Origin of the sequence: Natronoarchaeum mannanilyticum (assembly GCF_039522665.1) — an archaeon.
Lineage (GTDB): Archaea > Halobacteriota > Halobacteria > Halobacteriales > Natronoarchaeaceae > Natronoarchaeum > Natronoarchaeum mannanilyticum.
In genome coordinates this window covers 166,390-389,183 of the sequence record NZ_BAAADV010000007.1, presented here as the reverse complement: position 1 = coordinate 389,183, position 222,794 = coordinate 166,390, and the positions used below count along the sequence as shown (strand labels likewise).

General features: G+C 64.0%; 220 protein-coding genes and 3 tRNA genes (2 of these 223 only partly in view). 105 read left to right on the top strand and 118 right to left on the bottom strand.

The window, feature by feature from the left end; genetic code table 11:
* The 13 genes from ABDZ81_RS15025 to ABDZ81_RS14965 form a co-directional block, all read right to left on the bottom strand.
* Positions 1-1,881, bottom strand: the 5' portion of a protein-coding gene (locus tag ABDZ81_RS15025) for a helicase-related protein (protein WP_343774828.1). 1,026 nt of this gene lie to the left of the window's left edge; 1,881 of the gene's 2,907 nt are visible here — the first part of the coding sequence; the start codon lies at positions 1,879-1,881; its stop codon lies off the left edge, out of view.
* Complete coding sequence (locus ABDZ81_RS15020) at positions 1,878-2,351, bottom strand: group I intron-associated PD-(D/E)XK endonuclease (RefSeq protein ID WP_343774827.1); 474 nt, start codon at positions 2,349-2,351, stop codon at positions 1,878-1,880. The genes ABDZ81_RS15025 and ABDZ81_RS15020 overlap by 4 nt, the downstream gene beginning before the upstream one ends.
* A gap of 78 nt (positions 2,352-2,429) precedes the next feature.
* Positions 2,430-4,595 carry a BREX-5 system phosphatase PglZ gene (gene pglZ / locus ABDZ81_RS15015; RefSeq protein ID WP_343774826.1) on the bottom strand — a complete coding sequence of 722 codons (2,166 nt, stop codon included), beginning with the start codon at positions 4,593-4,595 and terminating at the stop codon, positions 2,430-2,432.
* Complete coding sequence (locus tag ABDZ81_RS15010) at positions 4,595-5,131, bottom strand: hypothetical protein (protein ID WP_343774825.1); 537 nt, start codon at positions 5,129-5,131, stop codon at positions 4,595-4,597. Before ABDZ81_RS15010 ends, pglZ begins: the two co-directional genes overlap by 1 nt.
* On the bottom strand, positions 5,131-9,333 hold the full coding sequence (gene pglX, locus ABDZ81_RS15005) for a BREX-5 system adenine-specific DNA-methyltransferase PglX (RefSeq protein WP_343774824.1): 4,203 nt from the start codon (positions 9,331-9,333) through the stop codon (positions 5,131-5,133). Before pglX ends, ABDZ81_RS15010 begins: the two co-directional genes overlap by 1 nt.
* A gap of 612 nt (positions 9,334-9,945) precedes the next feature.
* Complete coding sequence (locus tag ABDZ81_RS15000; protein WP_343774823.1) at positions 9,946-11,664, bottom strand: hypothetical protein; 1,719 nt, start codon at positions 11,662-11,664, stop codon at positions 9,946-9,948.
* Positions 11,654-12,682, bottom strand: a complete 1,029-nt coding sequence (locus ABDZ81_RS14995; RefSeq protein WP_343774821.1) for a nucleoid-associated protein — start codon at positions 12,680-12,682, stop codon at positions 11,654-11,656. The genes ABDZ81_RS15000 and ABDZ81_RS14995 overlap by 11 nt, the downstream gene beginning before the upstream one ends.
* Before the next feature lie 86 nt (positions 12,683-12,768).
* Complete coding sequence (locus tag ABDZ81_RS14990) at positions 12,769-16,611, bottom strand: hypothetical protein (protein ID WP_343774820.1); 3,843 nt, start codon at positions 16,609-16,611, stop codon at positions 12,769-12,771.
* Positions 16,608-17,228 carry a BREX protein BrxB domain-containing protein gene (locus tag ABDZ81_RS14985; RefSeq protein WP_343774818.1) on the bottom strand — a complete coding sequence of 207 codons (621 nt, stop codon included), beginning with the start codon at positions 17,226-17,228 and terminating at the stop codon, positions 16,608-16,610. The genes ABDZ81_RS14990 and ABDZ81_RS14985 overlap by 4 nt, the downstream gene beginning before the upstream one ends.
* On the bottom strand, positions 17,225-20,971 hold the full coding sequence (locus tag ABDZ81_RS14980; RefSeq protein ID WP_343774817.1) for a hypothetical protein: 3,747 nt from the start codon (positions 20,969-20,971) through the stop codon (positions 17,225-17,227). Before ABDZ81_RS14980 ends, ABDZ81_RS14985 begins: the two co-directional genes overlap by 4 nt.
* A complete protein-coding gene (locus tag ABDZ81_RS14975) occupies positions 20,971-21,810 on the bottom strand; it encodes a hypothetical protein (protein ID WP_425541916.1) in 840 nt (279 codons plus the stop codon). The genes ABDZ81_RS14980 and ABDZ81_RS14975 overlap by 1 nt, the downstream gene beginning before the upstream one ends.
* Positions 21,811-22,879: 1,069 nt before the next feature.
* On the bottom strand, positions 22,880-25,726 hold the full coding sequence (locus ABDZ81_RS14970; RefSeq protein ID WP_343774816.1) for a UvrD-helicase domain-containing protein: 2,847 nt from the start codon (positions 25,724-25,726) through the stop codon (positions 22,880-22,882).
* Positions 25,719-28,304 carry a PD-(D/E)XK nuclease family protein gene (locus tag ABDZ81_RS14965; protein WP_343774815.1) on the bottom strand — a complete coding sequence of 862 codons (2,586 nt, stop codon included), beginning with the start codon at positions 28,302-28,304 and terminating at the stop codon, positions 25,719-25,721. Before ABDZ81_RS14965 ends, ABDZ81_RS14970 begins: the two co-directional genes overlap by 8 nt.
* 450 nt (positions 28,305-28,754) lie before the next feature.
* On the opposite strand from ABDZ81_RS14965, the gene ABDZ81_RS14960 reads away from it, so the two are divergent.
* The 3 genes from ABDZ81_RS14960 (at position 28,755) to ABDZ81_RS14950 (ending at position 34,736) form a co-directional block, all read left to right on the top strand.
* On the top strand, positions 28,755-30,191 hold the full coding sequence (locus ABDZ81_RS14960; RefSeq protein WP_343774814.1) for a hypothetical protein: 1,437 nt from the start codon (positions 28,755-28,757) through the stop codon (positions 30,189-30,191).
* Positions 30,184-33,111, top strand: coding sequence for a hypothetical protein (locus ABDZ81_RS14955; protein WP_343774813.1), 2,928 nt, complete (start codon positions 30,184-30,186; stop codon positions 33,109-33,111). Before ABDZ81_RS14960 ends, ABDZ81_RS14955 begins: the two co-directional genes overlap by 8 nt.
* A 245-nt stretch (positions 33,112-33,356) precedes the next feature.
* Positions 33,357-34,736 (top strand): PD-(D/E)XK nuclease family protein, encoded by a 1,380-nt coding sequence (locus tag ABDZ81_RS14950; RefSeq protein WP_343774812.1) that lies wholly within the window; start codon positions 33,357-33,359, stop codon positions 34,734-34,736.
* A gap of 182 nt (positions 34,737-34,918) precedes the next feature.
* On the opposite strand, the gene ABDZ81_RS14945 is transcribed toward ABDZ81_RS14950, so the two are convergent.
* The 4 genes from ABDZ81_RS14945 to ABDZ81_RS14930 all read right to left on the bottom strand — a co-directional run bounded on the left by ABDZ81_RS14945 (position 34,919) and on the right by ABDZ81_RS14930 (position 40,831).
* Positions 34,919-35,440: a tyrosine-type recombinase/integrase gene (locus tag ABDZ81_RS14945; RefSeq protein WP_343774811.1), complete on the bottom strand. Its 522-nt coding sequence runs from the start codon at positions 35,438-35,440 to the stop codon at positions 34,919-34,921.
* Positions 35,433-35,810 (bottom strand): hypothetical protein, encoded by a 378-nt coding sequence (locus ABDZ81_RS14940; protein ID WP_343774810.1) that lies wholly within the window; start codon positions 35,808-35,810, stop codon positions 35,433-35,435. The genes ABDZ81_RS14945 and ABDZ81_RS14940 overlap by 8 nt, the downstream gene beginning before the upstream one ends.
* A gap of 693 nt (positions 35,811-36,503) precedes the next feature.
* The gene (locus tag ABDZ81_RS14935; RefSeq protein ID WP_343774809.1) at positions 36,504-39,539 is read right to left on the bottom strand and encodes a DEAD/DEAH box helicase; all 3,036 of its coding nucleotides are present in this window, start codon (positions 39,537-39,539) and stop codon (positions 36,504-36,506) included.
* A gap of 278 nt (positions 39,540-39,817) precedes the next feature.
* Positions 39,818-40,831 carry a tyrosine-type recombinase/integrase gene (locus ABDZ81_RS14930; RefSeq protein ID WP_343774808.1) on the bottom strand — a complete coding sequence of 338 codons (1,014 nt, stop codon included), beginning with the start codon at positions 40,829-40,831 and terminating at the stop codon, positions 39,818-39,820.
* Positions 40,832-41,163: 332 nt separating this feature from the next.
* Here ABDZ81_RS14930 and ABDZ81_RS14925 point away from each other — a divergent pair, with 332 nt between their 5' ends.
* A complete protein-coding gene (locus ABDZ81_RS14925; RefSeq protein ID WP_343774807.1) occupies positions 41,164-42,630 on the top strand; it encodes an amidohydrolase family protein in 1,467 nt (488 codons plus the stop codon).
* A 168-nt stretch (positions 42,631-42,798) separates the two neighbouring features.
* On the top strand, positions 42,799-43,215 hold the full coding sequence (locus ABDZ81_RS14920; protein ID WP_343774806.1) for a DoxX family protein: 417 nt from the start codon (positions 42,799-42,801) through the stop codon (positions 43,213-43,215).
* 117 nt (positions 43,216-43,332) lie between these two features.
* Here the strand turns inward: ABDZ81_RS14920 and ABDZ81_RS14915 are convergent, their stop codons facing one another.
* Positions 43,333-43,968: an SDR family oxidoreductase gene (locus ABDZ81_RS14915; RefSeq protein ID WP_343774805.1), complete on the bottom strand. Its 636-nt coding sequence runs from the start codon at positions 43,966-43,968 to the stop codon at positions 43,333-43,335.
* A gap of 88 nt (positions 43,969-44,056) precedes the next feature.
* Between ABDZ81_RS14915 and ABDZ81_RS14910 the strand changes: the two genes are divergently transcribed.
* Together ABDZ81_RS14910 and ABDZ81_RS14905 are read left to right on the top strand one after the other, a co-directional pair.
* A complete protein-coding gene (locus ABDZ81_RS14910; RefSeq protein WP_343774804.1) occupies positions 44,057-44,284 on the top strand; it encodes a hypothetical protein in 228 nt (75 codons plus the stop codon).
* Between the two features lie 87 nt (positions 44,285-44,371).
* Entirely contained in the window at positions 44,372-44,791 is a 420-nt protein-coding gene (locus ABDZ81_RS14905) for a VOC family protein (protein ID WP_343774803.1), read from the top strand.
* A gap of 66 nt (positions 44,792-44,857) precedes the next feature.
* Here ABDZ81_RS14905 and ABDZ81_RS14900 read toward each other — a convergent pair whose 3' ends face one another.
* Entirely contained in the window at positions 44,858-45,976 is a 1,119-nt protein-coding gene (locus ABDZ81_RS14900; protein ID WP_343774802.1) for an aminotransferase class V-fold PLP-dependent enzyme, read from the bottom strand.
* Between the two features lie 105 nt (positions 45,977-46,081).
* Between ABDZ81_RS14900 and ABDZ81_RS14895 the strand changes: the two genes are divergently transcribed.
* Both ABDZ81_RS14895 and ABDZ81_RS14890 read left to right on the top strand, forming a co-directional pair.
* On the top strand, positions 46,082-47,332 hold the full coding sequence (locus ABDZ81_RS14895) for an outer membrane protein assembly factor BamB family protein (protein ID WP_343774801.1): 1,251 nt from the start codon (positions 46,082-46,084) through the stop codon (positions 47,330-47,332).
* Between the two features lie 2 nt (positions 47,333-47,334).
* Positions 47,335-48,795, top strand: coding sequence for a hypothetical protein (locus ABDZ81_RS14890; RefSeq protein ID WP_343774799.1), 1,461 nt, complete (start codon positions 47,335-47,337; stop codon positions 48,793-48,795).
* A gap of 30 nt (positions 48,796-48,825) precedes the next feature.
* Here ABDZ81_RS14890 and ABDZ81_RS14885 read toward each other — a convergent pair whose 3' ends face one another.
* The 3 genes from ABDZ81_RS14885 to ABDZ81_RS14875 all read right to left on the bottom strand — a co-directional run bounded on the left by ABDZ81_RS14885 (position 48,826) and on the right by ABDZ81_RS14875 (position 53,378).
* A complete protein-coding gene (locus ABDZ81_RS14885; RefSeq protein WP_343774798.1) occupies positions 48,826-49,899 on the bottom strand; it encodes a DUF7350 domain-containing protein in 1,074 nt (357 codons plus the stop codon).
* 87 nt (positions 49,900-49,986) lie between these two features.
* Positions 49,987-51,276: a DUF7405 family protein gene (locus tag ABDZ81_RS14880; RefSeq protein ID WP_343774797.1), complete on the bottom strand. Its 1,290-nt coding sequence runs from the start codon at positions 51,274-51,276 to the stop codon at positions 49,987-49,989.
* A 77-nt stretch (positions 51,277-51,353) separates the two neighbouring features.
* Entirely contained in the window at positions 51,354-53,378 is a 2,025-nt protein-coding gene (locus ABDZ81_RS14875; RefSeq protein ID WP_343774796.1) for a PAS domain S-box protein, read from the bottom strand.
* 278 nt (positions 53,379-53,656) lie between these two features.
* Between ABDZ81_RS14875 and ABDZ81_RS14870 the strand changes: the two genes are divergently transcribed.
* Entirely contained in the window at positions 53,657-53,905 is a 249-nt protein-coding gene (locus ABDZ81_RS14870) for a PRC-barrel domain containing protein (RefSeq protein ID WP_343774795.1), read from the top strand.
* Between the two features lie 138 nt (positions 53,906-54,043).
* Positions 54,044-54,577 carry a DNA starvation/stationary phase protection protein DpsA gene (dpsA, locus tag ABDZ81_RS14865; RefSeq protein ID WP_343774794.1) on the top strand — a complete coding sequence of 178 codons (534 nt, stop codon included), beginning with the start codon at positions 54,044-54,046 and terminating at the stop codon, positions 54,575-54,577.
* A 145-nt stretch (positions 54,578-54,722) separates the two neighbouring features.
* Here dpsA and ABDZ81_RS14860 read toward each other — a convergent pair whose 3' ends face one another.
* On the bottom strand, positions 54,723-54,890 hold the full coding sequence (locus tag ABDZ81_RS14860) for a hypothetical protein (protein WP_343774793.1): 168 nt from the start codon (positions 54,888-54,890) through the stop codon (positions 54,723-54,725).
* A 132-nt stretch (positions 54,891-55,022) separates the two neighbouring features.
* Here ABDZ81_RS14860 and ABDZ81_RS14855 point away from each other — a divergent pair, with 132 nt between their 5' ends.
* A complete protein-coding gene (locus tag ABDZ81_RS14855) occupies positions 55,023-56,222 on the top strand; it encodes a tRNA sulfurtransferase (RefSeq protein WP_343774792.1) in 1,200 nt (399 codons plus the stop codon).
* A gap of 39 nt (positions 56,223-56,261) precedes the next feature.
* Here ABDZ81_RS14855 and ABDZ81_RS14850 read toward each other — a convergent pair whose 3' ends face one another.
* Both ABDZ81_RS14850 and ABDZ81_RS14845 read right to left on the bottom strand, forming a co-directional pair.
* Complete coding sequence (locus ABDZ81_RS14850; RefSeq protein WP_343774791.1) at positions 56,262-57,068, bottom strand: J domain-containing protein; 807 nt, start codon at positions 57,066-57,068, stop codon at positions 56,262-56,264.
* A gap of 231 nt (positions 57,069-57,299) precedes the next feature.
* Complete coding sequence (locus tag ABDZ81_RS14845; protein WP_343774790.1) at positions 57,300-57,569, bottom strand: DUF7571 family protein; 270 nt, start codon at positions 57,567-57,569, stop codon at positions 57,300-57,302.
* Positions 57,570-57,739: 170 nt separating this feature from the next.
* On the opposite strand from ABDZ81_RS14845, the gene ABDZ81_RS14840 reads away from it, so the two are divergent.
* Positions 57,740-58,237 carry a redoxin domain-containing protein gene (locus ABDZ81_RS14840; protein ID WP_343774789.1) on the top strand — a complete coding sequence of 166 codons (498 nt, stop codon included), beginning with the start codon at positions 57,740-57,742 and terminating at the stop codon, positions 58,235-58,237.
* Positions 58,238-58,362: 125 nt separating this feature from the next.
* A complete protein-coding gene (locus tag ABDZ81_RS14835; RefSeq protein ID WP_343774788.1) occupies positions 58,363-59,928 on the top strand; it encodes a tyrosine-type recombinase/integrase in 1,566 nt (521 codons plus the stop codon).
* Positions 59,929-59,931: 3 nt separating this feature from the next.
* Here the strand turns inward: ABDZ81_RS14835 and tatA are convergent, their stop codons facing one another.
* From tatA to ABDZ81_RS14790, 9 genes are all read right to left on the bottom strand, one after another.
* A complete protein-coding gene (gene tatA, locus ABDZ81_RS14830) occupies positions 59,932-60,117 on the bottom strand; it encodes a twin-arginine translocase TatA/TatE family subunit (RefSeq protein WP_377073875.1) in 186 nt (61 codons plus the stop codon).
* 158 nt (positions 60,118-60,275) lie between these two features.
* Complete coding sequence (locus ABDZ81_RS14825; protein ID WP_343774787.1) at positions 60,276-61,346, bottom strand: AAA family ATPase; 1,071 nt, start codon at positions 61,344-61,346, stop codon at positions 60,276-60,278.
* Positions 61,339-62,232, bottom strand: a complete 894-nt coding sequence (locus ABDZ81_RS14820) for a hypothetical protein (protein ID WP_343774786.1) — start codon at positions 62,230-62,232, stop codon at positions 61,339-61,341. Before ABDZ81_RS14820 ends, ABDZ81_RS14825 begins: the two co-directional genes overlap by 8 nt.
* Positions 62,229-63,017 carry a DUF8063 family protein gene (locus ABDZ81_RS14815; RefSeq protein WP_343774785.1) on the bottom strand — a complete coding sequence of 263 codons (789 nt, stop codon included), beginning with the start codon at positions 63,015-63,017 and terminating at the stop codon, positions 62,229-62,231. Before ABDZ81_RS14815 ends, ABDZ81_RS14820 begins: the two co-directional genes overlap by 4 nt.
* A 24-nt stretch (positions 63,018-63,041) precedes the next feature.
* Complete coding sequence (locus tag ABDZ81_RS14810) at positions 63,042-63,215, bottom strand: hypothetical protein (RefSeq protein WP_343774784.1); 174 nt, start codon at positions 63,213-63,215, stop codon at positions 63,042-63,044.
* A 15-nt stretch (positions 63,216-63,230) separates the two neighbouring features.
* Positions 63,231-64,472: a hypothetical protein gene (locus ABDZ81_RS14805; protein WP_343774783.1), complete on the bottom strand. Its 1,242-nt coding sequence runs from the start codon at positions 64,470-64,472 to the stop codon at positions 63,231-63,233.
* Between the two features lies 1 nt (position 64,473).
* A complete protein-coding gene (locus ABDZ81_RS14800) occupies positions 64,474-66,495 on the bottom strand; it encodes a twin-arginine translocation signal domain-containing protein (protein WP_343774782.1) in 2,022 nt (673 codons plus the stop codon).
* 8 nt (positions 66,496-66,503) lie between these two features.
* Positions 66,504-66,887 carry a DUF8023 family protein gene (locus ABDZ81_RS14795; RefSeq protein WP_343774781.1) on the bottom strand — a complete coding sequence of 128 codons (384 nt, stop codon included), beginning with the start codon at positions 66,885-66,887 and terminating at the stop codon, positions 66,504-66,506.
* 687 nt (positions 66,888-67,574) lie between these two features.
* On the bottom strand, positions 67,575-71,276 hold the full coding sequence (locus ABDZ81_RS14790; protein ID WP_343774780.1) for a hypothetical protein: 3,702 nt from the start codon (positions 71,274-71,276) through the stop codon (positions 67,575-67,577).
* Positions 71,277-72,849: 1,573 nt separating this feature from the next.
* Here ABDZ81_RS14790 and ABDZ81_RS14785 point away from each other — a divergent pair.
* Positions 72,850-73,149: a hypothetical protein gene (locus ABDZ81_RS14785; RefSeq protein WP_343774779.1), complete on the top strand. Its 300-nt coding sequence runs from the start codon at positions 72,850-72,852 to the stop codon at positions 73,147-73,149.
* A gap of 31 nt (positions 73,150-73,180) precedes the next feature.
* Positions 73,181-73,540, top strand: a complete 360-nt coding sequence (locus ABDZ81_RS14780) for a DUF7344 domain-containing protein (RefSeq protein ID WP_343774778.1) — start codon at positions 73,181-73,183, stop codon at positions 73,538-73,540.
* Here ABDZ81_RS14780 and ABDZ81_RS14775 read toward each other — a convergent pair.
* Positions 73,537-73,770: a DUF8139 family protein gene (locus tag ABDZ81_RS14775; protein ID WP_343774777.1), complete on the bottom strand. Its 234-nt coding sequence runs from the start codon at positions 73,768-73,770 to the stop codon at positions 73,537-73,539. The two genes, ABDZ81_RS14780 and ABDZ81_RS14775, sit on opposite strands and share 4 nt — an antisense overlap.
* A complete protein-coding gene (locus tag ABDZ81_RS14770; RefSeq protein WP_343774776.1) occupies positions 73,767-74,036 on the bottom strand; it encodes a hypothetical protein in 270 nt (89 codons plus the stop codon). Before ABDZ81_RS14770 ends, ABDZ81_RS14775 begins: the two co-directional genes overlap by 4 nt.
* A 147-nt stretch (positions 74,037-74,183) precedes the next feature.
* Here ABDZ81_RS14770 and ABDZ81_RS14765 point away from each other — a divergent pair, with 147 nt between their 5' ends.
* Positions 74,184-75,173, top strand: coding sequence for a DNA-methyltransferase (locus tag ABDZ81_RS14765; protein WP_343774775.1), 990 nt, complete (start codon positions 74,184-74,186; stop codon positions 75,171-75,173).
* Here ABDZ81_RS14765 and ABDZ81_RS14760 read toward each other — a convergent pair.
* The 4 genes from ABDZ81_RS14760 to ABDZ81_RS14745 form a co-directional block, all read right to left on the bottom strand.
* Positions 75,166-75,441 carry a hypothetical protein gene (locus ABDZ81_RS14760; RefSeq protein WP_343774774.1) on the bottom strand — a complete coding sequence of 92 codons (276 nt, stop codon included), beginning with the start codon at positions 75,439-75,441 and terminating at the stop codon, positions 75,166-75,168. The genes ABDZ81_RS14765 and ABDZ81_RS14760 overlap by 8 nt on opposite strands.
* Positions 75,442-75,445: 4 nt before the next feature.
* Positions 75,446-76,267 carry a hypothetical protein gene (locus ABDZ81_RS14755; protein WP_343774773.1) on the bottom strand — a complete coding sequence of 274 codons (822 nt, stop codon included), beginning with the start codon at positions 76,265-76,267 and terminating at the stop codon, positions 75,446-75,448.
* On the bottom strand, positions 76,264-77,001 hold the full coding sequence (locus ABDZ81_RS14750; RefSeq protein ID WP_343774772.1) for a hypothetical protein: 738 nt from the start codon (positions 76,999-77,001) through the stop codon (positions 76,264-76,266). Before ABDZ81_RS14750 ends, ABDZ81_RS14755 begins: the two co-directional genes overlap by 4 nt.
* Before the next feature lie 117 nt (positions 77,002-77,118).
* Positions 77,119-77,349 carry a hypothetical protein gene (locus ABDZ81_RS14745; protein WP_343774771.1) on the bottom strand — a complete coding sequence of 77 codons (231 nt, stop codon included), beginning with the start codon at positions 77,347-77,349 and terminating at the stop codon, positions 77,119-77,121.
* 90 nt (positions 77,350-77,439) lie between these two features.
* Between ABDZ81_RS14745 and ABDZ81_RS14740 the strand changes: the two genes are divergently transcribed.
* Both ABDZ81_RS14740 and ABDZ81_RS14735 read left to right on the top strand, forming a co-directional pair.
* Positions 77,440-77,706 carry a hypothetical protein gene (locus tag ABDZ81_RS14740; RefSeq protein WP_343774770.1) on the top strand — a complete coding sequence of 89 codons (267 nt, stop codon included), beginning with the start codon at positions 77,440-77,442 and terminating at the stop codon, positions 77,704-77,706.
* Between the two features lie 293 nt (positions 77,707-77,999).
* Positions 78,000-78,290, top strand: coding sequence for a hypothetical protein (locus tag ABDZ81_RS14735; RefSeq protein WP_343774769.1), 291 nt, complete (start codon positions 78,000-78,002; stop codon positions 78,288-78,290).
* Between the two features lie 537 nt (positions 78,291-78,827).
* Here the strand turns inward: ABDZ81_RS14735 and ABDZ81_RS14730 are convergent.
* The gene (locus ABDZ81_RS14730) at positions 78,828-79,433 is read right to left on the bottom strand and encodes a site-specific integrase (protein WP_343774768.1); all 606 of its coding nucleotides are present in this window, start codon (positions 79,431-79,433) and stop codon (positions 78,828-78,830) included.
* Between the two features lie 196 nt (positions 79,434-79,629).
* Between ABDZ81_RS14730 and ABDZ81_RS14725 the strand changes: the two genes are divergently transcribed.
* Together ABDZ81_RS14725 and ABDZ81_RS14720 are read left to right on the top strand one after the other, a co-directional pair.
* Positions 79,630-80,592: a TIGR02391 family protein gene (locus tag ABDZ81_RS14725; RefSeq protein ID WP_343774767.1), complete on the top strand. Its 963-nt coding sequence runs from the start codon at positions 79,630-79,632 to the stop codon at positions 80,590-80,592.
* Positions 80,593-80,642: 50 nt separating this feature from the next.
* A complete protein-coding gene (locus ABDZ81_RS14720) occupies positions 80,643-82,268 on the top strand; it encodes an ATP-binding protein (RefSeq protein WP_343774766.1) in 1,626 nt (541 codons plus the stop codon).
* A gap of 167 nt (positions 82,269-82,435) precedes the next feature.
* On the opposite strand, the gene ABDZ81_RS14715 is transcribed toward ABDZ81_RS14720, so the two are convergent.
* From ABDZ81_RS14715 to ABDZ81_RS14685, 7 genes are all read right to left on the bottom strand, one after another.
* The gene (locus ABDZ81_RS14715) at positions 82,436-82,600 is read right to left on the bottom strand and encodes a hypothetical protein (protein ID WP_343774765.1); all 165 of its coding nucleotides are present in this window, start codon (positions 82,598-82,600) and stop codon (positions 82,436-82,438) included.
* Between the two features lie 50 nt (positions 82,601-82,650).
* The gene (locus ABDZ81_RS14710; protein ID WP_343774764.1) at positions 82,651-82,863 is read right to left on the bottom strand and encodes a hypothetical protein; all 213 of its coding nucleotides are present in this window, start codon (positions 82,861-82,863) and stop codon (positions 82,651-82,653) included.
* Positions 82,860-83,204 carry a hypothetical protein gene (locus ABDZ81_RS14705; RefSeq protein WP_343774763.1) on the bottom strand — a complete coding sequence of 115 codons (345 nt, stop codon included), beginning with the start codon at positions 83,202-83,204 and terminating at the stop codon, positions 82,860-82,862. The genes ABDZ81_RS14710 and ABDZ81_RS14705 overlap by 4 nt, the downstream gene beginning before the upstream one ends.
* Positions 83,197-83,424: a hypothetical protein gene (locus ABDZ81_RS14700; RefSeq protein ID WP_343774762.1), complete on the bottom strand. Its 228-nt coding sequence runs from the start codon at positions 83,422-83,424 to the stop codon at positions 83,197-83,199. The genes ABDZ81_RS14705 and ABDZ81_RS14700 overlap by 8 nt, the downstream gene beginning before the upstream one ends.
* Positions 83,424-83,636: a hypothetical protein gene (locus ABDZ81_RS14695; protein WP_343774761.1), complete on the bottom strand. Its 213-nt coding sequence runs from the start codon at positions 83,634-83,636 to the stop codon at positions 83,424-83,426. The genes ABDZ81_RS14700 and ABDZ81_RS14695 overlap by 1 nt, the downstream gene beginning before the upstream one ends.
* 377 nt (positions 83,637-84,013) lie before the next feature.
* Positions 84,014-84,271 carry a hypothetical protein gene (locus ABDZ81_RS14690; RefSeq protein ID WP_343774760.1) on the bottom strand — a complete coding sequence of 86 codons (258 nt, stop codon included), beginning with the start codon at positions 84,269-84,271 and terminating at the stop codon, positions 84,014-84,016.
* A 507-nt stretch (positions 84,272-84,778) separates the two neighbouring features.
* Positions 84,779-84,851: transfer RNA gene (locus ABDZ81_RS14685), tRNA-Gln, on the bottom strand.
* A gap of 150 nt (positions 84,852-85,001) precedes the next feature.
* Here ABDZ81_RS14685 and ABDZ81_RS14680 point away from each other — a divergent pair.
* From ABDZ81_RS14680 to ABDZ81_RS14660, 5 genes are all read left to right on the top strand, one after another.
* Entirely contained in the window at positions 85,002-85,898 is an 897-nt protein-coding gene (locus ABDZ81_RS14680; RefSeq protein WP_343774759.1) for a DUF8048 family protein, read from the top strand.
* Between the two features lie 89 nt (positions 85,899-85,987).
* On the top strand, positions 85,988-88,666 hold the full coding sequence (locus ABDZ81_RS14675) for an AAA domain-containing protein (protein ID WP_343774758.1): 2,679 nt from the start codon (positions 85,988-85,990) through the stop codon (positions 88,664-88,666).
* A gap of 42 nt (positions 88,667-88,708) precedes the next feature.
* A complete protein-coding gene (locus ABDZ81_RS14670; RefSeq protein ID WP_343774757.1) occupies positions 88,709-88,924 on the top strand; it encodes a hypothetical protein in 216 nt (71 codons plus the stop codon).
* A gap of 49 nt (positions 88,925-88,973) precedes the next feature.
* Positions 88,974-89,360, top strand: coding sequence for a DUF5820 family protein (locus ABDZ81_RS14665; protein WP_343774756.1), 387 nt, complete (start codon positions 88,974-88,976; stop codon positions 89,358-89,360).
* A gap of 73 nt (positions 89,361-89,433) precedes the next feature.
* Positions 89,434-89,883: a UPF0179 family protein gene (locus ABDZ81_RS14660; RefSeq protein WP_343774755.1), complete on the top strand. Its 450-nt coding sequence runs from the start codon at positions 89,434-89,436 to the stop codon at positions 89,881-89,883.
* A gap of 46 nt (positions 89,884-89,929) precedes the next feature.
* Here ABDZ81_RS14660 and ABDZ81_RS14655 read toward each other — a convergent pair whose 3' ends face one another.
* Together ABDZ81_RS14655 and ABDZ81_RS14650 are read right to left on the bottom strand one after the other, a co-directional pair.
* Complete coding sequence (locus ABDZ81_RS14655; RefSeq protein WP_343774754.1) at positions 89,930-90,775, bottom strand: M14 family metallopeptidase; 846 nt, start codon at positions 90,773-90,775, stop codon at positions 89,930-89,932.
* A 271-nt stretch (positions 90,776-91,046) separates the two neighbouring features.
* Positions 91,047-92,132 carry a radical SAM/SPASM domain-containing protein gene (locus ABDZ81_RS14650; protein WP_377073873.1) on the bottom strand — a complete coding sequence of 362 codons (1,086 nt, stop codon included), beginning with the start codon at positions 92,130-92,132 and terminating at the stop codon, positions 91,047-91,049.
* Between the two features lie 146 nt (positions 92,133-92,278).
* Between ABDZ81_RS14650 and ABDZ81_RS14645 the strand changes: the two genes are divergently transcribed.
* Positions 92,279-92,602 (top strand): Htur_1727 family rSAM-partnered candidate RiPP, encoded by a 324-nt coding sequence (locus ABDZ81_RS14645; RefSeq protein ID WP_343774753.1) that lies wholly within the window; start codon positions 92,279-92,281, stop codon positions 92,600-92,602.
* Positions 92,603-92,606: 4 nt separating this feature from the next.
* Positions 92,607-93,818, top strand: coding sequence for a TIGR04347 family pseudo-SAM/SPASM protein (locus ABDZ81_RS14640; RefSeq protein WP_343774752.1), 1,212 nt, complete (start codon positions 92,607-92,609; stop codon positions 93,816-93,818).
* A 173-nt stretch (positions 93,819-93,991) separates the two neighbouring features.
* Here ABDZ81_RS14640 and ABDZ81_RS14635 read toward each other — a convergent pair whose 3' ends face one another.
* A complete protein-coding gene (locus tag ABDZ81_RS14635) occupies positions 93,992-94,261 on the bottom strand; it encodes a DUF2249 domain-containing protein (RefSeq protein ID WP_343774751.1) in 270 nt (89 codons plus the stop codon).
* Between the two features lie 223 nt (positions 94,262-94,484).
* On the opposite strand from ABDZ81_RS14635, the gene ABDZ81_RS14630 reads away from it, so the two are divergent.
* From ABDZ81_RS14630 to ABDZ81_RS14600, 7 genes are all read left to right on the top strand, one after another.
* The gene (locus tag ABDZ81_RS14630) at positions 94,485-95,150 is read left to right on the top strand and encodes a helix-turn-helix domain-containing protein (protein WP_343774750.1); all 666 of its coding nucleotides are present in this window, start codon (positions 94,485-94,487) and stop codon (positions 95,148-95,150) included.
* A gap of 208 nt (positions 95,151-95,358) precedes the next feature.
* Entirely contained in the window at positions 95,359-95,667 is a 309-nt protein-coding gene (locus ABDZ81_RS14625) for a DUF7521 family protein (RefSeq protein WP_343774748.1), read from the top strand.
* Between the two features lie 198 nt (positions 95,668-95,865).
* Positions 95,866-97,152 carry an O-acetylhomoserine aminocarboxypropyltransferase/cysteine synthase family protein gene (locus ABDZ81_RS14620; RefSeq protein ID WP_343774747.1) on the top strand — a complete coding sequence of 429 codons (1,287 nt, stop codon included), beginning with the start codon at positions 95,866-95,868 and terminating at the stop codon, positions 97,150-97,152.
* A 137-nt stretch (positions 97,153-97,289) separates the two neighbouring features.
* The gene (locus ABDZ81_RS14615) at positions 97,290-100,652 is read left to right on the top strand and encodes a PAS domain S-box protein (protein WP_343774746.1); all 3,363 of its coding nucleotides are present in this window, start codon (positions 97,290-97,292) and stop codon (positions 100,650-100,652) included.
* Positions 100,645-101,127: a response regulator gene (locus ABDZ81_RS14610; protein ID WP_343774745.1), complete on the top strand. Its 483-nt coding sequence runs from the start codon at positions 100,645-100,647 to the stop codon at positions 101,125-101,127. The genes ABDZ81_RS14615 and ABDZ81_RS14610 overlap by 8 nt, the downstream gene beginning before the upstream one ends.
* Positions 101,124-102,812, top strand: coding sequence for a bacterio-opsin activator domain-containing protein (locus tag ABDZ81_RS14605; protein ID WP_343774744.1), 1,689 nt, complete (start codon positions 101,124-101,126; stop codon positions 102,810-102,812). The genes ABDZ81_RS14610 and ABDZ81_RS14605 overlap by 4 nt, the downstream gene beginning before the upstream one ends.
* A gap of 129 nt (positions 102,813-102,941) precedes the next feature.
* Positions 102,942-103,649 carry a hypothetical protein gene (locus tag ABDZ81_RS14600; RefSeq protein WP_343774743.1) on the top strand — a complete coding sequence of 236 codons (708 nt, stop codon included), beginning with the start codon at positions 102,942-102,944 and terminating at the stop codon, positions 103,647-103,649.
* A 70-nt stretch (positions 103,650-103,719) separates the two neighbouring features.
* On the opposite strand, the gene ABDZ81_RS14595 is transcribed toward ABDZ81_RS14600, so the two are convergent.
* Positions 103,720-104,022, bottom strand: a complete 303-nt coding sequence (locus ABDZ81_RS14595) for a cupin domain-containing protein (protein WP_343774742.1) — start codon at positions 104,020-104,022, stop codon at positions 103,720-103,722.
* Positions 104,022-104,249, bottom strand: coding sequence for a DUF2249 domain-containing protein (locus ABDZ81_RS14590; protein ID WP_343774741.1), 228 nt, complete (start codon positions 104,247-104,249; stop codon positions 104,022-104,024). The genes ABDZ81_RS14595 and ABDZ81_RS14590 overlap by 1 nt, the downstream gene beginning before the upstream one ends.
* A gap of 151 nt (positions 104,250-104,400) precedes the next feature.
* Between ABDZ81_RS14590 and purM the strand changes: the two genes are divergently transcribed.
* Positions 104,401-105,375 carry a phosphoribosylformylglycinamidine cyclo-ligase gene (purM, locus tag ABDZ81_RS14585; protein ID WP_343774740.1) on the top strand — a complete coding sequence of 325 codons (975 nt, stop codon included), beginning with the start codon at positions 104,401-104,403 and terminating at the stop codon, positions 105,373-105,375.
* Between the two features lie 31 nt (positions 105,376-105,406).
* On the opposite strand, the gene ABDZ81_RS14580 is transcribed toward purM, so the two are convergent.
* Complete coding sequence (locus tag ABDZ81_RS14580) at positions 105,407-105,793, bottom strand: DUF7987 family protein (RefSeq protein WP_343774739.1); 387 nt, start codon at positions 105,791-105,793, stop codon at positions 105,407-105,409.
* Between the two features lie 112 nt (positions 105,794-105,905).
* On the opposite strand from ABDZ81_RS14580, the gene ABDZ81_RS14575 reads away from it, so the two are divergent.
* The 4 genes from ABDZ81_RS14575 to ABDZ81_RS14560 all read left to right on the top strand — a co-directional run bounded on the left by ABDZ81_RS14575 (position 105,906) and on the right by ABDZ81_RS14560 (position 107,373).
* On the top strand, positions 105,906-106,082 hold the full coding sequence (locus ABDZ81_RS14575; RefSeq protein ID WP_343774738.1) for a hypothetical protein: 177 nt from the start codon (positions 105,906-105,908) through the stop codon (positions 106,080-106,082).
* 56 nt (positions 106,083-106,138) lie between these two features.
* A complete protein-coding gene (locus tag ABDZ81_RS14570) occupies positions 106,139-106,690 on the top strand; it encodes a hypothetical protein (RefSeq protein WP_343774737.1) in 552 nt (183 codons plus the stop codon).
* A gap of 102 nt (positions 106,691-106,792) precedes the next feature.
* Positions 106,793-107,164, top strand: coding sequence for a nuclear transport factor 2 family protein (locus tag ABDZ81_RS14565; RefSeq protein WP_343774736.1), 372 nt, complete (start codon positions 106,793-106,795; stop codon positions 107,162-107,164).
* Between the two features lie 2 nt (positions 107,165-107,166).
* On the top strand, positions 107,167-107,373 hold the full coding sequence (locus ABDZ81_RS14560; RefSeq protein ID WP_343774735.1) for a hypothetical protein: 207 nt from the start codon (positions 107,167-107,169) through the stop codon (positions 107,371-107,373).
* Positions 107,374-107,417: 44 nt separating this feature from the next.
* On the opposite strand, the gene ABDZ81_RS14555 is transcribed toward ABDZ81_RS14560, so the two are convergent.
* Together ABDZ81_RS14555 and ABDZ81_RS14550 are read right to left on the bottom strand one after the other, a co-directional pair.
* Complete coding sequence (locus ABDZ81_RS14555; protein WP_343774734.1) at positions 107,418-108,374, bottom strand: zinc-dependent metalloprotease; 957 nt, start codon at positions 108,372-108,374, stop codon at positions 107,418-107,420.
* Positions 108,375-108,471: 97 nt separating this feature from the next.
* On the bottom strand, positions 108,472-108,765 hold the full coding sequence (locus tag ABDZ81_RS14550; RefSeq protein ID WP_343774733.1) for a hypothetical protein: 294 nt from the start codon (positions 108,763-108,765) through the stop codon (positions 108,472-108,474).
* 103 nt (positions 108,766-108,868) lie between these two features.
* Here ABDZ81_RS14550 and ABDZ81_RS14545 point away from each other — a divergent pair, with 103 nt between their 5' ends.
* The 4 genes from ABDZ81_RS14545 (at position 108,869) to purF (ending at position 112,095) form a co-directional block, all read left to right on the top strand.
* Positions 108,869-109,927, top strand: coding sequence for a M20/M25/M40 family metallo-hydrolase (locus ABDZ81_RS14545; RefSeq protein ID WP_343774732.1), 1,059 nt, complete (start codon positions 108,869-108,871; stop codon positions 109,925-109,927).
* A gap of 66 nt (positions 109,928-109,993) precedes the next feature.
* Entirely contained in the window at positions 109,994-110,233 is a 240-nt protein-coding gene (locus ABDZ81_RS14540; protein ID WP_343774731.1) for an LSM domain-containing protein, read from the top strand.
* Positions 110,230-110,403 (top strand): 50S ribosomal protein L37e, encoded by a 174-nt coding sequence (locus tag ABDZ81_RS14535; protein ID WP_343774730.1) that lies wholly within the window; start codon positions 110,230-110,232, stop codon positions 110,401-110,403. Before ABDZ81_RS14540 ends, ABDZ81_RS14535 begins: the two co-directional genes overlap by 4 nt.
* 249 nt (positions 110,404-110,652) lie before the next feature.
* Complete coding sequence (purF, locus tag ABDZ81_RS14530) at positions 110,653-112,095, top strand: amidophosphoribosyltransferase (protein ID WP_343775297.1); 1,443 nt, start codon at positions 110,653-110,655, stop codon at positions 112,093-112,095.
* Between the two features lie 30 nt (positions 112,096-112,125).
* On the opposite strand, the gene ABDZ81_RS14525 is transcribed toward purF, so the two are convergent.
* Complete coding sequence (locus tag ABDZ81_RS14525; protein ID WP_343774729.1) at positions 112,126-113,148, bottom strand: ComEC/Rec2 family competence protein; 1,023 nt, start codon at positions 113,146-113,148, stop codon at positions 112,126-112,128.
* Between the two features lie 89 nt (positions 113,149-113,237).
* The gene (locus ABDZ81_RS14520) at positions 113,238-113,627 is read right to left on the bottom strand and encodes a DUF3006 family protein (RefSeq protein WP_343774728.1); all 390 of its coding nucleotides are present in this window, start codon (positions 113,625-113,627) and stop codon (positions 113,238-113,240) included.
* Between the two features lie 105 nt (positions 113,628-113,732).
* Here ABDZ81_RS14520 and ABDZ81_RS14515 point away from each other — a divergent pair, with 105 nt between their 5' ends.
* Positions 113,733-114,617, top strand: coding sequence for an alpha/beta fold hydrolase (locus tag ABDZ81_RS14515; RefSeq protein WP_343774727.1), 885 nt, complete (start codon positions 113,733-113,735; stop codon positions 114,615-114,617).
* Between the two features lie 38 nt (positions 114,618-114,655).
* On the opposite strand, the gene ABDZ81_RS14510 is transcribed toward ABDZ81_RS14515, so the two are convergent.
* The gene (locus tag ABDZ81_RS14510) at positions 114,656-115,066 is read right to left on the bottom strand and encodes a transcriptional regulator (protein ID WP_343774726.1); all 411 of its coding nucleotides are present in this window, start codon (positions 115,064-115,066) and stop codon (positions 114,656-114,658) included.
* A gap of 125 nt (positions 115,067-115,191) precedes the next feature.
* Between ABDZ81_RS14510 and ABDZ81_RS14505 the strand changes: the two genes are divergently transcribed.
* Entirely contained in the window at positions 115,192-115,869 is a 678-nt protein-coding gene (locus ABDZ81_RS14505) for a DUF8170 family protein (RefSeq protein ID WP_343774725.1), read from the top strand.
* 53 nt (positions 115,870-115,922) lie between these two features.
* Here the strand turns inward: ABDZ81_RS14505 and ABDZ81_RS14500 are convergent, their stop codons facing one another.
* From ABDZ81_RS14500 to ABDZ81_RS14490, 3 genes are all read right to left on the bottom strand, one after another.
* Positions 115,923-116,144: a hypothetical protein gene (locus ABDZ81_RS14500; RefSeq protein WP_343774724.1), complete on the bottom strand. Its 222-nt coding sequence runs from the start codon at positions 116,142-116,144 to the stop codon at positions 115,923-115,925.
* A gap of 51 nt (positions 116,145-116,195) precedes the next feature.
* A complete protein-coding gene (locus tag ABDZ81_RS14495; RefSeq protein ID WP_343774723.1) occupies positions 116,196-116,546 on the bottom strand; it encodes a helix-turn-helix transcriptional regulator in 351 nt (116 codons plus the stop codon).
* A gap of 154 nt (positions 116,547-116,700) precedes the next feature.
* On the bottom strand, positions 116,701-117,138 hold the full coding sequence (locus tag ABDZ81_RS14490; protein ID WP_343774722.1) for an acyl-CoA thioesterase: 438 nt from the start codon (positions 117,136-117,138) through the stop codon (positions 116,701-116,703).
* Between the two features lie 132 nt (positions 117,139-117,270).
* Here ABDZ81_RS14490 and ABDZ81_RS14485 point away from each other — a divergent pair, with 132 nt between their 5' ends.
* Complete coding sequence (locus ABDZ81_RS14485) at positions 117,271-117,711, top strand: DUF3054 domain-containing protein (RefSeq protein ID WP_343774721.1); 441 nt, start codon at positions 117,271-117,273, stop codon at positions 117,709-117,711.
* Positions 117,712-117,747: 36 nt separating this feature from the next.
* Here the strand turns inward: ABDZ81_RS14485 and ABDZ81_RS14480 are convergent, their stop codons facing one another.
* Complete coding sequence (locus ABDZ81_RS14480; protein WP_343774720.1) at positions 117,748-119,031, bottom strand: MFS transporter; 1,284 nt, start codon at positions 119,029-119,031, stop codon at positions 117,748-117,750.
* 394 nt (positions 119,032-119,425) lie between these two features.
* On the opposite strand from ABDZ81_RS14480, the gene ABDZ81_RS14475 reads away from it, so the two are divergent.
* On the top strand, positions 119,426-119,665 hold the full coding sequence (locus ABDZ81_RS14475; RefSeq protein ID WP_343774719.1) for a DUF8015 family protein: 240 nt from the start codon (positions 119,426-119,428) through the stop codon (positions 119,663-119,665).
* Between the two features lie 76 nt (positions 119,666-119,741).
* Positions 119,742-120,740: an ornithine cyclodeaminase family protein gene (locus ABDZ81_RS14470; RefSeq protein ID WP_343774718.1), complete on the top strand. Its 999-nt coding sequence runs from the start codon at positions 119,742-119,744 to the stop codon at positions 120,738-120,740.
* Between the two features lie 19 nt (positions 120,741-120,759).
* Here the strand turns inward: ABDZ81_RS14470 and ABDZ81_RS14465 are convergent, their stop codons facing one another.
* Positions 120,760-121,800 (bottom strand): presenilin family intramembrane aspartyl protease PSH, encoded by a 1,041-nt coding sequence (locus ABDZ81_RS14465; RefSeq protein WP_343774717.1) that lies wholly within the window; start codon positions 121,798-121,800, stop codon positions 120,760-120,762.
* 87 nt (positions 121,801-121,887) lie between these two features.
* Between ABDZ81_RS14465 and ABDZ81_RS14460 the strand changes: the two genes are divergently transcribed.
* Positions 121,888-122,166 carry an acylphosphatase gene (locus ABDZ81_RS14460; protein WP_343774716.1) on the top strand — a complete coding sequence of 93 codons (279 nt, stop codon included), beginning with the start codon at positions 121,888-121,890 and terminating at the stop codon, positions 122,164-122,166.
* A gap of 71 nt (positions 122,167-122,237) precedes the next feature.
* Entirely contained in the window at positions 122,238-123,677 is a 1,440-nt protein-coding gene (locus ABDZ81_RS14455) for an NAD(P)H-hydrate dehydratase (RefSeq protein WP_343774715.1), read from the top strand.
* 231 nt (positions 123,678-123,908) lie between these two features.
* On the opposite strand, the gene hflX is transcribed toward ABDZ81_RS14455, so the two are convergent.
* Positions 123,909-125,207, bottom strand: coding sequence for a GTPase HflX (hflX, locus tag ABDZ81_RS14450; protein ID WP_343774714.1), 1,299 nt, complete (start codon positions 125,205-125,207; stop codon positions 123,909-123,911).
* 286 nt (positions 125,208-125,493) lie between these two features.
* Here hflX and ABDZ81_RS14445 point away from each other — a divergent pair, with 286 nt between their 5' ends.
* On the top strand, positions 125,494-125,799 hold the full coding sequence (locus tag ABDZ81_RS14445; protein WP_343774713.1) for an FUN14 domain-containing protein: 306 nt from the start codon (positions 125,494-125,496) through the stop codon (positions 125,797-125,799).
* A gap of 27 nt (positions 125,800-125,826) precedes the next feature.
* On the opposite strand, the gene ABDZ81_RS14440 is transcribed toward ABDZ81_RS14445, so the two are convergent.
* Positions 125,827-126,552 carry a ribosome assembly factor SBDS gene (locus ABDZ81_RS14440; RefSeq protein ID WP_343774712.1) on the bottom strand — a complete coding sequence of 242 codons (726 nt, stop codon included), beginning with the start codon at positions 126,550-126,552 and terminating at the stop codon, positions 125,827-125,829.
* 131 nt (positions 126,553-126,683) lie between these two features.
* Here ABDZ81_RS14440 and dacZ point away from each other — a divergent pair, with 131 nt between their 5' ends.
* From dacZ to mutS, 3 genes are all read left to right on the top strand, one after another.
* Positions 126,684-127,502, top strand: a complete 819-nt coding sequence (gene dacZ / locus ABDZ81_RS14435; protein WP_343774710.1) for a diadenylate cyclase DacZ — start codon at positions 126,684-126,686, stop codon at positions 127,500-127,502.
* Between the two features lies 1 nt (position 127,503).
* Positions 127,504-128,286 carry a mechanosensitive ion channel family protein gene (locus ABDZ81_RS14430; protein WP_343774709.1) on the top strand — a complete coding sequence of 261 codons (783 nt, stop codon included), beginning with the start codon at positions 127,504-127,506 and terminating at the stop codon, positions 128,284-128,286.
* 66 nt (positions 128,287-128,352) lie between these two features.
* Complete coding sequence (mutS, locus tag ABDZ81_RS14425; protein WP_343774708.1) at positions 128,353-131,112, top strand: DNA mismatch repair protein MutS; 2,760 nt, start codon at positions 128,353-128,355, stop codon at positions 131,110-131,112.
* A gap of 13 nt (positions 131,113-131,125) precedes the next feature.
* Here the strand turns inward: mutS and nucS are convergent, their stop codons facing one another.
* Positions 131,126-131,878 (bottom strand): endonuclease NucS, encoded by a 753-nt coding sequence (gene nucS, locus ABDZ81_RS14420; protein WP_343774707.1) that lies wholly within the window; start codon positions 131,876-131,878, stop codon positions 131,126-131,128.
* A gap of 90 nt (positions 131,879-131,968) precedes the next feature.
* Between nucS and ABDZ81_RS14415 the strand changes: the two genes are divergently transcribed.
* Both ABDZ81_RS14415 and ABDZ81_RS14410 read left to right on the top strand, forming a co-directional pair.
* A complete protein-coding gene (locus tag ABDZ81_RS14415; protein ID WP_343774706.1) occupies positions 131,969-132,490 on the top strand; it encodes an HPP family protein in 522 nt (173 codons plus the stop codon).
* 81 nt (positions 132,491-132,571) lie between these two features.
* A complete protein-coding gene (locus ABDZ81_RS14410) occupies positions 132,572-134,287 on the top strand; it encodes a glutamate--tRNA ligase (RefSeq protein ID WP_343774705.1) in 1,716 nt (571 codons plus the stop codon).
* 26 nt (positions 134,288-134,313) lie between these two features.
* Here ABDZ81_RS14410 and rtcA read toward each other — a convergent pair whose 3' ends face one another.
* Positions 134,314-135,342, bottom strand: coding sequence for an RNA 3'-terminal phosphate cyclase (gene rtcA, locus ABDZ81_RS14405; RefSeq protein ID WP_343774704.1), 1,029 nt, complete (start codon positions 135,340-135,342; stop codon positions 134,314-134,316).
* Positions 135,343-135,376: 34 nt separating this feature from the next.
* Positions 135,377-135,856 carry a DUF456 domain-containing protein gene (locus ABDZ81_RS14400; protein ID WP_343774703.1) on the bottom strand — a complete coding sequence of 160 codons (480 nt, stop codon included), beginning with the start codon at positions 135,854-135,856 and terminating at the stop codon, positions 135,377-135,379.
* Between the two features lie 117 nt (positions 135,857-135,973).
* On the opposite strand from ABDZ81_RS14400, the gene ABDZ81_RS14395 reads away from it, so the two are divergent.
* The gene (locus ABDZ81_RS14395) at positions 135,974-136,699 is read left to right on the top strand and encodes an SDR family NAD(P)-dependent oxidoreductase (RefSeq protein ID WP_343774702.1); all 726 of its coding nucleotides are present in this window, start codon (positions 135,974-135,976) and stop codon (positions 136,697-136,699) included.
* Between the two features lie 7 nt (positions 136,700-136,706).
* On the opposite strand, the gene tmcA is transcribed toward ABDZ81_RS14395, so the two are convergent.
* Positions 136,707-139,094: a tRNA(Met) cytidine acetyltransferase TmcA gene (gene tmcA / locus ABDZ81_RS14390; protein ID WP_343774701.1), complete on the bottom strand. Its 2,388-nt coding sequence runs from the start codon at positions 139,092-139,094 to the stop codon at positions 136,707-136,709.
* Positions 139,095-139,425: 331 nt separating this feature from the next.
* Between tmcA and rpl7ae the strand changes: the two genes are divergently transcribed.
* Genes rpl7ae through ndk form a run of 4 tightly spaced genes read left to right on the top strand, consistent with a single transcriptional unit; the run spans position 139,426 to position 140,830 of the window.
* The gene (rpl7ae, locus tag ABDZ81_RS14385; RefSeq protein WP_256390979.1) at positions 139,426-139,788 is read left to right on the top strand and encodes a 50S ribosomal protein L7Ae; all 363 of its coding nucleotides are present in this window, start codon (positions 139,426-139,428) and stop codon (positions 139,786-139,788) included.
* Between the two features lie 9 nt (positions 139,789-139,797).
* Positions 139,798-140,022: a 30S ribosomal protein S28e gene (locus tag ABDZ81_RS14380; protein WP_097007461.1), complete on the top strand. Its 225-nt coding sequence runs from the start codon at positions 139,798-139,800 to the stop codon at positions 140,020-140,022.
* 2 nt (positions 140,023-140,024) lie between these two features.
* Positions 140,025-140,369, top strand: coding sequence for a 50S ribosomal protein L24e (locus tag ABDZ81_RS14375; protein WP_343774700.1), 345 nt, complete (start codon positions 140,025-140,027; stop codon positions 140,367-140,369).
* Positions 140,366-140,830, top strand: coding sequence for a nucleoside-diphosphate kinase (gene ndk, locus ABDZ81_RS14370; protein ID WP_343774699.1), 465 nt, complete (start codon positions 140,366-140,368; stop codon positions 140,828-140,830). The genes ABDZ81_RS14375 and ndk overlap by 4 nt, the downstream gene beginning before the upstream one ends.
* Before the next feature lie 132 nt (positions 140,831-140,962).
* On the opposite strand, the gene pyrI is transcribed toward ndk, so the two are convergent.
* Both pyrI and pyrB read right to left on the bottom strand, forming a co-directional pair.
* A complete protein-coding gene (pyrI, locus tag ABDZ81_RS14365) occupies positions 140,963-141,421 on the bottom strand; it encodes an aspartate carbamoyltransferase regulatory subunit (protein ID WP_343774698.1) in 459 nt (152 codons plus the stop codon).
* Positions 141,418-142,347, bottom strand: coding sequence for an aspartate carbamoyltransferase (gene pyrB / locus ABDZ81_RS14360; RefSeq protein WP_343774697.1), 930 nt, complete (start codon positions 142,345-142,347; stop codon positions 141,418-141,420). The genes pyrI and pyrB overlap by 4 nt, the downstream gene beginning before the upstream one ends.
* 232 nt (positions 142,348-142,579) lie before the next feature.
* Between pyrB and ABDZ81_RS14355 the strand changes: the two genes are divergently transcribed.
* From ABDZ81_RS14355 to ABDZ81_RS14345, 3 genes are all read left to right on the top strand, one after another.
* Complete coding sequence (locus ABDZ81_RS14355) at positions 142,580-143,011, top strand: hypothetical protein (RefSeq protein ID WP_343774696.1); 432 nt, start codon at positions 142,580-142,582, stop codon at positions 143,009-143,011.
* The gene (locus ABDZ81_RS14350; RefSeq protein ID WP_343774695.1) at positions 143,008-143,973 is read left to right on the top strand and encodes an alpha/beta fold hydrolase; all 966 of its coding nucleotides are present in this window, start codon (positions 143,008-143,010) and stop codon (positions 143,971-143,973) included. Before ABDZ81_RS14355 ends, ABDZ81_RS14350 begins: the two co-directional genes overlap by 4 nt.
* A gap of 97 nt (positions 143,974-144,070) precedes the next feature.
* The gene (locus tag ABDZ81_RS14345) at positions 144,071-144,208 is read left to right on the top strand and encodes a hypothetical protein (RefSeq protein ID WP_343774694.1); all 138 of its coding nucleotides are present in this window, start codon (positions 144,071-144,073) and stop codon (positions 144,206-144,208) included.
* A gap of 37 nt (positions 144,209-144,245) precedes the next feature.
* On the opposite strand, the gene ABDZ81_RS14340 is transcribed toward ABDZ81_RS14345, so the two are convergent.
* The 5 genes from ABDZ81_RS14340 to ABDZ81_RS14320 form a co-directional block, all read right to left on the bottom strand.
* Positions 144,246-145,877 (bottom strand): gamma-glutamyltransferase family protein, encoded by a 1,632-nt coding sequence (locus ABDZ81_RS14340; protein ID WP_343774693.1) that lies wholly within the window; start codon positions 145,875-145,877, stop codon positions 144,246-144,248.
* 59 nt (positions 145,878-145,936) lie between these two features.
* Positions 145,937-146,866, bottom strand: coding sequence for a phosphate ABC transporter ATP-binding protein PstB (gene pstB / locus ABDZ81_RS14335; RefSeq protein ID WP_343774692.1), 930 nt, complete (start codon positions 146,864-146,866; stop codon positions 145,937-145,939).
* Entirely contained in the window at positions 146,863-148,413 is a 1,551-nt protein-coding gene (gene pstA, locus ABDZ81_RS14330; protein ID WP_343774691.1) for a phosphate ABC transporter permease PstA, read from the bottom strand. The genes pstB and pstA overlap by 4 nt, the downstream gene beginning before the upstream one ends.
* On the bottom strand, positions 148,410-149,546 hold the full coding sequence (pstC, locus tag ABDZ81_RS14325) for a phosphate ABC transporter permease subunit PstC (protein ID WP_343774690.1): 1,137 nt from the start codon (positions 149,544-149,546) through the stop codon (positions 148,410-148,412). The genes pstA and pstC overlap by 4 nt, the downstream gene beginning before the upstream one ends.
* 64 nt (positions 149,547-149,610) lie before the next feature.
* Positions 149,611-150,681, bottom strand: coding sequence for a PstS family phosphate ABC transporter substrate-binding protein (locus ABDZ81_RS14320; protein ID WP_343774689.1), 1,071 nt, complete (start codon positions 150,679-150,681; stop codon positions 149,611-149,613).
* Between the two features lie 240 nt (positions 150,682-150,921).
* Here ABDZ81_RS14320 and dinB point away from each other — a divergent pair, with 240 nt between their 5' ends.
* Together dinB and ABDZ81_RS14310 are read left to right on the top strand one after the other, a co-directional pair.
* Positions 150,922-152,250 carry a DNA polymerase IV gene (gene dinB / locus ABDZ81_RS14315; protein WP_343774688.1) on the top strand — a complete coding sequence of 443 codons (1,329 nt, stop codon included), beginning with the start codon at positions 150,922-150,924 and terminating at the stop codon, positions 152,248-152,250.
* A gap of 54 nt (positions 152,251-152,304) precedes the next feature.
* Complete coding sequence (locus ABDZ81_RS14310; RefSeq protein ID WP_343774687.1) at positions 152,305-153,657, top strand: DnaJ domain-containing protein; 1,353 nt, start codon at positions 152,305-152,307, stop codon at positions 153,655-153,657.
* A gap of 26 nt (positions 153,658-153,683) precedes the next feature.
* Here ABDZ81_RS14310 and ABDZ81_RS14305 read toward each other — a convergent pair whose 3' ends face one another.
* Together ABDZ81_RS14305 and ABDZ81_RS14300 are read right to left on the bottom strand one after the other, a co-directional pair.
* Positions 153,684-153,917 (bottom strand): DUF5822 domain-containing protein, encoded by a 234-nt coding sequence (locus tag ABDZ81_RS14305; protein WP_343774686.1) that lies wholly within the window; start codon positions 153,915-153,917, stop codon positions 153,684-153,686.
* 62 nt (positions 153,918-153,979) lie between these two features.
* On the bottom strand, positions 153,980-154,219 hold the full coding sequence (locus ABDZ81_RS14300; RefSeq protein WP_343774685.1) for a DUF6199 family natural product biosynthesis protein: 240 nt from the start codon (positions 154,217-154,219) through the stop codon (positions 153,980-153,982).
* Positions 154,220-154,296: 77 nt separating this feature from the next.
* Between ABDZ81_RS14300 and panB the strand changes: the two genes are divergently transcribed.
* Positions 154,297-155,112, top strand: coding sequence for a 3-methyl-2-oxobutanoate hydroxymethyltransferase (gene panB / locus ABDZ81_RS14295; protein WP_343774684.1), 816 nt, complete (start codon positions 154,297-154,299; stop codon positions 155,110-155,112).
* 45 nt (positions 155,113-155,157) lie between these two features.
* Here the strand turns inward: panB and ABDZ81_RS14290 are convergent, their stop codons facing one another.
* Both ABDZ81_RS14290 and ABDZ81_RS14285 read right to left on the bottom strand, forming a co-directional pair.
* On the bottom strand, positions 155,158-155,751 hold the full coding sequence (locus tag ABDZ81_RS14290) for an HDIG domain-containing metalloprotein (protein WP_343774683.1): 594 nt from the start codon (positions 155,749-155,751) through the stop codon (positions 155,158-155,160).
* A 78-nt stretch (positions 155,752-155,829) separates the two neighbouring features.
* A complete protein-coding gene (locus ABDZ81_RS14285) occupies positions 155,830-156,621 on the bottom strand; it encodes an alpha/beta fold hydrolase (RefSeq protein WP_343774682.1) in 792 nt (263 codons plus the stop codon).
* Positions 156,622-156,806: 185 nt separating this feature from the next.
* On the opposite strand from ABDZ81_RS14285, the gene ABDZ81_RS14280 reads away from it, so the two are divergent.
* The 3 genes from ABDZ81_RS14280 (at position 156,807) to ABDZ81_RS14270 (ending at position 159,818) form a co-directional block, all read left to right on the top strand.
* Entirely contained in the window at positions 156,807-157,049 is a 243-nt protein-coding gene (locus tag ABDZ81_RS14280) for a DUF7127 family protein (protein ID WP_343774681.1), read from the top strand.
* Positions 157,046-159,307, top strand: coding sequence for a CDC48 family AAA ATPase (locus ABDZ81_RS14275; protein WP_343774680.1), 2,262 nt, complete (start codon positions 157,046-157,048; stop codon positions 159,305-159,307). The genes ABDZ81_RS14280 and ABDZ81_RS14275 overlap by 4 nt, the downstream gene beginning before the upstream one ends.
* Before the next feature lie 157 nt (positions 159,308-159,464).
* Positions 159,465-159,818: a cupin domain-containing protein gene (locus ABDZ81_RS14270; protein WP_343774679.1), complete on the top strand. Its 354-nt coding sequence runs from the start codon at positions 159,465-159,467 to the stop codon at positions 159,816-159,818.
* 152 nt (positions 159,819-159,970) lie between these two features.
* Here ABDZ81_RS14270 and ABDZ81_RS14265 read toward each other — a convergent pair whose 3' ends face one another.
* The 3 genes from ABDZ81_RS14265 to ABDZ81_RS14255 all read right to left on the bottom strand — a co-directional run bounded on the left by ABDZ81_RS14265 (position 159,971) and on the right by ABDZ81_RS14255 (position 162,984).
* Positions 159,971-160,654 carry a hypothetical protein gene (locus ABDZ81_RS14265; RefSeq protein ID WP_343774678.1) on the bottom strand — a complete coding sequence of 228 codons (684 nt, stop codon included), beginning with the start codon at positions 160,652-160,654 and terminating at the stop codon, positions 159,971-159,973.
* A 165-nt stretch (positions 160,655-160,819) separates the two neighbouring features.
* Positions 160,820-161,146, bottom strand: a complete 327-nt coding sequence (locus ABDZ81_RS14260) for a ribbon-helix-helix protein (RefSeq protein WP_343774677.1) — start codon at positions 161,144-161,146, stop codon at positions 160,820-160,822.
* A 50-nt stretch (positions 161,147-161,196) separates the two neighbouring features.
* Complete coding sequence (locus ABDZ81_RS14255; RefSeq protein ID WP_343774676.1) at positions 161,197-162,984, bottom strand: histidine kinase N-terminal 7TM domain-containing protein; 1,788 nt, start codon at positions 162,982-162,984, stop codon at positions 161,197-161,199.
* 208 nt (positions 162,985-163,192) lie between these two features.
* Between ABDZ81_RS14255 and ABDZ81_RS14250 the strand changes: the two genes are divergently transcribed.
* The 3 genes from ABDZ81_RS14250 to ABDZ81_RS14240 all read left to right on the top strand — a co-directional run bounded on the left by ABDZ81_RS14250 (position 163,193) and on the right by ABDZ81_RS14240 (position 167,220).
* A complete protein-coding gene (locus ABDZ81_RS14250) occupies positions 163,193-164,107 on the top strand; it encodes an HhH-GPD family protein (protein ID WP_343774674.1) in 915 nt (304 codons plus the stop codon).
* Between the two features lie 148 nt (positions 164,108-164,255).
* Positions 164,256-164,978: a hypothetical protein gene (locus ABDZ81_RS14245; protein ID WP_343774673.1), complete on the top strand. Its 723-nt coding sequence runs from the start codon at positions 164,256-164,258 to the stop codon at positions 164,976-164,978.
* A 442-nt stretch (positions 164,979-165,420) separates the two neighbouring features.
* A complete protein-coding gene (locus tag ABDZ81_RS14240) occupies positions 165,421-167,220 on the top strand; it encodes a PKD domain-containing protein (protein WP_343774672.1) in 1,800 nt (599 codons plus the stop codon).
* A gap of 64 nt (positions 167,221-167,284) precedes the next feature.
* Here the strand turns inward: ABDZ81_RS14240 and ABDZ81_RS14235 are convergent, their stop codons facing one another.
* From ABDZ81_RS14235 to ABDZ81_RS14225, 3 genes are all read right to left on the bottom strand, one after another.
* Positions 167,285-169,732 carry a DUF2309 domain-containing protein gene (locus tag ABDZ81_RS14235; protein ID WP_343774671.1) on the bottom strand — a complete coding sequence of 816 codons (2,448 nt, stop codon included), beginning with the start codon at positions 169,730-169,732 and terminating at the stop codon, positions 167,285-167,287.
* Positions 169,722-171,209, bottom strand: coding sequence for a proton-conducting transporter transmembrane domain-containing protein (locus tag ABDZ81_RS14230; protein ID WP_343774670.1), 1,488 nt, complete (start codon positions 171,207-171,209; stop codon positions 169,722-169,724). Before ABDZ81_RS14230 ends, ABDZ81_RS14235 begins: the two co-directional genes overlap by 11 nt.
* Positions 171,210-171,478: 269 nt before the next feature.
* Positions 171,479-171,943, bottom strand: coding sequence for an Lrp/AsnC family transcriptional regulator (locus ABDZ81_RS14225; protein WP_343774669.1), 465 nt, complete (start codon positions 171,941-171,943; stop codon positions 171,479-171,481).
* A gap of 147 nt (positions 171,944-172,090) precedes the next feature.
* Here ABDZ81_RS14225 and ABDZ81_RS14220 point away from each other — a divergent pair, with 147 nt between their 5' ends.
* From ABDZ81_RS14220 to ABDZ81_RS14205, 4 genes are all read left to right on the top strand, one after another.
* Entirely contained in the window at positions 172,091-172,666 is a 576-nt protein-coding gene (locus ABDZ81_RS14220; protein WP_343774668.1) for an NADPH-dependent FMN reductase, read from the top strand.
* Positions 172,667-172,848: 182 nt separating this feature from the next.
* Positions 172,849-173,448 carry a YIP1 family protein gene (locus ABDZ81_RS14215; protein ID WP_343774667.1) on the top strand — a complete coding sequence of 200 codons (600 nt, stop codon included), beginning with the start codon at positions 172,849-172,851 and terminating at the stop codon, positions 173,446-173,448.
* Positions 173,449-173,613: 165 nt separating this feature from the next.
* Complete coding sequence (gene ddfA, locus ABDZ81_RS14210; protein ID WP_343774666.1) at positions 173,614-173,892, top strand: DdfA family disk-determining factor; 279 nt, start codon at positions 173,614-173,616, stop codon at positions 173,890-173,892.
* A 58-nt stretch (positions 173,893-173,950) separates the two neighbouring features.
* A complete protein-coding gene (locus ABDZ81_RS14205) occupies positions 173,951-174,484 on the top strand; it encodes an HAD family hydrolase (protein WP_343774665.1) in 534 nt (177 codons plus the stop codon).
* Positions 174,485-174,492: 8 nt separating this feature from the next.
* On the opposite strand, the gene ABDZ81_RS14200 is transcribed toward ABDZ81_RS14205, so the two are convergent.
* The 7 genes from ABDZ81_RS14200 to ABDZ81_RS14170 all read right to left on the bottom strand — a co-directional run bounded on the left by ABDZ81_RS14200 (position 174,493) and on the right by ABDZ81_RS14170 (position 179,361).
* The gene (locus ABDZ81_RS14200) at positions 174,493-175,152 is read right to left on the bottom strand and encodes a uracil-DNA glycosylase family protein (RefSeq protein ID WP_343774664.1); all 660 of its coding nucleotides are present in this window, start codon (positions 175,150-175,152) and stop codon (positions 174,493-174,495) included.
* 234 nt (positions 175,153-175,386) lie between these two features.
* A tRNA-Thr gene (locus tag ABDZ81_RS14195) sits at positions 175,387-175,460 on the bottom strand.
* An 11-nt stretch (positions 175,461-175,471) separates the two neighbouring features.
* On the bottom strand, positions 175,472-175,954 hold the full coding sequence (locus tag ABDZ81_RS14190; protein WP_343774663.1) for a GNAT family N-acetyltransferase: 483 nt from the start codon (positions 175,952-175,954) through the stop codon (positions 175,472-175,474).
* Between the two features lie 73 nt (positions 175,955-176,027).
* Complete coding sequence (locus ABDZ81_RS14185; RefSeq protein WP_343774661.1) at positions 176,028-176,618, bottom strand: CBS domain-containing protein; 591 nt, start codon at positions 176,616-176,618, stop codon at positions 176,028-176,030.
* A gap of 121 nt (positions 176,619-176,739) precedes the next feature.
* Positions 176,740-177,501 (bottom strand): GTP cyclohydrolase III, encoded by a 762-nt coding sequence (locus ABDZ81_RS14180; protein ID WP_343774660.1) that lies wholly within the window; start codon positions 177,499-177,501, stop codon positions 176,740-176,742.
* A gap of 77 nt (positions 177,502-177,578) precedes the next feature.
* The gene (locus ABDZ81_RS14175) at positions 177,579-177,899 is read right to left on the bottom strand and encodes a DUF5785 family protein (RefSeq protein WP_343774659.1); all 321 of its coding nucleotides are present in this window, start codon (positions 177,897-177,899) and stop codon (positions 177,579-177,581) included.
* 49 nt (positions 177,900-177,948) lie between these two features.
* Positions 177,949-179,361 (bottom strand): DUF7289 family protein, encoded by a 1,413-nt coding sequence (locus ABDZ81_RS14170; protein ID WP_343774658.1) that lies wholly within the window; start codon positions 179,359-179,361, stop codon positions 177,949-177,951.
* A gap of 264 nt (positions 179,362-179,625) precedes the next feature.
* On the opposite strand from ABDZ81_RS14170, the gene tbsP reads away from it, so the two are divergent.
* Positions 179,626-180,441, top strand: coding sequence for a transcriptional regulator TbsP (tbsP, locus tag ABDZ81_RS14165; RefSeq protein WP_343774657.1), 816 nt, complete (start codon positions 179,626-179,628; stop codon positions 180,439-180,441).
* Here the strand turns inward: tbsP and ABDZ81_RS14160 are convergent.
* The 3 genes from ABDZ81_RS14160 to mct all read right to left on the bottom strand — a co-directional run bounded on the left by ABDZ81_RS14160 (position 180,438) and on the right by mct (position 184,783).
* The gene (locus tag ABDZ81_RS14160) at positions 180,438-182,291 is read right to left on the bottom strand and encodes a helicase HerA domain-containing protein (protein ID WP_343774656.1); all 1,854 of its coding nucleotides are present in this window, start codon (positions 182,289-182,291) and stop codon (positions 180,438-180,440) included. The genes tbsP and ABDZ81_RS14160 overlap by 4 nt on opposite strands.
* A gap of 113 nt (positions 182,292-182,404) precedes the next feature.
* Positions 182,405-183,478, bottom strand: coding sequence for a DUF7972 family membrane protein (locus tag ABDZ81_RS14155; RefSeq protein WP_343774655.1), 1,074 nt, complete (start codon positions 183,476-183,478; stop codon positions 182,405-182,407).
* 135 nt (positions 183,479-183,613) lie between these two features.
* Positions 183,614-184,783, bottom strand: coding sequence for a succinyl-CoA:mesaconate CoA-transferase (gene mct, locus ABDZ81_RS14150; protein WP_343774654.1), 1,170 nt, complete (start codon positions 184,781-184,783; stop codon positions 183,614-183,616).
* A gap of 174 nt (positions 184,784-184,957) precedes the next feature.
* Here mct and glmS point away from each other — a divergent pair, with 174 nt between their 5' ends.
* From glmS to citE, 5 genes are read left to right on the top strand one after another with little or no spacing between them, the layout of a single operon-like run.
* Positions 184,958-185,398 (top strand): methylaspartate mutase subunit S, encoded by a 441-nt coding sequence (glmS, locus tag ABDZ81_RS14145; protein ID WP_343774653.1) that lies wholly within the window; start codon positions 184,958-184,960, stop codon positions 185,396-185,398.
* 4 nt (positions 185,399-185,402) lie between these two features.
* Positions 185,403-186,836 carry a methylaspartate mutase subunit E gene (locus ABDZ81_RS14140; RefSeq protein WP_343774652.1) on the top strand — a complete coding sequence of 478 codons (1,434 nt, stop codon included), beginning with the start codon at positions 185,403-185,405 and terminating at the stop codon, positions 186,834-186,836.
* A gap of 1 nt (position 186,837) precedes the next feature.
* Positions 186,838-188,154, top strand: coding sequence for a methylaspartate ammonia-lyase (locus ABDZ81_RS14135; RefSeq protein ID WP_343774651.1), 1,317 nt, complete (start codon positions 186,838-186,840; stop codon positions 188,152-188,154).
* A 17-nt stretch (positions 188,155-188,171) separates the two neighbouring features.
* Positions 188,172-189,290 (top strand): 2-methylfumaryl-CoA hydratase, encoded by a 1,119-nt coding sequence (gene mch / locus ABDZ81_RS14130; protein ID WP_343774650.1) that lies wholly within the window; start codon positions 188,172-188,174, stop codon positions 189,288-189,290.
* Between the two features lie 39 nt (positions 189,291-189,329).
* Entirely contained in the window at positions 189,330-190,367 is a 1,038-nt protein-coding gene (gene citE / locus ABDZ81_RS14125; RefSeq protein ID WP_343774649.1) for an L-malyl-CoA/beta-methylmalyl-CoA lyase, read from the top strand.
* 28 nt (positions 190,368-190,395) lie between these two features.
* On the opposite strand, the gene ABDZ81_RS14120 is transcribed toward citE, so the two are convergent.
* From ABDZ81_RS14120 to ABDZ81_RS14110, 3 genes are all read right to left on the bottom strand, one after another.
* Positions 190,396-190,968: a response regulator gene (locus tag ABDZ81_RS14120; RefSeq protein WP_343774648.1), complete on the bottom strand. Its 573-nt coding sequence runs from the start codon at positions 190,966-190,968 to the stop codon at positions 190,396-190,398.
* Between the two features lie 570 nt (positions 190,969-191,538).
* Positions 191,539-191,620 (bottom strand) — tRNA-Ser (locus ABDZ81_RS14115).
* 54 nt (positions 191,621-191,674) lie between these two features.
* Positions 191,675-192,427, bottom strand: coding sequence for a hypothetical protein (locus tag ABDZ81_RS14110; RefSeq protein WP_343774647.1), 753 nt, complete (start codon positions 192,425-192,427; stop codon positions 191,675-191,677).
* Positions 192,428-192,496: 69 nt separating this feature from the next.
* On the opposite strand from ABDZ81_RS14110, the gene ABDZ81_RS14105 reads away from it, so the two are divergent.
* On the top strand, positions 192,497-192,691 hold the full coding sequence (locus ABDZ81_RS14105) for a hypothetical protein (protein WP_343774646.1): 195 nt from the start codon (positions 192,497-192,499) through the stop codon (positions 192,689-192,691).
* A 55-nt stretch (positions 192,692-192,746) separates the two neighbouring features.
* On the opposite strand, the gene ABDZ81_RS14100 is transcribed toward ABDZ81_RS14105, so the two are convergent.
* Positions 192,747-193,379 (bottom strand): uracil-DNA glycosylase, encoded by a 633-nt coding sequence (locus tag ABDZ81_RS14100; RefSeq protein ID WP_343774645.1) that lies wholly within the window; start codon positions 193,377-193,379, stop codon positions 192,747-192,749.
* 259 nt (positions 193,380-193,638) lie between these two features.
* On the opposite strand from ABDZ81_RS14100, the gene ABDZ81_RS14095 reads away from it, so the two are divergent.
* Positions 193,639-194,619 carry a DUF7344 domain-containing protein gene (locus tag ABDZ81_RS14095; RefSeq protein WP_343774644.1) on the top strand — a complete coding sequence of 327 codons (981 nt, stop codon included), beginning with the start codon at positions 193,639-193,641 and terminating at the stop codon, positions 194,617-194,619.
* On the opposite strand, the gene ABDZ81_RS14090 is transcribed toward ABDZ81_RS14095, so the two are convergent.
* Positions 194,620-195,657, bottom strand: coding sequence for an Mrp/NBP35 family ATP-binding protein (locus ABDZ81_RS14090; RefSeq protein WP_343774643.1), 1,038 nt, complete (start codon positions 195,655-195,657; stop codon positions 194,620-194,622).
* Positions 195,658-195,766: 109 nt separating this feature from the next.
* Between ABDZ81_RS14090 and ABDZ81_RS14085 the strand changes: the two genes are divergently transcribed.
* The 7 genes from ABDZ81_RS14085 to ABDZ81_RS14055 all read left to right on the top strand — a co-directional run bounded on the left by ABDZ81_RS14085 (position 195,767) and on the right by ABDZ81_RS14055 (position 200,600).
* Positions 195,767-196,528, top strand: coding sequence for a hypothetical protein (locus ABDZ81_RS14085; protein WP_343774642.1), 762 nt, complete (start codon positions 195,767-195,769; stop codon positions 196,526-196,528).
* Between the two features lie 62 nt (positions 196,529-196,590).
* Positions 196,591-196,881, top strand: a complete 291-nt coding sequence (locus tag ABDZ81_RS14080) for a 50S ribosomal protein L21e (protein ID WP_256391155.1) — start codon at positions 196,591-196,593, stop codon at positions 196,879-196,881.
* Position 196,882: 1 nt separating this feature from the next.
* Positions 196,883-197,239 (top strand): RNA polymerase Rpb4 family protein, encoded by a 357-nt coding sequence (locus tag ABDZ81_RS14075; RefSeq protein ID WP_343774641.1) that lies wholly within the window; start codon positions 196,883-196,885, stop codon positions 197,237-197,239.
* A gap of 46 nt (positions 197,240-197,285) precedes the next feature.
* On the top strand, positions 197,286-197,867 hold the full coding sequence (locus tag ABDZ81_RS14070) for a DUF655 domain-containing protein (RefSeq protein WP_343774640.1): 582 nt from the start codon (positions 197,286-197,288) through the stop codon (positions 197,865-197,867).
* A 169-nt stretch (positions 197,868-198,036) separates the two neighbouring features.
* Positions 198,037-198,876, top strand: a complete 840-nt coding sequence (locus ABDZ81_RS14065; RefSeq protein ID WP_343774639.1) for a 16S ribosomal RNA methyltransferase A — start codon at positions 198,037-198,039, stop codon at positions 198,874-198,876.
* Positions 198,876-200,027 (top strand): mechanosensitive ion channel family protein, encoded by a 1,152-nt coding sequence (locus tag ABDZ81_RS14060; RefSeq protein ID WP_343774638.1) that lies wholly within the window; start codon positions 198,876-198,878, stop codon positions 200,025-200,027. Before ABDZ81_RS14065 ends, ABDZ81_RS14060 begins: the two co-directional genes overlap by 1 nt.
* The gene (locus tag ABDZ81_RS14055) at positions 200,028-200,600 is read left to right on the top strand and encodes a HemK2/MTQ2 family protein methyltransferase (protein WP_343774637.1); all 573 of its coding nucleotides are present in this window, start codon (positions 200,028-200,030) and stop codon (positions 200,598-200,600) included.
* A gap of 18 nt (positions 200,601-200,618) precedes the next feature.
* On the opposite strand, the gene ABDZ81_RS14050 is transcribed toward ABDZ81_RS14055, so the two are convergent.
* Positions 200,619-200,840, bottom strand: a complete 222-nt coding sequence (locus tag ABDZ81_RS14050; protein WP_343774636.1) for a DUF8144 family membrane protein — start codon at positions 200,838-200,840, stop codon at positions 200,619-200,621.
* 119 nt (positions 200,841-200,959) lie between these two features.
* On the opposite strand from ABDZ81_RS14050, the gene ABDZ81_RS14045 reads away from it, so the two are divergent.
* Both ABDZ81_RS14045 and ABDZ81_RS14040 read left to right on the top strand, forming a co-directional pair.
* Positions 200,960-201,958, top strand: coding sequence for a 5-methyltetrahydropteroyltriglutamate--homocysteine methyltransferase (locus ABDZ81_RS14045; protein ID WP_343774634.1), 999 nt, complete (start codon positions 200,960-200,962; stop codon positions 201,956-201,958).
* Positions 201,955-203,025 carry a methionine synthase gene (locus ABDZ81_RS14040; RefSeq protein WP_343774633.1) on the top strand — a complete coding sequence of 357 codons (1,071 nt, stop codon included), beginning with the start codon at positions 201,955-201,957 and terminating at the stop codon, positions 203,023-203,025. Before ABDZ81_RS14045 ends, ABDZ81_RS14040 begins: the two co-directional genes overlap by 4 nt.
* Before the next feature lie 174 nt (positions 203,026-203,199).
* On the opposite strand, the gene ABDZ81_RS14035 is transcribed toward ABDZ81_RS14040, so the two are convergent.
* The 4 genes from ABDZ81_RS14035 to ABDZ81_RS14020 all read right to left on the bottom strand — a co-directional run bounded on the left by ABDZ81_RS14035 (position 203,200) and on the right by ABDZ81_RS14020 (position 207,625).
* Positions 203,200-203,715, bottom strand: a complete 516-nt coding sequence (locus ABDZ81_RS14035; protein ID WP_343774631.1) for a hypothetical protein — start codon at positions 203,713-203,715, stop codon at positions 203,200-203,202.
* Between the two features lie 107 nt (positions 203,716-203,822).
* The gene (locus tag ABDZ81_RS14030) at positions 203,823-205,628 is read right to left on the bottom strand and encodes a histidine kinase N-terminal 7TM domain-containing protein (RefSeq protein ID WP_343774630.1); all 1,806 of its coding nucleotides are present in this window, start codon (positions 205,626-205,628) and stop codon (positions 203,823-203,825) included.
* 189 nt (positions 205,629-205,817) lie between these two features.
* Positions 205,818-207,272, bottom strand: coding sequence for a DHH family phosphoesterase (locus tag ABDZ81_RS14025; RefSeq protein ID WP_343774629.1), 1,455 nt, complete (start codon positions 207,270-207,272; stop codon positions 205,818-205,820).
* A 68-nt stretch (positions 207,273-207,340) separates the two neighbouring features.
* The gene (locus tag ABDZ81_RS14020) at positions 207,341-207,625 is read right to left on the bottom strand and encodes a DUF357 domain-containing protein (RefSeq protein ID WP_343774628.1); all 285 of its coding nucleotides are present in this window, start codon (positions 207,623-207,625) and stop codon (positions 207,341-207,343) included.
* Between the two features lie 225 nt (positions 207,626-207,850).
* Here ABDZ81_RS14020 and ABDZ81_RS14015 point away from each other — a divergent pair, with 225 nt between their 5' ends.
* Both ABDZ81_RS14015 and ABDZ81_RS14010 read left to right on the top strand, forming a co-directional pair.
* A complete protein-coding gene (locus tag ABDZ81_RS14015) occupies positions 207,851-209,236 on the top strand; it encodes an FAD-dependent oxidoreductase (protein ID WP_343774627.1) in 1,386 nt (461 codons plus the stop codon).
* Positions 209,237-209,317: 81 nt separating this feature from the next.
* The gene (locus tag ABDZ81_RS14010; protein ID WP_343774626.1) at positions 209,318-209,608 is read left to right on the top strand and encodes a DUF7545 family protein; all 291 of its coding nucleotides are present in this window, start codon (positions 209,318-209,320) and stop codon (positions 209,606-209,608) included.
* A 39-nt stretch (positions 209,609-209,647) separates the two neighbouring features.
* On the opposite strand, the gene ABDZ81_RS14005 is transcribed toward ABDZ81_RS14010, so the two are convergent.
* From ABDZ81_RS14005 to ABDZ81_RS13985, 5 genes are all read right to left on the bottom strand, one after another.
* On the bottom strand, positions 209,648-210,307 hold the full coding sequence (locus tag ABDZ81_RS14005; protein ID WP_343774625.1) for a 2,5-diamino-6-(ribosylamino)-4(3H)-pyrimidinone 5'-phosphate reductase: 660 nt from the start codon (positions 210,305-210,307) through the stop codon (positions 209,648-209,650).
* 80 nt (positions 210,308-210,387) lie between these two features.
* Complete coding sequence (locus ABDZ81_RS14000; protein WP_343774624.1) at positions 210,388-210,894, bottom strand: YciE/YciF ferroxidase family protein; 507 nt, start codon at positions 210,892-210,894, stop codon at positions 210,388-210,390.
* A 63-nt stretch (positions 210,895-210,957) separates the two neighbouring features.
* Entirely contained in the window at positions 210,958-211,437 is a 480-nt protein-coding gene (locus ABDZ81_RS13995) for a plastocyanin/azurin family copper-binding protein (protein ID WP_343774623.1), read from the bottom strand.
* Positions 211,438-211,633: 196 nt separating this feature from the next.
* Positions 211,634-211,930: a DUF7521 family protein gene (locus ABDZ81_RS13990; protein ID WP_343774622.1), complete on the bottom strand. Its 297-nt coding sequence runs from the start codon at positions 211,928-211,930 to the stop codon at positions 211,634-211,636.
* Entirely contained in the window at positions 211,927-212,304 is a 378-nt protein-coding gene (locus ABDZ81_RS13985; protein ID WP_343774621.1) for an ArsR/SmtB family transcription factor, read from the bottom strand. The genes ABDZ81_RS13990 and ABDZ81_RS13985 overlap by 4 nt, the downstream gene beginning before the upstream one ends.
* A 253-nt stretch (positions 212,305-212,557) precedes the next feature.
* Here ABDZ81_RS13985 and ABDZ81_RS13980 point away from each other — a divergent pair, with 253 nt between their 5' ends.
* Together ABDZ81_RS13980 and ABDZ81_RS13975 are read left to right on the top strand one after the other, a co-directional pair.
* Entirely contained in the window at positions 212,558-213,205 is a 648-nt protein-coding gene (locus ABDZ81_RS13980; protein ID WP_343774620.1) for a helix-turn-helix domain-containing protein, read from the top strand.
* Between the two features lie 129 nt (positions 213,206-213,334).
* Positions 213,335-213,988: a ribonuclease HI family protein gene (locus tag ABDZ81_RS13975; RefSeq protein ID WP_343774619.1), complete on the top strand. Its 654-nt coding sequence runs from the start codon at positions 213,335-213,337 to the stop codon at positions 213,986-213,988.
* 27 nt (positions 213,989-214,015) lie between these two features.
* On the opposite strand, the gene ABDZ81_RS13970 is transcribed toward ABDZ81_RS13975, so the two are convergent.
* Positions 214,016-214,528 (bottom strand): DUF309 domain-containing protein, encoded by a 513-nt coding sequence (locus tag ABDZ81_RS13970; RefSeq protein WP_343774618.1) that lies wholly within the window; start codon positions 214,526-214,528, stop codon positions 214,016-214,018.
* A 140-nt stretch (positions 214,529-214,668) separates the two neighbouring features.
* Between ABDZ81_RS13970 and ABDZ81_RS13965 the strand changes: the two genes are divergently transcribed.
* Positions 214,669-215,784: a mechanosensitive ion channel family protein gene (locus ABDZ81_RS13965; RefSeq protein WP_343774617.1), complete on the top strand. Its 1,116-nt coding sequence runs from the start codon at positions 214,669-214,671 to the stop codon at positions 215,782-215,784.
* Positions 215,785-215,828: 44 nt separating this feature from the next.
* Here the strand turns inward: ABDZ81_RS13965 and ABDZ81_RS13960 are convergent, their stop codons facing one another.
* The gene (locus ABDZ81_RS13960) at positions 215,829-216,233 is read right to left on the bottom strand and encodes a universal stress protein (protein WP_343774616.1); all 405 of its coding nucleotides are present in this window, start codon (positions 216,231-216,233) and stop codon (positions 215,829-215,831) included.
* Positions 216,234-216,282: 49 nt separating this feature from the next.
* A complete protein-coding gene (locus ABDZ81_RS13955; RefSeq protein WP_343774615.1) occupies positions 216,283-217,821 on the bottom strand; it encodes a bifunctional metallophosphatase/5'-nucleotidase in 1,539 nt (512 codons plus the stop codon).
* 196 nt (positions 217,822-218,017) lie between these two features.
* Here ABDZ81_RS13955 and ABDZ81_RS13950 point away from each other — a divergent pair, with 196 nt between their 5' ends.
* The 4 genes from ABDZ81_RS13950 (at position 218,018) to ABDZ81_RS13935 (ending at position 220,825) form a co-directional block, all read left to right on the top strand.
* Positions 218,018-218,257, top strand: a complete 240-nt coding sequence (locus tag ABDZ81_RS13950) for a DUF5816 domain-containing protein (protein ID WP_343774614.1) — start codon at positions 218,018-218,020, stop codon at positions 218,255-218,257.
* Positions 218,258-218,328: 71 nt separating this feature from the next.
* Entirely contained in the window at positions 218,329-218,646 is a 318-nt protein-coding gene (locus ABDZ81_RS13945) for a DUF7116 family protein (RefSeq protein ID WP_343774612.1), read from the top strand.
* Positions 218,647-218,756: 110 nt separating this feature from the next.
* Positions 218,757-220,514 (top strand): ABC transporter substrate-binding protein, encoded by a 1,758-nt coding sequence (locus ABDZ81_RS13940; RefSeq protein WP_343774611.1) that lies wholly within the window; start codon positions 218,757-218,759, stop codon positions 220,512-220,514.
* Between the two features lie 110 nt (positions 220,515-220,624).
* Complete coding sequence (locus ABDZ81_RS13935) at positions 220,625-220,825, top strand: dodecin (protein ID WP_343774610.1); 201 nt, start codon at positions 220,625-220,627, stop codon at positions 220,823-220,825.
* On the opposite strand, the gene ABDZ81_RS13930 is transcribed toward ABDZ81_RS13935, so the two are convergent.
* Together ABDZ81_RS13930 and ABDZ81_RS13925 are read right to left on the bottom strand one after the other, a co-directional pair.
* Positions 220,826-221,194 carry a HesB/IscA family protein gene (locus ABDZ81_RS13930; protein ID WP_343774609.1) on the bottom strand — a complete coding sequence of 123 codons (369 nt, stop codon included), beginning with the start codon at positions 221,192-221,194 and terminating at the stop codon, positions 220,826-220,828.
* A 65-nt stretch (positions 221,195-221,259) separates the two neighbouring features.
* Positions 221,260-222,462, bottom strand: a complete 1,203-nt coding sequence (locus ABDZ81_RS13925) for a PQQ-binding-like beta-propeller repeat protein (RefSeq protein WP_343774608.1) — start codon at positions 222,460-222,462, stop codon at positions 221,260-221,262.
* Positions 222,463-222,576: 114 nt separating this feature from the next.
* Here ABDZ81_RS13925 and ABDZ81_RS13920 point away from each other — a divergent pair, with 114 nt between their 5' ends.
* Positions 222,577-222,711 carry a hypothetical protein gene (locus tag ABDZ81_RS13920; protein WP_343774607.1) on the top strand — a complete coding sequence of 45 codons (135 nt, stop codon included), beginning with the start codon at positions 222,577-222,579 and terminating at the stop codon, positions 222,709-222,711.
* Between the two features lies 1 nt (position 222,712).
* Here the strand turns inward: ABDZ81_RS13920 and hisD are convergent, their stop codons facing one another.
* Positions 222,713-222,794: the final stretch of a histidinol dehydrogenase gene (gene hisD / locus ABDZ81_RS13915; protein ID WP_343774606.1), read on the bottom strand. 1,193 nt of this gene lie beyond the right edge of the window; only the last 82 of its 1,275 coding nucleotides appear in the window; its start codon lies off the right edge, out of view; the stop codon is at positions 222,713-222,715.

The following is a 222,794-nucleotide window of genomic DNA, read 5'->3' as shown; positions in this document are numbered from 1 at the left end:
GTCGTCGAGCATCCCCAGTACATCGGCCGTGTTCCCGAGTTTCCCCCGGATGTTCTCGACTTTGTTCTGGAGCATCTCGAAAATCTCGCCCTCACGGGTATCCTCGAACGAGAAGTTCCAGACCTTGACCTCCTTGTCCTGTCCGTACCGGTGAAGACGGCCAATACGTTGTTCGAGGCGGTTCGGGTTCCACGGCAGTTCGTAGTTCACCATGATGTGGCAGCTGTGCTGGAGGTCGATCCCCTCACTTGCAGCGTCCGTCGCGAAGAGTAACCGTGACTGTCCGTGGTTGAACTCGTCCTCGATGCGAGCCCGTTCCTCCTTATCGACGTCACCATGGATGACGAGAATCTCGTCAGCCCAGGGTTCGTCTTTGACTAAGTCGAGCAGATAATCGAGCGTGTCGCGGTATTCGGTGAACAGGAGAAGCTTCTCGTCAGGTTGCTCCTCCAAGAGTTGCTGGATGTATCGACGTACTTTCTGGGCCTTGGAGTCGACGGAGATACCTTCGGCGAGCGAGACGAGATCGCGAAGCGTTTCGATCTCTTCCTCGAGTTGCGCGTCGCTCTCAGTGACGGTCAGCGCAGAGAGTTCCTCTTCGGCTCGTTGTTTATTCTCTTCGTCAAGGTCTTCGCCGTCGAGGTATGCGGACGCTTCCTCCGACAGACTGGTGGAGGTCGACTGCTCATCAACTAGATCGCCCAAGCGACGACTCAGGGTCGCTTGGATGGCGCCGATACTACTGACGAGACGCTTTTGCATGAGTGCCATCGCGAACCCGACCGCGGGCTCGTTCAGTTTCTCAGACCGATTGTAGACGTTCTGCACGTAGTCCGTGACAGCGCGATAGAACTGCTGTTCCTCATGAGTCATTTCCACGGGAACAGTGTTGACCTCACGATCAGGGAAAATGCGCTCGCCGTCATCGTCGTACAGTGTCTGCTTCCCGCGGCGGATCATTACGCGGTCGACGGCTTCCTTCGAGAGGTCCTGATCCTCGGCGACGAGGAACGGATCGATGTATTCGACGAGCGAGCGGAAGGCTTCGCCCTTGCCGTCGTGAGGCGTCGCGCTAAGCAGGAGAAGCGAGTCGGAGTTGCCAGCAACCCGTTCTACCATCTTCGACGTCTTGCTTGGCGACTCACCCCGCTTAGCGGCTTTGTGTGCCTCGTCGACCACCACTACGTCCCAAAATGCTTCCTCGAGGGCGGGCTGGAACTCGTCTTGACGGAGGAACGCCTGACTGGTGACCATCCGTTGGTGATCCTGATCCCAGATGTTAGCTTCCTCGCCCAGCCGGCGACGTTCTCCTTCGACCCACTGCCGGTCTGCTGGCGTGAGATCGATGTCGAAGAATCGGTCCATGTCCCGAATCCATTTCTTTTGGAGATGTGCGGGAACGACGAACAGGACGCGATCGGCACGGTTTCGAGCAGTGAGTTCTTTGAGGATGAGTCCGGCTTCGATGGTTTTCCCGAGGCCGACGTCGTCAGCGATGAGCGCACGCTGGCGGAGCTTCTGCATCACCCAGTTGACGGCATCGAGTTGGTAGGGTTCGAGACGAACCAGCGAATTCGAGATGCTCAGCAGCTGTCCCTGCTCATGGGCGATCTGTAGCTGGAGCGCTTGCGAGCGGAGGTCGAACCACTCGGCAGAAACGGTCTCGTGGTCCGGATGCAGTTGATCGGCAGAAGTTGAATCTAGCTCGCCAAGTTGATCTTGCTTCGGTTCGATCTCGACGTCGTCGATACAGACGGTTTTCACGCCTTCGTCTTCGACGTACGCTCGGAGATACTCGAGATCGCCGACGGAGTATGTCTTGATGATCTCAGCCGGGGTACCGTTCAGGTGTATCGCGTCGCCAGGGTCGAACGAATTCATTGCCCCTCTACTGGCTCAGATGACGGTGTCTCGTTCTGTTCTTCCGTCTCTGTATCAGTCATACATTCGCGAAATGCTCGTTCAAACGTGTAGTCCTCGAGGAGATTTGCCTGGCTCGCGTTGTGGTCGCTTAACTCTGCTCTGTCTTTTGTGTTCAACCGGAAATTGTTTTCCCCGACTTCATCGAAAGCCACGTAGAATACTTCGTCTTCCTCCACGATATACCCGGCAAAAATATCGACCTGCCCGTTCTGATACTGTTCCGTGAACAAGCGGTATTTCCAGGGTTTCTCGTTGTTCTGGTTCGCTTTCTTGACCTGTACTCGGAGGAGTTCGTCGTCTTTGTCAGCAACAAGGTCGTATTTGTACAACCCGTGGGTGTAGGACACTCGACACCCTTGACGGACGAGATGGGCTGCGACTGCGAGTTCGGCCTCTTCACCGTCGATATGACCCGTATTACGGCTCATATCTATGCTCGCCTCCGACCAACGGATTGTATTGTGGGAGTAGCATCATAGTTCACAGTTCATTCGGGCATACCGATATTACTCCTGGGTGATCGTGACGAAGTTCAATACAAACTCTTGAGGGAGAACGCCACCGTGGTAGAATCGGGCGTCGGGCAGTCCCTGATTGCGGAAACGCTGAATCGGGTCAGCAAGAGCACTAATCTTCGTATCCTCATCGAGGTACCCTAGGTGAGCATTCTCGTCGAGTAGAACACCAGGTGCGTCCTCGTCGATCTTCTCACCAGCAACCCATCGACGCGTCACTTTCTCGGCTTCATCTGGTGGATGGATGTCGTTGATGTCGACGCTCTGTGGGAGAGAGACGAAGCCGTGATCGGCGAGGATGTACGCTCGGTCCCACTCGCCTTGTTCGATCTTCTCGCAGATGATGTCCGAGATTTTCTCGATACGATCGCTGAACAGGGCCTCAAAGTCGGTCAGCTCCTCCTCTCCGGCCTTGTCGAGATCGTTCCAGTAGTAGGCGACGCGGGTATCTCCCCACCCCGACTCGTGATCCTCGCTCTGCATGATGTAACTCCAGCCGTCGTCCTTCAGCAGCTTCTTGCGCTGGTAGTTATTGATCTCGCGGCCGTTCCGTTCCGGAACGAGTTCTCCATCATCGAGTTCGATATTGAAGCTGAACTTGCTGCCCGGCGTGAGTGCCGCCTTCCCGAACTCGGTGTCCGAAGGGAGCGTTCCGACCCAGGCGTTCTCGTCAACTTCGAGACTCGGAAGTTCACGCCGAATAGATTCTGCCAGCTCGTGCGCGAGGTCGAAGCGCAGCGCGTCGACGATGAACAACGCGACGCTCTGCCCACTCTGGAGGTACTCTTGTTCCTGGTCGAAGAACTGGTGAGCGTAGTTTTCGCCGGCGAACGGCGAGCCCGCTTCGATCTGGTCGACAACGAGGTCGCCGAGATCGCCGAGGTAGTCAAGATAGCGTGACTCCGTTAGTGACGTGCGCAGGTCGTCGAGTGTCGCCGTCGCGGGATGCTCTTCGGGGAGATCACACTCCGGCTCACCAGAGATAATGAGGTTGAAGACGGCGTTGTCGATCTGCCAGGTACCGTCCTCGACGTCGCCGTAGAGATCGACGATGTCAGTCGTGTCGCCGCGCTCTTCCCACGTCTCGAGTTCGTGGGCGAGATTGGCAACTTCAACGGCCTGCTCCCAGACGTGCGTCCACGGAACGTCGCCGTAGGTCGTCTCGAGGCGCTGGTGGCGCTTGGACGCGCGGTTCGCGCACGTCTCGTACTCGCCGGCATGGAACGACTGCGTCCACTCGTCCCAGAGCTCATGTTCGAGAGAGGCGTCGACGGGACAATCGGCGAGTTCCCATGGGTTGTCATAGGTGCGCAGGACATCGTGCCAGAAGCGGGCGCTGGGATCGAGATAGACGTGTGCCAGTTCTTCTGCACGCTCGGGCTCGACCTTGCTCAGCAGTGACTGTAGTTCGGGACGAGAGATACCGAGTCCCGAACTGGGCTCAGGCTGGTACTCGGCGTCGAGCAGGGACTTGTCGAAGCCTTCCTCAACGAGCCACTCTGCGACCGCCCAGCGGCGGGTACGCGTCACGAGCGCATCCTCGTCGGTAACACCCTCGACAGCCGCGACGCCCTTGCCGACCAGCAGGTCGCGGATCTTCAGCAGGTCCTCGGTATCGTCCGGAAGGTTCTCGGTACCGTGTTCGAGAACGAACTGCACGGGATCGTCGTGGCCATCAAGGACGATCTTCGTCTGGAGTCCCTGAAGCGTCGGTAGACCGCCCTGGCCATTGAGTTCCTGAAAGAGCGTCTTTGCAACCTGCTCGCGTTCGCTCTCGTCAGCATCTTCGTAGGCCGTGCGAATCGAGGCGGCCTGCAAGCGGTCGTTCTCGAAGCAGCGTGCTGCGAGTTTGCCGATGTGCTGTTCGACGACTCCACCAGTGTTCTCGACGTCCTTGAACCAGTCTACGTCGTCGCTGCGTGCCCGTGGAACGTACCAGACGGTTCGATCACGCGGTGCGTCGGCGCGCAACTCCAGCGGCGTCTGTTCTGCTGCGTGGAACTCACAGCCTAGCGAGCGGCTTACGCTCTCAACGATGTCGCGAAGGTAGCCACCGTCGTCCCACCAGAGTACGACTGGATCATCATCGGCCGCTTCGTCGATAGCAGTCTCGATGGCGTCGCGGCCACACTCAGGGAGGGTCTTGGTCGCAGGCATTATTCTGAAACCTTTTGATTTACTGCTTGGAGGAGGTCTTCTCGGGCATCTGTACCAATTCGAGCGACGCCGACTCGCTGATAGGAGATGACCGAACAGCCTTTTTCCTCCAGCTTCTCGAAGGTAATCGAATCGAGCGTGCTTCGAGCAGCTCCGATGCACCAAATGGAGTCCGGTTTAGCCGCTTCAACGAGTTCTGGCCAAATCTCGCCTACTGTCCTCTCGAAGGCGTCCGTGGACAATAGTATCACTATTACATCTGCCTCTCTTGCAGCAGTGAGGAGTTCCTCTTGAGCCTTTTCCCAGAGGTCAGCAGACCCTCCTTGTTTAGACTCGGTGGTATCAGCAATCGGCTGATCACCTCGGAGTACACCGAACTCCTCTGAGAGTACGTGGAGACTGGTATTGGCCGATTCCGAGAGTTCGTCGGTTAGTCCGGCCACAACTCCGAACAGACCCTGGAAGTATTCCTTCGCAGGCTTTGTTGGATCCTCGGTAGTCGTATTGGACCCTTCCGCAAAGACATGTGCCTTCATTAGAGCACCTCGTCGTCGACGGTTTTCGACACGATCTCGGCGTCAGAAAGCGGCGTGATATTGATCTCGACGCCGTGTTTGTGGTTGGGCTGGTATCCCGCGGTCGTGATTTCCGAGAGTGCGCGGTCGGCCCAATCAGATGGAATTTTCGACGAGACCTCCTCACAGTCCTCAGCGATGGACTCACCAAGTTCGATATACTCGTCCAAGTCGCTCGCAAGTTGGGAGATCAGACGCTGTCGCCGTGAGACACCGGCACTATCAAGACGGGCTTGATCTGCCTTTTCGAAGTCGTCAAAATAGTACGTCATGTAGAGGATGCCGTTACTCGCGAAGTGCGAACTGCCGAGGAGGTCATTGGCATAGTAGTCAAACAGATCGTATAGGTGTGCTTCCACGGGATGATCTGGAGCCGCTGCGTAGGCGTCGAACGCCGTTTCGAGATCCTCCAACGCACCGATCCATTCTTCACGCTGGTCCTCTACCTTCTCGTAGAAGTTTCCGGTGAACAGTTCTCCCATATCGACGTCCTCCATTTCGGCGAGTTCATCGACAATTTCGAGTCGCTCCTCGGTCTGCTCGCGGAATTCGGCGACTCGGCCGGCCGCCGAGTCGGCGACTTCCTGCTGCTCTGTGGGCCACTCCCGGGGTTCGTGCTGTGCGAGTTCGGCCAAGCGTTCCTCAAACTCCTCGATCTGTTCGAGTCCACTCTCACAGCGGGCATACTCCTCGGCGGCTTCAGCCTGGTCGCTCGCCGACAGAGAGTCGTCGCTCTGTCGTCGGTTTGCGGCGCTGCGGCGCTCTCGAAGGAGATTCTTCCGCGGTTCGAGATAGTGGTTCTGCAGGCGATCGAAGACGCCGTCGTCCAGCTGATGGTAGTCGACCAGACAGCCGAATCCTTCGCCCTCGGGGTCCGAGACGAGCCGCTCGGTGGTGAACCGCCAGAGGATAGGTACTCGGTCGAACTTCGAGACGTGGTAGTCGAACAAGTCCTCCTCTAGCCACGTCCGAAGGTTAGGGTAGGCCTCTTCGGCGGCAGACCTGCTTCCCAGGACTTCATCAACTTCTGCTAGGCGGGCATCGGCGTACTCGCCCCAGACACGCTCGAACTCGTCCTCGACGTGGGTCAGCAGGTCGTCCTCTCCCTCAACCTCAGAGAGGGGAATGATGCCGTCGTCGGCCTCGTGGACAGCGTGGAGGGCGAAGTGTAGGAGAAGGTCTTTGACCTGCTCCGGGAAGTCCTCTCCGGGCTCCGTTATGGACTCGGGGTTGTACTCCTCCTGTTCGCGTGGATCCTCGTTGGTACGGAGGGCGATCTCTTGGAGAATGGTTTCACGCTGGTCTTCGGAAATGTCGAAGCAGTCGAACACCGCTTCGTCTATCTCATCGGCACAGGACTGGAGGTCAGCTTCGATTCGTTCGAGATGAGTTGCGGCGGCAGTCCCGAGCTCGGATAAGGTCGCTTCCACGTCAGGTGTCGAGGACGGGGAGTCGAGGGTTAGTTCTTCCTGTAGCTCACGATGGGGGTGCTCGTACAGATCGAGCGTGTTGTTCTCGCCGAGTACGTCAAGAAGGACTGGACCGTCGTAGTACGGTGACACAAAGTCATATTGGCGCTTAGAAACGATGTGCGAGACGGATTCTCGAGAAAGCGTGGATAGTCTTTCTGGGACCTCCAGTTCGTCTCGCCATGGTATTTTTGAAACCTGACCGACTTCCCACATCCGTTCTGTCGTCTGTGCTAACATCAGATAGGTGAACAATCGGCTGTTTGAATACGACAGGATATCCCATTTATTATCTTCTGGGAAGATGACTGGACCCTTATCCCCAAAGACGGACCCAGAATGGAAATGACCGAATCGCTTCCCGTTCTCCTTTACGCGGTTGAAAGTCACTCCTTCTTGGAAATAATATTGCGAATTGCGCGGGTACGAGCCAGAATATCGTCGAACCTCAATTCCATCCTCCCCCCACAACACAGTTTTTCTCACACGGGGCAATAGCCATGAATCTTCCCCGCCCTTAGCCAGAGGTCTCCAGTCAGACAATTGATTTTCCCAGAACATCTGGGTAAATCTGCTATCATCGCCTGTTTGCAGACCAACCTTTATCGAGGAGATACCGTCTTTTTCGAGTCCTGCATTCTCGGCATCAAGCACTATTTCTGAGTCATACAATTCCCGCAGTGACCGGGGAATCCAATAGGTGAGAGGCGTCCCCGGAACAAGATTGAACTGCGAGATTTCTCTCCTGAATACTCTCTGGATCCCCTCCTCTTCGGCAGATACAAATGCAGAATAGAGAAAAGAATCTTCCTTCTCTCCTTTTTCAACATCATCCAACCTCAGGAAGGTACCTTCTTGTTCGCTATCGACATCTGACCGAACAACTGTCCCAGCAGTTCGAACAGTTGCGTTGTCCAAGATGTCAATACCGTATTCAGCGAGGAAGTCAAACGCACCCTGCCCACCGATGAAATCCTTCCTGAATTCCTCGAAGGTTTTGAGGAACATGAACGAACGCGGAACGAGCATTCCCGTCCGCCCATTGTTCTTCGTTCGGCGATTACACGCTTCGAAGAAGTTGATGTAGTATTCCTCCTTGTAGTCGTAGGTATTCGAAACGTAGTCCTGTACGGAATCAGGCATACGTCCGCCTGACCCGTAGGGAGGATTCATCAGTGAGACGTCGTACTCTTGCGTTAATACCACCAGCAGGTTTAGAAAACTCCGGAGGTTCTGCTCACCGAAGGAATCGCTCGTCCGCTCTTCAACGGCGCGTCGAAGTGCCTTCAGGAATGAATTGAGCGACTGGTGATCTCCCTCGTTGTAGTCAGTAAGTTCAGACTGCGTCTTGCTGGAATCGAACGCCTCCTCCAGTGTCCCACTCACGTCCAGCAGGCTTCCGAGTGCCTCGGTCTGCTGGAACGTCTCGATAACGTCGTCGATAGCCTCACGCAGGTCGCTCCCCTCGCCAGTAATTTCGTCCAGCACCGCAGCACCTTCCTCGACCTCGGCGACCCGGGCGTCTGCACACACAATTCCGACGTTCGGCATCTCGAACTCGCCATCTTCCTCCTCAGCCCGCGTTCGAGCTTTGAGGTACAGATTAAATGCCGAGAGCTGGCAGGAGCGTAGATCGATGTCAACGCCGTAGAGGTTGTGCTCCAGCACCTTCGCAGGTATCTCTGCACGATCCAGCTCAGTCTCCGCCCACCAGATGCGCTCCAAGATGTCGAACGCGTAAAGGAGGAAGTGCCCGCTTCCACAAGCTGGGTCGATGACCCGCAGTTCCCGCGGGTGGTCAAACTCCGGGGCATCGCCGGGCTCCTCGTCTGGAATGAGGTACGTACAGAGTTCAGGAACGCTAGGCGAGTCCTCAGGTGTGACGAGGCGCTCCTTTCGCTCCTCGGGGGAGAGAGATTCAGGCTCCGGGATGGCGTCCTCCTGTCCGGTCGCTTCGAGGTAAAGCTTCCCGAGTGAATTGTCGGTGAGCATCCGGACGACCCAGTGTGGCGTATAGAATTGGTTCGCAGGCCCAACGTCTTCAGGTTCAAGCGTGTTCTTGGCGTCGAGAGCCTCAACAACGGGACGATTGTAGTATTCGTAGACCCAGCCAAGGACGTCGTCGGCACGCCAGACTTCGTTAGGGATCTCGTCAAGCATCCCACAGAGTTCCTCGAAAGTGTCGTCGTCGGGGTCAACCTGGCTGTAGGCCGAGTCCCGGTCGAAGAGAATCTCGATCTCTTCAGCCAATCTGTCGCAAGCGTTGTGATACGCCTGGATGATAGCTTCGTCTTCCAGCAGGAACTCTTCGTGGACGAGAGTCTCAGCAGCGGGTGTCAGGCCGTTGTCCTTGAAGACGGTGACCTCCTCGTCGATGAAGTCCCGCACCTCCATGCATCGAAGCGCAGCGAGACGATTGACGATCGTATAGCCGACGCCAGTTACGTACTGTTCGAATGCCTCATCCCAGGTGTGGCCATCGACTCCTTCGAGATCGATAGCTTCGGCGAGTTTCCGAGTGTTCTCATCGAGATCGTCAAGGTCCTCTGGCTCGTCATCGAGTCCTTTCTGCGTGAGCTGAAATTCGACGTTATCCTCGACGCGCTCGCGAAGATCCTCAACGATGTCTTCGAGACGCTCGCGTTCTTCCTTGTCAAGTTGGGCCTTCCGTTGGGAGAGAGAATTGCTTGCCATGGGAGGTAATTGTGTATACCATGTCCGAATCACACGACCATCTTTAATGTTGCCGATGGTGGAAGTCCATCCCTGAGCCGTTGGTGGAAATTTGACCCCCCTTGTTGAGCAGAATTATTATCAGGATCAACTACGTCAGTCTGGTTGTTAGCTTATGTCCACACCTCGGAAAAATAGCAGTGGGCCAGATGCAGTGTTATCCTTGATCGATAGTGCCTTCAAAGGCGCTGTCGTCACATTGGTACTCATTCCAGTGTTTCTGAGGCTATTCAATGAACTGGCGAATGTACAACAGACGCTCTCGCCGGAGGGAGGTGTGTATTCTCATGAAATATCTACTATCCTCTGGGTTGGCCACTTGTCATTCGCGACCCTTCCGATCGTTTCGACGATCGGATCGATAGTTGTCGCATATAGCAATTTAGGCGCGACAGGAGTCGTACTGTACCTCGTCATCTCGTCAGCAGCTACTGGAATGCTCGCAGGAAGTACGACAGCGGTTATTACCTTCATGCTGGGAGCGACCGCAATGTTTGTCGTCTGGGCATTCAAGTCGAGATCGCGCTACCAACATCGCCCTCCAATTCGTCGACGGTAACTCCCCAGCGACCCTCAGGAGGAGAGAATTTCGGCCAACAGTTTGGTTGCAGGACCGCCTGTGAAGAGGAGGTCAATAATCGAGTACACAGTTACTGCTAGTAGTATCCCGAATAGCCCATAGTATAACCAAATACCTCTCTTGAATTGGGTTTTGAGATCACTATCTGCTTCACTATCTGTGATGTCGTCGAGTATCTGCTTGTCTAAGAACCGCTCATACAAGTTGTAGTAGTCTTCACGGCTGGCCTCGATGGAGTCGAACTGTTTGTTTAAACCTCGAACACCAACTAAGCTCAAAACCATATAGATCCCGACCGGGATCAAGGCGATTCCCAAGGCATTCCTCGCGTTGGTGACTCTACTGATCTGGCTGACCACACCTACACCGGTAACGAGTATAAATCCGAATACTCGAAATAAATCTTTGCTAACAGCATTTGATAGGTCTCGGCGTAGATTGGAGACTTCTCTCTGAGTCTCGAAAACGTATCTACTAACCTCTTGCTGGAAATCGATAAATTCGTCAACGCTATCCTCAATATAGACATTAAAGTTCGTTCGTGCGCTTGCGTGAATATTCTCGATTTCGTCGAGGAGACCAGCGATATTGGTGGTGTAGAGTGTTACAATATTTCTCAGCACCGTGACTCTGTCCGTCGATCGTGAGTGATAGATCCAATTAAATAGGGAGACGAATTCTTGTACCTGTTCTCGATCAGCGTTAACTGGTGACGGCCCATTAGACACCGAAAGTTCCCACTCGTCTCGTTCCTTCTCCAGTTCAACTTCTGAATCGATGGTTTTCCGGCCATTGATTCGAATTCTCCAGGCGCCGTCTTGGCGTCGCGCTGTGTTAGAAATACCCAGTAAGAAGAACATCGCTTGAAACGGGGCTAATCGTTGACGTAGGACCTCAGTTAACCATTCGTCACCCCTGTCCGTTACGAACACTGCGGGCGGTAGGTAGACCTCATGAAAGCCATCGATAGCGCATTCTCTCTGGATCGCGTTTAACGTCCTATCTAAGTGGGTACGCCTCTCGATAAAGTCCGAAAAATCACGACTATCGAGCTTTCGTAGTGCAAAGAACCCAATATACTCTCCAAATGCAGTTGCAGGCAGGTCAACTGTGACGAAACAGGTTTTCTCGTTCCTTAGTTGAACGAAATCCTTGACTTCAGAAATTGACTTAGCCTCGATTTCCTCGAGTAGACTCGACCAGAGGAATCGAAATTTGACACCTATATCTAAGTCTAAACCTTCTCCAATGACAGATTCAACGTGGCTGTGAGGGATTCTAAATCTAAACCGAACAGATGTCCGAGGGGCTTTGATGAATGACCGAACTACGCTCTGAAGTTCTTCTTGGTCATTGACTCGGTCATTTCGGACTTGCTCTAGCGAATCTGCTGCGGTTTCATCGTCCGGATATAATCTTGAAGCTGGAATATCCGTTTCTTCGCGATCGTGACAGGTGACAAAGTCGGTGGGTTCCCAGTTAATTCGGTATTCAAAGTTTTGACTATCCTCCTCAACCGTCAGTACAAGGTTCTCTCCCAGATCGAAGTTTCGAACCGCTTCAACTGCGTCAAATGCTTCTTCCCAGTCTGAGATCGACAGCCCGTTTTGTTCAACGATGAGAGCAGAAGATGATTCTGTCGGCTCCCACGGCGAGAAAAAGAACCGCGAGAGTGCGGACTCGAGCTCAGTGAGGGATAGATTATCGGTCACGAGGTGCGACTGTTAAGTCTCCGCCGGTTATCGAAATCTCAACCTCGTTTTCGTCCTCATTGACGTTGACTCGTTCACTTGCCGTTGAAGGGAACTTCACTTCGATCTCTTCGTCCACCTCGTACTTGACGACACTGGGAAGATTGTTAGAGTCCATCACGATTGCGTCTGGGTTATCTCGCCCCAGTTCGTCAGCAAGGTCTTGACCAGACACAGTCTCTCCCACGATGTCACTCGCTGCTGAGGTTATTTCATCTAATTCGACGACACCTCCATCACTATCCTCGCGAAGGGCACGGAAACGGTTCAGATCCTCTGCATCTGCTCGCTGGCCTGTCCGTTCATGTTTGATCTCGCTAATGGCCTCAAAGACGCTCTTGGCTTGTTCAAGCGTTGCAGGGGCTATGTCGCACTCGATGAATCGGTGGAAATACTCAGATAGAGTGTCCTTTTGATAGAATTTGACGTCACCCGGAAGCCGAAATGATGTCGTTCGAACTAGCGGATACATAACCGCCTTTTGAAGCTCCTCTGGTTCTGGAAATAGGTCTTCAAAACTCACCGACTTTAGCGTATTGTCTGACTTCAATTTCACTCGCTGAGCCTCTTCAAGATCGAGTTTAAGAAGGACCGCGACCGTGTCTATGTCGTCAGTCAGGACTTCGCCTTCAATACCAGCCTGAACCGCAAAGAGAACGCCTTCGTTAGCCGTATGATGAAGAACATCGTTCAGGCGTTTTGTCAACTCAAAAGCAGCATCGCAGAAATCAGATTGTCCGTCTTCATAATCTGTATCACACAATACCTGAAGTGCACCCTCCGTGGCGGTTCCTGATGTATCGAAATTGCCACGGGTAACATTTGATTGGTCAGACTTGACGATCACCTCAGTAATGTATTCCGCAAAGACATCTAATTCAGAAGCCGTATCTTGACCAACAGAGTTCTGCCATTGGTCACCGCTCTCCAGACCATACTCAATCGGTGAGTAGGCCATTCCCTGAATAGATATGTCCATCTTGATAGACAACGGAGTATAGCAGCCATATAATGCTTCTTATTGAGAAGGTCAATCTTCTGGAGAACCGAGCGGGAGATTGAAAACTATCTGGATTGGTTTTCGATCAATACGATAGTGCCATCCTCTAGATCGCCCAGGCAGGCCTTCGCACCCTGAATCCGCTCCAACACCGTCTTCGACTCTGAGAGCAACTCGTCCACCTGTTCTTCACTCGGCCTTTCGTCGGCATCGACGGCTGCTGTAACTTCATCAGTCACATCAGCGTTCGGAAGCTCTTGGCGTAACTCTTCGGCAACCGTCTGAAGTTTGGTCCATGCATCGTCGTCTGCACCAGGCGGCTTCGGGTCTTTGGCCCGCTCGATGAGCTGGCGCACACGTTGCCTCGTGGGTGGCCGCGAAGAAGCGAGTGCAGTCTCGACAGCTTCTGTCGTCGGTGAGTCTGGATGCTCCTCACGTAGTTCTCGGCCCACCTCCTGTAGCTGCGACCAGAGGCTCGCACCACCAGCGTCGTCGAAGAGGTTGCGAACCTGCTCGTACGTCTCGGTCTGCTGGACGACAGTCGAGTCGACAACATCACTTTCAGACAGGCTCTCACTGTTCCAGACTGTATCGAACACGTCTTCCAGGTCGTCAAACACGACGTCGTCGAACTCATCAGTAGCTGCGTCAACGATTCCTCGAACGTCGTCTTCGTTCGACCGGAGCCAAGTGCTCAGGTCTTCGCAGATGGCGTCGGGATCAGATTCAGTGGTGGTGCTCCCCGTGATACGCCGGTACTGTTCTGAGATTTCATCGACGCGATGCCCCTCAGCGTCTCGAAGCCGTGACTCGACCGTCGCGACACTAGGGACGGTGTTGCTCTCCGCCGTTGCCCGCATACTGGTGGTGATTGACGCGTTGGGATAGATCGACGTCATCGTGTCCAGTTCGTCGCTGAAGTGTTCCCAGAGCGTTTCACCGTCTTCCTCGACAGCGAAGAGTTCGCGAGCGTCCGCGAAGGTTTTGGCCTCCTCAAGTACCGCCTCGAGATCGTCCTCACTTCCTAAGTCAGACGAGGAGAGCTCTTCACCGCTGAGAGCTGGTTCAATCGTTGCCTCGAAGGCCTTGAGCGTCACGTCGAACTCTCTGTCAGCGCTCTTCAGCGTGCGCTTGACGGTCACACTGTTCTCGTCGACCCACTGTCCGAGTTCACCCAGCCACTCGTCCGGACCATCAGTTGTCGGTTCCTCACCGAGTACGGTAGCCACGAGTTCTTTCACCGTCTTCGGGTCGATGATTTCGACGCCGAAGCGGACCTGGAGCGACGTCAATCCGCCCTTGGTTCGCACCTGCCGTCCGATCGCAGCAGGGTCGGTCACGTAGTCGGTATCCTGCTTGAGTGCGACAGATTCGTTGGAGGTCGCGAGCGTGATCAGGAGCGCCGCAATCGCCTCCTGGGGCGTCCCCCGATAGTCCCCATTTGCAGTCTGGGTCTGCTGGAGGAGTGTCTCGACGTCGACTGACTTCTGTGACTCGTACGTATTGATGAACTCGCGACACCAGCCAGTGTCGGCGACCTCTGCGCTGGTGGTGTCGACGCCGAGCATCGCAGCGTCCGCGTCCGAAAGCGGCCACTCACCGCTGCCGCGGAAGAATTTCGCTATCGATTTCGCGTCATCGACCTCGACGAGCGGCCGCGAGAGCGTCTTTCGAGATGAGCCGAACACAATGTCTACCTGGTCCTTAACGACATCGGTAAGCACGCTGGAGCGAGCGCCGCGGTGCTCGTGGACCGTGTACACTGATGCGTCCTCAAGGATCTCGGTCACCGACGATTCGAGGCGACGTTTGTCGGTGCGGTGTTCTCGTTCAAGTTCCTCGTGAGATTCGGTTTCTTCGTCCAACACCTGTCCCATGCCGATGACGTTCCGAATCCGCTCGAGCATCGTCTCGGGAACGTCGATCGTGATGAGTACGTGTTCGCCACCATCACGACCGTTGTTCACGTCTTGCCACGTCTCGACCTGTTCAGAGACGGTGTCGGGATCGTCGGCCAACACGCGAATGCGAATCGCGTCGTATTCGGGGGACGGCGCCCGGTCGACAGTGTCGAGGATGGAGTAGTCGTACCGAAGCGGGACGAGCCGTTCGTCGCCGACGTCGACCTCGTGACGGCTGCCGTCGCTCCGGAAGAAGTCGTCGTTCTCGCGCAGACGCGTCTCCAACCATGCCGACAACTGGTGCGGGGAAATCTTCGCGGCCTTGTCCTGCGCACGACTGAGGATGCTCTCCTGCTCCTCAGAGACCAGCGTGTAGACCTCGTCACCTTTGTCGTTCGTTTCGGTGAGGACTTTCTGCTTGTCGACGAGGGTCTCCAGCCCCGATTCAGTTTTCTCGACTACGTCGTCGACGGACGCCGTGACATCGTCGACCATCAACCGGCCCAGGTTCTCCGGCGTCGAGGGAACAGCTGGAGTCTGGTTCAGCAGATAGAGCCCCTTCGCTAGGCGCACCTCCCAGGCGCCCTCGTCGCCATCGAAGGTGGGCACCAGGGTGTTATCGATCATCTCCTGAACCCACAGTGGGAGATACGTCGTCTCTTCGACCAGCAGGTCGAACAGGACGTCCCACGTGACGAGCGAACCCGCCTCTTTCGACGCCCAGTCGAACTTGGTGAACAGCGACCTGACTAGGACGAGCAGCGCTCGACCTTGGATGTAGTCTCGGTCCGTCGACCGTCCCTGCGTGATGAGTTCCTGCATCACGGCCCGCAGGAGCGACAGGTCGTACTCGCGGAACGGGTATGACTCGGTCGAGTCCGGGTCCGCGCTCGTCACCGATGAGTACGTCTCGAGCGAGAGGTCTGGCATCGACGCCACCAGTGACTCGACGCGCTCCGTTCCCTCAGGTTCCGACTTCTGGAGCCACCGCTTTCGGACGATGATCTCGGTGTCAGCTCCTTCGAGCGGAATCTGTTGATGCGTCCAATGCTCTTCTGGTGGTTCACCGATGAGGTTCTCACGAGTATCTGGGAGCGAATACTGCCCGGTTGTGACGACGACCGGATTCGGTCCGCGCTGAAGTGCTTCCATCGTCTCCTCGAACTCGCGGTATCGGTGGCGGCTGTCACCGACGAAAAGCGCAACCTCGTCTAATCCCAGCAGTAGCTCGGTTTGCTTGCTCCCATCGTTCAGGGCCTCGGTCGCTGTCTCGACACGCGAGACGAGGTCCTCGGGGTCGAACGCTTCGGGCTCGACGTCGTCTTCGGCAGTCTCGATAGACGCTTTCACGCCCGAGTGGGTATCGAGGTCCGTCCCTGTGGTCTCGGCCATCGCAGGAAGTGCTTCATAGAGCCAACTACGGAGCGAGGCGCGTTCCTCGAGCACGTCGTCGAACGTTTTCCCGTCGTGTTCGAACTCCTGAAGCGCCTCCCAGACGCCGTCGTACTCCATATCGAGCGTCCAGGCCCACTCGAGCAACCAGTTCGGGTCCGTCGGGTACCCGAGCTCGCGACCGATCGCCTCGAAGATGAGGAACGGCAACGGCGGCTCTTTCGACGCGTCGCGGTCGAGCAGGTTGAGGAAGACCGGCTTGAGCCGATCGACGTGAGATCCAGTGATGGAACGCTGGAGCTCGTCGAAGCCAGGCCATTGCTCGGCCAGCCGGTCACCCAAGTAGGCGAACTCGGATTCGTCGTCGGTGATGAGGCCAACGAGCTTCAGGAGGTGTGTCTTCCCTGAACCGAACGTTGCGTGGATGTATAGGAAGCGTGCGGCTTCGCCAGGGTGTGTCTGGATAACGTCGCCAAGTTTCCTGAGGACCCGTTCGGCACTGTCTGTTTCGTAGAATTCTCTGACGTCAGTCTCGGCCCGTTCGCGGGCGTTGACCTTCTGTACTTCTTCGAGTTGTCGCGTCGGATCGCTGTGGAAGAGGTCGCCGATAGTCATTGGAGATGCACCCCCTGAATAGGCTCGTCAATCTGGTGTGCTGGGTAGTAGTGTCGCGATTCGCCGCCAAAGAAGCTCAACTTGCCGCCGACGACGTCACCGGGGAACGGTATGCCGATCGTGGACTTGACGTTCCGGCGGTCGAGTTCGTCGAGCAGTTCCGAGGCGCGCGTGAACGGATACAGACTGCCGAGGTTGAGCAGCAGAACCACGTGGCTCTGAGTTTCCAGCTGTTCTTTGCTGAGTTCGTGTTCGACCATCTGCTGAACCAGCTCTTCGGCGAGCTGGTCCTGCATCGTCTCCTCGATACGCTTCCCTGGCGACGTATCGTCGTCGAGATCGGCCAGGGGCTCGCCTAGATCGACGAGGAGTTTGTACACGTCGGTCTGCGGAAGTAGCTCGTCGAGCCAGATCGGCTGAACGGTGACTTCGTCAGGGATTTCTGGTGGTTCGATTCGACCACTCGCCCAGGTCTCGAGGCGGTCAGCCGTCTGGTGTTCGATCGCCGGATCGACGGCAGCGATGACGAATGGGTTGCGGATCCCATGCTGCCCCTGCGCGAACGTACGTAGCTTCTCTTTGAACTCACGATACGGCGACGAACTTCCTTGGCTCATCGAATAATCACCCCTTCGTCTGTCTCTTCGATCTCAAGGTCTTGCTGTTCAACGAGTCGCTCCAAGCGACGGTTCAGTTTCTGTCGGTCGTCGGGAACCATGCCGATCTGGTCGACGTCGGCGGGCGTTCGGTCGCCGACGATCGACGACAGTTCGTCGAGCCGGGCCTCTAACTCAACCGGATTACACTCGACAGCGTCAGCGAGTGGCTCTAACTGAGCCACGTCGTCCGTCACGTCGACGATCTCGTCTGTGTCTGCATCATCCGACAGCGTTGCGATCGCGTTCTCGACCGTTTCGTACCACTGCTGGAGATGGCGCATCGGCGTGATGTACTCTCCCTCGAAGGCGATGTGGACGCTAGCCGGGAGGTCAGTTGCCGGGAGAACCCATGGGTGCTCCTCGATACGATCGACCAGCTCACGTAGGCCGCGTTCGTCCACGAACGTTTCCCAAGACTGCTCGAGTTCGGGGACGAGATCGGGAACCAGCTCACCGGAGAAGGTGCTCCATCCGTCGGTCGTCCACCACTCACCGTCGAACGAGGACACTGCGGACGAACGGGACTCAATCGAGGTTTGGGCTTCTTCATTGATCCAATCGAACTGATCATTGCCAATCGTCAGTATCGCGTCGAGACGCTGAAGGGTCGAAAGTCGACGATTCCAGACGTCGATGACCTCTTCGACCCACTCTTGTGCCTCGGTCGTCTCGTCGATTACATCTTCAATATCGTCATCTTGCGACTTGACGGTTGAGAGACGATCATCCGCGTCTTCGATCCGTTCGGTTAGGTCGTCGGCAAACGTTTCGAGCAAGCCCGTAACCACGTCGGCTCGAACGTCGGTATCGACGACTAAGGAAACGTCTTCTCGAAGGCCAGTGAGCTTCGATCGAATCTGCTGATTGGCATCCTGAAGGTTGATGAGGCCATCTGCGACAGTTTCGGTCGTCTCTTTGAATCCTCCCTCTTCCAGAAGCTTCCCCAGTGGCTTCCGCGGGAGCAGTTTCAGTCTCGTTGTCGAGCGACTGTCGAGATTGAGTACGGCCTCGTCTGCCAGCGTGGTGCCGTCTTCGTCGATGGGCACTAGTCTCCCTTCTCGACAGAATCCCCAGATGATGGCGCGAAGGGCGGGTCGAGCCTCGTCGTAGAACGGCTTCTGTTCGACAATCTCATTGAGGACCGTATTCATGTTCAGTCCCTCGTCACGGTTCTTCAGTTGCCGGCCGGTGAGGGACAGGACGTTACGCTGGATAGTCTGTTTGCCTTGTTCCCCATTCTGATTCGATGAGGGCACCTGAATCGTCCGCGCCCAGGCCGGTAGTGGTGCGTCGCTATCGAGTTCACGTAGCTCGCGTAGTCGACTCTCGTCGACCTGAAGCATCATTGGATGGAAGTCGTCAGGGTACGTGACGTTGACCGCGACTTGGACTGCTTTCGAGAGACCAACGATGTCTGTCCGGTCTTTCACGGTGTACGAGCCGCTCGTCATCGCGCTGGTCAGCTTGCTGCGGACGGCGCCCGCCCGCTGCTCTAGGTCTCGCTCGACTGCTGGTGGTGCATCGCGAGTGGCGATAGCGTCACGAAGCGCCCACCACTCGATTAGTCGTTTGCGTAGGTCTTGGAGTCCATCGGTATCGATCTTCCAGTAAAGCGTGTCCTCATCGGTTTGTTCGGGATCTGCGTCTGGACGAACGCCTTGGATTGCAACGTCAATATCCAGACCGCCTTCAGACACGATACTGGTATCGAACGTCGTTCCGCCGAGTTCGAAGTGGTATGAGACCGGGAACTCGTCACTGGACCCGCTGTATGGTACCGACTCCGGGAGAGACAGGTCCTGAGTGATGCGCTCCCAGAGGTACTCATCCAGAGTTTCGATGATGTCATCCCAGTCAGGGTCTGATTCGTTCTCTTCTGTCTCCTCGTAGATGATGCGTTCTTCCTGTGTCGCAAACCGGTAGCGAGGTCCACTCTCCTCCTGCGTTGGTCGGATGAATTTCTGAAGTCGATCCAGCGATTCCTCGACGCGGTTGGTCATGCTGATCCACGACTGGCCATTCAGGTCAGACATTACAGCCACCGCGATGTTCCCCTCGTTCATGGGAACGATTTCGTGGACGTGCTGAAGCAGTAGCACTGCCTTCGCGACGTCAAGGTCGAACTCTTGGATCTCGCTATCTTCGTCGTCTACCTCGTCCGCGATGCCGGTCGTCTCTTCACCCCCCTCGACGACACGCATATCCTGCGGGAGGATTTCACGCAGCTCTGGTTCGATCAGATCGAAGAAGTCGACTAGCGAGATAATTTGATCTTCCTCGCCATTATCGATCCAATCTACCAGCAACCCATGCATGAGCGCAAGAATGGCTCGTGCAGTTCCTGAGAAGATGGACTTCGCGGGATCGTTTGCTTCTCGACGAAGGTTGAACAGCACTTCGAGGAACAGTGGTGCGTGATACGGGAGGAACGGATAGAACTTGACGAGTTCCTCGTCGTCGATCGCATCGAGTGGCGGTTTCGTGTTCTGCTTGATCTCGTTGTAGACCAGCGATTCAGACGGCTTTATATCGGCGTCCTCGAGGATTCGGTGGACTGCGTCTTCACCTGGATCGGATTTCTGGAAGAGTCGGCGCTCGGCGATGTCACCAACATGCTTGCTCGGAAGCTGATACCGGTGGGGGAATCGGTCTTTGACGATACTGAAATCAGCGCCGTGCGCGGCGAATTTCGGCTGTACATCTTCGATTTTCGCCTGCGCGGTTGCGACGAGTTGAATGTTGCCATCACCAATGTCGTCAACGTTCTCCGCAAGAGTCTGAAGCTCAGTCAGACGTTCAAAGTCAGTTCCGATAAAGAGGCTTACTTCGTCGAGCAAGAGGACAAGCTTGACTGGCTCGCCGAGGTCCTTTTCACGCGTCTCTCGAAGAGACTCCAGCCTACTGACGACCTCCTCAGGATCAATATCTGACGGCTGGAGGTCGGTGTAGCCGTCACGCGTGCCCGTCTCCTCTTTGAACAGTTCTGGGAGCGTGACGTCAGACAGCGCGCTGTACTGTTGAATATCGGTCCAGAGTCTGTCTGTCTTCCAATCGTATTGTGACGGGATCGGCGTTACCCCATCAACGACAGAGGCGGCCCGTTTTTCCCGTTCAGGCCATGCTTCGGTCGTTTGGTACCAGTCTTCGAAGTAGGCGACGTCAAGCTGTGAAGATAACCCGGTAGAGATGTCGTCATCGACGCCAGTGAGGAGCGGGTTTTGATGGGCGTGCCGAAGAACGATCTCGCTGAAACTGCGTTGCTTCTGTCCCTGGTACTTCAGCAAGTTCACCGAGACGGGGATGATATGATATTCAGAATGAATTCGTTCCCATCGGTTCCGCAGTTCGTCGAAGTTACTATCGGAAGCGGCTTCAGGTACGAGGTTTGTCCAGACATCCTCGTACTGCTCTTCGAGCCATTCGGTATCCATCAGCCCATCGAGGACGGTGAGCAGGTGGCTCTTGCCACTCCCGTAGTAGCCATAAAGCCAGTAGTTCGACCCCGTACGCATATCCTCTGTTTCACCGAGTAGTCGGTTGACGAAGTCTTCGAGGAACCGTTGGGAGTCGGCCGTCACATGGTACGATTTGATGGCTTGTTCTCGATGTCGGTTTTCGTCCTCGGACTGCTCTTCTCGGTCGATGCGTACCGATTCCTCGAAATCTTCAGGGAGGTCTTCAAACCAAGTTGTGTCGACCATTATTCAGCACCCTCCTGACTGACCCAAGAGTATGGATCGTTAACTGGTCGGAGCTGGAGGCTTCCATGTAGTTCGACAAATTCCCACGTATCTGTCTCGGCTGCCCTATCGTAGAGTTCCTCCCAGCGAGCACTGGGTTGGAAAAGATAGAGGAGACCAGTCGGAGACTCAAACCACTCGTCCTCGGTCTTCTCGTACGAGTACCCCATCGCAACGAGAAGAGGAATTTCTCCCAGCGATGGTGGGTTCCCAACGATAGCTTGCTGATTCTCCAACACGCCGATTTCACGCATAACTGATCGGAACCCTTCGCACCAGCGTTCCGTAGTAGAATCAGCGTAGTCGAACGATGTCCCGTCAGCGTACTCGAGCTGATTGAGAATCGTCATGAGAGTCTCATTGGAGAAATCAAGGGCGTCAGGATGATCTGACGAAAGTCGATGAGTATATTCATGAACAACATAGCGGACAAGTGCATCGTCGGCAACGAGATATGGGTAGAGCACTTGTGCTTTGTCTCTCGATGTTGCGCAAGCATCTAACACAGCGGGAAGATCACGTGGGTTCGGAAGGTCTGCGGGAGCGTTCTTGAACCGGGATGTGAGTACGCGGTATATTTTCTGGGAACTGCCTCTTGTACTGCGATTTGCACGACGTTCCTCAAACCAGATTTCCTTGACTGTGTTCCAGTTACCGTGTTCTTCGTACAGGCTCGCAAGTTCCTCTGCTCGCTCAACGAGAAGACCACACATGGTTAGATCCATGTTCACGTCCGAACTCGAGAGCTGGCGGGAAAGTGAGGGTAATCGCGTGCCCCCGCCGTCCGAAAGGATCGTCATAAGTCGAGGATGCCTGTCGACCTACTTTACTGTTCGTCATCTATGGATCCCACATGTCCTCGAATACTTCAGCCATCATCGGCCACTTATCAGAAATTAGGTTGTTTCTCACGTTCTTCATCCCGTTTGTTCTGTATAGGATAACTAACAACGCATATCTTCCTTTTCTTATATAGAGATCCGATCGCTGTCTTTCAATTTCTGAATGGGTGTGGGCAGTTTGCACACATGTCCATCATCTGTCTTATTATTTCACGCTCTTCTGAGAAGGACAGATTCAAACTTGTTAGTATTTTCAGTTTATACACTATAGAATTCTCTTTTTTCTTATATTCCTTTCCAGCTTTCGTCTTGCGATTTTAGAATTGGAGTGGGCAGTCTGCACACAATTCCATTAGAATCTATATGTCTTTTACCCGTGCTTGACCGGCTGATTCCCGATCAATACTCACCTCTGAATAAGTATAATGGTTATATCAAAAGCGCGAGTTTACAGTCCGCTCGCAGTCCTGCGTTTTCAGAATCAGTGTGGGCAATTTGCACACATTTATGTCATCCCGAGAAGCTATATTCGCATCACGGCTGTCGATACCGTAGTTAGATGTAGAAAAGAATTCTAAAATAACGTCTTGGGTTCTATACTGGCCTAAGGAAGCGTGAGATTTGATATAGTGGTGTCTGGCGAAAGCTCTCGCACTTTCTCCGCGGAGTTACCACACTTTCCACAGGGGCTAAAGAGAGCTACCACGAATACCACAGCCGTGTACCGCCGATCTGAGTCCGTAAGTACATGGGGGTTCACGCCATTCAGGCTTGCGGTCGTTCTCTCAGCCACTGGGGCAGCACCTCAAACGCCGGCTTGGCTCAATTAGAAATCAGCATGATTCTCTATAACTCTATATTCTTATGTTTTATCCTGACTTGTTTACTCTAAGTGATCGTCTCCCTATCGGCGACCACTCCCCATCGATTCCGTCGTTCCGCCGTTCTGAATACACCTCTTGAAATCTGACGGCTTTTTACCACTGACTCTCGATCAGGGGTTGGAATTAGTGATTGATGAAAAGGGTTAATGAGTCGAATCGATCTCCCGAATCAAGTTTTGAAGTTCCTCACGGGGAAGGGGGTCGATTTTTCGCTGAGTCCCGTCATCAGTATAAAAGATAGACGCTGTAACCTCTTGATCAGGATATTGCGACGTAGCTACGTGGAAGTAGACGCTAAGCTGTTTTCGATACTCAGACTCTGCACGACGGCTACGATCGGTCTTGTAATCCACTATCTCGACCCGGCTTGGAGTGATATGGACGAGATCGACGATACCAGAGATAGTGACTTCATCACCATCGACAGTGAGTGGGAGATAGACCTCCTCTTCCACCAGTAATTCGCCCTCGAGATCATCGATCAACTGCTGAACGTGCCGCTCATCCTCGTTCGCCGGAGTGGCGTCAGCACCGAGGGCGTACGCTTCTGCGAAGTCGTGAACTCTCGTACCGAACTCACTACCCATGCCCTCTTCGACATCCTCGAATACGTCATCGCGCATCAGCGTGTGTGGTGTATGTCCTTTCGGTCCCTCAGGAGCGGGGATGTCGACTCGGAATTGGGCTTGTTCTGTTGCGTCTATAGTAACCTCGTCCGGATCAGGAACCGCTGACTTGGCGTCTACAGGGAGTTCTTCGAGGAAGGTATTCGGGTCCTCTCCTGCCGTGAAAACGACGTGGCTCTCAGCTCGCGTGATTGCGACGTATAGCAGACGACGTTCTTCGTCGTAATCGCGCGGAAGACATTTCTGAATCACGTCGGATCGCCAGTTGTCGTAGACGTGTGGCATACCGTGTGCATCCTCAGCATACTCCTTCTGCTGTCGGAGACCGACCGGTTCCTCGAAGCTGATCGTGTCACTGCTACCGCCAGACGGTGGGAACCGACCGCTATTCATGTTTGCGAGGATGACGATGGGATACTCCAGCCCTTTCGCGGAGTGGATCGTTTGGACCGTCACCGAATTCGCCCCAGCACTCGCGCTGACCTCGTGGGTACTTCCAGCTTCGATCCCGCGTTCGATGAACCGGATGAGGTCCCCCCGAGTCATGGTCGTCTCGTTACGTACTGACTGAATCGTGTCGAGGACCACATCGGCCGTCGCGCCGTCGTATCCATACTGTTCGAATACACGGCGTGCGACTCCGCCGAGCGTCTCCATCGCGGCCAATTTCTCCCGGAACTCGACCATGTTCTGTGGATAGCGTTCCTGCTCGAGGATGCGATCCACCTCGTCAATAGTATACTCTGCTTCTTCGAGGACGGCAGCCCAGCCGCGGTCGAGATCGTCTTCGAGGATTCTGAGCCACGCCAAGAGGAGCTTTGCTTGATCGGTCCGGAATAGTTCGATACCGCCTTCGTAGGCCATTGGCAACCCGTATTCCTCGGCAGTCTGAAGCAGTTCACGGCCGAAGTCCCTCGTTCGAGTCAGCACTGCGATGTCGCGGTATTCTGCTGGACGAAGGTTTCCGTCTTCATCCTCTACCTGATAGGTGTCGTTTCCGACGATCTCCTGTGCCTTTTCGACGATCAGCTCGTGCTCTTGTTCGCTCTGTACCGCTTCGATAGTCGTGTTCTCGTGATCGGTGTTCGACTGGAGCTGTGTGATTCGGTCTCGGGTTTCTTCGACGTCGACCTCGTCACTGCTCGCTGCCGGGACCAGCAGCCCATATTCCGAGAAGTCCAGAATCTCTTGGGTTGACCGATAGTTCTCGACGAACTCGATGGTGTTTACGTCGTCGGTCTCGAACGAGACGCGTTCAGCGTCTTCGTTCAGTTGAGTGGCGAACTGATCGATTCGGTCCCCGAACTCAATGATGTTGTCGACGTCGGCATATTGGAACCCGTAGATGCTTTGCTTCCAGTCACCCACCGCGCAGAAGTTGTCCGTCTCGGCGAGGAGCAAAGCGAGTTTGAATTGGATTTCGCTCGAGTCCTGGAACTCGTCAACCATCACGTACTCGAAAGCGACCTTGTCCCGAAGTTCGTGGTTCTCACAGAGCAGAACGAATGCGAACAGCTGGAGAAATCCGAAATTCAAGTAGTTGCGTCGAAGCGCGAACGCGAGATACTCATAGTAGACGTCGTGAACGAACTGCTTCAGCTCAGTTCGATCCTCGTTGAATATCCTGGTAGCCAAAGATGGAGGTACCTGCTTACCGCTCCCCCGAATCTCGGCCTTGTCGGGTGCATCAGGGAGATAGCATTTATTCTTCCCATAGCGGCTGAGCTTCGATCGGAGTCGGGATTGCTTACTACCGCCGTTCCGCGGCTTGTTCACCTCGTCAAACAATTGCTCGAACGCTTCGAAGTCGCCATCCAGATGCTGTCCTCCGTCGCGGTACCAGCCGTTCTCGGTCGGGAACACGCCTTTCGCCGCCAACTGTTCGACAAGGTCGAGCAGCCCACTGGGATCGGAAATGGCTCGAAAGAGATCGTCGTACTCGGGGTGATCGTCGCTGAATCGGTCGATAAACTCTTGGAATAGCGCGCTTTCGACGAGTTCGTCCTCGACGATTCGAGTGGAGTTTGTGATCGTATCGTCGATCCCCAGGTACGTGGGCGCAGCGTGGCCGTGCTCCTGGAGGATGTCGTGACATAGTGAGTGGAACGTCTGAATGGGGGCATCGGCGAGTTCACGCATACCGTAGTCGCTTCGCCCGACGATGCGTTCTTTCATCTCAGTCGCCGCGTTGTTGGTAAACGTCACGAGCAGGACGTCGTCCGGTTCGACGTCGGGTTGCTCGACGATGGTAGCGTAGCGTCGAGTGATCGCGAACGTCTTGCCGGTCCCTGCCCCGGCGTCGACGAGATAGATGCCCTCAGTGCTGCCAATGAGTTCTCGTTGCTGATCGTTAGGTTCAGTCATCGGTTTCGAGAATCAGGTCGCGGTTGTCCACGTAGCGGTAGTTCGGCTCGCCAGCGAGTCCCTCGACAGGGAATCGCTCTTCGCCCCGTCGCCGCCGATTCAGTTCTTCGAGGCGGTCGTCGACGAACTGCTCGAACGCATCGAGATCCTCGCGGAAGTAATTGCGACTTCGAACTCGCATCAACTGCCGCATCAATTGCTTGCAGCCCGTCGAGACGTACTTGTAGTCGCCGACGCACTCTTTCATCCGCGACGTCAGTGCGTCACCGAACGTCGACTCAATGAGTTCCTCACTGTCGCGCGTGTCCGGTATCGATGCTTCCTCGAATACTGCCCGGTAGTCGTCGTATTCGATCTTTCCGAGCGTTTTCCGGCATTTCCCGGACCCGTCCTCCCGGAGTTCTTCGAACATTTCTCGCGACCGGGCGTGACGCTCGAACGAGGTAGGGTAGTATGTGATCGTCGTAAGCGTATCGTCGAGGTCGGCGTCACCAGTGACGACATCGTCGAGGGTTTCGAGGAAGTGGAAGAACGTGAACTCGAGTTGGTCGCCCGGTTGCTGGGTCCGCCAATGTGTGAGGTAGAGAAGCGCCTGGAAGTTAGGTGAGTCGTTCGGCGGATCGATGGCCGAGTTCTTCACTACCTGCGAAACGCGCTTTCGGCTACCGCTCTTGTGGTCAACGAGCCGTGTCGGCTCGTGCACGAGATCGATCTTCCCCTTGAGCCCTAACTTCTCGTTCTCGAACCAGCGTTCGGTGATTGACGACTCGATTGGTCGGTTGAAGTGGTCGGCGAATACGTTTTCTCCTCGCCCTCCGTCCGGCGTAAGGAAGGTTCCATCTTGGGGCACGTTCTCTGAGAGGAACGATGTGATAGTCTGGAGCCCGACCCTGTACTTCGTGCGGCGCGTCTTCTGGTCGACGGAGCGAACGAATGGCCTGGTCTTGTCGAGAATGATCTCAACGGCCTCCTCGATCACGTCTCCATCGACGGCATCAGGATGTGCGACGTAGAACTCGGCGAAGTCGTGGAATAGGTTTCCCTCCTTGAAGTAATCCTTGTCGGGACTATCGACGAGACGACTGAAGAAGTGGTCGCGCGGACAGTTAACGTACGTGCTGAGACTGGATTGACTAACCGTTTCTACTTCAGTTGGTGGAGCATCGACAGGCTCCTTTTCGAACCCAGTACCTTGTGGTCGGGTCGCCTTTGCATGCGTTACTGATTCGAGATCGCTGAATCGTTCGAACTCTTCGTCGAGTAGTTCCTCGAAGTACAGACAGGGTGTGACGGGCGCGCCGCCGTTCGTGTCCTGTACGAGGTAATACTGTTCGACACCGCTCTGAAGGAGGAGTTGGAACTGCTGAATGTTCCTGACGTACTGATCCTCCTGGTCGACCCATGGGCGACGCGGTGCAGAGTGAGTCCATCCCTCGTCAAGACCTAGACAGAATACAACTGGTCGGTCGACGTACGCGGCCGACTTAGCATCAGCGAGCAGAACACCCTCGTTCTCACGGTCGACTGGCACCTCGTATGACTGGAGATAGAACTCAAGCTGATTTACTGCTGCCTCCGTGACCGGGATATTATTAATTCCGAGAGCGTCTAGCTCGTCATGGAAGCCATCCATCGAGCACTCAGTGCGTCGCTCGAACGCTGATAGCGACTGTTCGAACGTTCGCTCTTCGATGGAGTCGCAGAACTTGCGAAGCCACTCGACGTCAGGCGTATCGAAATCATGCAGGCGCTTTTCGAGGTGTTCAACATCAACTGTGACACCGAGTCTACTCAGGATAGATTTAACGTCACGAACGCGAGTATCTGTTCCGCGATGCGCGATACGAAGTAATTGGCAGAACGCTCGGTGATCCGGATCGTCAATGAACCCTGGACCGCCATAGAACGGAATACCGGCCGATTCGAAGGCTGATTCCACTAGTGTAGAATACTCGCTCGCGCTGTCGAGGATGATAGCGACGTCCTCTGCGTTCTCAGCCGAGATGCTGTCTGTCAGTGTATCGACAATGGCGGTGGTTGAGTCGAAGATGTGGAACGGTGGAAGTTCGAAACTCTCGTCGCTGAACGGGCTGAACGTATCATAGTCATCCGGAAGTATCGATCGCTCTAGCGTCGTCAGCTGATCTTCTCCAACGACAGCTACATTACTGTCGTTTGAGACGCTGTATTCAGTTAATTGACTGGACGTCGTTTCGAGCTCGTCTATGTATTTTACCGCCGCTTCGGTCGCGTCGTCAGCGTACGCATTGTATTCGAGGATAGAGTCGATTTGACCTTGGTGTTCCCAACACTGGAGGATGTTACCGATTGCGTAGGCACATCGCTTCCAGTCGAGATCAGTACGCTCGATGAGTTCTAAGAACGCGGTCCGGTCCTCGGCTTCCTCACGTCTCCCGGCGGCGAGACGTCGTGGAGTAGTCGCGAACGTCCCGAGATGCGGTCTGTCGAGGCGTCGATTTAGGGCACTGGCAAGCGGTGCATCGGGTACGAGCACAAGGTCGTGGTCAGCGACTCGCTCGTATAAGTCATCGAGAGGCGTTGCCCGAGGTATTGGCACCTTCCGAGATGTTGATGCAGGATAGAAAAACCTATCGTAACATTAGATGCTTCCAGATTCCATTCTTTCGCTAGCCTTGGCCCTTCCCGAATATTCTGTGGAGACCGAGAGAGTGCTGGAGAATTACAAAGATACTGAATCATTGGTTGGTGGAAGTAGTCAAGAGCGGTCGAAGGTGGTCTATTACTGTAATTCAATTGTCCACCGTAGACAAGTGAACTCAGATTCCAGTCAGATGCCGTATCTAATTCTCTTATCTTCAGCAGACAATCGAACTACTGTTGCTAATGAGCGGATTTTCTGCCATGGGAAATTTTCCATGAAGATCAGCTGCCACACAGGCCAAGACAACGTGTGATTCAGTGGGTTCTCAGGTGGATAAGGTCTCACGAGCGCCAAGATTGTTCGGTTAGGACTAGAATTATTGTACTGGGACTAACTCTACCGAGTGTGATTTCCGACGAGTTCTTCCTCTCGGCTCGCGCGGAGGGCGGCACGCAGACGAACTATTTCCGCCCGAAAGCAGTTACGGAGATCGTGTTTCCGGACGTTGGTATGATTATGTATCCGATGTTCTGGAACAAGTACGCCCTCCATCTCGTCAATGAAGGCTACAACTTGGCCGCGCAGGACCATCTATACCTTTGGGCAGAGCGTGACGGTGAGCGAGATGCCACTGAGGGGGTACTCTACCACTCACTTCGCTCGCTTTATGAGACGCGACAGGGCGAGATACCTAACATAGCTGTCGGAGAGGACGCTGCCAGCGAATGGTTGTTTAAGCCGTCGACAGTCACCGGCCGCGGGTTATACGATGAACTGGTCGATCATCTCCTACAAGCCGCTACTGGCGCCGCGCCGTCGATCGAAGAGTTCACCGACAGAACGATGGGACACATGTCCCAGCGGTTCCGCTCACGATGCATCGACAGGGGATTCTCGTTTCCGGACTGCTTCGAAACTCACCTCCGACGGGTTTCGGTCGCACCTGATGCGGACGAATACGAGCGATACGATGCAGTAGTCAAGGCGTTTGTACAAGCACTCGAGCAAGCCTTCAAGCAGGTTCCTGATCTACATCGTACTCGGCTGGGAGAGGTCGTCATTGGATCAAACATTAACTTCGTTCGCCCACTCTTAGAACAAGCTCCACCAGCCGTGCTGGCACGGCTTGCGAACAAACGTTTCGCGATATCGGCCGACGAAGCAAACGCGTTTCTGGAAGCCGTCCAAGCACGCGAACACGGCGAGTACCTTGTTGGGTCAATTCTACTCATCGCCCTCGTCAGCCCCTCGCGTGACCGAGAATCGATACTGACCGAACTCCGTCGCCTGCCAGAACTCTATCACACACAGAATGACGTTCCCACCGAAGCATGCCAGCAGTTTCCCGAGGCGAACATCTCCAAGACAGTCGTTGACGCACTTGAACAGCTCTGTTACTTCTGGAGTGTCAACTACTTTCTTGCGGACGGTGAAGACCTCGCTCGCCACCTCATTACACACACCGACGGCATTATCACCGAATCTGAAATTACCTCCCTCTACGACAAACATGAGACCACGGACACCTTCGAGCAGTTCATCGAACTCTCAACACAGGAGCGCTACATGAGAGAACTCGACGGCCTCATCACTTTGCTTACCTCCATGGGTGAAGACGGTGTCGCAGCATTCCTCGATGCGTTTCGAACACGCCTTGGAGCGGGTGACAGCCCCAAGCAACTGTTCATCACACTACTTGAGTGGAACGGCGTGCTCGTCGATGAAAGTGATCACTATCGGGTTACAGCACCGATTCAAGAGAACGACTCTGCCTCTTTCTACGGCGTCGATGAGGTCATCAACTGGACGCAGACTCTCGTTGAGGCGGTCACCCGTGAGTAAACAACCATTCCCGATTGATGACGTTGGATCGCAGATCAAAGAAACGGTCACGGACGAGGCGAATTCGTTCGAACACGCACTCATTACAACGTATACGGTCACACCCGGCTACCTCGATTGGTTTGATGGACTCGACACACTAGTCTGCGCCCCGAGTGACGCTGCTGAGGAGATTCACCTCTCAGAGAGCGTTGATACCGCCCCCCACTCAGACATCACAATACTGGAACGAGATATACACGGAAAGTGCGTCGTCGTGTGGGGGCCTGAACGCATCGTTGCGTGGGTTGGATCATTCAATCTGAGTCACGCTGGACTCTTTATGAACGTCGAATGGGCAAGTCGATTCGAAGGAACGGTTACAGAACAGTTCGGGGTCGCCGATTTCCAAGCGGGACGGCTTGGAGAAACACTAACGACCAACGATCGTATCACACAACTTCTAGACACGGTTCAGTCACTCGCATACGGTACACCGTCCGAGAGTGTCGACGACGCGCTTAGACGATGGCCAGCAGAGCCAATCGTCGTTCACTCAGGTCCTGGGGACTCGCTTCGACGATCCGTTGCGCAATGTCTTACCGGAACGACCGGCGATGTCACACTCTCCTACTTCACACCGAACGTCAACAAAACCGGCGTTAAGGCTCTTGCTTCGCTCGCGGCATCAGGTCCAAATGAACAACCCGCTGTCGAATTGTATGGTGCACAACCATCAGCGGTAATCGACACGACACAGCCTACTTTTGGCTCATTCGTTGGGACAGAAGACGTACGAGAACTTGAAGCGCAACTCGATGACTTCGTTCTCCGGACACGCCTCCCAGGGGACGACGGCGAAACACTTCCCTCGGGTAGTCAGATTCGTGGGGGATTGGCACACCTCAAAGCGCTTGTTGTCTCGGAAACTATCGATGGCGACGAAGTGATTCGAGATGTCCTGCTGACGTCAGCGAACCTGACATCGAATGCGTGGGAGGAAAACGGTGGAAACATCGAATACGGAATCTGGCTTCGTGACCCAGACCGAATTAAGACTGTGGGGTCCTTCTTCTTGGAATCCCTGGCCGAATGTTACGGTAGAGCGGACGAGCAGACGCTGACGGATATTGACGAGCGAATGGCAGCTGGAAGCGGAGGCCTCCTCCCCTACACTCAGCGCACACTCGAAGATTTTGTTACAGCACAGCTTGGCGTTTCGGGGACGGATCTTCAGGCTGCGTGGTTAGATGACGATGTCCTTTTTGACATTGAACAGTGTCGCTGGTACCTTCGCGATATCGTCACCGGAGAACTGGACACGAAAGACGCGGTTTATGAGCCGAAAACTGGACGTATCCAATCTCCAACTGGCGAGAACACTGACAATTTGTGTATCGAGGCACTCGAACTACAGGTAACGACGCCGCTCGAAACACCGGTTTATGAGCTCTCCTCGAGCCAACTCAACGATCTTGAACGTGGCGCACTCGACACTCCAATCGAGGACTGGGATCGCATCCTCCTCGACGGGGTCGCCTACTCGACTGATGGGGCCCTTCCAACTGACCCACTCAAGGCCGCTGAATCGGCCTACCTCTACCGCTGTCACAACCGTTCACTTACCCGAACCCTATCGCTCAACGCTAATCACCTACGCGCGGCTGGCTTCGATGACCCACACCTCCCGGAGACCGCCATTACTGACGCTACACCGACAACCCAGAATATCGACGCTCTCGGTCAGTTGCCGTGCGTCGAAGTGACGTTTGGGTCCGGTATCTCACCACCAGCCGGCTGCATTGACTTCGAATCGCCAACAACGGCTGTACAGCCGGTTGGCTGGCTGGAGACGGAGCACGGCCGTCAGTACCTATTTGAGCCCGCAACAGAATCACGATCACTCACGGTCTCATTGGGGCAACCATTCGATAAACACTATCCGGAAGAATCACACGACTGCTCGCTCCCCGGACTGGACACCCCTAGCGCAAATGCGGCGACAACGAAACTCCAACAAATCGGGGATATTCGCCCGCGATATAGTCTGGCAAGAATGTCAGTCCCCAATATTCCGGATGTAAACATCGATGTTGATCCCTTCATCCACGAGGATGCGTCGGTCCAGATTGACATTGATGATAGCACTCTCGACGTCGATGTTACAACACGTGCATACGAGGTGCATCGAGAGAGCTATTTCTACACGCCACCGACGAGATACGAGCATACAGAGTCGTTCACTCCACCCGCACCCTACTCTCGACTCACGGTCCAGGGACTCATTAGCGTCCAGACCGAGCTAGGACAGCTCTGGCTGTACACTGACAAAGCGACTATTGACGTCCAAAAACGCCTCATCACCTCACTGCACGCTAGCGCTGACGAGATTCCCACAGCGCTTCCGTTCGATGAACTTGACCAAGATCAGGCGATCATGTGGCTCGGATTCGACTTTATGGACCTAACGGTCGAGAACGTCGAATTCAGCGTGCTCGAGGACCTCGTCTTCGAATGCTGGCGTGACGAGACAAAACTCGAGCAATCTCGCCCGATTCGTGCGCTTATAGAGCCGCCGGAATACCACGCAATACCGCTGTTCCAATCGATAATCGATGAGTCGGCCACATATCGTATCGTCGTGCGACCGGCTACGCGGGGAACGAAATACGCTTGGTCGGCTAGTGAGTACGAAATTTCCCTCCGCCGTCGAGATGAAGATACGTTTGTTCTCACAATTGATGGGAACTCCCGCAGGTCGTTCGAAATCCACGAAGACACAGACGCGCCCTCACCGATGATTCATGTTGATCGTCTCTCAAACGTACGCCTCGGGGAAGAGCTTCCGTACCACCCCTATCTCGACGATAGTGATACAATGCGGCCAGAGACCCTGCGACAGACTGATGAAACCGTCCTTCGGTTTGTCGAGAGACAATAAAACGGATGGTGTGATGAGACAGTCGCGTCAACGTACATCTACTGCGTGAATTGCGACAGCATCAATCGCTGTCCGTACAAAGCCGAACAAATTTTAACCGAAGGGGAAGTAACGAGGACATCTGAACACTACTGTTCGGCAGGTCACAAAGCAACAACCAGCAGCAAGAGGAGAGTTCAATAGTGGCTGTTACTCGGGGCACGACGACGTAGTTTGAAGGGTCCGGCCGCCAACTTCACCAGTATATGACCGAGGACGTCCCGGATCTTGACCCCGGGGCTCTGGAATCATTCATCGAAGCGTACCTGCAACTTGATTGCCAGGTCCAGAGCCCCGAAGGCCTGTATTCCGTCCTTTCAGACCCCCGCGAAAAGCAGTATCAGGACAGCCTTCGGTACTTTCTGGACCCGCAGAAACCCCATGGATTCGACGAGACACTGCTGGAGACCTTTCTGGAGTGTATCGGCATTCACCACCACAATCTCCAGGGCCAGCATATCGAACTCGAAACCGAGGTGCAAATCGCCGACGCCGGCTCGGATGGCCGTATCGACCTCGTCATCTGTGGGGGCAGCGCGCTCAGCGATCATCCACAATGGGCAGTCTTCCTCGAACTGAAAGTCGGCGCCATAGAAGGGAAGAAGCAGACACCTGCCTACGCTGAGGCCGACCGGTGGAACTTCAGTTGGTTCGACTCCAATGAGATAGTTGTAGACCGGTTGACAGACACCGCCTACGCCTACCTCAAGCGCGACAGCGCCGACAATGCGACCGCCAATTGCTTCCAATCGGTAGCTTGGAAAGACATCGTCGCGGCGTTCAACCGCCAGCTTCAGGGCTCGTTATTCGACTATCCCCACCGGAGCGTCGTGCAACTCACCGATTTCATACAGTCACTCAAGGAAACCGAACATATGGACTCACCATTCGACGAAGCCCAGCTCAGCAAGCGTCTCAACCTCTACTTCGAGTACAGCGACCTCATCAAGCAAGTAGAGGAGGCAAACAGCCAGTTCGAGAGCGATTTCGAGGATCTTAGCGAATATCTCCGGTCCAACTGGGTGGCCAGACTTCAGGAAACATATGACTTCGAGGGATCTGGATGGCTTGCTTCGCCGTCCAGCAACGCGAAGTGGCAGGGTCTGCTTCCGGTCTATTGGGACCAGGACCCACTCAACAGTGATAGTACGATTCGACTCTACTTCCGTCACTCGCCGACGACTGACAGTCTCCGGAATCGAACCCTCAGCTTCAGACTGCGTCTCCCACCACAACGACACGTCCACACCACCCCCCAAGGTGGTGGTCAGTCATTCAACGACGTGTTCACCTCCTTGGCGACTACAGAATACGCAAGCCGACTCGACGAGGCGCTCGCGGCGGTAGGCGTCGATAAGACGCGCCTGGGCAGTGCGTCCGCACTCTTTTCAAAGGAGTACCCACTCGATGCCCAGAACCTGGCTGGGTCGTACCTTGAGCAATTAGACTCCGCCGTCGAAGAGTTCTGCGTCGACAGCCCTGATCTTCTGATCCTCCTGAATGAGGTGTTCGAAGAAACCTATCGGATGGTCTTCGAAAGCGAGCCAGCAGGCGAATTTTCCGGCCCACTCCAGCCCGAGGGATAGCGACCAATCGTGAAGGAGATTGCTTGACTCGTCGTCGCGTTACAGGTCGTCAAGGTACTCTCTCCGCTGGCCCACTAGTTCTGTGGATCGAAACAGATGCTGTCTAGTCACTCACCAAAGCACAATTTTGCACAATCCAATCTTCGTACGCGAAATTCTGAGGAACTCCAGAATGAAGCGGGCTAATATAGCCCGCTGCGAATCTTCTTTTCAGCGACTCCGTACTCGCCCACGGGCATCATATCCCACTTTGATGGGGTATTTCCAAGGAGCTGGCGAATCTCAGATTGTGGAACCCCGGTCTGAAGCAGGCGCGTTGTGAACGTCGACCGAAGCGTTTGAGGGGTGACGTTCTCGGAGAGACTGTCTTCACTGACTGATTTGACTCGTTTCGTCACCGTTGAGGGGGCGATCGCAACCTCACTTTGCGTTCTGAAGAAGTTCTCGAACCGTTCGACCCCGTCTTCGGACAGCGGAATCGACCTCACTCGAGACCTTATGCCCTTAACTGCATCCTCCGGGACTTGGAGCATTTGCTCTCCGCTATTGAGCCATTCACAGCTCAAGCGACTGAACTCACTACTGCGCAGTCCAGTATAGCCGAGAGCGTACACGGTGAATCCGTGTCGGTTTGACCTCTCTTCTGCGGCCTTGAGCAGCTTGTTGTACTGCGATGGCGACAGCGGTGTGGGTTCCTCACTCATCCTCGCTGAGCACTAGATTGTACAAGTTCGCTTCTTTTGGGTCCCGAGCATACTGCTTGAGGAACTTGATACCGTCTTCCACTGCGACTTGTCCTTCCAGAAAGATGGGAACCTCAAATGGGCTCCCCATTCCCCAAGATTCGAGCTGCACGACTGCCTGCGTCTGGTCCCCTGCAAACTGGAGGTGCTTTTGGTCGTCCACAGACTCTACGTCAGAGAGGTCAGCGTGAACCTTGATGGTGAGTGCTCCCTCTCCTAGCAGAGACTCTTTCGCCACTGCGATGTTGTGGACGCCTTCAGTCTCGCTAAGGCTTCGGACGTAGTTTTCTAGTTCGATACTATCGTCGTTTTCGTTCTGTGACTTTGACATAGATTACTCTATGCGGGTTCTACGATACCCGTCTCAAATGGCTCAATTCGCCGTGTACTGGCGATTTCTACTACCTGACTTCGCTGCAAGTGAGATTTAGGGGGTTTAGTAAAACGCTTTATGGTAAATAAAACGATGAATAATCGCTAGTCTTGGTCAATAACCTCTTCACTTAAAGGGTTTATATAGATTTTCGGCCGGTGGGCCTAATGGATTGAAAATTACCCTCTATATCGGGGAATAAAAGCACCGTGAACCAGAGATTCCGTGCAGAAATCGAGGTATGAGGCGCTAAAATCGCTTTTAATCGAGAGAAAGGACAATAACCACTCCTTCGGTGCGGCAATTATAGATGTGAAGAGATTCGAAAATGATCTGCTGATTCTTCTGGGATGTCCCTATTTGATGATCTCGAATTCTACCACCTCTCTCGACTCCCACGCGAGCGAAGAACCCTCGTTCGGCTCAATCTCATATTCCCCTTTCGTGGCTGAAGAGACCTTCACGCACACATCATTAAGCGGGTGCAAAGGTTCAAGATAGGACTGGCACTCGGAGACAGAACATCTGTTATGTAGGTGATTCGATCCAAAATACTGAGAAGCATTGATGAGAAGGAGACTATATCTTAAACTCCAAATCTCATATTATTGTGTATATTCCTTAACGTCGTACAGACATTCAGCAGGGTGATTACTTCCAACTATCGCCGGCTCCAACCATCGCGAAGTCAACATTGTACCGCTCAACTTGTTCGGTACACTCGCTGAGTAAACGTCCAACATTTTCATTGTTAGCTTCCGGGTCGAAATTGAGTTTGAGACCAGGATGGACGCCGCAAATAGTGTAGTCCCACTCGGATGGAACAAAATCGGCTCTAATATCCTCAAAGATGTCTTTTCCGCGAATGATGTGTGAACCAATGCTTCGGTTGTGCTCGTCACTGATCTGATCGACGAGTTCGTGCTTGTACGTGTAGCGGAGCGAACGGAGCGTCTGGTGATAAATATCCTTGAAGTAATTCACCCGAACACCGGCTGAATACGATCGCTTGCAATGATAGAAGGTTATTTGTTTTTCCTCTTTTCGGAAATCAATGAAATCCGCAATCTCATCACCCATATCGCCACAAAACAATACATACTCTTCCTCTCCGTATTCCGATGTGAGTATTTCCACCATCGCGGAGAATACCGATTCTGTCGGTGTAATATCCCAAATCGCCGCAAGGTTAGCGTCCGGATTGGGGCCGTACTCCCACCAAAGTGGTTTTTCTTTGGCTTCCTCGTCGATATAGTCTGACCAATCTGGCTGGAACGACATGATGAGCGACGATGGATCAAACTCATCGAGAGTGGTCTCCGCAGCGTATTTGGCACCCCCCATCACGGCCGTATTGGCATCGACGTGGAATCGGGGAGGATATTTACGCAAGAATTCATCCCCTGGCAGCGAAGAGTGGGTTCGCACATCGGGGAGACGGAACTGGTAGTCAGTAATCTCTCCAGACCACTGGTTTGTGGCGATGTCATATGTACACTGTATTGAGGAATTCACCGGCTCGACGGAAACGCACACCTCAACCGACGATGTCGGAGTTTGTACCGGGCCATCCAATCCAATAGCTAAATCAACGTTATTCCAATCTCGTGTGCTTGGATCCTGGACCTCTACTTTGTTCGTAAGCAGTGCCGGGAATGGTACCACAGAGAACGGTTCTGAATCGAGTATATCTACTGAATCACCCTGATTGAGTGTTCCGAAGTGCTGGATTGCAGGTTCACGGTCTGCAGTCAGTTTCTCTGCAAGGGTCACACACCACTGTTGGAACGTGGAAAGCCCACCTTTGGAATTTGACCAGATTGAGCCTGTGGTGTTACTGATTCCCCGTGTATTGCTGGTCGACGACGTGGACTCACTTTCGTCGGTATCGCTATCAGGGGCCTCGGTGTCAGAATCAAATGACGCGAATACATGTCCATGTGTATACTGGCGGGCGTCAGAGTGGTACACGGCTCCCTGCACATCAGTGCCCGTCAGAAGCTTATGTTCTGGTTGCGTCCCCGATGGAACCAGTACATTGTTCATGCCCGCGGCTCGAAATTTCGGTGCTGAGAGCGACTGCATCGCCTTGGAGAGTCGTTTTCCCTCGATCTGTGATACTGCCGTCTGGTCACGAACCAGGGTGCCCCGGATCTTTTTCGCCCGGCGTGAATCAGAGGTATACTCAAACAGGAGATCGCTGTCATCAGGTGAACAGTAGAGGTGCAAATTGTACGTCTTGCTCTGCAGAATCGTATCAGTGCCCCAAGTCGGTGATTCCTGCGTCGTCGTGATACACCCCCACACTGAGTCAGGGGTCGAAATGACATATCCGAGGCTATGATCTGTCTCTCCAACGTCGAAATCTGAGTCGTCAGCGAATGGCTCAAAGACGGTATCGTCTAGTGTATATACAGTGACGGTTTTGTACGGACGAATATTGTCTGGGCTCACGGCATCCAGCGGTGGCGCACCGCCAGAGGAGTCAGTCTGTTGTAACGAGAGATATTCTGAAATCAACTCGTCGGCGACGTCTGCCCACCCTGTGTCATCGCGATACAGCTGACGAACGGCTTCGGACATACTCTCACTTTGGACCGCCTCTTCGGTAGCGATGATTGTTGCCGGAGCACCATCGACTGGTTTACGGGCCAACCGACCGATGATTTGGACCATCTTCGGGAATGATTTTGGCGGCTCGTGAAAAACAGCTACTTGAAGATTTGCCACATCAAGGCCCTCAGTGAATTTGTTCACTACAACCACACCATCGATTGCCCCGTCTCGAAGCTGTTCAAGGGTCTCACGATTATTTTCCGTCTCTGAATGGACAGCTCGAAGCTCAAGCGCTGTCTCGTTACTGTAGGTGTTCAAAAGTTCGTCAGCTTTGCTTATCTCGTCTGTCCGGGCTAAGAGTGTTGCCTGATTATTAGACTCCTGCAACGATCGGAGTGTACCGGCTGCCTCCTCTATGAGTTCCTGATCAGACCCAATGACTGTGTCAAGGCCAACTTCGTGATAGATACAATCATCACGAGCTTCTTCAATCGGATAGTGGTAAATCAATTCACCCGGGAGTGGTTGATCTTCACGGCGGAACGGCGTGGCAGTAAACAGAAGTTGCGGAAGATTGTCAAAGCTCTCAAGCACCTCTCGCCAGCCAGGAGCTGGTGTATGATGAGCCTCGTCAACCATAAGGAGATCAAAGAAGCCGTCGGGAGGCAATACGAGCGGCTCCTCGTCAGCGTTCGCATAGACTTCACTCACGCTGTTCGGTGTTGAGACAACAACGTCCGCGTCCGTGTGTGATTCCCAGTCATCTTCGGTAGTAGGTCGTCCTTCATGGCTATGGACCTCCAGATCGTCGGTGTCGCCAGAAAACGCATCTGCCTCGTTGAGCCCCTTGAGTTCATCGAATCGATCAACAACCTGACCTCGAAGTGCGTCTGACGGGACGATGATGAGAGCTCGGTTTACCCCATATTCGAACGCAGCAAGCATCATGACCGCCGTCTTGCCACCTCCAGTCGGGAGAGAGATGGTCGCAGGGCTGTTACTATTCGTTGTTTTGTGAGCTTTAATCGCCCAGTAGGCCCCTTTCTGACACTGTCGATATTTCACTGAGCTGCCCGACTGATTGTCTGGGAAAGTAATGTCACCAATATAATCAGCGAAGAAAGTGCCCATAGCTATCAGTATCGGAAGAGATACATATGATTTGCTTCTCCAAGTCCAGATTGTAGCTACTTTGGCTTCGATGTGGATGGTCCACTGAGATCGTTGAGTGGTTCAAAGAAACAACTGATGTGGTGGAATGGGAAACAGGGGACAAGAGTCATGATCAAGGAAAGTACCGAATCCTGGAGACCATATTGATAGTATATTCCGGCTTTGCTCCAGAGTAGTATATCGACTGGCGCTGGATGTGTCCTTATTGAAAATTTGCAAAAAAGTAGCCGGGTTGCCTAGAGACGATCCAGGTAGTCGCGGCGCTGCTCCATCTTCTCCTTCTCAGAACGTCGGTCGTAGTGCTGTTCGATAACCGCGGGGCTCACGTTCGCCCGGTCGCTGACGACGTTGTCCGGGAGATCGCTGTTCAGCGAGTGCGTGATGCTTCCCCTGCGGATGGCGTGGGGGTTGACGTTCGCCGGACACCTGAATGCCTCCTGGTCGTTGACAGCAGCCTCACACTCTTCTGGGTCCCGATCCTCGGGGCATTCTGCCCCACGGAAGCACGGCCGGGTTGCTTGATAGACGTACTTCCTGAGCGTAGTCTTGTTCGCGCGGCCCTCCCTCGTCGCGACGAGCGGTTCACGCCCGAAGTCGTCGGTCACGTTCGGCCGCTTCTCTTCGATCCAGTCGTTGAGCAGCATGCAGATATCATCCGACAGCGCGACCAGGCGCTCACCATCTTTCTTGTTCTTGATTGGCGTGTCAGTCTCTGGGCGATGGTGGACCTCGATGTACTGCTCGCCGGGATTGTAGTCGTCGACGTCGAGGGCGTTGACGCTGCTAACACGCATCATCGTGTGCCACATCAGCGCGACGGTGACATGTTCACGGGATGCGTAGTCGTACTTGGCAAGGTACGAGAGAACCGCTTCGGCTTCTTCGGTCTCAAGCATCTCGTCGCGGGTGTTTTGCTCTGGCGTCATCGACGGCGAACGTACCTTCGTCGAGAGGTCCTGCTCGACAGCGTCGATCGACTCGGCCCAGCGGATGAACACGCGCAGCGTGTCCATCTGGGTCTTCTCGCTGGCGACGGAGAGGTCACCGTCGTCGCGACGCCAGAGACGATACTGCTGGAGTTTGCGACCGGTGAGGTCGTTGAGGTTGTCGATGTCCTCTATCTCGCACCAGCGCAGGAAGTGCTTGAGGCGGTACCTGTGCGACTGAATCGAACTCTCAGCGAGTTCGGCTTCCTTGTCCGTGAGGTACAGCTCGAGTGCTGTCTCCGGATCGATTGGCTCGAGACTCATAGTCGTGAGTCGCGAACCGATGACGGGTCGATCTGAATTCCGCGATTTCCCTCCGTTCGTCAGGCCGAACGAGAGGGATCCTGCGGGCGTCTGAGTGGCTGTGAGCCTGCAGCGCCCATCCTTTTTCGGGTTGATTCAGAATCACAGTACTGCGTAGGGGTGATTATAAATAGTATCAGTAATTAGAGAGTGGATTTCAACCCGTAACGAATTAACCTCACCTCATTCCTGCGATTAATGACGTGCGACCCGATTAGGGAGCCCCCTTGGACTGGCCCGATGGAGGCGTACAACACTAATCCTGATGAGCAATCAGTCAGAAATCGAAACAGATGGTTGCCGACATCGCGATCCACGATGCCTTCGTACTCACGGTCGACGACAGGAATCGGCTCTACGAACGGGGCACGGTGCTCGTCGAGGATGGCCGCATCACGGAGGTGCGGTCGTCTCGGGACGACGATGCGGACATCGCGGCTGAGCGCGTCATCGACGGCGAAGGGAAGCTCGTGATGCCGGGGCTGGTCAACGCGCACACTCACCTCGAACTGACGCCGTTGCTCGGCGCGTTCAGCGACCTCGACCTGCTGGAGATGATGGGGAGTATGACCGCTATCTACGGCCAGATCGCGGACGGGGAGTTCGACTACCTCACTGAGGCGGGATACGAACTCGCCGCACTCAACTTCCTCGCGGGCGGCGTCACCACCGTCAATTCGCAAGACGTCCGTCCGAGCGCGGGTGCGAAGACGTTCGGCGAGGCGGGCCTCCGCGGGTTCTTCGGCCCGGCACTCTCCGACCTCTTCTGGGACGTCCCCGTCGACGAGCAGTTCACCCGCGCCCGCGAGTTCATCGACGAGTACCACAACGCGTATGATGGCCGCATCCGCGCGACGATCAACCCCCACGACGACTGGTCGTGTACGCGCGAGCTGTGGGAGCGCACCGCTGACCTCGCCGCGGAGTATCCTGACTTGCTCGTTCACACGCATCTGCTCGAACTCGAGGAGAGCAACACGATGGCGCGCTCGAACGGTGCGAACGACTCACTCGACCTCCTCGACGATGTCGGCCTCCTCGACGATCGGCTGGTGGCCGCGCACTTCCGCCTCGCGGACGACGAGGACATCCAGCGAACGGCTGAGGCGGACGCGTCCGTCGCACACTGTCCATCGATCTTCTCGTACTGGAACACGGGCAGCGACGTACAGTGGACGCCGGTACCGGAACTCCGTGCAGCCGGTGTCGACGTCGGTCTCGGCATAGACGACCACTACTGGCACGACTCGTACAACATGTTCGGCGAGGCCCGACAGGCCAGACTCGCGGCCAACCTCGAGCGGTCGGCCGGGCAGTACCACTCGATGGAGTTGGTGCGGATGCTCACTATCGAGGGGGCGAAGGCACTCGGCGTCGGCGACGAGATCGGTAGTCTCGAACCCGGCAAGCGCGCCGACATCATCCTGCTCAACGTGGACAAGCCGAAGTTCACGCCCCTGACCAACATTCCGGCACAAGTCGCCAACAACGCGACGTCCGCCGATGTGGAGATGGTCATCGTCGACGGCGACGTGCTGATGGAAGGCGGTGAAGCGAAGACGATGGACGGTGACACGATCCGGAAACGCGCCGAGTCCGCTGTCGAGCGTTTTGCGTCGGAGACTGACTGGGAACTCGGTATCGGAGGAAGTGAACCGCCAAACTCGGTGAACATCGCGCGCGACGTACCGAAGCGCGGCCCTGCCCAGTTGCTCGGCCGGCTCGCGTTCCAGTCAGCCAGAGATCGGTTCCCCTTCTGAAGGAACCTATGAGAACGACCATCTGCGAGAAGCGGACGCGACGAGCGAACGACGTACCGCGAAGGATTTGAACCACGCAAACGCGAGCGCAAGCCAGCGTTTGCGTGGTTCAGATCCTGCAGCGACCGGTCGAAACTGTTTCACCGTTCTGACCTGTAACCAGCACCGATGAAGGATGACCTGCGTCGGCTCAAACGTCCGATACTGTACCTGATGGCGCCGGCGTACGTCGTCGCGGGCGTCTTACATTTCGTCGTGCCCGAGTTGTACGTCCAGATCATCCCGCCGATCTTTCCGGCGGCGCTCGCACTCGTCTACCTGTCCGGTCTCGCCGAGATCGGCGTCGGGATCGGACTGTTGATCCCCCGAACTCAACGGTACGCAGCGTGGGCGACGGTCGCGTTACTCGTCGCGATCTTTCCGGCGAACGTCTACATGGCGACCCACGGGGTCGTCATCGAGGGACTTCCGGGCGGCGGCGATCCCTCCGCCGCCGTTCGCTGGGGGCGACTCCCGCTTCAGGCCGTGTTGATCCTCCTGGCGCTCTGGTACACCCGGCCACCGGCCGGAACAGACCCTCGTTGAGACTACAGCGCCGAGGCGCGCCTCGGAGACCGACTCGTTCGACAACCGATCCGCAGCTGCGGCGCCGACGGTTTTAGCCGGGGACGAGTAGCGGCGCGTCTACCGCCGCCCCGAAATTCACTCCGACAGCGGGCTTCCCAACGCCGCTTCGATCGACTGGTCGCCCGCCGCGAGTTCGAACGTTTCGCCGTACGTACTCTCGGTCCCGAGCGCCGCGACCAGCGTCCGGGCGACGTCCTCGCGCGGGATCTCGACGTCGGCCCGATCGAGACCGGCGCCGGTCCGGATCCGTCCGGTGCCGCCCTCGTTCGTCAGCGGCCCGGGACGGACGATCGTGTACGTCAGGTCGCTTTCCCGCAGGTACTCGTCGGCCTCCGCTTTCGCCCGGAGGTACTCCCGAAGCGCCTCGGGGCTGTTCGCGGGCTGATCCGCGTTGATCGAGCTGAGCATCACGAACCGGTCGGCGTCCTCGGCCTCCGCGGCGTCGACGAGGTCGATCGCGCCGTCGCGGTCGACGCCCCAAACGTCCTCGCCGCCGGAGCCCGCGGCGAAGATCACCGCGTCGACGCCCTCGACGGCGTGCGAGACGTCCTCGGTGAGATCCGCAACGACCGGTTCGGCCCCCAGATCCTCGATCTCCGGTGTTTGCGACTCGTCCCGGACCATCCCCCGGACGTCGTGGTCGCTCGCGGCGAGGATGCGGGTCGCGTGTCGGCCGACCTGGCCGTGCGAGCCTGCGAGTAGCACGTTCATACGTTCGATGTCGGTCGGCGTCCTCAAGAAGATGTGGCGGGGACCGGCGGCCACAAGAGCCATGCCACCCACGGGTCGCGGTGGGGGCATGGACGCAGCTCGAAGCGAGTATCTGAATCTGAGTTCGGCGGCGCTGGAACCCGGAACGACGGTGCTGTACCGCCACAGATCGGGCGACTCGCTGGCGACCGTCACCGAAGCGACCGACGAGCACGTCGCGTTCGTCGGCGACGACTGCGACGGCCACTTCCCGCGCGAGCAGATCGACCGGATGCTCGGGGACGGTCGGCTCGTGCTCGTCCTCGGCGAGCGCTGATCGAGCGGCGGCGTCCCGCCGCCGCGAGAACCGGACGGAGTCGCCCCGAGTCGAAGCCGTTTTTCGGGTCGCCGCCGCTTCTCCGATATGACCGGCCCCAGCGCACACCACTTCGGCGTGACGGTGACCGACCTCGACCGATCGATCGAGTTCTACCGCGACGTGCTCAGCCTCGACGTGCTGGCTCGCTTCTCGGTGTCGGGTGAGGAGTTCGCCACCGGCGTCGGCGTCGAGGGCGCCGCCGGGACGTTCGCCCACCTCGATGCAGGTGGTGCCCGCGTCGAACTCGTCGAGTACGAGCCCGAGGGCGAGGACGCCACGGGCGGCGCGATCAACCAGGCCGGCGCGAAGCACCTGGGGCTGGAGGTCCAGGACCTCGACGCGACCTACGAGGAGCTTCCCGAGGACGTCGAGACGCTGAGCGGGCCACAGACCACCGAGAGCGGGACTCGCATCCTCTTCGTTCGCGACCCGGACGACAACCTGGTCGAGCTGCTCGAACCGTAGCGACGGAGCAACGTCCGCCCCGCTGCGTCCGTCCCGCAGCCGCCCCGCTGCATCCGTCCCGCAGGCTCACCACTCCTCGTCGAGCGCGTCGAGCAGCAGGTCGACGTCCTCCTCGGTGTTGACGGCGTGGACCGACGCCCTGACCGCCTCGGGGTCGGGCAGGTCGCGGATCACGATCCCGGCGTCCTTGAGGCGTTCGACGGTCGCCTCCGGATCGTCGACGTCGATCGTCACGAGGCCGGATTCCGGTTCGGCCGGACTCAACAATCGGTCCTCCGGGACGCCGTCGACGAGCCGGCCAGCAAGGCGCGCGATCCGGTTCTCGATCGCATCGACGCCGAGCTCCTCGCAGACGTCGATCGCCTCGCCGAGCGCGGCGTACGGCGCGGGGCTGGTCGTCCCGACTTCGAAGCGCGCGGCGCCGTCCTGGAACTGCCAGTCGTCGGAATCGGGTTCCTCGACGCCGCGGTAGCCGACCGACCCAGGTTCGAGCGCGCTCTCGGCGTCACGGTCGACGTACAGGAAGCCGGCGCCCCAGGTGCCAAGCAGCCACTTGTGGCCGGCCGCCGCGACGACGTCCGCGCCCCACTCGGCGACGTCGAGCGGCGCCTGGCCGGGCACCTGGACGGCGTCGACGAGCGTCAGCGCGCCCGCCTCGTGCGCGGCGTCGACCAGCTCTGCGACCGGCAGCCGGGTGCCGTAGTTCCACGAGAGCGCGCTGAAGCAAGCGAGCGTGGCACCCTCGACCGCCTCGCGGAACGCCTCGACGTCGATCCGGCCACGGTCGGTCTCGACGACGCGCACCTCGACGCCGCGGCGGCGTTCGAGGCGCTCCCACGGCAGGATACCGGCGGGGTGTTCGAGGTCGGTCCTGACCACGACGTCGCCTTCCTCCCACTCCACGGCGCCGGCGATCCGGTTGATCCCGTCGGTCGTGCTCTGGGTGAGCGCGATCTCGTCGGCGTCCGCACCCAGAAAGTCGGCGACGCGCTCGCGAACGTCGTCGTACAGATCGAACGCCGCGGGGTACATCCCCTCGGCGACGGGCGCCTCGTACTCGTGGCGCTCCAGGCAGGACTCGGCCGCGTCGACGACGCGGCGGGGGCTCGGCCCGCTCGCGCCGAAGTTCATGTAGGCGGTCTCGTCGAGCGCCGGGACGTCGGCGCGGAGTTCTTCCGGAGTCATGCGCGACACTACGGCGTCCTTCCGTGAAAACGGCGTCGCGACGCCGTCGAAGTGCCCGCGGTCGAACACGGAGCCTTTTTCGACGCCGCACGACAAGTTCCGCCGATGAAGCGAACCACGGCCCTCGCCGTCGTGCTGGTGTTCGCCGTGCTGGCGGCGGGCCTGGTCGTCGGCCTCGTGCAGTTCGCCGACGGCGGCGGTTCCCTCGAAGAGCAGTGGGTCAGCGACACGGCCCGCGACCACACGGGGAACCACCACCCCGTCGCGGTCGTCGAACGCGCGGACGGCGCAGACGTGATCGCGCCGATCAACGACGTCGGCGACGACGCGAGCATGACGTCGACTTCCTGCGCGCTGACGTCGCTCGACGGCGGGAGCGGCGGGATCGACTGGCAGGCCGGAATGCCGGTCGAGCACTGCCACATCCACACGTTCTCGGACCCGAAGATCGCCGACGTGACCGGCGACGGCGCGCCGGACGTGATCGTCGGAACGGGACGAAAGGCGCTCGTGGCGTACGACGGCACCGACGGGTCGGAACTCTGGGACCGCGAGTTCGAGACCATCGGTTACAGCCGCCCGGTGCTCGCCGACCTCACGGACGACCCCGGCGAGGAGATCGTCGCGGTCGATTTCTTCGGCAACGCCTACGCGGTCGCGTCCGACGGGACGCCGCTGTGGCACCGGGCGCTGAACGGCACCGTCTGGGCCGAGCCGGCGGTCGGCGACTTCACCGGCGACGGTACGACGGAGATCGCCGTCGGCAGCAACGAGGGAACCTTCCTGCTGGCGGCGAACGGATCGGTCGAGCGGCAGTTCGACGCCACGGCGTACACGCTCGTCGACGACGACGTCGACGGCGACGGACGACCGGAGCTGATCGCGGCCGACGCGGGGGACGACGGCGTCGTCACTGCGATCGACCCCGCGGAGAACCGGCGGCTCTGGACCGAGCGGACGGACGGCGATCCGGCGGCCCGCGCGGTCGGCGACGGTGACGGCGACGGCGCGACCGAACTGTACGTCTCCGTCCGCGGCGGTCGCGTGGTCGCGCTCGACGTGTCGTCGGGCGAGCGCGAGTGGGAGACGACGATCGCCGTCGGGGACGACGCCATCGTCCCGGCGCCGAGCCTCGGCGACGTCGGCGGGGACGACGGCCCCGAACTCGTCGTCCCGTCGGCCGGCGGCGTCGTCGCAGTGCTCGACCCCGCGAACGGCGACGAACTCGCCGCCTACGAACGCGACGTCCCCGTCTTGGCGCCCGTCACGCTCGGTGATCTCGACGGCGACGACGACGCAGAGATTCTCGCGATCTACGGCGACGGGCGCGTCGTCGCCCTGAACTACGAGGCGTGACCGTGACCGGACGCCGCCCCCCGCTTCGACGCGTCGCGTTCGGCGTCGCCCTCACGATTCTCTGGACGTCCGGCACCGCGAGCGCGCACCAGGTTGGCGGAACGCGCTTCGAGGCGCCGATCCCCCTGTGGCTGCTGTTCGGCGCGTCGGCCGCGACGGTCGGGGGCACGGCGGTCCTGCTCGCGCTCAATCGATCGCGGTCCACCCCGCTCGACGCCGAGGACGCCGAATCGTTCGACGCCGATGCCGCCGCGGCGTCCGACGCCAAGGCCGCCGCGGCGAGCGCGCCGTCCCGGTCGATCCGGATTCCGGCGCCGATCGGCGACGCCGTCGCGGCGGTCGCCCGCGTCGGCTTCCTCGCGATCGTCGCGCTCGCCGTCGCCGTCGGCTTCGTCGGCCCGCAGACGCCGGCCGAGAACGTCGCGACGCTGTTCGTCTGGGCCGTCTGGATCAAGGGCGTCGCACTGCTCGCCGCGCTGGTCGGCGACCCCTGGCCGACGCTCTCGCCATGGCGGACGGTGTACGAGGCGCTGGCGCGGATCGAGGGCGCGGAGATCGCGCTCGCGAGCTACCCCGAGCGCCTCGGCGAGTGGCCGGCGCTGGTCGGCCTGCTCGCCTGGGTCGGGATCGCGGAGAACCTCACCGTGCTCCCGCGCTCGCCCGTCGGCACCGCCGTGCTCGTGCTCGGCTACGCGGTCGCCATGCTCGCCGGCGGACTGGCGTTCGGCCGCGCATGGTTCCGGCGGGCCGACGCGCTCGCTGTGCTCTACCGGCTGTTCGGGCGCGTCGCGCCGCTCGACGTGCGCAGCGCTGATGACGGGTACGCGGTCGGCCTGCGCCCGCCGTGGCGAGGCTGTACGGCCCCCGTGCGCTCGCTCGGCGCGGGCGCCGTCACCGTCGCCGCGGTGTACACGGTGAGTTTCGACGCCTTCACCGGGACGCCGGAGTACCGCACCCTCCTCTTCGCGCTCCGCGACGCGACCGGACTCGGCCCGCAGGCGAGCGTGCTGCTGTATCTCCTCGGCTTCGTGGCCTTCCTGGGCGCGTTCGTCGGCGTCGCCGCGCTGACCGCGCGCGTCGCCGGATCGCCCGGCTGGCGTCCCGCGGCGCTCGCGTTCGCGCCGGCGCTGCTCCCGATCGCCGTCGCCTACGAGATCGGCCACAACTACCCGTACGTCGCGAGGAACGCCGGGCAGCTCGTCGGCGTCGTCGTCGGCTACGTCTCGCCGGCGGCCGCCCCGATCGCGCCGCTGTCGTGGCTGTCGGTGCAGGGATTCTGGGCGTCGCAGGCGCTCCTGATCGTCGCGGGCCACCTCGTCGCCGTCGTCGCCGCTCACGCCGTGGTCGTCGAGTACGCGCCGTCGGACCGCTCGGCGCTGCAAGTCCACGCCCCGCTCGCGGCGCTGATGGTCGGGTACACGGTCGTGTCGCTGTGGACCATCTCGCGGCCGGTCGTGGCGTGAGCCGGCCCTGGCAGTTCTCGGACGACCGCCTCAGTTCGCCGTGAACTCGACCGGCGGCATCTGCAGAAACGCCGTCTCGTACCCCTCGTGGCGCGCCATCCGGGGCACCGTGTCGACGGTGATCGTCACGGCGTCGCCCGACTGCACGCCGTCGACCGCGGCGCCGTAGTGGTAGCCCAGATCGGGATGGAGTGCCGCGTCGAGCGAGCCGTCGTAGACCGCCTCGCCGTCGCGCTCGATCGTCGCCGACAGCCCCATCGTCGGGAGCGGGATGTCGTTGTACGGCGTCCGCGGCGACGCGGCGAAGTACGCCGGCGCGTCGGCGAACGCGGGCTCTTCGATCACGGTCGCGAGGAAATCGGCGTCACCGCTCGTGCCCTCGCCGACGACCGTCCCCGGCAGGTCCGCGCGGGGCGGGACGGTCGACACCGGCATGTTGTCCATCGGCATCAGGTCGAGCGCTCCCTCGGTCCCCTGCTGGTCCTCGAACGTCTCGAAGGGGATCGTGTCCCGGGTCGCCTGCGCGTACTCGAACTCGATCTCGGCGGTGCCGGGGTCCTCGAACTTCCCCTCGTAGCCGCCGAGGAGCCCCGCCGTGATGCTGCCGGGGTTCACGGTGACGGTGTACGTTCCGTCGCCGTCGAGCGCGTAGTTGTCGCCGTAGTGAAAGCCCATGTTCTGGGACAGCATCGTCCAGGGCGACTTGGTCGAGACGATCTCGCCGTCGCGCTCGACCCGCAGGCCGACGCCGCTGTCGACCGGCAGCACGGTCTCGGTGTCGGCGTCCCACAGCGTCACCATCAGGTGGACGTCGTCCTCCTCGCGGATGTCCACACGGTTCGTGCCCCCGGCCTCCATCGTCCAGAATCGGTGGGCGTAGGAGTACATCAGTCCGACCGAGAGATCGCCTGCCATCCCCATCCCGGCCATCTTCATTCCCTCCCGATGGGTGGGATAGTAGACCGCGTCGGGGCGATCCTCGACGAGGGCGGGTTCGCCGCCCGACTCCTCGGTGTTCTCCTCGGTTCCGAACAGGCCCGCACAGCCCGCGGTGGCTCCGGCACCGACGGCGCCCGCGGCGGCGAGAAACTCGCGTCGCTCCATGCGTCACGGTTGCGCCCGAAGGAAGATACCGATTCTGCTTTCGGCGTCGTCGCACCGGGGCGATCGAAAGTCCGGACGGAGCGCGGCTCAGGCGTCGGGCCGCGGCGTCGGCAGCGAGCGATGCGGTCGCGGCGGGAGCAGGAAGTTCCCGCGCCGGGTCACCGTCATGTAGCGCTTGATGCCGTTGTTCGTCGCGGTGCCGACGGCCGTGTTCTCGGCGACGTCGTTGCCGGTCATCGCCTCGCGCGTCTCGACGAAGTCGGCGATCGAGCGCTGCAGGGAGAGGAAGTGCAGCCCCGCGGCGCCGCCGTCCGTCGAGTCGAAGTCCCGTCGGAGCATGATCGGCGAGTCGTCGTCATCGCGGGCGCGGGCGACCTTCTGGGCGTGGCCGACGACGCCCGATTCGCTGGCGTCGTCCATCACGTCCTCGGCGCAGTCGCCGACGCCGCTGTCGTTCCCGAGATTCTCGCCCGTGCCCTCGACGCGGTCCTCCTCGGCGTGGGCCGGGCAGAACATCGAGGCGACGCGGTGCTCGCGGCTGTCCTGCTCGTACCACTGCTGGAGGTTGAGGCGGATCTTCGAGAGTTGCTGAGTCGTCCCGCCGGCGAAGGGGCCTTCGGCGATCGAGACGCGGTCCTCGCTGGCCTGGTTCTTCTCGAAGCCGGACTCGAAGCCCATGTACAGCGGGGCGTCCTCGGGCACCGGCTCTGAGTCGGGGATCCCCTCGACGTCCTGGTTCTCCGCCGGGAGCCCGTCGCCGATGAAGCCGGTTCGCCGGTCGGCCTTCTCGAGGACGCCGCTCACGTCGTCGGTGATCTCGACGCCGTTGAGCTCGTCGCGGTTGCCCACCAGCGCCTCCTCGGCGCCGATCACGACCTGCGCGTAGTCGCTCGCCAGGTGGACGACGACGTCCTGCCGATCGAGCTCCGGGTCCTCCAGTTCGGTCAGCGCTCTGGGCTCCTGGAGGCCGACCGACTCGGGCAGCGCGGCGTCGAACCGATCGAAGTAGGCCGGCGAGTAGCCGACCGTGAACAGTAGCCCTTCGGCGTCGCGCCGGTAGGTTCGTTCGAGGTTCCGGAGGGCGGCCTCGACCTGCTCGCGGCCCTCGTCGTCCGGCGTCCCGTCGCCGGGGACGTTCAAGAAGACGAGAACGTGGTGTCGCGGCGGGACGTCGTTACCGTGCTCGTCGGTCGCGGTCACCTCGTTCCACGCGTGCTGTCGCTCGGGATAGCCCGAGACGTCGTCGGGGCCCGTCGGGATGTCCGGCGCCCGCTCGCGCTCGGTGCAGGCCGCGAACGCCGACGCGCCGCCGATCGCGACCGCGGCTTTCGCGAACTCGCGGCGGGAGATGCCGCGTCCTGACGCGGGGTCTGTCATCGCGCCCGACTAGGGGCCGGAACCGCAAGGAGGTTCTGGTCGCGGCGGTCGCCCCGGGACGCCTACACTCGGCGTCGTCACTCCGGACGTTCCCGCACGTCGCCGAACTCGAAGCGGGCGCCGGAAGACTCGCTCCGCTCGTCTTCCGAGGATTGCGACCCCTCGGGTCGCTCACCGCCCCCCGACTCGCTCTCGGTCGCCTCGATCGTCCAGCCGTGGGCGCTGGCGACCTCGCGGACCACCCACAGGCCGATCCCCAGCCCCTCGTCGGAGGTGCTAAAGGAGGACTCGAACGCGTGCTCGCGGATCTCCGCCGGCATCCCCGGGCCGTCGTCCTCGACGTAGAACCCGGTCGAGCGCGCCGCGCCGTCCTGCTCGTCGGCGTCGGGAGCGGACCGGTCGAGCAGTCCGACGCGAACCGTCACGTCCTCGGCGCCGTGTTCGATCGAGTTCCTGAAGAGGTTCTCCAGCGACCGGAGTAGCCGCGAACGGTCCGCCGCGATCGGCCCTGAGTCCTCGATCTCCAGCGCGGCGTCCTCGGTCGAGACGTTCGACCAGGCGTCCTCGACGACGCCCCGCAGCGTCAGCTGTTCGGTCTCCGTGACCGTCTGACCGTGGCGCGCGAGCGCGAGCACATCGCCGATGATGTCTTCCATCCGGTCGAGCGCGTCGCGGACGTTCCGCAGCGCCTCGATCTCGCCGGCGCGCTCGGCGACGATGTCGAGATACCCCTGGGCGACCGACAGCGGGTTGCGGAGATCGTGGCTGACGATTCCGGCGAACGCCTCGAGACGCTCGTTCTGGCGTTCCAACTCTCGCTCGCGCTTCTTGCGTTCGGTGACGTCACGGATGACGCCGACGGTGCCCTCGCGCTTGTCGTCGTTCGGCAACAACGCGATCCGATTCTCGCAGGGGACGCTCGCGCCGTCTTTCCGCCTGATCGTGATCTCCAGCGCCTCCGTCTCGTCGTCCCCGGTGCCGCGGAGGTGATCGATCGTCTCGCGGCGCCGCTGGACGTCCTCGTCGTCGAGCAGGACGGAGATGTGCTCGCCGAGCAGCCCCTCCCTCGTGTAGCCCGTCATCTCCAGTAGCCCGTTGTTGACGGTCATGAAGTGGCCGTCGGCGTCGAGGGCGTACATCCCGTCGCCGACCGTCTCGACGAGTCGCTCGTAGCGTCGGAGGACGCGCTCCTGCTGATCGTACTCGCCCCGGATCGCCATCGTGTCGAGCACGTGGGCGGTCGTCTCGCCGATCTCGCCGATAGCGCTGCGGTCCACGTCGCTGAACCCGTCGTCGGCGTCCGTGTAGACGCCGAGGACGCCGCGGAGTTCGCCGTCCGCGGTCAGCGGGACGAACATCGCGGCCGTACAGCCCCGATCGACGGCGGCCTCGCGCCACGGAACGTCCTCGGCGTGGGTCGCGACGTCCTCGACGACCTGCGTTTCGCGGGTTCGCAACACCCGCTCGAGCACCGTCGAGGTCGGCCCCGTCCCGATGCCGAACGTCCGCGAGGTCGGCCAGTCGTCGGCCGCCGCGCTCGTCACCCACGGGACAACCTGGCGCTCGCCGGGATCGTACTCGCCGACCCACGCGAACGCGTAGCGCCCGCCCATCGTGAGCTGGTCGCAGACGGCGTGTTCGATGTCCAACGGCGACGTGGCGTCGACGAGTCCGTGCCGGACGTCGCGCACGACGTCTTCGGCCCGGTTGCCGCCCGGCGGCTCGTCGCTGTCGGGACCGGTGACGACGGCGTTGGCGACCCACCCGCCGAACGCCTCGTCGTCGACGCCGTCGAGGAAGTCCACGACTTCGGCCAGCGCCGTCCCGCTCCCCGATTCGGCGTCGTAGGGCGAGAGCACGAGGACGGACAGGTCGGGATGGCGTCGCCGGAGCGTCGAAAACAGGTCCGGTCGCTCCCGCAGCGTCGAACGATCGGTGACGACGCAGTCGATCCCGCCGTCCTCGACGTGGGCGATCCCCTCGTCGAGGTCGGCCGTACCGATCACGGTGATCCGGGGGTAGGACCACTCCAGCGGGGCGGCGATCCGGTCGGCCGCGTCGGCGTCGACGCTCAGACAGAGGACGCGGTTGTCGTCCGTCATTTCGACGTCACCACCGCATTCCCGCCGGGTTCCTGCAGGTCATTTACGTATCCGCCGGGACGGAACATCGGGTAATAATCCTTTTCGTTCCCTTCATACCGGGTTCCGTGCTGATCAACTGCCCGCTGGGGTGGATCATTTCACGATCACTAGATTATTCTATTCGTATTTGTGGGAATAGCGTTCCATCCGTTCTGTTTAGCCACGTTTCGGTGATGAATGCGGTAGCAGGGCCACGCGTTTATTGATGGAGACCGCGACGATACGACCGGGAACCGATGACCAGCGATCGCTCTCAACCGACCGAACGAGACGTGGGGAAACCGATCGTCGACAGCGACGATAATCAGGTCGGTCTGGTCGCCGACGTCACCGGCAACGAGATCGAGGTCGATCCGGATCCGGACATGCTCGATCGCGCGAAGGCGCGGTTCGGCTGGAAGGACCGCGACGACGACACGTACCGCCTCGACGCCGATCGGATTCGCACGGTGACCGACGACGAAGTGGTCGTCCGCGTGCCGTGACGCCGGCGTTCGACGAGTCGTGGTCGAGTGCATCCGCAGCGATAATTCTCGCACCGGGAAGAATTTTTTAGGGTAGCCAAAGAAGTCTTTCAGTAGTGGAAATATTTAAGAGGATCGCGCGTGTACGTACGAAACGCAATGAGCACCCAGAAGCCCGTCCGTCAGGAGTTCGGCACCGTCGAGGAAAACGCTCTGCGCATCGACGAGGACAAGGCGGAGCAGCTCATCGACGCGCTGAACACCGACCTCGCGGCGACCGAGGTGCTGTACCACCAGCTCCGGAAGCACCACTGGACGGTCCACGGCGCCGAGTACCGCGACCTCCACCTGTTCTACCAGGAGGCCTACGAGGACGCCAGCGAGGGCGCAGACCACATCGCCGAGCGCGTCCAGGCGCTGGGCGGCGTCCCCGTCAGCCGACCCGCTGACTTTCAGGAGCGCTCGCCCGTCGAGCCCGAGCCCGAGGACATCTACGAGGTTCGCACGATGATGAAAAACGACGAGGAGATGTACGGCGACATCATCGAGCGGGTCCGCGATCACGTCGAGCTCGCCGAGAACCTCGGCGACTACGCGACCTCGGAGCTGCTGCGCGAGCAACTCGAAGACCTCGAGGAGTACGCTCACGAGATCGAGCATTTCCTCGCGGAAGACTCGCTCACCAAGTGGTAAACTGACGACGCGGCGCTCGCCCGTTTCGCAGTTAGAGTCGGCTTCCTTTTCGTGCGCGTACGAGCGACCGTTCTTCCATTCCGCAAGCTGATACCTGTGACTCGTCGGAAACTACCTTCGAGAGTAGATCGTGGGGGAGAAGCGTCTATCGCTCGGGCGTCACCGCGAGGTCGGTCGCGATCCAGGCGTCGCTGTTGTCCCGCTCGGTGAAGACCGTCTTCCCCGGGCAGGTTTCGCAGGCGGTCACGACGTGGTCGTCCGCGTCCTCCTCGTCGACTGTTTGCGTACGTTCGGTGTCGGCCTCGGCGTCCATCGAGTGTGATTAGGCAGGCCTAAATCTAAAAGGGTTTTGGTCTGCCTAAGATTCTGCTCGCGGAGGCGACAGATATCCCCCCGTCCGACGGCGTCCAAAGCGCGTATATCCTACCGACGAGTACGGGGGCGCATGCAACCGCCGGGAGCGGACACGGTCCTCGTCCGCCACGGGGAACTCAACACCAAGAGCAGCAAGGTTCAGGGGGCCATGGAGCGGCGCCTGATCGCGAACCTCCAGGCGCTCGTCGCCGACCGCGAGATCGACGGCGAGGTCGAGCGCCGCTGGTCGCGACCGCTGATCCACACCAGCGAGGCGCAGGTCGAGGACGCCGTCGAGGCCGCCGCGAGCGCGCCGGGCGTCGTCTCGGCCAGCGCCGCGACGGTCGTCCCGGCCGAGCGCGACGCCATCGAGGACATCTTGGCTCGTACTGCGCGCGAACACTACGACGGCGGGTCGTTCGCGGTTCGGGGCCGCCGGGCGGACCGCGACGTTCCCTTCGACAGCGAGGACGCCCAGCGCTTCGGCGGCACGGCGATCTGGGAGGCCGTCGAGGACGAGTTCGAGCCCGAAGTCGACCTCGACGACCCGGACCTGGAATTTTCCGTCGAGATCCGCGACGGCAAGGCGTTCGTCTTCCTCGAGAAAGTTCCGGGCCCCGGCGGACTCCCGATCGGCACCCAGGAGCCGCTGGTCGCGCTGATCAGCGGCGGCATCGACTCGCCGGTCGCCGCGTTCGAGGTGATGCGCCGGGGCTGCCCGATCGTCCCCGTCTATCTGGATCTGGGCGAGTACGGCGGCGTCGACCACCGCGAGCGCGCCGTCGAATCGGTCCGCACGCTCGCTGCGTATGCGCCGAACTACGAGTTCGACCTGCGCGTCGTCGACGCCGGCGAGACGGTCGACCTCCTCGCCCGGACGTTCGAGCAAGGCCGGATGCTCGCCTTCAGGCGGTACATGTACCGGCTCGCCGAGCACGTCGCCGAGGAGGCGGGCGCCGTCGGCATCGTGACGGGCGAGGCGATCGGCCAGAAGTCCAGCCAGACCGCGACGAATCTCGGCGTGACGAGCCGGGCGACGGATCTGCCGATCCACCGCCCGCTGCTGTCGGTCGACAAGCAGGAGCTGATCGAGCGCGCGAAGGACGTGGGCACGTACTCGACGGCGACGATTCCCGCGGGCTGCAACCGGTTCGCGCCCGACCAGGCCGAGACCCACGGCGATCTCTCGACGATCGAGACCCGCGAGCCCGACGACCTGTTCGAGCGCGCCGAGCGGGACGCCGCCGACGCCGAGGTGCTGGAACTGGGTCGCGGCGTCGACGGCGTCTGATCGGCCCCGACAAATTCAAACGGTCGTATTTTGCGCGCGTCAGAACGGAGCCTGCGAGAGCAGTGGTTTCACACTCGTCCGAACCGGGATCCGGAACCGCTCTTTGTCCTCGATGCCGCTCCCCCCGCCGCGTCGGGCGAACACGTTCTGCGTGTACGAGAGCTCGGTCACGGCGACATCGGACGGCAGTTCTTCGGCGATGACGACCGCGCGCAGCTGCGCCCCCGGCTCGACGGTGACGTCCGAGCCAGTCCAGTCGGCCGGTAGCTTCGGATCCGACGCGCAGTACTCGACAGCGCTCTCGTACCGGCTCCCGTCGCTGCCGACAAAGGAGAGACACTGGTTACCGCGCCACCTGACGGTCCCGTCGCTCGCGTTCTCGACGGTGACGAACGCGACCGGTCGTTCTTCGTTGCCCTCCAGCATGTGCGAGGCGACGAACTCGGTCAGGTCGGCGTTTTCGACCAGTGCGACCAGTCGCAGCGTCAGGTACTCGCCGCGCAGTTCCAGACCGATCCCGCGACAGCAATCGACCGCGTCCGGATCGGCGTGTTCGGTGAGTTCGACGGCGCCGCCGCGGGCCGCGTGTGCTCCCGCTCCGCCCGTTTTCGCCGTCGTTCCGCCGTCCGTGGAGCGACGTACGGGACCGGAGTCGCCGGCCCGGCCAGCGCGCACAGCGGCGTCGTTTTGCTGGATCGCCTCGTAGGCTTCCTTGATCCGGATGAACTCCTCGGTGGAACCGCCGTGGTCCGGGTGGTGGTCTTTCATGAGCGAACGGTAGGCGTCGCGGACGACCTCCTCGTCCGCCCCCGGAGTCACGCCGAGAACGCTGTACGGGCGATCCATCTTAATAGATCTCTCTATCTGAGAGTAAAAATATTTTTTGCAAAGTTTCTGTGGGGCTATAATACGTGTCGGCGGATCAACTTCACCGGCGAATCGGCACGCAACCTAAACTATTTGGAAAACAACTTGAGTGCGTCTGCAACGATGTCGCTACCGCCGTCTCAGGTCGCAGCCGAGGGGTGGTTCCGGGGCTACTCGCTTTCTGATCCGCCGAAAGGGTCTCCGACCGCGTCAGGCGGAGACGCTCTCGCGATGCCAGCCCGGATCGACGCCGGTGCGCTCGATCCGGCGGGAACGACAGGCCGGGCAGTAGTCGGGCGTCTCGTCTTCGGTTCGGGGGACGTAGACCGCGCCGCCACATTCCACGCACGCGTCGTCGACGACCGTCGTGCAGTCCGCACAGAGGTTGAAGTCGTCGACCGTGAGTTCGCGCAGGGGTTCGAGTTGTTTATCCAAGAGGTACTCGTCGATGACCGCCTGACAGTTGTGGCACGGTTGCATGTCGATCCGATTTGTACCATGTGACCGCATACCAAATACCTGACGCCCGCGGTAGCACTCGCCCGCCACAAGTTTCGATCCCAGTCGCTTTTCGACCAGTCGTCGAACCCCTGTCGCGCGTAGCGCGCTCCGCGGTGGAACATTTACTCGCTCGGCGTCGTATCTACGGTATGCTCGACGTAGGCGAGACGGCGCCGGAGTTCGCGCTGCCGAAAGCGGGCGGTGAGGCGTACAACGATATCGAACCGTTCGCGCTCACCGAGGCGCTCGGCGACGGGCCGGTCGTCCTGGCGTTCTTCCCTGCGGCGTTCACCAGCGGCTGTACGGCCGAGATGTGCACATTCCGAGACTCGATGCACCGCTTCGACGAGCTGGACGCCGGCGTGTACGGGATCAGCGTCGACCTCCCGCCGGCCCAGAACGTCTGGATCATGCGCGAGGAACTCAATTTCCCGATGCTCTCGGACTGGGACCACGAGGTCATCCGCGAGTACGGCGTCGTCGACCCCGAGATGTACGATCTGTTTGAGGCGGCCGAACGGAGCATCTTCGTCCTCGACGACGCCGGGACGGTCACCTATCGGTGGGTCGAAGACGAGGGGGAGACGGACTTCGCAGCCGTGATCGAGGACGTGCGGGAAGCCGTGGCCGAGACAGCACGTCCCTGAGTTCATAGAGGCCGTATCCGTTGGCAGCAGCTGTTCGCAAGAAATATAATATTTTTTATATGTAGTCCCGGGCGGATTCGCGTCGGAAAGGTATTAATCCTAATCCTCTGAAGTCCCGACCAAGCGTGCCATCGGTCAACGACCCGAACAATGATAAAACCCGCCTACAGAACAGACTCGAAGACATCCAAGAGCTCCCTCGGAACGATCGGAAGCTCGTCGAACTCTGGCTAAACAACGAACTCGAATCCTTAGCTGAATCCACACAAGAACGCCACATTGCCCGCCTACTCACCGTCCGCGAACACCTCCGAACTTCACCAAACAAAGAAGACGATGAAGGTGAGGAACTTACTGAAGAGGAAATCGAAGAGCGTCGAATTCCTCTGGGCGAAGCCGACAAATTCGATTGGACAAGCGCAATCAGCCAGATCGCACGCGAACGCGATCTCACCGACGGTTCCAAGCGGAACTACCAGAAAGCAGTTAGATCGTTCCTCGGCGAAGTCGAAAACGACGTACCCGCAAACAAAGACGACATATCCCTCGCAACCGACGACTCTGGCGGGAAAATCGACGAGGACGACATCCTTTCGCCGGAGGAGGTGCGCGTGCTGATTTCGGAAACTAGCAACCGAATTCGGGACAAAGCCATGTTCTCCGTCCTGATTGACCTCGGCCTCAGAATCGGTGCCTTATGCGCTCTACGCGTCCAAGACTTTGAGTACGAGGAGGGAGCAGCTGTCGGTGAAATCAGCCTGAACGAGCAAGCGCTGGGACAGAAAGGAAGTGAAGGGCGCACCCACGTCGCTACTTTCTCTGCTGGCTACGTCCGGTCGTACCTTCGGAACGAGCATCCCCGCCCTGACGATGACGAAGCACCTCTATTCCACAAAATAGGCCGCCATTGGGACAGGAACGATCCAGATGATGACGGTTCCATTTCACCCCCGATTTTCAGACGGAGAATGAAGCGTCTGGCGCGAGATTACGATATCGAGGAGAGCAAACTTCATCCACATAACTTGAAACACGCAGCGGTGACGATTTGGGCACTCAGAGGGATGAGCGACCGAGAAATCGAGTATCGAGCAGGGTGGGCGCGGGAGAGCGGGCAGTTGAAGCGTTACGAGCACTTGACGGGTGAGGACGTCAACAGCCAAATCCTCGACACCTTCGGTATAGAGGCTGAAAACGACGATGCGCGCAGTATCTCTCCGATCGAGAATTGCCCGAACTGCAACGTCTCCGTCGATACCGGCATGCGCTACTGCCCTCGATGCGGTCAACAACTAGAACAGGATATGCGTCCGCAGTGGTTCGTCGATTACCTCGATACGTACGGCGAGGATGACGCGCTCGCCGAAACCCTCCTTGATTCCCCCTCGCAAATCGTTCGAGATCCAGCCGACCTTTCCGAGAGTCTGAAATCGACGCACCAAGACAAGATCGAGAGCGTCGTCGGGCACTCCCTGATGGGTTCTGCCAGCCCTACCGACGATGAGACCGTGCCGATATCACTCCCGTATGCCGGCGATGACGGCGAAACAACAGTCTATGTGCCGTTCGGAACACTGAAAGAACATGGTGGCGACAATCTCGCCGTCAAGCGTACCGACGATGGGCTACACTCACTACTTGACCCAGATGGGAACGTAGTTGCGACGGTAGACCCGCTCGGTATCGACTAAGCGCTACTCACTCTCGCTCGCCGACTCCTTCAGTTCCTCTTCAAGCTCTTCGCGCCCTTTCTTGAACTCGCCAATAGCCTGTCCACTGCTGCGTGCGAGCTTCGGGATTTTGTTCGCACCAAACAGCAACACCGCTAGCAGGAGAATCACGAGCATTTCTGGCCCACCGGGCAATCCGCCAACGAACATTACAGTATTTTGTATCATGATAGAAATTCATTCTTCGTTGCCAATAACCCTGACTGCATAACAACAAATAGTCCCGGACACTGCCGGGAGAGGGGGAGGGGGTATCCAACCGCCAATCGCACGCAAGCGCGCGGCGAGCGCGCACGCGAGCAAGGACGTTAACTCCCAGACTCGGAGTTCTCTCGTCGCTCCCTCGCTTCCTCAACATCCGCCCTACGATGATTCACGCACAGGACAGGGTCATCCTCCGGTGTAATCGCGTCGTTTCCACAAACGTTACCTGAGCGCTTCGAAAGCGCCCAGCACTCCGGCTTTTTATTCACACTCGACCCACTGTCTCCCTCCTCGTCGTCGAACGTGAAGTGACCCTTGTCACCAATCGATTCGTAGTCAATCGCGGTTTCTTTGATGTTTCCGAGCCGGAACAGCACGTTCTTGATTTGCATCCACCCGGCCTGATCCTCTTCGAGACCAGCCCCGATTTCCGCCTTGTACTTGCTCTCCTTGAGACAGAACAGCACCATTCGACGGACGTCCTTCGGGATGTCCTTCCCTGTGTGGCCAATCAGGATCAGGTGGCACTCGTACTTCCGGAGCAGCTTAATGAGGCGAGAGAGCGCCCGGCCAGCGTTGATATCGTCGAACTGGAGGACTTGCGCCGCTTCGTCCCAGAGGAACACCTTCGTCCCGTCCGTTGCTTCCAGCCAGTCTTCGAGTTCTGTCCACGACTGTACGTCGTCGAACGGGTCAGTCGTGTTGTTCGACGCTGCCGTGAGCCCACCGTACTCACTGTGCACCAGCTCACCGCCTTCGATGAGGGTGTAGGCTGTGTCAGTCTTCCCGACACCCGTTGGGCCGGTAGGTGGAGGCGGGGCGTAGATGACAAGATTGAGCATGTGGTCTCTGTCCTGTGGCTTCCACAGCTCCTCCATCTTATCGCGGAAGGTTACCGTGGATGCATCGACGCGATCTTGAGAGATTCCGTTTGCGTGACTCATCACGCTCAAATTCCCGTATTCGACCGCTTTGTTGATCTTCTTCGAAACTGCCTGCATCAGTAGTTCCTGGTAGCGGTCGGTGTCTTCAGCATCCTCTACCGACCGCTTGAACGACAGCAAGTATTCGAGGTCTTGCTGCTCGAGCAGTCCGGCCTCGGCGAGCGCGGGTAGGTCACCACGAGCAAGGGCTTCACGCAGTTCCGCTGACACCCACCGGTCGTCACTACTCATCACGACTCACCCCTTGGGAGGCACCGGACGTGTTGTCGGCAGTGTTCAGGTCTTCCATCTGCCGGTCAACTTCGTCCTCGATAATCTCCACCATCGTTTTGCCGTCCTCAAGCTCTCGCAGCTCGGGCACAGCGTCCATCACTTCGTCCTTAATGCCTGAACCGCCGTTGAACAGGCTCGACTCCATCGAGTGGTCAGTCAGCTGTTTGTGATGGCGGTGTTCGGCGTTCCGGCCAATCTTCTCGATGTTCGAGTAGATCTTCTCGCCAATACGCGCCCACACGTCGTTCCGACGCCGATTCTCTTCGATACGATTCCGATCCTGCACGATTTCAGCGTCGTCGGCTTCACCGAGCCACGACCCTGTAGCCACGTACCCACTCGCGTCGTCAGGGACGTGTTTGGCGAGTTCTTCGTGCTCGTGACCTTCGGGAGGGTTCTCCGGGATATCGTCGGTGTGCTCGAAGTCAACAACGACGTAGCACATTCGGTTACCAACGGCGAACTCGTAGGGTTCACCGGAGACGATATCGACGTCGTCCCAGAGGTCTGGCGCACCCGTGAACACTCGGATGATGTCCTTCTTCGTGACGTTCACCCGGATAACGAACACTTGGGGAGGGTTCCAGAGTTTCTTCACGAACGCAATCATGTACGGAGCGCTGACGATGCCGATCCCGATTGCAGAGACGATCAGCACCTTCATTTCGTCGCTGATGACGATTTTGTTCCCAAGGAGAATCCACACCCCGAGGAATATCATCGCCAAAGCGACGAGCGCCGCACCTGAGCGGATCTTTGTTTGCTTCAACCCAGCTTTCGCTCGGTCTACGCGAAGCGTCTCCAGCACTTCTTCTCGCGTCGGTGTCGGTTTCTCTCGAATCATGGTTTGTATTCCTTGAGGACGTCAGTCCATCCATTTTGCAGCTTACGCCACCGGTAGTAGGCATACAGCGTCGCTACGAGTAGTGACCCGAGGGAACCACCGAGGGCTGCCATATACAGGAGCGACGTACGGAGACCATCCTCGAGGAACGGCTCCCCGGGGTTGGACAGGTAGTCAAGGTCAGCACTCGTTCCGACCGTGAGCGTCTTGTCACCTGATTCCTCGGCGGCCTGGATACGGATAACGTTCCGCCCAGAAGACAGCGTCTCTTGGACGTACGTGACGTCACCAGACCCGGAACTCTCGATTGAGTTGGTATCGACGACAGTGACCTGCTGTGGGCGTTCTGAGTCGATTACAATCGTGACTACGTCGCTATCCCAGTCTACCGCAACTACCTCTGTCGCTGGGTCTACGCGGTGGTAGAACCTTGGGACGCACTCTTTCGTCGTGGTGTCTCCGTTGTTCACCGTGACCTGAATGCAATCTTGGCCGCCAGACGCTGCATCGGAGCTTGTCGTCGATTCTCCGCCAGGAATTTCGTCTTTCACTTGTTCTTGAACCGATTCGCCTGTCGTTTCCGTCGTTTGTGTCGTGCTAGCCGAATCTTCTCGCGGTGTCTCTGCTGGAGTAGACGTTGCTGTCGGCGTCGAAGTCGCAGTCGTCGTACTGTTGTTGGAGGGCGCCACAGTCGTCGTGTGTTCGTCGCCTGCGACAACGCCAGTCGCACCGCTCACCGCCAAAATCGCTAGCACAATCACTACATATTGCTTGCTTACGTTCATACGTATCACCAAAAATCAACCCGTTTAGTGGGTCATGCTGGGGAAACCACCCCCTTGGATCGTCCCGATAATCATGTCGATAGCCGGGATGCCGAGTATCTCGGCCAGCACGACCAACCCGACAATCAGGATGATCGGCTTCGCCGCGTCAAGCAGCGACCCCAGGATATCGAACACGAACGGGAGGAGGAACCACATAGCGTGTTCACCTCGTTAGTCCCGTGCGAACACCAGGAGCGCGCCAGCGCCGATAATCGCTACACCGACGCCGAGCAGTTGCTCTTGGCTCAGGGAGGTGCCTCCGTCAGTGCTACCACCACCGCCGGAGTTCGCCTCGTAAATCAGGCCGTGGTTGACCTGCGTGGCGTTCCCGTGGAATTCGACCTTGTAGGCGTCGAACGTGCGATTCCCGTCACCGACGTCGGCTTCAACGAGCGTGGTGTCGCTACCAACCGTGACGGTTTTCGTGGTGAGTTTCGTCGTGTTGCCGTCGGTCTGGTTGATACCGTGCACCGACAGCTCAACGGTTCCACCGTTACTGGAGTTGTGTGCTTCGACGAACGCACTGTAGACGGACTCACCGTCCGTGCGGTTGAGTGTCCACGTCTGCTTCGCGGTGTTCGGGTACGCATCGTTACTGTCAGCGATACCGTCACCGTCAGCATCTGCCATGTATTCGATGCCGCGACCACTGACCGTTGCCGGGCCGTGCGTTTCGATCTGGAAACTCGATGCGTTCACATCGGAGACATCTGTACTGACAGTTGTGGTTGTGGCCGTGTCGATGTCCTTGGACAGCAGCTGCGTTTCGTACGTCCCGTCACCGTCAGTGTCTGCCGACATACTGACCGTCGCATTCCCTGTCGAGGAGTCGAAAGTCGCCGTGAGGTTGTCCGGGCTTTGATCAGCAGTCCCGTCACCGTCAGAGTCGTACACAGCGTCGTGTGTGGTTGTGAACGCAGCGATGGACGGGTACTTGTCGGCACTGTTGAGGTAGCCGTCGTCGTCACTGTCGATGTCAACAGGCACTGCGAGGGAGTAGGACGTGCCGTTGTGGGTGTAGTAGACGACCATCGTCCCGGACGTCATTGAGTCACCCGGATGCGGCCCGTTGGTGAACTCCGTCTCCGTGCCGGCACTAATCGTTGTTCCGGGTTGGATACTGGAGACGACGTTCCCATTTGAGTCTTGGAATTCGACCTTGTCGATGGTCGCGTCGTAGGTACCGCTGTCTTCACTAATTCTGTACTTGATTTCGTGTGTCGAAGGATCACCGTCGGCAGCCGACGCGTCTGCAACAGACACGCTAATTTGGCTGTCCGAGGCGTTCCCTGCTTCTGTCGTGTAAGTCGTTACTGCTGCACTCGCGACGATCGCCATCGACACCACGGAGAGCGTGATGGCGACGACGAGTACGAGTGCGGTGATCTTCTGTGAGTTGTGTTTGTGAGTCATTTTAGTTGTTACCTCCATTGAAGAGATACGCAAGCACTCCCAGACCGCTCACTCCGGCAGCAAGCCCGAGCAGCTGGTCTTGGGAGAGATTGAATCCGTTACTGCTGCCTGAACCACCGCCAACGGTCGCGTTGGTCTGGTTCAGGTCTTGTTGCGCTTTGAGAATCTGCCGCAGCTGCTCGTACAGCCCGGCGGTTGATCTCGTTTGGACGTTGTACGTTCCTGCGGTGACGTTCGTGATTTCCTGGTTGTCCGAGTTCCACATCTTCTCGATTGTGAATTCGTCACCCTTGTCCATCGACAGAATGCCACCGCCGTCGTCTTTCGATTTCGCAAAGACGTACTGGCCGTCTCGACTGACGGAGTACGTCTTCCCGGTCTTCCATGTGACCGAGGTCGATACCTTCGCGGTCACATCAACTTCGATTGACCCCGACCCTTCTGTGACGGAGCCGATGTTGCTGCCGTCGCTGTTGATGACGACGTTCTCGTTCCCTGATTGCCAGGAGATCGAGTAGTCGTCGCCTTCGCTCAGCGTGGTCGAGGTTCCGGAGCTATCGACGTGCCGTACCGTGTACCCGGTACGGTGGTCGAAGTACTCCGAATCGTGCGAGAGAGCGAGCCGGTCACTGAACGTCCAGGAGTCGATGGTTTTGGTTTGCGTCTTTGACGCAGTCATCGTGTCCGGGTCAGCCAGCAAATTCCCTGTGAGGGTCGAGGTAGTCTGGTCGCTGGCGTCGTAATAGCTGATTTTGAACGTCTTGGAAAGGTCACTGCTGTACCCTTCCATCGCAGCCATGAACGCCGCGTACCCGTGGTGGCCGGTGTCGCGCCACGATTGGGCGCTGTTCTGCGCGGCCATGTACGGGTCGATGATATCGTCTGGCTCGATTTCACCGTTCTCGTACGCCTCGTAGGCGTTCTCGCCCATGGTCTGCATCTCATTGGCGAGGGTGATGTAGCGCTCTCGCAGAATGGAGGCGACGTACATCGAGAGATGCTGGCTCTCGCCAATCAGCACGTCGCCGATACCGTCGAGGTTCTCGACGACTGCGAACGGTTGAATCGCCGGATTGTTCGAGTCGTAGGCGTCGTACTCGAACCCGAGAATGTGACCGCCGTTGTTGTCCCACTGATACTGATGCTGGTAACGGAGGGAGTATTCGCCTGTATTCGTGTCCGGTCGTGGATCGGTGATGTGATCACTCAGATCCGACCCGTCGCTAAGTGAGACGCCGTGGAAGTACGGGTGTACGTAGTACCCTTTCAGGGCACTGTCGTGCTGTGCACCGGTGCTGATTGCCTTCGTACTGAAGGTCTCGCCGTTCATCAGCGTGACATCCACGTCAGAGAGACTGTGCAGGTCTTCGTTCAGGTCACCGTCTGTGTCGGTGTAGAACCAGATGTGAGGGTCACTGATACCCTCATGAGTGACTTGCAGGTCTCGAATCGAGTGCAGTTTCGCGTAGGCTTCCTCGAGCGCGACGAGGAAGTTCTTCTCGAACACTGCCCCGGCGTCGAACGTCGCTTGCCGGGCTTTCAGACCGGACGTGGATACTCCGGCGTCGTTCTGCATTGCCTCGTATACGGCCCATTTGGCGTCAGCGACTGCTTTGTGCTGACCCAGCTGAATCGAGTTGTAGTTCTCTTTGATGAGCGCTTGTAGGGTGCGCTTGATTTGCTGCACGTACGCGTAGTGGTCGAGTTCCATCTGTTGCGCCGTGCGTTCGCTGATTTCCTGCTGGTATTGACCGTACAGGAACTCGCCGGCTTCCTTGGCGATTGGGCCGATGGCGGTGTATCCGAGTGCTTTCGCGGATGCGGTGGCGTTGTCGCCGCCGAATCCGAATCCGTCAAGCCAGTCACCATCACTGTCGCTGGTGGACGTGGTGGTGCTTTCAGCAGCAGCGGTTCCGGAGGCTACGCCACCGGTCATTGCGGCTGCTGATGTCACACCGACGCCTTTCAGGAAGGTTCGGCGGTCGGTTCCGCGTTCGTTTTCGTTGGTCGATTCACTATTCATAGTTCGATTCACCCGAGGTAGGAAATGCTGCCTACTGCTGCGGTGTAGAGCACGAACACTGGCAGGCCAATCATGTCGCTGCCGGTGATTGCGCTCTGTACTTCGGGTACCCAGGAGCTGATGACCATCACGAACAGTGTCGCGCCGAGGAGGGCGCGTTGTTCTGTTGCGAGGTCTGTTGGGTCGAGTTCGTTCGTCGCACCGATCACCACGATGGAGATGATGCTGACGAGGAACGCAGCGGTGACTTCGAACCCGACGAGGGTTGTGAGGACTGCGCTGAAGTCGAACCCGAAGAGGGTGAATGTGCCGATGCCTGTCGTGAGGACGCCCATTAGCGTGTAGATGGCGATGAATGGGACGTCGATTCCGTCGATTTGTTTGCTTACCATGTTTTGTTCTGTTGTTTTGGCCGACTGAGTCTCGCTGTGTTCCGTCAGTTTGGAGGGCTGTCGGAGCGGGGCGACTGTATCAACATTTCAAAAGAGTATCTGATTGAATTAAAGGCTTATGCGTAGGTAATAGAACTGGGTGGTAATCGTCGTCGACAACGGTTTGGTAAGACTCGATTCGACCCCCTCGAACCAGTATCAGCGGTCTTTCAAATCAAAATATTATAACCCCACAGCACCCGCACCGCAGAAACCGCCCGGCTAGTACTCGCTACCAATGTGACAGGGGCAAAACACCGCGTAGATCGGGAGATTCTGCCGAATTGAGCGCTCGATGTGGTCGCGACAACGGTAGTGACGGCGCACCATCTTTAAATACGACCTGCTGAACGTGCGATATATTCGCAGAACAACCCTGTTCCTCCCAAATACACCCCGAAGTCACGTCGCTACATTTGTTGCCGATTTCAATATACCGTTGATTAACCCGGAATCTTCGGAGAACGACGCCCGTTCTCGAAAATACTCGCGCGGATCACCGCCAAAACCCGCTCAAATGGAACCAAGGAATAGGGTACCATGCAGAAATACAGACTGGAAACGACGGTGTCCACCAGAAGCCAAGGGGGTACAGACGCGAGCCCCAAACGCTACATCAAATAACTGAAAAGAACTAGCCGGCGAACGTCAGTCGTCGGCCTGAACGAAGTCGCGCAGATCCGCCGTCACACCGACAACACTCTCGTCACCATCACCGCCAAGGTACAGCATACCCTCGTCGAGCAGGCGGTCGAGGATTTCATCCACACGGTCACCTTCCATCGGATGTTCCTCACCCTTGATAGCTGCGCGCTTGACACCAGTCATAATCCCGTCTGAGAGCTCCCAGACGGTGCTTGCGACCTGATGTTCGATGCCACTGGAATCAGACGGCGTCTCACCAGTGTTGTCAGACTCGCTCTGAGACGCTTCTGACGAGCTTTCCTCAGTAGAGGTAGTGTCTTCCCCAGAGCCATCGTCGTTATCGTCGCTACTGTCCGATGAACTGTCTTCATTGGCAGGATCGTCGTCAGCGTCTGGCCCATCCGTGTCTGTTTCACGGCCACCATCAGCCACGGCATCCATGGCCTGGTTCTCTCCCGCATCAGCGTGCGACGTGTGACCAACGCCTTGCTGGATGGTCTCCGCTTCGGTCACTCCCTGCACGACCTCGAGCTGGATGGCGTCGTTATACGAGCTGACCCGCACGTCCTTCAGCACGTAGTACTCGTCTTCTTCAAGCGAATCGTCGAGACTCGCCCCCATCCAGTCAACGATATCGACCGTTCCAGTCGCGTCCGACACCGCCCCTTGCTCGGTTGGGCCACTCTCGCTCATGGGTTCACGCCACGACAGGCACTGCACCGTAACTGTCGCATACGGATTCCCGCTCGTCGAAAGTTCTGAGATAGGCGTCGCAGCCGCCTCAAGCGACTGCTCTTCAACGACCGGTTCGTCCCCCAACCCGAACGCTCTCAGGTTGAAGTCCAGAGTGTCCGCAGCGTGTTCTGGATCAATGCGAGCGCAGCGGTTCAGTGGCGGCGTCACCTGCGAGTGAGTAACGACGTAGCTGTCGTTCTTATCCGCGTGTTCTTGCATATGGTCACGATAGTCAGAAGCACTGTTCAACAAGTCAACACCGGTGATATCATGGTCACGGGCGTATTTCGACACCGCATCATGCACAGACGGCAGATGGAACGCCAGTTGTTCATCTGGCGCACCTTCATTCACCACCGTATAGTGCGTCCCTCGCTCAAGATAATCTGCCTGCGAAGCACGGGAAGCGAGCTCAATGAAGTCATCGAGGTGGTTCTTCCGACCATCTTCGCGGGCACCCATTTCGTCTGCACTGTAGAGAATCGCTTCATCAAGCTCGTCAGGGGATGGGATAACATCCGCAGACGCATCGGCTTCCTCAGCCATCGATTCTGCGAACTTCTCAGCAAGCGTGATACCGAAGTGAATCGTCTGAAGCCCTTGACGTGGCAGTGACTCCATTCCCTCGATACCAGCGGTCTCCAAGAGATCGGCAACGTGTTCCTTCGACTCCCGCCAGAGAGAACGGAGTTCGCTCTCATCGAGACTGAGAACAAACTGGATGTATGCGAACGCGTGCTGCGATAGGTCGCGTTCCTGAGGATAGCGCAGATCGCCGCTCTCACCGCGATAGTCCTTGCCGGTGAGCTTCGAGAACGCGATGTTCATCTCAGAGCCTTCTTCCTGCACGTTCTTCAGGAACCGTGTCACGATACTCCGCCGTTCTTCCGCAGACCCTTGCAGACGCTGCTCCCCCGACACCATAACAGGAGCCTTCACTGGATACTGGTTGGTCGTCTGACTTTGTGTCCCCCGTGATGCTTGGTTCCCCTTAGTTGCATCACGCAGCAAGTTCTGGAACCGGTCAACCTCGTAATCCTTCAGGTCTGACGGCTTGTACTCGTCAAACCACAATGGCACCGAGCGAGTGGACGAGAACGACTGCACCATCGCAAATTTCGTGTCGTCAACCTTCATCGGTTCACCATTCAGCCCCACCATCTCTGACAGAATACTGAGAGAGGTTGACTTTCCACTCCCTGTTTCGCCCGACACGTGAACAGAATTAAACTCGCCTTCCCAGGACTGGATGTAGGGGCGTACGGGAGTCGTATACAGCCAACCAAGCACAGGGAGGAACCGCTCAGTGTTCCGCATCGACGTCACAAGGTCGATGATATCCAGCACTTCATCGGCATCGTACTCCGTGTGCGTGTCCGGGTCGAGATCCCAGGATGCTTCCGGGGTCGAACCACCGTCAATCAACACCGATTCAGGGTCGTCCGTCCAGCCGCCTTCGGTCAGGACACCGTTCGGAGTCAGGAATTCACCTGTTTCCGGGTTCAGTCCCAGGTAATTCACGCCCTGCCGAACGGGAGCATCTTGGGAGCCGACAAGCTTCCGCAGTTCATCGAGGTGGTTGCGCTTAGCACTCCCGCTCCATGTGGTCGTAATCCCGGTCACAACGTTGTTCTTGAATTTCCGAACGTCGTTGAACACCGTCGCCGGTACCGTCACCTCGTAGCTCTCCTCGCCAGTCGAGGGAATCACGCGCAGTTCGATCAGGCGCTCCCCCTCCTCGAACAAGTAGGAGAGAGCCTCAAGGCGGAAGTTCGCCACCTCACGCCAAACATATTCTGTTGACCCGTCGTCGCGCTTGACTTCATCGTACCAACCGCACGTGTTCCCGTCGAACTGAAGGTCACTCGCGGAGTGGAACCCTTCACTCGAACCGCCCGACGTGCCAGACGTCTTCGGGGAAGGAGCACTACCGTGGTACTCGATACTACACGTACACGACTCGCCAGCGGCGAGAATCCCGTGCTCGCGCAGCGTACTGATGGCCGGCGGCACCAAAGCACCGTTATCCAGCTTCCGAGCCAGTTTCTTCAGATGGTCGCGCGTCAGCTGCTCGTCGAACTCAGTACCGTGCGGCGCGAACTCCCCGAAGTGCTCAGTCACATCATCGACACTGTAGCCAGCGGCGAGCCCGAGCATACCCGCGAACGTGTCGATTTTGAACGCGTTCGGGTGCTCCTCACGCGCTTCTGAGGAACGGAATGAGAGCGCCGAGTAGTAGCACGTCGGCATCTCGTCAGGCGCTTCTCCGCGCTCGAAATCAACGTCGAGCGGGTCGCTTGGGTCGTGCTCGCCGATAGGTTCACCACCAATATTGACACGGTCGAGCACCTCACCCACAGAGAAGAACACCGGGATTTCGGTGTCGTTCACCAAATCATAGTCTGAGCCTTCACAGCCAGGGATGTTGCGGGGTGCCACAACGTGGGACTTCGTTGCACTACCCTGAAGGTCGATCCACGGGTGTACAAGGTCAATATCTGCTTCCTTCACTGATTCGTGAAGCGCGAAGTAGACGTGCACTCCACCGTTTTGCGACTTGACGATCGGTGTATCCTCTGCATCAGTAACGACGATGTCGTCTACATCGTAGTCGTCCGATTTGTGAATGTCAATATCCAAGATGAACGTGTACCAGTCGTGACCATCAGGAGCATCGATACCGACGACCCCCCATTCATCATGATCTGACTCGCACACTTCTTCGTGCATGTACACATCGTCTGCATCCTCGAAGTCCTGCGAATATCCACCCCACGCGTCAATGGGCTGTTTCTTACCGTCAGCAACGCGGATGTACCGCAGTTCGTCGTAGTTGAAGTCGAGATCGGCGTCGGCACCGCCGTCGGTCACCACGCGGTGACCGGTTTGTTCGTCTGTGTTGGTTGTTGTCGATTCGTCTGTGTCGTGCTGGGAGACGCTAAAGTCCCCCAGGGAGGTTTGTGCGTTCATATTCCATCACCATGAGGCGTCGTCACGGGGAGTGCAGCCCCGCTGACCTCACTTACCATCAGGTATTCCCTGGGAGCATAAAACACTTAGGCAGATTGACCTGTCCTTCCAGTGTACACCTTCGCTTCCAGTGTACACTCCCACTTCCAGTGTATCCAGTCTGACCGACTGTGAACCGAACTACGCGTTTAACACCCCGGTGTTAAATCAGAAAGCGCAAGATAGCAGACGGATTCGACCCCCAGTTAACGCATTTAACACCAAATCTGAACCCCGTGTAGGTACAGAGAGAAACAGAGAGCGAGACAGAGACAGAGAGTCGGACGAGAACTCATACACACCCCTCTCAGTTGGTGTTAAATGTGTTAAATGCGTTAAGACCGCCTCGCCGCCTGGTGGTTTTGAGTTTAACACCTCCCCGATTCTCGGTGTGAACTGCGTTAAATCAGTGATAGGGATACTGACTTAACCCGTCAACAACATATGTTCAGTCGGGACGACTGATCGTCGTTCCAGGCCCGTCGTCAGAAAAGATGATTCCATCACCATGAGGCGGGCACCCTGGGCGGGAGTAGTGCCCCGCCCGACTCGATACGTAGTAGAGGCGTCTGTACGGTGTATGAACCGTCGATATCGCCCCTGCCTTTAAGTGCGCGGAAGTGTTACTTGATAGTGAAGTGGGTTAGCCGCTTCGCATCACCATGATGCGTGCTTGGTGGGAGTAGTGCCCCACCGATTTCTCGTTTTGACTCAACTCGCTACCGGCAGGTAGGCGTTCGCCGGCTAGTATTTCTTCTATACTTATTCGCGTGGAATTTATTGGTGTGCGAGACATATCATCACATGCCCACAGAGCTGGGCCTTGACAGGATCACGTCACAGATAATTGCCGCCCTCGAACTGTTCGTTTGGTTTCCGTTCTCCCTCTCTTGAGGGAGTTTCATGCTAGCTTCAACGTAGCTGGTCTGGATTCTCACATACCCCTTTCTCTTTCGCTGTTCTCGATGCACTCCTCGTTTCGTTACTGTGCAAGCGCACACCTGACTTCGTCACTTGGTAAGACCCGACCTCGCTTCACGACTGTATAAAGACACGCTCGAATAGGCACAGGGCGTTTCGTGACTGACGCTATCTTCCCCAGTCCCTACAATTAAGACTAGCCGGTGACACGATGCTGGTGGGACGGCCTGTTTCGCGTGCGACTGCTCCAGGTCGTGTACGTTATCATTGGTGGCCGTCCCGCTCCTTCCCACAGTGTTAACCCTCGCCACGCCCTATATTACCATACTATACCATCGATGAATAATACACATAACCAAACAGCAGTCGACATAGATCCCAACCCTGACCGCGAGCCACTGCGGTGCGACAACTGCGGCGACCGTGCCGGACTCGACCTCCTCGATTCCTGGCTCGCTCCTGACCGCGATATCGACCCGTGGACGTGCCCGGAATGTCGCATAGACTGACTCGCCCCTTGTTTTGGCGGTCGTGGATGGTGGTTTCCTCCCGTCGAACCCGGGGTTAGACTCGACGTAAGTCTCCTTCCACCCGGTTTAGACCAATCGTATACATGAACCTGACCAACTCAACAGAAGCTATGGCCGGTCGGTCGCTCGAAGAAGAAATGCTGCGCGCGGTCGCCTACCATCACCCTATCGACCACCACAAACTCAAAGCCGTGCTCGCGGATCGTCGCGGAGAGTTCGACCTCGAGACGTTCCGTACTGCTCGAAGCAACCTAACCGAACTCGGGATGATAGAGCATCCGCTGATGGATGAGCACTACTACTTGACTGAGGAAGGGTGGCGGGCGCTCGGTGCTGAAACGCCGCTCGAGACGGACGAGACCTGGTCTACAGTCTTATACTAGCCGGTCGCGCAGGCTCGGTCAGACCGTAGTGATGAGCCTGCTTGACCGTCTACAAGAAGCAGTATCGCAGCAACCACAGGATGAACCGGCGAGCGCCAGCATCCCCCGCACTGAGGTATATTCGCTATTGCAGAATGAGCGTCGCCGTCACATCATCCGGTACCTCGCCGAGCACGACGACGATGAAGTCGCTGTGAGCGAGATTGCTGACCACCTTGCAGAACTCGGTGACGACAGAACGAACTGCTACGTATCCGCCATACAGCAGCACTGCCCCCGGATGTCTCCGTCAGTGGTTGAGTTCGACGAGCAAAGCAAGAGCGTGCGTATTCGTCCCGAATTGTACGTCGTCGCGGACGTGATGGAGGCGGTCGAGGAAACTCTCGACTAGCGCTCGCCGGTGGGTGCTGGCCGGACGTCGCGCCACCGGAACCACATTGAGTCTCCCCCAGCCTCCACCCGGTACTCAATACTATCGCGTTCGTCGCCGGTTTCCTGGCCAGCATCGTCCTCGCGGACGTCGACAACGGTACCGAAGGTACCGTGCCAGCGTGCGTGATCCGGATCGTCCGTGTCCGGGATGTCGATGCGCACGCGGTCTCCCTCGGTAAATCGGTTCATGCGAGGTCTTCCTCCTCGATTCGCTCCCAGATATGCTGGCCGTAGTCCGTCAGTCGGAACAGCTTCCCTGGGTGTTCATCCGCCACAAGTTCGACCATATCGCGTTCCCGTAGCTCTCGCATCCCACGCGAAATGTTCGGGTAGCGGATGTCGTACTCGTTTTTGATTTGCTTCGGATACCCAATCCCATCAGACAGGTGCTCAAGGATGTAAATCCGGTATTTACTGTTGAGTACCCAGCGTATGTCGGCCAGCTCTTCGTCCATTAGTCGATGCTTGTTGTTGGCCTAGCGCCGGTGCTATAAGTACCTCCGAAAGGGGTATCATCTACTTATCACTTCTAGTCAATACTGTTATATGAGGGCGTCGGGAAGGGATGAGTTGAAGGAGGATAACGCACGGAGTTACACACAATGGGATATGAGCTTATCAACGCCAACTCATTCAACGAGTTAGAGAGTTGGCCAGAAACCACCGACCCCGACGCCAACTGGGACAACGGCGGTGGTGTCCACGCCATCGTCACCGACCCACCGTACGGCGTCATCGAATTCATGGAAGAGAACGTCGAGAAGATGCGAGAGGGCTCCGGCGGTGTCTGGCGTATCCCGCCCGAACTCGACGGGAACAAACGTAATCCACTCCCTCGATTCACTGTTCTCACCGACGAGGACAAAGAGATGCTCAAGGAGTTCTTCCGGAAATTCGGCGAACTCGCAAATAAAGTTCTGCGTCCCGGCGGACACATCTTCATCGCCTCCACGCAACTCCTGATGCACCTCGTGTCCGAAGGGTTCGACGAAGCCGGCCTCGAACGCCGAGACGTGCTCGTTCGCGAAACCAAAACGCTGCGCGGCGGAGATCGCCCGAAGGGTGCGCACGACCACCCTGAGTATTCGATGGTGTCGTCGATGCCGCGTGTATACTGGGAACCGTGGCTACTCTACCGGAAACCGTTTGACAACAAACTCAAAGAGAACCTCTCAGAGTGGCAGACCGGCGGGCTTCGACGCGAATCCGAAGACCGCCCCTTCACCGACCTGCTCGAAGACGGGAAGACCGGGAAACGTGAACGCGAAATAACCGCCGCTGCCAACCCCGAAGGCGACGACTCGCACCCGAACGTAAAGCCCCAGTCATTGATGCGCGAGCTCTGTCACGCAGCACTCCCGCTGAAGGAAGGCGTGATTCTCGACCCGTTCATGGGGAGTGGCGCGACCGTCGCGGCTGCCGACGCTATCGGGTACGACGCGGTCGGGATCGAACTCGACGAGTCGTACTACCAGATGGCCGAAGAAGCAATCCCGAAGTTCACCGAAATCTCGACGCCTATCGAGCAGCGCGACGATATTCGGAAAACGAAGGCTGCGCAAGAGTCGACGTCGCTCACCGACTTCAACTAACGAGTGAGTCGTTGGTCGGCGTGAACGACCACTCCAGTGTGTCCGGGTGCACGTCTACGTACCCTACCTGTGTTGTCTCATCTAGCTGGGGCAGGTCGAGTGTTTCTCTGACGTGTGACTCGACAGATAACGTTTCGAGACGCCAGTCCTGGGTATCCACGAACGCTGCCGTTGAGTCCTCGTCGAGTACTTCGATAGACCGCAGTGCACCGTGGTTGCGCTGTTGAACCTGCACCTTGACCATGAACCGATGCGTGTCATCGTCCATTTGTTTAGTCGCCGCAGTCTTCGGAGCCACCTTGATGCATTGTGACTCCGCGAGCGTTTTTGAAGATTTGACCGCAGTCATCGCACACGTTCGACCCATCCTCGTCCGGTAGTATCGCAGGGTTCTCCTCTCGATATACTGGGTCAAACCGTGCGTGGTTCTGTCGGTACTGTCTGTTCCAATCAGCGTTGTTCCCTTGCACGAGCCCAGACTCCATCTCGTATACTGGGTTCTTCCGGAGTTCGTGCATCCCTTCCTTCGGAAGGTCACTCGTATTCGTACGGTTCGATCCGTCCGCGTCGCGATACACCCAGTCGTCGTGATCCATCGACGCGCACAACACCTGCGTGAACTCAATAGGTGCAACGTCAGCAGGCGTTTCGTCTTCAGCGTTAATCTGGTAGTGAATCCCGATTAGCCACTCTTCGACGTTGTGATGGGCGTAAAACGTCGTGTCTTGTGACGACTTCACTTCCAAGCCCGGCCCTGCCCCTTCTTTGTCTTTGACAGCAAGGCTCGGCCACTCGTACTCACCGCCAGTATGCAGGAGATCAGGGTAGCCATCGTCCATCTGGTTCGCTTCAAGCGAGCCCATCTCTTCTGCAAGTTCGAGGGTGAACCTGTGACCGAGGAACCCGCCAATAGCGTTGTTCGCGCGGAACTGCTGGTGGAACCTGCCATAGTCGTTTTCCAGGTGCCACTCGTTCACTTCGTGCCAGTAGTCGTACACCTCCTGAATCGCGTTCGTGACGTGCTCCGGCGTGACCCCGTACGGCAATTCCGCGTCTGGGTTAACAAACCGGTCTTTGACCTCTGGTCGCTTCATACGTCGAGACTCGATTGCTCCGTCACGTACTCAGGATGCTCCTCCGCGAACACCGGGTCAAACTGCGCCTGCATCTCCCGATACCGCTGCTTCGGTTCCGCACGCCCGGTGATCGCTTCGGGCTTCTGGTAGATAGGGTTGCTACGCAGTTTATCCATCCCGTTCGCAATGATACTGCTGGTAATTGTCCGGCGTGAATCGTTGCTCCGCCCACTATGGTTCCAGTCTTCTTCCTCGAGCTTCGCCGACAGCACTTGGATGATTTCTACGTCGTCCATCTCTTCCGGTGGCACGTCTCGGTCGATGGAGGCGTAGCGGAAGATAACGAACCAGGCGGATTCGTTGTTGTGAGCTTGCCAGCCGCCGTTTTGCTGACTGCATTTCGTCTCGATGCCTTCGTCACCGTGGTGGACGCGGTAGTCTTTTGCCTCGTATTCTTCGTTCTCGACAGGGAGGATGTCGGGGAAGCCGTCTTGTTTCTGGTTTTTGATGAGCTTAGGGCTGGCTTCAGCGAGGTTGTCGGTGAGGATGTCGCCGACGAAGTCAGAGAGGGCGTTGTTTGCGCGCAGGAGGTTTTCGATACTGTGGTGGCCTTCACTGTGGAGGAAGTCGTTAATTCCGTTGTACAGATCGTACCATTCTTTGATTGCTTCGGCGACTTCGTCGGGGTGGACTCCGTAGGGGAGGTCTGCGTCGGGGTTGAAATATCGCTCCTTGAATTCCGGATTCGACATATCCCAACGAACCGACGGCTTACATAGGTAAGTTGCTCTAATCGGGATATTGGAGAACTATCGTTGGGTTATCAGAATATATTGAGAAAGTGTCTTTTGTCGACGTCGACGGAGAGGTTAGTCGCGTCGTATCCAGATGGCAGTGGTTGCGTTCGGTTTCTGCTTCTCAACCCGCCCCTGTTCCGCCAGCGTGTCTAGGTATTTGCGGGTGGTGCGTTGTGCGATGTCGGTTTTGTCGGCGAGCGCCGACGTGCTGTAGATCTCGTCGGGCTCCATCACTTCGAGGATGTCATGTGGGGAACTATCGTTGTCGAATCGTCCGTTTTTGGTGCTTCTCGTACGTTCCATGCCCTATTTTCGTTCCTACGTAGGGTTAATAATTTTGCCTTGCCTATCTAAGCAAGGTTTAACCCTACCCGAACTTAATTACTATACACGATGGCACGAAACCAAACAACAATCGACCAACTGCACGACACTACCACCACCGACCACCGCGACATGCCCTGCCCGAACTGTGGCAGCAGCAACGTCGATACCCGACAAGGATGTCTCGACTGCGGACACGGCAGCGACTTCCACGACTCTGACGACGACGATGACCCGGACGTGACCGAAACCGACCACGTCACCATCATCGACAACACCGACGACCACCCCACTCTCGAAGAATCACTCCGGGGCACGGACATCATCGTCGCGTAGCGCTAGCCGACCGAACCTGCGGTTCTCAGCCCTTCTGGCAGCACTGTCCGGGTTCGATTCCCGGAAGGGCTCTCCGGCGAGCGTCCCCGCGTTCGCCTCCCTCCCTCCAGTATGTACAAAAAAGAAATCGACGAACGGCGAAAGGCAGAATTGGACGAACACTGCGACGAATGCGGCATCCACGAATGGGCCGCCGACGAACAACACCAAATCAACGGCTCGCGCTGGGTCTGTCGCAGCTGTCACGAAGACGAGTATCAGCCCGGACTTTTCGAAGCCGCAGGTGGTTCACAGTGACGTACGTCGCCGAGACGCCAGTCGAGACCTCCATGGAGTCGGTCGAGTTGGACGTCAAGTATCGACGCGACCGGTTGGTCGTTTGTCTCTCCGGTCGTACCATCGAGTTCTGCCTCGACCGTGACCGGCAGCTGGCCACGCTGGAGACCGACACCCATCAGGACGAGCCCTCCCCGGACGACATCCCGGACAGCGTCGTTCGGCACGTCCTCAATAGCGGATGGCGCCTACCCGTTCCCGGCGAGCGCGACGGAGAACACACGATTTGGACAGGTGAAGAACGATGAGCACGTCTGTCCCGCGCAGCGTCCGAATGGAATCGCAACGTGCAGACCCAAATACCCGATTCAATGCCGGGCAACGTCGCGCGATTCGTGAAGCAATCTGTTACTGCCGAACCGTCGGTGCCCAGTTGGCCGACTACGGTCGCTTGCTTGACCGGATCGAGGACGAATTGGTGTTGACGAAACGCGACCGACACCAACTCCAAGCAGTGCTCAATCGATACGGTCAGGAGTATCTCACCTCGGAAGAACGGCGGATTAACTCGTGGACGAAGTCCGTGCTGTGGGACGCGCACCGACCGTAGTGCCTACTCTTTTGATACATCGGAACCAATCCTGTTGCATGGCCGACCACGAATGCGCGGTCTGCGGCGAGCCCGCGATTCGGCACGAACCCGAGACCGACGAGTGGCTGTGCGATGAACACTCGAAGGAACGGTTCCGGGAGCGTCACGGCTAGCCGGTGCGGAGAGAACGAACGTTCTCTACCAGTGTGGCCACTACTCTATTGCTTCAAGTTGAACTCCCCTGGTAGAATCGCTACAGCGAAACTTCTGACATCGAGTCGATGATGTTGTCCTCTGTCGGTGCCGTCAGGTAGGGCTCGATGGCGTCGTAGGAACTCCAGCCGCCCAACGCCATGACGATGCGTGGAGAGACGCCTTCCTCTACGAGGAGATGCTGCGCCCAGCACCGCCGGAGGTCATGGCTCGAGACGCGCTGATAGTCTGTGTCGCCGGTCTCGTCGGCTGCGCGCTCGGACGCATTCGTGACCCAGTTCTGCACGGTCTTCTTCGACCGCTGAATCAGGGGTTCATCGTCGTCAATGTCCTCCTCGCGGGCATGGCGATGGATTTGCCGCTCCAGATCAACGGGCATCCACGTCTCCCGCTGTTTCCCACCCTCGTACTCGCCGGTCGTGTCTTTCCCCTTCGTGACCTCCAACTCATAGCTACGCCCATCCTTCTTCCGGGAGATGTCACCGGGCGTGACGTGGAGGGTTTCTTCGACGCGCAGTCCACAGTCGCCCATTAGTCGCAGGGCGATTTCTTGCATTCGGGTGTTGGCTTGTCGGGGGATTTCGTTGTATTCGGTGCGACTCATCCAGACGTTGTAGGTACCGTCTTTGTTGCGTTCTGTTCTCATCTTACGTGTTTATCTAGACTTTCGCGCAATAAAACACTTGTCACCGGCTAGACCGTTCGACTCAAACCCCCGAAAACACCCGATTCAATCTCACCACACCCGTTCAGTTGCACGTTTGTACACAAACACGAAAATCTCAGAGCTGTATGAATAGACACAACAACATACTTCACCCGCTACCCTTATACCAATACAAATGACGATCGAGACACTACCATCCAGAGCTCGCCCAGAGGCCCTACTGCGGATATGCGATGCAATAAAGAACGAAACCATCACTCTCGACGAACTGAACAGCCGTCTCCCCCTATCGCAAGAGGACATCCAGCAAAACGTCGAATATGGGTCAAGTCTCGAGTTTCTCAATACCGACGACGAAATCGAACTCACAGAACGCGGACTCACGCTAGCCTACGAAGACGGAATCTCCGACTCTGTCGGCTCACTATTTGTACGAGGAATACGAGATTCCGACCAATACAGCGAACTAACCCAACAGCTCACCGAAGAGACTGACGAGAACGGCGATATCGACCAACAGAAAGTCTGCCAAGTACTCCGTGTCGAATTCGGAGTTGAAATGGATGAAAACGAGCTCAAATCAGCAGTCAACAGCTATTTCCTCACCTTAGAGGCAGCGAGTGTAGGTGAGTACAAACTGGCTCGTGGCGGCTCCCCCTCGAGAATTGAACTACGAGAAGGCATCCGGCTTGCAGACATTACCGAAGACGGAATCGAGGCATTATCAGAAGCAGAGGAAGCAGAGCGGTTAGCCTCAGACGAATTCCCCGCCTTCAGTGACTACGATCCGGAATTGGAAACACGTTGTGTCCCACAATTCCAGTTAGGACTGTACCAGGAGGCGGTGACATCAGCAACAACGGTTTTAGAACATCGAGTAAGAACAGAGGGAGGATACAGCGAGGAAGATCACGGTGAAGACCTCATGGCAAGGGCATTCAATGAAGACGGCGGGCCACTGCAAATGGGTGTCGTAGAAAATGAAAAAGAGGGATTCCGATTCCTATACCAAGGAACCTCGAAAGCCCTCCGAAACCCACCACACCACCGATTACTAGACGATATGGATCAGCAGCAAGCCCGTGACATACTCGGTTTTATCAATCTGCTTCTTACGTTCATCGAAAACCGCGACTGAATCACAACGATAGAACAAGAGTTTTGACAGCACACCATACACTCCATTATATGAGTAGTGGCTCGCAGCGAATCGTCTCTGATTCAGGATTCATCGATAGCGTCCGAGACTTTGGCCTCACAACAAAAGATGCTGTCAAAGAACTGGTAGACAACAGCTTCGACGCCGAGGCAGAAAACATCTGGATAACTATTGATGAACGCGATGATGGCGAGATGTTCCTCATCGTCGAAGACGATGGGGACGGCATCCCCAGAGACGATATGGCCAACTCGCTCTCTTTCGGCGGGAGACTACCATGGCGGCAAGATACCACTGGTAAGTATGGTTTTGGACTCCCTGCGTCAGCCTGTTGTCAATCCGCACGCACAGAAGTCTACTCAAAATTCGTAGACGGGGACGACGAGTTTCACTACAACTATATTGACACTGAGGAGCTGAAACAGAGTGGCATCCAGCTCCCAGACACCACCATAGAAGAACTTCCTGACGAGGAGTACGACCTAGAGCTCGACGAAGACGTGGACAGTGGAACCGTTGTTGTGATGTCCAAACTGATTCGACCCCAATACAGCACCATTGACGGGATGGAACGCAACATCCGGCAGGATCTCGCTGAGTTCCATCGAACTTTCCTTGCTAACGGGAAGAACATCTATGTGAATGGGGTAGAGATCGAGTATTCTGACCCTCTTATGATGATGGAGGGTTCGAACGCTGTTGAGGAGTGCGGAATGTCCGAGGACTACGGAATTGTTGATCCGATTGTGTATGAAGGGGAAGATGGCGAGGAGTTGGAGGTTGAAATCACTCTCGCCAAACTACCCCTCGAATCAATCATCGAACAGGGGGTAGAAGACGAATACAATATTGGGCGTTCAACCCAAGGATTCTATCTGCTTCGAGATGGCCGACAAATCGGCGGTGGACGGTCGCTCCAACTGTATACAAAAACAAACCGGTACAACTACTTCAGGGGTGAGATACGCTTCCCGTCAGAACTAGATGAGAAGTTCGGTGTTCAAACCAACAAAAGTCGGTTCTCTCTTGACCCAGACCTGCGTGAAAAACTGAAGGAACGTCTGGAAGGGATATTAACGAGCCTCGGGAAGGAGATTCAGAAGGAACGGAAAGACGTTCGTGCTGATCTAAATAAGGAAGATGTAGGTAAAGAGTCTACATCTGAACGCATCGCCAACAACACTCTGGGTCGGTTACGTCCAAGCGGATATACGCCATCCGAAGAAGATCTTGAGGAGCAAGAGTCGGAGAAGCAACGGAAAATCGAAGAAATTGAAGAGTCGGATTTGGACGAGGATGAGAAACAACGACGTATTGAATCAATCCGGGAACGGTTCGAGCGCGATCGATATATCAACAAGTCCGTTGAGGTTCTCGGGAGTGGTAATTTCTATGAGATGACGCATAAGGGATCTCAGATGGACGTTACTCTGAACCGTGATCACCCATTCTACCAGCAGGTGTATCAAGAAGCAGAGCTGGAAAACCCTGAGCTTCAGGTCTACCTCGATTTGATTGTGTACACGTTGGCACAGACAGAAGACATGTTCTACACCAACGACGAGGTGCGTCGTTTCTACAGTTCACAAAGGCGGGAATGGTCGAGCGTGATGGCGTCATTCCTTGAGGATGCCGCCGACGAACTAGATGATTAGAGGTTATTGATCGACCTCCTTTTACAGTCAGTCGACGTCGTCTTTCCAATCTGATTATCTACTTCCGACAAATAGGACTGTTTGTACCGGTTTCCTGGCTACAACTCTCTAGTTTGAATCTGGTGAATGTGTTTTGTGACAGCTTTACAGGGGTATACGACACCAAATCAGCCCTCGTCGCGGTCGTCCTCGTCAACGTCCTCCAGAAGCTCTTCAGGAAACTCATCTTTTCCTCCCTCACCGCCCACGACAATGTCTTCGTGGACAGGTTCGTCTGGCCAGCTGGATGTCGTTTCCTTGATTCCCTCGGGATACGGGTCTTTATCGGTCATACCCATAGGTAGAGCGTCCGTGACCAAGACTTACCCGGGGAGAAACAGGGTCAGTCTTCGTCGATCCGCACCGTCAGATATGCCATAATCGCCCCGCCCACCACAAGAATGACCAGCCCGGTCGGATTCGAAATAACCCCATCAACCGTCCCGCAGCCGTACGCGGAGCAAATCTGCCCAGTAGTAACAGCCACGTAGAGGTAGTAGAAGAGAAGGCCCGCGCCGATAACGACGGTTCCGTATTCAACGAGGTCACGACTCATCGCAGTACCTCCGTCGTAACCCACCCACAACCCGGGCACTCGTAGAACAATACACCGCCCTCAACCGTGCGCTTCCGGACGAGGCACGTCTCACACTCTTCGCACCGATGCTCGCTGACCGTTCCACCGACGGCTTCGCACTCGCGAATGCGGTTTTCGTCGAATTCCTCCGTTTCGATGGTGACCGACACGCGCACGGGGTGCTCAAACTGGGGAATGCCGGCGTGTTTCCCGGAAACGAATTCCTTGACGGTATTGTACCAGAATTCGGGGAGTGCATCTACATGCCAGGCGTTCGCGTCGCGAAAGACTCCTTCGTACTCGGCACTACCGTCACTCATCGCTATCACCAGGAAGAGTCACGTAGTGCGATTCTTCAACTCGGAACATCGGCTGACCTTCGTCGAAACTCCGCTCGACATCGAGTCCTCGGAGGGCTTTGTTCAGTTCGTCGCGTGTTTCTGCTTGCTCGATGATGGGGTCAACAACGCTCCCGGGTAGTGATTGGAGCAGCGCGCCATCTCCGATGGCGGTCAGCACGCCGAGCAGTTCGTCAGTCATCATTCATCACCCAGTTGCACACCGGCACCAGAGACAATCGACCCAATCAACGCACCGAGCATCGGGTCAACGCTCATGCCGAAAACTCCATTGTAGAACGTTACAACAGCGTACCCGAAAATCCCGCCGAGGGCGACGGCGACCAATGCTAGTGCAGCAACGGCCAAGAACACGACTGCACCGATGCCGATGATGTCGATGAAGTCTCTCATCGGCTCTCACCGTTGTTGGGGTCGTGGTCGTAGCAGTAGTGATCTCTGTACTTGTAGTGGACGTGCACAGTCATCGTGCGTTCGCACCGACTGCCGTCATCGGTCGAGCCACTGCACTGTACGGTGACTTTCGTCGGGTCGTTAGTCATCGCTCGATACCTCCGTTTGTAGCATCTCGAGTTCCCACTGAGTCGCTTGCAGACGCAGGCCATTCCCAGCGGCGAGACCAGCAGCGATTACAGCCGTGCCTGCCGTAGTATCGCCGATACCGACGAGCCCCAATGCGAGCACCCCAGTGAGCACGACCGTGGCTTTTGATACCCGACGGTGTGTTTCGATGTCGTTGTTAGGGTAGTCAGTCAGCGCAACGTCACTCATCATGCATCACCCGCGGTGTACTGTTCGCCCAGTTCGAGTTCGACAACCTCGTCGGCGAAGTCGCGGATGCTCTTCGGGATGTCGTCGTTGTTGATGCAGAGCATCGTGATCTGTTCGACGTCATGCCGGAGTTCTCGCAGATCCTGGCGTGCTTCGTCCACGTCGTCGATTTTGTCGTGGCGATAGTCGAGTATCAGGTCGAACCGATGGATTAGGTAGTGTGGGCCGTCTTCAGGTGTTTTAGGAGTTGCTTTCATACATATTAATTAGTAACTAAGTGGGTAAAAGCCTCACGCCCCAAACGCGGTCGCTTCTCTCGATTCCAGAAGGGAGCAACGCTATAGCGTTGGTCTAGCCGGCGAGTGCTCGCCGCTCACAGGTAGTGGAGGGGCACACCTCGCTTCGCCACTGCGGGGGAACCGTCTTCGAAATGAACGGGGTGTTGTCGAAATGAAGACCCCATCATCGAAATGAAACTACCACACACCTCGCTTCGTTACTGACGCCTCACAGCTCACAGTCACGGATCACACCGGACTGTGATGTCTCACTGTGACCCGGACAAGTCGCAGTCTCGGCTCACAGACACGGATCACACTCACACGTCACATTCCCAACTCACACCCTCACGTCACAGCCACCGGTCACAGTCCCTCGCGTCTGGCCAACGGCGCGCGCGACACCACCACACCGCGCCGCCGCTCGCCGGCTAGAACTACCGGCAAAATAATCCTCGAAAAAGAGGATTCACACCAAAATGGGTATAGTCCCGGGCGGATTCGAACCGCCGTCATAGGCTCCAAAGGCCCATATGATTGGCCACTACACCACGGGACTTCGCACTCCAAACTACCCGTCGGCGCCACAATAGTGTTACTTTTCTTCCCGGTGATTGCGGCCCGCCCGCATCTGCGAGACAGTCCGACCGAAGGACGCCGCAAGCATCCCGAAAACCTGCTTTTCACGGCCTACGCCGAAGCCACCACAATGGCACAGAATCCGATCGGAACCGCGATCGACAGGGATCGGATGGTCGAACTGGGTCGCGAAGACGGGGCCTTCGTTGTAGACGTCGCCGAACAGGTCGAAACCGCGGACCTCCCCGACGGAGCAGCCGTCGTCTGGCGGCTCCGCAAGGAGGGCGACGTGGCGCGGCTGGCGCTGGTTCCCGTCCCCGAAGACGAGGTGCCCGACGACACCGTCGCCGGCCGCGTCGGCGAAGACGAATCATTGCCGATTCCTCGGTCGCTCATCACCGAGGGGCTGGAACTCGATCCCGAGGCGTACGATCCGGAGAACCCGCTGCTGTTCAAGCCCGGCGAGATCGGCGAGGGCGCGGCCGCCGCCGCGATGCCGACGGGCGCGCCGGCGCCGGCCGCCGATACGGCGCTTGAACTCCAGCCGGTCAGGTTCGCCGACGGGACGCCGTTTCACGACGAGCCGGTCCCCGAGGAGTCGCTGGACAGCGATCCGATCGCGGAGGCCGAACTCGAGCGGGACGCCGACGCCGGGGGCGAACCCCAGTCCGGGACCGTCTCGGCGCCGATCGACTCCTCGTTCGTCAACGAAGTTCTGACGAACCGCGGCGTCGACCGCGAGCAGGTGATCGAAGTTCTCGAAGCCATAGCCCGTCACGACCTGATCGGCCCCGAGGACGACGCCACGGAGTACGACCCGCTGACGGTCGACGACCGGGCCGTGATCGTCGTCGACGCCGACGTCTGGGAGGCCGAAATCGCCCCGGAGGTCGACGTCGAACGCGACGCGCTCGACGCCGCGCGGAAGATCCACCACCGGCAGGCCGCCGACCTGTACGACCGCGCGAACGCCGACGAAGAACGAGAGATCGCCGAGTCGCGCGACGCCGTCGTGGTAAAACGCTGAGAGACGGCGTCGTGGGGACGGGAGCGGTCCCATGCAGCCAACGGTCCGCAACCCGAGTGCTTTTGGCCGCGGGCGACCGACCCAAGCGCGTGCAGATCAGGGGTGAGGTCGCCGACGTCGGCGACGTGCGCGAGATTTCCACGCAGTACGGCGAGCGCGACCTCGCGGAGCTGCGGGTCCGCCGCGAGGTCGATCACGAGCCGGTGACGGTCACGCTGTGGGGCAAGTGGGCCGAGACCGCCGAGTACCTCGAGGAGGGCATGGAGGTGAACGTCACCGACGCCGAGCGCGACGACTACGACGGCGAGGAGCGCTATGCGACCACGGGCGACTCCTACGTCGTCGTCGAGCCATCCTTCCTCGTCGACGTGACCGACGTTCGGTCGTGGGTGCAGTGCCCGCGGATGTACTACCTGAACAAGATTTCGGGCATCCCGCTGAACTACCCCGTCGTCAAGGGGACGATCGTCCACGAGGTGTTCGGCGACCTGCTTCGGGGCCGCGATCTCGACGAAGCCGTCGAGGATCGGGTCGCCGACGCGGGCCTCCAGCTCGGGCTGCTCGGCCGGGACGCCGACGCCGTCGCCGAGGAGGTGCGCCAGAACGCCGCGGCGATCGACGGCTGGCTCGCCCAGGGGACGCTCACCGACGAGGACGAGTGGCGCAGCGAGCAGTTGCTCATCAGCCACCGGTTCGGCATCAAGGGCCGCGCCGACGCCATCCGCCGGGGGATGCCCGTCGAACTCAAGACCGGCAAGAACACGAAGCGCGACCCGCGGTTCCAGGACAAGATTCAGGCCGCGTCCTACGGGCTGATGCTCCACGAGAAGGGCGTCCCGGCCGACACCGGAACGCTGCTATACACCAAGAACACGACGCTCGACCGGGGCGAGGCGACGGGCGATCTCTCGCCCGCGAAGGAGTTCTCGATCGGCCCCGGCCTCCGCGACTTCGTCGTTCGCGCCCGCAACGAGATCGCGGCGATGGAACACGGGATGAGCGTGCCGACGGGTCACGAGGCCGACGCCAAGTGCGAGTACTGCTTCGAGCAGGACGCCTGCATGGTCGTCTCCGGCCGACTCGACCAGGAGTCCAAGGCCGGCCAGATCGGCCGCGCAGTGCCCGACGAGGAACAGGAGTACTTCGAGCGTTTTTACGAACTCCTCGAAACCGAGCGCCGGACGGTCCACGCCGAGTACGCCAAGCTCTGGGAGCAGACAGCCGAAGAGCGGGCCGACGACGACAGGGCGGTGATCGGCCTCGACTTCGTAGGGAAGTCCGAGCTTCCGGGCGGTCGCTGGGAGCTGCGCGCCGAGCGCTCGGGCGACGCCGTCTCGAAGATTCGCGAGGGCGACGTCGTACTCGCGAGCGACGGCGATCCGGTCGACGGCCACGCCGAACTCGGCCGCGTCGAGCGCCTCGGCGCCGACGAGATCGTCGTCACGACCGACGAGCCGGTCGAGTTCTCGCGGATCGACGTCTACCCCTCCGAACTGTCGGTCGACCGGATGCTCACCGCGCTCCACGACGCCGTTCTCAAGGGCGACCCGCGCCGGAAGGACGTGCTGTTCGGGCGCACGGAACCGGAGTTCGACAGCGCCTCCGAGACGTTCATCGACAACAACGACGCGCAGGACGAAGCGGTGCGGAAGGCCGTCACCGCGGAGGACCTCGCGCTGATCCACGGCCCGCCGGGCACCGGCAAGACCTACACGATCGCCCGCGCGGTCCGCGCGATGGTCGAGCGCGGCGAGCGCGTTCTGCTCTCGGCGTTCACCAATCGGGCTGTCGACAACGCGCTCGAAGCCTTGCGCGATCAGGGGTTCGAAGATGTCGTCCGCGTGGGGACGAAAAGCGGCGTCCGCGAGGACATGCGGGATCTGCTGCTCGACGAGTGCGCCGATCCCGACGATCCGGACGACGGCCCGGAGGAGCGCGCCGCGGAACTCGAAGAGGCGCCCGTCGTCGCCGCCACGACCTCCACCTGCGGCTCGCGAGTGATGAGCGAGCAGTCGTTCGACGCCGCCGTCGTCGACGAGGCGTCCCAGCTCACCGAGCCCAACACCCTGGCGGCGATCAACCTCGCCGACCGCTTCGTGCTGGTCGGCGACCACCACCAGCTCCCGCCCGTGGTCAGGAGCGAGACCGAGCTCTCGACGTCGCTGTTCGAGCGCATGATCGACGAGTACCCCGCGGCGTCGGTGATGCTCGACCGCCAGTACCGGATGGCCCAGCGCATCCAGGCGTTCGCCTCGCGGGAGTTCTACGACGGAGAGCTCCGGCCCGCGACGCCCGAGGTCGCCGGCCGAAGCCTGTCCGATCTGGAAGGGATCGACGTCGATACGCTTCCAGCCAACCTCCGGGATCGCGTCGCGATGCTCGACGTCGAGGGCGACGCCGGACGCCACACCGACGCCGTCGAGGCCGAGCGCGTCGCCGAGGCGATCGAGTCGTTCGCCGCGGCGGGCGTCGATCGCGACCGGATCGCCGTGATCGCGCCGTTCCGCGCGCAGGTCGCCGAGATCGACCGGCGCGTTCCGGAGGACGTGGCGGTCGACACGGTCGACCGGTTCCAGGGGTCGAGCAAGGACGTCGTGATCGTCTCGTTCGTCGCGACCGACGACCTCGACAGCCCGATCTTCGAGGACTATCGCCGCGTGAACGTCGCGCTCACGCGCGCCAAGCGCTCGCTGGTGCTGGTCGGCGACGCCGACGCGCTGCGGACCCACGACCGGTACGCCCGGATGGTCGACTGGGCCACGAAGTGACGGATCGACCGACATATGTCGGCGGGACGCCACGGCCCTTCCATGACCGACCCGGATTCGTCGCCGACGATCGAGACGCGCCTCGCGGTAGCCGCGGTCGCCGTCACCACCATCCTCGGCGTCGGCTTCGCGCCGGCCGCCGCGCTGGTCGGCGCGTCGTTCGTCTCGGCGCCGATACTGCTCGGCCTCGTCGCGGGGCTCCCGACGGTGATCGTCGGCTTCCTCGCGATGGGACACCTGGCCTACCACTACGGCTGAGCGACGGCGTCGCGAACCGCTTTTGACGCCCCGACGAGTACTCCCGGCCGTGACCGACTACGACGATCTGCCCGACGACTGGGTGGTCTGGAACGACGAGTCCGACGGGCGGAGCGTGCTGGCCTACCGCCCGGACGTGTTCGACTCGCAGTCCTTTCCGCCCGAGTGCATGCCGACGATCTACCTCACGAGCGGGCGGCCCTCGCGACGTCCCGCTCGATCGGATCCGGTCGAGTCCGGCACGGCGTGGAACGTCACGCTCTACCTCGAACCCGACGTGGAGCGCTCGGCCGACAGCTACGAGGACCGCGCCGACGCCGTCGCGGGGGCCGTCGACCTCGCCGAACGGTTCGCCGAGGGCGAAATCGACTACCGCGATCTGTATCAGATTCCCCGCGAGGAGTACTTCGAGAAGCTCGACGAACTGACCGGGTGAGCGGACTGAGACGGCGCCGCTCCGCACACCTCGGCCCGAAAGGCGTATTCGGCCCGCCTCGCTACGGGAACGCATGGGGCAGGTGACGCTCATCGGAACGCGGCTCGCCGAACCGGGCGAGCAGTTCGTCTACCACGGCGAGGCCAGCGGCTGCGAGGGCTGTCCGTACCGCAGCCAGTGTCTGAATCTCTCCGAGGGAGTAAAGTACGAGGTGACGTCGGTGCGGGACAACGCGCAGGTGCTCGACTGCGCGATGCACGACGGCGGCGTCACGGCCGTCGAGGTCGAACCCGCGTCGGTCCGCGCGAACGTCTCGGCGCGGAACGCCTACGCGGGCTCGAAGGTCAGCCTCGAAGGCCCGTGCCCGCACACCGAGTGTCCGAGCCACGAGTTCTGCGAACCCGACGGCGTCGACTTCGACGACGAGCGCCGGATCGACGAGATCGTCGGCGAGCCGCCCCACGACCACTGCATGCTGGATCGGGACCTGACGCTGGTGGAGTTCGCGCCCGACGAGAACTGAGGATTCGCCCGCATTCCGGCGTCGTTCCGCCGCCCGAGCGTCGGCGTCACTCCGCGTTGTCCGGTCGCTCACGAGGGAGCTCCGCGATCTTCTGGGCCGCGTAGCCGAAGATCTCGTCGTACCCCTCGGCCGAGAGCAACACGGGATAGAACGACTCGTCGGCGACCATCGGCGTCCCGTCGGCGCTCGCGAACCGATCGCCGGCGTCGACGAGCTCGAAGTTGTTCGCCGAGACGAGGTGGTCGCCGGTCCCAGTCTTCGGTACCGAGCGGGTCAGCCGGAACACCGGGACCGATTCGGACGCCGAACTCGACGCGACGCCGAACCGCTCGCGGAGGTCGTCCGCGGTCTCACCCGCCAGCGCGCCCATCTCCTCCAGGAACGCGATCACGATCCCGATCGCCGCGTCGGCCGCCCGCTCGCTCCCCTGCAGCCCGCTCTCGACTTCGACCGTCCGAACCGACCGGAACAGCCGTCCCTGGATGAACTCGCCGGTGTCGACGACGGCGTCGACCGGCAGCGTCCGGCCCAGGCGCTCGACAAGATCGTCGACGCGGTCGGCGACGAGGAACGGCTCGGGGTGGGACTGTGTCGCGTGCATCGCCAGCGCCGTCGTCCCTGCCAGGCGCTCGCTGAGTTCGTAAGCCAGCCGCTCCTCGTAAGCCTCGGACTCCGGATCGCCGGGGAACGACCGGTTGAGATCGGCGTCGAGGTAGCGCTCGCCGGCCTCGATCGCGCGCTCGTTGGCGATCACCAGCAGAACCGGTTTCTCGACCGGCGGCGACGCCTCGATAAGACGTTCGACCGCGCTCACACCCGACGGCTCGTCGCCGTGGATCCCGCCGACGATCGCCAGTTCGGGCTGGCCCTCGCCCAACTGTTCGACTCGCATTGGTCGACACTACTCCCGACGGCCCTTATCGGATTCGGTCTCGCTGCGAGCGTCGTGACGCAACCGAGGGGCGATCGGTTAAAATCCCGCAGTACGCGGGGCCGGGGCTGTTCCTCTCCGAGTCCATACCTCCGGTCGCTGGTCGATCGCCAGCACGCCCGTCACGCCACACCCCCATCGTGGTCCGGGACGGCAGCGGCGTAGGTAGGCATGTCTGGTCGGTCCCCCGACCTCGAACAATTTTTCGCGACTCGGGGTGTTCCGCGTACCGTCAGGACTCCTGCACGCCCTTCGCGTCGGCGCGTTCCCACGGCAGCGGGCCGTCGTACTCCTCGGGGACGAACGGACAGAGCGGGTCGCTTTCGAGTGGGTCGCCGGTCGTCGCGTACGCTCGCGAGCGGCTGCCGCCGCAGACGTTCCGGTACGGGCAGGCGCCGCACTTCCCGCGCAGTTCGTCCGCGTTGCGCAGGCGCTCGAACAGCTCCGAATCGCGGTAGATGTCGACGACGGACTCGTCGCGGACGTTGCCGGCCGACTCGGGCAGGAACCCCGAGGGGTACACCTCGCCGACGTGGCTGACGAACGCGAACCCGTCGCCGGCCGTGATGCCGCCGCGGCGCCGGGGGCCGGAGTCGTCGCTTTCAGCCTGCTGGATGCCGACGCGGCGGTAGTGGGGCGCCTCGGTCGTCTTGACGCCGAACGGCGCCTCGTCGGCGACGCCGTGGAGCCACGCCATCACGTCCTCCGATCGCCCGGGCGAGACGGGATCGAGCGCGGCACCTCTGCCCACCGGGACGAGGAAGAACACGCTCCAGAGTACCGCGCCGAGCTCGCGGACGCGGTCGCGGATCTCTGGGAGCCGGTCGACCGTCTCGGCGCAGACGGTGGTGTTGATCTGTAGCGGGATGTCCAGATCGCGCGCGTCCTCGGCCGCCTGGATCGTCTCGTCGAAGCTGCCGGCCTCGCCGCGGAACGCGTCGTGGGTGTCGGCCGAGCCGCCGTCGAGGCTGAGCGCCATTCGCTTGAGTCCGGCGTCAGCGAGGTCGGCCAGCCGGTCGCGGGTCAGCGATCGCGTGCCGCTGGGCGTCAGCGAGACGTTCAGCCCGGCGTCGGTGCCGTAGTCGACGAGTTCGACGAGGTCGTCGCGCTTCAGCGGGTCACCGCCCGAGAGCACGATCAGCTGATTGTCGGCGAACTCGGCTGTCTGGTCGAGCAGGCGCTTCCCCTCCTCGGTCGTCAGTTCGTCGGGATGCCGGTCCGGCACGGCGTCGGCCCGGCAGTGGTCGCAGGCCAGCTCGCAGGCCTGCGTGAGTTCCCAGATCAGTACGAGCGGTCGGCGGTCGGTGTCTACGTGCACGGTGATGTCCTCCTGTTCGTGGTGATCGCGCCGCGATGCCGTCGCTACTCGCGACGTTGGCGATCCCGTCTAATGTAGGCCCCTTCCGTTCCCAGATTCTGAAACCGAGCGCGACCGATATTTAAGGAGGGTTCGTTCGACCCCACATGGACGACGGATCGACGCAGTTGGAGAAGTCGACGCGCGCTCGCGTGGGCGAGGAACCGCGAGGCGACCCGCTGCCCGAGTGGGACGTGTTCGTTCGCGAGGATGCCGGAGGAGTCATGCGCCACGTCGGCAGCGTCAGCGCGCCGACGCCGGAGAAGGCCCACGAGCACGCCAGCCGGCTGTTCGGCTGGTTCGCCGACGACGTGTGGGTCTGCGAGTCCTCGGAGATCCACCGCTTCTCGACGCACTCGCTGGGCGAACCGGGAGAAGACGTCACGCCCGAGTCCGGAACCGAGCGCCGCCAGCACGAGTGGGACGAGTGAGATCATGATCTCGATCAGCAAACTGCTCTGCGACCTCGACGCCGAGGGCGACGGACTGCGCTACGACGCCGCCGACGAGTCGAAAAAGCCCCAGATCACCGACGAGAAGCAGCGTCGACCGGTCGTGGTTTGGAACGTCACCAAGCAGTGCAACCTCCACTGCGCGCACTGCTACGCCGGCGCCGAGTCGGCCGCGGCGCCCGGCGAGCTGACCACCGAGGAGGGCAAGGACCTGCTCGACGACCTCGCGGACTACGGCGCGCCTGTCGTGCTGTTCTCGGGGGGCGAGCCGCTCGCCCGACAGGACCTCCCCGAACTCGTCGAGTACGCCGCCGACCGCGGGCTCCGGCCCGTGCTCTCCACGAACGGCACCCTGCTGAATCGAGATCGGGCCCGCGAGCTGCGCGACGCCGGACTCGCGTACGCCGGCGTCTCGGTCGACGGGCTCCCCGAGCGCAACGACGAGTTCCGCGGCAAGGAGGGTGCCTTCGAGGAGGCGGTCCACGGCATCCGATCCTGTCTCGACGTCGGCCTCAAGACGGGGCTGCGCTACACGATCACCCGCCACAACGCCGAGGACCTGGAGGGCGTCGTCGACCTGCTGTCGGACGTCGGCGTCGATCGCTTCTGCTTCTACCACCTCGACTACGGCGGCCGCGGCGCCGACATCAGCGACGTGGACCTCTCGACCGACGAGCGCCGCGCGGCGGTGCGCCGGCTCTGCGACATGACCCGCGAGTACCGCGAGCGAGGCGAGGAGATCGAGACGCTGCTGGTCGGCAACTACGCCGACGCCGGCTTCCTCGTCGAGTACGCGCGCGAGGAACTCGGCGACGATCGAGCCGACAGCATTTACCGGTACCTGCGACGCAACGGCGGCGATCCGACCGGCGAGCGCGTCGCGGACGTCGACTATCAGGGCGACGTCCACCTCACGCAGTTCTGGCAGGGGTACAGCCTCGGCAACGTGCGCGACCGGTCGTTCGGCGACATCTGGGAGGACGAGTCCAACCCGCTGCTCGCCCGACTTCGCGAGCGCGAGAAACACCTCAAAGGCCGCTGCGCGGACTGCCGGTATCAGGAAATCTGCCGCGGCGGCTCGCGGCTGCGGGCGCTGGCCGAACACGACGATCCGTTCGCGCCCGATCCGCAGTGCTATCTCACCGACGCCGAACGCGCTGGCGAGCCGTCCGCGCCGCCGGCGCCCTCGGACTGACGCCGCGCTCGGATCGGCGCCGGCACTCTCGGATCGACGCCGAAGCGGCGTCGCGACGGCTCGACGAGCCATTCTCACGGCGCAGGAACGGCGGGTGGCCTTTAGTGTTCCGGGGAGTAACTTCCGATCGATGACGGACCGCGTAGCGAGAACAAACGGCGGGACCGGCGGCCTCAGCTCTCGCGCCAGATCGCCGTCACCGTCGCGTCGTCGAGTTCGACGGTGTCGTAGACGTACCCGCGATCGTCGAGCTTCGGATACAGATGCTGGGGCGCGCGATCGTTCAGCTGGACGAGGACGGTCTCGTCGTCCAGCTCCGGGAGCAGTTCGAGCGTCTCCGAGAGGGGCTTGGGCGGTCCGAGGTTGCGGACGTCGAGCGTCTCCCGCGGTCTCGACGCCGGCGCGTCGACGGCCTCCACGGCGCGGTCTGCGAGCGCTTCCATGCCCGATCGTTCGGGCCGACGCGCTACCCGCATTGTCCCGAACACGTTCGACGCGGTCGGTGACGCGTTCGACAGGATCGACGACGCGTCCGCCGCAATCGGTGACGCATTCGCCGCAGTCGGCGCCGTATCGACGCCACCGACAGCCTTGCGGAGGGATCGACGCGCGAAGCGAGCGATGCAGAGCGACGAACCCGTTCGAGCGGCGCGGAGCGACGAACCCATGACACAGGCACGACTCACCGTCACGCTTCCCGACGGAACGTGGATCAAGGACGTATCGACCGAGTTCCCCGAGGCGACGTTCAGAGTGCTCGCCGCGATGCCCGGCGAGGACGCCGGCTTCGGGCTCGTCAGGATCACGGCGCCCGACCCCGCCGCGGTGCTGGAAGGGATGGACGCCCACGAGGTGCTGACCTCGGTCGACATTCTGGAGGGCAGCGAGGACCGGGTGCTCGTTCAGTTCGAGACGACCCGCCCGCTCCTGCTGTTTTCGGCTCGCGAGTCCGGCGTCCCGATCGAACTGCCGATGGACATCCAGGACGGCGACGCGTCGGTCGACGTGACGGCCTCGCGCGACCGGCTCTCGGTGCTCGGCGAGCAACTGGAAACCTTTGGACTTCCCTTCGAGGTGGAGTTCGTCCGCGAGCGCGTCGACAGCTCCCGGCTGCTGACCGATCGCCAGCGCGAACTGCTCGTCGAGGCCGTCGAACGGGGGTACTACGACACGCCGCGGCGGTGCTCGGTGACCGATCTGGCGGAGGCCGTCGGCGTCGCCAAGTCGACGTGCAGCGAGACGCTCCACCGCGCCGAGGAGCGCGTCGTCAAGCGGTTCGTCTCTGACCTTCCGGACGCCGACAGCGAGCTCGAACCGGAGATCGAACAGTAGCTCGTTCTCAACGACTGGGAATCTCGACGCCGCTTTACGTACATTTCCGTCGAACAGGTCGGTAGGTGCACTCAGACATGCCACCAGCTCACCGACCCTCGGACCCCCGGACCGCGCCGGCGGGCGATCGACGCCCAGCAGCGGCGCGCGAGGAGTCGACGAACCGAGCAGCGAACGCGACAGTCGGCCCCGGACGGAGGTGATCGGCGTGGATCACCTTTCGGCCATCATCGTGATCGCCAACACCGTGACGCTCGTGTTCGGCGGGACGATCAGCCTGCTCGCCCACCGCGCCGCGGCGCGCACCGACTCCGCCGCGCTGCGGTCGCTGAGCGTCGGCCTCGGACTGGTCACGATGGGGACGTTCTTCGGCGGGGGGCTCCACCAGCTGCTCGGCGCCGGGTTGCTCGCCAGCATCGCCGTCCAGAGCGTCTTCACGGCGATCGGCTTCGTCGCGCTCGCGTACTCGCTGTACGCCGAGCGGACCCCGATGGCCGACACCATCGATACGGTCTGAGCCGGCGCGTCGACCGAAACGGACGCGGGCGATCAGCCCCCTCGGCCGACTCGTTCGACGACTCCGGTAGCGACGCGTCCCCCGTTCTCCGCTCGTCCGTAACCCCGACGGCTCCGAGATACTGGCAAATGACGTTGTCCGGCGCCACAGGTTCGCGTAAGGGTTTATTTGCCCGGGGCCGAAACGGTTCGGGTGACTATGAGCGACGACGAACCGGGATTCTACACCCAGAGCGTACACGCGGGACAGGAACCGGACGAGGCGACCGGATCGCGGGCGCCGCCGATCTACCAGACGACGTCGTACGTGTTCGACGACGCCGAGCACGCCGCGTCGCTGTTCGCCCTCGAAGAGAAGGGCAACATCTACAGCCGCATCATGAACCCGACGAACGCGATGTTAGAGAGCCGGCTCGCCGAGCTGGAGGGCGGCGTCGGCGCCATCGCGACCTCGAGCGGGATGGCGGCGCTGGACCTGGCGACGTTCACGCTGGCCTCGGCCGGCGACAACATCGTAACGGCGTCGTCGCTGTACGGCGGCACGTACACGTACTTCACTCACACCGCGCCGCGGCGGAACGTCGAGACGCGGTTCGTCGACACGCTCGACTACGAGGCCTACGAGGAGGCGATCGACGAGGACACCGCCTACGTCCACCTCGAAACCATCGGCAACCCGGCGCTCGTCACGCCGGACATCGAGCGCGTCGCCGAGATCGCCCACGAGAACGACGCGCCGCTGCTGGTCGACAACACGTTCGCGACGCCGTACCTCTGCAACCCGCTGGAGCACGGCGCCGACCTCGTCTGGCACTCGACGACGAAGTGGATCCACGGCAGCGGCTCGACGGTCGGCGGCGTCCTGATCGACGGCGGCTCGTTCCCCTGGGAGGAGGGCGACTACGCGGAGATCGCCGAGGACAACCCCGCCTACCACGGGCTGAACTTCCGCGAGACGTTCGGCGAGGCCGCCTTCGCGTTCACGGCTCGCGCCCGATCGATGCGCGATCTTGGCAACCAGCAGGCCCCCTTCGACGCCTGGGTCACCCTGCAGAAGCTAGAGACGCTGCCCCTGCGCGTCCAGCGCCACTGCGACAACGCCCAGATCGTCGCCGAGTACCTCGACGACCACCCCGAGGTGGAGTGGGTGACCTACCCCGGGCTGGAGGACCACGAGACCCACGAGACCGCCTCGGAGTATCTGGACGGTGGATACGGCGGCATGATCACCTTCGGCCTCTCGGAGGGCGAGGAGGCCGGCCGCAAGCTCGTCGAGTCGACCGAACTCGCCAGCCTGCTCGCGAACGTCGGTGACGCGAAGACGCTGATCATCCATCCCTCCAGCACCACCCACCAGCAGCTCACCGAGGAGGAAAAGATCGCCAGCGGCACGACGCCGGACCTCGTTCGCCTGTCGGTCGGCCTCGAAGATCCCGAGGACATCGTCGCCGACCTCGACCAGGCGATCGAGAAAGCGACCGAGTGAGCGGCTGAACGCCGCCGGACGACGCCGAATCGCCGTCCTCGTCGATCCGGACTGCGAGGCGAACCTGCCGCCGAAACTTCCTTCACCCGACGGGTCCGGCGCGAGTTTTATCCGCTCCTGGGATCACTATACACTGTATGACCGAGGGAGGGGGGTCCGCCGGATCGACCGTTCCGGAGGACTCGCACGACGGAGTGACGATCGAGCGCTATCGGACGCTCGTCGACGCGGTCGACGACGGCCTGTTCCAGCTCGACGCCGAGGCGACGATCGTCGACGCGAACGACGCGATCGCCGACGCGGTCGGCCGGCGTCGCGACGAGCTCGTGGGGGAGCACGTCGCGGCGATCCTCGGCGACGACGCCGAGCGCGCCGAAGCGACCGTCGCGGAGCTCCGCGACGGTCCCGACGACGCGGCGACGCTGGAGCTGCTGACCGATCCGGCCGTCGCGAACGCCGGGTTCGAGGAGCTTCGCATCGCGCTCGTCGAGGAGGGCGGCGAGTATCGCGGGAGCGTCGGCGTCCTCCGCGCCGGGTCGGAGACCGTCGACGAGAGCCAGCTCGAGGAGAGCGAACAGCGGTTCCGGTCGCTGGTCGACGCCGTCGAGGAGTACGCCATCTTCATGCTCGATCCCGACGGCCGAGTCGCCACCTGGAACGAGGGCGCCGAGCGGATCAAGGGGTACGCCGAGGACGAGATCGTCGGACAGCACTTCTCGACGTTCTACACCGACGAGGACAGGGAGGCGGGCGTCCCGGCTTCGAATCTCGACGCGGCGATGGAAGAGAGCTGGGTCGAGGACGAGGGCTGGCGCGTTCGCGCCGACGGCTCGCACTTCTGGGCGAACGTGACGATCACGGCGGTCCGCGACGACGACGGCACGCTTCAGGGGTTCGCGAAAGTGACCCACGACATGACCGATCGCCGCGAACGGGAGCGCGAACTGCGCCGCGAGCGCGACCTCAACGAGAAGCTGCTCCAGACGGCCCCGGTGGCGATCGCGGTGTACGACAGCGACGGCGAGTTGCTGCTGTCGAACCGCCGGACCCGCGACGTGTTCGGTCTCCCCGAATCGGGCGACGTGGACGACCTCCACGACGCCGACCGGTGGGACGTGTACGACGCCGAGGAGAAGCCGCTCCCGGCCGACGAGCTCCCGCCCGCGCGAGTGCTCGAGAGCGGCGAGCCAGTCGTGAACGACGAAATCGCCATCGACCCGCCCGACGGCGATCGCCGCTGGTTCCGGGTCAACGCCGTCCCGCTGTTCGACGCCGAGGAGTCGGTCGATCGGGTCGTCGTTGCGGGAGAGGACGTGACGGAGCTCAAGCGCCGCGAGCGCCAGCTCCGCCGGCAGCGCGACGAACTCGAGTCGGAACTCGGGGAAGTGTTCGGCCGCGTTTCCGACGCGTTCTTCGCGCTCGACGAGGAGTTCCGATTCACCCACATCAACGAGCGGGCGCACGAGCTGATCAATCCGGAGGATCGGGAGCTGGTCGGCGAGTCCATCTGGGACCAGTTCCCGAAAGCCACCGAGAGACTGTTCAAGCCCCACTACGAGCGCGCACTGGAGAATCAGGAGACCGTCTCGTTCGAGGAGTACTACCCCGAGCCGCTCGACATCTGGTTCGAGGTTCGGGCGTATCCCTCGGAAACCGGACTGTCGGTGTACTTCCGGGATATCTCCGAACGGAAGCAGCGCGAGCGCGAACTCGAGGAGTCGGAGCGCCGGTATCGGACGCTCGCCGAGCACTTCCCGAACGGCGTCGTGACGCTGTTCGATCACGACCTCGAGTACACGCTGGCGGCGGGTCAGGGGTTCGACAGGATTCCCGTCGATCCCGAGGACCTCGAGGGCAACTCGTTCCGGGACGCCTGGGACGAGGAAACCGTCGATACTCTCGAACCGGCGTTTCAGGACGCGCTGGACGGAGAAGAGAGCACCGTCGAACTCGAGTACGTCGACCGGGAGTGGATCTTCCAGGCGGTGCCGATCGCCGACGAGCGCGGCGACGTGTTCGCCGGGATGACGATGGCGATCGACGTCACCGAGCAGAAAGAACAGGAGCGCGCCCTCGAACAGTACAGCGAGTACCTCGACGACGTGATCGACGGGATCGACGACCTGTTCTACGTGCTCGATTCCGACGGCGGGCTGCGTCGGTGGAACGAGAGCCTCGCCGACGTGACGGGGTACTCGAACGCGGAGATCGACTCGATGGACGCGCTGGACTTCTTCGAGGAGGACGCCGAGACGATCGCGTCCGCCGTCGCGAAAGGGTTCGAGGAGGGAGGCGTGATCGTCGAGGCCGATCTCGTGACGAACGACGGCGAGCGGATCCCCTACGAGTTCTCGGCGACGACGGTCGAGAACCCCGAGGGCGACACCGTCCTGGCCGGTATCGGGCGGGACGTCTCCGAGCAGAAGGACAGGGAGCGCGAGCTGACCAAGTACGAGACGATCGTCGAGACGATCGAGGACGGCATCTACGTGAAAGACGAGGACGGCTACTTCACGATGGTCAACGACGCGTACGCCGAGATGACCGGCTACGATCGCGACGAGCTGGTCGGCGCGCACGCGTCGCTGGTCGTCGACGAGGCGACGATCGGGGACTCGCGAGAGATGCTGTCGGGGGCCGCGCTCGAGGACGGCGACGAACCCACCATGGAGGCGACGCTCCGGACGAAAGACGGCGGCGCGATCCCCGCGGAGGGGACGTTCGCGTCGATCGATACCGACGACGAACGCGAGGAGGTCGGCGTCGTCCGCGACATCACGGAACGAAAGGAGCGACGACGGAAGCTAGAGGAGTCCAACGAGCGCCTCGAACAGTTCGCGTACGCGGCGTCCCACGACCTCCAGGAGCCCCTTCGGATGGTATCGAGCTACCTGTCGCTGGTCGAACGGCGGTACGCCGACGAGCTCGACGACGACGCCGAGGAGTTCATCGAGTTCGCCGTCGACGGCGCCGAACGGATGCGCGAGATGATCGACGCCCTGCTGGAGTACTCCCGCGTCGAGACGCGCGGGGACCCCTTCGAGCCCGTCGATCTCGAAGCCGTCTACGAGGACGCGATCCAGGATCTGGAGGTGAAGATCGCGGAGAGCGACGCCGAGATCGAAGCCGAGCCGCTCCCGGAGGCGTACGGCGACGAGGGGCAGCTCCGGCAGGTGTTCGAGAATCTCCTGAGCAACGCCATCGAGTACAGTGAGGAGGGCCCGCCCCAGGTCGACGTCGGCGCCGAGCGCGACGGCGAGATGTGGATCGTCTCGGTCAGCGACGATGGGATCGGCATCGATCCCGAGCACGCCGATCGCGTGTTCGAGGTGTTCAACCGGCTTCACACGCGCGAGGAACACGATGGGACGGGAATCGGACTCGCGCTGTGCCGGCGGATCGTCGAGCGTCACGGCGGCGAGATCTGGGTCGACTCGACGCCCGGAGAGGGATCGACATTTTACTTTAGCGTGCCCGCTCAAGGGGAAGACAATGATTGAACATAGGTCGGCCGAGCCGATCGACGTCCTGCTGGTCGAGGACAATCCCGGGGACGTTCGCCTGACAGAGGAGGCGTTCGCGGAGGCGAAGATCAGCAACGATCTCCACGTCGTCCGCGACGGCGAATCGGCGCTCGATTTCGTCTATCGGCGCGGCGACTACGAGTCGGCGCCGACGCCGGATCTCGTGTTGCTGGATCTGAACCTCCCGAAGATCGACGGCACGGAGGTCCTGGAGGAGATCAAGACCGACGACGCGCTCAAGCGGATCCCGGTGATCGTGCTGACCAGTTCGTCGGCGGAAGAAGACATCGTCGAGAGCTACGAGCTGCACTCGAACGCGTATCTCACGAAGCCGGTCGACCCCGACGAGTTCGTCGAGCTGGTGCAGTCCTTCGAGGAATTCTGGTTCACGCTCGTCAAACTGCCGCCCGAACCGGAGGCCGAACCGACGCCGCTCGAGGGGGAAGAATGACGCGACAGTCGCCGCTCAGCATCCTGCTGGTCGAGGACAACCCGGGCGACGCCCGCTACATCCGCGAGATCCTCGACGACGCCAGCGAACTGTCGAACAGGACGATCGACCCCGGTGGCGAGGTGCTCGCGAGCCCGCAGCTCGACGACCAGGAGGAGGAACTCGAACTCGTCCACGAGAGCCGCCTGGAGGACGGGCTCGAACGGCTCGACGAGCAGCGACAGGACGTCGTGCTGCTGGATCTCGACCTGCCGGACAGTCAGGGACTGGAAACCTTAGAGCGGGTCGTCGACCGGACCGAAGCGGTCCCGGTCGTCGTGTTGACCGGACTCCGGGACCGCGAAGTCGGCCTGGAGGCGCTGCGACGCGGCGCCGAGGAGTACCTCGTCAAGGACGAGATCAACGCCGACCTGCTGGTCCGATCGGTGTACCACGCGATCGAACGGAAGGCCCGCGAGCGCCAGCTCGAACGCCACCGCGAACAGCTCGCCGCCCTGAACCAGCTCAACGGCGTCGTCCGAGAGATCACCGACGCCGTGATCGACCAGTCGACGCGCGAGGAGATAGAACGGACCGTCTGCGAGGCCCTGGCCGACTCGGCGTCGTACGAGTTCGCGTGGATCGGCGTGCTCGACGCCGCGACCGACGAGTTCGAGCTGCGCGCCGAGGCCGGGGTCGAGGGGTATCTCGACGATATCACGATCACCGCCGACGAGGACGATCCGGAGGGCCGCGGCCCGACGGGGCGGGCGTTCCGGACCCGCGAGATCCAGGTGACCCGCAACGTCGAGGAGGACTACGAGTACGAACCGTGGCGCGAGTACGTCCGGGAGCGGGGCGCGTACTCGTCGGCGGCGATCCCGATCGTCCACGAGGGGACGATCTACGGCGTCCTGAACGTGTACGCCGACCGTCCGGACGCGTTCGCCGATCGGGAGCGCGAGGTGATCGGGCAGCTCGGCGAGATCGTCGGCCACGCCATCGCGGCCGTCGAGCGCAAGCGCGCGCTGCTGAGCGACGAGGTCATCGAGGCCAATTTCCGGGTCGAAAACGTGTTCGCGGAGTTCGACATCGCCGAGCGAACCGACGACGAGATCCGGATCGAACAGGTCGTCCCCGCGGGCGGCGACGAGTACCTCGGCTACGGGTCGACGCCGGCGGACAACGGGGACGTGCTGAACGCGCTCGTCGACGCGCTTCCGGCCTGGGAATCCGTCCGGGTCGTCGACGAAGAGCTCGACCGGCTCCGGTTCGAGGTCCGGTTCGGCGAACCCTCAGTTCAGGCCGCCGTCGCCGCCCACGGCGGCTACGTTGAGGCGGCGACGATCGAAGACGGCGACTTCCACCTGGCGGTCCAGCTTCCCCACGGCGCCGACGTGCGCCAGATCGTCGACGTGGTTCAGGAGAGCTATCCGACGGCCGAACTGCGCGCACAGCGCCAGGTGAGCCGCGACGACGGCGGCACGAGTCGGATGGTCTCGGCGTTCCACGACGATCTGACGGACCGCCAGCGAACCGTCGTCGAAACCGCGTACTACGCGGGCTACTTCGAGTGGCCCCGCGACAGCTCCGGGGAAGAGATCGCCGAGTCGCTCGACATCGCGCCGGCGACGTTCTCCCAGCACCTCCGAACCGCCGAAAACCGCATCTTCGCCGCGCTGTTTCAGGAGTCCGACGAGGAGTAGTCCTCTCCGGCTCGACGCCGATCGAGCTCAAATCCCCCGAATCTTTCGCCACCGATGCTTCAGAATATATAGTAAATACTATTTGCCGTTAGTTTGATTTCGAGACGAACCCCCCAGAGGAGAACTACAATGAGTGTAATCATCGACAACCTCGAGACGACGCTGCGACAGACGATTCTGACCGGCATCGACCTCCTGCCCCAGCTGATCGGGGCAGCGATCGTTCTGGGCGTAGTGGCGTACGTCGCCCCGAAGCTGGCCGAGAAGGCGACGGACGCGATCGCCCGCCTCGGCGTCTTCGGCCGACTCGAAACGACGCCGCTGGGCGCCACCGGCGGCGAGGGAACGGGCGACTTGCGCGACGGAACCGAGACGGTTCTCGAACTCTACGGCTACGTCGTCGGCGGCGCGCTCGCGCTCACGATCCTTCGTATCGGGCTAATCAGCCAGCTGGCGTCCGACCTGCTGTTCTACGCCACGTTCGTCGTGGTCGGACTCGGCCTGCTCGCGCTGGCGTCGATCGTCGCGACGGCGGTCGGGAACCGCGCCGCGCGGTGGGAGCCCGTGGAGGGCACCGCGGCCGAACCCGCCGTCGGCGGGATCGTGCAGGCCGCGCTGTACCTCGTGGCCGGCGTGATCGTGCTCGACCTGCTCGGACTCCACACGGGAATCGTCCTCGTCGTGGTCGAGGCCGCGACGCTCGGCATCGCGCTCGCCTTCGCGCTGGCGATCGGCATCAGCGTCGGACTGGCGAGCAAGGACCACGTCGCTGAGTACGTCGACGGCGTCCTGGGCGAGGGCGACCGGGCGACGGCCGCGACGTCCGACGACGACTGACGGTGTCCGGAGTCGACTGACGTCCGAGTCGTCGAAAAGAAGCCGCCGAGACGTCCCGTTTTTCGACGCGCTATTCCTCGCGAGGCGCGAGCACGAGCAGCGCCTCGCTGTCGCTTCTGGCCTTCGGCGAGACGTACTGGTCGCCGTCGAACCGGGCGACGTCGCCCGGCGAGAGTTCGTACGTTTCCTCGCCCAGCGTCACGTCGACGGCGCCCGACAGCTGGTGAAACACGATCTGACGGTCCGGATGCTGGTGGGGCGCGATCTCCTCGCCTTCGTCGAGCGAGAGCCGGATCGTCTGGGGCTCCTCGCCGGGGAACAGTTCGGCGTGCGGTTCGCCTTCCAGGTCGTCGAGCGACTGGAGCGACACCATTATTTCTTGGGGAACTTCGCGACGAACTCCTCGGGCGCGCGCTGCTCGACCTCGTAGTTGTCGGCGTCGAACGCATCGATCTCGGCCTGCATCTCGTAGAACAGCGGCTTGGGCTCGTGGTCGTTGACGATCGTGAGCGTCTCGCCGCTCTCCAGGTCGTGGAAGGCCTCGTGGATCTTGTCGTGGCGCTGTACCGGCGGAATCTCGCGGGCGTCGATCCTTGTCATGCACCCGTGAGTTGGGTCGACGCCGCCCTCGGGCTTCCCCCGAACGTGTTCGGCCGAGCGCGTCTCCACGGCGGACGGAACGCAGGCGGACGCCGCCGGTCGGCCCGCCCATACCGGTGGGCTTTTGCCGGCAGCGGTGCGCTCTCTCGGTATGAGTGACGACGAGGACCGCCTCACCTACTCGGAGGCGGGCGTCGACATCGAGGAGAGCGAAGCGGCGACGGCGGCGCTGCTGGACGCCGTCGGCAACGTGGTCGACACGGAGTACGCCGGACTGCTGGACATCGGCGATCGCTTCCTGGGGCTGGCGACCGACGGCGTCGGGACGAAACTGCTCGTCGCCGAGGCGCTGGGCGACTACTCGACGGTCGGCATCGACTGCATCGCGATGAACGCAAACGATCTCGTCGCCGCCGGCGTCGAGCCGGTCGCGTTCGTCGACTACCTCGCTGTCGAGGAGCCCAGCGAGGAGTTCTCCGAGCAGGTCGGCGACGGTCTCTCGGCGGGCGCCGAGGAAGCCGGCCTCGCGCTGCTGGGCGGCGAGACGGCCGTGATGCCCGACGTGATCGACGGGCTGGACCTGGCGGGGACCTGCGCCGGCCTCTCCCCCAAGGACGCCACGTTCGACGGCGAGGCCCGGCCGGGCGACGCGCTGGTCGGCTTTCCCTCCAGCGGCATCCACTCGAACGGGCTGACGCTGGCCCGGGAAGCCGTCACGCGCGACCACGAGTACGACGATCCGTTCCCGCCGAATCCCGACCGCTCGATCGGCGAGGAGCTGCTGGAGCCGACGCGGCTCTACACCTACTTGCTCGAACCGATGCGCGAGCACGGCGTCCGCGCCGCGGCCCACGTCACCGGCGGCGGCTGGACCAACCTCGAACGGCTCGGCGAGCACCGCTACGAGATCACCGACCCGCTGCCCGCTCAGGACGTCTTCGAGTTCGTCCAGCGGGAGGGCAACGTCGCCGACGAGGAGATGCACCGCACGTTCAACATGGGCACCGGCTTTGTCGCGGCGGTTCCCGCGGATCGGGCGGACGCACTGGCGGACGCCACGGACGGGCGGGTCATCGGCGACGTGCAGGAGGGCGACGGCGTCGCGATTCGCGGGCTGGAGCTGTAAACGCGGTTCGGCGTCGACGATTTTCGACCGTTTACTTCGCCGTTCCGTACTCGGTGTACTCCAGCAGCAGGTGCGGGACGACGACACCGACCGCGAAGACGACGCCGAACACGATCTCCGAGGGAAGTTCGGTCAGTTCGGAGAGCCCGAACAGCAGCGCCATCGCCAACAGCACGAAGATCCCGATGAGCTTGTTCTCGGGGGCGAACAGCCCCTCCCGCCGGACGAGGATCGCCAGGGAGAGCGCGACCAGTCCGATGATACCGACGAGGACGGCGCCGAACAGATCGATCGAGTTCACCGCGAGACTGTAGGCGAGTCCGACGCCGATCAGGAGATACGCGATCCCGAGCGCGGCGTTGCCCGCTCGGGACCCGATCAACCTGTCGTCGTTCGATCCGGCCTCGGCGTCGCTCATATCACATACTCCCAGCGAATTGCCAAATAAGCACCGTCGACGGAAACGCCGACGATCCGGGATACGATTCGTGTCGCGAAACAATGAATTATCCACGCTGCGTCTCGTCGATATGGTCGACGCTGGTATCCGTCGACGGCTCAATGCGATCATCGTGCTTCAATTGCTACTAATCGCGCTGGCGCTCCCCGGCAGCGGGCCAGCGTTTGTCCTCCTGGTCGCGCTCCTCGTGTTCTACGTCATCTTCTTCGGGGTATCGATTCTGGAGCGACGGCCCGGCGAGGACTGACGTCGTCCTGGGAACCGGTACGTTGAATTTGTCTACGGCCCAAGTTCCCCGCGACCATGCGGGTACGCGACTGGCAGGACATCGTCGAGGACGTCGTCGACTCGAACGTCGATCCGGACGGCTGGCGCGCCGTCGCGGGCGACCGCGCGAACGGCGTCGGCGAGGACCTGTACGTCGGCCACCCCGCCGCCGGCGTCTACCAGCTCAAAACGTACGCGAAGAACCCCTTCGAGGTGAAGGGCGTCGGCGCGCGCGTCGCGCGCAGCCTCGACGACGAGATCGGATCGTACCTCCCGGAACAATCGGAGGCGAGCCGCTTCGCCGTCCAGCAGGCGCCCGAAGACGAGGACGACGCCGAGGAGAAGGCTCGCCACCTCGAGGAGGTCATCAAGGCGCACGCCGACGCGCCGACGACGCCGGGCGACCTGTTCGACGACGTCATGGAGGCGCTGGACAGTCCGGCGTTCGGGCCGATGGAGTACGACCAGTACGATCGTCCGGACCAGTTAGATGGGCTCTCGACGACGTTCGAGGAGGCCGAGGAACTGCTCGAAGCCGAGTTCGAGGACGTCGTCGAGAGCGACGAGGTCGGCAAGGGCTTTTACTGAGTGCGTCCCGCGGCGGACAGCGCCCCCGCGGTCGATCCACGGCGGCGCCTTCGTCCGCCCCGATTCGGCGGTTTCAAGCCACCCCTCGACGTTGTGTTTCGCATGACCGCCGAGGAGACCGTCCGCGAGTACTACGAGGCTCTGGAGCGGGGCGACCCGCTCGTCCCGTACTTCTCGGAGGACGCGACCGTCAAGTTCGGCGTCGGCGAGTCGCTGTTCGGCGCCGACGAGATCGCGGCCGCGCTCCGCGAGCAGACGCGGACGACCGACGACTGGCACGTCGAGTCGACCGGCCTCGACGTCACCGAGCGCGAGGAGTTCGCGTGGTTCGGCGACGAGGTCGCCCTGGCTTGGACCGACACCGAGACGGGACAGCGCTGGACGTTCGACACCCGATGGAGCGCCACGTTAGAACGCGAGGACGGCGAGTGGGCGTTCGTCGCGATGCACGTCAGCGCGCCGCGGAGGCTCTAACCGTGGTCGGACCGACGCGCGAGGAGGCGACTTCCGGCCGAGGCTACCGACCGCTCGCGATCGCGTTCGTCGCCCTGGTCGCCATCTCGGGGGCGACGGTCGCACTGCAGGCGAAGGCCTCGCTGCTCGTCGTCGCGCTGTCGACGCTGGGCGGCGTGCTGGTCGGGCTGGCGCTCGTACTGTACTTCCGCTGGGCGTTCGGACTGTAACCGGCGTCACCCTCAAAATCGCTCGGCGGTCGCCGGACGGCCCCTCAGGGATCGACCCGTCGCACCCACGCGTCCGGGTTGTCGAGTTCGGCGTCAGTCGGCAGGTTGTCCGGCGACGTCCAGACGGCGTTGGCCGCCTCGACGCCGCGCAGGTCGGCCACGCGCTCGAAGAACGCCTTCCCGCGCTCGTACTGTCGCCGCTTCATCCCGAGGCCGAGCGCGCGCCGGACGAACTGGGCGATCGGGCCCCGGCCCCGCCGCCGGGCGTCGAGCTTCGCCCGGAGGTCGGCGTACTCGTCGTCGAACGCGTGGTCCATCAGCAGCTCGGCGTACCCCTCGACGACCGTCATCGCGGCGTCGAGCTCGCGGAACGCCTCCCGGTCGAGGCTGCCGCCCGCCAGCGCCTCGATACCCTCCTCCATGCGCTCTTCGAGGTGGTCCGAGAGCCACGGCGCGGCGCCGAACTCGGCGGCGTGGGTCACCTCGTGGAACGCGATCCAGCGCCGGAACCGGTCGTACTCGACGTCGAGCGTCTCGGCAACCTTGCGGATGTTCGGGTGGACGAAGTACAGGGCGTGATCGGCGTCGCCCTCCGCGAGCAACAGCGGGTCGTACTGGCCCAGCACGTTGCGGCCGAGGAAGGCGAGCATGAAGCTCATCGTTCCGGTGTTGAGAACTCGGGAGACGCCCGGGAGCGCGACCTCGGTGTGGTCCTCCAGCGGGGCCATGACGCGAGAGAAGGTCTCGACGTTGGCGTCGATCCAGTGGTGCCGGTTCTGGACCTCGACGGTCCGGGGCACGTCGAACTCGACGCCACCGACCGCGCCCACCGCGTCGCGGGCTTCCCGGACGTCCGCCGCGTACCCCGACCGCTCGGCCTCGCTCAGTTCGAGCGCGCCCGGGTCGGTGCTGGCCTTGGCGGCCTCGGCGACGGCGTCCCAGTCGATCGCCCCCGTTCCGGACGCCCCCGTGACCGCGCGCACGCTCCGATAGAGACTCATTACTCGAAGGAAGGTCTCCGCGGGCAAAACCTTTCTCCCGGCCCGCTCGCCCGGTATCTCCTCCTGCCGGCGCCTGCTGCAGACGCCCCGCCGCCGCTCACTCGGTCGTCGTCTTGAACTGGTCGAGGCGGCCGCCCGACTCCTCGTCGAGTTCGTCCTCGAGCTCGCCGCCGCCGCGAACGTACTTGACCGCGGCAGCGATGGCGATCAGCGCGATCAGCGGCACGATCACCTTGGCGAGGCCGCCGCCGCTCTCGTCTTGCTCGTCTTCGGCGTCCATCTCGGCGTCCTCGCTCGTCGCGATGCTGAGAAGGCCCTCCTCGCCGGCGCCGCTCGGACCGATCTGGATGTCTCCCTGCGGACTGAACTCGAACAGTGTGATACTCGCCATGTCCCGACCTTCGTCGAGGATCGACTTAGGCGTGGGGGTCACCCCCTGCAGTGGCAGGTTTTCCTAACCGAGTCTTTGAAACGCTGGCCCCGCAAGGGCCGGTATGGACGACCGACAGCGCGAGTTCCTCGACGACCTGCTGACGACCGCGAGCCCCTCGGGCTACGAGACCGCCGCCCAGCGCGCCTGGATCGACTACGTCTCGGAGTTCGCGGACGACGTGCAGACCGACGAGTACGGCAACGCCGTCGCGGTGCTTGAGGGCGGCGACCCGACGGTCGCGGTCGCGGGTCACGCCGACGAGATCGGCTTCATCGTCCGGCAGATCGACGACGACGGGTTCGTCCACCTCGGGCGGATCGGCGGCTCGGACAAGTCCGTCTCGAAGGGCCAGCACGTCACGATCCACGGCGCCGACGGGCCGGTCAGCGGCGTCGTCGGCCAGACCGCGATCCACCTCCGCGAGGACGACGACGGGTACGACGACGTGCGCGAGCAACACGTCGACATCGGCGTCGCGGACGGCGAAGCGGCCCGCGAGCTCGTCGAGGTCGGCGATCCGATCACCGTTTCGACGACCATCGAGGACCTGGCGGGCGATCGACTCGCCGCTCGCGGCGTCGACAACCGCGTCGGCGTCTGGACCGCCGCCGAGGCGTTGCGCCGAGCGGCCGAGCGAGACGTCGACGCGACGGTCTGCGCCGTGAGCACCGTTCAGGAGGAGGTCGGCCTCCAGGGCGCGCGCATGGTCGGGTTCGACCTCGCGCCGGACGCCGTCGTGGCGGTCGACGTGACCCACGCCGTCGACTACCCCGGCGCGCCGAACGACCGGACGGGCGACGTCTCGCTGGGCGAGGGGCCGGTCGTCACGCGCGGCAGCGCGAACCACCCGGTCGTCGTCGACGCCGTTCGTGAAGCCGCCGAAGCGGAGGACGTCGACGTCCAACTCGAAGCCGCGGGCATCCGAACCGGCACGGACGCCGACGCGTTCTACGTCCAGCAGGGCGGGATTCCGTCGCTCAACCTCGGGCTGCCGAACCGCTACATGCACACGCCGGTCGAGGTGATCGACGCGACCGATCTCGACGCCGCCGCCGAACTGTTCGCCGGGTTCGCGGAGCTGGCCGGCGAGTACGAGGACTTCGCGGTCGACGTCGAGTAGGGGGCGTGCGGTCGGCGTCGACTCTCCACCGGTACGTTTATACGCACGTCGGGTGCGAATGGGCGTATGAGCGGACGACCGCTGGACGTGCTCGAGGCGTCACTCGGCGACGACGTACAGGTGCAGCTCAAGGGGGGCGAAATCTTCGAGGGAACCCTCGCCGGCTACGACCAGCACATGAATCTCGTGCTGGAGGACGCCGTCGAAGGGCCCGCGAGCGACACGCCCGAGACCGTCTCCGAGGAGGAGTCGGTCGAAGACACAACCATTATACGCGGCGATAACGTCGTTTCGATCAATCCATGACTGGTGCAGGAACGCCGAGCCAAGGGAAGAAGAACAAGACGACTCACGTGAAGTGCCGCCGCTGTGGCGAGAAGTCCTACCACGTGAAGAAAAAGAAGTGCTCGTCGTGCGGCTTCGGCAAGTCCGCCAAGCGCCGCGACTACGAGTGGCAGTCGAAGGCCGGCGAGTAATCTCGACCGTTCTTTCTTCTCGCTTCCCGACCGCGTAGCGTCGGTGCCGACGATTTCGCGGGGCTTTTCGACCCGTCAACAGGCGCGCCGACGTCGACTCCGCTCGCCGGTCGACGGCGTCGACATATGCATGATTGTGTATAGTGTTCACCGATAGACGCCGCCGTCGAAACACATTTGCGAGGATTTATCCCCGATGGACGGCTACGACCGTCCATGTCAGACGGGCGGGTTGCGAACCCGGACGGTATGACCGAGAAGTGCGGCGTCGTCGGAGTCTCGCTGCGAGACCGCGACGCCGCGCGACCGCTATACTACTCCCTGTACGCGCTCCAGCACCGCGGCCAGGAGTCGGCAGGCGTCATCACGCACGACGGCTTCCAGCAACACACCCACGTCGAGATGGGGCTGGTCGGCGACGCGTTCGATCAGGACGACGTCGAGGGGCTGAACGGCTCGGTCGGGATCGGCCACGTCCGCTACCCGACGGCGGGTAGCGTCGACTCCTCGTGCGCCCAGCCGTTCTCGGTGTCGTTCAAGAGCGGCTCGCTCGGGCTCTCCCACAACGGCAACCTCGTCAACGCCGACGAGATCCGGGACGAGCTCGCGAACATGGGCCACGCCTTCACGTCCGACGGCGACACCGAGGTGATCGCCCACGACCTCGCGCGCAACCTTCTGGAGGAGGACCTCGTGCGCGCCGTGAAGCGGACCATGGAGCGGATCCACGGCTCCTATTCGCTGACGATCATGCACGACGACACCGTGCTGGGCGTCCGCGACCCCGAGGGCAACCGGCCGCTGTGTATCGGCGAACTCGAGGACGGCTACATCCTCGCCAGCGAGAGCGCCGCCATCGACACGCTCGACGGCGAGCTCGTCCGAGACGTGAAACCCGGCGAGCTGGTCGTCCTCCACAAGGACGGGACAGGGTTCGACACGTACCAGCTGTTCGACCGCGAGGACACCGCCCACTGCTTCTTCGAGCACGTCTACTTCGCGCGCCCCGACAGCGTCATCGACGAGAAGCTGGTCTACGAGGTTCGCCGGGAGCTGGGCCGCCAGCTCTGGTCGGAGAGCGGCGTCGAGTCCGACGTCGTGATGCCGGTCCCCGACTCGGGCCGCGCGTTCGCCAGCGGCTACGCCGAGGCCGCACAGGAGGAAGGCGAGGACCTGGAGTTCGCCGAGGGGCTGATGAAAAACCGGTACGTCGGCCGAACGTTCATCATGCCCACGCAGGACGAGCGCGAGCGCGCGGTGCGCCTGAAGCTCAACCCGATCAAGAGCACGATCGAGGGCAAGACCGTCACGATCATCGACGACAGCATCGTGCGCGGGACGACCTCGACGCAGCTCATCCAGCTGCTCAAGGACGTCGGCGCCGAGGAGGTCCACGTTCGGATCGGCGCGCCGCAGATCATCGCGCCCTGCTACATGGGCATCGACATGGCGACCCGGGAGGAGCTGATCGCGTCCGACCGTTCGACCGAGGAGATCCGCGAGGAGATCCAGGCCGACAGCCTCTCGTACCTCTCGATCGACGCCGTCGCCGAGGCCCTGGAGTCCTCGCGCGGCGATCTCTGTCTGGGCTGTGTCACCGGCGAGTACCCCTACGACATCGAGGGGGAGGAAACCGACCGCGACGTCACCCGTCCGGAGATCGACGGTGCGTCGCCGCTGGCCGACGACTGATAGGGCTCGTTTTGCCGACGTTGTTCCGATTCATCCTGCAATCTGTCCGATTTGAGCCGAGGGGCCGGCTAGCGACGGCGCCGTGGTTCCCCGCTCCTCGACCGGATCGGTCGGATCGGCGTCGGACGGTTCGGCGTCCCCGAACTCGGCGGGGTCCGTCGTCGCCTCGGTCTGGCTCGCGACCTGCACGGCGTCGCCGTCGCTGGTGAAGACGACGGTGCCGTGGATCGCGGTCCAGTAGGTGTCGATGTCTCGCGCCGCGAGCCGCTCTAGCGGTTCGTCGTGAGGGTGGTCGTACGGCGAGTCGTAGGGAGCCGAGATCACCGCGATCGACGGACTCGCGGCGTCGAGCAGCGCGTCAGACGTACTCGAGTAACTCCCGTGATGGCCGACCTGGTAGACGGTCGAGACGAGTTCGTCGTCGTACTCGTCGACGAGGCGCCGCTCTTCCTCAGTGCCGACGTCGCCGGTGAACAGGAACCCCGCGTTGCCGTGTTCGAGATGGACGACGAGGCTGTTCTCGTTGAGCTCCTCCAGATCGCTGTCGGCGGTCGGATGTAGCACGTCGGCCTCGGCGCCTTCGATCGGGATTTCGTCGCCCTCCTGCGCCTGATAGAGGGTCACGTTGTACTGTTCGACGGCGTCGATGTAGTCCCCGTACGTCTCTGACGACGACACCGTCCCCGAGTCGTAGACCGCGCCGATCCCCCCGGCCTCGGTCTCGTAGTACTCGATCACTTCGGCGTGCCCCCCGATGTGGTCGGCGTGGGCGTGCGTCGTCACGAGGTAGTCGAGTCGCTCGATCCCCCGATCCCGCAGGTACGAGAGGACGATCTCGCCGTCGTCGCTCCAGTGGCCCGAGTCGATCAGCATCGTCTCGCCGGTTGGCCCGACCACGAGCGTCGCGTCGGCCTGCCCGACGTCGATCGTGTGGACTTCGAGCTCCCCAGTGTCGTCGGGTTCGGCGTCGGTGCTCAGGTCGCCGACGCCCGCCAGACAGCCCGACAGCAGCGCGACGACGACAACGACGGCGGTGGCCGATTGGCGATCCATTCCGTGAATGTTTGATTCGGCCGCCTATTGGTCGTTGTGGCGGCGTGTCACGGAGCTAACGGTTCCTTCTATCGGGACGCGTCTCCTCGTCACGACGCGTCTTCCGCGAGCTCGTTCAGTCGTTCCCTGGCCGCCTCGCGTCGACGCCGAGTCGCCGCGGCGTCGTGCCGCAACCGCTCGATATCGCCGTCCGAAAGCCGCACCGAGAGGACGGCCCCGTCATCGCGGGCGCTCGCCGGGAGTCGGTCGAGCTGGACGAGTCGCTGCGCGACCGTCTCCTCCTCGCGTTCGAGCAGGACGACCGCCAGATCGCGCTCGATCCTGTCGACGACGCCCGTCAGTTCGGCGTCGGCGTCGTCCAGCCGATCGTCGGGCCCGGCGTCCTGATCGTCGTCGGACCCCCCGATTCCGAACGGCAAAGCGGTTCCGGCAAGCGTTACGATCGTCGCGACGAATTCGCGTCGTGCGAGTATCGTCATACGTCGCGTGGTGCGGATTCGTATTTGAACCTGTGGCGGCTACCGGAAGCGCCGGCTGCGCTCCGTTCCCGGAACCACTATGCTGTGCGTCTCGTCAGTGCGACCATGGGAATCGACGCCGACGTTCTCGACGTCGAGTCGGCCGAATCGACGCGCCGATCCGTGAACGGCGTCGACCTCCACGTCGTCGCCGCCGGCAGCGAGGCCGATCCGCTGGTCGTGCTGCTGCACGGCTTTCCCGACTGCTTCTACGGGTGGCGCCACCAGATCGAGCCGCTGGTCGACGCCGGCTACAGGGTGGTGGTTCCGGACCAGCGCGGCTACAACCTGAGCGACAAGCCAGTCGGACTCGACCCCTACCGGCTCGGTCGGCTCTCGGCGGACATCGCGGCGCTGATCGAGAGCGAGGGCGAGGCGTCGGCCCACGTCGTCGGACACGACTGGGGAGCCATGGTCGCCTGGGACCTTGCGCTCCGTCGTCCCGGATACGTCGATCGACTCGGGATCCTGAACGTCCCCCATCCCACCGCTTTCCGCGAGACGCTCCGATCGAGCCCGCGCCAGTTGCTGCGGAGCTGGTACGCGTTCTGGTTCCAGCTCCCGTACCTCCCCGAGCGGGCGCTCGCCCGCGGCGAGTTTTCGGGGCTCGTCGACGCCCTGCAGCGCACCTCGCGCATCGACACGTTCGACGACGCCGACGTCGACCGCTACCGCGAGAGCTGGGCCGAACCGGGGGCGCTGACGGCGATGCTAAACTGGTACCGCGCCGCGGCCCGCCGGCCGGACGAGCCGCCCCGGGACCGCGTCGCGGCGCCGACGCTGATCGCCTGGGGCGAGAAGGACCCGGCCCTCGTACCGGAGCTCGCCGAGAAGAGCGCGCGGCACTGCGACGACGTGCGCGTCGAGCGGTTCCCGACGCGGAGCCACTGGGTTCACGTGGAGGCGCCCGAGGCCATCAACGAACTGTTGCTGGAGCACCTCGGCGAATAGCTGGAGTCCACGGCGACGATTCGACGAAACCGGTCGGATCAGCGCTCGGGGCGGGGCGCCCGCTCGTAGCGCTCGATATCGTCGGTCTTCTCGACGCGATCGTAGATTTCCTGGAGCGTCTCCTCGGCCCGCAGCAGGTCGTGCCGATCGAGGAACTCGCGGCCCGCCTCGGTGACGCCGTAGAACGTGTACGGCAGGTCGCGGCTCCGGCGGTCGTCGGACAGCGTCGCCGCCTCGACGATCCCGGCCTCGATCAGCGTCTGGAGGTGGCCGTGGATCGTCGACCGGCTCTTGGAGGGGTTGACGTAGTCGAGTTCCCTCAGCGACGGCAGCCCCTCGGGGTGGCCCAGCAGGTCCTGGAGCAGGGCGAAGCGAGTCTCCTGGGTGACGACGTCGAGGCGCCGTCGTTCCCGTTCGATCTCCGCGGGCGACGCGTCGGTGCGGCTCATGTGATTACGTTGGACCCGTTCGTCAATAACCGTTTCGGTGAGGACTGAATCGGTTGCGAGCGACGGCCATCGGCGTCCCGCCCCGGAGGAACAGCTATTTGAGCGCTCCGCGAGAGCCGCCGGACATGGTCGACGACGAGACGCCGTCGCGCGACGCCGCCCCCGAGTCCTCCAGTGGCGCTCCCGAGTCTTCCGACGTCGCTTCCGACGCTGCGGCCCACGATCCCGACGCCACCGTCCCGGACCCCGACGCGGTGCTCGCGGACGCCGAGGAGCACCTGCCCGGCCGGTCCCTGTCGCCCGAGGAGTACGAGCACCTCAAGCGCTCCGTCGCCGAGCTGACGCCGATCTTCCGGCACGACCGGTCGTACTTCGTGCTCGGCAGCTACGGGACGCCGGAGGTCCGCCGGCTCCAGCTCGTCAAGGATCGGCTCAACCGCCGGCGCGACGCCTACGCGTTCCTGATGGTCGACGTCCGACGCGAGTGGACGAACACGTACCTGAAGTTCCGCCTGCTCGCGGACTACGCCGACCTGATCGTCGGCGTCGCCGAGCACGACGGCGGCGGCTTCCTCGTCGAACAGGGGACGGTCGTCACCGAGCCCGCGTACTTCGAGAAGACGCACTTCCTCAAGCGCGAGTACGACGGGATCGACGCCGAAGCGATCGACACGGACGCCGATCCCGACGACCCCTACAGCGGGATGCAGACGCCGCTATTCGAGCTGGCGGACGAGGCAGGGCGACTCCACGTCTGGCGGACGGAGTCGGAGCTAGAGGACTGCGTCGAGGAGCTACCGTAGAACAACTGCGTCGACAGCGGGGACCGGGTCGGTCGCGAGACCCTCGCCGGCGTCTACTCGCCGCGGCGTCGTCGGAGTCGTCGGACGGCCACGACGACCGTGGCGGCCGCGATCGCGACGCCGACGGTCTTCGTGATCGTGCCGAGTCGGGAACCGCTCGACTCGGTCTCTTCGGCGATGTCGATCGACGTCTCCGGGTCGTCGGACGTCTCTCCGTCGGCGTCCCGCTGTTCGTCGGACTGTGCGGCTCTTCTGCGGAGGCGTTCGAGCGTCACACCTGTCGGTAGAGCGAACTGGTAAATAAACGTAACAGCGGGGTCGAGCGGCTACTCCTCGTAGGCGAGGTTCATCATCCACTGCGAGAAGGCGTCGCTCTGGCCGTCGATCTCCTCCTCGCCGATGAAGGGTGAGAGCATGTCGCCGGCCATCAGCAGCGAAAAGTCCAGGTCGCGAGCGGTCGGCGAGATGTGGTAGGTGTTGTGGCCCTCGTAGATCGTCTCCTCGCGGTCGACGAGCCCCTTCTCGGCGAGCGACTCGATGATGCGGCTTCCCTTGCGCGAGGAGATGTCCAGTTCCTTCCAGAACTCGCTCTGGTGGATCCCGCCGGTCTCTCTGACGAGTTCCAGACCGGCGCGCTCGTCCTCCGACAGCTCCGCTTCGGCCTCGGAGACGCTCACAGGCACCACCCCCCGGGGGACGCGAGACGGGAAACTACGTACATACCTCAACTACGAGGATCGACCCGCATAAAAGTGGCTTTCCCGGCGGGGTAGGTCCACTCGCTGAGGACCACGACCAGCAGCCCGACCCACAGCGCGGCGACGACCGCGCTCAGCTCTCGGTGTTCTCCATCGCGTACTGGTGGAGCTCCTCCCCGCGCTCGCTCTCGACGGACAGTTCGGGAACCTCGACGGGCGTACCGTCCTCGACGGCGACGAACACGAAGTCCGACTCGGTCGTCAGTTCGGTGTCGCCGGTGCGGGGGTTCTCCCGGTAGGCTCGGAGCCACACGCGGACGCTCGTTCGCCCGGCGTCGTAGACGAACGCCTCGACGAGCACGGTGTCGCCGACGGGCACCGGTCGCTTGAAGTCGAGTTCGTCGACGTTCGCGGTGACGCAGGCGTGGCCGGCGAAGCGCATCGCCGACATCGCGCCGTCCTCGTCCATCCACTTCATCACGTTGCCCCCGTGGGCCGTCTCGTAGTTGTTGGCGTGGTTGGGCTGGACGCGGTGGCGGTTCTCGATGTACGTGTCGCAGAGCGCGGGCATGGGCACACTTCCGCCGGAACGCGGAAAAGTTCAGCGTCCGTGCCAACCGACGCACGCGAAGACTGCGCCGGGCGCACTCGCCGCCGAACCGAAACCCGCAAACCGATACTACTGGAGCCACGAGAGGGCCACATGGCACGCCAGAGTGCGCAGACTCGCACCACCAATCGGTTGCGCCCCGCGATCGGCGACCCGCGGCGGGCGCTGGCTTTCGCGGCGGGCGACCTGCTCGCGATCGGTGCGGTCGTCGGCTGGGGACTGTACAGCCACCACGGCGCCGCGGCGTTCGCGACGCCGATCGACTCGTTCATGACCGTCCTCCCGTTCCTGCTCGGCTGGCCGATCCCCGCGGTGCTCGCGGGCGTCTACGAGGACGGCGTGATCGGCGACCCGATCGCGGCTGCGCGGTACGTGACCGTCGCGGGGATCGCCGCAGCGAATCTCGGCCTGATCCTCCGGACCTCGCCGCTGTTCGAGGGATCTGCGGCCTGGCCGTTCGGGCTCGTCGTGACCGGTAGTACGCTCGTCGTGTTGCTGGGCTGGCGCGTAGTCGCGGCGACTCTCCTCGACTGATCGAACTACTACCGACCGCCCCGCGACGGGGGCGACCTATTCATCCGACCGCGCTCGCAACGCCAGCGTCGCGACGACCGCCGCCGTTCCGGCGAACGCGGCCAGCACGGCGAACAGCGCGCCCGCCGAGCCCCACGTCAGGATCGCGCCGGCGACGCCGCCGCCCAGCGCGCCGACGCCGAACACGCCGAGGTACGTGTACCCGTAGGAGAGCCCTCGTTGCCCCGCGGGAGTCGCGTCGGCGACCGCAGCCTGGTACTGCGGCTGGACGAAAAAGAGGAAAAAGCCCAGCAACGCCGCGACGAGCAGGAACGCGGCGATACCGGCTTCCGAGGCGGGCAGGAAGGCGACTGCCAGCGCGGCGAGCGCCGTCATCCCGCCCGCGATGCCGATTTCGGGGCGGGTCCGGTCCGTCAACTTGCCGCCGACGTACTGCCCGGCGACGCCGACGGTCAGGATCCCGACGTAGACGTACCGATCGGGCGCGAACGACGTCCCGGCGAGACCGACCGGCTCGAACACCGCGAACCCAGAGAGGATGTCCGGAAGGAACGTCAGGAACCCGCGGTAGAACAGCCCCGAGAGGATCACGATCGCGAAGATGGCGACGAACGGACCGACGAACAGCTCTCGCGTCCCGCGGCGGAACGCCGGGAGGCTGTCGACCGCGTCGGCCTTCGAGCCGCCGTCGGGCCTGGCTTCGGCGTCTGCATTCGGTTCGGCGTCCGCATCCGGTTCGTCGTCCACGGCCGCCGTCTCGTCGACGTCGATCCGCAGCGCCAGCGCGACGCCGATGGCGGCCGGCGCGGCCAGCAGCAGCGTCACGACGCGCCACGGCAGCACTTCGAGGAGTAGCAGCGTCGCCAGCGGCCCGAACGCGATGCCGACGTTGCCCGCCATCCCGTGGTACGCGAAGGCCGACCCGCGCTCCTCGACGCCGGTGCTGATCAGCGACAGGCCCGACGGGTGGTAGACGCTCGCGGCGGCGCCCCAGAGCACGAGCGCGAGTCCGATCACGACGAGCCCGAGCGTCGGCGCCGTCGGCGTCAGGCCGAGCAGTGCGAACGAGCCGCCCATCCCCGCCAGACAGCCCGCGATCAATCGGCGCGATCCGAGCCGATCGGCCAGCACGCCGCCCGGCACGGCGCCGAGGCCGAACAGCGCGTACCCCGCCGTGACGACGCCGCCGATCACGGCCTCGGTCGTCCCGAACTCGACGAGCCAGACGGTGACCAGCACCGGGATCGACAGCTCGTAGGTGTGGACCGCGGCGTGACCGAGCACCACCAGCCCGACGATCGCCCGATCGTTCGAGTTCACGGGTGTGCGTAACGGAGAGACGCTGTTCAAGCTATCGGTACTCGTCGCCTGTGAGCGGCGACGAGCACTACTGGAGCTGATACATCGGCGGTTCTGCGCGGACGAATATTCGTAACGTGCATCCGGGCTGCCGGAGATGCTGAAAATCCCGCCGATCGGAATTTATTCCGAAATGGCCAATACCGCCTCTATTAGCGATTGCGCAGGAAATTTTCCTCATTAGATGGGAAGAACACAACTGCTCCCATATCTCTATAACTTATGAAGATAGTATGGGTTCTATTTACAGATCAGCTACGTTGAGAACGCGTCGAGTATGGATCGCTGACGAATTGAATATCTCCCTCATATGGGAAACTCTTATATGCATATCCGGCATACTATAGAATAGATTATGACTGGCTACTACGACCTCGTCCTCGGCCTCATCCCGCTCACCCTCCTCGGCCTCTCCGGTTCGCTCTCACTCGCGGGCGTCACGACGACCGGCGCCGTCACCGTCGCCGCCGCGGTCGGCCTGCTGATCGTCGGCCACGCGCTGTTCGTCAACGCCCCGGTCGGTCAGGAGACCGCCCCGTCCGCGACGGACAACGGTTCGACGTCGCCGCAGGTCGGCCCGGTCAACGCCGACTGATCTACTCGTCTCTCCGATCGACTACTCTCCGCCTCCGACCGACCACGCTTTTTGCGTTCGCCGGTAATTTCCCGACATGGTCACCGCACGATTCCTGAGTAGCGACGCCGTCGACGGTCTGGCGACACCCGCCGAGTACGTCGACGCCGTCCGCGAGGGGTATCGCCAGCGCGGCGAGGGCGCATCTGCCGAACCGCGAACGAAGCTACTCCGCTCCGATCCGCCGGGGATGCTCACCGAGTACGCGGCCGTGCTCCCCGAAACCGGTGCGATGGGCGGGTACGTCTACGCCGCCGGGTTCGGCGCGGCCGACGCCTGGTTCATGACCCAGCTGTTCGACGCCGACACCGGGGAGCCCCGCGCCGTGCTCGACGGCGCGAGCATGAACCCGTTCAAAACCGGCGCGACGGGCGCCGTCGGCGTCGACGCGCTGGCCCGCGAGGACGCCGCCTCGATGGCGGTGATCGGCAGCGGCCCGCAGGCCAGGGGGCAGGTCCGGGCGACCGCGACGGTCCGCGAGTTCGAGACCGTCGACGTGTTCTCGCCGACTCGCGAGCACCGCGAGCGGTTCGCCGCCGAGCTGGACGACCGGCTCGACGCCGCCGTCCGATCGGTCGAGTCGAGCGACGCCGCGGTCGAGGGCGCCGACGTCGTGATCACCGCCACGAACGCAAACCGGCCGGTGTTCGACGGCGAGCTGCTCGAACCGGGCGCCCACGTCACCGCGATGGGCCAGTACAACCCTGAGAAGTTCGAGCTCGACGCAACGACGATCGAGCGCTCGACGTACGTCGTCGACCTCCGCGAGCGCGTCGACACGGACGCCGGCTCGTTCATCCACGCCGTCGAGGAGGGTGCGGTCACCGAGGAGCACGTCCACGCGGAACTGGGGGAGGTCGTCGCCGGGAAGCGGCCGGGTCGCCGTTCGGACGACGAGATCACGGTGTTCGACAGCGGCGGCACCGGCATCGAGACGGTCGCCGGCGCGCAACTGCTCTACGAGAAAGCGGAGGAGCGAGACCTCGGCACGGAGATCGAGTTCGCACCGGCGAGTGAAGCTCTCACCGGAAAGTAACGAGTCCGGGAGTCCGCGATCAGAACGACGCGAGCCCGATCGCCTGGGCGAGCGTGACGCCGCTGGCGAGCGCGCCGACGAGGTAGCCCAGGATCGCGCCGCCGTTGAGCAGCGGCAGGCCGGCGTGGGCGCGACCCTTCAGCACCATCCGAAGCAGGATCAGCAGCCCGGCGAGCGTCCCGAGCATCGCCGTGAGCGCGGGGAGGTTCATCGTGACCACCGGAATCGAAAGCTGCGGCGCGGCGTCGACGGGGACGAACGCCGCTGCGCTCGCGACGAGGATCGTCGGCATGACGGCGTCGCCGAGGCCGATGTACAGCGCGTCGCGGACGCCGTCATCCTCGGACGGGGCGCCGGCGGACGCTTCCTCGGCCGCCGGGCCGCCGTCAGCGGCTTCGGCCGCCGCCTCGTCCGTCGCGTCGTCGGTCATCTCCTCGCCGGCGCCGAGGTCGCGGAACGAGTAGGTCAGGCTCGTCGGGATGACGAACAGGACGGGGACGTTCAGGTCCATCACGCCCTCCGCGAGCGTGAGCATGTGCTCGGTGCCGTACACGCTGATCGCGTCGTAGACGGCGAGGACGAGCAGGAACAGGATCGCCGGCAGCAGCCCGAAACTGATGCCGAACATCCCCGCCGCCCCCGCGCCCATCAGCACGCCCGCGGCGTCGATGACGTACCACTCCGGATGGACCAGCAGTCCCCCGGAAACCGCGACGGCCGTGAGGATCGGCAGCAGCGCGACGGCCGTCCCGCCGATCGAGACGACGCCGACCGGCGCGATCGCCGCGACGACGTACCACGCCAGCATTCCGCTGGTGCCGATGATCATCGCGCGGATCAGCCACTCGACGTCGTACTTGATGACCAGCAGCATTCCGCCCGTCGCGACGAGGATCACCGCGAAGAACACGAGCCCGTTGGTCGGATCCGACGGGTCCTCGACGGCCTGGTAGTCGTTCTGCACGAACGGCTCGACGAGGGCCAGCGAGCCCAGTTGCACGAGGACGAACAGCAGAACCGTGCCGGCGACGGCGGCGTAGAGCCGCGCCCGATCGTTCATGCACGGCGATTGCGACCCCGGGGTTATCGGCGTTGCGCTGTCGCCCGGGCCCGGTCCTTTTTCAGGGCGGCGAGAGACCACTCACGTATGGCAGATCGCACGCGCGCACACGTGTTCGTCTCCGGTCGCGTCCAGGGCGTGTTCTACCGCGCCAACACCCGGGAGAACGCCCGCGAGCGAGGTGTCGACGGCTGGGTGAAGAATCTGGAGGACGGCCGCGTCGAGGCGGTCTTCGAGGGGCCGACCGAGGCCGTCGAGGCGATGGTCGAGTGGTGCCACACCGGCAGCCCCGCCGCCGACGTCGAGGACGTCGAGGTCGAGTACGGCGACCCGCAGGGCGAAGACGAGTTCTCCATCAGGCGGTAAACCCCGGCACCGCGCAATCGAAAGGAACGCGCTCCGGCACCATTTTGCCGACAGCCGGCGAACCGGCGCACATGATCACGAGCGATCGCATGGCCGCCGTCGACGTCAACGCCGAGGCACTCGGCGTCCCGCGCAAGCAGCTCATGGAGTCGAGTGGCAACGCCGTCGCCAGCGCCGTCAGCGAACGCGCCGAGCCGGGATCCACAGTCGCGATCGTCGCCGGCCGCGGCAACAACGGCGGCGACGCGTTCGTCGCGGCACGCTTTCTCGACGAGTACGACGTCTCCGTTCACCTGCTTGGCAGGGCGGAAACGATCGGGACCGAGATCGCGCGCGAGAACTGGGATGCCCTCGAAGCGGGCGACTACGAGACGGTGGAGGTCAAAGACTCCCGGGCGCTGGACCTGCCCGACGCCGACGTGATCGTCGACGCGATGCTGGGCACCGGCGTCGCCGGCGCGCTCCGCGAGCCCGCCGCCACGGCCGCCCGGGCGATCGACGACGCCGACGCGACGGTGATCGCGGTCGACGTCCCCTCCGGCGTCGACGCCGACACCGGGGAGGCGCCGGGTGCGGCTGTCGAGGCCGACCACGTCGTAACGTTCCACGATCAGAAACCCGGATTGACCGATCTCGACATCGACGTGACAGTGGCCGACATCGGCATCCCCGAGGCCGCGGAGCTGTTCGTCGAGCGCGGCGACCTGCTCGCGCTCGAACGCGATCCCCGGAGCCACAAGGGCGACCACGGCGAGGTGCTGGTGATCGGCGGCGGGCCGTACTCCGGCGCGCCCGCGCTGTCGGCCCAGGCGGCGTTCCGCGCCGGCGCGGACCTCGTTCGCGTCGCGGTTCCGGAGACCATCGCGCCGGACGTGCGCGGGTTCTCCGAGAACTTCATCGTCGAGCCGCTGACCGGCGACGCGCTCGCGCCGGGACACGTCGACGAGCTGCTCGAGCTCGCCGCCGATCAGGACGCCGTGCTGATCGGCCCGGGCCTCGGCGACGACGAGGGAACGCTCGACGCGGTGGGGGAGTTCCTCGCTTCCTACGACGGGCGGGTCGTCGTCGACGCCGACGCCTTGCAGGTCGTGCCCGAGGTCGAGACCGACGCAGAACTCGTCTGCACGCCCCACCAGGGCGAGCTCCGGAAGATGGGCGGCCCGGCTGCCGACGACTGGGAGGAGCGTGCGGACGCCGTTTCGGCGTTCGCCGGCGAGATCGGTGCGACGCTGCTGGTCAAGGGCGCTCACGACGTGATATCGGACGGCGAGACGACGCGGGTCAACCGGACCGGCAATCCCGGCATGACAGTCGGGGGGACCGGCGACGTGTTGGCGGGCGTCACGAGCGCGCTGGTCACCGCGATCGAGGATCCGGTGCAGGCCGCCGGCGTAGGGGCGTACGCCAACGGTCGGGCGGGCGATCTCGCCGTCGACGACCACGGCTACGGGCTGGTGGCGACCGATCTGCCGCCGCTGGTGGCCGACGCGCTGTGGAACGACGCCGAGTGAGCAATCGATGTCCACGGCGGTCGCCGTACCGAGGATAGCGAACAGGCGACGCGGTCGGGAATCCCGCGGCGGTGCGTCGCGCACTCGCTGCTCGCCGCGGGACGATCCGTCAGGACATACGCCGGGTGGTCGCCCGATCGCGGATAAACCTGTAGAAGGGAGCGTCCGCACAGCGGCGGCGTCACGCCGCTACGGTGGTGTGGGTGTCACGTCGCTACGACGGAGCGAGCGTCACGCCGACTCGACGGGCCGGGAGAGGTCGCCGGCGCGAGCGCGGGACTGTTCGACGATCGCCGGGCGCGCCTCGAAGTCGACGACGACGTCCTCGTCGCCGTACGTGACGTCGTTGACTCGGGCGTTGTCGTGGATCCACGACACGACGCTCATCGTGTCCTCGGTCATCGGCAGGACGAGTCGCTCGCGCTCCCAGTCGGGCAGTTCGTCGTCGATCCGAGCGAGGAGGTCCTCGACGTTTCGGCCTTCCTTGCCGCTGACCGCGATCGGGTTCGGCGCGAGCGCCGAGAGCGCTTCCCGCTTCTCGGCGAGTTCCTCGTCGTCGACCGTGTCGATCTTGTTGAGCACGGTGACGATCGGCGCTTCGTTGCGCTCGTAGAGCGTGTCGTGGCTGGTGACGAGCTTCTCGCGGATCTCCTCGACGGGGTCGCTGACGTCGACCACGAGCAAGACGAGATCGGCCCGGTACACCTCGTCGAGCGTCGACTTGAACGACTCGACGAGCCAGTGGGGCAGGTCGCTGATGAATCCGACCGTGTCGGTGAGCAGGACGTCCCGCCGATCGAAGTCGAGCTTGCGAGTCGTCGTCCCGAGCGTCGTAAAGAGGCGATCCTCGCTCTCGGCCGTGGTGTCGAGATCGGGATGCAGGTCCTCGTTCTCGTCGACGTCGACGTCGGCGGCGAGCCGGCGCATCAGCGTGGACTTGCCGGCGTTGGTGTACCCGGCGAGGGCGACGAGATCGAAGCCGGACTCGCGCCGTTGCTCGCGGCGCTGCTCCTCCGTGTCGGCGATCCGGTCGAGCTCGTCTTTGATCCGGCTGATCTGCTTTTTGATGTCCTCTTCGCGGCTCTCGTCGTACTCGCCGAGGCCCATGAAACCGGGCCGCTCCTCGCGCTTGGCCAGGCTCGCCTTGGCTTCGGCGCGGGGCAGCTCGTACCGCAGCTCGGCCAGTTCGACTTGCAGCTGGGCTTTCCGGGTCTGGGCGCGCTGGCCGAAGATGTCCAGGATCAGCGTGAACCGGTCGATCACCTCGACGCCCTCGGGAAGCTTCTTGCCGAGGTTGAACGTCTGGTAGGGATCGAGTCGGTTGTCGAAGATCACCGCGTCCGCGTCGGCCTCGACGACGAGGTCGGCCATCTCCTCGGCCTTCCCCTCGCCGATCTCGAGCGCGGGATCCTCGCGGCGCTTCTGGGTCACTTCGCCCGCGACGGTGTAGCCCGCCGCGCGCGCCAGTTCGCTGATCTCGGACGTATCGGCGGTTCCATCGTCGACACGCTTGGCGATTATCGCGATCATGTGGGTGCGTTCGAGCGGTCGCTTCGTGCGCTCACGTAGGCGCTCGTCGTATTTAAACGTCGGCGGGTGACAGCACGTCGGCAGGAGACGGCACTTCGGTTCGAGACGCCGGGACGAAGCCGAACGCCGGACGGCCGACTCGATTCACCAGAAATGACGTTATCTATACGTGTCGACTTAACGTCACTCACGATGCGCGATTCCAGTGGGAGAGCGGAGTAAGGCGACCCTTCGAGGACACGAAGAGCCGCAAAGATCATATAAGGTAGAGTTACCTTGTTCAGGTATGGAGCTCGACCCCCAGCAACTGGGTCTGGAACTCGGCAGCGGCGCCGCGATCGGCGCGCTGATCGGCTTCGCCGCGAAGAAGCTCGCGAAGCTGCTCGCGGTGATCGTCGGCGTCCAGCTCGCGGTGTTCCGGTTCCTCGAATCGAAGGGAATTCTCACCGTCGACTGGAACCGGCTGACGAACGGACTTGTCAGCACGCAGGAGAAGGTACAGGATCCGGGATGGATCGAGCCGATCATCTCCTCGCTGTCGATCGGCGCCGGGTTCACCGGCGGCTTCCTGATCGGCTTCAAGCGAGGATAATCGGTCTCGGGCGTCGTTCCGAGCGGACTACTGCGTCTTGATGTCGTCCTCGTCCCGGACGATCTGCGTTTCCGCTTCGCCGCCGGTAACCTCGTTCGCGCGGTCGAAAAACTCGTTTTGCAGCCCGGCGGGGAACTGCAGCACGCCGATCCACGAGCCGTCGCCCTGCCACTCCTCGCGCTGGAGGTCGCCGAACTCCCGGAGCTGGGCCTGCGCGCTGCCGGCCTGTTCGGGCGGCACCTGCACGGCGACGGTGACCTCGTCGAACCGGATCGGGATGATCGGCCGGAGCGCGTCGAGCGCGTCGTCGACCTGCTCCTCTACGGGTTCCATCGGATCGACGTCGAAGCCGGCGTCCTCCAGGGCGCTCTCGATCCGGTCGGGCGGATGGGGCGCGTCGTCCATCTGGGGGTTGACGGCGTTGCGCGTGATCTGGTTGACCAGCTGTTTGTGCTTCTGTTCTTGCATCTCGCGGCGCTGCTCGGCCGTGATCTGAATCTCGCCGCGCTGGATCACCTCGGGGATGATCTCGAGAGAGTCTGTCGTCCCGAACACCTCTTCGAGGTCGGACTCGGCGGGGCGGTCCCCGCGGCTCGCGTTCTCGAAGACGTCCTCGGCGGCGATCACGTCCTCGAGCTCTCCTTCGAAGTCGCCGCGCTTGATCTCGAGGGCGGCGTCCGGATCGACGAGCACTTCGAATCGCTCCCCGTGGGATTCGAGGCGCGCCGTCACGGCATCGTCAAGCGATATCATATCTGTGGGTAAAGCGGCGGGGGTAAAAATGTGTTTCCCGACGACCCCGCCGAGTTGTCCGATTTCGCCGTCGCGGCGGCGTCGAGTCGCTCACAAAAACCTTTTCTCCCATCGCCAAGTGGGTACGGGCGATGTCGGACCTACGCGAACTGTTTGGCGACCTGTTCGACGACGTTGACGGAATCCTGCTGTTCTCGCCGAGCAGTTCCTACTACGAGCGGTTCGACGATCTCGACGACGACGACCCGGACGTGATCCTCGTCGGGCCGGAGAACGTCCACGACGCCGACGCGTACGTCGAGTTACCCGTCCAGTTCGAGGACGCGTCGGACCGGATCGAGTTCGCGATCGAGGGCGCCGTCGACGAGGGGATCGTCGACGAGGGCGACGATCTCCTGTGCGCGCTCGGGCTGTTCGCGGACGACGTCGACTCGCTGACTCGCGTCCGGGCGAACCCCGCCGAAGGCTCGGGGATTTACGAACTGTTCGTCAACTCCCGCGCCGAGCCGGACGTCATCCGGGCCGTCTTCGACGTCGCGATCGAGCTCGGCCAGAAGGGCCAGAAGGGCAAGCCCGTCGGCGCGCTGTTCGTCGTCGGCGACGCCGGGAAGGTGATGAACAAGTCCCGCCCGCTCAGCTACAACCCCTTCGAGAAGTCCCACGTCCACGTCGGCGACCCGATCGTGAAGGTGATGCTCAAGGAGTTCTCGCGGCTCGACGGCGCCTTCGTCATCAGCGACGCCGGCAAGATCGTCAGCGCGTACCGCTACCTCGAACCCGCCGCGGAGGGCGTCGACATCCCGAAGGGGCTGGGCGCCCGGCACATGGCGGCCGGGGCGATCACCCGCGACACGAACGCGACGGCGATCGTCCTCAGCGAGAGCGACGGACTCGTGCGAGCGTTCAAGGGCGGCGAACTGGTGCTCGAACTCGATCCGGAGAACTACTGAGATGCTCCTGCTGCAGGCGTTCCCCGACGGGTTCACGCTGTTCCAGGAGCCGGTCGTCGTCGCGCTGATCCTGCTGGTCGTCGGGCTGGGACTGGGGCTGCTGGTCGGCCGCGTGAACAAGCAGATTCTGGTCGCGGCGGGCGTGCCCGACGCCGTCGAGGGGACGCCGTTCGAGCGCACGGCCAGAAGCCTCGGCACGTCGACGGTGTCGCTGCTGGCCCGACTCACATCGTGGTTCGTCTACGGCGTCTCGATCCTGGCGGCGATTCGCGTCGCGAACTTCTTCGAGGCGCCGTCGTTCTGGATCGGCGTCGCCGCGTTCGTCCCGAAACTGTTCGTCGCCGTCGTCGTGATGATCCTCGGCTTCATCGTCGCGGACAAGGCCGAACTGATCGCCAGCGAGCGACTGCGCGACGTCAAACTGCCCGAGATCACGCTCCTTCCGCTCGCGGTGAAGTACACCGTGCTGTACGTCGCCCTGCTGATCGCTCTGAGCCAGGTCGACGTCAACACGACGGCGCTTTTGATCCTGCTGACCGTGTACGTGTTCGGCGTCGTGTTCCTCGGCGGGTTGGCGTTCAAGGACTTCCTCTCGTCGGCGGCCGCCGGGATGTACCTCCTCCTGAACCAGCCCTACGGCATCGGCGACGAGGTGCGGATCGGCGACCGCGAGGGGATCGTCCAGGAGGTCGATCTGCTGGTGACCCGCATCGAGAACGAGGAAGAGGAGTTCATCGTTCCCAATCGCAAGGTGTTCGAGCACGGCATCGCGCGGACGCGGTAGGGCGGATCGGCGTCGCGACGCCCCCGGAGCGGAGGGTATTTTTGCGCCCGTCCGCTGGGGTCGGACATGGACGCGGCGCTCGGACCCCCCGAGAAGATGGCAGATCGGCGCGAGGACCTGACGCCGATGATGTCCCAGTACTACGAGCTCTGCGAGCGCTACGACGACTCGCTGGTGCTCTTTCAGGTCGGCGACTTCTACGAGGCCTTCTGCGATGCGGCGGAAGCCATCGCGCGCCTGCTGGAGATCACGCTCACCAAGCGCGAGGACTCGACGGGCACCTACCCGATGGCCGGCATCCCGATCGACAACGCCGAGTCGTACGTCGAGACGCTGCTGGACGCCGGCTACCGGGTCGCGATCGCCGACCAGGTGCAGGACCCCGACGAGGTCAGCGGCGTCGTCGACCGCGCGGTGACCCGGATCGTCACGCCCGGAACGCTCACCGAGGACGAACTGCTCGACACCGAGGACAACAACTTCGTCGCGGCGCTGGCCTCCGAAGGCGAGGAACACGGCCTCGCGCTGCTCGACGTCTCGACGGGCGACTTCTACGCCACCGCGGTCGACGCCGACGCCGCGCTGCGCGACGAGATCAGCCGGTTCGATCCCGAGGAGGCGATCCTCGGGCCGGACGCCTCGGGCGACCCGTTCCCCGCGAACTGCATGGTGACGCCACACGACGAGCGCACGTTCGAGTTCGACGCCGCCGCCGAGCGCGTCGCGGCGTACTTCGGGGACCCGGACTCGCTGCTCGCGAGCGACGTCGAGGTGCGGGCCTGCGGCGCCCTGCTGGCGTACGCCGAGTACACGCGCGGCGGGCGCTACACCGAGCTGCATCCCGACGCAGCCGCCGAAAGCGATGCCGACGCCGAAGACGAGGGCGACGACGCGGACGCCGGGGCGTCGAGCGGCGACGGCGCCGCAGACGACTCCGCGGTCGGCTCGCTCGACTACATCAACACGCTCACCCGCTACGACCCGCGGGAGTACATGGTGCTCGACCGGGTCGCGATCCGGAGCCTCGAACTGTTCGAGCGCCGCTCGGTCCACGATCAGGCCGGAGACGCGCTGATCGACGTGCTCGACGAGACGTCCTGCGCGATGGGCAGCCGCGAACTCAAAGACTGGCTCCGCCGACCGCTGATCGACCGCGAGGAGATCGAAGCGCGTCACGACGCCGTCGAAGAGCTGGTCGGGAGCCTCCAGCGCCGCGAGACCGCGAGCGATCTCCTGCGGGACGTGTACGACGTCGAGCGCCTGATCGCCCGGGTCGCTCGCGGACGAGCGAACGCCCGCGACCTCCGCTCGCTGAAGGATACGCTCGACGTCGTGCCCGAACTCCGAGCGGAGCTCTCCGGCGTCGAGTGCGACCGGCTGGTCGACCTCCGCGAGCGTCTCGACGAGATGGCCGACGTCCGCGAGCTGATCGGGAGCGCGATCCAGGCCGACCCGCCGATCGAGGTCACCGAGGGCGGCGTGATCCGCGAGGGGTACAGCGACGAACTCGACGATCTCAGGGAGACCGAGCGCTCGGGCAAGCAGTGGATCGACGAGCTGGAAGCCGAAGAACGGGAGCGCACCGGCGTCGACTCGCTGAAGGTCGGCCACAACTCGGTCCACGGCTACTACATCGAGGTCACGAACCCGAATCTCGACGCCGTCCCCGAGGACTACCAGCGCCGCCAGACGCTGAAGAACTCCGAGCGGTTCTACACGCCCGAACTCAAGGAGCGCGAGGACGAGATCATCAGCGCCGAGCAGCGGGCCGACGACCTGGAGTACGAGCTGTTCCGCGAGGTCCGCTCCTCCGTCGCCGACGAGGCCGAGCGCGTGCAGGCGCTCGCGGGCACGCTGGCCGAACTGGACGCGCTCGTCTCGCTCGCCACGGTCGCCGCCCAGCACGACTACTCGCGCCCGCAACTCGGCGGCGACGGCATCGACGTCGAGACGGGCCGCCACCCCGTCGTCGAGCGCACCGAGGAGCGGTTCGTCCCGAACGACGCCGACCTCGGGCCCGCGGAGGACTTCGCGGTCATTACCGGCCCCAACATGTCCGGCAAATCGACATATATGCGGCAGGTCGCGCTGATCGTCGTGCTCGCCCAACTGGGCAGCTTCGTCCCCGCCGAGCGAGCGGAGCTGCGACTCGTCGACCGGGTGTTCACCCGCGTCGGCGCCAGCGACGACATCGCGAGCGGGAAGTCGACGTTCATGGTCGAGATGACCGAACTCGCCGAGATCCTCGACGCCGCCACCGAGCGCTCGCTCGTGCTGCTCGACGAGGTCGGTCGCGGCACGAGCACCGCCGACGGGCTCGCCATCGCCCAGGCCGTCACCGAGTACGTCCACGACGAGGTCGGCGCGACGACGCTGTTCGCGACCCACCACCACGATCTGACCGAGATCGCCGACGACCTCGACCGGGTCGCGAACCTCCACTTCGCCGCCCGCCGCGACGGCGACGACGTGACCTTCGACCACGAGCTCAGCCGCGGCCCGGCGACGGCGTCCTACGGCGTCGAGGTCGCGAAGATGGCGGGCGTGCCCGACGCCGTCGTCGAGCGGGCGCGGACGCTGCTCGACGAGGATGCCGACGCGTCCGCGGCGCCGTCGGACGCCGACGCGGCGAACGCGTCGTCCCCCGACGAACCGCCGTTCGCGGAGGGAACGGGCGACGCCGCGATCCGGCAGGCCGTCGGCGACGGCGGCGACCGCGTCCCGAACTCCGTCGCGGCGAAGCTCCGCGACGCGAACCTCGCCGACACGACGCCGCTGGAGGCCCTGCAGCTGCTCGACGAGCTCCAGCGCGAGTTAGAGAACTGACTTCTGCCGACCGCTACTCGCCCGTCTCCGGCGTCAGCGAGACGAACTCCAGCCCGTTCCGTTCGAGCAGCTCTCTGGCTCGGTCGGTCACCGACGGCGCGACGAGCATCCCCCGAAGCTCGGCGTCGTCGTGGAGATCCCGTTCGAGGGCGTCGACGTACCGCCGGAGCTGGCCGACGGCGTCCGGCCCGACGCGCTTGCGCTTGAGCTCGACGGCGACCGTTCGTCCGGAGTGATCCTCGCCGTAGATGTCGACCGCGCCGGCGCTCGTCTGGCGCTCGGTCGCCAGCGGCGTGAAGTCGGCTTCGAGCAGATCGGGATCGTCGAGGATTCGCTCGCGGAGATCTTCCTCGGTGCCGGTGATCGCCAGTTCGCTCGCGTCGTCGACGGCGAACGCCGAGACCTGCGTCACGCGCTCGAACCGGACGTCCAGGCGCTCGTCCGGCGTCGACCGGTGGCTCCGGATTCTGAGGTCGCCGTCCGCCAGTTCGGCGTCCTGCGTGCAGCCCGGCGGCTGCCAGTTCACGGGTTGCTGGCCCTCGTCGGTGTGGACGAGGATCGAGCCGTCGGGCTTGAGCATGACGTGGCGGTCGCCCGGCCCGAGCGTGCTCGACGCCCGGCCGTCGTACTCGACCGTGCAGCGCCCGAACACGGTGACCAGCGCCCCCTCCTCGATGCCGTCGGCGACCCGCTCGGCGGCCGCGTCGGGGTCCGGGTCGACGACGGTGTCGGCCCGCGCCGCTCGGTGTCGTTCCGATGCAGTCACTACTGCTCCGTACCGCCCTCACGGGCTTAAGGCGACCGTTCGGCCGTCGCGAGGCGGGAGGCTTTTCAGGCCCGCCGAGAAGTGGTTCGCGTGCTCCGCGACACCGGATTCACGGGCGCGTACGCCGGCGTTCTCGTGGGCGTGCTCGGCGTGTTCGCGTGGGCGACCGGCAGCCCGCTCGTGTTCCCGAGCCTCGGGCCCACCGCGTTCCTGCTGGCGCGCTCGCGGACCGGCGCCGTCGTCGCGCCGCGCCGAGTGATCGGCGGCCACGCCGTCGGCGTCGTCGCCGGACTTGCGGCCCACTGGCTCGTCGCGCCCGGCGTCTCGCTGTCAGTTACGCTCGCGCCGTTCTCGACGAGCGTGCTGCGCATGGCGGTCGCCGGCGGGCTGTCGGTCGCCGCGACGAGCGTCGGGATGCTCGCTGCCGACGTGAACCACCCGCCGGCGTGCGCGACGACGCTGATCGTCTCGCTGGGCATCCTGCCGAGCCCGCGGACCGGGGCGATCATCCTCGCGGCTGTGACGGCGCTGGTCGGGTTCCACCGGCTCGCGCTGCGAGCGTGGGGCCTATTCGACCAGATGACCTCGGAGTCGATGACCGTGCGGTCGTGATGCCCATCTCGACGCGCTGATCCTGCGAGCCTCGACGCCAATCCACCGCAGTTTTGACGCCCCGGCCGATACTCGGGAGTAATGAACGACGACCTCCGAGAGCGAATCGAGCGCGAGGCCGAGAAGCACGCGCTGATCAACGCCGTCAAGCACGAGAGCGACGCCGACGTCGGCGCGATCATGGGGCCGCTGATGGGCGAGAACCCCGAGTTCCGCGAGCACGGCGACGAGATCCCCGGCGTCGCCGGCGGCGTCATCGCCGAGATCAACGGGCTGGACCACGAGGAGCGCCGCGAGCGCCTCGGCGAGCTCGCGCCCGAGGAACTCGAAGAACTCGACAGCGAGGACGATGAGGAAGAGGAGATCCTGCCGGACCTCCCCAACGCTGACGAGTACGACCAGGTCCGGATGCGCGTCGCGCCGAACCCGAACGGCCCCTGGCACCTCGGCCACGCCCGGATGCCCGCGGTGATCGGGACGTACAAGGAGCTGTACGATGGCTGGTTCTGCGTCCGCTTCGACGACACCGACCCCGAGACGAAGCGTCCCGATCTCGACGCCTACGACGAGATCCTCGACGCCATCGAGTACCTCGGCTTCGAGCCGGACGAAGTGTACCGCGCGAGCGACCGCGTCGAGACGTACTACGAGCACGCCCGCGAGCTGATCGAGGCCGGCGGCGCGTACACCTGCTCCTGTTCGGGCGAGGAGTTCTCGAACCTGAAGAACTCCGGCGAGGCCTGCCCTCACCGCGACAAGGACGCCGAGACCACCCGCGAGGAGTTCGAGGCGATGGTCGACGGCGAGTACGAGAGCGGCGAGATGGTCCTGCGCGTCCGGACCGACATCGAGCACAAGAACCCCGCGCTGCGCGACTGGGTGGCGTTCCGGATGATCGACACGCCCCATCCGCGCGAAGAGGCCGCCGAGTACCGCTGCTGGCCGATGCTGGACTTCCAGAGCGGCGTCGACGATCACTTGCTCGGGATCACCCACATCATCAGAGGAATCGACCTGCAGGACTCCGCGAAGCGCCAGCGGTTCGTCTACGACTACTTCGACTGGGAGTACCCCGAGGTGATCCACTGGGGCCACGTCCAGATCGACGCCTACGACGTGAAGATGAGCACGTCGACGATCAAGGAGCTGATCGACGACGGCGAACTCGACGGCTGGGACGATCCCCGCGCCCCCACGCTCGCCAGCGTCAGCCGTCGGGGCATCCGCGGCGAGGCCGTCACCGACGCGATGGTCGAGCTCGGAACGTCGACGAGCAACGTCGACCTCGCGATGTCGAGCGTCTACGCCAACAACCGCGACCTCGTCGACGACCAGGCCGACCGGTACTTCTTCGTCCGCGAGGGCACCGAGGTCGCGCTGACCGGCGACGGCCCGGACGCCGCCGAACCGCCCCGCCACCCCGACCACGAGGGGCGGGGCACCCGCGAGATTCCCGTCGGCGGCGCCGTCCTGGTCGAGCCCGACGATCTGCCCGACCGCGAAGAGCGCGTCTGGCTGAAGGGGCTGGGCTGCGTGCGCTACACGCGCGACGCGTTCCAGTTCACCGGCGACGACATCGACGCCGTCCGCGAGGAAGGCGTCGACGTGATCCACTGGGCGCCCGCCGAGGCGTCCGTCCCCGTCCGGCTGCGCACCATGGAGGGCGACGTCGAGGGCGCCGCCGAACCCGAGTTCGCCGACACCGACGCCGACGAGGTCGTCCAGTTCGAGCGCATCGGGTTCGCCAGGGTGGATCGGCACGACGAGGAGTCGGTCGCGTACTACGCGCACCCCTGAGATCGGCGCAGCCGCCGGCGGAACCGTCACCTGTCGAGCGTCTCGCTGACCGACACTCGCGCCGCTTCGTCTTCCCCGCCGCGCTCTATCTCGACGTCGACGCCGAACTCGCCGAGTAGTTCGACGCTCGATTCGACGTGATTCGTGATCTGGGGAATCGTCACCTCGCCGCCGGCGAGCGCCAGCCAGACGAGCAACTGGTCGGCGAGGTAGCGATCGACCGCGGCGTCGCCCTCGTCGAACTCGACGAACTCGCGCGCTACGTCTTCGCCGACTTCCTCCGCCGGTTTGCCTCGCTCGCCGAGCGCGTTCGCGCCCGCGAGGGTGTTCTCGTACTCCGCGCGTAGCGTCAGCGCGGTGCCGATCGAGTCCGTCTCGGCGTACGCCGCGGTGCGCTCGATCACGTCGACGTCGTCGGGCAGCGCGGCCGCCGCGCCGCGGGCCTGTCGCTCCGCCACGTCGGCGTCGGTCAGTTCCTCGGAGGCGACCGAGTAGAGCCGGACGCCGTGGCGTTCGCCCCGATCGGTCAGGTCGATCGGCGCGGGGTCGGAGGGATCGACCGTGAGCGTCGCGACGCCGCCGCCCGCCGGGTAGAAGCCGCGTCGCTCGACGTCGACCGCGGCGTCCACGCCGTGGCGCCGAAGGACGGGGAGCTTGACCCGCCGGTAGTAATCGATCGGCGGCGACCACTCGACGTCGGTGCCGCCGCTGATCGTGACCGCCAGCGGCTCGTCGATCGTCACAGCGAGCGGGAGCACGGCGTCGAACACGAGCGTGACGCTACCGGCCGTCCCGACGTCTACCTCGTATTGGCCGCCGGAGGGCTGGCCGGGGTCGAAGGTGAGCGTCTCGGCGTCGAGTTCGGCGCCTTCGACGTCGGCGTCGCAGACTTCGGCTACCAGTTCGACCGCCGCGTGGTGCTGGTGTTTGAGGCCGGGATCGTCGCGAGCGCCGCGGACGTTCTCGATGCGGAACGGTTCGCCCGCGAGCGCCGACAGCGAGAGCGCCGAGCGGACGATCTGGCCGCCGCCCTCGGCGCCGTCGAGTTCGATCACGCGCCGGTGTACTCGTCGAGCGACAAAAAGCGAATCACGTCACCGCAAGCACGAACCCGACCAGCATCCCGAAGGTCAGCAGCGCCTGGACGGCCGCCCCGCCCAGGATGCCGATCGTCGTCGTCACCGCGGTCCGGAGTCCGCGGTTGACGTCCTGGTGCCGTCGCAGCTCCAGCGCGAACACGACGGCGCCGACGCCGAGGATCATCACGAGCGGCCCGGTCGTCAGAAGTAGGACGATCCCGACGACGCTGGCGATAGCGGAGACGCCCCACGACGCGCCGCCGGCCTTCGCCGAAACGGCGCTCGCGAGGAAGTCCGCGGCGAACGCGACGACGCCGACCAGCACCAGCGCCACGACGGTGAACGTCCCGGGTTCGGAGAAGCCGCTGTACGCCCAGTACCCCACCACCGCCGCCACGGAGACCGGCGGGCCGGGCGCCAGCGGGACGATGCTCCCGACGACGCCGACGGCCAGCAGCGCAACGGCGATCCAGAACGCGACCTCTACCATAGGCGCCGGAACGATCGCGAGCGAGTTAGGGGTTTGCATTCGACCGGTATCCTCTCGGAACGATCGGGATCGGTACCGGGCGTAACGATTAGGACCCGTCCCTCGCAAGTCGATTCCATGACCGGCAACGCCGTGATCGTCGGCGCCTCCTCGGGGATCGGCCGAGCGCTCGCGCACGAACTCGCCGAGGCGGGCTACGACGTCGGCCTCGCAGCCCGGCGCACGGAACAGCTGAAAGAAATCGGCGCCGAGCTGCCGACCCACGCCTACGTCGCGACGATGGACGTCACCGACGCCGACGACGCGATCGATGGGTTCGAAGAACTCGCCGAGGCGATGGGCGGGATCGACCTCGTCGTGCTCAGCGCGGGCGTCGGTCACGAGAACCGCGATGTGGAGTGGGAGCCCGAGCGGGAGACGATCGACGTGAACGTCCGCGGGTTCGCCGCGCTGGCGACCGCCGCGATGCGTCACTTCAGGAAGCGCGGGAGCGGTCACCTCGTCGGCATCTCCTCGGTCGCCTCCCGGTTCGGCAACGGCGGCGCGCCGGCCTACAGCGCCTCGAAAGCGTTCGTCTCGAACTATCTGGAGGGGCTGCGGTACAACGGCTCTGCCGCGGACGCTGACGTCACCGTGACGACGATCGAACCCGGCTACGTCGACACCGAGATGGCGATGGGCGACAACCTGTTCTGGATGTGCTCGCCCGAGACCGCGGCGGCCCAGATCCGGCGCGCGATCGAGAAGGAACGCTCGCACGTCTACGTCACCCGGCGCTGGCGGCTCGTCGCCTGGTTTATCCGGGCGATGCCGGAGTTCGTTCGCAAGCGGGTGTTCGTCTGATCGGCCGCTACTCTCGGTACCGCTCGCGCTCGGCCAGCGCCGTCTCACTGCCGAACCGATCCACGAGCGGCTGGAACGCGGCGCCGAGCGCGCGCATGCACTGGCCCGAGGAGTGGTAGCCGAGCCGTTCCTCGACGAACTCCCAGTCACGAGCCTGTAGGACGCGCAGGACGAGCAGTCGCTCCTGGCGGTCGTCGAGAAGCCGATCGTCGGCGCCGGAGTCCGCGCGCGCATCTGCAGTCCCCGATTCGGCGTCGAGGAAGTACGCCGCGGCGAGCCGTCTGAACGGCCGCGGCGAGACGTCGAACATCCCCGGGCCGTAGGACGAGCCGACGACGACCCGCCACTCCCAGTCCGTCAGATCCAGTTCGGGGTCGGCGTCGACCGACCGCAGCGCGGCCCGCGCGACGTCGGGATCGAGGTCGTCCAGCCGATCCGAGAGCACCGATGGGATCCGGCGGGCGAACCGCGCCGCGGTTCTGTCCCGCAGATCGCGCCCGGCGTCGCTCAGCGCATCGAGCATGATCGCGGAGTACTCGCCGCTGGCGTCGTTGCGCGTCGTCGAGAGGTGCAGCGTCTCGAAGCCGTTCGCCGCCCAGAAGTCGAGCAGCTCCGGCGTGGCGCCGTAGCCGACGCCGACCCAGTCGATGCCTGTCCCGTCCGGACCGCCCGCCTCGACAGCCCGTTCGCGGACGGCCGAGAGCAGTTCCGAGCCCAGCCCCCGCGAGCGCGCGGCGTGGTGCGTGGCGATCCGGAGGACGCGCCAGCCGGTCGGCGCCGCGGCGTCCTCGTCGCGGAGCTGGGTGGTGAGCACGTCGGGAAGCATGTTTCCGCGCACGCGTTCGCCGTCGTACATATCCCCGCGCAGATCGGCGGGAAGCCCGCCCTCGCGGGCCAGCAGCGCGACCGAGACGACGTGACCGTCGACGAGCAGCGCCTCGACCGAGAGGTTCGGCGCGTCGAGCAGGCGCGCGAGATCGTTCGGCTCTGTGCGGTAGTGGGCGAGCACGAGCAGACCGAACGTCTCGCGCAGCAGGTTCGGGTCGGCCAGCAGATCGTCGGCGTCGAGCCGCCGTCGCTCGGCGGTCTCGGGATCGGCGTCGGCGACCAGCTGGTCGACCGGCGGGCGGGCGTCGAGCAGCAGGGCGTCGAACGCCCACGCCTCGACGGGGTCGCCCGCCGCGTAGCGGATCGGTTCCGCGAGGGTCGCGTCGGTCACCTCGTGGCGGCTCTCCGCGAGGCGATCGCGGAACCGCACCGAGAACCCACGGCCCGCCCCCTCGTACCCGTGGACGGTCGTCGCGAACGCGACCCGTTCGGCGTCGAGAAACCGTTCGAGCAGGCGAACCGGCAGCGCGGCGGCCTCGTCGACGATCACCGCGTCGGCGTCGCCCGCGCGCTCCGCGGCGTCGGTCGGCTCCGCGAAGGTCAGCGAGCCGCCGTCGGGGCGATCGATCCGACGCGGGACGTCGCGATCGCTCGACGCCGCTGGGTCGTCGTCGCGGGCGTTGCCGTCTAACCGGGCGAGCAACTCTCCCGCGCGCGCAAAGATTTCGCGAGCGCCCCGGAACTCCGCGGCGGTCACGAGCACGTCGGCGCCGTCGGCGACGAGGCTGCCCGCGGCCAGCCCCGCGGCGCTCGACTTTCCGCGGCCGCGGTCGGCTTCGACGACGACGGCCTGCGCGTCGTCCGGTTCTTCTTCCGCCCGTCCGCCTCCGGCGTCCGCGAGCGCCTCCAGCGCCCCCAGGGCGTCGGCCTGATCGCCGGTTAGACAGGCGTCGTAGGCCTCCCGCGGGAACGCGGTGTCGACGACCGTCGAGAGCGATTCGGCATCGTCGTCCGACCCGAGCTCCAGTCGCGGCGCCGGATCGGTGAGCCCGTCGTCTTCGACGGTGCCGGCGTCGACGTCCACGATCGCGACGCCCCTGTGAGCGCGCAGTCGATCGACGAACCGGCGCCTGAAGTTCCCCGTCACGTCGCCGACGTCGAACGGCGGGACGGCGAGGCTCTCGTCGAAGCCGTCGCGGCGCTCGTGCCACTCGTCGAGCGGCGGCGCGAGCAGCACCAGCAGCCCGCCGCCGTCGACCGCGCCGACGACCCGGCCGACCGCGTTCGGGCGCAAGGCGTCGTGGCAGTCGATCGCGACGGCGTCCCGCGTGGTCCCGAGCAGTTCGACCGCGCGGCGCTGGTCGACGCGCTCGCAGTCCAGCCGGTCGTCGGGACCGATCAGCGTCGTCGCGTCGCGGTCGATCTCCGTGGCGTCGAGCGCTTCGCTCGCGGCGTCGTAGCAGCGATCGCGGTCGCCCGCGAGCACCAGCAGCCGGCGCTCGTCGAGCGCAGCGGCTTCCCCGCGCAGGGCGGCGGCGACGTTGGCGACGGCGGCGAAATCGGTCACTGCAGGTCAGTTGTCGGGTGGGCAAGTAATCTCTTGTCCTCCCCGCACGGGCTCGACGAGATCCCTCGAAGGCGCCCGAATTCGTGCCGGCGATCGATCGGCGAGTCGTCCCGCCGGACCGGCGTGTGCAGCCTTCCCACGGCCTCTCTCGTTTGAAAGCGCTTTTATGGGGTGGTACGCAACAGGAGGGTACAGCCTGCGCGGGGTTGATGATGCTCCTAGCCACACAGGACAGTCGCCGGCCGCCGTCGCGGCGGTCGGAGCGGACGGCCCAACACGTCGTCCGGACGGCAGGGGAGCGCGAGCCCACGTGCAGGAGGTGATCCAACACATGCCAGTATACGTAGACTTCGACGTCCCAGCCGACCTCCAGGACGACGCCGTAGACACCCTGGAAGTCGCCCGAGATACAGGAAGCGTAAAGAAAGGAACCAACGAGACGACCAAGGCGGTCGAGCGCGGCAACGCCGAGCTCGTGTACGTCGCCGAGGACGTCCAGCCCGAGGAGATCGTGATGCACCTGCCCGAGCTCGCCGACGAGAAGGGTATTCCGGTCGTCTTCATCGAGACCCAGGACGACGTGGGTCACGCTGCGGGGCTGGAAGTCGGTAGCGCCGCCGCGGCGATCGTCGACGCCGGCGAGGCGTCCGACGACGTCGAGGAGATCGCCAACAAGGTCGAGGACCTTCAGTAGAGATCTCCCATGAGCGCAGAAGAGTCTGAAAGCGGATCCACGCCCGCAGAAGTGATCGAGATCGTGGGCAAAACCGGGATGCACGGCGAGGCCATGCAGGTCAAGTGCCGCATCCGGGAGGGCGAGAACCAGGGCCGCATCATCACGCGGAACGTCCTGGGTCCCGTCCGGGAGGGCGACGTCCTCCAGCTCCGCGAGACCGCACGCGAAGCCGACTCCATCGGAGGTCAGTGACGATGCCCCAGACGAGAGAATGTGACTACTGCGGCGGCGACATCCCCCCGGGAACGGGGACGATGCTCGTCCGCACGAGCGGCCAGACGGTCCACTACTGCTCTAGCAAGTGCGAGAAGAACGCCGATCTCGGTCGCGAACCGCGCGACGTCGAGTGGACCGAGTCCGGCGGGAGCCGCGAGCGCCGCGCCGCGGACGCCGAGGCCGAGGCCGAAGCCGCCGAGGAGGCCGAGGACGAACAGGACGCACAGGAAGCGGAGACCGAGGAGGAATCCGAAGCCGAGGAGGACGCCGACGAAGACGCCGAGGCCGAGGCTGACGACGAGTCCGAGGACGACGAAGAATGAGCGAGCGCGAACGAACCTTCGTGATGGTCAAGCCCGACGCGTTCCAGCGCGGGCTCGCCGGCGAGATCATCTCCCGGTTCGAGGAGCGCGGGCTCAAGCTCGTCGGCCTCAAACTCGAAGTGCTCGACCGCGAGCACGCCGAAGAGCACTACGGCGAGCACGAGGACAAGCCGTTCTTCGACGACCTCGTCGAATTCATCACGTCCGGTCCCGTCGTCCCGATGGTCTGGGAGGGCGAGGACGCAACCCGGCAGGTCCGCCAGATGATCGGCGCGACCGATCCCGCCGAAGCCGCCCCCGGCACGATCCGGGGCGACTACGCGCTGGACCTCGGCCGGAACGTCGTTCACGCCGCCGACCACGAGGACGAGGGCGCCAACGAACGCGAGATCGAGCTGTTCTTCGACGACGACGAACTCGTCGAGTACGACCAGCACGACGCGAGCTGGCTCTACGAGTAACGCCGTCGGTTTCTCTTTCGGGACGCAACACGGCTTCGAGACCGATCTGTGGGTATCCGAGCGATGCGGACGTTTCGCCCGGGCACGATACCCTGAACGGGTCGACGTGACCGCGAAAAGACGATCGGTGCTCTACGTATCGATGTGGTCGGCCAGATCCTCCCGAATGATCGTCTCGCAGTAGACGCACCGAACTTCGTCGTCGAGCACCTCGAACTTCGAGTCGACCGGCTCGTCGTCGGTGGTGATGCAGTTGCGGTTCGGACACGAGAGGATGCCCTCGACGAACTCGGGGGGATCGAGCCGGCGCTTGTCGACGACCTCGTACTCGTCGACGATGTTGATCGTCGCGTCGGGCGCGATCAGCGAGAGCACGTCGACCTCGTCCTGGCTGAGTTCGCGGCCCTCGACCTTGACGATGTCTTTGCGCCCGAGCCGGTCGCTGGGGACGTTCATGCCGACGCTGACCTCCTCGCCGCCCGAGCCGTCGATGCCCAGGATCGCGAGCACGTTCAGCGCCTGCCCGCCGGGGACGTGGTCGATCACGGTGCCGTTGCGGATCTTGCTGACGCGCAGCTCGTGCTCGCTCATTCCGCGTCACCTCGTGCGTTCTCCAGGAGCATATCGAGCAGCGCCATCCGCACCGGGACGCCGTTGTGGGCCTGCTCGAAGTAGCGGGCGTGGTCGGTCTCGTCGATCTCGGGGGCGATCTCGTCGACGCGCGGGAGCGGGTGCATCACGACGAGATCGTCGTCGGCTTGCTCCAGGGTTTCCTCGTCGATCTGGTACTCGCCGGCGATGGCGCGGTACTCGTTCTCGTCGGGGAACCGCTCGCGCTGGATCCGCGTGACGTACAGCACGTCGAGTTCGGGGAGGATCGTTTCGAGGTCCGTGTGTTCCCGCACCTTCGCGCCGGCCTCGTGGAGGTCGTAGCGGACGCTCCGGGGCAGCTTGAGGCTCTCGGGGCTGACGAAGTGCTGGCGGACGTCGAAGTTCGTCAGGACGTTCGCCAGCGAGTGGACGGTTCGCCCGTACTTCAGGTCGCCCATGATGCCGACGGTCAGATCGTCCAGCCCGTCGGCGGCCTCGCGCATCGTGTACAGGTCGAGCAGCGTCTGCGTGGGGTGGTGGCCCGCGCCGTCGCCGGCGTTGACCAGCGGGACGTCGACGAACTCGCTGGCCATCTGGGCGGACCCCTGACGGGGGTGACGAAGGACCAGCGCGTCGGCGTACCCCTCGATGACGCGGACCGTGTCCGCGAGGCTCTCGCCTTTCTTGACGCTGGAGGAGTCGACCGATCCCATGTCGACGACGTCGCCGCCGAGGCGCTTGATCGCCGTCTCGAAGCTCATCTTCGTTCGCGTGCTCGGCTCGAAAAAGAGCAGGCCGAGCAGCGCGTCGGAGTGACGCTCCCGAACCGCCGCCGGGTTCGCGGCGATCTCCGCCGCGCGGTCGAGAACCGCCTCGACGTCCGCCCGGGACAGCTGTTTCGCCGTTACGAGGTGCTCGTGCCGCATTGTTATTCTGGCGTCCCCGGGACCTCTTGAATCTCCCCATTGCGTCCGAACGGCGCGCGGCCGTCGGCCTCTCGAACGGGATCGTCCACCGGGCGGATTCACGCTCGCCGTCGATAATCCGATCTTACTCGCGGTACTCGCAGTGTACCGGCGCCGCGAAGGGGAGAACTATCGGCTCAGTTTATCAGGCGCGTGGTGGTACCAACGCGGGCCCGAACGGGCGTGATACTACGTGTCAACGACCGAGTTCGCAAGCCACGGCTGGTGGGAGCGGTACAAGGAGACGGTCAACGAGGACCCTGAAATGGAGGTTCGGGGCCACGACAAGTTCGATACGAATTTCTACATCGAGATCGGCGACGAGCGGTTCCTGATCGAGATGGACGGCGGGAAAGTCGAGGAAGTCGTCCCGAACCCGGCGCTGAACAACCGCTGGGAGTTCGGCGTCGAAGGCGACCGCGAGACCTGGGAGGAGTTCGTCGCGGAGACGCCGCCGGCGTTCAACCACGAGATCATCGCCTCGAACTACCGGGCGGCGGTCCGGAACGAGGAGAATCGCCTCGAACTGACGGGCGACAACAAGAAGATCTTCCAGAACCTGCGGGCGTTCCAGCGCGCGCTGGATCTGATGCGCGAGGCCCACAACGACGGAGGTGGATCATGAGCGCCGAAGAGATCGAGGCCGTCGACGAGGTCACCGGCCGGTACGTCACCGTCGACATCGGTGGCGTCGAGCACCGCGTGTACTTCGAGGAGAACGGCCCGGAGGACGGCATCCCGCTTTTGTGCCAGCACACCGCGGGCTGTAACAACCAGGAGTGGCGCGAGGTGCTTCGCGACGAGGAGATCACCGACGAGTTCCGCGTGATCGCCTACGACCTCCCGTATCACGGCAAGTCGGCGCCGCCGACGAGCCAGGAGTGGTGGGAGGAAGACTACTCGATGACCGGCGAGGAGTTCGCCGAGCGGATCGTCGCCATCGCCGACGCGCTCGAACTCGAGGACCCGATCTACATGGGCTGCTCGATGGGCGGGAACGTCTCGCTGGAGCTGGCCGACTGGTACCCCGAGCGGTTCCGCGCGATCATCGGCCTCGAAGCCGGCGCGCACAGTCCCGGCTTCTACATCGACTGGCTCGACCACCCCGAGGTCAACACGACCGAGGTCAACGCCTACTCCTGCTGGGGGCTGATGGCGCCCCAGGGACCCGAGCACGCTCGCCGGGAGACGATGTACCACTACGAGCAGGGCGCCAACGGCGTGTTCAAGGGCGACCTGTACTACTACTCGGTCGACCACGACTACCGCGACAAGCTGAGCGGCATCGACGCGAGCGAGACGCCGCTGTACGCGATCAACGGCGAGTACGACTACCTGACGACGCCGGAGGACGCCCGCGACATCGCCGAGGGCGTCGGCGAGGGCGCGACCGCCATGGAGATGGCCGACATCGGTCACTTCCCGATGAGCGAGAACCCGACGCTGTTCAACGCCTACCTCAAGGAGATCCTCGCGGACGTGACCGGCGAGCGCGACGAGGCGCTGCCCGACACCATCACGCCCGAGGACGTCGGCGTCGAGGTCGAGAAGGTCAAAGCCGGCGCGGTGTCCGAAGAAGCCGACTGACGGCGATCGGCGTCTCTTTTTTGTTGATCGGTAACTGGTTCACGGCGTCCAGCCTGCCGTTACTCTCATGTAGTACCAGCTTACTGTGTCCGGTAGGATGGCAGAACGATCAGACGAGCCGGGCAGATACCAGGGCCGCGAGACCGAGAACGGCGACATCGAGATCTTCGACGCCGAGAACGACGACGCCTGGATCCGATCGGACACCACGATGCACCGAGCGTGGCAGGCCTGAGCGGTCGACCGATCGCCGGGGGTACGATCGTCTGCACTCAGTAGCCGGCGACGGTGCCGTCCTTGCGCGGCTCGGTCGCGCCCGAGAGCGTCCCCTCGCGGTTCCGGACGATCTGGGCGCCGCCGAACGTCGCCGGTTCCAGCACCGTGACGTCGTGCCCTTTGCGCACCAGTTTCGTCGCCAGGTTGCCGTCGAACCGCCCCTCGACGGCGAGCTGGCCGTCTTCGCGGTAGCGCCAGCGTGGTTCGTCGAGCGCGCGCTGGAGCCCCATTCCGTAGTCGACGAGATTAGACAGCACCTGGACGTGGCCCTGGGGCTGCATGTACCCGCCCATGACGCCGAACGCGGCCCAGTCGTCGTCGCCGAACTGCGCGAGGGCGGGGATCAGCGTGTGGAACGGGCGCTTTCCCGGTTCGAGCCGGTTGGGATGGTCCGGATCGAGCGAGAACGACCAGCCGCGGTTCTGGAGCGCGATGCCGGTGTCGCCTGCGACGATGCCGCTGCCGAAGCCCGCGAACCGAGAGTTGATGTAGGAGACGACGTTGCCCTCGTCGTCGGCCGCGGTCAGCAAAACGGTGTCGGCGTCCTCGCCGGCGCCCCGCGGCGCGCCGAATGAGACGTCGTCGAGCGCCTCGCGGCCGACCTCGTCGGCGCGCTCGCGGACGTAGTCGTCGTCGAGCAGCGGCGGGATCGACTCGTACTCGGGGTCGGTGACGTACCGGTGGCCGTCGTGGAACGCGAGCTTCGTCGCTTCGGCGAATTTGTGGACGCGCTCGGGCGCATCGTACGGCTCGTCGCCCGCTCTCAGTTCCTCGGCGAGTTTCAGCGCCTCCAGCGCGATCAGCCCCTGGTTGTTCGGGGGTAGCTCGTACACCTCGGTCCCGCGGTACGTCGCGCTGACGGGTTCGACGAACTCGGGCTCGAACGCGGCGAGGTCCGACGCCGAGAGGAAGCCGCCTTTCGACCGCACCGCGTCGACGATCTGCTCGCCGATCGGGCCTTCGTAGACGACGTCCGCCCCGTCCTCGGCGATCCGCTCCATCGTCTCGCCCAGCTCGGGCAGGCGCACCGTCTCGCCGACCTCGGGGGCGCGTTCGCCGTCGACGAGGTAGGCCTCGCGGGCGTTGGCGTCCTCGAACAGCTCCTCGCCGTGTGCCCACGCGTCGGCGATCACCTCCGAGACCGGGTAGCCCTCGGTGGCGTACCGGATCGCGGGGTCGAGCGCGTCGGCCAGCGTGCCTCGGCCGAGTTCCTCGACGGTCGCCTCCCAGCCCCGGGCCGTCCCGGGAACGGTGACAGTGTGCGGCCCGGTCTTCGGCATCGTCACGTCCTCGGGGTCGGCGTCCCGCTCGGTCGCGACGGCGTCGCGGACGCGTTCCAGCGTCGCCTCGCCGGGCGCGCCGCCGCAGCTCCGCATCGCGCCGACGTCGCCGTCCGCGGTCCGGTAGAGGGCGAACACGTCGCCCCCGAGGCCGGTGCTGGTCGGCTCGACGACGTTGAGCGCGGCGGCGGTCGCGACGGCGGCGTCGAACGCGTTGCCGCCAGATCGCAGGAGTTCGATTCCGGCTTCAGCGGCGAGGGGCTGGCTCGTCGCGACGATGCCGTTCGGCGCGTAGACGGTCGATCGGCGGGAGGTAAAGCGGTCGAGGTCGGGGTCGGCGTCCGGCATACCTCCGTGCCCGCGCGGACGGCAGGAAAATCCTTCGGCGGCCGCGGCGACGACCGCGGTTATCCGAACTTGCCGGTGACGTAGTCCTCGACCCGGTCGCTCTCGGGGTTCTCGAAGATCTTCTCGGTCCGGTCGTACTCGACGAGCTGGCCGCCGGTGAGAAACACCGCGGTCTGGTCGCTGATCCGCGCGGCCTGCTGCATGTTGTGGGTGACCACGATGACGGTGTACTCCTCGGCGAGCTCCTCGATCAGATCCTCGATCTTCGCCGTCGCGACGGGATCGAGCGCGCTGGCCGGCTCGTCCATCAGGATCACGTCGGGGTCGACCGCCAGGCAGCGCGCGATGCAGAGACGCTGCTGCTGACCGCCCGAGAGCCCCAGCGCGTTGTCGTCGAGCCGATCCTCGACTTCGTCCCACAGCGCCGCTTTTCGCAGGCAACGCTCGACGATTTCGAGCTCGCGCTCCTCGTCGTCGCGTCCGGTGAGCTTCGCGAGCAGCCCGGTGCGGACGTCCCCGTGCTTGCGCGGGCCGTACGCGATGTTGTCGCGGATCGACTTCGGAAACGGGTTGGGTGACTGGAACACCATCCCGACGCGCTGTCGCAACTCCACGAGGTCGACGTCGTCGCGGTAGATGTCCTGCCCCTCGTAGCGGACCTGCCCGTCGACGGTCGCCGACCGAATTCGGTCGTTCATCCGGTTGAGACACCTGAGGAACGTCGACTTGCCGCAGCCCGACGGACCGATGAGCGCGGTCACGCTCTCCTCGGGGATGTCGATCGAGACGTCGTCGAGCGCCCGATCGTCGCCGTAGTGGACGTCCAGGCTCTCCACCGACAGCTTGGGCTCGCCCTCGAACTGGTACTCGGCCCACTCCGACTGGACCGTCTCGGCGCTCTCGCCCGCCGTCGTGCGTTGGGATTTGTCCGTCGTCGTGCGCTGCGATTCTCCTGTCGTCTCCGTGTCGATTGTCGTCGTTTCACTCATGCGTTGAGCCTCCGTCGGAAGTAGATTCGAGACGCGATACCGAGCGCGTAGAACGACAGCACCACGAGCAGGAGCACGAACGCCGTCGCCCAGCCGAACGCCTCGGCGTTCTCCGCGGATACGCCAGCCGTGATCGTCGCGTACAGCTGGTAGGGGAGCGCCGGGGCGCTCTGGAGCAGGGCGTCGTTGCCCACGAACGGTGGCGTGCTCGTGAAGTGGAAGGACGCGAGCACGTTCGGCGCGTCGTCCCGGAGCCCGCCGGCCATCACCAGCAGGATCGGCGCCGTCTCGCCGGCGATCCGGCCGACGCCGAGGATGACGCCGGTGAGGATCCCCGGCATCGCGGCGGGGAGCACCACGCTCCGGATGGTCTGCCAGCGGCTGACGCCGAGAGCGGCGCTGGCGTCGCGGTACTCGTCGGGGACGGACTTGATCGCCTCGCGGGCCGTGATGAGACACAGCGGCATCAGCATGAACCCGAGGACGAGCATCCCCGCGGCGAGCGTCGTCGTGCCGCCGAGTCGCGGCACGAGGAACGCGTAGCCGAACAGCCCGTAGACGACGCTCGGCGTGCTCCAGAGGCCGTTCGTGGCGATCTCGACCGCGCCGACGAACCGGCCCTGCTCGGCGTACTCCGTGAGGAAGATCGCCGCGGCGACCGCGATTGGTACGCCCGTGATGACGGCGCCGATCACGAGCCAGATCGTCCCCATGATCGCGGGGAACACCCCGTTTATCACCTCGGGTCGGAACGAGTAGCCGTTCGTCACGAACGGCCACTCGAACGGGATCAGGGAGAAGCCCCGGAACGCCGGCCCGATCCCCTTCGATCCGATGAACAGGAGCAAGCCGACGAGCAGTGAGAGGATCGCGACCGCGTTGACGCCGACGAGCAGGTACGCGCCCGACTGGCGCCCCCTGCTCCCGTAGCCCTCGTAGGCTTTCGCGCCCGCCCACGCGGCCAGCAGCGCCGCGACGCCGAGGACCACCGGGGCGACCATCGACCCTGTGAACGTCGCCGAGAACCCTTCGGGCTGCCACGCGAACCCCGGCGCCAGGACGTCTCCGAGGACGAGCGCCGCGACGAACGTCGTCGCGACGCCGACCGGGACCGTCGACCCGACGTCTTCGGGCGTCAGTGCGACGCCGATCGTCGTGAGCCCGCCGGCGAGCAGCGCCGCCGGAATCCACAGCACGGTGCCGAGTCCGATCGTCTCGGTGGCGACGAGCCCGACGACGACGAACGCGCCGAGACCGAACAGCGCGGCGGTCACCAGCCCGGGAGTGTCGTCCGGCGTCGTCTCGAAGACGCCGACGCGAGAGCCGACGCCGAGCACGGCGACGCAGCCGCCGGCGATCAGCACGCCGACCGCGAGGAGATCGTACAGCCCCAGCCCGAACAGCGAGGTCTCCTCGGTCACGATCCGGGCGACGCTCGCGAACGACAGCAGGAACGTCACCAGACTGACGCCGACCGCGACCGACGCGAGCCGTCCGTCGAGGTCCCGCTCGCCGACGACGAGGTCGGTCTCGTAGGCGTCGCTCATTCCTGACCACCGAGCTTGCGCTCCATCCTGAGCTCGACGCGTCGAGCGCCGACGCTGAGCACCAGCACGGTCACGAACAGGACGACGCCCGCGACGAACAGCGCGCTCATGTGGGTGCCTTCCGCGTTACCGTACTGGCTGGCGATGAGGCTCGTCAGCGTCTCGGTGTTGTCGAAGACGTCCTGCAGCGGGTCAGGCAGTCGCTGACTGTGGCCGAGGATGACCGTCGCGGCCATCGTCTCGCCGACAGCGCGGCCGATGCCGAGCAACACCGCGGCTGAGACGCCCGACAGCGCGGCCGGGAGCGTGATGCTCTTCATCGTCTGCCACTCGGTCGAACCGAGGGCGATCGCCCCGTCGCGCATGCTCGCGGGAACGCTCGTGAGCGCGTCCTCCGCGACGGAGGTCACCGTCGGGAGCGCCATCACGCCGATCACGAGCCCGACCAGGAACAGGCTCCCGAGGTTCGCCATCTCGAGGTTCTCGTAGAGGAAGGAGTTCAGCGTCACGAACCCCAGGTAGCCGTAGACGATCGAGGGGATCCCCGCGAGGATCTCCACGCCGGGTTTCACGGTCTCGCGGACGATCGGCGGGGCGATCTCCGCGAGGAACAGCGCCGCGGCGATGCCAAGCGGCGCCGCGATCGCGGTCGCGATCAGCGTCGTCACGAGCGTCCCGTAGATCATCGGGATCATCGAGTACACGTGGGCGCGCGTGTCCCAGTAGGACTCGACGCCGGGCAACACCTGGACGCCCAACACTTCGACGGGCTCCGTGAACCCGAACAGCTTCATCCCCATCAGCTGGAAGACCGGGAGCGCCTCGTAGATCACGAACACGGCGATCAGCCCGAGGATGAGGATCGTCGACGCGGTCGCGAGGAACGTCAGCGCGCGCGCCGTTACCGGCTCGTGTGCGCGCCAGCCGTACGCGATCGCGCCCAGGAATCCGAGGAGCGGAATCGCCGCCAGCGTCGAGTTGGCGAGGAACAGGGCGAAGCCGGCGACGAGACAGCCCCCGCCGATCCCGAACAGCGCGACGACGGCGTCGTCGGTCTCCCGGATCCGACGCAGCCACGTCTCCGGGACCCGACGTATCGGGGTCTCGTGGTCGAACGGTGATGGACTACTCATTATCGTATCGTATCAGTCTCATATAATTTCGTATAAATACGCGGCCGTCGGGCGGAGCGCCAGCTCAGTTCGTCGGCTCGGGGAGCTTGTCGAGCTCCTCCTGCCGGCGCTCCTCGGTCAGGGGCAGGTAGTCGGCCGTTTCGACGAACATCTGCTGTCCGTACTCGTGGAGGATCATCCGGATGAACGCCGCCTCCTTGTTCGACGTCCCGTCCCAGGTGTAGGTGTGGAGCGCGCGCGCGAGCGGGTAGTCGAGCGACCCGAAGTCGTCGGGGTACTCGTAGAGCTCGCCGTCGATCTCGAGGTCGATCGCGGGCGTCGTGTCGTCGACGAACGCCAGCGCGATGTAGGCGACCGCGTTGTCGGCCTCGTCGACGACGGTCTTGACCTGCTGGTTCTGACCGTGGCGGCTGTCGACGCCGGACATCGACGCGTCGGGGTCGCCGAGCACGTTGTTGCGAAACGAGGTGTCGGTCCCGGAGCCTTCCGCGCGACCGATCGCCTGAATCTTGCGGTCCGGGCCGCCGAGCTCGGACCAGTTGGTGACTCGGTTCTGGTAGATGTCCTGGATGTCCGTCAGCGTCAGTTCGGTCACGCCCGCGTCGTAGATCTCCTGGCTCACGACGATCGGCTGGGCGTCGACGGCGACGACGTGGTCGGTGAAATCTTCGAGTTCCTCCTCGCTCCGGTCGGGGAACTCCGCGCTGACCGGCGCGCTGGCGTCGCCGATGTCGACCTGTCCTCGCTCCAGTTTCTCGAGGCCGACGCCGGTGTGGTTCAGCCCGATGCTGGTGTAGAACGGCGGCGTCCCCTCCTCGCCGCTGGGCTCGAAGCCGTACAGGCCCGCCCAGTAGTCGGCCATGTTCTTGTCCGTGTCGATGCCGTACTGACCGGGGCCCCAGTACTCCTCGTCGGACGCGGGAGCGTTCCCGTTCCAGAGGGAGCCGGCCTGGCTGGTGATCGGATACACCGTCGAGGAGCCGTCGGCCGTCAGCGGCGCCATGTCTCCGTCATCTCCTTCTTCGCCCTGTCCGAGACAGCCGGCGAGAGCGAGCGCGCCTGCGCTTCCTGCGCCCGCGAGGAACGTTCGTCGGGAGGCGATCGACCGGTCGGCGTCGGATCGGTTGGGTGCCATCGAGTGAACAGTGACCCCGCCCCTACAAGTAGTGTTATAATTTTTATATGTTCGGCGACGGAGCCGCGCGTACGGCTATGTACCGGTACGAAGCCGTTCGTTCCCGGGCGTCGTCCGGTTCGGACTGGGCGTCGCCGGAGCGACGTTCGTCTGCTGAGCGACTGTCGACAGATTCGATCTCGGTACCGACAGACCAACGAGAGCAAGAAGTTTAACGAGCGGCCGGCACAAGTCACAGGTATGACCGAACAGGGGGGCGGAACGCTGCCGGGCGTCGACGACGGCGCGCCCGACCAGATCGTCCTCCACGTCGACATGGACTGCTTCTACGCGGCCTGCGAGCGACTGCGCGAGCCCGAGCTGGAGGGCGAACCGCTCGTCGTCGGGATGGGGTACGAGCCCGACGACGACGTCGGCGCAGTCGCGACGGCGAGCTACGAGGCCCGCGAGTACGGCGTCGAGAGCGCCCAGGCCATCTCGACGGCGCTGGAGCGACTGCCGCGGCGGGCGGACGCCGACGACGAGGTCGCCACGGACGACCCCGCGGGCTACTACCGGCCGGTCGATCTGGACTACTACTCGGAGATTGCGAGCGAAGTCAAGGCGATCCTCCACGACTGCGCCGACGTGGTCCGCGAGGTCAGCATCGACGAGGCGTACCTCGACGTCACCGACCGCACCGGCTGGGAGGTCGTCGACGGGTTCGCTCGCCACGTGAAAAACCGAATCGAGCGCGAGGTCGGCGTCGTGGCGAGCGTCGGCGTCGCGCCGACGCTGAGCGCCGCGAAGGTCGCCAGCGACCGCGACAAGCCCGACGGCCTCGTCGTGATCGAGCCCGGCGAGGTCGCGGACTTCTTCGCGCCGCTCGACGTCGAGGAGGTTCACGGTGTTGGGCCCGTGACGGCTCGGACGCTTCGCGAACTGGGCATCGAGACGGCCGGCGACCTCGCCGACGCAGATCCCCACGAGCTGGAATCGCGGTTCGGCGAGCGGGGCCGGGAACTGTACGACCGCGCGCGCGGCGCCGACGACCGCGCGGTGACGCCGACGGGCGATCCCAAGAGCCTCTCGCGGGAGTCGGCGTTCGCCGAGGCCGTCGAGGAACCCGACCGCAAGCGCGACCAGCTCCGGGCGCTCGCGGAGGCGGTGGCCGACCGCGCCGAGCGCCAGGGCGCCCAGTACCGGACGATCGGCGTCAAGGCCGTGACGCCGCCGTACGACATCAACACGCGCGAGCGCTCGCTCCCGGGGCCCGTCGAGGACGCCGATCTCGTCGAGGACATCGCGCTGGATCTGTTCGAGGAGTTCGAGGACGAAGCAGTTCGAAAAGTCGGCGTCAGAGTGTCGAACCTCTCGTTCGCCGGCGGGGAGCAGTCCCGATTGACGGGTTGGGACGCGCCCGAAGGGGCCACCGACGGCGGGGCGGACGACGCGTCGACCGACGCCGACGTGACGGACGGCGAGGGCGTGTCGGACAACGTCGAAGCCGACGACGCCGGATCGAACGACGCCGAACGGGAGGCCGGCGACTCCGACGTCTCGGGCCAGGCGTCGCTCGCCGACTTTTGATCCTTCCTTGCAATTATATACTTGCGTTTCCTTTGCGTCGACAAACGGGTCTCTATGACGAACGATTTCTACGATCTGCTCGGCGTCGACGAGGATGCCTCGAAAGAGGAGATCCGTGACGCCTTCCGCGAGATGGTCCAGGAGTACCATCCGGACCGGAACGACGACCCCCGTGCGACCGCACAGTTCACCGCGATCAAGAAAGCCTACGACACGCTGAAAAACTCCTCCGAGCGCCAGTCCTACGACCGGCTCGGCCACTCGACGTACGTCGCCAAGCGCATGGACGGCATGCCCGATCCCAGCAGCTGGCCGTCCGAGGACGAGGACGACGACACTGGAACTTCGGGATCGAGTTCGACGAGTTCCGCTACCGGATCGAGCGCGAGTGGTCGTTCGAGCACGACGAGCGGTAGCTCGGGAACGACGAGCGGTAGCTCACGTACGACCGGCAGTAGCTCCGGCACAGGTGGTTCGAGCACGTCCAGCCACGGACCGGGTTCGAGCGGGAGCGGTCGTACCAGCGCGCGGAGCTCCACCGGGTCGACGTCGCGGTCGTCGTCGAGTTCGTCGACATCCGGGTCCTCGTCGAGTACGAGCGGTTCGTCGCGCTCGGGGAGCGGCTCGTCCCGCAGTTCGAGTTCCTCCTCGCGCTCGACGACGTCGGGATCGTCGAACTCGACGTCTGCGGGAACGGCATCGAACTCGGGATCGAACGCCGGTTCCGCGTCCGGGAGCGCCTCGGGGTCGACCGTCGGGGACGGCGGCACCGCACAGGCCGGCGCAGCCGAGGCGGCCGCGAACGCCGCGGGGAACGCGGCGTCGGGCGGCGGATCCGCGGCGACCGGGTCGGAGTCGGATGCCGGGTCGATCGCTGACAACGCGGTCGTACAGTGGTTCCAGCGCGCGCTGTTCGGCTGGCCGTCGATCTTCCTCTCGACCGCGCTGTACCTGTCCGGGGTCGCCTACTACGGGTACTCGAACCGGAGCGGGCTGGCGGCGCTCGCGGAATCCCTGCGGGCGGCCGGAGCGGATACGGCGGCGCTTCGCGCGGCCCTGGAGGGCGAGCGGTACGGCATCGCGCCGGCGACGGAGTACGTCTCGACGACGCCGCCGAGCGATCCCGGGTCGGCTGCGAGCTGGCTGTTCGCCGCCGGCATCGCGCTGCTGCCGGTCCTGTTTTTCCTCGTGATCCGCACGACTCGCAAGTATCCCGGCTGGAAGCCGACGTACCTGTACGTCGTCGGCGTCGCCGCGCCCGCGATCGGCGTCGGTGCGACCGTCGCGCAGGGTGGCATTCCGCTGGCGGCGGAGCTGCTGGCCTACGGCGTCCTGCCGGTACTGGCGATCGCGACGCTGATCGGACGGGGGTTCGTCTGGCCGCGGCTCAAGTCGATCGCTAATTGAGACGGGCTTCGCGGTCGCTCCGCGTTCTACTCGGCGTGTCGCTTCGCGTACGCGTACACGGAGAGCGCGACGAGGATCCAGACGAGCGCGCCGACCCGCACCGCAAAGGAGAGTCTGGCCCCCCAGGTGGGCAGCGAGACGGGGATCGACAGCGCGGCGACGACGGGTGCGCCGACGACGATCGTCGCGACGAACGTCGTCTGCATGACCCACCCGAAGTCGACGCCGTCGGGGTCGGTTCGCTCGACTGGTTCGGGCACGGACGGTGCTTACCCGCGAGATACCTTGAACCTTTACAGGAACGCTCGGAGCTCCGCGGCCGTCACAGCATCGGCTGGACCGCGATGTAGACGCCGACGCCCAGCACGGCGACGCCGACGGCGCGGACGACCCAGAGCAGCCGGTCGTCGAGCTCTCGATCGCCGCCGTACTCGCCGTGGCGTCCGGTGTCGGCGCCGTAGACCGCGAACTGCAGGCGGAGCACCGCGCCCGGCGCCACGACGGCGGCGAGTCCGATGCCGATCGCCAGCGCGGCGGCCAGCGCGTCGCGAACGTCGATCATGCGCGTCGGTTGTCGCGGCGCCGAAATAAAGCCCGCCGATCCGTGGTTCTATGTCGTCCGGGGCTCAACGTCCGGACATGCCTACGACGGTGCGGGACGTCCGCGCGAAGGCGGGCGAGGACCCGATCACGATGCTGACCGCTTACGACGCGCCGACGGCGTCGGTGATCGACGACGCGGGGATCGACGCGATTCTGGTCGGCGACAGCATGGGGAACGCGGTGTTGGGCCACGACTCGACGCTCCCGGTCACCGTCGACGAGATGGCCAGCCGCACCGCCGCGGTCGCCCGCGGGACCGAGAAGGCGCTGGTGATCGCCGACATGCCGTTCCTGAGCGTCGGGACGAGCCGCGAAGCGAGCGTCGAGAACGCCGGGCGAATGCTCAAAGAGGCCGACGCCGACGCGGTGAAGATCGAGAGCGGGCCCCACACCGTCGAGCTGACCGAGCACCTCGTCCGACTCGGCATCCCGGTGATGGCCCACCTCGGCTTGACGCCACAGCGCGTCAACGAACTGGGCGGATACACCCGCCAGGGAACCGACGAGGAGTCCGCAAAGGAAATCATCGATCTCGCGCACGCGCACGAAGACGCCGGCGCGTTCTCGCTCGTACTGGAGCACGTCCCCTCGAATCTGGCCGCCCGCGTCACCGAGGAACTGTCGATTCCGACGATCGGTATCGGCGCCGGTCCCGAAGTCGACGGACAGGTGCTCGTGTACAACGACGTCGTCGGCCTGAGCGAGCGCGCGCCGCCCTTTGCCGAGCAGTTCGGCGACGTTCGAGGCGAGATCGAGCGCGCGGTGGCGGGGTACAGGGACGCGGTCGAGAGCGGGGAGTACCCCGCCGAGGAACACAGCCACCACGCCGAGGAGTTAGAGGATCTGTACTGAGCGCGCAGGCGCGACGTACCAGCGTGAACTGTCTGGGGCGGGCGGCTATCCGAGATCCGCTGCCCGGAGATCGAACTGCGAGAGCTCCTCGGGGATCGGCGCCGCGACCGCCGGCGTGATGGTCTCGGTCGACGCGATCATGTCGGCCGTGTGGACCAGATCGGCGAGCGGCGACGCCGGCGCCGGTCCGTCGTACCACGGCCCCATGTGGCTCTTGATCGCGTCGCCGACGCGGTCGGGGAGATCCGATTCGTACGCGACGTCGGCCATTCGAAGTTCGTGGTCCTGCGTCGCCGAGTGCTGGGGGTTCTCGGCCGAGCCGTTCTTGCGCTGGTCGTGGAGAATCGCAGCGGCGTGCGCGAGATCGACGTCCGCCGCCTCGAGTTTGCCCTGCCCGACGTACGAATCGGCGAGGCGGTCGATCACGGTCGACAGCATGAGCGTGTGGACCCACAGCCCGCGCTCTTCGCGACAGATCGGATGGTGGTAGTCGGATACGGAGGCCGGGACGCGCCAGAAGTAGTCGGGGGCGTCGGCGGTGAGCCGCGCAGTTTCCTCCCGAATCGTTCGGTCGTCGATCAGCGACAGCGTGGGAACGCGCCGCCGGACGTCGTCGAGATCGAGTCGAGCGGTCGACATGCGTCGACTGTCAGTTCGCGCGAACAAGAGCGTTCGGAAAGAGCAAGTACTCGAAAAGTAGGGATCGGTCCCCGGACGCTACTCGATCGTCCCGTTCTCTTCCACCCCTTCGACGAACCGCCGTAGCACGCGGTTGAACGCCTCGGGTCGTTCGAGCATCGACAGGTGAGCGGCGTCCTCGATCACGGCGTAGGCGGCGTCGGGAAGGTTCTCGGCGAGGTACTCGTGGAACCACGGCGGCGTCAGCTGGTCGTTCGCTCCGCAGACCGCCAGAGCGGGCGCGTCGACGCGGTGGAGTTCGTCGCGAACGTCGAACTCGTGGACCGTCCGGAAGTCCCGGCGCACGACGTCCTGCCCGGTTTCGCGAAACATCGCGCTCGACGCCTCGAGAAGTTCTTCGGCCGGGTCGTGAAACAGTCTGTCAGGGCCGTGGAGGAACTCGATCGCGCGCTCGAAGTCGTCGTCGAGCCAGTCGAGCAGATCATCCAGCACCGAGAGTCTTGCGCCGGTGCCCGCAAGCGCGAGCGCACTCGGTTCGTAGTCGCGTTCGAGCGCGACGTGGAGCAGGACGGCGCCGCCCAGCGAGTTGCCGACCAGCGCGTCGGCGTCGACCTCGCGGGCGACCGCGATCACGTCGTCGGCGTACATCGACAGCGTCGAATAGCCGGGATCGGCGTCGACGTCGTCGGAGTCGCCGTGGCCGCTCAGATCCATCGCGACGACGGGATACTCGTCGGCAAGTCGGGCCTGGCTCTTCCAGACCGCGCTCGACCCGCCGCTCCCGTGGACGAACAGCAGCGTCGGGCCCTCGGCGTCCCGGTCGAACCGACGGTACGCCGTCGACCGACCGTGCTGGGTGACCTCGTTCATAAAGATACGTTGTATCGTAGCGGACATAAACCCCCGCGATGCGCGATACGCGGGACGCTCCGTCGGCGACGGGCCGTCGGTCTGTCGGTGTGAACCGCATTTCATCCGATAGTCGCAAAACCCCCGTTATAGCCCGGTATTCTACGAAAGGTTTATATAGTAAGCTGACTAACTTGTGGTTAGGAATGAACGTAGAACAGTTCTCGGAGCGCGAGGGGCAACACGCCCGACGCTTCGAATACGACGACGGAACGGAGATCGTCGCCGACCTCGGCGTCGGCGTCGACGGCACCGTCGACGTCCTCGACGACGCGGTGATCGTGATCACCGAGGACGGCGAACAGCTCGAACTTGACATCCCCGAGACGGGCGCGCAAGCGTTTATCAAAAACGGCGTGCTCACCATCGAACTGGAGGACGAGGCATGAGACTCACTGTAAAACCACTCAAACAGAAAGACGCCGGTCGCGGACTCGCCGCGATCGACCGAGGGTCGATGCGAGAGCTCGACCTCGAGAACGGCGACTACATCGTCATCGAGGGCGACAACGACAGCCGCGCGGTCGCGCGCGTCTGGCCGGGCTACCCCGAGGACGAGGGGCAGGGCGTCATCCGCATCGACGGCCGGCTCCGACAGGAGGCCAGCGTCGGCATCGACGACCGCGTCGAGGTCGAGAAGGCCGACGTCCAGCCCGCGACCAGCGTGACGGTCGCGCTCCCCCAGAACCTGCGCATCCGGGGCAACATCGGCCCGCTGGTGCGCGACAAGCTCAGCGGCCAGGCGGTCACCGAGGGCCAGACGGTCCCGTTCCCGCTGTCCTTCGGCCCGATGTCCGGTAACGGCCGGTCGGTGCCGCTGAAGATCGCCAGCAGCGAGCCCGGCGGAACGGTCGTCATCACGGACTCGACGGACATCCAGATCAGCGAGACGCCCGCCGAGCAGATCAGCGCCGAGGGGCCCACCAGCGAGGGCACCCCGAGCGTCACCTACGAGGACATCGGCGGCCTCGACAGCGAGCTCGAACAGGTTCGCGAGATGATCGAGCTGCCGATGCGTCACCCCGAGCTGTTCCAGCAGCTCGGCATCGAGCCGCCGAAGGGCGTCCTGCTCCACGGCCCGCCGGGGACCGGCAAGACGCTGATGGCCAAGGCCGTCGCCAACGAGGTCGACGCCTACTTCGAGACGATCTCCGGGCCGGAGATCATGTCGAAGTACTACGGCGAGAGCGAAGAGCAGCTCCGCGAAGTGTTCGAGGAGGCCGAGGAGAACGCCCCCGCGATCATCTTCATCGACGAGATCGACTCGATCGCGCCCAAGCGCGAGGAGGCCGGCGGCGACGTCGAACGCCGCGTGGTCGCCCAGCTGCTCAGCCTGATGGACGGGCTCGAAGAGCGCGGCGAGGTCACCGTCATCGCCGCGACGAACCGCGTCGACGCGATCGACCCGGCGCTGCGCCGCGGCGGCCGCTTCGATCGCGAGATCGAGATCTCGGTGCCCGACAAGGAGGGGCGCCAGGAGATCCTGCAGGTCCACACCCGCGGGATGCCCCTGGCCGACGGCATCGATCTGGAGGCGTACGCCGAGAACACCCACGGGTTCGTCGGCGCCGACCTGGCGTCGCTGACCAAGGAGGGCGCCATGAACGCCCTGCGCCGGGTGCGCCCGGAGATCGACCTCGAAGCCGACGAGATCGACGCCGAGCTGCTCGAGTCGCTGCAGGTCACCGACGACGACCTCCGCGAGGCGATGAAGGGCATCGAGCCCTCCGCCCTGCGCGAGGTGTTCGTCGAGGTGCCCGACGTCACCTGGAACAGCGTCGGCGGCCTCGAGGACACCAAAGAGCGCCTGCGCGAGACGATCCAGTGGCCCCTCGAGTACCCCGAGGTGTTCGAGACCATGGACATGGAGGCCGCGAAGGGTGTCCTGCTGTACGGCCCGCCGGGGACCGGCAAGACGCTGATGGCGAAAGCCGTCGCCAACGAGGCCGAGTCCAACTTCATCTCGATCAAGGGCCCCGAGCTGCTCTCGAAGTGGGTCGGCGAGTCCGAGAAGGGCATCCGCGAGGTGTTCAGCAAGGCCCGGGAGAACGCCCCGACCGTGGTGTTCTTCGACGAGATCGACTCGATCGCCACCGAGCGCGGCTCGGGCGGCGGCGACTCGAACGTCGGCGAACGGGTCGTCTCCCAGCTGCTGACCGAGCTCGACGGGCTCGAACAGCTGGAGGACGTCGTCGTGATCGCCACGACAAACCGGCCGGACCTGATCGACGACGCCCTGCTGCGTCCCGGTCGGCTCGACCGCCACGTCCACGTGCCGGTGCCCGACGAGGACGCCCGCGAGGCGATCTTCGAGGTCCACACGCGCAACAAGCCCCTGGCCGACGACGTCGACCTCGAGTGGCTCGCGAGCCGCACCGAGGGGTACGTCGGCGCCGACATCGAGGCGATCACGCGCGAGGCCTCGATGGCGGCCTCCCGGGAGTTCATCAACTCGGTGAGCCCCGAGGAGATCGACGAGAGCGTCGGAAACGTGCGGATCAACCGCGAGCACTTCGAGCAGGCGCTCGACGAGGTCGGTCCGAGCGTCACCGACGAGGTCCGCGAGCGCTACGAGGAGCTCGAGGAGAAACTCGACCGGAGCGAGCCCGACACCGCCGAGGGGGACGTCACCAGGACGTTCCAGTAAGCGCTCGACTGCACTCGGCACCGCTCCGCTGACGCACCCACTCCGTTTTTCGCCGCGGCATCTCGACGCCGAGCGGTAGTTTTCTTTGCCCCATCGATTTGCCAGCGCTACCGCCGCGCGACCGGGATTTTTTGCTCCCGACGCCGAAGGTTGGCCTATGTACTCGAAGGTCAGCGTCGACGAGATCGAGGCGCGGGAGGTCGAGGGGATCGAACCGACGCTCAGGGCGGTCGGCTACGAAACGCGACCCGACGAGATGCGCCCGAGCGTCTGGGAGTTCGAGGAAGGCGAGGAGAACAACCGCCACTACCACGAGCACCAGGAGGAACTGTACCTCGTGCTGGAGGGCCGCTTTCACGTCTCGGTCGGCGAGGAAGGGTTCGAGATCGAGACGGGCGACGTGCTGGTCGTCGAGCCGTCGGCCGAGCGTCAGCTGACGGCGCTGGAACCCGCGCGCCTGTTCGTCGTCGGCGCCCCGAACGAGGCCGACGACGCGGTGGTCGTCGAGTAGCGGTGCCGAAGGCGCATTTCTCCGATACGGATCGTGAAACTACTGTTCAGTAAAGGGCGTGTAGTGAGCAGTAGTTCTACAAAATCGATCATCTAAAGTAGACCGTTCATCGGGGATAGATTTTGAAATGTGGCGGTTTGTAACTGTAGCAACTACCTCTTCAATTCGCCATCTTCATCCCAGGAGCAAGGTCGAGTATCGTAATCACCGACCCAAGGCCCCTGTACGTATTCCTCGTGAATATCGTATCTTGGCTCTCGTTTTACTTTCTGGCTTGCTGCTGTCCATCCTATGTTTTCGGACAGGGTTTCTGTCTCGAGGGTGCCTTCGTAGCTACCGTACGGATATCCTTTCTCAGAGGCAATTTTCACATCGTTTCCTTCCTCAATTTCAACTGTCTCAGAAAGGAAGTCGTCGCCCTCATATGTTAGAGATAGATCAACTACGATATCGTCACCGATCCCATTTTCCAGGGTTAGAGGACCTGTCTCCGGCGTTGTTTTGTGGGCCGTTAAATACGATGTATCACCCTCTTTCTCAACCACTGGATCATAATACTGGTCATCATATCGCAGATACTGCTCATCTGCGTTCATTATCTCTTCAAGCACGAGTTTTCCCTCGGTTTCGTATCTTTCCCCTTCGATTGCGGCCATCGCTTCTTCCTCAGCTTCTTCTGGAAGTTCGTGGCTTCCATCAATTTCTATAATATACCAGCTGCACCGCTCATATGAACTCTTTTCATCATCTTTAACATCTGAGGCGGTATTTCCCAAGCAACCAGCAAGGGCAATACTGGAGGGCCCAATTATACTGAGAAGGGATCGTCGATTCATAAGAATTCCTCTCGTCCTCCTTGATAAATGCTTTCGGGTGTACGACATATTCGTCTGACGAGCGTCGTCCTCCCGAGGGGTCAATCTTTCAGCAAAGACGTTCGATACGCACATGCAGTTACCGAGCCACCCGATTCAGTCCCTTTCTGAACACCGCCGCGACCGTCAGAACTGATACCGGCGCTCGTCTTTCTGCTCTGCCTGCGGGAACTGCGCGCCGCCGGTCATCTCGTCGTAGGTCATCCCCGAAAGATATTCGTCATACGTCACGTCGTACGCGCTCCGGAGGTGGAAATCCAGCTTCCCGGACTCGACGGTGCTCTGGAACAGCATGCTGACCGCCTCTTCGAGCATGTCCTCGGGATCGTCCTCGTCGAGCGCGGTCAGCAGCATCGTCAGCTCGCGGCGCGTCCCCTCGTCCAGATCGACGTCGAGGTCGTCAAGGGATTCGTACGTCTCCTCGATGTCCTCGGTCAGATCGTCGAGTGTCATACCTCCAGTTGGGGCGAGCGGGCTGAAACGGCTTTCGGCTGCGCGATCGCTCACTCGTCGGGATCGGGCGTCGTCGGAACGTCGTCGCCGGGTGTGGGCGGCGCGTCGGCGTCGCCAGACGCCGGAGTGGCGTTCGACGCCGCCGGTTCGGTCGACGGCTCGGAACGGCGTCCCGGCGGAGCCTCGACCAGCGGGAGTTCGATGACGAACAGCGCACCTCCAGACTCGCTCTCCGCCACCGAAATCTCGCCGCCGTACTGGTCGATCAGCGTGTCGACGAGATACAGCCCGACGCCGGTCCCGGTGCTGTCCATCCCCTTCTCGCCGCGGCCGAAGATCTCCTTGCGCCGCGATTCCGGAATCCCCGGTCCGTCGTCGGCGACCTCGATGCGCAGCGTCGCGTCGTCGCGCTCGACCGAGACGCGGACGCGACAGGGCGGATCGTCGTGGTGCTGGACGGCGTTGTTGAACAGGTTCGTGAACACCGACGAGAGCATCTCGTTGGCCTCGACGTAGCAGCCGTCGGGAAGCTCGCCCTCGATCGAAAACTCGGCGTCGTCGAAGCGCTGGCGCGCCTGCTCCAGTTGCGTCCGGAACACGCCGACCGCGTCGACCGGTTCGACCTCGATCGACTCGTCGCCGGTGATCGCGGCCATCAGGGCGCCGACGTTCTCGGTCAGCTCGACGACGTGCTGGCTGCTCTCGTTCATCGCGTCGAGATGTTCCTTTCCGGCGTCGTCGACGTGCTCCGCGAGGAGATCTGCCCGTCCCCGGATGATCGTCATGTCGTTTCTGATGTCGTGGCGGACGATGCGATTCAGAATCGACAGCTCCTCCTCGCGGCGCTTGAGTTCGGTTATATCGCGGAAGACGAGCAGTCGACCGCTCCGCGCGCCGGCGTTGTCGTACAGCGGCGTGCTCTGGAAGTCGAACTGGCGCTCCTGCCCGTCGACGTCGATCCCGATCTCAGCGCGAAGTCGTTCGTCGACGACGGTGACGATCGATTCGTCGAACACCGCCGAGACCGACTTGCGGACCGGGTTCGGATCGTCGACGAGCCGCCGTCCCGCGGCGTTGACGTCGACGATCCGGTTCGTCCGGTCGACGACGAGCACCGGATCGCGCATGATCTCGACGACCTTGTCCCGGGCCACGGGGACGATGTCGAGCAGCTCGAAGCGAGCGACGGCGAACAGGAACACGACGACTTTCACCGTGCTCGTAAGGGGCAACGGGTCGACGGGAACCAGACCGAGCCACCAGACGATCTCGCCGGCGACGACGAGGAGGATGCTGCCGACCAGCAACGACGCCTGCGTGACGTAGGCTCGCTGGGCCAGCGAGAGCTTCAACAGCAGCGCGACGCCGACGGCGAGGTAGCCGACCGCGACCGCGGCGAACAGCCAGTACAGCGGCCCGAACTGGGGGACCAGCAGGTTCGTGGCGGCGTCGTACTCGTAGCCGTAAAACAGACCGTGAACGTCGTTCGTCCAGACGAACAGCTGCGAGACGGCCGGCACGGCCGCGATCGCCGCGCCGGTGCGGTAGGTGAGCCAGTCCTCGTGGTCGGTGTACTCGATCGCGGTGATCATGTACCCCGCGGCCATGAACGACATCGGGACGAACCGCCAGTTCCACCAGAACAGCTTGGCGCCGAGGTCCGTCGAGACGAGCTGGAGGATGTACACGATCGACAGGACGAGGAGTCCGACGACGTCGAACAGAAACCCCATCGCCCCGCGGCGATCGCGGTAGCCCCACAGCCTCGCGATCAGCGCGAGGCTGATCGCCAGCGCGAGCGCGTACGGGACGACGTAGTGGGTGTACTCGAGTGCCATTGGTGGGATCCGCGTCACGACCGGTGACGATCCGCATCACGACCGACTGACCGTCGGAGTCCTCGATCCGAGCGGAAGTTGCGTGATACTGACTATCAAGTTGCGCTCCGGCTGTAAAAAGTTACATCCCGAGCGTTCATCAGGGAGCCGACTGGTTCGACGACGCGAACCGCCAGATCCAATTACGGCAGGTCCCTCGACGTTCCTGATGAGCGAGTCGCCGGGCACGGTCCCCGAGGATCCGAGCGCCGTCCAGCGGGCCCTCGTCGAGTGGTACGAGGCCGACCACCGGTCGTTCCCGTGGCGGGAGACGACCGATCCCTACGAGATCCTCGTCTCCGAGGTGATGAGCCAGCAGACCCAGCTCTCGCGCGTCGAGACGGCCTGGGCCGAGTTCCTCGATCGGTGGCCGACCGCGACGGAGCTGGCGGCCGCCGACCGCTCCGATGTCGTGGCGTTCTGGACCGACCACAGCCTCGGCTACAACAACCGCGCGAAATATCTCCACGAGGCCGCCGGGCAGGTCGTCGAGGAATTCGACGGCGAGTTTCCCGAGACGCCCGAGGGCCTGCAGGAGCTCCAGGGCGTCGGCCCCTACACCGCCAACGCCGTCGCGAGCTTCGCGTTCAACAACGGCGACGCCGTCGTCGACACGAACGTCAAGCGCGTGCTGTATCGGGCGTTCGACGTGCCCGACGACGACGCCGCGTTCGAGGACGCCGCCGCTCGACTCATGCCCGAGGGGGAGTCCCGCGTCTGGAACAACGCGATCATGGAGCTCGGCGGCGTCGCCTGCGAGAAGACGCCGTCCTGCGACGAGGCGGGTTGCCCCTGGCGCGAGTGGTGTCGCGCCTACGAGACGGGCGATTTCACCGCGCCGGACGTTCCGACCCAGCCGAGCTTCGAGGGGAGTCGGCGCCAGATGCGGGGGCGCGTGATTTCGACGCTCAAGGAGTACGACGAACTCGAGTTGGACGAACTCGGGCCGAGAGTTCGCGTCGACTACGCGCCGGAGGGCGAGTACGGCCGCGAGTGGCTCCGCGGCTTGCTCGCCGATCTCGCCGACGACGGGCTCGTCGACGTCGACGACGAGGGCGACACCGTTGCCCGGCTGCGGCGGTGACGCCGGAACTCGGTAGAGCGGAACGCCCCGCTGGCCGTTTACTGAGGCGTCAGCGCGGCCGTCTCGACGATCTCTCCGCGTACGTTTATCTTCCTGGACTGCCAAGTGACGTATCCATGGACGGATTACGGGGCGGTACCGATCGACGATGACCGGTGACGAGCGCGAACGCCGCAGTCGTCGTCGCCTGCTCCGAGCCCTCGGCGCGGGACTGACGGGGCTTGCCGCAACGAACGCGGCCGCGGCCCAGGAGGGGGACGCGGCGGTGCTGTTCACCGATCAGACGATCGACGGCGTCGCGATACGGATCGCGGCGGTGAGGACCGCTATCGACGTCACCTACACGGTCCGCTCCCTGGATACGGGTCGAACGCTCGCGGAGGGGACGTTCAACGCCGGTACCAGACGCCGGGGCGTCACCATCCGGCTCGACGAGCAGATCGAGCGCGACCAGACGCTGTCTATCTCGTTATCCCGCCCAGAGGACGGCTCGCCGCTCATCAGTGATACGGCTGAGGTGGCCGTGCTGGGAGATACGAGCGAGCAAACGGGAGCGAACGCCACAGCCGAGCGAACTCCGAACGAGATCGCGAACGACGAGACGACCGATGGCAACGCTACCGTCGACGAGGTCGTCGAGGTAGACGAACAGGACGCGGCTGATGCCGACGGGCAGGGCGCTCTCAGTGACGAGGAGAGCGACGTGAACGGGCGGGACGCCGACACCCCAGAGGCGGATGAAGAGGGGGAAAACGAAGATGCACCGGCCGATTCGAGGACGCCGGGCTTCGGCGTCGGCGCCGCTCTCGCAAGCGTCGGCGGGCTGGCATACGCTCTCGCCCGTCGCCCGGGAGACGACGTCGGCGACTGACTGGTGCGCGGCGGCGTGCTCTCCGATCCTGCGGCCGACGGGTTCGTGGAGACCGACCACGACAGCGGCGATTTCGTCGCCCGCTTGCGACAGTGGTGTGGACGGACAGCTGGATCCCGGTAATCGGCACTGGGGTTTTTGCCATCTTTCCCAAGTTCGTTTTAATCTCAAACCACGAATATTTATTGCGGTGGAATGTCACTTGAGCGATTGATGACGAGATTTGATGCGACCCAAGAGATCGACTATGACCGGTGATCTCTTCTGTACCCGTCGAAAGCTGCTCCGGACGACCGGAACGGTGTTCGCGGGGGGTACTGTGGGCGAAATCGCCGGTACGGGCGCAGCACGACGAGGGGGAGGGGCAGCAGTACGGGTAGTCGATCAGACCACCGACGGTCGAGAGCTAGAGATCGCGCAGGTCTATTCGCCGGAGGATACGATGTACACGATCCGGGACCTCGACCGCGACAGAGCGCTCGCGAGGGGCCAGTTCGATGCCGGTACCGATCGTCGGGACGTCACCGTCAAGCTCGCTCCGCCGATCACGCGAGATATCGAGGTTGCGGTCTCGCTGTACCCGCCCGAAGGCGGAAGCTCGCTCGCGAGGGACACGGCCGAGGTCTCCGTTTCGGGCGACACCGCGTTTCTGGACGGGATGTCGGTGACGCGCGTCGACGCCGAACCGGATGCCGGGTTCAACTATCCGTACTTTCTCTACGCCCCCACTGTCGTCGAAGGTGAATCCGGGGGCCCCGTGCTCGTCGAACCGAACAACACGGGAAGCGCCACTGACGACTTCGAGAAGCACGAAGAAGACGCCAGACTGGTCGCTAGCCGAGGACTCTCTCGGGATATCTCCGACCGGCTCGGAGTGCCGATGCTCGTCCCGGTGTTCCCCCGGCCGCGTTCGGATCCCGTTGACGGTGACCACTACGTCCACCAGCTCGATCGGGACACGATGCTGCTCGACGACGGACCGCTCGAACGCGTCGATCTCCAGTTGTTGCGGATGGTCGACCACGCCCGAGAGCGGCTCGCCGAGGAGTCGTTCCCCGTCGGCGAGGACATCATCCTCAACGGCTTCTCCGCGTCGGGGAACTTCGTCGACCGGTTTACCCTCCTTCATCCCGACCGCGTGCTGTCGGTGACCGCCGGCGGCCTGAACGGGATGGCGATGCTCCCGCTGGAGGAGGCGAAGGGACGCACGCTGAACTTCCACGTCGGCGTCGCCGACGTCGAGGAACTGACCGGCGAACCGTTCGATCCGGAGGCGCTCGACGAGGTCAACCAGTTCCTCTACATGGGAAGCGAGGACGCGAACGATACGATTCCCTACACCGACGCGTGGACCAGCGACGAACTGCGCGAAACCGCGCTGTCGGTGTACGGCGAGGAGATGATCGAGGACCGGTTCCCGTACTGCCAGACCGCTTACGAACGGGCGGGGATCGACGCTCAGTTCCGGGTGTACGACGGAGCCGGCCACACGCCGAGACCGGCGCTGGAGGATATCGTCGCGTTCCACAGGCTCAGCATCGACGGCGAGGACGTGAGCGACTTCGGCGAACGGCTCGGACTGCGCGCGTCCGTACGTCACATCCCGACGACCCCGGACGTCGGAGAGACCATCGAGTTCGACGCCACCGAATCCGAACCGCCGCGAGGCGAGATCCTCGCGTACACGTGGCAGTTCGAAGACGGCGAAACAGCCGCCGGGCCGGTCGTCGAGCACGCGTTCGACCAGCCGGGAGAGTACACGGTCACGCTCACCGTCGTCGACGACGCCGGACGAGCCGCCGAGGCCGAAACGGCTGTGCGAGTGCCGGTGCAGGTGACCGAATCGGACCCCGGTGACGACGGCGTTGCCGACGCCCCGGAGAACGAATCGGACGTCGGAGACGGGGTGGAGAACCGGACCGCGGAAGGGAGCAGGGAGGACCAGACCGCCGACGACAGCACACCAAACCAGACGGGCGACGATAGCACGCCAAACCAGACGGGCGACGGCAGTACGCCAAACCAGACCGCCGACGACAGCACGCCAAACCAGACCGACGACGATAGTACGGGTAATCGGACGACCGACCGCAACACGACTAGCGATGAAGATTCCGAGACGGACGACGCCGACGTTGGCGATTCGGAAACGCCCGGTTTCGGCATCGAGGCCGCAGTAGCGAGCGTCGGAGGACTGGCGTACGCCCTCGACCGACGTGTGAACGATGATGCCGAGGAGTGACCGGTGCGGTGACGCCGATTAAACGATCGACGAGCGACGTCGGTCTGGGCGAGATTCGTTTCGATCAGCGAGCGACGGGAACCGGCAGTTTCGGCTCCCACTCCAGGTCGCCTTCGTAGTGGAACACGTCGTCGTCTTTCGTCGGGTCCATCACCGACAGGTCGATCCAGCCGTTGTCGAACAGGCGCTTGACCTCCTCGTGCTCGCGGAGGATCTCGGTGACGCGCTCGGTCGGAGCGTGGATCACGGTCTGCAGGCGGAGCGGCTGGTGGTAGGGCTGTTCGTCGCCAAGGTTGAGCGACTGGAGCGGCAGCCCGCTCATCAGGTCGCCGCCGTTGCCCTGATAGACGCCGACGTTGCCGACCTGGTTGTGGGTGACCTTCGAGCCGCTGCCGTAGACGCCGTTGTCGACCGTCGCGAAGTAGTACTGGTTGTTGATCCACTGCGTGACCACGAGCGGGCCGGTCACGATCGCCTCCAGCGCGTCGCCGTCGGGATCGGTCGACCAGTCGTAGGAGTGGAGGAACGCGCGGCCGTCGAGGTCGACGCCCTCGGTCAGGTCGCGCGGCCCGATCACGAACGAGGCGTTGCCCGACAGGCCCCACTCGGGGCGCGTCTCGGCCCAGTCGGCCGCGCGGCGCTCGGTCTCGCGGACGCTGTCGTCGGCTCCCGTGCGCATCGCCTCGGCGCGCTCGGCGGTGGCGGCCTCGCGAGCGGCGTCCAGATCCTCGCGCAGGCGCTCGACGTCCTCGCGGTGGCTCTCGGGTACCTCCCCGTCGAACAGCTCGATCTCGTCGGTCGTCGTGTTGTGTTCCGCGGCGAGGAAGACGGTGTCTTCGGGGACGTCGATCCCCTCATCGCGGAGCGCCGCCTTGACCTCGGGGTCGTTGCAGATCGCCGCGAGCACGCGGGCGCTCGGGCCGCCGGGGTTGCCGGCGCAGGCGCCGCAATCCAGGCTGGACTCGAAGGGGTTGTTCGTCGTCTCGCTGGCGTGGCCGGTGAACACGACGAGGCGGGCGAACTGCTCCCAGCCCATCAGCTCGAAGGCGGACTTCGCGTACTCGACCTTTTCCTCCAGCGTCATCCCGCGAGGGAGCGCGTCGCCGTGGGCGTGTTCGTGCGTTCCCTCGCCGTCGTCGCTCGGGCGGTCGACCGTCGGCGAGCAGAACTCGGCCACCGAGGGGAGCCGCTCGTCGACGGCACCGGTCAGGTCGCGGACGGCCGAGGGCGCGAGCGTGCGCGACGCCATCGCGGCACCGTAGGCGGTCCCGGCGCCCTCGACGAAGGTGAACGCCGCGGCGACGTTGGTCTTGAGCGCCTGGAGGTGGTTCCGGCTCGCGGACACCAGCCCCCTCCACGTGTCGTACGTCCCCGCGTGGTCGTGGCGCCCATCGGACGGACGGTCCTCGATGCGGTGTTCGGGGTCGACGATCGGCGGGCAGGCGTCGATCTCGACGTCGGAGTCGTACCCGCTGTAGCGCATCGGGACGCCGAAAAAGCCCGCGTAGCCGTGAGTCTCGTGGTGACCCTGCGCCTCGATGTGGCGGCGGATGATCTCCGAGCGCGTGTCGATGCAGAACACGAGCTGGGAGGCGGGGCGATCGTCTCCCTGCTCGGTTCCGTCTGCCGCTCCCGACCCGTCGAGCGAGCGCTCGACGTCGTCGAGGAGGCGGCGGCGGTAGCTCTCCTCCCATGCGGTGAGCCAGAGATCGGCCAGCGTCGGCTCGTCGTTCGATCCCCCCTCGCTCGGGTCGACGCCGTCTTCCGGCTCGTCCGCCTCGATCGGTGCGTCGAGCAGATCCGCGAGCGTCAGACGCACCGCGAGGTACTCGGTCAGCGAGATCGGGTGGGCCGACTGCCACGGGTCGCCGTCGGCGTCAGCACGCTGCTTGAGGAACCCCGTCCAGCCCGGCAGCGCGGCGAGGTGGCGCTCGAAGACCGGCTCCCAGCGCCCCTGCGGGACCTCCGACAGGGCCGCCTCGATCGCCGCCGTCGGCGTCTCCGGGAGGTCCGAGGAATCGCCGCAGTTCGGGATCTCGTCGTCGAGCGGCGCCATCTGCCGCCACGCGGCGTAGAACCCTTCCGAGCGATTCGGCATCGACCAGTGGGCCAGCCCCTCGTCGAGGAACTTGGCGAGCCACTTCGTCAGGATCCGGTCGACCGTCTCGGTCGCGGGATCGGCGTCGGTACCGTCGCTCGTCTCGGACGCGTCGGCCGCCATCTCGTCCAGAAGTTCCGACGGCTCGTCGTCGACGCCGTGGTCGTCCAGCACCGAGCGCAGCACGTCCGGGTCGATCCGGCCGTCCTCCCAGGCGCGGCGGAACGTCGCGGGGTCGGGGTAGCCGCGGCCGCCGAACAGATCGTTCGCCTCGGCGACCGCCTCCTCGAACGGGCGGTCCTCGAACCCCGCGAGGGGGTTGGCCGTGACGAACGAGTGGAGCGGCCAGACCGAGCCGACGGCCTCGGCGGCGCGTTCGATGCTGTCGTCGAGGTACTCCTCTTCAAGCGTCATTGTAATCCTCCTTGGTGGTGAGCAGCGTGTCCGGATCCGGCTGCGAGAGATTGACGAGCGAGACGTACAGGCGCCTGCTCTTGCGGTGCCAGCCTAGCGTCGTCGCGGCGTACGCGATCGCGAACGCGGCGACGACGGCGTAGTGGACGACCGTCAGCCCCGTCGGCTCCGTCGTCATCGGGACGTCAGCGAGCAGCGTCGTGATGGCGTTGAACGTCGCGGCGTACGTGCCGATCGCGACCAGCACGATCAGCGGCGTCCCGACGAGCTTGACCGTCGCCGGCAGCGTCGACCGGCGCAGCACGTCGCGGGTGGCGTGCAGCGTCGTCAGGACGACGACGATCGTCAGCACGAGGCCGCTGTTCAGTTCGGTTCCCTTGCCGGTCAGCAGGGCGAACAGGACGCCGCCGCCCAGCGCCGTCAGCAGTCCGACGCCGACACCGACCAGGTCGGGCGAGTCGTCGTGGTGGCCGCCCGGCGCGTTCTGCTCGACGGTCGCGCCCGATGACAGGAACAGGTACGCCTTGTAGAAGCCGTGCAGGATCAGGTGGGTGATCGCGGCCGCGAAGAAGCCGAGGCCGCACTGCAGGATCATAAAGCCCATCTGGGCGAGCGTCGAGGCGCCGAGCTCGCTCTTGATGTCGGTCTGAACGAGCAACAGCGCCTGGCCGAGCAGAGCGCTGACGGCGCCGACCGCGACGATCACCGACATCGCGGCCGTGCGGTCCGCGAACAGCGGCGCGAACCGGGTGAGCAGGACGCCGCCGGCGTTGACGAACCCGGCGTGCATCAGCGCCGAGGCCGGCGTCGGCGCGGTCATCGAGGACAGCAGCCACGTCTGGAACGGGAACAGCGCCGACTGGACGATCGCCGCGAGAAAGATCGCGCCGCCCGCGACGAGCGCCGCGGACGCCGGAACGTCGCCGAGATTTCCGAGGATGCCGGTGATCGACGTCGCGCCGGTCGTCCAGGCCAGCACCGTGAGGCCGAGGGCCAGCAGCCCAGTGCTGGCGAGGAAGTGGCGACGCGCGACGCCTGCGGCGGCGCGAGCCTGCGCCCAGTCGCGCTCGTGGCCGATCAGGCCGGCCATCAGCAGCCCCATCGCCAGCCACGTCGCTGCGAACAGCGCAACGTGGTCGGCCGCCGTCATCGCCATCACGACGAGCGTGAACGCCAGGACGCGGGCGAAGAACCCGTCGATGCGGGCGTCGCCGGCCATGTAGCGCCGCGAGTAGCTGTGGACGATGCCGCTGAAGAACGTGACGACGACCCACATGAGCGCGGTCAGCCCGTCGATTCGGACGACGCCCTCGACGGTCCACTCGGTGCCGGTTCGGATCGACAGGGCGAGCGCCCCCAGACCGAGGACGAAGAGCGTCCAGACGGCGGCGGTCGAGGCTCGCGGGAACGTCGAACGCGACGGCGTCGTCGTCTTCGAGACCTGTCCTGCGTCGTTCGAGCGTGTGTGGCCAGCCATTGTTCGATCGATTCGACCGGTGTGCGCCCCGGCGGGCGGCGCGACGCCGCGCCGGAGCACACGAACCGGTCGTGGTTACGGCACTATTGAACGATCTGGTTATTATAGTCTTCGATACGAACAGTGCGTTCCCTAAAACGTTATTATAGAACATTATGGTCTGAAAGGGTCGCACCTATCGGTACGAAGAGCTGTTCTAAACCCGACAACCGGCGCTTTAGATCAGAAAGCGGCGGCTCAGGAGCGTGACCGCGGTTCGCGGACGGCGATCACTCCGTCGAGAAGTCGTCGAACGGCGTCGTCTCGTGGCTGCGGACGAGCACCTCGTCCGCGACGGTCAGACCCATGTCGAGCAGCTCCTGTGCGACCGGCGTGATGTCGTCGTCGGTCTCGCCGACCGCGGTCACGAGCAGGTTCTGCTCGCCCGTCACGAGCTCCTGGACCGAGACGACGCCCGGAATGTCCAGCACGTCCTCGATCAGCTCTCCGCGCTCGGTGATCGACGCCGTGCAAAACAGGAGCATCCGGAGCGGGTAGCCCGACGCCTGGTAGTCGATGTCGGCGCTGTACCCCTTGAGGACGCCCTCGGACTCCAGGCGCTGGATGCGCTTGCGCACCGTGCTCGAAGACGCCTCGGTCCGCTCGGCGATCTCGCCGGACGACAGCCCCCGGGCGTCTTCCTGGAGCGCGTGGAGGATCTCCCGGTCGACGTCGTCGAGCTCCCTGTCGGACATACGTCACGATTTACCGCCCAGGGTCTAAGGTACTTCGCTGCCGGGGAGCAGCCGGTAGCGGTCTCACGAGCTTGCACACGCGCCCGCGATCACTGACTGCCGCCAGTTTCCACAATCTATTGGTCGCCCGCCCGCGTTGCGTCGCTCATGGCCGACACGCCACACGTCGTCGCGATCTGCGGGAGTCTCAGAGACGAGAGCCACACGCGAACGGCGCTCGGCGTCGCGCTCGACGGCGCCGAGCGGGCCGGGGCGTCGACGGAGCTTATCGACCTCCGAGAGCTCGAACTGCCGGTGTTCGACGCCGACGCCCAAGATGCCGGCGACGCGCCGGAACTCACACGGCGCGTCCGCGAGGCCGACGCCGTGTTGCTGGGGACGCCGATGTACCACGGGTCGTACTCCTCGGTGCTGAAGACCGCGCTTGACTACTGCGGGTTCGACGAGTTCGAGAACGAGACGGTCGGGCTGCTGGCGGTCGCCGGCGGCCGATTTCCGGTCTCGGCGCTCGATCACCTTCGGTCGGTCTGCCGGGCGCTCGACGCCTGGGTGCTGCCCTACCAGGCTGTCGTCCCGCAAGCGTATCAGGCGATCCAGGACGGCGAGATCGTCGACGAGGAGCTCGCAGAGCGCGCCGCCACGCTGGGCCGCCGCGTCGTCCAGTACGCCGAGATCGAACCCGACCCGGACTCCTTCGAGAGCGAGGAGAACGTCGGCGCCTGATCGCCCGGCGGCATCGCGCCGCTGTGATGGTCGAACGCGCCAACGTGCGATCTATTCGGCCGCGCCGCGTGCGCGCCCGGATGACAACGCTTTATCAGCAGGGCGACCTCGGTTGACTCGATGAGCGAGCGCACGCCGACCGACCGATCAATTCGGCGCGCCGACTCGCGGAGGCGGTGCCCGTGACCGGCGTCGCCGACCGTATCGGCGCCGAGGACCGCCTTCCGGGCGAGCTCGCGCGGTCGTGGCTCCGCGTGCTCGTCTCGCCACGGCGGTTCTTCCGCGAGCGCGTCGTCCCGCGGGATCAGGCGCCCGGCCTGCTGTTCGCGATGGGCGTCGTGCTCGTCGCCGAGTCGACCCGCGTCGCCTTCGGAACCGGCGCTGCGGCCGCGCCCGGCGCCCGGTCGACGCTGCTGAGCGTGTTCTGGATCGTCGCCGCGGTGCTGTTCGTGACGCCCGCCGGGCTGCACCTGCTCGCCGCGATCCAGACGGTGCTGTTGATCCCGTTCGCACCGGACCGGGGCGGCATCAGCGAGACGGTCCAGGTGCTCGCGTACGCCGCCGCGCCCTGCGCGCTTGCAGGGGTGCCGATCGTAGAGGTACGCGCGCTGGCGGGGCTGTACGCCGCCGCGCTGCTGACGATCGGGCTCTCGGAGGTTCACCGGCTTCCCCCCGGCAGGAGCGCTCTCCTGGGCGCCCTCCCGGCGTTTCTGGGTTACGGGTTGGGCTTTCGAGCGTTCGACGCGATCACGGCGCTGCTGGCGCGCTGGTACATCATCTGACCCCGGTCCGAGACGGTCGTCGAACTGCGCCACTCGGTGGGAATTTGCAAAACCCAAATGATCGCGCACTATTATATTGCTTCCTTAGACCTATCCGAAATCAGCAACAAGGACTGGTGAAATCTCTCGTCACTCTTTTACCGTTCCGTGACGAGTGAGGGAACAATGACTTCCGCCCCGCAACGAGACGAGTCGGCCGCGCAGTCGCCGAGCGAGGCCGTCGTCGAGGCGCTGGCAGACGCGAAGGGCGTCGATCCGCTCGAACTCGATCCGCTGTACGACGTCATCGACCCGGACGCGCTCGACGCGCTGTTCGACGGCGCGGCCGCCGACGGCCGCCGACAGGGCCGCGTCGAATTTCGAACGGACGGCTACCGCGTCGAGGTGACGTCCACCGGGAGGGTCCACCTCACCAGCCTCGACGCGCTCGAAGCCAGCGACTGAGGGGCGTCGCAGGCGCTCGCACCGAAGTGCTCTTGCTCCGGTCGCCACAACGACCGGTATGATCGACTCCTACGACGGCGTCGTCTTCGATCTGGACGGGACGCTCGTCGACCTCGACGTCGACTGGGCGGCCGTCGCGGCCGACGTCGCGGCGGTGTACGAGGATGCCGGCGTCGACGCCGGTAGCAGCGGGCTCTGGGCGATGCTGGAAGAGGCCGAGGAACACGGCATCGGCGACTCGGTCGAGGCGACCATCGCCGACCACGAGCGGACGGGCGCGCGTACGTCGACGCGCCTCCCCTCCGGTGACGACCTCGCGACGGTCGATCCGGTCGCCGTCTGCTCGCTCAACTGCGAGGCTGCTTGCCGGATCGCGCTGGAGACCCACGACCTCGACGGCGACGTCGCCGCGGTGGTCGGTCGGGACACCGTCGCGACGCACAAGCCCGATCCGGAGCCGCTGCTGGCGGCGATCGACCGGATCGACGTCTCGCCGGACGGCGCGCTGTTTATCGGCGACTCCGAGCGCGACGCCGTCACGGCGCGACGCGCCGGCGTCGATTACGTCGACGTGGCGGAGCTGCGTCGGTGAGAAAGATTCTACCGGACCATGTAGCGCTCGTCGTCGACCAGGAACCGACTGAGGTCGGACGTCTGGCGGTAGTCGCCCGCGAGCATCGCGCGGAGCCGCGCGTCGAGGCGCTCGGCGTCCGTGTCGGTCCACTCGGTCGGGTCCCGGATCGGGACGACGAGAAAGCCGCTGCCTTTGATCTCGGCGGCGTGTAGCTCCCGCATGTCGAGGTCGAGCCGCTCGGCCTGCGCGGTGTAGTTCTCGAGGACGTGCTCGGTCGCGCGCTCGCCGACGGGCACCAGGACGTGCGCGGCGATCGCCCGGAGCTCGGCGTCGAAGAACGGTTCGAGTTCGGCGTACTCGCTCTCCGTGGGAGACTCGCCGTCCGCCTGACAACACATGTAGAGGTAGCTCAGGAAGACGTTCGAGGGTTCGGGCTCGCCGTCGGCGTCCGCCAGTAATCCAACGTTCCGCAACACGTCCAGCAACCTGTCGCCGGCGACCGAGTCGGTAAACGGGATCCCCGACCGTCGGCCGCCGTGGACGCCGGGATGGTCGCCGATGACGTGGAAATCGGCGTTGGCGTCGCCGTAGCCGAACGCGGCCTCGGGGCCGTCGGCCGCGCGGGCGTCCTCACAGGGCGGTCGCATGCCGAACGGGTTGCTCGTCCGGTCTGTTACGTTCTCCACGCCGGGCACGTTCGCCGAGGGTCGATAAAACGCACTCGGTTCGGCGTCGCCGCCGGGTCGGCGTCGAGTAGTTGGAGAAGGGTCGGCGTCGGGCGGTCGTTCGGACAGGAGAGCCAGAGAGGGGATGAACCACGGTCGTCCCCGTTCGCTCGCTACCGCTCGCTCACCTCCCACTCCCTGATTCAAATCCCCACGAAGGTTCGCCGTGCCCTCGCGTCCGCTCGGGCACATCGAAGCCAGGGAGGGGATTTGAACCCCTGGATTCTCGATTACAAGTCGAGTGCTTGAACCGCCCAAGCTCCCCTGGCGCGAGTAGTCGTTAGCCCCGATCCTTTGAGTGGTTTTCGTCTTCCAGTCGCTTCTCCAGTACGACCCGGTGGCGCTCGTACCCGTTTCGCTCGTAGAACCGGTGAGCGGCCTCGTTGGCGGCCATCACCTCGACGGTGACCGCGTCGACGCCGTCCGCGGCGAGGTCGGCCTCAGCACGATCCAGCAGCGACGCCCCGACGCCCGCGTCGCGGTACGCCGGCCTCACGTAGAGGTTCTGGACGACGCCGCGGTCGATGTCCGTCTCGAATCCCTCGTTAGTCCGCTCGTACGTGACGAACCCGGCGATCTCGTCGTTCGCTCGCGCCACGAACGCCTCTCCGGTGATGGCGTGGCGGCTCAGCGTCTCCGCGATCCGCGAGCGGTTCGCTTCGGGGCGGATGTGGGTTCCGTGAGCGCGCTGCTCGCGAGCCAGCGCGACCCAGAGGTCGGCGAGTTCTTCGATTTCGTCGGGGGCCGGTCTGTCGATCTCCATCACTGTCGCTCGGGCCGACCGATAAACGGTCGACGAGGTCCCGATCCGCAGAACGATCGCGGTTGCGCCGTGCTCACACGTCCCGGCAGTCGGCGCAGATGAGCTGTCCGTTGAAATTCTGCAGATCTCGCGTCAGCGACCCGCAGCTCTCGCAGACGCTCTGAGAGGAGTACCCCGCGTTCTCGTTCGCCGGGGCGCGGTCGTCCGAGACGCGTCCGGCGACGGCGTCCGTGCCGACGTCCGCGCCGACCGCCTGTCGCTCTCGCTCCATTCCGGTGCCGTTCTGCAGGAGCGAGGTTGCCGCGGTCACCGCATCGTTGGCGGTCAGTACGCCGACCAGTTCCTCGTCGTCGGTGACGAGCAACCTGCGCGTTCCCTCCGTCGACATCAGGTCGAGCGCGTCGACGAACGATCGGTCGGGCGTTGCCGTCGGCTCGGGCTCGCGCATCACGTCGCCGACCGTCACCGGCGCGGTGTCATCCGAGACGTGGGCCAGCAGGTCGTGGGCCGTCACGACGCCGACCGGTCGACTGCCCCGGACGACGGCGGCGAGCGTCGCTTCGTCCTCGCGGAGCACGTCGGCGACGTCGGCGACCGCGTCGGACTCGCTGACGCCGACGAACTCCCGGGACATTATGTCGCGCACTGTCACGTCCTCGTCCATGTGACAAAGTAGCAAACGAGCGGTCTAAAAGCTACCTGCACCACACTTATCACCGTTCCCGCGGTAGGTTAGTGCTTGCAGGCGTTCCCGGAGATTGACGGCTGCCGTCCGCGCAACGACGTCACTCCGCGAACCAGACTGCGTCGCCGCTCGCTCGCGCTTCCTCCAGCGCGTGTTTGGCGTCCATCCCGGCCTCGTGGGCCGTTTTCCCGGAACCGACGCCGACGCGGAGGTCGACGCCGGCGACTTCGGTGACGTGGTCGATCGCGTCGAGGTAGGCGCCCTCGGTAAGCGTCGGGCAGGCGGCGATCACGTTGTCGCCGCCGACGAAAAAGGACAGCGCGTCGTGCTCGCCGTGCATCTCCTTCATCAGCGTCGCGTACCCCTGCTCGATCTCGATGAACGTCTCGAACGCGCTGAGCCGGTCGGTGTACTCGCCGGTCGCGTCGATCACGTCGAAGTGAGCGATCTCGACGTCCTCGTCCGTCCGATGGTCCTCGCCGATCGTGCGGCCGCAGAGAATTTCGCGGCGGTCCTTGTCCTGTGCGCTGCCGCGGTCCTGCAGATTGTCCGTGGCGTCCGCGAGCGCGTGGGCGGGCGTCGTTCCCGTCGCCACGGAGAGGCTGACGGTCACCGGGTAGCGGTTCCCGACCGACTCCTGGATCATCGCGTGGTCGGACTCGTCGAGCCCGTTGGTCACGGCGATCATGTTGTCGAACCGGGTGAAAAAGACGTAGCCGCCGCGGTTACCGATCAGCTGCGAGAGGTCGGCGTACAGGCGGGACTGCAGCGTCTGGAGGTCGACTTCCCGTCGCGGTTCGGGCGTCACCGTCCACGGGCCGTAGTTGTCGATCTGAACGAGCGTAACCTGCGTGTTCGTCACGGTATCACTCTCTTGTGACGCATCTCGTATAAGTGACGCGAAGCGGCGCGGCAATCGATCGCGATCCGGCCGTCGACTCAGGCGCGCTTGGTCTCGGGGTTCGATCCGACGGGATGGTAGTCCCAGTAGCCGCCCTCGCGGATGGCCTTCCCGGCTTCCTTGTGCATGTCGACGATCGTCTCGAACTCCTCGGCATCGACGCGCTCGAAGATCTCTCGGAGGCTAACCACGCGCTGGTAGTTGATGCGGATCGGCTCGTCGCCGTGCTCGGCGACGAACTCCTCGGCCGACAGTGGGAAGTCCTCGTCCTCGTCGACCTTCTTGGCGATGATCGCCATCCCGTACTTGCGCATCCCTTCGCTGCCCTCCTCGCCGTCGGGATCGTGCGGCCAGTCCATACTCCGACCTGTGGACGGATTCGGGAAAAACGTTCCTATGCCGGCGGCGTCAGCCGTGGACGGTCATCGTCTTCTCGACCAGGTGGAGGTAGTAGAAGTCGGGGCCTGCGCTTTCGTAGGAGATACTCGTAGTTGCAGCACCCGGCGATAACTGGACTTCCCCGGCCTTCATTTTACTCTGCACCTCTAACTCATCGATGACCAACGAGCCTTCAAACACGGAGTTTCCCCTGGATTGCATATATGCGTCCGACTCCGGCGCATAGATGAGCGCGTAGACGCTTCCCTTGGTGTTGTCACCGTCACTAAAGACGTACCCGTCTGAGGAGACGAAGATCCTCGTGCGGTTCGGCGCATCCTCGTCACCCACTGGCTCTTTATTTCCGATCCCCTTGCTTAGGCTAAATCCTTCCCGAACAAAAAAGGAGACATCGTGTGAATCGCCGGACACAGGCATCCCTCCTGATCCGGGAGCGAGCGTCCCGTTGACATACACTTCTATATCACTGCCATTGGTCTCAAAGGAGTGGTACCCGTCGAGATCCTCGACGCAGTAGAGGTCCTGGGAACTGTCGACAGTGGTCGGCAGATCGTTCTTGATAGTGTCGCACTCGTTTTTCTTCATCTCGATGAGAGAGTCGGCGGACGGCATATCCATTTCCCCCTCTTCGTAATCGAATTCGGCTTTCCCTTCATTCTGAACGTTACCTGCCCTAACAGCTTCAGTAAACGTGCCGCCTTTGAGCTCGAACGGAACGCTCAGCTCTACCTTGATCTCACCCTTCTCGTCCTCGCTACAGGATTCGTCGATCGAACCGCGCGTCTGCGTGCTGAAGTACTCTTCCCAGCCCTGACAGTACTCGCTTTCGAGTGTGACGTGCAGTGTCCCCTCGTCGAGGGGATTCGTTCGATTTTGCGCCGGGTCCGGATACTCTCGCGTCGTGTTCTTTAGCCGTAGTGACCCCGAGAGCGATCCCGATTTCTGGAGGTCCCCCTCGAGTTTCGTCACGGGGAACACGAGCGAATTGTCGCGGTAGAAAAACTCCGGCGCGGACACGAGCGAACTCCCGGATCCCTGCTTGCGAAACACCCCGCCGCCCTGATAGGCGACCTCCTTCCCGTCGCGCTCGTAGACGAGCGATCGAAGCGAAGTTTTTGTCAGGTTTTCGGTGCCGTTCGAGTGTTCCAGCTGCACCTTGAGATTTCCAGTGTCGTCGACCGTCCGAACTTCGCCGTCCCTGTGGCCGAAGTCGAAATCGACCTCGTCGCCGGGCTCCCGCAGCTCGCTCGCGTCGACCGACAGCTGCGAGAACGCCGTCTCGGTCTGCGAGCTCTCGATGTCCGATTGGGTGTCCTGCAGCATCGCTGCGCCGAACGCCGCAACCGTCACGGCGACCGTGAGAACCATGGCGATAATGAGGATCACGCCTATAACTGGGCCTACTGCCCGATCGGACATCATACAGTTCCGGTATGCTTCCTAGATGCTTAACCTTTGTTGCCAAAAACGACCTGCGATCGTCGCTTGGTTCTATCGCCCGATAACGGAATATTTTCATTGACGGAGAAAATTGAACGGTACGAAGACGCCGTTTTCCTGAGTGTGAACGGTCTGCCTGCTGATCGTCGGGAAGCTCGCCGATTGATTCCCGGAGGAGACCGTAATTTGCAACCACTACTCTCGAGCCGGTAAAATTAAGTATGTGAGAAGTTAACAGAGTAGCGTATGAAAGAGAATATACTCGACCGAACGCGAGCCGAACTCGTCCACGAGGCCGTCGCTGCGACTGACGACGAACTGACGGCGGTGAATCCCTCCGAAGAGACGATCCGCGAACTCGTTTCGGCGCTCGCGGACGCCGACGGGCCGCCGACGGTGCGCTTGCTCGGCCACCCCGAGACGGTCAAGGACGTGATGAGCGACTTCATCGTCGCGAGCAACGCCGCGGATCTGGTGGAGTCCGGTACGCTGGAACTCCGAGTGAACGACGCGACCTCGGGGAACCCGCTGTTGATTCACGACGACGCCGTCGTCGCCGTGGTGGACGCGGGCGCGTCGGTCGGCGGGCTCGTCGCCGACGACGAGGCGTTCGTCGCCGACGCTCGCGACCGATACGAATCACAGTGGGAAGCGGCGGAGTCGTACCCGCTGCGGACGCCGCCGCTCTCGACCGTCCACGAAGGGCTCTCCGCGGAGCTCGGCGAGCACGCCGAGCAGGACTTCCGCGCGATGTTGAGTTCGCTCGAGACGGCTCGCGGCGACGGCGACGGCCTCGACGAGGTGACGATCAGCCTGCTCGTCGCCGCCAAGAACGAGGAGCTGCTGTACGACGTGAGCAAGTGGGGCGAGGACACCGGGGTCGCCAGCAAGGCGACGTTCTCCCGGACCAAAACCAAGCTCGAGGACATGGGCCTGATCGAGACCGAGAAGGTGCCGATCGACGTCGGCCGCCCGCGCCTGCGGCTGACGCTCGGCGACGACCGGCTCGAAGCCGCCGAGAACGATCAGCTCGCGACGGTCGCCCAGTCGATGCTCAACTAGGCGTCGAACCGTTCTAACAGCTCGTCCAGCCCGTCTACGTCTTCTTCGACCCGCTGTCCGCAGGCGATCAGCGCGTCGAGATCGAACGCGTACTCCCCTTGGGCGTTGCGCACGAGGTACGGGCGATCGCGCAGCTCGGAGAGGAACGTCCAGACGTACTGGACCTGCACGTCCGTCCGATCAGCGACCGAAGCGGCCGAAAGCGGCCCCTCCGCCGCGACTTCCTCGACGATCGCGCGCCGCGCCGCCTCGTCGACGTGAGCCCGCTCCGCGGCGTCGGCGACCTCCGCGGCGATCGGCTCGCTGCGGACGTACGCCAGCACGCTTTCGGCGTCGAGTTCGTCGTCTGCGGTCCTTTCCGTCGGTTCAGCGCTCGCAGCGTCGCCGGCGTGATCGCCCGAGCGCGAATCGACCGCCGTCGGTTCGGCGTCGCTCTCCACCGCGACGGCAGTCCCGTCGCCACTGGGCTGTTCTGCGGCGGCGCCAGCGGCTTCGGCGGTTGTCGCGTCACCGCCCGTTGTCGCGTCGCCGTTAACCGCGTCGCCGCTGGACGCCGCGGCGTCCGCGTCACCCGGGGTCTCCGGCCCGTCGCCCGCCGGAAACGCCGCTTGCACCGTCGACGGGTCGTCGAAGTCGATCGGCGCGGTCGCCTCCTGCAGGCGCTGGTTCTCGGCTTCGAGCTGATCGATGTACTCGTGGGCGTCGTCGAGTTCGTCCTCCAGCTCCGCGACGCGGTCTTCGAGATCCTCGATGCGGTCGTCCTTGGCGACGAGGCGCGACTCGACCTCCTCGGGCGTGGATGCCACGTCACCCCGGGAGAAGGCGTTCGCCAGCTGTCTGGCGGCGTTCGAGACGTCGCGAGCGTTTTCGAGGTCCTGCTCTAACTGGTTGATCTTCGCGGTCTTCTTGTCGAGTTCCTGCTGGAGGTCGGCGAGCTCGCTCTCGCGTTGCTGTTCCTCCTCGGTGATCGTCTCGAGGTCGTCCATCAGCGAGTCGCTGACGGACTTGAGCTCGGGGCGCTCGAAGTCGTCGAGGCCGGGCGTCGCGCCGGCGTCGAACGTGCGCTTGCGGCGGAACTGGATCTGGCGGACGTCGACCTCGGTCCAGTCGGTCTGGAGGAACGCCTCGCCGTCGGCGAGTTCGGAGACGGCTTCCTGGTACTCGGTGTCGACGACGCGTCCGACGACTTTGGTGTCGTTGTCCCAGGTGAGCCGGTGCCAGACGAGCCAGTTCGCCTGCGTGATGAAGTCCTTCTTGACGTCGGCGGGGCGCTGGCTGATCCCCATGATCCCCAGCCCGTGCTTGCGCCCGCGCTTGCCGATCTTGATCAGCATCTTGCCCGTCTCGCCGCCGCCGCCCTTCTGGGGGAGGTACTCGTGGACCTCCTCGACGACCAGCAGGAACGGCTTCTTGAGCTTCTTTTCCTTGGTAAAGAGGTGCCGGGCGGTCTCCCGGAGCAGCTCGTCGGCGACGTCCTCGTCGAGGTAGCCCGAGACGTCGAGGATGATCGGGACGTTCTCCTCTAAGGCGAGGTTCGCGATCTTCTCGGCGTGGTCCGGCCCGATCTGGATGTCGCACTCCTCGTCGGCGCCGGCGTGGAGCAGCTCGTACTCCTCCTTGAGGCCGTAGTACTCGCCGTCCGTGTCGACGATCAGGACCGGGTAGCCAGCGTCGAGCAGCTCCTCGATCACGACGCTGGCGGTGTTGGACTTGCCGGATCCGCTCTTGCCCGTCACGAAGCCGCGGCCCGTCAGCACGTCGACGACGGGGAGTTCGACGGGCGCGCCGGAGTTTTCGTCGCCCGCCGCCGCCGTGAGTTCGCCGATCCGGATGGTCTCTTGCTCGCTCACTCGCCGACCCCTCCGAAAGAAGCCGTTCGCTGACTCGTCATTACCAGTACCGTTTCCCGACGAGCACTTGAAACCTCGCACGAGCGCGGGTCCCGTCCGAGCCCACTGCCGTCTCAGTTGTCGAGGTCGCTGTTTCCGGCGCTGAACGGCCCGACGAACAGCGTCGACAGCGACAGCACGGCCAGCCGGAGCACGAACGCGACGAGCAGGGTGAACGGCGTCACGGCGACGGTCACCGCGCCGGCGACGAACAGCAGCCGGTGGGGGAGGCCGAGCGTCGCACCGGGGAACGCGGTCGGCTGGTAGATCTGGATGGCGCAGTACGTCGCCACGAGCGACGGCAGCCCGACGTACAGCAGCCCCCGCGAGAGGCGGATGTACTCCGAGCGGATGTAGATCGTCTTGATGTACTCGCGGCTGATCGTGAACAGTTCGAGCAGTTCCTCCATTCCGTCGACCGCGTCCGCCTGCTCCTCCGAGAGCGACGCGCGGTGAGACGCCCGCAGCGCGCGAAGCGAGGCCACTTTCTCCGAGATGGCGAACCGGAGCAGCGCCTGGACGACCTCGAACTCGCCGAGGCCGGCGTCGCCGAGCTGGTCGCGGACGTAGGTCCCGTCGCGCTCCACGGCGTCGACGTACCGATCGACGGCGCCCTGGAGCGACAGCGGGGCGGCGTCGGCCGTCGCCTCCCGGAGCAGTTCCGCCTGCTCGACGATCTCGTCCATCAGCATCCCGAAGAACAGCGACGGGGTCGTCGGACTGACGCGCTCGCCCGTGTGCTCCTCGATCCTGCGCCGGAGGTCCATCGCGTCCTCGTAGCGCTCCCGCTGCTCGCCGACCGGGCCGAGCCCGGGCGAGAGAACGAGCTGGTTGATCGAGAGGACGATCACCACGACCGAGACGATCGTCTTCAGCAGCTCCGTGAGCACCCCGCCCGTCGAGATGCCGCCGCCGCCGAGAAACGTCTCGACGGGGACGGGACCGAACAGGCCGACGAGGACGATCGTCCCGAACACGCCGAAAAGCAGTATCGCGGTGACGACCCAGCGGCTCGCGGTGAGGACGAACCACCGCTTCGCGCGCTCGACCGGTCCGCGGGACCGCACCGATGCGCTGACGTCGTCGATCTTCATCGCGGGGCCGGGTTTCTCCCCGCGACCCCGTCCGTCGGTTCCGTCACCGGTCATCGTGCGCTCGTCGCCTCACGTGTGTCGTATCCACCCGCCCGGTTATGATGGTCGGGCACGGTCGGCGGAACCGCGATGACGGATCGAGCGTGAGAAAATGGGGCGGCGAACCTTGGGAGAACCTGACGGCCGAACTCAGTCGTCCGCCTCTGCCGGTGCGGCGTCCTCCAGCAGCTCCTCCCGGTGCTCGTCGAGTAGCGGCGCCCGTTCGCCGGGCTTCGTCGGCGTCTCGATCATCTTGATCGGGTTGCCGGCGATCGCCACTTCGGCGTCCGCGCCGGGCTGGTCGACGCCGACGCGCATCTCGCGGGCCTCGACGTGGGGGTCGGCCGCGATATCGGCGGCGTCCTGCACGGGCGCTGTCGGCAGCCCGTCGAGGGCGGCCAGCACGTCGTCGGTCGGCCTGGTCCGCGTCCACTCGACGATGGCCTCGCGCAGCGACTCGCGGTTCGCGAGCCTGCTCTCGCGGTCGGGATACTCCGCCGCGAGCTCCGGCCGGTCCATCGCCTCGCAGAGCTCGCGCCAGTGGTTGCTCCCGAACGCCGCGATCACGACGTAGCCGTCGGCCGTCTCGAAGGCGTCGTAGGGGAACAGCGTCGGGTGCGAGTTGCCCTGGCGCGTCGGCGCCGCGCCGTCGTAGGAGTGCTGGTACACCGTCCGCTCGCAGAGGCTGATCATGGCGTCGTACATCGCCGTGTCGACGTACTGGCCTTCGCCCGTGCGGTCGCGGTGGTGGACCGCAGCGAGGATCCCCACCGCGTTGAGCGCCGCGGTGAACAGGTCGCCGACGCCGGGGCCGACCTTCGTCGGCGGCCCGTCCTCGTGCCCGGTGATCTCCATGACCCCGCCCAGCGCCTGCGCGACGAGATCGAACGACGGCTGACCCTGCCTGTGGGTCTCGCCCGTGCGCGGGTCGCCGAAGCCGCGGATCGAGCTGTAGATCAGCTCGGGGTTGCGCTCGCGCAGCGTCTCGTAGCCCAGATCGAACTGCTCCATCGTCCCCGCGCGGTAGTTCTCGACGACGACGTCGGCGCGCTCGACCAGCGAGAGAAAGGCCTCGCGGTCGGCGTCGTCGCCGAGGTTCAGCTCGACGCTGCGCTTACCCCGGTTCACAGATTGAAAGTAGCCGCCGTACGCTTCGGCGTCGGCGTCCTCGTAGAACGGCGGGTTCGATCGGATGAGGTCGCCGCCCGGGCGCTCGATCTTTACCACGTCCGCGCCCATGTCCGCGAGCAGCATCGTGCAGTACGGGCCGGCGAGCACCTGCGTCAGATCGAGCACGCGCAAGTCGTCGAGCGCTCCCATGGAGTTGGCGTCGGGCAGGGGAGGGAAAAACCTTCCCTATAGATCATGAAGAATGTGGTTGTCTCTCAACCTTTGTGATTGTCTATCATCCGACTATATCTAACCCCTTAAGGAATATTATCATGAAAAACCATTAACTATAAGGATTCCTCACGCGACCGTCGAGACACCGACATGGCGAAGACAGTCATCCTCGGCGTCATCGGATCCGACGCGCACGTCGTCGGCATCACGATCCTAGAACAGGCCCTGCGCGCCGCAGGGTTCGACGTCGTCAACCTGGGCGTCCAGACCTCTCAAGAGGACTTCATCACCGCAGCGGACGACGCCGACGCCGAGGCTGTACTGATCTCGTCGCTGTACGGCCACGCGGAACAGGACTGCCAAGGGTTCCGCGAGCGCCTCGACGAGGCGGGCCTCGACGTCCTGACCTACATCGGCGGCAACCTCGCGGTCGGGCAGGACGACTTCGAGGAGACCCGCCGGAAGTTCCGCGAGCTCGGCTTCGATCGAGTCTTCGACTCGGAGACCGACCCGGAGGAGGCGATCGCCGCGCTCCGACAGGACCTCCAGCTCGCCGCGACCGAGGCCGAGCGCCACAGGGTCGAGGGATAGCTCGATGTTGCGAGACGAGCCAATCCCCGACGAGCAGTTGCAACGCATCGACGAGAACGTCCGCGGGAACTGGCCCACCGGCGAGGCCGTCGACTTCGAGGACGCGATCGCGTTCCACGAGTCGCTGCCGGCTTCGAAGCGCTTCGCCGACGTGCTCGAAGCGGCCGACAAGCCGCTTCTCCAGCCTCGCGCCGGCGTCGCGCGGCTCGACGAGCAGATCGAGCTCCTCGAACACCTGCAGAACGCGGGGCAGGCCGACCTGCTGCCGACGACCATCGACTCCTACACGCGCGACAACGAGTACGAGAAGGCCCAGCAGGGCCTGGAAGACGCCCGCGAAAGCGGCGGGGAGACGCTCAACGGCTTCCCCGCGGTCAACCACGGCGTCGAGGGCTGTCGCGAGCTGATCGAGGCGCTCGACGCGCCGATCGAGGTCCGCCACGGGACGCCCGACGCCCGCTTACTGGCGGCGATCACGTTCGCCGGCGGGTTCCAGAGCTTCGAGGGCGGGCCGATCTCCTACAACATCCCCTACACCAAGGAACACGACCTTGAGGCGACGATCCGCCACTGGCAGTACGTCGACCGCCTCGCGGGCGCCTACACCGAACGGGGCGTCCGGATCAACCGCGAGCCGTTCGGTCCCCTTACGGGGACGCTCGTCCCGCCCTGCATCGCCATCGCGGTGATGGTGATCGAGGGGATGCTCGCGGCCACCCAGGGCGTCCGCTCGATCACGCTGGGCTACGGGCAGGTCGGCAACCTCGTCCAGGACGTCGCCGCCCTGCACGCGCTGCGCTCGCTCGGCGAGGAGTACCTGCCCGACGAGGTCGCGGTCACGACCGTCTTCCACGAGTGGATGGGCGGCTTCCCGCCGGACGAGGCCCGCGCGAACGGCGTCATCGGGCTCGGCGGGATGACCGCCGCCGTCGCCCAGCCGGACAAGGTCATCACCAAGTCGCCCCAGGAGTTCCAGGGCGTCCCGACCAAGGAGGCCAACGCGGCCGGACTCCGGACTACTCGCCAGCTCGTCGACATGGTCGTCGAGCAGGACGTCCAGCTCGTCGGCGTCGACCGCGAACTGAACCTGATCCAAAAGGCCAGCCGCGAACTGATCGAGGAAGTGCTCGCTCAGGGGGAGGGAGACGTCGCGCAGGGCACCCTCGCGGCGTTCGACTCGGGCGCGCTGGACGTCCCGTTCGCCCCGAGCGACAGCGCGAAGGGCGACGTGCTGCCGGCCCGCGACGACGACGGCCGCATCAGGATCTTCGAGTTCGCCGACCTCGCGCTGTCCGACGACGTGAAAGAGATCCACCAGAACCGGCTCGACTCGCGGGCGAGCACGGAGGGGCGCGACCAGACATTTAGAATGGTCGCCGACGACGTCGACGCGATCAGCGACGGGAAACTGATCGGCCGGCCGCAGGAGGGTGACTGAGATGGCCGAGATCCGCGCCGTCCGGGCGATCCCCACCGTCTCCGGATTCTTCTTCGACGACCAGCGCGCGATCAAGGCCGGCGCCGAGCGCGACGGCTTCGACTACCGCGGCGAGCCCGTCACGCCCGGCTTCGACGCCGTCCGCGAGGCCGGCGAGGCGCTGACGGTCGAACTCGAACTCGCGGACGGCACCGTCGCGACCGGCGACTGCGCCGCAGTTCAGTATTCGGGCGCCGGCGGACGCGACCCCCTCTTCCGCGCCGCCGAGTACCGACCAGTCGTTGAGGACGTCATCGGTCCCGAACTCGTCGGGCGCGACGCCGACGCGTTCGCCGAGAACGCTGCCGTGATCGAGCGGCTGTCGCCCGCTCCGGGTCGCCCCGGGAGCAGCGGCGTCCCCGGCGGCGACAGCGAGAGCAGCGGGACCCTCCACACTGCGGTGCGCTACGGCGTCTCGCAGGCGCTGTGCGACGCGGCGGCGAAAGCCCGCGGGACGACCCGGACCGACGTGCTGGCCGACGCGCTGGGGACCGAGCCGGCGACCGAGCCCGTTCCGGTGTTCGGCCAGTCCGGCGACGACCGGCGGACGAACGCCGAGAAGATGCTGGTCAAGGGCGTCCCGGTGCTTCCCCACGGTCTCTTTAATAGCGTCGAGAAGGTCGGCGCGGACGGCGAGGGGCTGCGCGAGTACCTCGCGTGGCTCGCCGATCGCACCGCCGAGCTCGGAGCGGCGTCGTACGAGCCCCGATTCCACGTCGACGTGTACGGCGTGCTGGGCGACGTGTTCGGCCCGCCGTACGACCGCAACGAGGTCGTCGATTACTTCGACTCCCTGCGGGCGGCCGCCGCTCCCTACCCCCTCCAGATCGAGGGGCCGATGGACGAGGGCCACAGGGGAGAACAGATCCGCGCGATGGCCGAGCTGCGCGACGGCCTCGCGGACGCCGGCGTCGCGGTCGACATCGTCGCCGACGAGTGGTGCAACACGTTCGAGGACGTCCGGGCGTTCGTCGACGCCGGCGCGGCCGACCTCGTTCAGGTCAAGACGCCGGACCTGGGGGGCATCCAGCGCAGCGCCGAGGCGGTCCGGTACTGCGAGGGCACCGACACCCGCGCCTACCTCGGGGGCACTTGCAACGAGACGGACGTCTCCGCGCGGGCCTGCGCTCACGTCGCGCTGGCGACCGACGCCGCGCAGGTGCTCGCCAAGCCCGGCATGGGGTTCGACGAGGGGTACATGATCGTCGAAAACGAGATGCGCCGGACGCTGGCTCGGCGCGACGCCAACGGCCAGCGAGCCGCGGCCGCGGACGACTGACCGAGACTTCGACACCGATGACAGACGACACTGATCCGACCGACTGGACCGATCCCGAGACGTTCCGCGCGGCGCTCGACCGCGCCGAGACGCGAGAGAAGGGCAACTACTTCGAGGCGTTCGCCGAGGGCGACCGCATCGAGCACGAGCCCGGCATCCGCCTCTCCAGAGCGGGCAACGAGCGCTGGATGGCCCAGACGCTCAACCACGATCCGGCGTTCTGGCGGACCGACGCCGCCGCCGAGCGCGGCTACGACGAGCCGCCGATCCACCCCGACTACCTGCTCGCGGCCACGATGGGCCCGAGCGTCGAGGACCTCAGCGAGAAGGGCGGCTACTTCCTCGGGCGCACCGACGTGCGCTACCGGACCGACGCGGTGTATCCGGGGACCGAACTCCGTGTCGACTCGACGGTGATCGAGACGAAAGCCTCCGGCTCCCGGCCCGAGTACGGCATCGTCACCTGGGAGACGACCGGTCGGGACGCCGAGACGGGCGACGCACTCGTCTCCTACCGCCGGACGAACATGATCCCGAGGCGCGATCCCGACGAATCCGTCGAAACTGACGGCGGACAGACAGCCGGAGAGCAGCCCGATACTGACGCCGATCCCCGACTCCCCGACGAGCTACTGACGCCCGACGGGGAGTGTTTCGAGGACTTCCGGACCGCGCTCGACGACGCCGAGGGTCGCGACGCCGCGGTGGCCTACCGCCACGAGCGCGGGCGCACGATCGACGACGCGCTGCTCGCCGGCCTGCCGCTGGCGACGCTCAACACGGCCAAGCAGCACCACGACGCCGCGGCGATGGCTGACTCGCCCTCCGGCGAGTCGGTCGTCTACGGCGACGTCACTCGATCGATCGCGCTGGCCCACGCCCGCTCGGACGAGCGCACATTCCGCGAACTGGGCTACGACGACGAGCGCTTCCACGACTTCGTGACCGCGGGCGACACGATCTACGGGTTCACGCGCGTGCTGGGAGCGAGCGAGACGCCGACGATCGACGTGCCGTCCGGCGTCGACGCGACCGACACCGCGGGGGAGGTGAGGTTCCAGCACGTCGCGTTCAACCAGAACGAGGAGCCCGTTTACTCCGGAACCAGAACCGCGCTGATCGAGATGCGAGACTGACCGAGCTGCGACGACCACAACCGATACCACGACACTACCATGCCACGACTCTGCCGCACGTTCCAGACCGCACCGGCCGCCGTCCCCCGCGAGGACTCGGCGAAGTACCTCCGATCGGGCCTGACCGCAGAGGGCTTCGCCCTCCCGGACTGGCTCGTTCCGGACCTCGAAGACGGCACGGCGCCGGAGATGAAAGACGCCGCGCTGGAGAACACGGTCGAACTTCTGAGCGAGCACGGCGAGGCGTTCGCCGGCGAGCTCTGGCCCCGCGTCCAGTGGGGGTACGACAGCGAGCGCGCTCGCGACCGCGGGCGCGAGGAGATCGAGACGCTCGTCCGCGAGGTCGGCGCTGAGATCGACGGCGTCGTCGTCCCGAAGGTCGGCCGCGCCGCGGACGTCCGGCGCGCGCTCGACGCCGTCGCCGAGTTCGAGCGAACCTACGGCCACGACGAGGGATCGATCGAGCTCTCGATCATCGTCGAGACGGCGCGGGCCGTCTCCGACCTATCCGAAATCGCGCGCCTCGGCGAGGACGGCCGCCTCGCCGGGCTCGTGTTCGGCCCGGTCGACTACACCGCCGAACTCGGTGGGCGGGAGTTCGACGGCTCGCGCCCGACCTGGCCCGCGCTGCTCGAACGGCTCTCGAACGAAGCCAGCGCGAACGATCTCGTCGCGGTCGGCGGGCCCTTCGATCAGCTGTTCGAGGAGCGCGCCGGCGTGACCTTCTATAACGGCGACGCCTACGCCGATCAGGTCGAGCGCGAAGCCGCGGTCGGGCTCGACGGCAGCTGGTCGCTCCACCCTAACCAGACCGAGCAGGCAAACCGCATCCACACGCCCCGCCCCGAGGAACTACGACGCGACGTCGGGCGCATCGAGGCCTTCCAGGACGCCAAATCGGAGGGCACCGGCGCCGTCTCGGTCGACGGGCAGATGATCGACGAGGCGACGTTCAAGAACTTCGCCAACACCGTCGAGACCGTCCGACGAATCCACGAGACGCGACCGCGCCAGACCGACGAGCGGTTCGACGACGCGCTGCTGGAGCGCGCGCTGGCGCTCGACACCGAGTGGTGAGCGCTCGGGACGCCGCTACGGGGCTCGGCTACGTCTCCTCGAACTCGCTCGCCGAAAAGTCCAGCTCGTCGTACTCGCGCAACATTCGTTCGAGATCCTCGCGGAGCGACTCGGCCAGCACCGTCAGTTCCTCGTACCGGTCGTCGGCTTCCAGCTCGGCGTAGGGCTTCTGTTCTTCGAGCGTCGAGAGCTTGGCCTTGAGCCGGAAGTACTCGTCGAGGCGCGTGTCGTAGGAGTCGAGCAGCAGCTGGGTCTCGACGGCGTCTTTCACGTCCGTCTCGGTCGCGGGCTTGACGAGGTACTCGTCGAACTGCATGTCGACGATGTCGAAGTCGGGCTCGATCGCGGTCACCATCACGACGCGGCAGTCGTACCCCTCCTCGCGGATCCGCTTGAGCACCTCGTCGCCGGACAGTTCGGGCATCCGCCGGTCGAGCAACACGACGTCGACGGCGTCGTCGAGCGTCTCGAGCGCTTCCTGGCCTCCGTAGGCCCGTCGAACGGAGTAGAGGTCTTCGAGGTAGGTCGCGTACAGGTCCGTCACTCGCTCCTCGTCGTCGACGACGAGAATCGTGGCCTCGGGACCCACGTGATCGTCCATCACACGGGAGTTTCGTGTCACCCGTAAAATAGCTTCTGTCTGCGCGGAATACCGACGGACGGACGCCAATCGTCCGATCGAACGCGGCATCCTGTCGAGCTTCGTAGGTAGTCGCTAACCGCGCGATCGGGATACGGCGACGGGGAGGGGGCTTGACCCCGGTGGAACCGCTCGCTGCGCTCGCGATTGCGTGCTTCAAATCCCAGCGTCCGCGATTCACCGCTCACAGTGGCGAGCACACGAGGTGCTCGCCGTTCGTTCGCGGTAGAATACGGTGGGGATGGGATTTGAACCGGACCCAGACGTGCTCGCTCACTACGTTCGCTGCGCGCGACTGGTAGGGCTCAAATCTCACGTCTACGCTTCGCTTCTCACGTCCGTTCGTCGCAGAAGGCGGTGGGGATGGGATTTGAACCTCAGTCGTTCCCGTTCGCTCGCTACGCTCGCTCACCTCCCACTCCCTGCTTCAAATCCCAACGTCTACGCTTTACTCGTCACGTCCGTTTTCCGTGACTCGCTGCACTCGTCACGATGTCTCACTCACTCCGTTCGCGAGACCCTCGCAAAAGGCGGTGGGGATGGGATTTGAACCCATGAGGCTGACGCCACCGGTTTTCAAGACCGGCGCAATAGGCCGCTCTGCCACCCCACCTCGGATACGACTACGCGCGTCCGGACTTAAGAACTAACGGAAATCTCCCGCCGGTCAATCGCGGACGAGCGTCGGGTCGCCGTCGTCCTCGACGCGCAGTCCGAGGTCGTCGATCAGCTTCGTCGTGAACTCGGGGACGATCCGGCCGGCCGTGACCCGCGAGCGTAGCATCGTGACGAGCGTCGTCAGCCCGTCGGCCGTGTCGACCGTCGGGAGCAACTCGGTGTACTCGACGTCGTGGCCGGCGTCGACCGCGCGGGTCGCGAGCGTCTCCACGGCGGGCGGTTCGTAGGCGCCCTGGAAGTCGATCGTGTCCGTAAAGCCCGCGTAGTACACCTCGCCGCCGAGCGAGGGGCCGAGGACGACGGGGTTGTTCCGGAGCTTCATCGCCGCGCCGTCGACGTGCGTCCGGGCCATCAGCGGCGTCGTCGGCGGGACCGCGGCCGCAGATTTGACCTCCTCGCTCTCCAGCAGGTGGGTGATCGTGTTGCCGGCGCGGGCCGACCGCGAGGTGCCGACCTGCACCTCGAAGCGAGCCTCGTCGATATCGTCGACGGCTTCGCGAGCGAGCGCTCGCAGTTCGTCTTCGGCGCTTTGCTCGCCCTGGTGCTCGTCCGGAATATCGACGTCCGAGCGATAGTTCACGAGCAGGTCGCCGCCGCTGGCGTCGACGGCGCGCAGCACGTCCTTGTACGCCGCGGCGTACAGGTCGGCGGCCTCGGCGGCCGACAGCGGCGTCGTCTCGGCGAGTTCCTGCAGTACGAGCCCCTCGCGCGGCGGCTCCGCGACGACTGCGACGACTGTCATGCCCTAAACTCCCTGACGCGGACCCTTCAACCCGCCGTTTTATTGGCCGCTGGCTGGAACCTATCCAGCGTGAGAGTACAGCGACCGATCGCCGTTCTGGGGGTGCTGACGGTACTCGCGCTCGCGGTCGGCGGCGCGTGGAGTCTGGCGTCGTCGCTCGGACAGCCCGAAGCCGCCACCGCGGCGTTCGTCGCGGCGGCGCTGCTGATCGTCGGCGTCGTCGGCGTCCGATCCCGGCGCTCGATCGAGAATCCCTACTGGTGACTGCGCGCCGTCCAGCGTCGGCGTCCGGCGACTACCGCAGTTCGGCGTCCGGCGACTACCGGCCGCGCCGTCCTTTCGTCTGGCGGTAGTCCGTCGCCATCAGCTCGGCGAACGCCTCGACGAACGTCTGAGTCTGGTCGTCGGTCTGCTCGTCGGGCGCGATCATCGGCACGAGCTCGAAGCCGCGCCCGCGGATCCGCTCGCCGTGGTCCTCGACGACGTCGAGGTCATCGACCGGCGTCGTCGTGTACTCCGCGCCGATCTCCTCGAGCGCGCGCTCGCCGACCGGCACGAGGATCTCGGGGTTGATCATCCGAATCTCGGCGTTCAGATAGGGCTCGCAGCGGACGATCTCCTCGTCGGTCGGCGCGCGATCGGGCTCGCGACAGCGCGTCAGGTACGTGAGAAAGGCGTTCGAGAGCTCCGGCTCCTCGCTGTCCGGCTGGGAGGCCGAGAGACCGAGCCGCCGGAGGATCGAGAGCAGCTGTCGGCCCGGCTCGTCGCCGGTGAAGGGGACGCCCGTCCGGTCGGCGCCGGGGCCGGGCATCTCGCCGACGAACAGGAAGTCCGCGCCCACGTCGCCGTACCCGTGGGCGATCGTCGAGCGCGTCTCGCAGAGCTCGGGGCAGTTCCGGCACTCCTCGTCCATCCCGAACGGGTTCGACAGCTCCTCCTGGTTCGCGTCCACACGCGACGTTGTCGACGTCGGCACAAAAGGCCCTCGCCGCGCGCCGGCGAACGGTAGTGAACTGCCTGCAGATGCCGACCCGCTTGCTCGGGAGTCGTTGCTCGCTACTTACCTATGCCCGCGTTATAGCCGAAATTAGGGTCCGACTCTATCCAGATTCTCCCTCGATAGATCCTCTTGCCTTCGTTTCAGTTCGATTGGTTGCGAGGAGCGCGGAAGAGTCATAACGCCCACGGGCCGTCCCTCGAACAGATCCACAATGGAACCGGGAGTGGCAGACGGCGGATGGGACGTCGCCGAGAAGTCCGGCGCGATCACGATCGGCGGACTGGGGCTGGTGCTCGGCGCCGTCGGCATCGAGTTCGTGCTGTCGGACCCCGAGCCGCTGGCGTGGTGGTCCTTCGAGTTCGGCGTCGCGGCGGCGTTACCGGCCGTGTTGATGTACGCGGGCTACTGGCTCGCGCGGACCGACTTCGACGCCGACGAGCTCTGGAGCGTCACCGCCTGGTCGTTCGCCGGCGTCGTCGCGCTCACGACGGTCGGCGGATGGCTGTTCGTCCACCAGACGGCCGAGGGCACGCACGTCACCGACCCGGGCTACCTGCTGGTCACGCTGGCGACTGTCGGCGCGCTCGGCGGGCTGACGGCCGGCGTCGCGAGAGCGGGAAGCATCGGCGGGGGCGTGACCCGGATCTCGGCCGATTCCGTCCGAACCCCGTCCACCGACGAGGACTCGGCAGCCTCGCGGGCGGAGGACGACAACCCGCCGCGAGATGACGACGCGGGAAGCGATGAGGTCGCGGCAGGCGATGACGACGCTGCACGCGATGACGACGCGGCGTCGGACGCGTGGGTCGGCCTCCCGTCGATGCCCGTCGAGGAGCGAGCGGCCGAGGACGTCGATCTGGAAGACGTCGTCGCGGGCGAGCAGCGGCGGATCGCCGTCGAGTACCTCACGTCGACGCCCGGACGGACGCTGACGGTCCACCAGCTGGTGGACCTGATCGTCGAGCGGCGCGGAGCCAAGACCGGCGACCGTCCGGACAGGGAGCCGATCGTGCGCAGACTGCACTGCATCGACCTTCCGAAGCTGGCCGCCGCCGGGCTGATCGAGCGCGACGAGCACGGCCGGATCCGCTACGTCGGCGGTCAGGAAGAGACGGCGCGGCTCGCGTCGCTCGTCGAGGCGATCGACGCGGTCGACGGCGGGGGCGACGACGATACTCCAGTCGACTTCTAGCTAGGACTGCCTGCGACGCCGGACGATCCCGGCGTTGTTTGCGACGTTTCCGGCCATCTCGCGGAACGCTTCGCCCGTTTCGCTGTCGTCGTCGAGCACGATCGGCTCCCCCTCGTCGCCGCCCGTCCTGACGTCGGGATCGAGCGGGATCGAGCCCACCAGCGGCATGTCGTGTTCCTCGGCGAAGCGCTGGCCGCCGCCGCTGCCGAAGATGTCGTGCTGGCCGCCACAATCCGGACAGCGGAACGACGCCATGTTCTCCGCGATGCCCAGCACCGGCGTGTCGTGCTTGCCGAACATCTCCAGGCCCTTGCGCGCGTCGTCGAGCGCGACGTCTTGGGGCGTCGTCACGATGACGGCGCCGGTGACCGGCACCGTCTGGAGCAGGGTGAGCTGCGTGTCGCCGGTGCCGGGCGGCAGGTCGATCACCATGTAGTCCAGATCGCCCCACTCGACGTCCTCCCAGAGCTGGGTCAGGACCTTGTGGACCATCGGACCGCGCCAGATGACGGGGTCGTCCTCGCCGACGAGGAACGCCATGCTCATCAGCTTCATGCCGTACTGCTCGGGCGGGACGAGCGTCTCGTCCTTGGTGGCCTGTGGCGGCTCGTCGGCGTCGACCATCCGGGGGACGTTCGGCCCGTAGATGTCGGCGTCGAACAGCCCGACGCGCGCGCCGAGTTCCGAGAGACCCGCCGCGAGATTGACGGCGACGGTGCTCTTGCCGACGCCGCCTTTGCCCGAGGCGACGGCGATCACGTTCTCGACGTTGGGAAACACCTGCTCGTCGGCCGGGATGTCGTCGTCCACGCGAGCCGACAGCGAGACCTCGATCCCCTCCTCGCCGAGCACCTCGCGTACCTCGTTCGCGATCGCGGTCTCGTTCGGCGAGTACGGCGCGCCCAGCGCGAGCGAGACGTGTACCGATTCGTCGCCGTCGAACTCGACGTCGTTGACGAGCCCGAGCGAGACGATGTCGTCGCCGAGATCCGGGTCCTCGATCTCCCGCAGGAGATCGAGCACGTCGTCTTCGTCCATGCCCCATGATAGGCGGTGACCCGTCGAAAAGAGTTGTGAAGGGGCGACGCCGCGGTTCGGCGCCGCGACGAGCGATCGATTTTTGCGGGATGCCGCGGAACCACCGCGCATGGACGGCGAGCGCGTTCCCGACTCGTTTGCTTCCCACGTACTAGTCGTCTCCGAGTCCGTAGACACGAACGACGAGATCGGCGTCCACAACGACGTGCTGTCGGCGATTCTCGATCGATCCGACACGATCGACCTGTGGGCCGACGCGGACCTCGTGGGCGACGAGTATCCCGACGTCGCGGCGTCGCTCCGCGAAGCGTTCGAGCGAATCGAGAAAGGACGGTACCGGGGCGCGCTCCCCGACTGTCGATCCGCGCTGGACGCGCTGCTCGCCACCGAGGGCGTCTATCGCTTCGTCGGCCTCGAACGGCTGGACGCCCGAGTCGACGATCAGTTGCTCGCCCGATACGTACCCGATCACTCGAAGTTCCGCATCGACGCCACGGCCGCCGAGGGGCTGGACGCCGAACTTCGGCGGACGCTCGCGGACGCCGAAGCGGGGATACTGCCGGCACGAACACTCGCAGAGTGGTCCAGTGACGGCATCCAGTACGAACTCCGTCCTCCGTCGCTCTGCACCGACCGTAGTTGCTGGGGCCTTACCGGCGTCACGGCCGTCCGGCTGGACGACGCCGATCGTCGGATCGAACTGAACTGGGCGGAGCCGAGCGGCGTCCTGCAGCGTGCGGCCGATCTGCTGTTTCCCGACTCTCCGCGGGCGTTCGCGTTCGACGACGAGGCGGCGTACCGCGACGCCGCCGACGCCTTCGAGCTGATCGCGAAGCGCCTCGAAATCCCGGTCGAACGCGCGTCGGCGTGAGCGGCGCGCGCGGACGGAACGCACCATTTATTACGCCGAACGGTCAAACCCGGGGTACGACTATGCCAAACTCTAATGGACCCCGCCAAGGCACCCGTAACAAACTCGCCAACCATCCGCGAGACAGCGGCGCGTCCCCGCCCCAGCGCTCGATCCAGGAGTTCGAGGAGGACTCGAAGGTCCACCTCAAGATCGACCCCAGCGTCCCCGACGGTCAGTTCCACCCGCGCTTCAACGGCCACACGGGCACCGTGGTCGGGAAGCAGGGCCGGGCGTTCCAGGTCGAGATCAGCGACAAGGGTAAGACCAAGAAGCTGATCGTCAACCCCGCGCACCTGAAGGCCCAGGAGTAGCATGACGATCTTCAAAGAGAAGATCGACGAGGAGTACCTGACCCTCGCGGAGACCAAGGAGCTGCTCGCGGACGTCGAGGCCGACCGGACCGCCGACGAGGACCGCGAGATGCGCTACGAGCTCGCGCGGGCGATCGAGCACGTCAACCGCTTCGCCGTGCTCGAGCCCGAGGAGGCCCAGGAGCTCGTCGATCAGCTGCTCGACTTCGAGAAGGTCGACGAGGCGACGGCCTACAAGATCGCGAATCTCCTCCCCCAGGACCGGGACGAGCTACGCGCCGTGTACGCCCAGGAGCGGTACTCGCTGTCGGGCGACGAACTCGACGAGATTCTCAACGTCGTCGCAAAGTACGCCTGAGGCGGGCGACCGTTTAAGTGTTCGCTCGCCGTAACGTAGAGGTACGATGAGCCACGCCACCGGCGACGAGTCGACGCTCCGTCGAGCCGTCGTCCTCGACACGCTTCCGCACGGCCGCTCGGACGACGATAGGCCCCAGTACCAGAAGCCCCCGCTCGCGTACGCCGTCGCCGAGGACGACTTCCGGCTGTACGAGATCGTCTTCGAGGAGGACGCCGAGGTGAGCATCGGCGACCGGGTGACGGTCGCTCCCGCCGACGAGCGCGTGGCGATCGACGAGCTCAAGCGAGTCGAGTACGGCGACCTCTCGGGCGGCGCCCAGTCAGAACTGGAGTACGTCGTCGAGGACGTCGTCGAGGAGAACCCCCAGCGGTTCGTCGACTTCTACAACGAGGCCCAGCCGATCACGCTCCGACTCCACCAGCTGAACCTCCTGCCGGGGATCGGCAAGAAGCTGCGCAACTCCATCCTCGACGAGCGAAAGCGCAAGCCCTTCGAGAGCTTCGAGGAGCTCGAAGAGCGCGTCAGCGGGCTCCACGACCCCGACGAGGTGCTGGTCGAGCGGATCATCGAGGAGATCCGCGAGGACGACCTGAAGTACCGGACGTTCGTCGACGCCGATCAGTAACGAGCGCGAACCGTATCCGCCGGCACCGGCGCCGACGCTGCCGCGGTCGACGACCGGACGGTCGGATGCCGAACGCTCCGCCGTGCCGCGGCGTCGCCGCCGACCCGCTTTCTGCCGCAGATTTGCGAGTCGGTGTGTTTACACCCGTCCGTTGCGTAGCCGCCAGGAAATGAGAGATCCCGACGGGCTGCTGCGGCGGGCCGGCGTGCGGGGGAACCCGGACCGCGACCAGCACTTCCTGATCGACGACCGCGTGCTCGATCGCCTGCCGGACTATCTGGAGAATACAGATCGCAGTCACCTGCTGGAGATCGGCGCCGGCACGGGCGCGCTGACCGACCGGCTGCTCGCCGAGGCCGACCGCGTCACCGTCGTCGAGCGCGACCCCGAACTCGCCGCGTTCCTCCGCGAGGAGTTCGCCGACGAGATCGGCGCCGACCGGCTCACCGTGATCGAGGGCGACGCGCTAGACGTCGAGCTACCGGAGTTCTCGGCCTCGGTCTCGAACCTGCCCTACGGCGTCTCCAGCGAGATCGCGTTCCGGCTGCTGCCCGAGGGGAAGCCGCTCGTGCTGATGTTCCAGAAGGAGTTCGCCGAGCGGATGGCCGCCGATGCCGGCACCGACGACTACGGTCGACTGTCGGTGACCGCCCAGCACTACGCCGACGTGGAGGTCGTCGAACCCGTCCCGAAGGAGGCGTTCTCGCCGCCCCCGGAGGTCCAGAGCGCCGTCGTCCGGACGACGCCGCGGGCGCCGGACTACGAGGTCGACGACGAGGCCTTTTTCCTGGACTTCGTGAAAGCGATCTTCACCCAGCGGCGCAAGACGCTGCGTAACGCGATCCGGAACACGGCCCACATCTCGGGGCTCGACGACGCCTCGGCCGTCGTCGATGCGGTCGACGAGGAGCTGCTCCGGCGGCGCCCCGGCACGCTCGAACCGTCGGAGTTCGCGGAGCTGGCGGTCCTCGCGGGCGAGCACGGCTTCGAGGGAGGTGAAACCGGCTGATGGCCGGGACGCTGACGGTGGTACCGATGCTGGACGCGGCCCAGATCGGCGTCGATCGTGTCGTGACGACGACTGAAGGAAAGCTGCTCGTCTCGGTGGCCGCCCTCGCGGTGGCGGTCGTCACCGCCTGGCTCGCGCGTCGGGGACGCGAACGGCTCGCCGAGCGCGTCCGGCCGGCCGTCGCGGACGTCGTGGTCCCGATCGTCGTCATCTCCGTGTTCGCCGCCGCGGTGACCGTGATCCTCGACGCGTGGGAGCTGAGCGGCGACGCGCTGAAGGTGATCGGCAGCCCGAGCGGGCCGACGCTGGGGCGGCTGATGGTGACCGGCATCGTCCTCGTCGGCGGGTACGTCGTCACGAGCGCGGTCCGACGGCTGCTAGACGACCTCATCGGACGGAGTGACGCCGTCACCGACCACCAGCGCGAGGTCACGTTTCGGCTCTCGCAACTGGTCGTCTGGATCAGCGCGTTGATCACCGTGCTCGGCGTCTGGCGGGTCAACCTAGAAGGCCTGCTGATCGGCGCGGGGTTCCTCGGTATCGTGGTCGGTATGGCCGCCCGCCAGACGCTGGGCGCGCTGCTGTCGGGGTTCGTCCTGATGCTCTCGCGTCCCTTCGAGATCGGCGACTGGATCGAGATCGGCACCCAGGGCCAAGAGGGGATCGTCACCGACATCACGATGATGAATACGCGCATCCAGACGTTCGACGGCGAGTACGTGATGGTGCCCAACGACGTCATCGGCGGTCAGTCGATCACCAACCGATCGCGGAAGGGCCGCCTCAGACTGGAGATCGAGGTGGGCGTCGACTACGACGCCGACATCGATCGGGCGGTCGAGCTGGCGGACGACGCCGTCGAGGAGATCGAGGAGTCGCTCGACGTGCCGAGCCCGGAGACGGTGGTCAAACGCTTCGACGACTCCTCGGTCGTGCTCGGCGTCCGGTTCTGGATCGACAACCCGAGCGCCAGACGCCGCTGGCGCGCCCGCACCGCCGCCATCAGCTCGGTCAAGGATGCCTTCGACGAGGCGGGCGTCACCATCCCGTTCCCGCAGCGCACCGTCGGCGGTCGCGAACAGGGCGGGCGGGACCCGACGCTCGGCGGCGAGACACCGGTCGCGGAGTCGCCGCCCGGAGGTGACGAGTAGGTGGACCTCGCCGAACGGCGCGGCGTCGAGACCGACGTGTACCAGCCCGCCGAAGATTCGGGCCTGCTCGCCGCCGAAGCCGAATCGCGCGTCGACGCCGACGATCGGGTGCTGGAGGTCGGCACCGGGTCGGGCTACGTCGCCGAGCGCGTCGCAGAGGAGACGGGTGCGAGCGTCCTCGCCTCGGACCTCAACCCACACGCCTGCCGGCAGGCCCGCGAGCGCGACCTCGACGTCGTGCGCGCCGACCTGACGACGCCGTTTCCCGAGTCGGCGTTCGACGTCGTTCTCTTTAACCCGCCGTACCTGCCGGTCGACGAACTCGCTGAGCGCGACGACTGGATGGAGATCGCGCTGTCGGGTGGTGAGACGGGCCGCGAGGTGATCGAGGCGTTTCTCGACGACGTCGGGCGCGTGCTCGCGCCGGACGGCCGGATCTTCCTGCTGGTCAGCAGTCTCACGGGCGTCGACGAGGTCGTCGAGCGCGCCGCCGCCGCGGGTTTTAGCGCCGCGGCGCTCCGCGACGAGTCGTACCCCTTCGAGACGCTGACCGTGCTGAAGCTGGTCCGGTGAGCGATCGACTCGGACGGTTCACGCCGCCTCGAACGACTCGTCGTAGCGGCGGTAGAGTATCGCAAAGGCGACGAAGGCTGCGATCGCACCGACTAAGGTCCCCACCCAGGCGCCGTACGGCATCCCCACTCTCCGAAACAGTTCCGCGGCCGCCGCTCCGCCCATCGACATCGCGAAGATCACGGCGGCCCCGAGGAGAAAGCGGGTGACGAAGTTATCCTCGACCGGGTTCTGTTCCATGCGCCGGCGTTCGCTTCGCCACGAGATAAACAGTCTCCTACGGAACAGGCCCGCGAATAACTGCGAAGCATTAATCCGAATAGGAAATATTAAAGCCCGTCATTTCGTAGCCAGTGGTGATGACAGAACTCGTAGCGACGTCCCCCGGCCTCTATCCGTTGCCGGACTGGGCGAAGGAAGAGCTGGCCGACCTCAAAGGCCGGCAGAAGCACGACCTGATCAGCGGCGACGAGGGCGAGGAGATCGTCGACGCGTACGAGCGCGCCCGCGAGGAGGTCGTCGGCGTGCAGGAGTCGGCCGGCCTCGACCGGATCGTCGAGGGGCAGCTGCGCTGGGACGACATGCTGGCCCACCCGCTGGCGGTCCACGACAGCGTCGAGACGCGCGGGATCGTCCGCTACTACGACAACAACAACTTCTACCGCGACCCCGCGGTGCAGGACGAGCTCGACTTCGACGGCGACGTCGCCGCCGAGCTCGAGGCGACCGCCGAGCTGACCGACGAGTCGCTCCAGGCCGTGCTGCCCGGCCCGTACTCGCTGGCCGACCTCGCGACCGACGAGCACTACGGCGACGACGCCGAGTTCCTCGCTGCGATCGGCGAGTTCCTCGCCGGCGAGGTCGACGCCTTCCCGGACGTCGAGACGCTCACGCTGCTGGAGCCCTCGCTCGTCGAGAACGCGCCGGAGGACGGCGAAGATGAACGAGCGTCCGAGGCCATCGACGCCGTGGCGTCCGCCGCTGACGCAGAGGTCGTCGTCCAGCCCTACTGGGGCGCCTTAGAGGAGAAGGTGTACGCCCACCTGCTCGACGCCGACGTCGACGCGGTCGGTTTCGACTTCGTCGCGAACAAGGAGCAGAACATCTACAACATCAACGAGTACGGCGCGACCGACGACGTCGCGCTCGGGCTGGTCGACGGGCAGAACACGCTCGTCGAGACGCCCGAGACGATCCGCGAGCGCGTGGAGTGGATCGACGACCAGACCCCCGGCGCCGACTTCGAGCGCGCCTACCTGACCTCGAACACCGAGCTGTTCTACCTGCCGGTCAACAAGTTCGAGGCCAAGCTCGAGGCGCTCGGCGAAGCGGCCGACATCGCGGAGGTGAAAGCATGACTAACGAGAACAAGGATCAGTTCAAGCCTGCGGACCACCCGAACGACCACTTCATCATGACGACCGTCGTCGGCTCCTACCCCAAGCCGAAGTGGCTCAACCGGATGCAGGACCTGTACGAGGAAGATGACGGCACGGTCGACGAGGACGACTGGCAGGAGGCCCAAGACGACGCCTCTCGCCTGATCACCGAGGAGCACGAGCGCTCCGGGCTGGACGTCGTCGTCGACGGCGAGATGCGGCGCAACGAGATGGTCGAGTTCTTCGCCGACCGGATCGAGGGCTACGAGTTCAACGGCCCCGTCAAGGTCTGGGGCCACAACACGTTCGACAAGCCAAGCGTCGTCGAGGACGTCGAGTACGACGAGTCCTGGCTGGTCGACGAGTACGAGTTCACTGCCGACGTCGCCGACAAGCCCGTGAAGGTGCCGATCACCGGCCCCTACACGCTCGCGTCGTGGTGTTTCAACGAGGCCTACGAGGACGACGCCGCGCTGGCGAACGATCTCGCCGACCTGGTCAACGAGGAGATCGAGAAGCTCGTCGACGCCGGCTGTCGCTACATCCAGATCGACGAGCCCGCGCTCGCGACGACGCCGGACGACCACCAGATCGTCGGCGACGCCCTCGAGCGCATCGTCGACGACATCCCCGAGGAGGTCCGGATCGGCCTGCACGTCTGCTACGGCGACTACTTCCGCATCTACCCCGAGATCCTGGAGTTCCCCGTCGACGAGTTCGACCTCGAACTCGCCAACGGCGACTACGAGCAGCTCGACGTGTTCAAAGACCCCGAGTTCACGGCCGACCTCGCACTGGGCGTCACCGACGTCCACGTCGCGGAAGCCGAGTCCGTCGAGGAGATCAAGGAGAACATCAAGAAGGGCCTCGAGGTCGTTCCGCCGGAGCGCCTCGTCGTCTCGCCCGACTGCGGCGTCAAGCTGCTGCCCCGCGACGTCGCCTACGGCAAGATGGAGAACATGGTCAAGGCGGCCCGCGAGGTCGAGGCCGAACTCGACGCCGGCGAGATCGACGTCGAGGCGGCGCCGGCCAGCGCCGACGACTGACGCGCGGTTCGGAGCGAGTGCAACCGAGCGAGAACCGCGAAAACGCGAGCGGGGAGGAACGACCCGCGAGCGGTCGGCCGAGCGTTTTATCGCGAGACCTCGATCTCGGCGCTGATTAGCGCCGACGATTAACGCGCGGTCCCACAGCCCGCGAAACGTAGGTCGGGGTCCGACTCAGGACTCCTCGACGGTCAGTTCGAGTTCCCAGTCGTGCGGGCCGAACCACTCGCCGTCTTCTCGCCAGCGAACGCGCGATTCGAACTCGTAGGTCCCCGACGGGAAGCACCGTTGCTCGCGCGGCTGCATCAGCGGGACGTACTCGGTGCAAAACGCTTCGCCGGGGTCGATCGTCACGCCGCGCGTCGTGTCGTAGCCGACGAATCGCGTGTGGGCCCGCCAGCACCCGTCCGCTTCGGGCGAGTCGGGGATCAGCAAGTGCTCTTTCGGCGCGTGGTTTTCCTCGTACTCGGGCGGGATGATGAACAGCTCCGCCAGTCCGGATTCGTTTTTCATGCCGTGGAACGGCGGCGGCGTGCCGAAGGTGAACCGCCGCGACGAGGACGCCTCGTTTCGGACGCACAGTTCGACTAGAGCGGGCGAATCGGGCGACATCTGCGACTCGACGGACGCGGACGTGCTGACATCGCAGTCGGGAAACGCGTCGTCGGCTTCGATGGTTGGGAACGACATGGCGGACGCTCTGTGTTACGATTTGGATTGTCGGTTGAAATAAACTCTGGCGCGACGAACCAATCACCCGTACCTGATACACGCCGCCGCGCCGTCGATCGCAGCCGTCAGGTCGGACTCGACCCGTCCCGTAGTGGATCGTCCACGTCGCCGATCGCGTCGGCGTCGGGATCGACGTCCTCGATCGGCTCCGCGTCGTCGACCTCGCCGGACGCCGCATCATCATGGCTCTCCGCTCGCGGAAGCCGCATCGTGATCGTCGTCCCCCCGTCGACGTCGATGTCGAGCGAGCCCCGCGAGGCCCGGACCGTCCAGCTGACCAGCCAGAGGCCGAGCCCGCTCCCGTGTTCGAGCGGCGTCTCGCGGCCCCGCTCGAGGACGACCCGCTCTGGTTCGGGGAGCCCGTCGCCGTTGTCGCCGACCGACAGCTCGATCCACTCGCCGTCGCGTTCGAGCGAAATCCCGACGCGCGGCGTCGCCGCGTCGTTGTGTTCCAGCGCGTTCTCGACGACCTCGAACAGCGCCTCCTCCAGCGAGACGTGGGCGCTGGCGACCGCCGCCTCGGGGAGGTCGGTGTCGATCTCGGCGTCGGGGTACGACCCTTCCAGATCGTCGAGCACCGACTCGATCGCGCGGACCACGTCGACCGGCGCGTCGCTGCTGTCGGCGGGCGCCAGCGTCCGTTCGATCGACCGGGCCTGGTTGCTCCAGTCGACCAGATCTCGCGCTGCCGACTCGATCGCGTCGGCGTGATCGAGCGAGTCGTCGTCGGAGACCGTCTCCTCGAGGAAGTCGGCGTGGCCGAGGATCTTGTTGGTCTCCTGGCGGACGTTGTGGCGCAGCACGCGGTGGAGCACGTCGAGGCGCTGCTCGCGGAGCAGCCGGTCGGTGACGTCGTGGAACGTGATCAGCCGCCCGAGCTGGTGGCGCCGGCCGCGCTCGATCGGTCGCGACGTGACCTCGAAGTACCGCTCGTGGCCGTCGACCGGGAACGCGATTTCGTCGACAGTCTCGACCGGGCCGTCGAGCGGCTCGAGCCGCTCCGCCAGCGACGGAAACAGTTCGACGAACGGCTCGCCCCGCTGGTCGACGCCGTCGTCGAGCAGCGAGCCGGCGGCCGCGTTGTAGTCGACGATGCGGCCGCCGGCGTCGACGATGAGCACGCCGTCGGAGACCTGCTCGAACGCGACGCCGTGGGCCACCGTCGGCGCGATCGGCGGCACCTCGAACAGGTCCCGCTCGAAGAGCGCCCAGACGAAGACTGCGCCGGAGACGGCGTAAGCGTACGGCGTCGGATCGACGGGGATCGGGATCAGACCTGCGATGTAGGCCAGGTTCAGCGCGCCCGGCGCGGCGATCGAAACGAGCACCGCGACGGTCCGGGATCGGTACCGGTCCGGCACCGTCAGCATCAGGTGGACCAGCATCGCGGTCCCGAGGACCACCAGCGCGTAGCTGTACGCGACGTGGACCCAGAAGCCGACCCCGGGCAGCAGCAACACCGTCGTGACGTCGCCGGCGGCGAACAGCTCGTCGTGGGCGTAGAAGAGGTGATTGCGGTGGGACGTCCAGACGAGCGCCAGCGCGAGGAGCGGTTCGATCGCCAGCGCCGCGACCGACTTGCGCGTGAGCCACTTGTCGCGGCCGGTGTAGTCGAGCGCGAACGCGAACCACGCGGTCGGCACCAGCAGGATGCCGAAGTACTGCGAGTACACCCAGACGTACGACCACGTCACGCCGTCGCTCGCGGCCGCGAACGCGGCGGCCGTCGCCCACACCGCGGCGCCGAGGTTGAAGACCGCGAACGGGACGGCGCCGGGTTTGGACCGACTCCGCCACCCGTAGACGGCGACGAGCAGACTGATTCCCGCGACCGGGAGCAGCGTCAGCGTGTAGATGTTCGTCAGTGTCATGGGGCCCTCGCGAGCGGCGATCGATGTAGCCGTTCGTAGCTTTCTCTCGATGACTCATATAACGTTTCTGGCAGCACCGCGGACCGATGCTGCGACGGACGTCGCTCGACGCCGTCAGACGACTGCGCGCGACAGAAAGCGTCGGCCGAAGTCAATCGCTGGCTACAACTCGGTAGACACGACGGGGAGCTACCCGCCGTTCGAGCCGTCGCCGCTCTCGACGCCCATCGCGTCGAACAGCTTGCTCTTGACGGCTTCCTCGGTCAACTGCAGAAGCGTATCGCGGTTCTCCTCGTTGGTCTCGATGCCGGTGAAGATGCCCAGCGGGATCTCGGCGCTGGCCTGCGTCGAGTGGCCCGCGGCCTCGCCGATCTCGCCGTAGGCGTCCTGGAGCACCTTGCCGATGTTCATCCGGATGTCCTTCGAGCGCGCGGCGAGGTAGATCGTGTCGTCGGCGATGCCGAACACGCCGGTCGTGGTGATCCCCTCCAGATTGAGAAGGTGCTGGGCCGCCTGGGCCAGCGCGTCCCGGTCGCGGATGAACCCGGCGTTCGAGACGAGGTGGCTCCCCTGGACCTCGCGGCTCGTGATCGCCTCGGCGAGCACGTCGAGCGTTTCGGGCGACATCGACGGCGACTCGACCTGTTCGAGGGTGTCGTGGTTCGCGAAGGGGTAGAGATAGGCGGCGGCCGTCAGGTCCGCCGGGTTGGTGTCGCGCTTGAAGTCCAGCGTCTCGGCGCGGATGCCGTAGAGAAGGGCGGTGGCGACCTCCTCGCCGACGTTCATGTCGAACTCCTGAATGTACTTCGTCATGATCGTCGACGTCGAGGACATGTTCGGGCGCACGTCGACGAACGTGGCGTCGTAGTCGACGTCCGGCTCGTAGTGGTCGATCAGCACGTCGATGTCCAGGTCGACCTGGAACTCGGCGGACTTGGCGTGGTCGACCAGCGCGATCGTGTCGTACTGGTCGACGTCCTCGACCTCGTCCCAGTCGTTGAGCTCGATGCCCAGCAGGTTCGCGAACGCGCGGTTCTCCTGGTGGCCGATGTCGCCCATGTAGAAGATGTCGGCTTCCACGTCGAGGTGGGCGGCGACGGCCTGCAGGGCGGTCGCGCTGGCGATCGAGTCGGGGTCGGGGTTGTCGTGGGTGAGTATCGCCATCCGGTCGCGCGACTCCTCGATCACGTCCGAGAGCTGGCGGGCCTTGTGTTCGAGCTCGCCCGACTCCAGCGACCGGAGCGCGAAGTCGGCGATCACCGACGACGGGTTGATCACGACGTCGGCGCCCAGCTCGCTCAGCTCGTCGCCCGAGACGGGGTCGCTCGCGCGGACGACGATGAACTGGTCGTCGCCGTCCTCGCGGATCCGCTCGACGGCCGCCTTGTTCGCCTCGACGTCCGAGGACATGATCAACACGACCTCCCGGTCGGCGATCTCCTCGACGATCGAGTCGTCGCGGATGTCGGCGGTCATCGCGTTCAGGTCCTGATCGCGCAGGGCCTCGACGCGTCCCTCGTCTCGATCGATGATGAGGACGTCTTTGCCCTGCTCGACCAGCTCCTCGGCGACGACGTGGCCGACGCTCCCGCAGCCCAGAATGGCGTAATCCGACGTCGAGGAGATCGTAACCCCTGCGCTCATGTGACCGACACCTTGCGGGGGCCACTACTTAACAATCCCGAAGAAGGTGGCGCGCGGCGCGACCGGCGTCACACCGTGAACAGATGCCCCTCGGTCGGCACGTCGAACAGGCCGATCCGGGCGCCGGCGTCGAGCCAGGCGTGACCGTAGGAGAACGACGCCAGCGCGTTCACGAGGTCGTCGTTCTCGCGGAAATGCCGCCCGTCTTCGAGGTAGGACGCCGCCATCTCGCGACACTCCAGCGCGGCGTCGTGCAGCGGCGTCTCCTCTGCCGGCGCGATCTCGGCGGCGTCGAGCGCCTCGGCGAGCAGGCCCTCGTAGCGGTCGGTCTTCTCGTCGATGTCGGCGGCCATGCGAGTGTGGTGGACGCTCGCGGGGGAAAGCGCTTCGACTGGCGGGTCGTCGGGAGCCCGAGCGTCGACGGCGTCGACGCCGCCGATGATCGCTCGTTTCGCCGATCGCTCGTTGGACGTATGCGTCCCGTTATCGTGCGTCTGGAGCGTTTGTTCCGCGCCCGAAGTGCGGCGCCACCGCACAACAACACAAGCTAAATACCCCCAGCGTAGCAACGTGTTGGCATGAGCGACGAGCCACGGGTGGAGATCTATACGAAGGAAAACTGCTCGTACTGCGAGAAGGCCAAGGACCTGTTCGACGCCAAGGGCGTCGACTACGAGGAGTACAACGTGACGGGCGACGACGAGCTATTTGAAGAGATGGTCGAGCGAGCCGACGGCCGCAAGACCGCGCCCGAAGTGTTCGTCGACGACGAGCTGATCGGCGGCTGGGACGACACGAGCGATCTCGACGAGACCGGCGAGCTCGACGAGAAGCTCGGGATCGCGAGCGATGCTCCGGAGGAGCATCGGAACGGAGGCGGCGAAGCCGACGACGACGATGACGGCGAAATCGTCGAGCACCGCAAGCTCGTCGTCGCCGGCACCGGGATCGCCGGCCTCACGGCCGCGATCTACGCCGGCCGGTCGAACAACGACCCGCTGGTGATCGAGGGCGACGAACCCGGCGGCCAGCTCACCCTGACGACCGACGTCGCGAACTACCCCGGCTTCCCCGAGGGGATCGGCGGCCCCGAACTGGTCAACAACATGAAAGAGCAGGCCAGGAAGTTCGGCGCCGACCTGATCAACGGCGTCATCGAGTCGGTCGACGACTCCTCGCGGCCGTTCCGCGTCGAGCTGAAAAACGGCGACGTGTACACGGCCGACGCCGTGATCGCCGCCAGCGGCGCGAGCGCGCGGACGCTCGGCGTCCCCGGCGAGGACGAGCTGATGGGCTACGGCCTCTCGACGTGTGCGACCTGCGACGGCGCCTTCTTCCGCGGCGAAGACATGATCGTCGTCGGCGGCGGCGACGCCGCGATGGAGGAGGCGTCGTTCCTCACCAAGTTCGCCGACACCGTCTACCTGGTCCACCGCCGCGAGGAGTTCCGCGCCGAGGACTACTGGGTCGACCGCGTGAAAGAGCAGGTCGAAGAGGACGACATCGAGATCCTGCGCAACACCGAGGTCACCGAACTCCACGGCAGCGAGGAGGCCGGCGTCGAGGAGGTCACGCTGGTCGAGCACCCCGAGGGGCACCCGACCGACAAGCTCGACGATCCCGAGTACGAGGTCGACGAGTTCGAGATGGACGTCGGCGCGGTGTTCTACGCCATCGGCCACACGCCCAACACCGACTACCTCGAAGGAACGGGCGTCGAGATGGACGAGGACGGCTACCTGAAGACCAAGGGCGGCTTCGGCGGCGGCCAGACCCAGACCGACGTGCCCGGCATCTTCGGCGCCGGCGACGTCGTCGACTACCACTACCAGCAGGCGGTCACCGCGGCCGGCATGGGCTGCAAGGCCGCGATCGACGCCGACGTGTACCTCGAGGAGCGGGCCGAAGCCGGCGACGCCGAGGCGTCGACCGAGGACGCCGCGCTGGCCGAGTCCGACGACTGATCGGTCGACTCGCGGATTCGTCTCCGACGCTCGACGGCGCGAGAACACCCTCCTTTTACGCCGCGATGCCGAAGCGACGGTATGGCATCCGACGAAACGACGTTCACGATCGAGTCCGACGACGGATCGAGCGACGAGCTGTCCATCCCGACCGACATGCTGGAGCTGCTGGCCGAGGAGGACGACGAGTCCTCGGCCCAGATCGTCGGCGACCTCGCGCTGATCAGCTGCGCGCAGCGGATTCACGGCGCCGTCCACCACGGCCAGGGCCAGGCCGGCCCGGAGCTCGAAGCGATCGAGGAGGCGACGCTGGACCGCTTCGAGGAGCGGTTCGGCCAGACCTTCGGCGAGATGACCGGTCACGACCACTGATCGACGCCGAATCGCGGCGCCCTTTTCTGCCGACGGCGGTCACGCGATCCAGGTGAGCACGACGCCGTCGTCGAGCCGCTCGACGTCTTCCAGCGTCAGCGCCGGAAACTCCTCGACGAACCCCTCGCCGTCGGCTAGCGTGGGCGCGTCCCGCCCCCCGATGAGTTTCGGGCCGACGAACACAGACAGTTCGTCGACCAGGCCGTCCTCGAACAGCGAGAAGATGAGTTCGCCGCCGCCCTCGACCATCAGCCGATCGATCCCCGCGGCCTCCAGTTGTTCGAGCGCCGCCGGGAGCGCCACCCGGTCCTCACCCGCGCGGACGATCTCCGCGCCGGCGGACCGGAGCGCCGCGACGCGCTCGGCAGGCGCGGCGTCGGCCACCAGAACGTAGGTCGTCGCCTCGTCGTCGAGAACCCGCGCGTCGGTCGGCGTCCGCGCGCGGGAATCCGCGACGACGCGGGCCGGGTTCGCGGACTTCCCGGATTCGATCCGGCGCTCGCGACGCTCCGGCGCGTCGAGCGTCAAGCTCGGGTCGTCGGCCAGCACCGTCCCGACGCCGACCATCACCGCGTCGCTGTCGGCCCGGACGCGGTCGACCCGGTCGAAGTCCTCGGGCCCGCTGATCGCGATCTGCTCGCGGCGGCGCGAGGAGAGCTTCCCGTCGGCGCTGATCGCCGCGTTGACGAGGACGTGCACGTCCGGACGCTCTCGCTCGGCGACGAAAACAGCTTCGGGAGCGGGGTAAGGCCGCTCGGCGTCTCGGCTGCGACGCCTTGTCAGCGAATCTTCGCCAGCAGCTTCCCGAACCGGGACTGTTTCCCGATCGCGCTCAGTTTCTCTTTGGCGTCCTCCTCTTCGTCCAGCGTCTTTTCGAGCGGCTCCGTGACGTCTTCCTCGTAGTCGAGTTCCTCGGCCATCCGGAGCAGCGACTCGTAGGCCTCGATCTCGACGGCTTCGATCCGGCGGCCGATCGCGACCGAGTGGGAGTCGACCAGGTCGGGATCGTTCGTCGCTTCGACGACCCGCTGGCGGTCCTCGACGAGGCCGTCGAGCGTCGAGCTGCGGACCGTGTAACTCGATTCGCCGACCGCGCGAAACACGTCTTCGAGCCGGGTGGCGTGCTCCCGCGTCTCCTCGCGGTGGTCGGCGAACGCCGCTTTGATCTCGTCGTTCCGCGATTCGAGGGCCAGCTCGTCGAGCACGTCGATCAGTTCCGTCTCGACGTAGTACAGCCCGGCCAGTTCGTGCTCGAAGAGGTCCTCCAGCGTGTCGACGTCGCTCATACCGGACCCTACGGCGCCGGGGCAGTAATACCTGTCAGAAAAGCGGTCGCGTCGAGATCGACGTTACTCGACGACGATCGTGCCGACCATCCCCGAGCCCTCGTGCGGCTCGCAGACGTACTCGTAGGTGCCGGCGACCTCGAACGTGTACTCGTAGGTGTGGCCCGAGTTGAACGTCTCGGTCTCGCCGGACCAGTCGGCGTCGTCGGGCTGGGAAGTCGGGACGACGTTGTGGAAGTCGGAGTCCCACTCGAAGGTGACGGTTGTGCCCGTCGAGACCGTCAGCTCCTCGGGATCGAACGTGAAGTCGCCGCCCGGCCCGACGATGACGGTCGAGCCGTCGCCGCCACCCGAGTCGCCGCTCCCGTCGCCGCTATCGCCGCTGCCGTCGCTTCCGTCGCCGCTTCCGTCGTCGTTGTTCCCGTCGGCGGGCTCGGCCTCGTCGCCGCCGCCGGTACAGCCCGCCAGCGCGGGCACCGCGGCCGACGCCGCTGCGATACTGACGAACCGCCGTCGGGAAACGCCGTCCGTTCGATCTGTCATTGTCTCCACCTGAGCGTAGCCGTCGGACACTGTTAACGGGGGAAGCCGATTCTCACGTCGTAGGAATCGGCTCGGCGTTTGCACTTAAACGACTGTAATGTGAAGCGAAACGGCTACCGAGGCAGACGAACTGACCGATACGGCGAACTCGTTTAAGTAAAAATGCCGCAGACCGAGGGCCAATATGCGCGGGCGCTCACCGCGTGTACAGCGAGTACGCGATCACGAGAAAGCCGGCCAGCACGAGCACGCTCTCGGTGAGGACGCCCACCGCGAGCGACATCCCGATCACGTCGGCGATCACCCCCGCGAGGAACGTCCCCATGGTTATCAGGCCGAACCCCAGCGCCAGCGCTCCGAGCGATCTGCTGTCGGTGCGCCGATACGCTCTGAAGGCGAAGTACGTGATGACCCCGCCGGTGATCAGTATCAGCGTTTTGACGACCGCGATCCCCAGCAGTACCGCAGATCCCGCCGTTGAGTGTGGGCTCATAGTTCCTTGCTCACCTCCGACCACATGTCCGCGAGCCGCTCGTCGGCCGTGCGCGCCGGACGGCTGACGTCGACTTCGAGGCTGCGGTCGTCCTCCAGGACGAGCCGCACCTCGTCGAACGCGATCTCGTAGCGCGTCGTGTGGTGGCCGTCGCCGCGCACCTCCGTCAGCTCGTCGAGCAGCGTCGCGTCCGACATGGTGTCGAGCTTCCGGTAGATGGTCGACAGCGGAATCTCGCACTCGTCGGACAGTTCGCTCGCGGTCATGGGTTCTTCGAGTTGCCGGATGATCGTCCGGCAGTCGGGATCTTCCAGCGCCCCGAGGAGCTCCTCGACGTCGGGGATGTCCTCGTCGGCAAATGGATCCCGTACCATCCTATCGACCATCGTCGGTTTGTCTACATAAATGGTCTGTTGTTGCGACGCGGCGGCGACGGCGGCGTCGGTCGCCGCGGGCGGCCCGGCGGGAGTCCGACGCGACGACTGGTTCGAAGACCATGCCGTCGGCTACGGGCCTGCCGTCGGTAGGCCGCCTGCCGAACATGTTCCCCGCCGCGATGGGACGACGATTCCCGCGGCGTGAAAATCCGCTGCCCGGTTTTTACGCCCCCAGAACGCAGGGACAGGTATGAACGGCGGCGTGCGCGCACGCATCGAGATCGAATCGCCCGGCGACTGCCCGGTCGCCGCCGCGTCGGCCGACGCCGACGCCCGGATCGACCGCATCGACCGCGCGACGGGCGGTCGCGACGGCGTCGTGTCCGAGGAGTTCGCCGTCGACGGCGACGCCGAGGTGTCGGTCGACGCGACGCCGATCGCCAGCGAGGGCGATCGGACGGTGTACCGATTCGAGCGCGAGCTCGACGAGCTCTGCGCGTGCGACCTCGTCGAGCACACCGGGCCGCCGCTGGCCGACATCAGCGCGGCAGACGGCGGGCTGGAAATTTCGTTCCGCGCCGCCGACGTCGCCGAGGTGCGGGCCGTCGTCGCCGCGCTCGACGACGCGTTCGACGGCGTCCACCTCCGAACGCTCTCACGGGGCGACGACGGCGAGGAGTCCGACGCCGTCGTCGTGGATCGCTCCGCGCTGACCGAGCGCCAGCGCCGCGTGCTCAAGCGCGCTCACGAACTCGGCTACTTCGAGTACCCCAAGGGGGCCAACGCCAGCGAAGTCGCGGAAGATCTGGACATCGCGCGATCGACGTTTACCGAGCATCTCGCGGCCGCTCAGTCGAAACTGTACGACGCGATGCTGGAGGGCGGCGTCGAGCCGTGATCGGTCGCCGGGCGCGTGCTTTTATTTCGCTCGACCACCGACGACCGACATGGAGTGGCGCGACCAGCCGACGAGACCACGGAGCGGGGGCGTGAGGTCCCGTATCCGGTGCCCGATGGGTGGCGCGACGTGACCGACGATCGCCTCCCGGCCGAACACCTCTCGCCGCTCGCCGCGCTCGTCGACGAGGTGCTCGCGGGCGTCGGCTACGAGATGTCGGCCGCCACGGACGCCATCGACGACGCCGTGCCCGGCTACGGCGGCCTCTTCGACCCCGCGACCGACCCGGACGAGTTGCGCCGCGCGCTCGATCGGCTACTGGAGTCCGGGCTCGACCGGCCGCCCGTTCCCGAACCGACGGGCGACGCGTTCGTCCTCTACGTCGACGGCAGTTCGCGCGGCAATCCCGGCCCCGCCGGAGCGGGCGCTGTTATCATGGACGCCGCGGAGGAGCAACTCGCTCGCCTCGGTCGCCCCGTCGGCTCCCGGGCAGGGAACAACACCGCCGAGTACGTCGCTTTGCAGCTCGGGCTCTCCGAACTGCTGGCTCGCTACGAGCCGCGCGCGCTGGAGGTGCGCATCGACTCGATGACGGTCATCCGGGACGTCTGGGGCGGCGACGATCCGACGGAATCGGGCGTCGAGACGTACAGCGAGGCGGTCGCGGCGGCGCTGTCGAGCGTCCCGGACCACCGGTACACGCACCTGGCCGACAGCGACCCGAACCCCGCCGACGCGCTGGCGACGGTGGGCGCCGATATCGCGGCCTTCGGGCCGGGGTAGTAGAGAGCGGGTGAACTGACGAACGCCTCACAGCCGTTCGGCGTACTCTAAGTCCTCGGGTTCGGCGGTCGGCGTCTCGCCGTCCAACCGGATCTTCCAGCCGTCCAGCACTGCGGGATCGTTCAGCGCGTTCGTCAGCGTCGTCCGGACGTCCAGCAGGTCGACGCCGTAGTAGTCGTTGGGAACCCCCTGCAGGTACTGGAGCGCGGTTCTAAACAGCGAACGCATCCCGTCGTCGTTCTCGAAGTCGAAGTGCTTGTACGCGCCCGCGGCGACCTGAACCATCCCGTGGGCGAACGCGCTTTCCGTGGTGCCGCTCCCGTAGTTGTACCACTCGTCCTCGAAGCAGTCGTGAGATTCGTGGAACTCGCCGGCGTTGTAGAGCCGGACGCCGTGGACCACCGCGCGCCGCAGGGTCGCGTGCTCCCACGCGCCCGGCCCGCCGATCGCGGCGACGTCGTCGACCGCGCCCTCGGGGCGCCACCCGGTCGGGTTCCCGACTGGCGGTTCGACGGTCGGGTCGCGGGTGTGTTCGTCCATACTTCGATGGAGTACGGCGAGGCGTGTAACTCCACCGACCCGGAGAACGGATCTCCGAGTCGGCACGGCTGTATCGGCAGCGCGAGGATGCCGTCGTCCGGGCGCAACCCTTATTCGGAACCGGGAGGGATGAACGTGGTATGACTATTGACCTCGGGACGCTCGGCCTCGCGCAGTTGCCCCCGAGGGTCGCTCCCGTGGTCGACGCCGTCGCCCAACCCGTGCCGAGCATCGTCTGGCAGTGGGCCGAGGCGATTCTGGTGGTGATCGCGGGTTGGTACGTCTCGAAGCTGGTGGTTCGCTCGGCCGGCCGGATGATCGCCCGGCAGTTCGCACGGCCAAGTATCACCCAGACGGTGCTCCGAGGGATTCGTGCGAGCGTCCTGCTCGTCGCAATCGGGATCGCCGTCCAGATCCTGGGGTTCCAGCCGGGCAACATCCTGCTCTCGGTGACCGTGTTCTCGGCGGTGGTGGCCGTGATCCTGGCGCCGATCGTGGCGTCGGTGATCAGCGGCCTGTTCGTGCTCGCCGACCAGCCCTTCGAGATCGGCGACATGATCGAGCTGCCCGACAACAACGGCGGCCGGAAGGGGTTCGTCGAGGACATCACGCTGCGCTACACGAAGATGTTCACGCTGGACAACACGTTCATCGTCGTCCCGAACTCGACGATCCGCGAGCGCGACGTGATCAACTACTCCGCCGAGGACGAGCGGACCCGCCAGTCGCTGTCGATCCTCGTGACCTACGAGAGCGACATCCCGGAGGCCAGGAAGATCATCGAGCGCTCGGCGCGCCAGGTCGAGAACGTGATCACGGGCGGGCCGGGCATCCGGGTCGGCAGCGCGCGCTACAACGCCGCGCCGACCTGCTACATCGACGAGTACGCGGACCACGGCGTGCTGTTGACGCTGCGCTACTGGCTGCAGGAGCCGTACAAGCTGCTGGTCGCTCGCTCGAAGATTCAAGAGCACCTCTGGGACGAGCTGGAAGACGCCGACGTCGAGATCGCCTACCCCCACACCCACCTGATGTTCGACGACACGAGCGGGCAGGCCGACGTCGCGGTGACCCACAGGCGCCCCCGACCGGAGGGGCCGGAAGCGCCGCCCGAACAGCACCGCGCGGCCGATCGCGGCGGCCACGCGGCCGCCCAGACCGAGAAAGAGCCGCCGGACGCCGTTCCGCAGTCTGACGACGCCGCCGCGCAGTCGACCGACGCTAACGCGGAGTCGACCAACGCCGACACGGAGTGACGGCGTCGCGACGCCGCACGTAAGAATGCCACAGAGCGGCAGGCTCAGTTCGCCCGGACGGTGACGAGTTCGCAGTCCACGCGCTGCCGGAGGTAGCTCTCGACGTCGGGATCGTCGACGAGCTTGCGGATCATCCGGCGCCAGCGCCCGGCCTGCTTGTGGCCGATGACGACGACGTCGGCGTCCTCGGAGGCGACTTCCTCCAGGATGGTCTCCTCGACGAGAAACGCCTTCCTGACGGCGTAGCGCATCTTCTCGGGGACGTCGAACGCCGACTCGACCGACTGCTTCAGCTCCGAGCGCGTGACGTGGTGGCTGTCGTGGTACAGGTCGACGTGGAGGACGGTCAGCTGGGCGTCCCGCTCGCGGGCGATCTCGATCGCCTTCGCGAGCGTGTTCTTCGAGTGGCTCGTCAGCGGGTACCGAACCGGAACCACGACGTGACTCATCGTTCGATCCCAGCGTTGCGTCGGGCGTAAGTGTTGGCTCTCACGCCGGTCACTCGTCGTCGGCCAGGCTGTGCGAACCCGCGGCGTCGGATCGGCTCGCGCTCCGGGCGTCCGGTTGCTCCGCAGCAGCGGCGTCGGTCGGCGTCGCCGCGTCGGCTGCCGTCGCAGCGTTATCGTCAGTTGCCGTCCCAGTGTCTGCGTCTCTCTCCGCTTCCCGGCGGTCGGAATCGAGGCCGAGCCGACGAATCCGTCCCTCTAGCTCCGGGTCGACGCCGCGCTCGCGGGCGTACTCGACGAGCACGTCGTACTGGATGTCCAGCGTGTCGACGCGGTGACCGGGTTCGAGCGTCGGGAACTCGTGGTCGGTCCCGAGCAGGTACTCCGAGGTCGCGATCGTGTAGGTCGCGCCCGGCTCGACGGGATCCCCGTCCACGCGGACGGCCTCCAGGGCGGCGTCGGCGCCGTCCCAGACGATCTCGGCGCCGCTGACGTGGGCGTGCCACCACTCGGGCTCGCCGAGTTCGACCGTCGATCCGCTGGCCTGCCGGCAGATCGCGCGCAGTTCCTCCCCCGAGACCTCCGCGACGACCACCGGCTCCTCGAAGGGAACGACGCTGATCAGGTCCGACACGGTGATCTCGCCCGCCAGTGGCTCGCCGGCGCGGATGCCGCCGCTGTTCTGGAGCCCGACGTCGGCGCCGCTTTTCCACCGGTAGGCGTCGGCGACGAAGTTGCCGATCCGACTCTCGCCGCGGAACGCCGTCTCGTGGGTGCGCTCGACCGGGCGCTCGACGGTGTCGACCGTGGTCTCCAGGTCAGCGGCGACCTTCCGCTCGCGGAGCGTAGCGGCCACCTCGGCGTCGACCGGCGCGTCGTCGACCGGATGGCGGGTCACCGTCGGGTCGCCGCCGTCGAAGGAAATCTCGTAGAGCGATTCGCCGTTGGCGGCCGGCCGCGTGAGGACGGCGCCGTCCACGCGAGCCGTGCGTTCGGTGTGGGTGTGCCCGCCCAGCACAGCGTCGACATCGCACTCGGCGGCGATCCGCTCGTCGTCGGCCATGTGGGCCAGAACGACGACGTAGTCGACGCCTCGCTTGCGTAGGGCGGCGACGGCGTCCGCGACGGCGGGGACCGGCTCCGTCACGGTGAGATCTGACGCCGTCGGCGTGATCGAGGGGGTCGTCGGCGTCGTCACGCCGACGACGCCGACCTCGTGGCCGCCGCGCTCGACGACCGTCCAGGGCTCCGCTCCGGCGTCGTCGGCGAAGCGCCGCCCGTCGAGTTCGACGTTCGCCGCGACCCACGTCTGGGGCGAGTCGTCGACGAGTTCTCGGAGGGCGTCGTAGCCGTGGTCGAAGTCGTGGTTCCCGAACGTGTCGACCGCGGGCTCGACCGCGTCGAAGAAGTCCAGCGCCTGGCGACCGTCGGTCACGAGCGACAGCACGCCCGGGGCGGTGTTGTCGCCGGCGCCGGCCAGCAGCGTCTCCGCGTCGCGGCGCTCGCCGATCGCGCCCGCGAGGCGCCCGATACGCTCGGGCGCGTCGTAGGCGTTCTCGACGTCGGAGTAGTGGAGGATCCGGAGGGCCATACACCGGTAGTGAGAACGCCGCGACTAATATATCTACGACCCGACCGGGGTCGATCGGCGACGTGCGACGGCCCCGCGCTGCGGGATGCCGCCGCGGCGTCGCACGGCGGGACGATCGATGTCGAGCCTCACCGCCGCACTATCGGCGTCGTCCCGTGTCGAATCACCTATCCTCCCGGACTCGTTACGGGCCCGTATGAAGACGCACACGACGCCCGAAGGCGAAACCGTCTACGTCGCGACCGACGAGGGCGATCGCGGTTCGAAGGCGCCGTTTTACGTCGCCTACGTGACGCCCGACCGCGAGCGCCGCTACGGCTGGTTCTGCGCGGAGTGCGAGACGGTCGACAACGCGATGGACGCGATGGGCCGGATCCAGTGCAACCGCTGTGACAACCTCCGGAAGCCGACCGAGTGGGACGCCGCCCACGAGTAGCGTGTTTCCTTTCTAGCAGTTTTATCGACCGTGGGTAACTTTATCACGGTGGCCGGCGTAGCGACTACCGAATGGGTACTGTTAGCACCCAACTGGACGACGAGGCCAGATCGATTTTCACCCGCCTGGGGTACACCGTCTCGGGGGACGGCGCCGAGTTCACGGCCGAGCGCGACTGGAAGGCGGTGCGGGTGACGACGATGCCGGAGCCCGACGACCCACCCGAGTCGGGCGGCCTTCGCTGTTTCGTGACGAGGCGCTCGCAGGCCAACGAAGTCAGGCGACGACTGGTGCGCACCGATCCGGACTACGACTGGGCGATCATCTCCGTCGCGAACGACGACTACGAGGTCGTCCGCGCCCCGCCGGCAGCGGGAGCTAGCGCCTAAGTGTCGCTACGAGAGGCGCGAAGCGACGCCGACCGCTTCTTTGGGACACGGTAGTTCGGAACGAGATCCATTCGGTAACTTGTAAGTCGCCCCGAAAACAAAGAGGGTGTATGCCCTCTCCCCGCTCCGGCCCAAATCGGCGGGAGATGCTCGCGGCGCTCGGAGCCACGGCGCTCGGATCGACCGCGGGCTGTACGAACGCCCTCTCCCGGTTTGCCTGGTCCAGCCCCGACAGCGTTTCCCTCACCATCGCGACGGTCCCCGCCAACGTCGACACCGCGGCCACCCAGATGGCTCGTCAGCTCGAGACGAACCTCGAAGCCGCCGGAATCGACGCGAGCTACGAGCCCCAGAGCGAAGGCTCGCTGCTGCGCACGGTGCTCATGGAGCAGGACTTCGACCTGTTCATCGCTCGGCATCCGGGCGTCAGCGACCCCGACGAACTCCGCGGACTGCTCCACACCACGTTCAGCGAGGAGGCCGGCTGGCAGAACCCCTTCGGCTTCAACGAGCCGGCCGTCGACGATCTGCTCGAGACCCAGAAGACCCAGACCGGCGACGAACGCATGGGGACCGTGACCGACCTGCAGACGCAGTTACTCGAACGACAGCCGTTCACGGTGCTCGCCTACCCCGACCAGCTCTCCGTCGCGAGCACCGATCTGAACCTCGAACGGACGCCGGGCGGCCTGATCGGGGCCCACGACTACCTCCGGCTGGGTGCCGCGAACCCCGACGTCGACCGACTCCGCGTCGGCCACCTCGGCGGCTCGATCACGCGTAACCGGAACCCGCTCGCGGTCGCGCACCACAGCCGAACGGACATGCTCGGCCTCCTGTACGAACCGCTGGTCAAGCGAGTCGACGGCGAGTATCTCCCGTGGCTCGCGGCGTCGGTCGACTGGGTCGACGACGCCGAGGAGATGACGGTGCGCGTGTCGCTCCGAGACGACCTTCGGTGGCACGACGGCGAACGCCTCGACGCAACGGACGCCGAGTTCACGTACCAGTTCCTGCAGGACACCGCGATGGGCAACGAGTCGACGCCGATTCCGGCGCCGCGGTTCCGCAGCGAGTCGAGCGCCGTGACCTCGACGTCGACGCCGTCGAACTACGACATCGAACTGTCGTTCGGCGACGCGACGCGGGATGTTGCGATCCGGTCGCTGACGGTGCCGCTGTTGCCGCGACACATTTGGATCGAGCGAACCGGACTGGTCCGGGAGTACATGACCCGAGCGCTCGTCTGGGACAACGAGTCGGCGATCGGCTGTGGCCCCTACCGGTTCGAGAACGCGAACGTCGGGAACCGGCTGTTGCTCTCGCGAAACGGGGACCACTTCCTCTTCGACGGGCGGGATCTCGACGAGCGGTACGACCAGTTCGCCGGCGACGGCGCGTTCGAGGAAATTCTGTTCGACATAACTGAACAGTCGCTCCTGCTGATCAGCGGCGTCGGAGACGACAGCATCGACATCAGCTCGTCGCCGATCCAGCCCGAACACGCCGCTGGTGCCGAAAGCGCCGACGGCGTCGAGTTGCTGTCGGGCGACAAGGGCGAGTTCTACATGCTCGGGTTCAACACCCGCCGCCACCCGATGGGCAACTACCAGTTCCGCTCCGCCGTCGCGCGGCTGATCGATCGGCAGTACTCCGTCGACGAGATCATGTACGGCCACGCCGACCCGTCGGACACACCGCTCCTGCGAACCGACTACCTCGCCGACGAGTTCGCCTGGGGCGAGGGTGGGAATCTCGGCCCGTTCCCCGGCGAAAACGGCGAAGTCGACCAGAAACGAGCCAGAGACGTGTTCCGCGATGCCGGGTTCCGCTACAGCGACGGCGGCAACCTCGTCACCCGGAACTGATCGGGCGATGTCACGCAACCCGATCGCGGCACCCGACGTTGAGCTCGCGGTCCGGATCGGCCGTGTGACTCCGTACCATTAAGTTCGTCCGCGCGAAACCGGTAACTGTCATGGTTTTCAAGAAGATCACGCTGATCGGAACGAGCACGGAGAGCTTCGAGGACGCGGCCGACGACGCGCTCGACCGGGCCGAGGACACGCTGGACAACATCCACTGGGCCGAGGTCGACGAGCTCGGCGTCGAGATCGCGTCGGCGGAAAACAGGGAGTACCAGGCCGAGGTCGTGGTCGCGTTCCAGCTCGAGGAGTGACTACGTCCGGAACGACTCGCCGCAGCCGCACTCGCTGACGACGTTGGGGTTCTCGACGTGGAACCCCTCCGCCTGCAGACCCTCCTCGAAGTCGACGACGCTGCCCTCCACGTAGTTCATGCTGGCGGGATCGACGAACACGCGCAGCCCGTGGTGCTCGTAGATGGTGTCGTCCTCGTCGGGTTCGCCGTCGAAGCGCATCCCGTAGGAGAGCCCCGCGCAGCCGCCCTGCTGGACGAACAGGCGAAGCCCGGCCTCGTCGGTGTCCATCTCCTCCTGTTCGAGCAGCCCCAGCGCACGCTCGGCGGCCGCCTCGGTGATCTCGATCGACGGCTGGGTCTCCCCGCCGGACGCGGCGTCAGTACTCATGGGTACGTGTAGTGCGGTCACGTAGATAACAGTGACGCCGCCGAGCGTACCTGCCGGGACCCGGTTTATCGCAGACACCGGACCGTCCCAGACGCGTCGGCGACGAGGAGTCGCTCACCTGCGGGGACGACGGCCCGCGTCGACCCGTCGACGGTCGTCTCCCAGACGATCCGGCCCGTCCCCGGATCGATCGCCAGCACGGCGCCGTCGGCGCTACACGTGAACGCCAGTTCGCCCGCACCGACCGGGGGCGCTATCTGAGCATTTCTATTGATCGACCACTCCGTCTCGCCGTCGTCGAGATCGACGCCGACCAGTTCGTACTCCTGGTTATCGCCGTGGTGGTAGATCCGGACGACGCCGACGTCGTCGATCGGTACGGGCGAGGTGAGTCCGTTGCCGGTCGGTCCGTTCCAGCGGTGGGAGAGCCCCGAACGGGAGAACGCAGCGCCGGTGATCTCCTCGAAGGGATCGACGTGGCCGCCGACGTACACGCTGTCGTCGGTCACGACAGGATGAGTCACGAACGGCGGCCCGTGCGACCGGTCTCGCTCGGTTCGGCGCGGCGTCGCCTCGCGAACCGCGTTCCAGCCTTCGCGCGATCGGTACGCGGCCAACGGGCCCGGCCCGCCGACGTACAGCGTGTTGTCGGCCACCGCCGGGTGGACCTTGCCGCTCCCGCCGACGTTTAGCCGCCACGCGACAGTGCCGTCCCGTGCGTCGTGTGCGACGAGTTGACCGTGTGTTCCTACGAGAGCGGCGTCACCGACGACGAGCAGGTCGTGAACGTCAGTTGAGCCGCCCTCCGAGAACGTCCAGTGAGTCCGGCCGTCCGCCGCGTCCAGCGCGACGAGCCCGCCCCCATGAATAATGCTAACACAGTACAGGACGCCGTCCCGATAGCAGAGATGCTCCGCGGGGGCGTCGGCGTCCCACAGCCGGCTGCCGTCCGCAAGATCGACGGCAGCGATGCGGAAGTCGCCGCCGAGAAACGCCGTCCCGTCTCCGACGACGAGCGCGGTGACGCCCTCGTTCGGCGCGCTCTCGACTTCGGCCGTCCACTCGACCGACGGCTCGCCGGTCGGCGGGTTCATCTCCGGCGCCGCCGCGGTTCGGGCGGAGTCGCGGCGTTCGGCGGGCCACGCGTCGGGGGCGGGCTCCCACGCGTCGAACGTCGGCGCGGGACCGGCGAGCAGTTCGACGCCGACGCCGCCGACGACCGTCGCCGCGCCGGCTCCGAGCAACCGGCGTCGCGTCAGGGTGGGCATTATCCGCATCTCATACCGGCGGCAAAAATGCGTTTCGAGACTGTCGGCGCCGCCGCCGGGCAGCCCGGCCGAGCGCCGACGCGCTCATGCTCGTCGGGCGGTGATACTCGTCCGATGACGGTCGTCGTGGACATCGCCTGCCCGACCTGCGAGCGGGTGCACACGGTGAGAAAAATCGCGATCGGCAGGTATCGGTGCGAGGACTGCGACGAGGAGTTCGGTCGGGACGACGTCGTCCCCGCTCGATGAATTACTCGTCGTCCAGACGCCGCCGGACGCTCTCGGCGTGGGCTTCCAGTCCTTCGGCGTCCGCGAGTGTCGTGATCGTGTCG

Excerpts from the sequence above, each read along its gene's own strand:
- ABDZ81_RS15020 (WP_343774827.1), bottom strand. The coding sequence starts at position 2,351 with ATGAGCCGTAATACGGGTCATATCGACGGTGAAGAGGCCGAACTCGCA.
- pglZ (WP_343774826.1), bottom strand. The coding sequence starts at position 4,595 with ATGCCTGCGACCAAGACCCTCCCTGAGTGTGGCCGCGACGCCATCGAG.
- ABDZ81_RS15010 (WP_343774825.1), bottom strand. The coding sequence starts at position 5,131 with ATGAAGGCACATGTCTTTGCGGAAGGGTCCAATACGACTACCGAGGAT.
- pglX (WP_343774824.1), bottom strand. The coding sequence starts at position 9,333 with ATGGCAAGCAATTCTCTCTCCCAACGGAAGGCCCAACTTGACAAGGAA.
- ABDZ81_RS14995 (WP_343774821.1), bottom strand. The coding sequence starts at position 12,682 with ATGGACATATCTATTCAGGGAATGGCCTACTCACCGATTGAGTATGGT.
- ABDZ81_RS14990 (WP_343774820.1), bottom strand. The coding sequence starts at position 16,611 with ATGACTATCGGCGACCTCTTCCACAGCGATCCGACGCGACAACTCGAA.
- ABDZ81_RS14985 (WP_343774818.1), bottom strand. The coding sequence starts at position 17,228 with ATGAGCCAAGGAAGTTCGTCGCCGTATCGTGAGTTCAAAGAGAAGCTA.
- ABDZ81_RS14980 (WP_343774817.1), bottom strand. The coding sequence starts at position 20,971 with ATGGTCGACACAACTTGGTTTGAAGACCTCCCTGAAGATTTCGAGGAA.
- ABDZ81_RS14975 (WP_425541916.1), bottom strand. The coding sequence starts at position 21,810 with ATGACGATCCTTTCGGACGGCGGGGGCACGCGATTACCCTCACTTTCC.
- ABDZ81_RS14970 (WP_343774816.1), bottom strand. The coding sequence starts at position 25,726 with ATGACTGAACCTAACGATCAGCAACGAGAACTCATTGGCAGCACTGAG.
- ABDZ81_RS14950 (WP_343774812.1), top strand. The coding sequence starts at position 33,357 with ATGACCGAGGACGTCCCGGATCTTGACCCCGGGGCTCTGGAATCATTC.
- ABDZ81_RS14945 (WP_343774811.1), bottom strand. The coding sequence starts at position 35,440 with ATGAGTGAGGAACCCACACCGCTGTCGCCATCGCAGTACAACAAGCTG.
- ABDZ81_RS14940 (WP_343774810.1), bottom strand. The coding sequence starts at position 35,810 with ATGTCAAAGTCACAGAACGAAAACGACGATAGTATCGAACTAGAAAAC.
- ABDZ81_RS14935 (WP_343774809.1), bottom strand. The coding sequence starts at position 39,539 with ATGGGCACTTTCTTCGCTGATTATATTGGTGACATTACTTTCCCAGAC.
- ABDZ81_RS14930 (WP_343774808.1), bottom strand. The coding sequence starts at position 40,831 with ATGAGTCTCGAGCCAATCGATCCGGAGACAGCACTCGAGCTGTACCTC.
- ABDZ81_RS14925 (WP_343774807.1), top strand. The coding sequence starts at position 41,164 with ATGGTTGCCGACATCGCGATCCACGATGCCTTCGTACTCACGGTCGAC.
- ABDZ81_RS14920 (WP_343774806.1), top strand. The coding sequence starts at position 42,799 with ATGAAGGATGACCTGCGTCGGCTCAAACGTCCGATACTGTACCTGATG.
- ABDZ81_RS14915 (WP_343774805.1), bottom strand. The coding sequence starts at position 43,968 with ATGAACGTGCTACTCGCAGGCTCGCACGGCCAGGTCGGCCGACACGCG.
- ABDZ81_RS14910 (WP_343774804.1), top strand. The coding sequence starts at position 44,057 with ATGGACGCAGCTCGAAGCGAGTATCTGAATCTGAGTTCGGCGGCGCTG.
- ABDZ81_RS14905 (WP_343774803.1), top strand. The coding sequence starts at position 44,372 with ATGACCGGCCCCAGCGCACACCACTTCGGCGTGACGGTGACCGACCTC.
- ABDZ81_RS14900 (WP_343774802.1), bottom strand. The coding sequence starts at position 45,976 with ATGACTCCGGAAGAACTCCGCGCCGACGTCCCGGCGCTCGACGAGACC.
- ABDZ81_RS14895 (WP_343774801.1), top strand. The coding sequence starts at position 46,082 with ATGAAGCGAACCACGGCCCTCGCCGTCGTGCTGGTGTTCGCCGTGCTG.
- ABDZ81_RS14885 (WP_343774798.1), bottom strand. The coding sequence starts at position 49,899 with ATGGAGCGACGCGAGTTTCTCGCCGCCGCGGGCGCCGTCGGTGCCGGA.
- ABDZ81_RS14880 (WP_343774797.1), bottom strand. The coding sequence starts at position 51,276 with ATGACAGACCCCGCGTCAGGACGCGGCATCTCCCGCCGCGAGTTCGCG.
- ABDZ81_RS14875 (WP_343774796.1), bottom strand. The coding sequence starts at position 53,378 with ATGACGGACGACAACCGCGTCCTCTGTCTGAGCGTCGACGCCGACGCG.
- ABDZ81_RS14870 (WP_343774795.1), top strand. The coding sequence starts at position 53,657 with ATGACCAGCGATCGCTCTCAACCGACCGAACGAGACGTGGGGAAACCG.
- dpsA (WP_343774794.1), top strand. The coding sequence starts at position 54,044 with ATGAGCACCCAGAAGCCCGTCCGTCAGGAGTTCGGCACCGTCGAGGAA.
- ABDZ81_RS14860 (WP_343774793.1), bottom strand. The coding sequence starts at position 54,890 with ATGGACGCCGAGGCCGACACCGAACGTACGCAAACAGTCGACGAGGAG.
- ABDZ81_RS14855 (WP_343774792.1), top strand. The coding sequence starts at position 55,023 with ATGCAACCGCCGGGAGCGGACACGGTCCTCGTCCGCCACGGGGAACTC.
- ABDZ81_RS14850 (WP_343774791.1), bottom strand. The coding sequence starts at position 57,068 with ATGGATCGCCCGTACAGCGTTCTCGGCGTGACTCCGGGGGCGGACGAG.
- ABDZ81_RS14845 (WP_343774790.1), bottom strand. The coding sequence starts at position 57,569 with ATGCAACCGTGCCACAACTGTCAGGCGGTCATCGACGAGTACCTCTTG.
- ABDZ81_RS14840 (WP_343774789.1), top strand. The coding sequence starts at position 57,740 with ATGCTCGACGTAGGCGAGACGGCGCCGGAGTTCGCGCTGCCGAAAGCG.
- tatA (WP_377073875.1), bottom strand. The coding sequence starts at position 60,117 with ATGTTCGTTGGCGGATTGCCCGGTGGGCCAGAAATGCTCGTGATTCTC.
- ABDZ81_RS14825 (WP_343774787.1), bottom strand. The coding sequence starts at position 61,346 with ATGAGTAGTGACGACCGGTGGGTGTCAGCGGAACTGCGTGAAGCCCTT.
- ABDZ81_RS14820 (WP_343774786.1), bottom strand. The coding sequence starts at position 62,232 with ATGATTCGAGAGAAACCGACACCGACGCGAGAAGAAGTGCTGGAGACG.
- ABDZ81_RS14815 (WP_343774785.1), bottom strand. The coding sequence starts at position 63,017 with ATGAACGTAAGCAAGCAATATGTAGTGATTGTGCTAGCGATTTTGGCG.
- ABDZ81_RS14810 (WP_343774784.1), bottom strand. The coding sequence starts at position 63,215 with ATGTGGTTCCTCCTCCCGTTCGTGTTCGATATCCTGGGGTCGCTGCTT.
- ABDZ81_RS14805 (WP_343774783.1), bottom strand. The coding sequence starts at position 64,472 with ATGACTCACAAACACAACTCACAGAAGATCACCGCACTCGTACTCGTC.
- ABDZ81_RS14800 (WP_343774782.1), bottom strand. The coding sequence starts at position 66,495 with ATGAATAGTGAATCGACCAACGAAAACGAACGCGGAACCGACCGCCGA.
- ABDZ81_RS14795 (WP_343774781.1), bottom strand. The coding sequence starts at position 66,887 with ATGGTAAGCAAACAAATCGACGGAATCGACGTCCCATTCATCGCCATC.
- ABDZ81_RS14790 (WP_343774780.1), bottom strand. The coding sequence starts at position 71,276 with ATGAACGCACAAACCTCCCTGGGGGACTTTAGCGTCTCCCAGCACGAC.
- ABDZ81_RS14785 (WP_343774779.1), top strand. The coding sequence starts at position 72,850 with ATGAACCTGACCAACTCAACAGAAGCTATGGCCGGTCGGTCGCTCGAA.
- ABDZ81_RS14780 (WP_343774778.1), top strand. The coding sequence starts at position 73,181 with ATGAGCCTGCTTGACCGTCTACAAGAAGCAGTATCGCAGCAACCACAG.
- ABDZ81_RS14775 (WP_343774777.1), bottom strand. The coding sequence starts at position 73,770 with ATGAACCGATTTACCGAGGGAGACCGCGTGCGCATCGACATCCCGGAC.
- ABDZ81_RS14770 (WP_343774776.1), bottom strand. The coding sequence starts at position 74,036 with ATGGACGAAGAGCTGGCCGACATACGCTGGGTACTCAACAGTAAATAC.
- ABDZ81_RS14765 (WP_343774775.1), top strand. The coding sequence starts at position 74,184 with ATGGGATATGAGCTTATCAACGCCAACTCATTCAACGAGTTAGAGAGT.
- ABDZ81_RS14760 (WP_343774774.1), bottom strand. The coding sequence starts at position 75,441 with ATGGACGATGACACGCATCGGTTCATGGTCAAGGTGCAGGTTCAACAG.
- ABDZ81_RS14755 (WP_343774773.1), bottom strand. The coding sequence starts at position 76,267 with ATGAAGCGACCAGAGGTCAAAGACCGGTTTGTTAACCCAGACGCGGAA.
- ABDZ81_RS14750 (WP_343774772.1), bottom strand. The coding sequence starts at position 77,001 with ATGTCGAATCCGGAATTCAAGGAGCGATATTTCAACCCCGACGCAGAC.
- ABDZ81_RS14745 (WP_343774771.1), bottom strand. The coding sequence starts at position 77,349 with ATGGAACGTACGAGAAGCACCAAAAACGGACGATTCGACAACGATAGT.
- ABDZ81_RS14740 (WP_343774770.1), top strand. The coding sequence starts at position 77,440 with ATGGCACGAAACCAAACAACAATCGACCAACTGCACGACACTACCACC.
- ABDZ81_RS14730 (WP_343774768.1), bottom strand. The coding sequence starts at position 79,433 with ATGAGAACAGAACGCAACAAAGACGGTACCTACAACGTCTGGATGAGT.
- ABDZ81_RS14725 (WP_343774767.1), top strand. The coding sequence starts at position 79,630 with ATGACGATCGAGACACTACCATCCAGAGCTCGCCCAGAGGCCCTACTG.
- ABDZ81_RS14720 (WP_343774766.1), top strand. The coding sequence starts at position 80,643 with ATGAGTAGTGGCTCGCAGCGAATCGTCTCTGATTCAGGATTCATCGAT.
- ABDZ81_RS14715 (WP_343774765.1), bottom strand. The coding sequence starts at position 82,600 with ATGACCGATAAAGACCCGTATCCCGAGGGAATCAAGGAAACGACATCC.
- ABDZ81_RS14710 (WP_343774764.1), bottom strand. The coding sequence starts at position 82,863 with ATGAGTCGTGACCTCGTTGAATACGGAACCGTCGTTATCGGCGCGGGC.
- ABDZ81_RS14705 (WP_343774763.1), bottom strand. The coding sequence starts at position 83,204 with ATGAGTGACGGTAGTGCCGAGTACGAAGGAGTCTTTCGCGACGCGAAC.
- ABDZ81_RS14700 (WP_343774762.1), bottom strand. The coding sequence starts at position 83,424 with ATGACTGACGAACTGCTCGGCGTGCTGACCGCCATCGGAGATGGCGCG.
- ABDZ81_RS14695 (WP_343774761.1), bottom strand. The coding sequence starts at position 83,636 with ATGAGAGACTTCATCGACATCATCGGCATCGGTGCAGTCGTGTTCTTG.
- ABDZ81_RS14690 (WP_343774760.1), bottom strand. The coding sequence starts at position 84,271 with ATGAAAGCAACTCCTAAAACACCTGAAGACGGCCCACACTACCTAATC.
- ABDZ81_RS14680 (WP_343774759.1), top strand. The coding sequence starts at position 85,002 with ATGGCACAGAATCCGATCGGAACCGCGATCGACAGGGATCGGATGGTC.
- ABDZ81_RS14670 (WP_343774757.1), top strand. The coding sequence starts at position 88,709 with ATGACCGACCCGGATTCGTCGCCGACGATCGAGACGCGCCTCGCGGTA.
- ABDZ81_RS14660 (WP_343774755.1), top strand. The coding sequence starts at position 89,434 with ATGGGGCAGGTGACGCTCATCGGAACGCGGCTCGCCGAACCGGGCGAG.
- ABDZ81_RS14655 (WP_343774754.1), bottom strand. The coding sequence starts at position 90,775 with ATGCGAGTCGAACAGTTGGGCGAGGGCCAGCCCGAACTGGCGATCGTC.
- ABDZ81_RS14645 (WP_343774753.1), top strand. The coding sequence starts at position 92,279 with ATGGACGACGGATCGACGCAGTTGGAGAAGTCGACGCGCGCTCGCGTG.
- ABDZ81_RS14640 (WP_343774752.1), top strand. The coding sequence starts at position 92,607 with ATGATCTCGATCAGCAAACTGCTCTGCGACCTCGACGCCGAGGGCGAC.
- ABDZ81_RS14635 (WP_343774751.1), bottom strand. The coding sequence starts at position 94,261 with ATGGAAGCGCTCGCAGACCGCGCCGTGGAGGCCGTCGACGCGCCGGCG.
- ABDZ81_RS14630 (WP_343774750.1), top strand. The coding sequence starts at position 94,485 with ATGACACAGGCACGACTCACCGTCACGCTTCCCGACGGAACGTGGATC.
- ABDZ81_RS14620 (WP_343774747.1), top strand. The coding sequence starts at position 95,866 with ATGAGCGACGACGAACCGGGATTCTACACCCAGAGCGTACACGCGGGA.
- ABDZ81_RS14615 (WP_343774746.1), top strand. The coding sequence starts at position 97,290 with ATGACCGAGGGAGGGGGGTCCGCCGGATCGACCGTTCCGGAGGACTCG.
- ABDZ81_RS14610 (WP_343774745.1), top strand. The coding sequence starts at position 100,645 with ATGATTGAACATAGGTCGGCCGAGCCGATCGACGTCCTGCTGGTCGAG.
- ABDZ81_RS14605 (WP_343774744.1), top strand. The coding sequence starts at position 101,124 with ATGACGCGACAGTCGCCGCTCAGCATCCTGCTGGTCGAGGACAACCCG.
- ABDZ81_RS14600 (WP_343774743.1), top strand. The coding sequence starts at position 102,942 with ATGAGTGTAATCATCGACAACCTCGAGACGACGCTGCGACAGACGATT.
- ABDZ81_RS14595 (WP_343774742.1), bottom strand. The coding sequence starts at position 104,022 with ATGGTGTCGCTCCAGTCGCTCGACGACCTGGAAGGCGAACCGCACGCC.
- ABDZ81_RS14590 (WP_343774741.1), bottom strand. The coding sequence starts at position 104,249 with ATGACAAGGATCGACGCCCGCGAGATTCCGCCGGTACAGCGCCACGAC.
- purM (WP_343774740.1), top strand. The coding sequence starts at position 104,401 with ATGAGTGACGACGAGGACCGCCTCACCTACTCGGAGGCGGGCGTCGAC.
- ABDZ81_RS14580 (WP_343774739.1), bottom strand. The coding sequence starts at position 105,793 with ATGAGCGACGCCGAGGCCGGATCGAACGACGACAGGTTGATCGGGTCC.
- ABDZ81_RS14575 (WP_343774738.1), top strand. The coding sequence starts at position 105,906 with ATGGTCGACGCTGGTATCCGTCGACGGCTCAATGCGATCATCGTGCTT.
- ABDZ81_RS14570 (WP_343774737.1), top strand. The coding sequence starts at position 106,139 with ATGCGGGTACGCGACTGGCAGGACATCGTCGAGGACGTCGTCGACTCG.
- ABDZ81_RS14565 (WP_343774736.1), top strand. The coding sequence starts at position 106,793 with ATGACCGCCGAGGAGACCGTCCGCGAGTACTACGAGGCTCTGGAGCGG.
- ABDZ81_RS14555 (WP_343774734.1), bottom strand. The coding sequence starts at position 108,374 with ATGAGTCTCTATCGGAGCGTGCGCGCGGTCACGGGGGCGTCCGGAACG.
- ABDZ81_RS14550 (WP_343774733.1), bottom strand. The coding sequence starts at position 108,765 with ATGGCGAGTATCACACTGTTCGAGTTCAGTCCGCAGGGAGACATCCAG.
- ABDZ81_RS14545 (WP_343774732.1), top strand. The coding sequence starts at position 108,869 with ATGGACGACCGACAGCGCGAGTTCCTCGACGACCTGCTGACGACCGCG.
- ABDZ81_RS14540 (WP_343774731.1), top strand. The coding sequence starts at position 109,994 with ATGAGCGGACGACCGCTGGACGTGCTCGAGGCGTCACTCGGCGACGAC.
- ABDZ81_RS14535 (WP_343774730.1), top strand. The coding sequence starts at position 110,230 with ATGACTGGTGCAGGAACGCCGAGCCAAGGGAAGAAGAACAAGACGACT.
- purF (WP_343775297.1), top strand. The coding sequence starts at position 110,653 with ATGACCGAGAAGTGCGGCGTCGTCGGAGTCTCGCTGCGAGACCGCGAC.
- ABDZ81_RS14525 (WP_343774729.1), bottom strand. The coding sequence starts at position 113,148 with ATGGATCGCCAATCGGCCACCGCCGTCGTTGTCGTCGTCGCGCTGCTG.
- ABDZ81_RS14520 (WP_343774728.1), bottom strand. The coding sequence starts at position 113,627 with ATGACGATACTCGCACGACGCGAATTCGTCGCGACGATCGTAACGCTT.
- ABDZ81_RS14515 (WP_343774727.1), top strand. The coding sequence starts at position 113,733 with ATGGGAATCGACGCCGACGTTCTCGACGTCGAGTCGGCCGAATCGACG.
- ABDZ81_RS14510 (WP_343774726.1), bottom strand. The coding sequence starts at position 115,066 with ATGAGCCGCACCGACGCGTCGCCCGCGGAGATCGAACGGGAACGACGG.
- ABDZ81_RS14505 (WP_343774725.1), top strand. The coding sequence starts at position 115,192 with ATGGTCGACGACGAGACGCCGTCGCGCGACGCCGCCCCCGAGTCCTCC.
- ABDZ81_RS14490 (WP_343774722.1), bottom strand. The coding sequence starts at position 117,138 with ATGCCCGCGCTCTGCGACACGTACATCGAGAACCGCCACCGCGTCCAG.
- ABDZ81_RS14485 (WP_343774721.1), top strand. The coding sequence starts at position 117,271 with ATGGCACGCCAGAGTGCGCAGACTCGCACCACCAATCGGTTGCGCCCC.
- ABDZ81_RS14475 (WP_343774719.1), top strand. The coding sequence starts at position 119,426 with ATGACTGGCTACTACGACCTCGTCCTCGGCCTCATCCCGCTCACCCTC.
- ABDZ81_RS14470 (WP_343774718.1), top strand. The coding sequence starts at position 119,742 with ATGGTCACCGCACGATTCCTGAGTAGCGACGCCGTCGACGGTCTGGCG.
- ABDZ81_RS14465 (WP_343774717.1), bottom strand. The coding sequence starts at position 121,800 with ATGAACGATCGGGCGCGGCTCTACGCCGCCGTCGCCGGCACGGTTCTG.
- ABDZ81_RS14460 (WP_343774716.1), top strand. The coding sequence starts at position 121,888 with ATGGCAGATCGCACGCGCGCACACGTGTTCGTCTCCGGTCGCGTCCAG.
- ABDZ81_RS14455 (WP_343774715.1), top strand. The coding sequence starts at position 122,238 with ATGATCACGAGCGATCGCATGGCCGCCGTCGACGTCAACGCCGAGGCA.
- hflX (WP_343774714.1), bottom strand. The coding sequence starts at position 125,207 with ATGATCGCGATAATCGCCAAGCGTGTCGACGATGGAACCGCCGATACG.
- ABDZ81_RS14445 (WP_343774713.1), top strand. The coding sequence starts at position 125,494 with ATGGAGCTCGACCCCCAGCAACTGGGTCTGGAACTCGGCAGCGGCGCC.
- ABDZ81_RS14440 (WP_343774712.1), bottom strand. The coding sequence starts at position 126,552 with ATGATATCGCTTGACGATGCCGTGACGGCGCGCCTCGAATCCCACGGG.
- dacZ (WP_343774710.1), top strand. The coding sequence starts at position 126,684 with ATGTCGGACCTACGCGAACTGTTTGGCGACCTGTTCGACGACGTTGAC.
- ABDZ81_RS14430 (WP_343774709.1), top strand. The coding sequence starts at position 127,504 with ATGCTCCTGCTGCAGGCGTTCCCCGACGGGTTCACGCTGTTCCAGGAG.
- mutS (WP_343774708.1), top strand. The coding sequence starts at position 128,353 with ATGGACGCGGCGCTCGGACCCCCCGAGAAGATGGCAGATCGGCGCGAG.
- ABDZ81_RS14410 (WP_343774705.1), top strand. The coding sequence starts at position 132,572 with ATGAACGACGACCTCCGAGAGCGAATCGAGCGCGAGGCCGAGAAGCAC.
- ABDZ81_RS14400 (WP_343774703.1), bottom strand. The coding sequence starts at position 135,856 with ATGGTAGAGGTCGCGTTCTGGATCGCCGTTGCGCTGCTGGCCGTCGGC.
- ABDZ81_RS14395 (WP_343774702.1), top strand. The coding sequence starts at position 135,974 with ATGACCGGCAACGCCGTGATCGTCGGCGCCTCCTCGGGGATCGGCCGA.
- rpl7ae (WP_256390979.1), top strand. The coding sequence starts at position 139,426 with ATGCCAGTATACGTAGACTTCGACGTCCCAGCCGACCTCCAGGACGAC.
- ABDZ81_RS14380 (WP_097007461.1), top strand. The coding sequence starts at position 139,798 with ATGAGCGCAGAAGAGTCTGAAAGCGGATCCACGCCCGCAGAAGTGATC.
- ABDZ81_RS14375 (WP_343774700.1), top strand. The coding sequence starts at position 140,025 with ATGCCCCAGACGAGAGAATGTGACTACTGCGGCGGCGACATCCCCCCG.
- ndk (WP_343774699.1), top strand. The coding sequence starts at position 140,366 with ATGAGCGAGCGCGAACGAACCTTCGTGATGGTCAAGCCCGACGCGTTC.
- pyrI (WP_343774698.1), bottom strand. The coding sequence starts at position 141,421 with ATGAGCGAGCACGAGCTGCGCGTCAGCAAGATCCGCAACGGCACCGTG.
- pyrB (WP_343774697.1), bottom strand. The coding sequence starts at position 142,347 with ATGCGGCACGAGCACCTCGTAACGGCGAAACAGCTGTCCCGGGCGGAC.
- ABDZ81_RS14350 (WP_343774695.1), top strand. The coding sequence starts at position 143,008 with ATGAGCGCCGAAGAGATCGAGGCCGTCGACGAGGTCACCGGCCGGTAC.
- ABDZ81_RS14345 (WP_343774694.1), top strand. The coding sequence starts at position 144,071 with ATGGCAGAACGATCAGACGAGCCGGGCAGATACCAGGGCCGCGAGACC.
- ABDZ81_RS14340 (WP_343774693.1), bottom strand. The coding sequence starts at position 145,877 with ATGCCGGACGCCGACCCCGACCTCGACCGCTTTACCTCCCGCCGATCG.
- pstB (WP_343774692.1), bottom strand. The coding sequence starts at position 146,866 with ATGAGTGAAACGACGACAATCGACACGGAGACGACAGGAGAATCGCAG.
- pstA (WP_343774691.1), bottom strand. The coding sequence starts at position 148,413 with ATGAGCGACGCCTACGAGACCGACCTCGTCGTCGGCGAGCGGGACCTC.
- pstC (WP_343774690.1), bottom strand. The coding sequence starts at position 149,546 with ATGAGTAGTCCATCACCGTTCGACCACGAGACCCCGATACGTCGGGTC.
- ABDZ81_RS14320 (WP_343774689.1), bottom strand. The coding sequence starts at position 150,681 with ATGGCACCCAACCGATCCGACGCCGACCGGTCGATCGCCTCCCGACGA.
- dinB (WP_343774688.1), top strand. The coding sequence starts at position 150,922 with ATGACCGAACAGGGGGGCGGAACGCTGCCGGGCGTCGACGACGGCGCG.
- ABDZ81_RS14310 (WP_343774687.1), top strand. The coding sequence starts at position 152,305 with ATGACGAACGATTTCTACGATCTGCTCGGCGTCGACGAGGATGCCTCG.
- ABDZ81_RS14300 (WP_343774685.1), bottom strand. The coding sequence starts at position 154,219 with ATGATCGACGTTCGCGACGCGCTGGCCGCCGCGCTGGCGATCGGCATC.
- panB (WP_343774684.1), top strand. The coding sequence starts at position 154,297 with ATGCCTACGACGGTGCGGGACGTCCGCGCGAAGGCGGGCGAGGACCCG.
- ABDZ81_RS14290 (WP_343774683.1), bottom strand. The coding sequence starts at position 155,751 with ATGTCGACCGCTCGACTCGATCTCGACGACGTCCGGCGGCGCGTTCCC.
- ABDZ81_RS14285 (WP_343774682.1), bottom strand. The coding sequence starts at position 156,621 with ATGAACGAGGTCACCCAGCACGGTCGGTCGACGGCGTACCGTCGGTTC.
- ABDZ81_RS14280 (WP_343774681.1), top strand. The coding sequence starts at position 156,807 with ATGAACGTAGAACAGTTCTCGGAGCGCGAGGGGCAACACGCCCGACGC.
- ABDZ81_RS14275 (WP_343774680.1), top strand. The coding sequence starts at position 157,046 with ATGAGACTCACTGTAAAACCACTCAAACAGAAAGACGCCGGTCGCGGA.
- ABDZ81_RS14270 (WP_343774679.1), top strand. The coding sequence starts at position 159,465 with ATGTACTCGAAGGTCAGCGTCGACGAGATCGAGGCGCGGGAGGTCGAG.
- ABDZ81_RS14265 (WP_343774678.1), bottom strand. The coding sequence starts at position 160,654 with ATGAATCGACGATCCCTTCTCAGTATAATTGGGCCCTCCAGTATTGCC.
- ABDZ81_RS14260 (WP_343774677.1), bottom strand. The coding sequence starts at position 161,146 with ATGACACTCGACGATCTGACCGAGGACATCGAGGAGACGTACGAATCC.
- ABDZ81_RS14255 (WP_343774676.1), bottom strand. The coding sequence starts at position 162,984 with ATGGCACTCGAGTACACCCACTACGTCGTCCCGTACGCGCTCGCGCTG.
- ABDZ81_RS14250 (WP_343774674.1), top strand. The coding sequence starts at position 163,193 with ATGAGCGAGTCGCCGGGCACGGTCCCCGAGGATCCGAGCGCCGTCCAG.
- ABDZ81_RS14245 (WP_343774673.1), top strand. The coding sequence starts at position 164,256 with ATGACCGGTGACGAGCGCGAACGCCGCAGTCGTCGTCGCCTGCTCCGA.
- ABDZ81_RS14240 (WP_343774672.1), top strand. The coding sequence starts at position 165,421 with ATGTACACGATCCGGGACCTCGACCGCGACAGAGCGCTCGCGAGGGGC.
- ABDZ81_RS14235 (WP_343774671.1), bottom strand. The coding sequence starts at position 169,732 with ATGACGCTTGAAGAGGAGTACCTCGACGACAGCATCGAACGCGCCGCC.
- ABDZ81_RS14230 (WP_343774670.1), bottom strand. The coding sequence starts at position 171,209 with ATGGCTGGCCACACACGCTCGAACGACGCAGGACAGGTCTCGAAGACG.
- ABDZ81_RS14225 (WP_343774669.1), bottom strand. The coding sequence starts at position 171,943 with ATGTCCGACAGGGAGCTCGACGACGTCGACCGGGAGATCCTCCACGCG.
- ABDZ81_RS14220 (WP_343774668.1), top strand. The coding sequence starts at position 172,091 with ATGGCCGACACGCCACACGTCGTCGCGATCTGCGGGAGTCTCAGAGAC.
- ddfA (WP_343774666.1), top strand. The coding sequence starts at position 173,614 with ATGACTTCCGCCCCGCAACGAGACGAGTCGGCCGCGCAGTCGCCGAGC.
- ABDZ81_RS14205 (WP_343774665.1), top strand. The coding sequence starts at position 173,951 with ATGATCGACTCCTACGACGGCGTCGTCTTCGATCTGGACGGGACGCTC.
- ABDZ81_RS14190 (WP_343774663.1), bottom strand. The coding sequence starts at position 175,954 with ATGGAGATCGACAGACCGGCCCCCGACGAAATCGAAGAACTCGCCGAC.
- ABDZ81_RS14185 (WP_343774661.1), bottom strand. The coding sequence starts at position 176,618 with ATGGACGAGGACGTGACAGTGCGCGACATAATGTCCCGGGAGTTCGTC.
- ABDZ81_RS14175 (WP_343774659.1), bottom strand. The coding sequence starts at position 177,899 with ATGGACTGGCCGCACGATCCCGACGGCGAGGAGGGCAGCGAAGGGATG.
- ABDZ81_RS14170 (WP_343774658.1), bottom strand. The coding sequence starts at position 179,361 with ATGATGTCCGATCGGGCAGTAGGCCCAGTTATAGGCGTGATCCTCATT.
- tbsP (WP_343774657.1), top strand. The coding sequence starts at position 179,626 with ATGAAAGAGAATATACTCGACCGAACGCGAGCCGAACTCGTCCACGAG.
- ABDZ81_RS14155 (WP_343774655.1), bottom strand. The coding sequence starts at position 183,478 with ATGACCGGTGACGGAACCGACGGACGGGGTCGCGGGGAGAAACCCGGC.
- mct (WP_343774654.1), bottom strand. The coding sequence starts at position 184,783 with ATGGGAGCGCTCGACGACTTGCGCGTGCTCGATCTGACGCAGGTGCTC.
- glmS (WP_343774653.1), top strand. The coding sequence starts at position 184,958 with ATGGCGAAGACAGTCATCCTCGGCGTCATCGGATCCGACGCGCACGTC.
- ABDZ81_RS14140 (WP_343774652.1), top strand. The coding sequence starts at position 185,403 with ATGTTGCGAGACGAGCCAATCCCCGACGAGCAGTTGCAACGCATCGAC.
- ABDZ81_RS14135 (WP_343774651.1), top strand. The coding sequence starts at position 186,838 with ATGGCCGAGATCCGCGCCGTCCGGGCGATCCCCACCGTCTCCGGATTC.
- mch (WP_343774650.1), top strand. The coding sequence starts at position 188,172 with ATGACAGACGACACTGATCCGACCGACTGGACCGATCCCGAGACGTTC.
- citE (WP_343774649.1), top strand. The coding sequence starts at position 189,330 with ATGCCACGACTCTGCCGCACGTTCCAGACCGCACCGGCCGCCGTCCCC.
- ABDZ81_RS14120 (WP_343774648.1), bottom strand. The coding sequence starts at position 190,968 with ATGGACGATCACGTGGGTCCCGAGGCCACGATTCTCGTCGTCGACGAC.
- ABDZ81_RS14110 (WP_343774647.1), bottom strand. The coding sequence starts at position 192,427 with ATGACAGTCGTCGCAGTCGTCGCGGAGCCGCCGCGCGAGGGGCTCGTA.
- ABDZ81_RS14095 (WP_343774644.1), top strand. The coding sequence starts at position 193,639 with ATGGAACCGGGAGTGGCAGACGGCGGATGGGACGTCGCCGAGAAGTCC.
- ABDZ81_RS14090 (WP_343774643.1), bottom strand. The coding sequence starts at position 195,657 with ATGGACGAAGACGACGTGCTCGATCTCCTGCGGGAGATCGAGGACCCG.
- ABDZ81_RS14085 (WP_343774642.1), top strand. The coding sequence starts at position 195,767 with ATGGACGGCGAGCGCGTTCCCGACTCGTTTGCTTCCCACGTACTAGTC.
- ABDZ81_RS14080 (WP_256391155.1), top strand. The coding sequence starts at position 196,591 with ATGCCAAACTCTAATGGACCCCGCCAAGGCACCCGTAACAAACTCGCC.
- ABDZ81_RS14075 (WP_343774641.1), top strand. The coding sequence starts at position 196,883 with ATGACGATCTTCAAAGAGAAGATCGACGAGGAGTACCTGACCCTCGCG.
- ABDZ81_RS14070 (WP_343774640.1), top strand. The coding sequence starts at position 197,286 with ATGAGCCACGCCACCGGCGACGAGTCGACGCTCCGTCGAGCCGTCGTC.
- ABDZ81_RS14065 (WP_343774639.1), top strand. The coding sequence starts at position 198,037 with ATGAGAGATCCCGACGGGCTGCTGCGGCGGGCCGGCGTGCGGGGGAAC.
- ABDZ81_RS14060 (WP_343774638.1), top strand. The coding sequence starts at position 198,876 with ATGGCCGGGACGCTGACGGTGGTACCGATGCTGGACGCGGCCCAGATC.
- ABDZ81_RS14050 (WP_343774636.1), bottom strand. The coding sequence starts at position 200,840 with ATGGAACAGAACCCGGTCGAGGATAACTTCGTCACCCGCTTTCTCCTC.
- ABDZ81_RS14045 (WP_343774634.1), top strand. The coding sequence starts at position 200,960 with ATGACAGAACTCGTAGCGACGTCCCCCGGCCTCTATCCGTTGCCGGAC.
- ABDZ81_RS14040 (WP_343774633.1), top strand. The coding sequence starts at position 201,955 with ATGACTAACGAGAACAAGGATCAGTTCAAGCCTGCGGACCACCCGAAC.
- ABDZ81_RS14035 (WP_343774631.1), bottom strand. The coding sequence starts at position 203,715 with ATGTCGTTCCCAACCATCGAAGCCGACGACGCGTTTCCCGACTGCGAT.
- ABDZ81_RS14030 (WP_343774630.1), bottom strand. The coding sequence starts at position 205,628 with ATGACACTGACGAACATCTACACGCTGACGCTGCTCCCGGTCGCGGGA.
- ABDZ81_RS14025 (WP_343774629.1), bottom strand. The coding sequence starts at position 207,272 with ATGAGCGCAGGGGTTACGATCTCCTCGACGTCGGATTACGCCATTCTG.
- ABDZ81_RS14020 (WP_343774628.1), bottom strand. The coding sequence starts at position 207,625 with ATGGCCGCCGACATCGACGAGAAGACCGACCGCTACGAGGGCCTGCTC.
- ABDZ81_RS14015 (WP_343774627.1), top strand. The coding sequence starts at position 207,851 with ATGAGCGACGAGCCACGGGTGGAGATCTATACGAAGGAAAACTGCTCG.
- ABDZ81_RS14010 (WP_343774626.1), top strand. The coding sequence starts at position 209,318 with ATGGCATCCGACGAAACGACGTTCACGATCGAGTCCGACGACGGATCG.
- ABDZ81_RS14000 (WP_343774624.1), bottom strand. The coding sequence starts at position 210,894 with ATGAGCGACGTCGACACGCTGGAGGACCTCTTCGAGCACGAACTGGCC.
- ABDZ81_RS13995 (WP_343774623.1), bottom strand. The coding sequence starts at position 211,437 with ATGACAGATCGAACGGACGGCGTTTCCCGACGGCGGTTCGTCAGTATC.
- ABDZ81_RS13990 (WP_343774622.1), bottom strand. The coding sequence starts at position 211,930 with ATGAGCCCACACTCAACGGCGGGATCTGCGGTACTGCTGGGGATCGCG.
- ABDZ81_RS13985 (WP_343774621.1), bottom strand. The coding sequence starts at position 212,304 with ATGGTACGGGATCCATTTGCCGACGAGGACATCCCCGACGTCGAGGAG.
- ABDZ81_RS13980 (WP_343774620.1), top strand. The coding sequence starts at position 212,558 with ATGAACGGCGGCGTGCGCGCACGCATCGAGATCGAATCGCCCGGCGAC.
- ABDZ81_RS13970 (WP_343774618.1), bottom strand. The coding sequence starts at position 214,528 with ATGGACGAACACACCCGCGACCCGACCGTCGAACCGCCAGTCGGGAAC.
- ABDZ81_RS13965 (WP_343774617.1), top strand. The coding sequence starts at position 214,669 with ATGACTATTGACCTCGGGACGCTCGGCCTCGCGCAGTTGCCCCCGAGG.
- ABDZ81_RS13960 (WP_343774616.1), bottom strand. The coding sequence starts at position 216,233 with ATGAGTCACGTCGTGGTTCCGGTTCGGTACCCGCTGACGAGCCACTCG.
- ABDZ81_RS13955 (WP_343774615.1), bottom strand. The coding sequence starts at position 217,821 with ATGGCCCTCCGGATCCTCCACTACTCCGACGTCGAGAACGCCTACGAC.
- ABDZ81_RS13950 (WP_343774614.1), top strand. The coding sequence starts at position 218,018 with ATGAAGACGCACACGACGCCCGAAGGCGAAACCGTCTACGTCGCGACC.
- ABDZ81_RS13945 (WP_343774612.1), top strand. The coding sequence starts at position 218,329 with ATGGGTACTGTTAGCACCCAACTGGACGACGAGGCCAGATCGATTTTC.
- ABDZ81_RS13940 (WP_343774611.1), top strand. The coding sequence starts at position 218,757 with ATGCCCTCTCCCCGCTCCGGCCCAAATCGGCGGGAGATGCTCGCGGCG.
- ABDZ81_RS13935 (WP_343774610.1), top strand. The coding sequence starts at position 220,625 with ATGGTTTTCAAGAAGATCACGCTGATCGGAACGAGCACGGAGAGCTTC.
- ABDZ81_RS13930 (WP_343774609.1), bottom strand. The coding sequence starts at position 221,194 with ATGAGTACTGACGCCGCGTCCGGCGGGGAGACCCAGCCGTCGATCGAG.
- ABDZ81_RS13925 (WP_343774608.1), bottom strand. The coding sequence starts at position 222,462 with ATGCCCACCCTGACGCGACGCCGGTTGCTCGGAGCCGGCGCGGCGACG.
- ABDZ81_RS13920 (WP_343774607.1), top strand. The coding sequence starts at position 222,577 with ATGACGGTCGTCGTGGACATCGCCTGCCCGACCTGCGAGCGGGTGCAC.